The sequence below is a fragment of the Zhengella sp. genome, from assembly GCF_041397485.1.
GTDB lineage: Bacteria > Pseudomonadota > Alphaproteobacteria > Rhizobiales > Rhizobiaceae > Zhengella.
Genome location: NZ_JAWKWO010000001.1, coordinates 1,060,849 through 1,253,175, shown reverse-complemented (window position 1 = coordinate 1,253,175; position 192,327 = coordinate 1,060,849). Strand labels below are relative to the sequence as shown.

Below are 192,327 nucleotides of genomic sequence, written 5' to 3'. Positions count from 1 at the left end.
GGCGGGACAGTTGGCTGGCCATGACGGCGGGCATGGCGATGCCCAGGTCAAGGGTTTCGACCCTGCCGTCGCGCACCGTGCCGCGCAGCCGGGCCATGGCGATCTGGCGAACGAAGTCATGCGTCATGTCCTCTTCGCGCGAATAGGTAAGCTTGACCGGTGTGCCCTTCATCTGGACGGCGATTTCCGCGGCCTGCTTGACGACTTCGTCCTCAAGACGGTGGCCGAAGCTGCCGCCCATCATGTAGACATGAACGCGCACCTTCTCGGCATCGATGCCGGTGATCCGCGCCACGTTGGCCTGGGTGAAGCGCGGGATCTGCGTGCCCGTCCATACGTCCACAGCGTCATCGGCCACACGGACGATGGCGCTGATCGGCTCCAGCGGTGCATGGGCCAGATAGGGCGCACGGTACTCCGCCTCGACCGGCGCGCTTTCGGCAATGGCGATCTCCACGTCGCCATCGTCCCGGTTGCGGCTGTCCTGGCGGTCGGCGATGAAGGAATCGGCCAGTGTCTGCCAGTGCTCGTCCATGGTGGCGGGAAAGGCGGCCTTGCCCCAGTCGGCTTTCACCGCCTTTGCGGCCTGGAACGCACGCCATGTGTTGTCGGCGACGATTCCGACGCCGCCGGTGACAGGCACCACGGCCTTCACGCCGCGCATCTTCCCGGCCTCGCGGGCGTCAAAGCCGTTGATCGCGCCGCCCTGGGCCGGATTGAGCAGAACGGTGGCGTGGACCATGCCCTCGATGGCCTCGTCTATGCCATAGACCTGCGTGCCGGTGCATTTGGCCACCATGTCGATGCGTTGCATGGGCTTGCCGAGCAGGCGCCATTGCGAGGGGTCGCGCAGCGTGACCTCCTCGACCGGATCGATGGTGGCGGCGACAGGGGCCAGTTCGGAATAGGTCATGCGCGAACCGTCCGGCAGGATCACGGTGCCGCTTTGCGTCGTCAAGCGCGAGACGGAAACGCCGGCCTGCTTCGCGGCGGCAGCCTTGAGCGTTTCGCGCGCCACGGCGCCGGCAATGCGCAACTTCTCGAACTGGTCGGGGACCGTGGTCGAACCGCCGGTGATCTGCATGCCGATGAACTTCATCACTGCGGAAAGGCCCACCGTGGCGGCATTCTGCATCATGCCCGCCGAAGGGACCATGAAATCGGCGGCTTCGGTGGCAAGGGCCGTGTTCCAGTAGGCCCTTGACGGGGGGCCTGGATCAACGCGCACCTGATCGAGATCCACATCCAGTTCCTCGGCCAGCAGGGCGGCCTGAATGTGGTAGACGCCCTGGCCCTTGTCAGCGCGCGGGGTGATCAGGGTCACGCCATCGGCATCGATCTTCACATAGGGCGTGATGGCGGCCTCGCCGCTGTCCAGTTCGTCCAGGAGCGGGTTGGCATAAGGGGTGCGATAGCGCCAGACCCCAAAGGCCACACCGCCGGCCACGGCTGCCGCGCCCACGAGAAGCGTTCGGCGGGTGATCGTTGCAACGCGTCCCATGCTCACACTCCCTGAAGCTTGCCGGCGGCGGCCTTCACCGCCTCGCGGATGCGCGGATAGGTTCCGCAGCGGCAAAGATTGGCGGACATGGCCGCGTCGATATCGGAGTCGGACGGGTCCGGATTGGTTTCGAGGAAGGCGGCGGCCGCCATGATCTGCCCGGACTGGCAATAGCCGCACTGGGCCACCTGATGCTCGATCCAGGCCGCCTGGACGGCATGCAGCGCATCGGGCGCGCCAAGGCCTTCGATGGTGGTGATCTCGCCGTCCACATCGGCAGCGGCAAGCTGGCAGGAACGCACCGGCATGCCATCGACATGCACCGTGCAGGCGCCGCACCGGGCAATGCCGCAGCCATATTTGGTGCCTGTCAGGCCGAGTTCATCGCGCAAGACCCAGAGCAGAGGCATGTCAGGCTCGACATCGACCTCGAACGTCTTCCCATTGACCGTCAATTGCATGGCGGACCCCTTTGGTTTCACGTTCTGACATTATTCGTCAAAATGTCAGATTGTCAATGCGTGCGCGCCGTCTTATGGTGCCGGGATGACGACGCATATCCAGACCGACAAGCAGTCCGCCATCCTTCACGCAGCCATCGGCCAGTTCATGGCCTACGGTTTCTCGCGCGTGACGATGGACGACATCGCCCAGGCCGCCGGCATGTCGCGGCCGGCGCTTTACCAGTTCTTTCGCAACAAGCAGGCGATCTACGACGCCGGCGCAACAGCCATGCTGGAGGAGTCGCTGGAGGTCATGCGCAAGGCGCTCGTGCGCCCGGCGCCGGCCAGGGAACGGATCGCGGCAGCCATCCGCGAAGGCATTCTCGACATGATGGCGCAAATGGAGGCGACACCGCACGGCGCCGAACTCATCGACATGAAGAGCGGGCTGTCCGCCGGCTGGCTGGATGACTGGAAGGCGCGCAAGGTCGCGCTTCTGGCGCCGGTCTACGAGGCGGCGGGGGCGCGCGCGCCGCTCGATGGTCCCTTGCTGGCGACCCAGCTTTCCGACTGGCTGGAGGGGATGAAGCTGCGGGTCAGGGCGAAAGAGGACCGCGAACAGGCGCTGGAGCGTTTCCTTGCCATGCAGATGGCGGCGATCGGCGCTGGCGCGGGCTGAGCCGGCCGGCCTTCTTGCAGGGCGCCTTGCGTGCCGGCTCACATCCTGTGCGGCCGGGTGCGCATGGCGAGGAAATCACGGACCCGGCGGCCGACGGGACGCCTGGGAACGGGTGCCATGGCCGGATCGAGTTCGTCCGAAAGGTCGAGCCCGGCGCGTATGCCGACATTGTGAACACCGTCCTCCAGCCAGTCGTCGGCCGCCGCGCGGCCAAGGTCACGCATGTATTTCAGGAATTCCCATTCGGCGGAGATCTTCGAATCGGCGGACAGGCCGGCCAACGCCTCGTCTGCATCGATTCGATGCATGCGAATATCACGGTAGTGCTGATGGCTGATATTGCCGTTCTCGATCAGTTTCTTGACGAAGGCGATGGCCCGGAACTCGCGCAGCAGGGCCGCGTTGAAGGTGATCTCGTCGATCCGGTTCTGGATTTCACGCGCCGTGACCGGCGTTTCCGCCCGGCGTATCGGATTGATCTGGACCAGCAGCACGTCTTCCGTGGTGTTGGCATAGAAAAACGGGAAAAGCGCCGGGTTGCCGCCATAGCCGCCGTCCCAGTAGTCTTCCCCGCCGATCCGGACGGGCTGGAAGATGGTCGGAAGGCAGGCGGAGGCCATGACCGTATCCACGTCGATCTCGCCATCGGAAAAGACCCGCAACTGGCCGGTCTGGACGCTTGTCGCCGAGATGAAGAGGCGCATCGTCTCACAGGCGCGGACATTGGCGAAATCGATCTGCGCCTCCACGGCCTCGCGCAACGGATTGATGCCCAGCGGGTTGGCCATGGCCGGCGAGACCATGCGCGACAGGAAGTCGAAAAAGGCATAGGCCGGGTTGCTGGTCACCGTCCAGTTGCCCAGAAACACATCCCATGGCGTGCGCTGAAAGGGCGAGAAACGCCCTTTCATGCCAACGGCCTGCCAGAAGGCATGGAGGCGCTCACGCGCGCCTTCGCGTCCGCCGCGCACCCATCCGTCGGCCAGCGCAACCGCGTTCATCGCACCGGCGGAGGTGCCTGACACTGCATCGAAGCGGATGCGCGTGTCTTCCAGAAGCCGGTCGAGCACGCCCCAGGTGAAGGCGCCATGGGAGCCGCCGCCCTGGAGCGCAAGGTTGACCGGCCTGGCCGGCGGCGAGGTATCGTTCGCGCGTCTCATGTTGCGCTCCTCGCCGCTACAGCGCGGTCCAGCCGCCGTCGATGGAGATCGTGGTCCCGGTGATCTGGGCGGCGGCTTCGGAGCAAAGGAAGACAGCGGTTCCGCCGATTTCCTCGACCGTCGCAAATTCCTTCGTCGGCTGGCGTTCGAGAATCACCTTCTCGATCACTTCGTCGCGGCCCATGCCATGGGCCTTCATCTGGTCGGCGATCTGGCCCTCGACCAGGGGCGTCTTCACATAGCCCGGGCAGATGGCATTGCATGTGACGGCGACGCGTGCTTCCGCCATTTCAAGCGCCACGGTCTTCGTCAGGCCAACGAGGCCATGCTTGGCGGAGACATAGGCCGACTTGTAGGGGGAGGCGGTCAGGCCATGGGCCGAGGCAATGTTGACGATGCGGCCCCAGCCGGCCCGTTTCATCATCGGCGCGGCGGCTGCGATGGTGTGAAACGAGGACGACAGGTTGATTGCCAGGATGGCGTCCCACTTTTCCGGCGGAAAATCCTCGACCTTCGCCACATGCTGGATGCCGGCATTGTTGACAAGAATGTCGACGGTGCCGAAGCGTTCGGCCGCCTTGGCGATCAGGCCGCGGCACTGGTCGGGTTTGGACATGTCCGCCTGGATGTAGACGGCCTCGATGCCGTGGGTCTGCGCCATGCCGGCCGCAATGGCGTGATCGTCGTCGCTGTCGGAAAAGGAGTTGATGACGATATTGCAGCCGCTGGCTGCCAGGGCGTGGGCGATGCCCAGTCCGATGCCCGAGGTCGAGCCGGTGATGACGGCAGTGCGTGGCGTGGACATGGCGAACTCCAAAGCTTTGTTGCGATGCAAAAGAACATTGTTGCAACGCGACAAAAGATCAACCGAAAGCGGCATTAAATTTGCGTCATCTTTTCCTGCGAGGATGAGAAGGGCTTGCCGGCTTGTCCGTCCATGACCTTCCACGCCTGCCCGCGACCGTTGACAATCAGGCCCGTCGCCGCCACATCGGACAGCACAGCCAAATCCAATGGCAGGATCACCATGACGCAGTATTTCTCCCATCCCTTCCCGCGCAAGAAGACGGTCGGCGTGCGCGTCGGCGATGTCATGGTCGGCGGAGAAGCGCCGGTGGTCTTGCAATCCATGACCAATACGGATACAGCCGACGCAGATGCCACGGTGGCGCAGGTAGCGGCCCTGGCGCGCGCCGGGTCCGAGGTCGTGCGCATCACGGTGGATCGCGACGAAGCGGCGGCCCAGGTTCCGCGCATCCGCGAGCGGCTGGACCGGCTGGGTGTCGACGTGCCGCTGGTCGGCGATTTCCACTATATCGGCCATAAGCTGCTGGCAGACCATCCGGCCTGCGCCGAGGCGCTGGCCAAGTACCGCATCAATCCGGGCAATGTCGGCTTCAAGGACAAGAAGGACCGGCAGTTCGCCGCCATCATCGAAACCGCGATCCGGCATGACAAGCCGGTGCGCATCGGCGTCAACTGGGGCTCGCTGGACCAGGAACTGCTGACCCGCCTGATGGACGAGAACCATGCCAAGGGCGCGCCGCTGACCGCCAACGAGGTGATGCGCGAGGCCATCGTGCAATCGGCGCTGCTGTCGGCGCAACTGGCCGAGGAAATCGGGCTTGGCCGCGACCGGATCATCCTGTCGGCCAAGGTCTCGCAGGTGCAGGACCTCATCGCCGTCTATACCATGCTGGCGGCGCGTTCGGACCATGCCCTTCATCTGGGCCTGACCGAGGCGGGCATGGGCACGAAAGGCATCGTCGCTTCTTCCGCCGCCATGGGCATCCTGTTGCAGCAGGGCATTGGCGACACAATCCGAATCTCGCTGACGCCGGAGCCGGGCGGCGACCGGACGCGCGAGGTCCAGGTGGCGCAGGAACTGCTCCAGACGATGGGCTTCAGGCAGTTTGTGCCCATCGTCGCGGCCTGTCCGGGCTGCGGTCGCACCACATCCACCGTGTTCCAGGAGCTGGCGCAGGCGATCCAGGAGGACCTGCGCGCCAACATGCCGGTGTGGCGGGAGAAATATCCGGGCGTGGAGGCCCTGTCGGTGGCGGTGATGGGCTGTATCGTCAACGGGCCGGGCGAGAGCAAGCATGCCGATATCGGCATATCCTTGCCGGGCACGGGCGAGACGCCGGCGGCGCCCGTGTTCATCGAGGGCAGGAAGGCGGCCACGCTGCGCGGCGCCAACATTGCCGGGGAATTCCAGGTGATGGTGGCCGATTATATCGAGCGGCGTTTCGGCGGCGGGCGTCATGCGGCCGCGGAATAGGCGCGGCGCGGCGCATCCGGTTCAGGCCGCCTGGATGTCCGCCTTCTTCAGCCACTTGCCGATCTTCTCGGCCAGCTTGTCCGGCGAAACGGGTTTGGACAGATAGTCGTCCATCCCCGCTTCCAGGCATTTCTCGCGGTCGCCCTTCAGCGCATGCGCGGTCACGCCGATGATGGGTGTGTGGCGTCCGGCCGTTTCGTCCGCCTGCCGGATGAGGGCGGTTGCCTCCAGGCCGTTCATTTCCGGCATCGATACATCCATGATGACCAGTTCGGGCTTGTGGGTGCGGTGTGCCTCCACTGCCAGTCGGCCATTGCCCACGATCCGGAACGTGACATCGAGGCTGGACAGGATCTGCGTGAACACGATCTGGTTGACCTCGTTGTCCTCCGCGACGAGGACGTCGAGCGGCGCACCGGCGCGATTGGTGAAGCGGCGCTCGCGCGGGGCCGGTGCGGCCACATCCCGGCTGCCGGCAGGCGGCGGCGCCGGTTCCTGCTCCGGAGCTTCGCTGCGGTTGCGTGCGCTCATCGCCTCGGCAAGGGCAGCCATGGAAGATGGCGCTGCTTCCTTTGGCGCGCGCGCGGCCTGCATCACCTCGACAAGGGTTTCCAGAAGCAGTGAGGAACGGGCCGGCTTGGTCAGGTGCGAAGCGATGCCGTGCCTGAGAATCATGCGCCCGACATCGGCATGGTCGACGGATGTGAGCATGACCACGGGGACGGAGAAGCCTGGACGCTGACGGAAGGCGCGCAACACCTCCTCGCCGTTCATGCCGGGCATCTGGTAGTCGAGGATGATGCAGTCGATTTCCATGCCGACCTCGGCCGCGCGATCCATGAAGGCCAGGCCGACGGGGCCGTTTTCCGCGGCCGCGCATTCGAAGCCCCAGGCATTCAGTTGCTCCGACAGGATGGAGCGGTTGACCGGGTTGTCGTCGATGACCAGGACGCGGGCGCCGGTGACATCGACCGGCAGACGGCGGGGCGCGCGATCCGACTCCGCCACGGGCAGGGGAACGGTGAACCAGAAGGTCGATCCCTTTCCGAACTCGGATTCCACGCCGATCTGGCCGCCCATCAGTTCGATCAGCCGCGAGGCGATGGCAAGGCCGAGGCCGGTGCCTTCGTGGCGGCGGGTGGACGAGCCGTCAACCTGCGCGAACTTGTCGAAGACGGCCTGCAGTTTCTCCTGCGGAATGCCGACACCGGTATCCTGCACGGCCACCCGCAGATGGGCGATGCCATTGCGGATGTCACCGGAAACATCCACCAGGACATGGCCTGTCTCGGTGAACTTGACCGCATTGCCAAGCAGGTTGGTCACGATCTGCCGGAAGCGGCCGACATCCCCGGAGACGACGGATGGCAGCGCAGGGTCGATGCGCACGATCAGTTCGAGATCCTTTTCCGCGACCCGCGCGGAGACGAGCGTGGCGACATCCTCCACGGCCTCGCCGAGGCGGAAGGGCGCGGGATCGAGTTCAAGCTGACCGGCATCGATCTTGGAGAAGTCGAGGATGTCGTTGATGATGGTCAGCAGCGCATTGCCGGATTTGACGATGATGTCGGTAAAGGTCTTCTGGCGCGCGTCGAGACTTGTCCTGGCAAGAAGTTCGGCCATGCCCAGAACGCCGTTCATGGGCGTACGGATTTCATGGCTCATGTTGGCCAGGAATTCCGATTTTGCCCGGTCGGCGGCCTGGGCGGCCTCGCGCGCCCGCTCGGCTTCGTTGCGCGAGGCGGCCAGCTTGTCCTGGGCATCGAGAACGGCGGCCTCCAGAGGCAGCAGGATGGCAAGGCCGATGGTCAGGCTGGCGATGCACATGAAGGCCGCGGTCACCAGCATGGCATAGCGCAACCCGTCCTGGGCGGCGATGACCTCTTCCCCGAGCTTCTGGTTCAACCGGGCCAGGCCGGGCCGCAACTGATCGGCCGCCAGCGTGCGGACCTGATCGAACGTGCGAATCGCCGCCCGTGAGGAAAGATCGCGGTAGAGGCCGATCCGGTTGGCCTGGGATATGATTTCCTTGAGCGAATCGCGCAGGCGGAACCCGGCGTCTTCGCCATACCAGATGGCGCGCAGGGCGGGCGGCATGTGCAGCCCGGTCAAAGCACCGAAGGCTTCGGCATTCCCGGCCATGGCGCCGGTTTCCTCCATCGTCAGCCGGCGGCTTTCCAGGACGGTGATATCGCCTTCCTCGGTCAGCGCGATGGTGCGGAAGGCATGCTGCAACCGGCCAAGAGTGGCATCGAGATCGGCCTGAATGGCGCCGAGCGCACGGGCGCGCTCCCCGGATGCCTTGAAGTGATAGGCGGGATCCTTGCGGACCGCGTCGATCTGGCTGATCTGGTAGAGCAGGAGTTCGGTTGCGTTCGCCGCCTCGGAGATGACGGCATTGAATTGCGCGGAGCGTTTCGTCGCCTCGGTGTTGAGGTAGACATAGCTCGTGCCTGCGACGACGCATGCAAGCATGAGCGCCATAGCCAGAATGATCCTGGTGCGCAGATAGGCACGGGTCAGGATTTTGGACATCAGGCAAGCCTTGGCGCTGTGGATCTTCATTTCCACAGTCGGCAATTAACCTTAAGGCCAGCTTAACATGCCTGGCCGAATTGGCCCTTAAGGCCCTTGCGGCTTCGCCTCACCGATCCCGGATGGCAACGAAGCGGGCGGCATCGAGAAGCAGCGATGCCCTGGCGCCATAGGGCTCCAGCAGGCCGCAGGCCTCTTCCACCAGCGCATTGAGCTGGCGGCGGGTCCATTCGGCGCCATGCAGACCTGCCAGCGTGGCCTTGCCGGCGCCGGCATCCTTGCCGGTGGCCTTGCCCAGCGTGCCTGCATCGGCTGTCAGGTCGAGCAGGTCATCGGCGAGCTGGAAGGCAAGGCCGATGGCCGAGCCGAAGGCGGCGAGGCGGTCGCGGTCGGCCATGGGTGCATTGGCGGCAATGGCGCCAGCCTCGCAGGCAAAACGGATGAGCGCGCCGGTCTTCATGGCCTGAAGGCGGATGATGCCCTCCTCATCGGGGCGGTTTTGCGCCGCGTCGAGATCGAGCGCCTGGCCGCCGGCCATGCCGCCGGGGCCGGCGGCGCGCGCCAGCCGGAGGATGAGGGATGTCTTCAGCCGGTCGGCAAGATCGGTCGCGGGGTCCGCCACGATGTCGAAGGCGAAGGTCAGCAGGCTGTCGCCGGCCAGGATCGCGGTCGCCTCGTCGAAGGCCTTGTGGACGGTGGGCCGTCCTCGGCGCATGTCGTCGTCATCCATGGCAGGCAGGTCGTCATGGATGAGCGAATAGCAATGAACGCATTCCAGCGCGGCGGCCACGCGCATGACCGCTTCGCCGGTCTTGTCGAAAAGGCGCGCGGTCTCGACGAGCAGAAAGGGGCGCAGCCGCTTGCCGCCATTCAGCGCACCGTGGCGCATGGCGGCCATCAGATGGTCCGGCCTTGCGATTTCGCCATCGAGCGGGCGTGTGTCGAGCAGGTTTGCCAGAAGCACACCGAGCGTATCGGCATGCCGGGCAAGCGCTGACTGGAAATCGGATGGCTCTGTCATGGGCAAGCGCATGCGACGAAACACCGTCCGGGTCAAGCGGCTCATTTCCGATGGTTCCATTGCGACCGGTCCAAGGGCGGGGTATGTCGGGCAAAGCGTTGCAGGAAAGTCGCCGTGGCAGCCAGGCCAAGGAAAACCGAACCGAAGAAAAAGACGGGCCCGGCCGCAAAGCAGGTGCCGGGCGCCTCCGGCCGCAGGCGTCAGTGGCGGCGCTGGGGTGCCAGGGGCCTGTTCGCCCTGGCGGCGCTGGCCCTGCTTCCTGTCCTGCTCACGCTTCTCAATGCCCTGCCGTTCGTACACCCCGTTTCCACCCTGATGCTCCGCGACCTGGTGACGCTGAAGGGCTATGAGCGGCAATGGGCCAGCCTGGAAACGGTCGCGCCGGTACTGGTCCATTCGGTGATCATGTCGGAGGACGGGCAGTTCTGCTCCCATCATGGCGTGGATTTCGCCGAACTGAACAAGGTCATCGACGATGCGCTGGAGGGCGAGGCGGTGCGCGGCGCCTCCACCATCACCATGCAGGTGGTCAAGAACCTCTATCTCTGGCCGGGGCGGTCCTATGTTCGCAAGGCGCTGGAAATTCCCTATGCGCTGATGGTGGATGCCATCCTGCCGAAACGGCGGATCATGGAAATCTACCTCAATATCGCGGAGCTGGGCGATGGCCTCTATGGCGTGGAAGCGGCGGCGCAGGCGCAGTTCGGACGCAGCGCGGCCAAGCTGACCGGGCGCCAGGCTGCGTTGTTGACAGCATCGCTGCCCAATCCCTACACGCGCATTCCCTCAAGGCCGTCGCGCGGCATGGCACGCGTGGCGCGGGTGATCGAACAGCGCGCGGCCAAGGCGGGCGGCTATGTGGACTGCGTGCGAACGGAATGACGGCCACGTGTTTTTTTTGGCCGGGATGCTGGTCAAACCCTTCGCGGACGTGTATAGGCAGCCCGGATTTCAGGACTAAAAGGCCGGACCGCCGCTCCGAGGGGGCGTGATGCGGCTGGCTTGTCTGGCTTTTACCGGAGTAGAAACATGGCTGTACCGAAAAGAAAAGTGACGCCGTCGAAGCGCGGCATGCGCCGCTCCGCCGACGCGCTGAAGAACCCGACCTATGTCGAGGACAAGAATTCCGGCGAACTGCGCCGCCCGCATCATGTCGATCTGAAGACCGGCATGTATCGCGGCCGCCAGATCCTGGAAGCCAAGGAATAAGGCCGGCGCCCTTCCCCTACCCTCGGGGGGGGCGTGGCATATCCGTTTCGAGACCGGCTGCCCTGGCGGGCGGCCGGTTTCCGTTTGTGCCAATGCCGCTTGACGGAACGGGGCGCGGGCACCACCATCCGCGCACCGCGAATCCCCGGAGGGCTCCTGCCGTGCTCGGTCTCATTCCCCTGCTCATCATACCGTTCCTTGTCTACAATCTCGGCCTTGCCGGCGTTTTCGGTGCGGCGGACGCTCCGTTCGCGGGGGCCGTGTTTTCCATGCAAATGATGTCCGGCGGGGTCTTCACGCTGACGGTCGCGGACCTGATCCTCGTCGTGGCGCTGGTGCTGCTGTTCCTCGAGATCCTCAAGGCCACGCGCACGCACAACGCCTCGGTGGTCGACCATCTTCTCTCCACCTTCGTCTTCGTGGCCTATCTGGTGGAATTCCTGCTGGTCCAGGGCGCGGCGACATCGCTCTTCTTCATTCTCATGGTCATTGCACTTGTCGATGTCCTGGCGGGCTTTACCGTTTCGCTGCGCGCGGCCGGCCGTGACGTCACGTTCCAGTAGGTTTCCCGATGCGTTGTTTCGATCTTCCGGGGCGCTCCCGCGTCATCGCTGAAAACGGCATGGCCGCAACATCCCATCCGCTGGCCACCGTCGTGGCGCTCGACGTTCTCAAAAGCGGCGGCAATGCCGTGGACGCCGCCATTGCCGCATCGGCGGTTCTGGCCGTGGTGGAGCCGCAGATGACCGGCATTGGCGGCGACTGTTTCGCCATCGTGGCGGAACCGGACGGCAGCGTTCACGGCCTGAACGGCTCCGGCCGCGTGGCCGCCTCAGCCGATGCGGCAAAGCTGCGGGCCATGGGGCATGCCCGCGTGCCGGCGACCGGCGGTCTTTCGATCACCGTGCCGGGCGCGGTGGATGCCTGGGCGCGGCTTGCGGAGCGGTTTGGCACACGGGGCATGGACGCCCTGCTGCAGCCGGCAATCCATTATGCCGAGGCGGGTTTTCCCATTCACGAACGGGTGGCCTGGGACTGGGCCTTGCTGGCGGATGGCCTGGCGGGCGACGAGGGCACTGCCCGCCATTGCCTGGCCGGAGGGCGGGCGCCGGTGACCGGCGAACGCTTTGCTTTCCCGGCGCTGGCGAAAACCCTGCGCGCCATTGCCACCGGGGGATCGCGTGCCTTCTACGAGGGACCCGTTGCAGCCGAAATCGCCGCGACCGTACGCAAGGCGGGGGGCTTCATGGATGAGGAAGACCTTGCGGCGGTGCGGGCCGACTGGGTCGCGCCAGTTTCCACCCGCTACGGCGGCCATGACGTGCTCGAAATCCCGCCGAACGGGCAGGGCATCGTCGCGCTGGTGATCCTCAATATCCTGGGCGCGCTTGGCGCCGGCAAGCTGCCGCCCGATGGTGCGGCGCGGTATCACCTTGAAATCGAGGCGGCGCGGCTGGCCTATTCGGTGCGTGACCATCTCCTCGCCGATCCTGCCAGCATGGGCGCCAGCGCGGAACAGATCCTGTCGCCCGCCCACACGGAATCGCTTGCCGCGCGGATCGATCCGGAGCGCCGCGCCGATGACATCGTGCTGCCGGACCTGCCGGATGCCGACACGATCTACCTGACCGTCGTGGACCGGGACCGGCGGGCCGTCTCCTTCATCAATTCCATCTATTCGGGCTTCGGTGCGCTGGTGGCAACGCCGGAATCGGGCATCGTGTTGCAGAATCGGGGCGCCTGTTTCAGCCTCGAGGAAGGCCATCCCAACGAAATGAAGGGCGGCAAGCGCCCGATGCATACCATCATCCCCGCCATGGCGATGAAGGACGGCAGGGTTTCGCACAGTTTCGGCGTCATGGGCGGGGCCTATCAGCCGATGGGCCATGCGCATGTGTTTTCCAACCTGACGGATCACGGAATGGATGTTCAGGCGGCCATCGATCATGCCCGCCTGTTCTGGGACGAAAGCGGCACGCTGCTGCATGAACGGCACATGGCGGAGGACGCGATCGCCGGGCTGGCGGCGCGGGGGCACGGGTTGAAACCGGCGCCAAAAGCCTGGGGCGGCAGCCAGATCATCCGCATCAACCACGAAACCGGCTTCCTGGAGGCCGGATCGGATGCGCGCAAGGACGGCATGGCGGCCGGCTGGTGACACCGCTTTTTGCGCCTGCGAAAAAGAAAGGCGCCGCCTGATATATCAAGCGGCGCCCGCATTCCTGTCCGGCGGGACGAAATCAGGACATGGCGTCGAGCTTGCGCTGCATGGCGGCGATCTGTTCCTTGAGGTCAGCCAGATTCGGATCATCCTCCTTGCCCTTCGCCGCCGCCTTCTCCTCCTTGCCTGCGCCGGCCGGTCCGCCCGGAGCGCCGCCCTGCATGGCGGAGAAGGGCGAGAACATGCGCATGGCGTTCTGGAACACCTCCATGTTGCGCCGGGTCTGCTCCTCCAGAACCTTCATGGTCGGGTTGTCGATCATGGAACCCATGGGCGTGGAGCCGAGCGCATCCTTCATCTGGGCGCGCAGGCGCTCCTGCTCCTTGGAGAAAGCATTCATCGACTGCTCCAGGAAACTGGGAACGATCATCTGCATCTGGTCGCCGTAGAAGGCGATCAACTGGCGCAGGAACGGGATGGGCAGCATGGACTGGCCGGTCTTGTTCTCCAGTTCGAAAATGATCTGGGTGAGAACCGTATGGGTTATGTCGTCGCCGGTCTTGGCGTCCTGGACGGTGAATTCCTCGCCTTTCTTCACCATCTCGGACAGGTCTTCCAGTGTCACGTAAGTGCTGGTGCCGGTGTTGTAGAGCCGGCGGTTGGCGTATTTCTTGATAACCACCGTCTCGTCGTTCTTGCCTGCCATGTCCGCCTCCCTGGTTCGAACAGGATCGTGTCAGTTCTGCCGGCCTGAACCGGCTTTGTGCGCAGCATAGGCGCAACATGCAAATGTTTCCCAGCGATTTGTGCAGTGCATGAGCGGCTTGGGGATTTGCCGCCGCCATGTCATATTGCGATGCGAAAGACACACGAGCCGCCCGCACGGGGGCCAATTGCTCCCAATGTCTCGTTTGACATCGGCGCGCACTCGGTCAAACGTGGCGGCACAATCCAGCTCCAGTCCCAAGGGAGAGAAGCATCATGTCGAAATCGGTTGTCGTGGCCAGCGCAGCGCGTACGCCCGTCGGAGCCTTCAACGGTTCGTTTGCGAATACCCCGGCCCATGTGCTGGGCACCGTCGCCATCAAGGGCGCGCTCGAACGCGCGGGCGTCGATCCGAAGGAAGTCGACGAGGTGATCATGGGCCAGATCCTGTCGGCAGGCGAGGGCCAGAACCCGGCCCGACAGGCGGCCATGGGTGCCGGCATCCCACAGGAGGCGACGTCGTGGGGCCTCAACCAGCTTTGCGGCTCGGGCCTGCGCGCCATCGCGGTCGGCATGCAGCAGATCGCGCTGGGCGATGCCAATGTCATCGTGGCCGGTGGCCAGGAAAGCATGTCCATGGCGCCGCATTGCGCGCATCTGCGCTCCGGCGTGAAGATGGGCGACATGAAGATGATCGACACCATGATCAAGGACGGCCTGACCGACGCCTTCTACGGCTACCACATGGGCAACACCGCCGAAAACGTGGCGCGTCAGTGGCAACTGACCCGCGAGGATCAGGACGCTTTCGCGGTCGCCTCGCAGAACAAGGCGGAAGCGGCGCAGAAGGCCGGGCGGTTCAAGGACGAGATCGTGCCGGTGACGCTGACCACGCGCAAGGGCGACGTGATCGTTTCCGATGACGAGTACATCAAGCATGGCGTGACCATGGACAGCGTGGGCAAGCTGCGCCCGGCCTTCGACAAGGAAGGCTCGGTGACGGCCGCCAACGCGTCGGGCATCAATGACGGCGCGGCAGCGGCCGTCCTGATGACCGAGGAAGAAGCTGTGCGCCGCGGCATTGCGCCGATGCTGCGCATCGTGTCATGGGCCACGGCCGGCGTCGATCCGCAGATCATGGGCACCGGCCCGATTCCGGCTTCGCGCAGGGCACTGGAAAAGGCCGGCTGGACGGTCGACGACCTCGATCTCGTGGAAGCCAACGAGGCCTTTGCCGCGCAGGCCTGCGCCGTCAACAAGGACATGGGCTGGAATCCCGAGATCGTGAACGTGAACGGCGGCGCGATCGCCATTGGCCACCCGATCGGTGCTTCGGGGGCGCGCATCTTCAACACGCTGGCCTTCGAGATGAAGCGGCGCGGCGCGAAGAAGGGTCTTGCCACGCTGTGCATCGGCGGCGGCATGGGTGTCGCCATGTGCTTCGAGGCGATGTGACAACCGCCCGGATCCGAGAGACCATCAGCCTATAGCGGGCAGGAGGGCGCGGCGCGGCGGAGAGGTGAACCGGCATCATCCGGGGACTTTCTTCATCGCATGCGCCTTCCGGTCCGATCCACACAGGGGAGGAGAAGTGCATGTCCAAGGTAGCAATCGTCACCGGCGGGTCGCGCGGCATCGGCGCGGCCATTTCCATGGCGCTCAAGGAGGCCGGCTATACCGTCGCGGCCAATTATGCCGGCAATGACGAGGCGGCATCGAAGTTCACGGCCGAGACCGGTATCAAGACCTACAAGTGGTCGGTGGCCGATTACGAGGCCTGCCAGGCGGGCATCGCGCAGATCGAGGCGGATCTCGGGCCAGTGGCCGTGCTGGTCAACAATGCCGGCATCACACGCGATTCCATGTTCCACCGCATGACGCCGCAGATGTGGAAAGAGGTAATCGACACCAACCTGACAGGCGTTTTCAACATGACGCACAATGTCTGGGCGGGCATGCGCGACCGCAAGTTCGGCCGTGTCATCACGATTTCGTCGATCAATGGCCAGAAGGGCCAGGCCGGTCAGGCCAATTACTCGGCCGCGAAAGCCGGCGATATCGGCTTCACCCGTGCGCTGGCGCAGGAAGGCGCGCGCGCCGGCATCACCGTCAACGTGGTGGCGCCGGGCTATATCGCCACCGACATGGTGATGGCAGTGCCGGAAAAGGTGCGCGAGGCCATCATCGGACAGATCCCGGTCGGCCGTCTCGGCGAGCCGGAGGAAATCGCCCGCTGCGTGGCCTTCCTGGCCTCCGATGACGCCGGCTTCATCACCGGTGCGACGATCTCGGCCATGGGGGGGCAGTATTTCTCGTCGGCCGTAACCGCGTTCTGCATCGTTGACGGGCGCCCGCTGCGGCGCCCGCTTCCGTTTCGGACAGGCTTCGCGATTCCGGCAGAAAGGCGTATGTTTCGGGAAAGGAACCCGGAGAGAAAGCCATGCGCCGAACCCTTCATGCCTTGCCGTTTCTTCTTGCCGGCATCCTGTTTCCCGCCGCCGCCCTTGCAGACCGGATCGATGGCGACTGGTGTTCGCCGGACGGCAAGCACCTGCATATCGAGGGGCCGGCCATCACGATCCCGTCCGGGGCGCAGATCATCGGCGATTACGGGCGGCACAGCTTTCGCTATGAGGGCCCCGAGGGCGATCCTGAAGCCGGTCAGGTGATCGAGATGCGGCAATTGTCGGAGGAAGCCATGCTGGTCGTGCGCGTTGTCGATGGCGTTTCGAGCGATCCGGTGCGCTGGAGCCGTTGCCAGGCGATCAGCGGGCTCCCATATGAGGCGAAGCGGAACAAAGCCTGAATCAACCGGAGTCAGCGATTCGTCGCCGATTCGTTCCAGACTCGTTCCGCTCGAATCCGCGTCAGGGTTGCAACTCCGGCGCGGCACTTGAGAAAAAAGGCGGGTGCGCTTGCAGCTTGCCGTGAGCTGTGCTTTGGAAACAGGCGCAGCCCGTGCGCTGTCTCCGATCCGTCCGAAGGACCGCCCCGCTGACGATGAATGCACCTGCAAGACAGAATGAGCCGCTCGTCCTTTCCGGGCGGGATGTCACGGCAGTGCTGGGGCCGACCAATACCGGCAAGACCCACCTGGCCATCGAACGCATGGTCGCCCATGACAGCGGGGTGATCGGCCTGCCGCTGCGCCTGCTGGCGCGCGAGGTCTATGGCCGCGTCTGCGAGAAGGTGGGCGCGGGCAATGTGGCGCTTGTCACCGGCGAGGAGAAGATCAATCCGCCCGGCGCGCGCTATTCGGTGTGCACGGTGGAGGCCATGCCGCGCCAGACCAGTGCCTCCTTCGTGGCCATCGACGAGGTGCAGCTTGCCGGCGACCTGGAACGCGGCCATATCTTCACCGACCGTATCCTGCATTTGCGCGGGCGGCAGGAAACGCTGCTGCTGGGCGCGGGCACGATGCGCGGCATCCTGGAAAAGCTCCTGCGCGGCCTTTCGGTTGTCACGCGGCCGCGCATGTCGCACCTGGCCTGGTCCGGCTCCAAGAAGATCACCCGGCTGCCGCGCCGCTCGGCCATCGTCGCCTTTTCCGCCGACGAGGTCTATGCCATCGGCGAATTGATCCGGCGCCAGCGCGGCGGCGTGGCTGTGGTGCTGGGCGCGCTCAGCCCGCGCACGCGCAATGCGCAAGTGGGGCTGTACCAGTCCGGCGACGTGGATTTCCTGGTGGCGACCGATGCCATCGGAATGGGGCTCAACCTCGACGTCGACCACGTCGCCTTCGCCCAGACGCGCAAGTTCGACGGCTTCCAGTACCGCCAGCTCACGCCGGCGGAACTCGGCCAGATCGCCGGGCGCGCCGGACGGCATACCCGCGACGGCACGTTCGGCGTGACCGGGCAGGCCGACATGTTCGAGGACGAACTGATCGAAAAGCTGGAGGCCCATGATTTCGCGCCGGTGCGCACCCTGCAATGGCGGACCGCGCAATTCGATTTTTCCAGTCTTGCCGCCCTTGCCCATTCGCTGGAAACCATTCCGCCGGTGGACGGGCTGACGAGGGCGCTTCCGGCGGTGGACCAGCAGGCACTCGGCTATCTTTCGCGCGATCCGGATGTGCAGGCGCTGGCCACCAATCGCCAACGGGTGGAATTGCTCTGGGATGTCTGTGCGCTGCCGGACTATCGCCGCATCGCGCCGGCCCAGCATGCCGACATCATCGGCCAGCTCTATGGCGACCTGGCGCGGCGCGGCCATGTGGACGAAGACTACATGGCCGAACAGGTGCGCCGGGCCGACCGGACCGAGGGCGATATCGACACGCTTTCGGCCCGCGTTGCACAGATCAGGACATGGACATTCGTGTCGCACCGGCCGGGATGGCTGGCGGATCCGGCACATTGGCAGGAAAAAACACGCGAGATCGAGGACAGGCTGTCGGATGCCCTGCATGAAAGGTTGACGAAACGCTTCGTAGACCGCAGGACTTCCGTGCTCATGAGGCGCTTGAGAGAAAATACGATGCTGGAAGCGGAAATCAGCCCGGCCGGGGATGTCACGGTCGAAGGTCATCACGTCGGTCAGTTGCAGGGATTCCGGTTTACCGCCGATACCTCTGCCGAGGGCGAAGATGCCAAGGCGGTGAGAGGGGCGGCGCAAAAGGCGCTGGGCCAGGAATTCGACGCGCGGGCGGAGCGTTTCGCCGCTACCGCCAATGGCGACCTGGCGCTGTCGTCGGATGGCATGCTGCGCTGGCTGGGATCGCCCGTCGCCTTGCTGGCCGCCGGCGACCAGGTGCTGCGGCCGCGCGTGATCCTGCTGGCCGACGAGCAGCTGACCGGACCCGCGCGCGACAAGGTGGCGGCGCGGGCCGAGCGCTATGTCGCCTATCAGGTCGAAAGCCTGCTGAAGCCGTTGCAGGACCTCGCCGCCGGCGAAGGCCTGGAGGGCATTGCCAAGGGTATCGCCTTTCGCATGGCCGAGCAGATGGGCGTCATCAACCGGCGCGAAATCGCCGACGAGGTCAAGGCGCTGGACCAGGACACGCGGGCGGGGCTGCGCAAGCTGGGCGTTCGCTTCGGGGCCTATCACCTGTTCGTGCCGGCATTGCTGAAGCCGGCGCCCGCCGGTCTCATCACAACGCTCTGGGCGCTGTTCCACGATGCCAAGGACGATCCGGGTTTCGGCGACGTGGTCTCGGCGCTGGCCGCAGGGCGCACTTCGGTGGTCACGGACCCCGCTTTCCGGCAGGATTTCTACCATCTTGCGGGTTTCCGGGTGCTCGGGCGGCGCGCCGTGCGTGTGGACATCCTCGAACGGCTGGCCGATCTGATACGCCCGGCGGTCTCCTGGCAGCCGGGCCAGGGGGCGCGGCCGGAAGGCGGCTATGACGGGCGGGCCTTCATCGTCACGCCTGCCATGATGTCGATTCTCGGCGCCACGGCCGAGGACATGGACGAAATTCTCAAGGCGCTTGGTTATCGCGGCGAAACGAAGCCGGCCGAAGAGGTGGAGGCGCATCTGGCATCGCTCGATGCGTCCGGCAAGCCGGAGGCACTTGGCGTACCGTCGGGCGAAGATGCGGGGCCTGGTGCCGGCGACGCGGACGAAGCGCCCGCCGCGGCCGACATGGTGACGGCGCTGGCCGGCGCGCCGGCCGCCCCGGAAACGGAAGCAGACACCGCCACGGATGCCGGTTCGGCACCCGACGCGGCAAGCATCATGCCCGGAGAGGACGATGCGGCATCCGTGCCGCAAGAGGCCGCAGCGGTGGATGGCGTTGCTGTGGCCGATGCGCAGCCTTCGAGGGACGCTGCGGAAGCAGAGGCGGAGGCGCCGCGCACGATCACCATCTGGCGGCAGGGCCGGGCCGAGGGCCGCGGCCGGCCGCAGCCGGGACGGGGGCGCGACAACCAGCCCAAGCGTGAAGGCTTCAAGGGCAAGGGCCGTGACCAGAAGCGTGGCCCGAAACCGGGTGGCAAGCCGGGAGGCGGCAAGCCGGACCGGGTTCATGCCGGCGGCGGCAAGCCGCAGCGGGAGGCCAGGCCACAGCGGATCGATCCGGATTCGCCCTTCGCCAAGCTGGCTGCGCTCAAGGACAAGATGGGCAAGTGACAGCATGGCTGGCGGTGAAGGCGCCTTGACCGGATGAGTCCGGAAGCCGACCCGGAGGGCGGTGGACGCCAGCGGCTGGACAAGTGGCTGTTCTTTGCCCGCGTCGTGAAATCCCGCTCGCTGGCGGCCAAGCTCATTCAGGCGGGGCGCGTTCGCGTCAACCGTGACAAGACCGACAATGCGGCAAAGGCGGTGCGGCCGGGCGATGTGCTGACCGTGACGCTGGATGGCCGGGTGCTCGTTCTCAAGGTCGTGGCGCCGGGTGCGCGGCGCGGCCCCTACGAGGAAGCGCGGCTGCTCTACGAAGACCTGTCGCCGCCGCCGCCGCCGCGCGATGCGCTGTTGCCGGACCAGTTGGCGCCGGTGCGCGAGACGGGAAAGGGGCGGCCGACCAAGAAGGAGCGCCGGCAGACCGACCGGTTGAAGGGGACGGACGGTTGAGGGCGGCCGGCGCGAGCGGCAATCATTGCCAGCCAAGGCGCGCCATTGTGCCGCAGTGCAAAATCCTTGCTCAAAATGGCGCTCCGGCGACAAAGCTTGCTCTTGTCAGAGCCAGGCAAAGCCGTTACCTGACACGCAAAAGACCAGAGCGATGCGTGAAGCGCCGGAGCCGGACATGACCTATATCGTCACCGACAATTGCATCAAATGCAAATATACCGATTGCGTGGAGGTTTGTCCGGTCGACTGCTTCTATGAAGGCGAGAACATGCTCGTCATCCATCCGGACGAGTGTATCGATTGCGGCGTCTGCGAGCCGGAATGTCCCGCCGAGGCGATCAAGCCGGATACGGAGCCGGGCCTGGAAGACTGGTTGAAGCTGAATACGGACTATGCGGCGATCTGGCCAAACATCACCGTGAAGAAAGACCAGATGCCGGAAGCGGAAAAGTATGACGGCGAGCCTGGAAAGCTGGAGAAATACTTCTCCGCGGAGCCGGGGACAGGCGACGAATAAGCCGCCGCAACCGGTTGGCGAAGCCTGCCGGGCGTTGACCGCCCAGTCTTAACCTTTTCGGAACAGGCGAAAAGGCGCGCACGTTCTCGCATGCGGCAAATTCTTGATTCTTTCGCTTTTTTGTGATAGTTATCACGCATCATGCCGGTTCATGCAATCAGCCACATGCGTTTTGCGCGTTAATCTTTGAAAGGTACAAGCCTCACCAGTCAGGCCAAGATCATCCAGGGCAGGGCGTTCAAGTCATGTCCACGGTGCGATCGGGTTGCGAATGGTGGGTGTTTTGCCTTGTCGGCGTTTTGCATGCCAACCGGCCCGTTTCCGATGCTGGCGAATCCGCCCGCGTCCAACAGGGAGTTAAGAAGCGTATGGCCACCCAGCAGAAGAAATCGGCACAGCGTCAGGGTTTCAAGACCGGCGAGAGCATCGTCTATCCGGCGCATGGCGTCGGCCAGATCGTCGCCATCGAGGAACAGGAAGTCGCCGGGCACAAGCTGGAGCTTTTTGTGATCGACTTCGAGAAGGACAAGATGCGCCTCAAGGTTCCGGTTGCCAAGGCCGTCTCCATCGGCATGCGCAAGCTCTCCGAAACCGACTATGTCGATCGTGCGCTGAAAGTCGTTCAGGGCCGGGCGCGGGTGAAGCGCACCATGTGGTCGCGCCGGGCGCAGGAATATGATGCGAAGATCAATTCCGGCGACCTGATCTCGATTTCGGAAGTCGTTCGCGACCTTTACCGCGCCGAAAACCAGCCGGAGCAATCCTATTCGGAACGTCAGCTCTACGAGGCGGCGCTCGACCGGATGGCGCGCGAGATCGCGGCAGTCAACAAGATGAGCGAGACCGAGGCGGTCAACCTGATCGAGCAGAACCTCAACAAGGGGCCGCGCCGGGGCGCCAAGGCCGACAATGAGGAAGCCGATCAGGAAGAGGCGGCCTGATCGTCTGAAAACACAGCGTTCACCGTAAATTGACAGGCTCCGGATCGCTTCCGGAGCCTGTTGCTTTTCGGGCCGTAGCCGATGCCCTAACGCGGTTCGTGGTAGTGCTGCAAGTATCTGAAAAGAATTAATTTATCTGTGCCCGACGGCCGTCGCCGCTGGCCGACGGATCGCTGGCGATCCGGCTTTTCGGTTCATTTTTCCTGAACCGGGGGGAACGAAAACCTCGCTGGAACCGTTTAGGGCCGGATGGCGATGTAGCATGCGAGAGCCGCGACCTGATCCACCGGCCGGCTGCAGCGTAAGAATGAGCAAGGTCAACCCCTTTCCGGAGGTCTCCATGTCCGATGACGCTTTACGCAATCGCATGGTACGGGCGGCCATGAAAGCGCCTTACCTCGAACGCGACGAGGAGCACATGCTCGCCGTTCGATGGAAGGAGGAAAAGGACCAGGAAGCCCTCCACCGCATCACGACGGCGCATATGCGGCTCGTCATCGCCATGGCGGCCAAATTCCGGAACTTCGGTCTGCCGCTCAGCGATCTCATACAGGAAGGCCATGTGGGGCTGCTGGAGGCGGCAGCCCGGTTCGACCCGGAGCGCGAAGTGCGCTTCTCGACCTACGCGACCTGGTGGATCCGCGCATCCATTCAGGATTACATCCTGCGCAACTGGTCGATCGTACGCGGCGGCACCTCGTCGACCCAAAAGGCGTTGTTCTTCAACCTGCGGCGGCTGCGCGCCAAGCTGGCACGCGGCCCAGAGCCGATGAACATCGATGAAATCCACGACCAGATTTCCCAGAAGCTGGGCGTCTCCAAGGACGATGTCGCACTGATGGATTCGCGCCTTTCCGGCCCGGACAGTTCGCTCAACATGACGGTCAGCCAGAGCGAGGACAGCGGCGCGGAGAAGATGGATTTCCTGGTTTCCGACGCGCCCCAGCCCGATGAGGTCGTCGGCGTGGCCATTGACGAGGAACGCCGCTCCAAATGGTTGCATGGCGCGTTGAACGTGCTCAATGACCGCGAACTCTACATCATCAGGCAGCGCCGCCTGTCCGAAGACGGCGCCACACTGGAATCGCTTGGTGCAACGCTGGGCATTTCCAAGGAGCGTGTTCGCCAGATCGAGAACCGGGCCATCGAGAAACTGCACGGGGCACTGGTCGCCGCCGATCCGCGCATGGCGCAGCACTGAACTGCCGGCAGGTCCAGCCCCTCGCGCGGGGCCGTCGACACAGGACCGGTCCGTCTATCGGTCCGTGACGATCTTCACCCGGTCGCCAGCCGAAACCCCGGCGCCCGGTCCAAGTGCGTTGAGCAACCGGAACAGGTCCAGCTTGCGGTCGGTGCCGCTCATGCGCGCCGCCAGGTTTGCCATGGACTGTCCGGGGGCGACCTTGACGACGCGGATCCGCAAGGGGCGCAGGGACTGGCGCTCGGCCGCCGTCATTGTCGCGAATGTGTTCCTCACGAAGCGGGCCGTCGGGTCCAGCGCGCTGCTGCGCAGCGGCGCGGCGGTGAGAATGCGGAACATCTGCGGCCCGGCGCGCACCACCGCGATATCGAATTGCCAGCCATCAGCCGCCGCGCGCGCGGTCGCGGCCGGCAGACCGCCTATCGTGGCGGAGCGGATGGAGGTCTCGTCCAGGCCGGAAACCCAGCCGCTGGCGATATAGGCCTCAGGCCCGGTTGCCGCATTCACGGCCACTCCGTCAAAGCGTATGGCCACGTCACCGGGACCGGCCGCGGTGACTGCCGCGGCGGAATTGTCGATGACGAAGCCCTCGGGAACCGAGAAGCGTATGCCCAGACCCGGATGCAGGAAATTGCGCCCGCGTACGAAACCCTCCCTGGGCGTGTCGCCATAGATCATCCCGTCTATGCCATCGAGATAGGCGTCGCGATCGGTCAGTCCGTTGCCGCGCGGACCGATATTGCGCGCATGGCGCAGCGCAAGGTCGATGCGCCGCTGGCTGGACGGATGGGAGGCGAGGAAATCGAGTGAGGGATCGTCGGCGCCGCTGACCGAACGGAATTGCGTATAGGCGCTCATGGAACGCAGGAAACGGGCGGCGGCAAACGGATCGAATCCGGCCTCGCCGATCTGCTTGATGGAGATCGCGTCGGCTTCAAGCTCCTGATTGCGCGAGAATTCGGCCAGGCGCAGCTTGCCGCGAATGACGGCCGCGCGGGCATTGGGGTCGCCGGCAAGGACATCCTGGGCCACCTTTTCGGCAATGCCGGCTTCCTGTTCGGCCCGCCGGCGCTGGATGCCGTGATTGGCGGTCACATGGGCCATTTCATGGGAAATGACGGCGGCGAGTTCAGCGCTGTCATTGGCCAGTGCCAGAAGTCCGCGCGTGACATAGAGATAGCCGCCGGGCAATGCGAAGGCGTTGACCGAGGGCGAATCCAGGATCGTGATCCTGTAGGCCTGGGCGGGGTCCTGGGTCGCGCCGATCAGCTTTCCGACCACGCGCGCCACCATGCGCTCCAGCCGGGGATCGGAATATTCGCCGCCATAGGTTTCCAGAATGCGGGGATGCTGCGATTCGGCCAGTTGCCGCATGCGCTCGTCGCCAGCCGACGACTCGAACGTGACGGGATTGTCCGAAGGTTTGAGCATGCCGTCCACGCCGCCCTGCCCGGTCAGGGAACAGGCAGACAACAGCACTGCGACAGCAGCCATGGCGGCGCTACGCGCAAATGCAGGCAAGGGAATAGACAGGCGTTCCAGTTCAACCACCATCGGAAAATCGGGCGAGGGGGCGCGCCGCGTGCAGTCTCACGTAGCCACAGGAGGATTCGGATGGCAAGTCCGGGCAGGGTCTGTGTCAGATGCAATTGCGGCGAGAAGCGGGCAGAAGCGCGGCCGGCGCGTCAATTCCGCCCGGTATAGCGGCGCACCGCCTCCGGTCCGGCAGGGCCGAACAGCGTGGCCGCGGCAGCGCGTGCCGCAATGTGCCCGTTTTCCAGGAACAGGGCCTCGCCCCCCAGCGTCACCGCGTCTTCGGGGTGATGGGTGACCATGACCAGCGTCATGCCGGTTTCCTGTTGCAGTTGGCAGAGCAGATCGAGCATGTCGGCGCGAAGGGCCGGTCCGAGCGAGGCGAAGGGTTCGTCGAGCAGCAGCACGGGCCGGTCTCGCACCAGAACACGGGCGAGCGCGGCGCGCTGCCGTTCGCCGCCGGACAGTTCGGCCGGCTTTCGCCTTTCCTTGCCTGCCAGTCCGGTCCGCTCAAGCGCGGCGGCGATGTCGTCGCGGTCGCTGGCCGAGAGGTGCAGGCCCGGCGACCGCCCGAGGCCGACATTCGACGCGATGTCGAGATGGCCGAAGAGGTTGTTTTCCTGAAACACCATGGACACGGGCCGCCCGGCCGGGTTGCGCGCGGTCACGTCCTCGTCACCGATGAGCACGCGGCCGCTGTCCGGCCGTTCAAAACCGGCCACGAGGTTCAGGAATGTCGACTTGCCGGATCCTGAAGCGCCGACCAGCGCGACGATGCTGCCGGCCTCGAGCCGGACATTAAAGGCGGCCGCGAACCCGTCCAGCGCGAGGCGGACATCCTGCATTTCAACTGCGAGGCCATCGCTCATGGCGTCTCCCTTCCCGCGCGCGCCGCCACCATCATCAATGCCAGGCAGACAAGTGCAAGGATGAGCGCGAGACCGGCGGCGTCGTCGGTGCGGTAGCTGCCCATGCGGGCATGCAGGAGCCAGGGCAGGGTGCGGAAATCCTCGGATCCGAAAAGGGCAATGACACCCAGGTCGCCAAGCGACAGGGCCATGGCGAAGGCAAAGCCAGCGGCAAGCGGGCCTTTCAGCGCAGGCATGTCGATCAGGCGCAGGCGCGTCCAGCCGGAAAGGCCGAGATTGGCTGCCAGCCGGTCGTGCCTTGCCGCCGCGGCATCATGGGCGGGGCTCAGCAGGCGCATGACGAAAGGCATGGCCATGGCGGCGTTCACCACCGCCACGAGGGCGGGGCCGATCGTTCCGGTCAGGCGCAATTGACCGGCCTCCACGGCGAGGATGAACCAGCCCGCGCCAAGCACGACAGAGGGGACGAGCAGGATCAGGCTGGCGCCGTTGCCGGCGCACCATTCCACCCAGCCGGGCCGGCCGCCGCGCCGCGCCCTCTGGCGGGCCAGGCGCAGGCGCAGCAGCGAGAACGTGAGCGAGACAGCCAGAACGGCTGAAATGACGGCCAGGACCAGGCTCGTGCCGAGGGCCTGCCGGACGCCGGCCTCGCCCAGAAGGCGCGGCAGGTCCGCCTTCAGGCCGGCAACGAGCATGGCGGCCAGCGGACCACCGACAAAGGCCGCACCAAGTCCGATGACAAGAAAGCCGATGGCGGACTGGCCGGGCGTTGCCGGCAGGCCATGGCCACGGCGCGCCAGCGTGAGATTTGTCTCGCCGGCCAGCGGCGCGCCGATGGATTGCAGCGCGACGACGAGAAGGCCGGTCAGCGCCAGTTGCGCCAGTGTGAGCGCGGCGGCCCGCGCGGGCTCGAAATCGAACCGAAGCGCCTGATAGATCGCCACTTCCAGCGTGGAGGCGGATGGTCCGCCGCCCAGCGTCAGCACAACGGCAAAGGAGGTGGCGCAGAGCATGAAGACCAGGCCGGCAATGCCCGGCAGGCTTGCCGCCAGCGCCGGCCATTCGATGAAACGGAACCGGGCCGCCGGCCCCATGCCGAGCTGGGCAGCCAGGCGCCAGCGGTCGTGCGGAACCGCTTCGAGCGCTTCCAGAACCATTCGCGCGGCCAGCGGCATGTTGAAGAAGACGTGGGCGAGCAGAATACCGGACAGGCCGAACACACCCGGCCATTGCCCCCCCGTCAACGGTGCCAGTATGGGCGCCAGAAGGCCGGCGCGGCCATAGAGCGCCAGCGTGGCAAGCGCCGCCACGATGCCGGGAATGGCAAGGGGCAGCGCGAACAGGCCGAGCACCAGGGTGCGGCCAGGGAAGGTCCGGTGGCGGAAGAGCGCGCGGGCAATGACGATGGCCGGCACGACGGAAAACAATGTGGACAGGGCGGCCTGCCACAGCGTGAAGCGCGCCGCCGCCCAGAGCCAGCGATCGAAGGCGCCAGCGACATCGGCGCCCTGGCGCGTGGCCGAGAGGACAAGGCCGGCCATGGCGCCGCCGACCAGGAGGCCAAGCAGGGCCAGCGCTGCCAGCCCCGCCTTTCCTCCTGCTTTCGTGCGGGCGCTCATCGGCCGCTTGTCCGCGCCGCGATCGTCAGCGGCTCATGGCGGCGAGCCACTCGTTTACCCAGTCCTTGCGGTTTTCAGCCACGTCCTCCGGCGCGAAGGTCAGGCTGGCGGACGGCTCGACCAGTTTCGAGAAGGCCTCGGCCAGCGGCTTTTCCGTCTTGCCGGCGGGCATCATCCAGTTGGTTTCGGGGATGACGTCCTGGAAGGCGGGACCTGTCATGAAGGAAAGGAATTTCGCGGCAAGCGGATTGTCCCTGCCCTTCACGGTCTGGCCGGCGATCTCGATCTGCATGTAGTGGCCTTCCTCGAAGGCTGCCGCCTGGTAACGGTCGGTATCCTCGGCAATCATGTGATAGGCCGGCGAGGTGACATAGGACAGCACCATCGGCACCTCACCCTTGACGAAGAGGTTGTAGGCTTCCGACCAGCCCGGTGTCACGGTCAGGACGCGGTCGCTGAACGCTTCCCAGGCCTTCGGTGCGTCATCGCCATAGACCTTCTTCACCCAGAGCACGAGGCCGAGACCTGGCGTGGAGGTGCGCGGATCCTGTATGACGATCTTCGGCGTGTCGCCGCCCTCCATCAGTTCCTTCAGGCTTCTGGGCGGATTGTCGACTTTCTGCGTGTCGTAGACCACCGCGAAGTGGCCATAGTCGAAGGGAATGAAAGTGTCGTCGGACCAGCCGCCAGGCACGTCCACGTTGTCCAGGCTGACGCCATGGGGCGCGAACAGGCCGGTTTCCCGGGCATCCGCCATCAGGTTGGTGTCGAGACCGAGGATGATGTCGGCCTGCGTGTTCTCACCCTCCAGCTTGAGCCGGTTGAGCAGGGCGACGCCGTCGGTCACGCCGACCAGTTCGATATCGCAGCCGCATTCGGCCTCGAATGCCTTTTCGACGACGGGGCCCGGTCCCCAATCGGCAGTGAAGGCCTCATAGGTATAAACGGTCAGGTCGGCCGCGGTGGCGGGCCCGGCCATGGCGATTGCGGAACAGGCGGCAAGCAGAAACTTACGCATTGTCTGCGTCTCCTTTTCGTTCGGGTTTCGGGGAAAAAGGCGCTGCGGACAAGCAAGGCGTCTAATCCCTCCGCCGGTGCTAACCGGATCAGGTTTTGCGGGTTGGCAATCAGCCTCTCAGCGCGCCGGACACGATCCGGCGGGCACCCCGTTAGAACACTTGCGCATTTAGCGGAGCGGTGGGTGTCTGGCAAGGGGCGGGCGGCGGCACGGGCGCTTCGTCAGGACCGAACGCTTCCCGTGGCGGCGATGGCATGCTAAGCGCGCGGGCATGAGCACATTCGTGATCCTTCTTGGCGGCGAGCTGCATGCAACGCCGCGCCTGATGAGCCAGGTGGCCGGCCATCGCGTGATTGCCGCCGATTCCGGCATGGAACATGCCGCCCTTCTCGGCGTGACGCCGGAACTGTGGCTTGGCGATTTCGACAGCGCGGACGAGGCGCTCTTCACCATCTACCCGGATGTTCCGCGCGAGGCCTTTCCGCAGGACAAGGACATGACGGACGGCGAACTGGCGATTGCCGAGGCGCTCAGGCGCGGCGCCAGCGCATTCATCCTGGCCGGCGCCTTTGGCGGGCCGCGGGTCGATCATGCCTTCCTGCACCTGACGGCGGCGGTTTCCGTGGCGGAGACCGGCCTGCCGGTTCTCATCACGTCAGGCAAGCAGGAAGGCTATCCGGTCCTGCACGGGGAAAACCGGTTCGACCTGCCGCATGGCACGCTGTTTTCCATCCTCGCCTTCAACGATCTGGAAGGGCTGACGGTGGCGGGCGCCAGGTGGCCGCTCGTGGAAAAGGACGTGGCCTTCGGCTCGTCGCTGACCATGTCGAATGTCGCGCTCGGGCCGCTCATGGTCGAATTGGCTTCGGGCCGGGCGCTGCTCGTCGCGCATCCCGATCCGGCTGCACAGTTCTGAGGGTTTCCAGCGCATGGCTCCGCCGCTTCTCCATCTCGATGGCATCCGCCTGACCTTCGGCGGCAAGCCGCTGCTCGATGGCGCCACGCTTTCGGCGGGCGCCGGCGACAAGATCGCGCTGGTCGGGCGCAACGGATCGGGCAAGTCGACGCTGCTGAAAATCGCGGCCGGCCTCGTCGAGGCGCAGGAGGGCGATATCTTCCGCCAGCCGACCGCGACGATCCGCTATCTGCCGCAGGCGCCGGATTTCGGCGAGCACGGCACGGTGGAGGCCTATGTCGCCGCCGGCCTCGGCCCGGCGGACGAGGAATGGCGCGTGGCCTATCTGCTCGATCATCTCGGGCTGGACGGCATGGCCGATCCGAAACTGCTTTCGGGCGGGGAGGCGCGGCGCGCGGCGCTTGCCAAGGTGCTGGCACCGCAGCCCGACATTCTCCTGCTCGACGAACCGACCAACCATCTCGACCTGGCAACCATCGAATGGCTGGAAGAGGAACTTCAGCAGTCCACCTCCGCGATCATCCTGATCAGCCATGACCGGCGCTTCCTGGAACGGGTGACGAAGGCAACCGTGTGGCTCGACCGTGGCACGACGCGGCGGCTCGAAAAGGGCTTTGCCCATTTCGAGGACTGGCGCGACCAGGTGCACGAGGAAGAGGAACGCGAGCAGCACAAGCTGGGCCGGCAGATCGCGCGCGAAGAGCATTGGGTGGTCCACGGCGTTTCGGGACGGCGCAAGCGCAACATGCGGCGGCTCGGCGAGTTGCAGACCATGCGCCAGGCGTTTCGCGAGCACCAGGGGCCGGAAGGCAAGGCGCGGCTGGAGGCCTCGGAAGCGGAAGCCTCCGGCAAGCTGGTCATCGAGGCGATGGGCATTTCCAAATCCTTCGGCGAGCGTGCGATCGTGCGCGATTTCTCGCTGCGAATCCTGCGCGGAGACCGCATTGGCCTTGTCGGCCCCAATGGCGCGGGCAAGACGACGCTGCTGAAGATGCTGACCGGTGAACTGGCACCCGACAGCGGAACGGTGCGCCTTGGCGTCAACCTGGAAATCGCGACGCTGGACCAGGGACGCGCGCGTCTGGACCCGGACGATACGCCGGCTTCCTTTCTTACCGGCGGGCGCGGCGACCAGGTTGTCATCAATGGCGAGGCCCGCCATGTCATGTCCTACATGAAGGATTTCCTGTTCAAGCCCGAGCAGGCGCGCACGCCGATCCGCGAACTGTCCGGTGGCGAGAAGGCCCGGTTGCTGCTGGCCAAGGTGCTGGCGCAACCGGCCAATCTGCTGGTTCTGGACGAGCCGACCAACGATCTCGACATGGAGACGCTGGACCTCCTGCAGGAACTTGTCGCGAACTTTCCGGGCACCGTCATTCTGGTCAGCCACGACCGTGATTTCCTCGACCGCACGGTTTCCGCGACGCTGGCGCCTGAAGCGGGCGGCAAGTGGCTGGTCTATGCGGGCGGCTATGCCGACATGCTCGCCCAGCGCGGCACAAGCCGGTTCGCATTGCGTGATCCGAAACCGGCAACGCGCGGCGAGGCGAAGCCGGCTGCCGCGGCGCCCATGGCGGCAAAGCCTGCCCCTGCGCGGGCAAAGCTCTCCTACAAGCAGAAATTCGCGCTGGAAAACCTGCCGAAGCAGATCGAGAAAATGACCGGCGAAATGGAAGCGCTGGAGGCCCGGCTTGCAGACCCGGCGCTCTATGCGCGCGATCCCGGCGGCTTCAACAAGCTGGCCGCAGAACTCGACGCCAAGCGCGCGGCGCGCGACAAGGCGGAAGAGGAGTGGCTGGAACTGGAAATGCTGCGCGAGGAACTGGAAGGGTAGGGAAAATTGCGCGCGGGCCGTCCGTGCCCTGGCGCAGCGCCCGCATGACAGTTTGTCACATGCGCGCTCCTGTCACGTTCCCATTGCCGGCCGGCCTCCCCACATAGCGGCGGTTACAAACCGCAGTGGCCGTCACAAGGCCACGCATCATCATGAGGGATATGCCATGAGCACTGTTGATGCAGTGATCGGCCGCGCCGACTTTTCCGCTTCCGCTGCCGCTTCAGCTTCAGCTTCCGCTTCCGCTTCGACGTCCGCCGTGCCGGACCGCGACGATTTCCGCCCCGTGCTGCCGCTTCTCAACCTCGGCGCCGCCTGGTTGCTGGCCATCTATCTCTTCGGATACCCGGCCGTGATCCTGCCCGCGCTCCTCGCCGTGCCGACGATCTTCTACGTTCTCATCCGGCTTACCATGGGCCGCTGAGGCATTTCCGGTTCGGGCGTCCTCATTCGACAGGGCGCCCGAACACGGTCATGGCCAAAGCCAGGAATGCGAGCGCCAGATAAAAGGCGACCCGCGCCCATTGCGCCTTGCGTGTTCCCGCGCGGATGGCGGCAAGAAGGGCCTGAAGCCCGTAATAAAGCGCGAAGGCGCGCGAGGCATAGCTGATGATGGCGAAGACGTCGAAAAGCCAGGTCATGGCGAGTCCGCCAGCGGTCAGCGCCGCATAGGTCATGCCCTGGCGAACACGGCCGCGCGTCAATTCATGCACCAGGCCGCCAGAGCCGCCCGTATCGGCTATCGCGGCGGAAAACTGGGCGCTGAGCGCGGCCACCATGAGCATTGCAGGAAGTATCGTGGATACACGCGCCGTCATGTCGATGACGCCGGTTTCGCTGACCATTCCGTCATCCGCCGGGAAGACATAGGCCATCAGTACGATATAGGCGACATAGATGGCGGTGGCGAGGACCTGTGCCAGCCGCATGGAGCGGATGCGGGTCGGCGCGTCGTAGATCTCGCGCAAGTAGCGGGACGTCTCGAAGCCCTGGACCGTGACGATGAGACCGAAGGCGAGCGCAAGACCGCTCCAGCCGTCCACGTGAACCGGATTGGCGACCAAGCCGTCATGGACGACCCGGTCGCGAAAAAAGAGCGCCATGCCGGCCAGCAATCCCGCGATGATGGCAAGCTTCACGCTGACCGAAACCTGCTCCAGCCTTTCAAGCGCGGTGAAGCCGCGTGTCGAGCCGATCGCCAGAATCAGCAGCAGGAGCGCGCTGGTGATCGAGCGCGCCACAAGCGGATCGTCATGGGAAATCATCCGGGCGGCAAAGGCGCCGAACAGGTTCAGGTAGTAGGCAACCGAGACAAAATAGGCCAGCGCCAGCGTCCAGGATGCCAGCGCTTCCAGTCTCGTGGCGCCCGGCGTGTCGTCGAGCCCGTCATTCAGGGCGGCGATATTGAAGCGTATGGCGCTGCCGAACGCCCAGGCGGCGGCACAAAGTCCGGCCATGACCACAGGCGCCCAGCCGCCATAGCCATAGTCGAGGACAGGGGCAAGGATGAGGAAGCCGGAACCGATGATCGAAGCAAGGGGTGTGACCGTTGCCCGCCAGAAGGGGTTCGATGCGACGGATGGGCGAAAGAGAATTGCGCCCGTGGCAAGGGCCGCTGCAAGAATGGCGATGTCCACGAACACGAAATACCTCGGCGCGATGCGTCCGGCACGGTCTTGGCCGCTCCGTGACGGGGAGCCGGTTCCCTAACCCCTGGCGATCTTCCCGGCAATGGCCTCCATCCGCTCGGCCAGGGTGGTCATCGTCGCCGACAGGCCGGCATCGATGCGGTCGGCGCGGGCCAGCGCCTCGTCACGCGTCTTGCGCAGCGTTTCGGCCTCGGCCTCCAGGCCGCGCATCCGCTTCTGAAGCTCGACAAGCTCGTCCATGACCATGATGCCCGCCATGACGGTCACGCGCTGGTCGCCGATTTCGCCGAACGATCCCTTCAGGTGGGTGACATAGCGGTCGAAACGCTGCGCGAGATCGGCCAGATGCTCTTCCTGGCCTTCGTCGCAGGCCATGCGGTACGTCTTGCCGTCGATGATCACCGATACCTGTGGCATGTGTTCCTCACGGATCCCCGGCTCGTTTCCTACCGGTCGAGAACGGCCCGGATGGTCTCCATGGCCGTGACCAGGCGGCGCGAGACCTCCTTGTTGGTTTGTTCGAGACGCTCGGCGCGGGCTTCGGAACTGTCGAGTTCCTGTGCGAGGCGGGCGCGGTCGGCGTTCATGCGCTGGACTTCCGCCTCGGCCTCGGCGTAATCGGCTTCCTTCTCAAGGCGCGCGTCCACGGCGTTTTCAAGGCTGTCGAGCGCGTTCGCAAGCCGGTCAATCGCTTCTTTGAGTGTCACGTCACCCGTCATGGCCTTGGGTCCGGTTACGGCACGCTGCGAGGGCGGCGAATCGTGGCGGAAAGTGAACCGTTTATCTGTTAAAGATTACGGGCCGGATTAAGGCGAGGTCAACCTGGCTTCATCCGTCATCCCCTGATTTAGGGCCCACCGGAGCCCCGGGCATGGCGTGAACAAGCTGTCGAGAAGCGCCGGCTTTGGGCCGGGTCCGGTTGACTCGCGATGCGCACCTGATATGTAGCGCCTGCTTTTCTCCGAGGGGCGGCGCATAGTGCGCCAGATGCGGACCATCGAAGGGACATGCTCCCGTTTTCCGCCGGCAAGGACCAGCAATCACATGATCACACGCGAAAAACACGACCGGATGGCCAATGCGATCCGTTTCCTTTCCATGGACGCGGTCGAAAAGGCCAAGTCGGGGCATCCCGGCCTGCCCATGGGCGCGGCCGACATTGCCACGGTGCTCTACACGCGATTCATGAACCATGATCCGAAGCATCCGCACTGGGCCGACCGCGACCGGTTCATCCTGTCGGCCGGCCATGGCTCCATGCTGCTCTATTCGCTGCTCTACCTGACGGGCTATGAAGACATCACCATCGACGAAATCCGCAATTTCCGGCAGATCGGCTCGAAGACGGCGGGGCATCCCGAATACGGCCATGCCGCGGGAATCGAGACGACGACAGGCCCGCTGGGCCAGGGCGTGGCCAATGGCGTGGGCATGGCGCTGGCCGAGCGTCTGCTCAATGCGCGCTATGGCGACGATCTCGTCAATCATTATACCTATGTGCTGGCCGGCGACGGCTGCCTGATGGAGGGAATCAGTCAGGAGGCGATCACGCTGGCCGGCCACCTGAAGCTGTCCAAGCTGATCCTGCTTTGGGACGACAACAGCATTTCCATCGACGGGCCGGTTTCGGTGGCCGACAGCACCGACCAGCGCAAGCGTTTCGAGGCGTCGGGCTGGGAAACCATGGCGGTCGACGGGCATGATCCCGACGCCATCGCGGCGGCCATCGAGGCGGCGCGCGGTTCCGACCGGCCGACCATGATCGCCTGCAAGACGACGATCGGCTTCGGCGCGCCGAACAAGGCCGGCACTGCCAAGGTGCATGGCTCGCCGCTCGGCGCCGAGGAAATCGCGGCGACGCGTCTGGCGCTGAACTGGACCTCGGAACCTTTCGAGGTGCCTTCCGACGTGCTGGACGCGTGGCGTCTGGCCGGCCTGCGCTCCACGAAGACGCGCACGGCATGGGAAAAGCGCCTGGCCGAGGCCGAAGCGACCGTTCGCGGCGAGTTCGAGCGCGCCCTGCGCGGAGATCTGCCCGGCGCCTTCGAAACGGCGGTTGGCGAATACAAGGCCAGGCTGGCGAAAGAGCGTCCGAAAGTGGCAACCCGCAAGGCATCGGAAATGGCGCTGGAGGTCATCAACGGCGCGGTGAGCGAAACCATTGGCGGGTCGGCTGACCTGACGGGCTCCAACAATACCAAGACCAGCCAGACGGCGCCCGTGACGCCCGACGATTTCTCGGGCCGCTATATCCACTACGGCATTCGCGAGCATGCCATGGCCGCTGCCATGAACGGCATCGCCCTGCATGGCGGGCTGATCCCCTATTCCGGCACGTTCCTGGTCTTCTCCGACTATGCCCGGCCAGCCATGCGCCTGTCGTCGCTGATGGGGCTGCGCGTGATCTATGTCATGACGCACGATTCCATCGGCCTTGGCGAGGATGGGCCGACGCATCAGCCGGTCGAACACCTGGCTGCGCTGCGCGCCATTCCCAATCACCAGGTCTTCCGCCCGGCCGACGCGATGGAAACGGCGGAATGCTGGCAGATCGCGCTGGAATCGCGCGCCACGCCGTCGACGCTCGCGCTGACCCGTCAGAACCTGCCGGCCGTGCGCAGCGACTATGCGGACGAGAACCTGTGCGCCTTCGGTGCCTACGAGCTGCAAACCGCCTCCGACGATGCCAAGGTGTCCATCTTCGCGACCGGTTCGGAAGTGGAAATCGCCCTCAACGCCCGCACCTTGCTGGAAGGGCGCGGCATTCCCACCCGTGTGGTCTCCGTGCCCTGCATGGAGCTTTTCGCCAGGCAGAATGCGGATTACCGCAAGGCCATCCTCGGCTCGGCGCCGGTGCGCGTGGCTGTCGAGGCCGGCATCCGCATGGGCTGGGACCGTTTCATCGGCGAGGATGGCGGCTTCGTCGGGATGGATTCGTTCGGCGCCTCCGGCCCCTATGAAGAGCTCTACAAGCATTTCGGCATCACGCCGGAAGGCGTGGCGGAGAAGGCGGAAACGCTGCTCAAGCAGATCGGCTGACTTGATCGGCACTGCGACATGAGGCCGCGCCCGGAGGTATCCGCGCGCGGTCTTTTCATTTTCGCAAACGGCTGCATGAAGCCGGTTCGGCAAGGGCCATCCGGTTTTATCGATTGAAAAGGAAGAGGAAACCGCCAAAGCCTGCGCGAAAGGGCGCAAGCCATCTGGATTCTTGCCCTGCGCGCGGCTAAGAAGCGGCAGCTTCGGCGGTCCGCCCGCCGCTTGCCATCCAACCGGAACCGGCCGGCCCGTGCCCGGCCCTGAAGAAGCCTGCGGGAGAAACCTGACATGACCGTGAGAATCGCCATCAACGGATTTGGCCGCATCGGCCGCAATGTCGTGCGCGCCATCTATGAATCCGGGCGCAAGGACATCGACATCGTTGCCATCAATGACCTGGGCCCGGTTGAAACCAACGCACACCTGATGCGCTTCGATTCGGTGCATGGCAAGTTCCCGAAATCCGTGGAGGTGGATGGCGACACGATCCGCATCGAAGGCGGCGACAGCTTCAAGGTGCTGGCCGAGCGCGATCCGAAGAACCTGCCCTGGGGCGATCTGGGCGTCGACATCGTGATGGAGTGCACGGGCATCTTCACCGCCCGCGACAAGGCCGCCATGCACCTGGAAGCGGGTGCCAAGCGCGTGCTGGTCTCCGCGCCGGCCGATGGCGCGGACAAGACGATCGTCTATGGCGTCAACCATGACACCCTGACCGCAGACGATCTCGTCGTTTCCAATGCCTCGTGCACGACGAACTGCCTGTCGCCGGTGGCCAAGGTCCTGCATGATACCGTGGGCATCGAAAAGGGGATGATGACCACGATCCATTCCTATACCGGCGACCAGCCGACGCTGGACACGATGCACAAGGATCTCTACCGCGGCCGCGCTGCCGCCATGAGCATGATTCCGACCTCGACCGGCGCCGCGAAGGCCGTCGGCCTGGTGCTGCCCGAGCTCAACGGCAAGCTGGACGGCTTCGCCATGCGCGTTCCGACGCCGAATGTCTCCGTGGTCGATCTGAAGTTCATTGCCAAGAAGGCGACATCCGTTGCCGAGGTCAATGCGGCGATCAAGGCGGCCGCCGACGGTCCGCTGAAGGGTGTGCTCGGCTATACCGAGGCCAAGAACGTCTCCATCGACTTCAACCACGACCCGCATTCCTCGATCTTCCACATGGACCAGACCAAGGTGATGGACGGGACGCTGGTGTCGATCCTGTCCTGGTATGACAACGAGTGGGGCTTCTCCAACCGCATGGGCGACACGGCCGTCGCCATGGCGAAGTTCCTCTGAGACGTGTGAGTCGTGTGACTGACTTCCAGACCGCCGGGCCATCCAGCCCGGCGGTTCCGTTTTTCGGGGCCGCTTGGTGTCCGGCGAAGGTGAGGGCATGAACGCGCTCGTCTCCGGCCTTCTTGTCCTGGCCCTGGCGGCCGGCCTTGCGTGGCGGCTGCGCTGCATCTGGCGGGCCTGCCGCGCAGCCCCGGACGAAAGACGCCGCCAAGGCGCCGATGAAGAGGCACGGCCGCGATAAATTGCCCTATCGGGTGCCCGGCGTCTTGCACATCCGTGCCGATTGCGGTTTCTGCTAGGTCAGGGAAACAGCGACATTTCAAGCGGAGGAAAGCTGCATGGCCGCCTTCAGGACCATTGACGACATGGGTGATATCGCGGGCAAGCGCGTGCTGGTGCGCGTCGACATCAACGTGCCGGTCAAGGATGGCGTTGTGACCGACGCGACGCGGATCGAGCGCGTTGCGCCCACCATTTCGGAACTGTCGGCCAAGGGCGCGAAGGTGATCCTGCTGGCGCATTTCGGCCGTCCCAAGGGTGAGGTGGTGCCGGAAATGTCGCTGAGGCCGATCGCGCCGGCCATCGAACAGGTGCTCGACCAGCGCGTCGTGTTCGAGCCGGAGACGGTGGGGGCCGAGGCGCAGGCCGCCATCGGCCGCATGAACAATGGTGACATCCTGCTGCTGGAGAACACGCGTTTCTACAAGGGCGAGGAAAAGAACCTGCCGGATTTCGTGGATGCGTTGGCCGCCAATGGCGATCTCTACGTGAACGACGCCTTTTCGGCGGCGCACCGGGCGCATGCCTCCACCGAAGGGCTGGCACACAAGCTTCCGGCCTTCGCCGGGCGCACCATGCAGGCGGAACTGGAGGCGCTGGAGCAGGGGCTGGGCAATCCGGCGCGCCCGGTGGTCGCCATTGTCGGCGGCGCCAAGGTGTCCACCAAGATCGACCTGTTGCAGAACCTCGTCGCGCGTGTCGATGCGTTGGTGATCGGCGGCGGCATGGCGAATACATTCCTGGCAGCGCAGGGCAAGGACGTGGGCAAGTCGCTGTGCGAGCATGACCTTGCCGATACGGCCCGTGCCATCATGGTGGCGGCGGACAAGGCCGGCTCGACCATTGTGCTGCCCAGCGACGCGGTGGTGGCGAAGGAATTCGCCGCCCATGCCGAGAACGCGGTGGTTTCCGTCGATGCTGTGCCCTCCGACATGATGATCCTGGATGCCGGGCCGGCCACGGTCGAGGCGGTGAAGGCATGGATCGGCAAGGCGAAGACGGTGGTCTGGAACGGGCCGCTCGGCGCCTTCGAAATCACGCCTTTCGATGCGGCCACCGTGGCTGCCGCGCAGGCTGCCGCGGCGCGCACAAGTGCCGGCGAACTGGTCTCCGTGGCCGGCGGCGGCGATACGGTGGCCGCGCTCAACCACGCCGGTGTGGCCGACCGGTTCACCTATGTTTCCACCGCCGGCGGCGCGTTCCTTGAATGGATGGAAGGCAAGGCCCTGCCTGGCGTGGAAGCGCTGAAGGCCTGAGCGGGTTCCATGGCGCGGCGCTATCCGGCCTGGGCACCGCTTCTGACGTGGCCGCTCTGCCCCGTCTATGCCTGGCAAGGCATTGCCACGCGGCTGAGGACCGAGCGGCTCCCACCCCCTTCGGATTCGCCGTCCGGGAGGATCGAGGGAGAGGGCGCGCCGTTCCGGCTGCTGGTGCTGGGGGATTCGTCGGCGGCCGGCGTCGGCGTGGAAAGTGTGCGGGAATCGCTGGCAGGTCATCTTTCCGTCATGCTGGCCGAGCGCACCGGGCGTCCCGTCGTCTATCGCGCGGCCGGGGCCAATTCCGCCATCGCGGCGCATGTGCGCGATCATGTGCTGCCGCATGTGGAACCGCGCGACTGGACGCATGTCGTGCTCTCGCTTGGCACCAACGACATGAAGAACTTTCACTCGCTGGTGCGCTTCAAGCGGGATTTCGGCACCCTGGTCTATGCTGTCAGGACGCGGTTTCCTGAGGCGCGCATCTATTGGCCGGAAATGATCGACATGCGCCATGTGCCGGCGATGCCGTGGGCGCTGGCGCGCATCCTCGACATCCGCGCCGATGCCTTCAATGCGAAGGCGGCGCGGCTGTGCCGGGAGCGCGGCGCGTGTCTCGTGCCTGCGCTCGACGACATTCAGCCCGAAGGCTTCTCGCGTGACGGTTTCCACGCCAGCGCGGCGGGTTACCGCGCCTGGGCGGAAAAGCTGGCGGGGGTCATCCTTGCCGACGGGTGACCGGCAGGCGGCGTGACCGCCGGATCACACGCCGCCGTGGCCGTCGGAGCCGATATAGGCGATGCGGAGCATGTTGGTGGAACCGGGCGTGCCGAAGGGAACGCCCGCGGTGATGATGACGCGGCTGCCGGCCTTGCCGAAGCCGTCGCGATAGGCGATCGAGCAGGCGCGGTCGACCATGTCGTCCTCGTTCCTGGCATCCTCGGTGACGACGCAATGCAGGCCCCATGCAAGCGTCAGGCGACGGGCCGTTTCGGCGATCGGTGACAGCGCGATGACGGGCACCATGGGACGTTCGCGCGAAGCGCGCAGGCCGGTCGTTCCCGACGACGTGTAGCAGACGATGGCCGACAGGTTCAGCGTCTCTGCAATCTGGCGCGCGGCCGCCGCGATGGCGTCGGCGCCGGTGGATTCCGGCTCCAGGCGCTGTGCGGCGATGATTCCGGGGAAGGTGGGATCGCGTTCCACCTGGCGGGCGATGGAATCCATCATGGCAACCGCTTCCACGGGATAGTCGCCGGCCGCCGATTCCGCCGACAGCATGACCGCGTCGGCGCCTTCGAAAAGGGCGGTCGCGACGTCGGAGACCTCGGCGCGGGTCGGCACGGGGGCCGAGATCATGCTTTCCAGCATCTGCGTGGCAACGACGACGGGCTTGCCTTCGCGGCGGCAGGTGCGGGTGATCTGCTTTTGCAGGCCGGGGACGGATTCGATCGGCATTTCCACGCCAAGGTCGCCGCGCGCCACCATGATGGCATCGGAAAGCTCGATGATCTCGGCCAGCCTTTGCACGGCCTGCGGCTTCTCGATCTTGGAGAGGATGCCGGCACGCCCGCGTGCGATCTTGCGCACTTCCGCCAGATCCTCCGGGCGCTGGATGAAGGAGAGCGCGATCCAGTCGACGCCGGTTTCCAGCAAGGCCTGAAGGTCGGCACGGTCCTTGTCGGTCAGGGCGCCAACCGGCAGGTCGGTATCGGGCAGGGAAACGCCCTTGCGGTCGGATATCTTCGTCCCTGTGACCACGGTGCAGATGATCTTGCCGGGTTCGGTGGTCACGGCCTTCAATTGCAGCTTGCCATCGTCAATGAGCAGCCGGTGGCCGGCTTCAACCGATGCCAATATCTCCGGATGCGGCAGATGAACGCGGGTGGCGTCACCGGGTTCGGGATTGTTGTCGAGGGTGAAGGTCTGGCCGGGTTCCAGCAAAGCCTTGCCCTCGGCAAACAGGCCGACACGCAGCTTCGGACCCTGGAGATCGCCCAGAATGGCAATGGGCCTGCCGACCGAAGCCTCGACCTGTCGAATGCGGGCGACAAGGTCGCGCATCAGGTCATGGCTGGCATGGCTCATGTTGATGCGAAAAACATCCGCGCCGGCGCGGCTCAGCTTTTCGATCATTTCCCTGGACGAGGATGCAGGCCCGAGCGTTGCGACCACCTTGGCCTTGCGGTTTCGTCTGACGATATCCATGAATTCCATCCGGATTGAATTTTAAATCGTTTTAAGTGAAGCGCGGCACAGGGTCAACCGCGATGGTTACGCCCGTATGACACCGGGCGCACCGGGTCTCAGTTGCTGGCCGCGGTGCCGGGCGTGGTGGGAATGGCTGGTTCGTCGGTGAGCTGGACCATCCAGTTGGCCTGTTCACCGGTATCGTATTCCTGGAAGCCGGCGCGCTGGAAACCGCGGGCGAAGCAGTCGTTGATGCCGACGATCTTGAACTCCTTGTCGGCCACGCACATGTTGATCGGGCCGTTCCAGCGGCCGCCGCGCTCGGCATCCTCGGCATAAAGGTAGTAGTAGCGCGACGACAGGTCGCCCTCTACCAGCGTCTTGCAGCTCGATGCCTCGATATGCCACCAGCCTTCGGTGATCCAGCCGGAGGCGGCACGGTAGCCGATGGCCACGCCAACGAGGTTTTGCGTGGCATTGCACACGCGGAAGTCGGCGCGGGCCACGCCGGGCATGGCCATTGCCGCCAGACAGGTGGTTGCGGCGAACAACGCCGTGGGAGCGCACCACCGAAAAGCTGCCGATTTCATTGCCTGACCTGCACCTGCCCGCGAGGGGTCACATCGTTTTTCCATGCGTCAACCGCCCTTCTTTTTTGGGAAATGTGGACGGGCATGTCAACGCAGCCTACTTCTTGACCGCAAGATTGTTTAGAACGTGGCGGCATTGCTTCGCCGCCATCAACCCGCAACCGGATGCGGCCGCCCGGCCGCCTGCCTGAGACCATGACCGCTTCCCCACGCTTTGAAACCTTTCTCACCATCGAAGGCGACGAGAGCCTCGGCCTCGTGCTCGTTGCCGACCACGCCCGGCGCGACCTGCCGGATGCCTATGGGTCGCTCGGCCTTCCGGAATGGGAGTTCGAGCGGCATATCGCCTTTGACATCGGCGTGGAGGCCGTGACGCGCAAGCTGGCGGCCCGGCTCGGCGCGCCAGCGGTGATGGCCGGCTTTTCCCGGCTGCTGATCGATCCCAATCGCGGCGCCGACGATCCGACGCTGATCCGTCAGCTCTATGACGGCACGATCATTCCCGGCAATTACCCGATGAGCGAGGCAGAGCGGGAAAAGCGCCTGTCGCATTTCTACCGGCCCTATCACGCCGCGGTGTGGGAGCGGATCGCCGCGGTCCAGCGCAAGGGGCCGGGCAATGCACCCTTCATCGTCTCCATCCATTCCTTCACGCCGGAAATGCAGGGGCGGGCGCGGCCCTGGCATGCCGGCATCCTTTGGGACAGCGACGACCGCGCGGTGCGTCCGCTCATCGAGATGCTGTCGGCCGAGCCCGGCCTGATCGTGGGCGACAACGAACCCTATGACGGGGCGCTGAAGGGCGACACGATGTATACCCATGCCATTCGGCCGGGCTTTGCCCATCTGCTCATCGAAATCCGGCAGGACCTGATTGCCGATGATGCGGGGCAGGAGGAATGGGCGGCACGGCTGGCGCCGATGCTTGACGCGATCAACCGGCTGCCCGATATCCATGTGGCGCAGCCCCATGGCTCGCGCACCGGCCCGGTGGAAAGAGGAGAGCCGTCATGAACAAGTTGAGCGAGAGCCAGCAGCGCGACCTGGAGGCCGCGGCGTTCCGCCGTCTCGTCAGCCATTTGCGCGACCGCGTGGATGTACAGAACATCGACCTGATGAACCTCGCCGGGTTCTGCCGCAATTGCCTGTCCAACTGGTATCTGGATGCCGCGCGCGACGCCGGTCTCGACCTGAGCAAGGACGAAAGCCGCGAAATCGTCTACGGCATGCCCTACGAGGAATGGAAGGCGAAGCACCAGACCGGGGCCAGCGCGCAGCAACTGGCCGATTTCGAGGTCAACCGTCCGAAGGACCACTGAGCGCGGGCTATCCCCGGTTTTCACATGGGGAGACGCCATGCGCGGATGCGGCGCGGCCCGGGCGCTTGACCGGGGCGCCGGGCTGCGGCATCGACATGCCATCTGAAGTGCCCGCGATTCCCTTCACCTTGCGCCGGGCGAACCATCCGGAGAACTCCCGTGGACGATATCACTGCCGAATCCGAAACCGTCGCCGCCGGCCAGCTTCGCTCGATCATCGAGCGCATCGAGCGGCTGGAAGAAGAGAAGAAAACCATCGCCGACGACATCAAGGATGTCTATGCCGAGGCCAAGGGCAACGGTTTCGACACCAAGGCGCTGCGGACCATCGTGCGGCTGCGCAAGCAGGATGCCAACGAGCGCCAGGAGCAGGAGGCGATGCTGGAACTCTACAAGGCCGCACTCGGCATGGAATGAACCGGCGGCTGCAAGCCACGTCTTGCCAAGGGCCTGGCGCGGGCGCGCCGGCCCCTTTCACGTTTCAGGCGGTGGCAGGGGCGCGTCGGTGGCGTTCAGGCCCGCCACCATCTGGTCGACAAAGGCGATCAGTTCACCCTCCAGGCTCGTTTGCGGGATGCCGACGAAGCGTTCCTCCAGGCTGATCGAGACAATGCCGTGCACGGCTGCAAACAGGGTGCGTGAGCGCACCGCCAGGTCGCCTTCGCTCATGCCGGGATTGAGCGCTGCCACCGGGCCGGCAATATTGCTGATGAGAATGGCCTGTTCCTCACGGTGCCAGTCGGGAATGTCCATGCCGGCCAGCGCCGCATAGTCGAAAAGTGCAATCCACAGGGCGTGATTCTGACGGGCGAAGGCGAGATAGGCGAGCGCCATGGCTTTCAGCGTATCGACCGGGCCGTCTGCACCCTCCCGCGCGGCGGAAATGGCTGCGCCAAGGCGCGCGAGCGTGACGCTGTTCACGTGAACGACGAGATCATCGAGATCCTTGAATGCGGTATAGAGGCTGCCCAGCGCGCAGCCCGCATCGGATGTGACGTCACGGGCACCCAGATTGCGCAACCCGCCGGCCTCGATGCGCGCCGCGGCGGCGGCGATGAGCCGCCTGCGCAAGTCTTCCCGGCGTGCGTCGCGTTTTCCTGTCATTCACCGTAGCTCCCCTGTTCATGAACATTGTTCAGAAAAATACTTGAACAACGTTCACTTTCGTGCCATGTTTCGAACGTGAACAACGTTCATATACGGAGAGCCGAAAATGTTCAAACACTTGTTTGCCCTGTTCAGGGGACGTGTGCATGACGCGGGTGAGAGCCTTGCGGACAGGAACGCGCTGGCGATCCTGCGCCAGCAGATCCGGGACGCCGCCCAGGCTGTCGATGCGGCCCGCAAGGCTGTCGCGATCGCCATCGCCCAGAACCGGCAGGAGGCGGATCAGCACAACCGGCTGGCCGCGCGCATCGCCGATCTGGAGACGCGGGCGATTGCCGCGCTCGGGCAGGGCAAGGAGGATCTGGCGCGCGAAGCTGCCTCGACGATTGCAATACTCGAAGCGGAATGCACGGCCTGTGTCGAGGCGCAGACGGCCTTTAACAGTGAGATCCTGCGTTTGACGATGGAACTCCGGCAGTCTGAAGCCCGGCTTCGAGACTTGCAGCGCGGCCAGCGTGTCGCAAGCGCGGTGGAAAGCACGCAGCGGCTGCGCGACGGGGCGGGGAGCAGCGGGCTTTCGGCCCTGCGCGATGCGGAAGAGACGCTGCTGCGGCTGCGCATGCGGCAGAAGAAGATCGACGCCACCGCGGCGGCGATGGACCAGATGAGCGCCGCATCCGATCCGGCGGCCATGGCCGAACGGCTTGCCGAAGCCGGTTGCGGCGAACCGCTCCAGACAACGGCCGATGATGTTCTGGCCCGCCTGACACAGGCCGCCGGCAAGGCTGCCTGAACCGGATTTGCACCCTGACCTCACCGTTACCTGAAGGGATATATCGATGTCCGAGACCAATGTGACCGCCAGAAACACCAGTTCCTGGGTTCTTTTTTCCGCCTTTTCCTTCGTTGTCTCCGCCGGCATGATGGCGGGTGGCATCTTCTTCATGGAAGCAAGTTTCGCCGCCAAGGGCTTCTATGCGATGGCGGCCATCATGCTGGTCCACACCTCGATCAGCCTTACCAAGACATTGCGGGACAAGGATGAAAGCGAGCGCCTTGTCAACAAGCTCGACGAGGCGCGCACCGAACGGCTGTTGCGCGAGGTCGGCGAGGCGCATTCCTGACCGCATTCTTCACCACAGCACCTGATCTGCCTGCCTCTACAACCACAGGTCCATGCTTCCATGGGAGAGTTGCGGCGGGTACCAACCGGGGGATTATTTTCATGCAAGGGCACATGATGCTGTCGCGGCGTTTCGCGCCGCTGTTCTGGACGCAGTTCCTGGCGGCGTTCAACGACAATTTTCTCAAGAACACGCTTGTCTTTCTCATCCTTTTCAAGCTGGCGGCGGAGGATGCGGCTTCGCTGATCACGCTGGCGGGCGCCATCTTCATCGCGCCCTTCCTCCTGCTTTCGGCGCTGGGCGGCGAACTGGCCGACCGGTTCGACAAGGCGGCGATGGCCGAACGGCTGAAACTGGCGGAAGCCGGCGCCGCCGTCATAGCGGTGGCCGGTATCGCGTTTTCCTCGATCCCGGTGCTGATGGGAGCGCTGTTCCTGTTCGGGGTCGGCTCGGCGCTGTTCGGGCCGGTGAAATACGGCATCCTGCCGGATCTGCTGGACAAGAGGGAATTGCCCCGGGCCAATGCCTGGGTCGAGGGCGCCACGTTCATCGCCATCCTGGCCGGCACGATCGTCGCCGGCGTGGCATCGAGCGGCGGTGTGTCGGTGCTCGTGTTCGGGCCGATGATGATCGCCTTCGCGGCCGCCTGCTGGCTGGCCAGCCGTTTCATTCCGCGCACGGGACCGGCTGCGCCGGACCTTGTCATCGATGCCAACATTTTCCGCTCCACGTGGCGGCTGGTGCGCGAAATCCGCGCCGACACGCGTTTGTGGCGCACGGCCCTGATGGCCTCCTGGTTCTGGCTTGCCGGCGCCATCGTCATGTCGGTGCTTCCGTCCATGGTGAAGAACGGCCTTGGCGGTAACGAGATGGCTGTCACGGCCTGCCTTGCGGTTTTCGCCGTCTCGATCGCCGTCGGTTCGGGCGTGGCCGCCTGGATGTCGGCCGGACGCATCGTCCTGCTGCCCGCGCCGGCCGGCGCGGCGCTGATGGCGCTTTTCGGCTTCGACCTGGCACGAACGATCTGGGGGCTGGAGGCGGCTGAGACGGCGGCAACGCTCGGCGCCTTCCTTGCCCAGCCCGGAACGATCCGCGTGGCCGTGGACCTGGCAGGGCTTGCCGTGGCCGGCGCTTTCGTGGCCGTGCCCACCTTTACCGCTCTCCAGGCCTGGGCGCCTGAAGACCGGCGCGCCCGCGTGGTGGCCGCGGCCAACGTGCTGTCCGCCGGTTTCATGGCGCTGGGCGGAGGGCTTGTCGCGGCCATCCAGGGCGCAGGCGTGAGCATTGCCGAGGTCCTGATGGGGCTTGCTGTGCTGAACGGCGTGGCTGCCTGGGCGATGCTGCGCTTCCTGCCGACCAACCCGTTCCGCGATTTCGTTTCCATCCTGTTCCGCGCCTTCCTGCGGCTGGAGATCGAAGGGCTCGACAACCTGAAGAAAGCCGGCCGCGCCCCGGTCCTGGCGCTCAACCATGTCTCCTTTCTCGACGGGCCGCTGGCGCTGGTGCTCACCGAGGAAGAGCCGGTCTTTGCCATCGACTACAAGATCGCGCAGGCCTGGTGGATCAAGCCGTTTCTCAAGCTGACCCGGGCAATGCCGCTGGACCCGTCAAAGCCGATGGGCACGCGCACGCTGATCAAGGCGGTGCAGGGCGGCGATCCGCTGGTCATCTTCCCGGAGGGGCGGATCACGGTGACGGGCGGGCTGATGAAGGTCTATGACGGTGCCGCCATGGTGGCCGACAAGACGGATACCTGCGTGGTTCCCATCCGCATCGACGGGCTGGAGAAGAGCTTCTTCTCGCGGCTGACATCCCGCCATGTGCGCCGGCGGCTGTTCCCGAAGGTGAAGGTGACGATCCTCGAACCGGTCAGGCTGTCGGTCGATCCGCACCTGAGAGGGCGCAAGCGGCGCGCGGCCGCCGGAGCGGCGCTCTACGGGGTGATGTCGGATCTGGTTTTCCGGACCACCTCCACCGATTCCACGGTCCTTGACCGGATCATGGACACGGCGCGCGAACGCGGCTTTTCGAAGCTGGCGGTCGAGGATCCGCTGTCCGGCAAGCTTTCCTACGGCAAACTGCTGACGGGCGCGGCGGTGCTGGGTGCCCGGTTCAGGTCGCTGTTCGGCGCAGAGGCGGTGCTGGGGGTGATGCTGCCCAATGCCAACGGCACCGCGGCCACCGTGCTTGGCGTCATGTCGGCGGGCAAGGTGCCGGCGATGCTGAATTTCACCGCCGGGCCGGCCAATATCCTTTCGGCCTGCAAGGCGGCGCAAGTGAAGACGGTGCTCACCTCCCGCGCCTTCGTGGAACAGGCCAAGCTCGGACCCGTGATCGACGAGATCGCCGGCAGTGTGAAGATCGTCTGGCTGGATGACCTGCGTGCAACCATCGGCATCAGGGACAAGTTTCTGGGCCTGTTGCGCAAGGGCCGGCCGCTGATGGCGCGCAAGGCCGACGATCCGGCGGTCATCCTGTTCACATCCGGTTCCGAAGGAACGCCGAAAGGCGTGGTCCTGACGCATCGCAACATCCTGTCCAACGCGGTGCAGGCGGCCTCGCGCATCGACTTCCATGCCGGGGACAAGGTGTTCAACGTCCTGCCCGTGTTCCATTCCTTCGGACTGACGGCGGGCACGGTGCTGCCGCTCATGTCAGGCGTGCCGGTCTATTTCTATCCGTCGCCGCTGCATTACCGCATCGTGCCGGAACTGGTCTATGCGTCCAACGCAACGATCATCTTCGGTACCGATACCTTTCTGACGGGCTATGCGCGCATGGCGCATCCCTACGATTTCCGCTCCGTGCGCTACTGCTTCGCGGGCGCCGAACCGGTAAGGCCCGCGACCCGCACGGCCTATATGGAGAAATTCGGCCTGCGCATCCTGGAAGGCTATGGCGTGACCGAAACCGCGCCGGTCATCTCCATCAACACGCCGATGTACAATCGCGCCGGAACGGTGGGCAAGATCATGCCGGGCATGGACTACCGGCTGGAGCCTGTGCCGGGCGTCGACGAGGGCGGGCGCCTTTTCGTGCGCGGTCCCAATGTCATGGCAGGTTACCTGCGGGCGGAGAGGCCCGGCGTGCTGGAACCGCTCGAAGAGGGATGGCACGACACCGGCGACATCGTGACCATCGATCCGGACGGCTTCATCTCCATTCGCGGCCGGGCCAGGCGTTTCGCCAAGATCGGCGGCGAGATGGTATCGTTGGCCGCCGTCGAGGCCCTCGCCGGGGAATTGTGGAAGGGCGCGCTCTCGGCCGTTGCGAGCGTGAAGGATGAACGCAAGGGCGAGCGGCTGATCCTGTTCACCGATCATGCGGGGGCGACGCGCGGCGAATTCATCGCCTTTGCCAGGCTGCAAGGGGCGATGGACCTGATGGTTCCGGCACAGGTGCGCGTCATCGACCGGATGCCGGTGCTCGGCTCCGGCAAGATCGATTTCGTCAGCGTCAGCCGGATGGCGCAAGGGGAAGCCTCGGGCATCCCGCGCAATGCGGCCTGAGCCAGGTGCCATCAACAGGCGGCGGGTGCAACCTGCGCCGGCCGGCCCTGCACCGGTTCAATGCTTGCAGCTCAGTTCCCGCGTCGCCTCTTCAAGCCCTTTCAGGGTGAGCGGGTACATGCGGTCGGCGAAGATGTCGCGGATCATGCGGATGGAATGCGTGTAGTCCCAATGGGCCTTGCGCACCGGGTTGATCCAGGCGGCGTTGGGCCATTGCGCCAGCGCGCGCTGAAGCCAGACCGCGCCCGGCTCGGCATTCCAGTGCTCCACCGAGCCGCCGGCATAGGCAATCTCGTAGGGACTCATGGAGGCGTCGCCGACGAAGATCACCTTGTAGTCCGGCCCGTATTTGTGCAGCACGTCAAAGGTGGGCATGACCTCGGAATGGCGCCGGCGGTTGTCCTTCCACAGACCCTCGTAGAGGCAATTGTGGAAATAGAAATAGTCCATGTGCTTGAATTCGGCGCGGGCGGCTGAAAACAGCTCCTCGACGACGCGGATATGGTCGTCCATCGAGCCGCCGACATCGAAGAACATCAGCAGCTTGACCGCACTGCGCCGTTCCGGGCGCGTCTGCGGGTCCAGATAGCCATGCTCCGCGGTGGCGCGGATGGTGCCGGGCAGGTCGAATTCCTCCTCCGCGCCCTGGCGCACCCAGCGGCGCAGGCGCTTCAGTGCCACCTTGATGTTCCGCGTGCCGATCTCGACGCTGTCGTCAAAATTGCGGAACTCGCGCTTGTCCCAGACCTTCACGGCGCGGCGGTGCCGGCTCTCATGCTGGCCGATGCGCACACCCTCCGGGTTGTAGCCGTAGGCACCGAAGGGCGAGGTTCCGGCGGTGCCGATCCATTTGGACCCGCCCTGATGGCGGCCCTTCTGTTCCTCAAGACGCTGTTTCAGCGTTTCCATCAGCTTGTCGAAGCCGCCCAGGCTTTCGACCAGCTTCTTTTCCTCGTCGCTCAGGTGTTTCTCCGCCAGCCGGCGCAGCCATTCCTCCGGCAGGTTCATGACATCGACAGCGCCTTCGCCCGAGACGGCTTCGACACCCTTGAAGGCATGCGAGAAGACCTGGTCGAAGCGGTCGATGAAGCGCTCGTCCTTCACCAGCGCGGCGCGGGCGAGGTAGTAGAAGCCTTCCACGTCATAGGTGACGAGATCGGCCTCCATGCCCTCCAGCAGCGAGAGATACTCGCGCAGGGAAACAGGGATCTTGGCGGCCTTGAGTTCCAGAAAGAAGGGTATGAACATGGCGATGAGAATAGTGCGCGCGAAACGCCTTGTCAGCCCGTTTCGTGATGTATTATCTGGTTGAAGACCTGTTTGAGAGCAACCTCGGCTTCAAGCTTGAGAGGGTGCGTTTCCTGCGTCAATGGCGTAGAATGCCGTTGAATTTCCTGCGCCAATGGCGTATATAATGGACACGGTCATGACACTGAGGATCGAGATCGCGGAGACCGAACGGTTCAAGCTCGATTGCGTGATGTACGGGCTGGATGATGCGGTGAAGGCGCGCAAGCTGGAACAGTTGCGTTCAGATCCCGTCATCGGTTTCCAGAAGAACGGTCAATCGCGGCTATGGGAGTGGCATTCGGCAGGGTTCGTGTTCAGTTATGTGCTGACGGATGATCTTTCCCGTCTGATCCTCGTGGAACTACGCCCGGCATCGGCACCGGAAACGGGGCTGTCGGACCGGTTCTGGCTCTGGGTCGACCGGATCGGCAAGTTGAAAAGGCTGTTTGGAGTATAGGCGATGGCGCGGATGAAGGCGAAAAAGACACCGGAACAGGCGGCGGCCGATCTCGCGGAGTCGCTGGAGCAGGCCTACATGTGGTTCAATGGCGACGATTCGAAGGTCACCGTTCACACGTTCGAAATCGAGGTTCCCGATGTGGCCAAGCTGCGCAAGAAGCTGAAGCTGACGCAGGAAGGCTTTGCCACCAAGCTGGGCATTCCCGTCACCACCTTGCGCAATTGGGAGCAGGGACGGCGATACCCTACAGGGCCGGCGCGCAAGCTGCTGTCGCTGATCGAGAAGCGCCCGGAACTGGTGCTGGATCTCGAAGGGGTGAATTGACGGGAGGGGCCTGCAAGCCCGGACCATCAAGAAAACAAGCCCCGGACAGGGTGATGTCCGGGGCTTTTCCATGCGCGCCTCCGCCCGGGGCGCATGATTGCGACGCGGCGGCGTTCAGGCCGCCCGCGCACGGTCGAAGGGGATCTCGACATCCACTTCCAAGGTCGAGACCGGCATGCCGCGCTCCATCTTGACGCGCACATGGCGGCTGTCGACCTGAACATGCCTGGCGATGACGGCGAGGATTTCCTCGCGCAGGACTGCCACCAGATCGAAACCGCCAACCGAAGCCCGTTCATGGGCAAGAAGAATCTGAAGCCGTTCCCGCGCCGCCGAGGCGGACGCCCGCTTCCGGAAAAAGCTCAGGATTTTCATGCAGCCTTCCTTCCGAAGATCTTGTCGAGGAAACTGCGCCTCTCGCCCGGAATGGTGACCGGAATCGCTTCGCCGGCGAGCCGCCGTGCCGCGTTGAAATAGGCCTGGGCGGTGGCGCTGGCGCTGTCGCACAGGGTGACGGGCGAGCCGATATTGGAGGCGCGCAGGATGTTCGGGCTTTCCGGGATGACACCCAGCAGCGGTATCGAGAGGATTTCCAGGACATCGTCGACATTGAGCATGTCGCCGCTGGCTGCCCGGTTCGGATCATAGCGGTTAAGCAGGAGGTGCTTTTCCACGCGGTCGCCCGCCTCGGCCCTGGCCGTCTTGGAATCGAGGAGGCCGATGATGCGGTCGGAATCGCGCACCGAGGAGACTTCCGGATTGGTGACGACAATGGCCGCGTCCGCGTGACGCATGGCCAGCGTCGCTCCGCGCTCGATCCCGGCCGGGCTGTCGCAGATGACCCAGTCGAACGCGCTCTTGAGCGCCGCGATGACCTTTTCGACCCCCTCTGCCGTCAGCTTGTCCTTGTCGCGGGTCTGGGAGGCGGGAAGCAGGTAGAGCGTCTGGAGGCGCTTGTCGCGGATCAGCGCCTGGGCCAGTTTCGCCTCACCCTGGATCACATTGATCAGGTCGTAGACGACGCGCCTTTCCGCGCCCATGACCAGATCGAGATTGCGCAGGCCGACATCGAAATCGACCACGACGACCTTGTCGCCGTTCTGCGCCAGCGCCGCACCGATCGCCGCCGTCGACGTCGTCTTGCCCACCCCGCCCTTGCCGGATGTGACCACGATCACCTTGCCCATGCCGTTCTCCCTCTCCGCACCCCTCGGGGTCAGTTGAATCCTTGCGCCAATATGCTTTCGCCTTCGAGCCAAAGCTGAACCGAGCGGCCATGCAGGCCGGGGTCCAGGTCTTCCGACGTCTGGTAATATCCGGCGATGGCGACGAGTTCGGCTTCCAGCCTGCGGCAGAAGATCCGTGCTGCCTCGTTTCCGGCGGAACCCGCCATGACGCGGCCGCGCAGCGTGCCGTAGACATGCACCGAGCCGCCGGCAATGACTTCGGCGCCCGACGCCACGGAGCCGACGATGGTGATGTCGCCTTCGCTGACAAGCGTCTGGCCGGAGCGCACCGGTTCGGTCACCATGAGGCAGGGTGCCGGGACGCTCGCGCCAAGCTGCACGGGCATGTCGGTGGCTTCGTTTCCCTCGATCCCGGAGGCCGGCAGGCCGCCACTCATGGCGGGCGGCAGGTCGGGGCCGAGATCGGTTTCGCCGGCGCCCTCGATGCCCATGATGCGAATCGAGCGACCCGCGAGCCTGTCCACCAGATCGCGCAGGGTTTCGCGGTCGATGTCCATGCCGGTGACGTCCAGCATGACGGGGCGTTTGAGGAAATAGCCGGCCGAGCGGGAGGCCAGCGCATCGAATCGCTCGAACCAGTCGTCGAGCGGCAGTTCCGGGCTCAGGACGATGGCGAGGAACGAGCGTCCCTTCAGGCGGATGGCTTGGGTCGTGCCGGTTAACACTCTGTTCATCCAGGTAAAGAATCTCTTATCAGCAGATAAGTTAACCATGGTTAACAAATCGTTAACGCGCGCCCTTTGCAGAGGTGGAGAGGAGAGGAAAAAGCCGGGAAATCGCACGGATTTCCCGGCGCGAACCAAGGGCGCCAATGCGTGAGGCACGGCAGGCCAGCGACGTCAGCCCGGCAGGTCAAACGTCCGGCATGTCAATGCCGTGGCTTTCTGCCGCCACATCCTCACAACCATTTGCGGTCGCGGCCGATGTCATCCATGTCGAACGGCGTCGTCTGGTAGACCTGGTTGATCCAGTTGCCGAACAGGAGATGGGCATGGGAGCGCCATCGGTTCAGCGGCTGGTTGAGCGGATTGTCGTCCGGGAAATAGTTGTGCGGCACGGCAATCGGCACATGAGCGGAGACATCGCGCTCGTATTCCTCCTTCAGCGAGGTCGAATCATATTCGATATGGTTGAAGATGTAGAGACGGTTGCCGGCCTTCTCCGATATCAGGCAGGGTCCGGTCTCGCCGCTGTCCATGAGCAGTTCCAGCCCGCGCTTGCCTTCCAGATCGGCCTTGCGCACCTCTGTCCAGCGTGAGACAGGAATCTGGAAATCATCCGAAAAACCAGCAAGATAAGGCGAGACAGGATTGAGGTTCCGGTGCCGGTAGACACCGAAGGCCTTCTTTTCCAGGGCGTATTTTGGTACCTTGTGGAAATGCCAGATGGCGGCCATGGCGCCCCAGCAGATGTTGAAGGTGGAGTGCACGTTGGTCACCGTCCAGTCGAAGATGGCTTCCATCTCGTCCCAGTAGGCCACCTCCTCGAAGGGCAGCAGCTCGATGGGCGCGCCGGTGATGATGAAGCCGTCGAACTTGCGGTGACGGACCTCTTCCCAGGTCTGGTAAAAGGAAATGAGGTGGTCGGCCGGCGTGTTCTTGGGCGTGTGGCCGCTGACGCGCACGAGCGAGAACTCGATCTGCAACGGTGTTGCGCCGACCAGACGCGCAATCTGCGTCTCGGTGCGGATCTTGTTGGGCATGAGGTTCAGGAGGGCGATCTGAAGCGGACGAATATCCTGGCGTATGGCAGAGGATTCGTTCATGACGGACACGCCCTCGCGCACAAGGACATCGCGGGCGGGAAGGGCATCGGGAATGCGGATCGGCATGTGTCGGACTCCAGAATTGCAGGCCGGCCCGCGACGATCTCGCTGCCGGTTCCGTGGCGCTCCTGCTGTCCGCGGCCCTTTTAGCGAGTTGTTTAACGTGGCTGCAAGCCGGCCGGCCAAATCACCACGGGCGAGAACCTATGCTTTCCCGGTTCCGTGGTCAATCTGCCGCAGCCTTTGCCTCGAATGCGACAACAGTCGGCCTCGCTTTTGCCGGCAGAAACGTATACCGGGCTGCTTGCAAAACACCAAGAACGAATGCCGTGCGGGCGGATGGGAGGAAAATGCAGGATACACAGCGCTGGAGTGGCCGTCTGCGGCCTTTCGCAAAAGCCGATGATCGGCGCGGGTTTCGCGAGCTGGCGGTGACGACCGGACTGTTCGCATGCTTGTGGCTTGCCGCCGCATGGCTTTTCGATGCCGGCTACTGGGCGGTTTCGCTCGTCCTGCTGCCGCCGGCCGCCCTCATGCTGGTGCGCCTGTTCATCATCCAGCACGATTGCGGGCATGGTTCGCTGTTTTCCACGCCAACGCTCAACGACCGGGTCGGCCGGCTGCTCGGCGTGCTGACCTTCACGCCCTATGGCTACTGGCGCCACAGCCACAACCTGCACCATGCCGGGTCCGGCAATCTCGACCGGCGTGGCATTGGCGACATCAACACGCTGACGACGGACGAATACCGCGCACGCGGGGTGTGGGGACGGCTTGCCTATCGCGCCTATCGCAATCCGCTTGTCCTGTTCGCCATCGGCCCGGCCTATGTCTTCCTGCTGCAACAGCGCTGGCCTTCCGGTTTCACGGACAGGCGCGAAGCATGGCTTTCTGCCCTGGGAACGAATATCGGCATCGCTGTCGTGCATGGCGGCCTCTGGTATGCGTTCGGCTGGCAGGTGATGCTGGCGGTGCATCTTCCGGTCGTGCTCATGGGGGCAATCGCCGGTGTCTGGCTGTTCTATATCCAGCACCAGTTCGATCCGACCTTCTGGGCGCGGGCACCGGAATGGCAGCGCGAAACGGCGGCGCTGGAAGGCTCTTCCTTTTATGACCTGCCACGGCCGCTGATGTGGGCGACAGGCTATATCGGCATCCATCACGTGCATCACCTTGCCGCCCGCGTGCCGTTCTGGCGCTTGCCGGACGTGCTGGAAGCCTATCCGGAATTCCGCGAAAAGGGTCGGCTGACCTTCTGGCAAAGCCTGAAATGCGTCCGCCTCACGTTGTGGGACGAAGCCTCCAAGCGGCTTGTCAGCTTTTCCGATTTCAGGCGGATGCAGGCGGCGTGATCGGCTGTTGGCGTGCCACGTCCTGCCCCTTTGGACTGAGGGCGTAGATGCCGGGTGATACCCGCTCGAACCAGCCGTAATGGTTGTCGGCCATGATGCGCCTGGCAGTTTCCACCCCGGTCGCACGGGCCACGAGCGCGGCCTTGCTGGGGCCGTTTGCCGACAGGTGCGCCAGGCAGGCCGTCGCATCCTGGCGATAGGCGGTGGTGATGGAGCGGCGGGTCGACCCGCCGGTGTTCGGATCGCCGACGAGGCGGCTGAATTCGCGCAGCAGGCGGCCCTTGCGCGGCTTGGACTTACGCGGCTTGTATGGCGCGGGATCAAGACGGACCTCCGCGAAACCGTCGGAAAGGCGTACCGTGATCAGGCCGAGGCCGAGCCGCCGGCACAGGGTCATGTTCGCCTTCAGGGCCCTGTGGAAGCCAGCGCCCTTGCCGCGCGGCACGGCGACATAGACCGTATCGGAGACCCGTTGGCGCTCGATGGCCTGGTGAAACAGGGCGAGTGAGAAACCCGCCTTCAGTTCCACGATGAGCGGTTCTGCGTCGCCGTCGCGCATGGCGACGATGTCGGCCGCGCCTATCTCACCCTTGACCGTGTAGCCCTGCCCTTCGAGCAGGGTCTTGACGGGCTGGTAGAGATCGGTTTCGCGCGGACGGCTTGCTGCCATGGTGCGGCTCCGTTCGCGCGCCGCCGGATCAATTGCCGCGCTGGCGGGCCAGGAATGCCATGCGTTCGAAAAGATGGACGTCCTGCTCGTTCTTCAGAAGCGCGCCATGCAGTTTCGGCAGTGCGTTCTTCGGGTCGGCGCGCAGGGTTTCCGGATCGACGTCATCGGCGACGAGAAGCCGGATCCAGTCCAGCGCCTCGGAGGTGGACGGCTTCTTTTTCAGGCCCGCCACATCGCGGATCTCGTAGAACTGGCTGAGCGCCTGGGAAACGAGGCGCTGCTTGATGCCCGGATAGTGGACCTCGACGATCTTCTTCAGCGTGTCGGCGTCGGGGAAGCGGATGTAATGGAAGAAGCAGCGGCGCAGGAAGGCGTCGGGCAGTTCCTTCTCGTTGTTGGATGTGATGATGACGATCGGCCGGACCCTGGCGCGCACGGTTTCGCCGGTCTCGTAGACATGGAACTCCATCTTGTCGAGTTCCTGCAAAAGGTCGTTGGGAAACTCGATGTCGGCCTTGTCGATCTCGTCGATCAGAAGCACGACCTTGCGGTCGGCCTCGAAGGCATCCCAAAGCTTGCCGCGCTTGATGTAGTTGCGGATATCGTTGAACCGGTCATCGCCAAGCTGGCTGTCGCGCAGTCGGCTGACGGCATCATATTCATAGAGGCCCTGTTGCGCCTTGGTGGTGGACTTGATGTGCCACTCGATGAGATCGAGGCCGAGTGCAGCGGCCACCTGCTTTGCCAGTTCGGTCTTGCCGGTGCCCGGTTCGCCCTTGACCAGCAGCGGCCGTTCGAGCGCTATGGCGCTGTTGACGGCGATCATCAGATCCTTGTCCGCGACGTAATGTTCGGTTCCCTCGAAACGCATGGGCTCCCTTGCCTTCTTGCCGTGTCGTCGGCCGGAACATTAGGCAGCGTGCTCACCATCCGCAAGGGCTGGACAGCAAAAGGCCCGCGCGATGCGCGGGCCTTTCGGGTCATGCCGGAGACCAGGGTCAGCGGCCGTGGATGTCGGCGGCGGTCACATTGGCGGAATAGTTGCCGTGGATCATGCGGCCATGGTCGGCGGACGGAGCCGTGATGGAGGCGGTGGCCATCCGGTCGATGTCGTAGTTGACGGTGCCCGAAGCCGTGACGCCCGGCGCGCCATAGTCCTGCAGGACGTTGGCGGAGTAGTTGCCCGTGTAGAGGCGGTTGTTTTCGGCGGCGGCCATGCCGGTGGCGGCGATGACGAGGGCGGAGGCGATGATCAGCTTCTTCATGATAGTCTTCCTTCTTTCCATTGGCGCCGGGGTCTTGGGAGGAGGTCCCGGCTATCCGACTGTCCCTTCCCGGGATCAGGTCCGGTGCGGCTTGTCCGCGTTCCGATGGATGGAAGATGATGCTTCGCCCGGACACATGCAAAACAACGAACGGCGACCGGTTCGTGATTGTACAGTCGCGGTTTCGTGACCCGAACGGATGCGAAATAAGCTTGTGAAACAGTGTGTTCGCCAATGTGTGAACAATCTTGCCATTTGCCGGCGAGCCACTGGCGAAGTGCCCGCAAGAGCCTTATATTGCGGTTGCGGTCTGCGCTTCCCGACAGGAACAACATATTCCCGGGGCCTTATCGATCTCCCAGGGAGCTGTCCCTGATCTTGCCCGTGGGCTTGGTCAAACGGCGCCCACCTACTTTGTAGGTTCCCGGGATCGATCTTTCCATCGGTCGCCGTGGATCGCACCTTTCTTCCTCCGGCGTCGCATACCGGCTAGCCAGCGGGGTGAAGCCCCGGCATAAGCAGCCCATGAGCGAAACAAGGCTTCTCAAGAAAAAACTCAGGGTCGAGGCGCTGGCGCGCCGCGACAGGCTCGATGCCAGTTACCGGATCGAAGTCGCCATGAAACTGGCCGACGAGGCCGGTCAGCTGGACCTCGATCCCGGCGCGGTGGTCTCCGGTTTCCTGCCGATCCGTAGCGAACTCGACATCCGCCCGCTGATGATGGCACTGTCGGCGCGCGGAGCGCGGCTGTGCGTGCCGGCCATGATCGACCGGGAAACGGTGGAGTTCCGCGCGCTTGTGCGCGGCGCGCCACTGATCGACAACGGCTTCGGCACGCTGGCCCCGCCTCCGGACACCGAACTGCTGTCGCCGGGCCTGATGCTGATGCCGCTGGCGGCCTTCGACCGGGCGGGCAACCGGATCGGCTATGGCGCGGGCTATTACGACCGGGCCATTGCCGCCCTGCGGGCGAACGGCCACAGGCCGCGTCTCGTCGGCATGGCCTTCGATTGCCAGGAGGTCGATGCGGTTCCGGCCGAGGCCCATGACGTGCCGCTGCATGCCATGTGGACGGAGAGCGGGTTGCGGGTGCTGAAAAACGAGCCGTGAGCCGGCCTGGCCGGATGCCGGGCGAAGGCCGGCGGTGTGACAATCTTCACATGAGCGGCGTGTTGGCGCTTGCGCCCGGTTGCCTCGCGCTGATAATGCGCTGCCATGAGATTGCTTTTTCTTGGTGACATGGTCGGCCGGTCCGGCCGCACGGCCGTCTGGGACCGGCTTCCGGGCCTGATTTCCGATTTCCGGCTGGATTTCGTGATCGTCAACGGCGAGAACGCCGCCGGCGGTTTCGGCATCACGGAAGATATCTACCGGCAAACGATCGAGGCGGGTGCCGACGTGGTGACCACGGGCAACCATGTCTGGGACCAGCGCGAGGCGCTTTCGTTTGCCTCGCGCGAGGACCGTTTCCTGCGGCCGGTGAATTATCCGCTGGGCACGCCGGGGCGTGGAACCGGCGTCTACGAAGCGCGCAACGGCGCCCGCGTCCTGGTTGCCAACGTGATGGGCCGGGTGTTCATGCACCCGGAACTGGACGACCCCTTCGTCGCCGGCGCCAATGTTCTTGAACATTGCGCGCTGGGCGAGCAGGCGGATGCGGTGGTGTTCGATTTCCATGCCGAGGCGACATCGGAAAAGATGTGTTTCGGCCATTTCATGGACGGCAAGGCAAGCCTCGTCGTCGGCACGCATACTCATTGCCCGACAGCCGATCACCAGATTCTGGCCAACGGCACGGGCTACATGTCGGATGCCGGCATGTGCGGCGACTACGATTCCTCGCTCGGCATGGACAAGGAGGAGCCGCTCAACCGGTTCCTCTCCAAGGTGCCGAAAGGGCGGTTCGAGGCGGCCAACGGCCCGGCCACGATCTGTGGCGTGGGGCTGGACATTTCCGACCGGACGGGGCTTTGCGAGCGCATCGCGCCGCTCAGGCTCGGGCCGCGGCTGGCCGAAACCGTGCCGGATTTCTGGTAATCGCCGTTACAAGTCCTTTTTCTTCGGCTGACGTGCCTTCCATTCCGCGGGCAACTGATCGCGCTCCTTGAGCCAGGGATGGATGGAGACGGCCCGGGCGAGCGCGCCATAGGCGGCCCTGGTGCGTCCGGTGCGCAGCAGGACGTGATAGAGGCCAGACCATGCCCCGAAATGACGCGGCTCCAGCGCAACGGCCTTTTCCAGATCGGAAAGCGCGCCTTCATGGTTGTCACGCAGGAAGCGGACGAAGGCCCGCTGGTTCCAGCCCTCTGCATAGTCCGGTGCGCGCGACACAGCGATGTCGAACCGGGCTTCTGCGGCCTTGAAATCGTAGGCCTCGCGGCGTTCCATGCCCTTGTCCATGGCCGCGCGCACATCAGCGTCCGGCGCCTTGTCCAGCCAGTATTGCCAGATCTCGCCTTCCAGCCGCCGGCCCTCGCTTTCACTCGCGGCGGCCGCCAGATGCGAGAAAAGGCGGTCCTCGACCTCATCCGCATGGCCTGCCGTCAAGGACAGCGCCAGGACACAGGCTGCGAGCAACATTCGCACCGCCTAGACTCCCTTGAGGATGACGATGGTCGGCTGGCGCGGCAGGTCGCGGATGGAGACCGTGATGGAGTCCTCATCGCGAAATTCCACGGCGAAGTCGCCGCGCACACGCGACAGGTAGCGGTCGAGGGTGGTGTAGCGGCGATGCATGGGCAGCACGATGGAGCTTTGCAGGCGCCGTGTGATCTCGGCCATGCCGTCATGGGAAAGCGTCAGGCCGCCGTCTATGGGAACCATGAGGATGTCGAGCCGGCCAATGGCGGCGTAGTGCGCGTCGGTCAGATCGTGATGCAGGTGGCCGAGATGGCCGATGCACAGATCGGCGACTTCGAAGATGAAGATCGAATTGCCGTCCTTCATCATGTAGTCGCCCATGCGAATGTCGGTGGGGACGTTGCGCACGTAAAGGTCGTCGATCACGACACGATGCTCCGCCGGGCCGTCGCCATCGGGGTTCCAGCCCGGCAGCACATGTTCGATGCCGGGATCCGGGTTCATCGTGAAATGGGTCGAATGGGCGCGGTTCATGGTGATGACGCGCGGCAGCGGATCGTAGCCGTGATAGCCGGAGAAATCGGTGGCGGCGCGCACGCCTGCCGGTGTTTCGATGACATAGGTGGAATGGCCGGCATAGGTGATCTTCACCTTGCCCGGCTGGTATTGTACCGGCCACATGGGCGCAAGCGAGGCATAGCGGACGGGCTTTTCCTGCCGGTTCAGATCATGTGCGATGGCCATGCACTTGGAGGGCGCGGGCGCGCCTTGTGCCGAACCGGTTTCCGGAATGGCGATGGCGGCGAGCGCGGCGAGCGCGGCGGCCAGGAATGCCCGGCGCGGACTGTCGAAGGAAAGGCAGGTCAAGGCACGCATGTCTTGTTCCCCGGCTGTTTGGCTGGCCCCGGCAGACAAACAGGCTAGGACGAGCATGCGTCAGCGGCAAGATCTGCGCGATCACGCCCGCGTGATCGGCTGCGGTCCATGGCCAGCGGGATGGGGGCTCAGGCGGTCATCTCCTCCCATCGTTTGCGGATGGCCTCGTAGCCGTCATCGGGTTGGCGCGGCCAGGACAGTTCGTCAGGGGCGATCGAAACGAAGGGCTGTTTCGAGCGCGTCCAGATATGGCCGGCCGGGACAAGCCATGCCGTATCGTCCAGCGTTCCGGCCTTGATATTGCCGAGGTCGAGCCCTTGCGATCCGTGCCAGACGCGCACGCCGCATCGCGGGCAGAACCAGCCCTCGCGGGTGCGGCCGGATTCGGCGATGCGCGTGACGGTGTTGTAGTCGCCGTGGATAGCGACGTCAGCGCTTCGGCAGCGCAGGCTCTCGCCGAAGGCGGAGGAGGTGTGGCGCTGGCATTCGGTGCAATGGCACAGGTAGAACATCACGGGCGGCGCGGCCAACCGGTAGCGCAATTGGCCGCACTGGCAGCCGCCTTCCACGGGAAAGCGCGGCAATCGTACCTTCCTCATGCCGGCTTCCCTTTCCCTGGCTGCTTCATGCTCCCGCCTCCCTTGCGCCCAGGTCCGCCGCATGGCGGATCAGGCCGGTAGAGGACCAGATTTCGGAAAGACTGTCACGCGCAGACAGGAGCGAAAGTGCGGTCAGTTCTGCCCCGCCGCGCCGATGATGCCCTGAACGGCAGCGTTCAGGCCGCTGGTGATCGTCCCGGTGTTGACCGCGCCAAGCGCCGTCGTGTTGATGTTGCCGACCGAGCCGTTCACTGCGACCAGCACGGACTTGACGTTGCCCTGAACAGCCGAAGCGTTGCTGGCCACGTTCAGCACCAGCGCACCGGTGTCGGCAGAGCCGCCGATCTGGGTCATCGCGGCGGAAATGGCGGCCGTGGTCGAGGTGGCCGCATCATCGACGGCCGAGTTCACGCCCAGCGTGATATCGCCGGTGTTCACAGCGCCTAGCGCCGTGGTGGCGATGTTGCCGAAATTGATGGACGGAAGCGTTATTTCGGTTGCCGATGTCGCCTTGGCCGTTGCTTCGGCGGTCGCCTTGGTCACTCCGGTAATGACATTGGTGATCGAGCCGTCAATTCTGGAAGAAATATTGGTGACACTGGTGCTCGTGCTGAACACTTGAACGAAACCGGCATCGAGAGCCTCCGGCACCGTGGACAGGTACTGCTGACCTTTGCTTTCAAACAATGCATAGGTGGAAAAATCCACAGTCGCGGTCGGATCCGCTGATGTATCAACGATGCTGAAGAGAAGATTTCCTGCCGCGTCGTATATTAGGACGGTATCACTTACTCCATCGCCTGGATAATCGGCGGCAGTAATCGATCCGTCTGGCGAAATGGTGAGATTGGCAAAGCCGAGCCCGTCTACGTCGATGGTCGTGCCGAGGTCGGCGACGGTAATATCCACCGGACCACCTTCGCCATCGATCTGAACAGTGAATATGACTGTATCGTCAGCTGCATCCAGGAGGCCCAGCGGTGAACTGGTACTCGTGACCAGATTGGTGGAGACGTTCTCGGCGATGTTCGCGTAGGTGCCGTTGACCGGGGCCAGATTCGTCGCGCCGTCGAGCTGGCCGAGCACACGCTCCAGTACCGACTGGGCAAGCAACGGCGCGGGCTGGACGACGATAGCGCCAGTAATCAGTGCGGCGGCTGCCAGCTTTCCAACCATGTGACGGGTTCCCTGTTCAAAACGGCCTGCATTCGTTCCGCGGAAAATGCCTTATGAGCAAATAGGGAGGCGATGCCGGTGTCCCGCACGAAACGTGCCCCTGGTCAGGCAATGGCAGATCATTGCCGATCAAAAGGGCGGGTAAAGCGCCGGTTCGCACCGCCTTGCCGTGCCGGAGCGAAAATCACGGGGTGGGGTGTTTCCCATACAGCCCTGTTTGTTTTATAAGGCAGGCCATTCAAAGCAGAACATGAACAGATCCCGACAGGAGTGTCATGGCCGGTCATAGCCAGTTCAAGAACATCATGCACCGCAAGGGCCGCCAGGATGCGGTGCGGTCGAAAATCTTTTCAAAGCTCGCGCGCGAGATCACGGTTGCGGCCAAGATGGGCATGCCCGATCCCGCCATGAACCCGCGCCTGCGCCTGGCGATCCAGAACGCCAAGGCGGAATCGATGCCCAAGGACAATATCCAGCGGGCCATCAACAAGGCGTCTGGCGGTGACGGCGAGAACTACGAGGAAGTGCGCTACGAGGGCTATGGACCGGGTGGAATCGCGGTCATCGTCGAGGCGCTGACCGACAACCGCAACCGCACCGCCTCCAATGTGCGCGCCGCCTTCACCAAGGCCGGCGGGGCGATGGGCGAAACCGGTTCGGTCGCCTTCATGTTCGACCGGGTGGGCGAGATCTTCTACAAGCCGGAGGCCGGCGACACCGACGCGGTGATGGAAGCGGCCATCGAGGCGGGCGCCGAGGATGTCGTCTCCGACGAGAACGGCCATACGATCACCTGCGCCTTCGAGGATATCGGCGATGTCTCCTCGGCGCTGGAAGCCGCGCTTGGCGAGGCGGAATCGGTCAAGCCGGTGTGGAAACCGCAGACCTCCACGCCGGTGGATGCCGACCGTGCCGAATCCATCATGAAACTGATCGACCGCCTCGAGGACGACGACGACGTGCAGAACGTCTACGCCAATTTCGAGATGGACGAGGAAACCATGGCCAAGCTCAGCGCCGCGTGAGCGGGGACGGACGACCTGTTGACGGCGGGGCGGGCGCAGGCTCGCCCCTTTTTCGTTGGCCGCGGGCAAAGGCCGGAAGCGGGCAAACAAAAACCCCGGCCGCGTGAGCCGGGGTCCGATCGATTGTCCGCTTGTTGCGGAAAATCAGATGCCCAGATTGGCATACTTGCTCTTGAAGCGCGACACGCGGCCGCCGCGGTCAAGCAGGTTCTGCTGGCCGCCGGTCCAGGCCGGGTGCGTGGTCGGGTCGATATCGAGGTTCATCGTATCGCCTTCCTTGCCCCAGGTGGACTTGGTCATGTACTCGGTGCCGTCGGTCATGACGACCTTGATCATGTGGTAGTCGGGATGGATGTCGGCTTTCATCGCATTCGTCCTGATCTTGCGAGGGTTGTGGCGTCCGTGCGGAAACCGCATGGAAACGAACGCGCAGACCCGATTGAAACTTGTGAAGCCGCAGCTTTGACTGGCCACGGCTTCCAAAATGGTCGGCGAGCGTATACATCAGCCCCGCAAGGAGTACAAGTGCGGTGGCGCGGATTCCTCGTTCGGGGCAATCGCGCGGGCAGAACTGGAAGGAATGGCGGGGCATGACGGATGACACGATCCAGGCGCAGGCGAAGAAACGCCGGTCGCTGCGGCCCCTGGCCCGGCTTGCGCCCTACCTGACCCACTACAAGGGGCTTGTGGCGGGGGCGTTGCTTTCCCTCTCGCTTGCTGCCGTTACCACGCTGACCCTGCCGCTGGCGGTGCGCCGGATGATCGACCACGGCTTTTCCGACGGCGACAGCGATTTCATCTCGCAATATTTTTCCATGCTGATCGTGATTGCCGGCGTCATGGCGCTGGCATCGGCGTGCCGCTATTATTTCGTCATCACGCTGGGCGAGCGCGTCGTTTCCGATGTTCGCCGCGACGTGTTCGCCCATGTGACGAAACTGTCGCCGGCCTTTTTCGATACCGCCCAGTCCGGCGAGATCGTGTCGCGCCTGACAGCCGACACGACGCAGATCAAGTCCGCCGTGGGCGCGACCGCGTCGCTGGCGCTGCGCAACACGCTGCTGGGCCTCGGGGCGCTGGCCATGATGGTCTATACCTCGCCGAAGCTTTCCGGCCTGGTGATTGCCGCCATTCCGCTGATCGTCGTGCCGCTGGTGGCCTTCGGGCGCTCGGTGCGGCGCAAGTCGCGGCTGGCGCAGGATACGCTGGCCGAAGCAACAGCCTATGCCTCGGAGCAGATCGGCGCGGTGCGCACGCTGCAGGCCTTCACCAACGAAGCCATGGTGCGCGGGCGTTTCGCCGGTGCCGTCGAAGCCGCCTTCATCGCGGCGCGGTCTTCGACGCGGGCACGGGCCATGCTCACCTTCGTCGCCATCTTCACCATCTTCTCGTCGGTCGTGGGGGTGCTCTGGTTCGGTTCGCGCGATGTGCTGACCGGCGCGATCAGCGCCGGCACACTCGGTCAGTTCCTGCTTTATTCGGTCTTCGCCGCCGGGGCGCTGGGTGCCTTGTCGGAGGTCTGGGGCGAACTGTCACAGGCAGCCGGCGCCGCCGAACGGCTGACCGAGCTGCTGGCGGAGGAGCCGGAAATCGCCGCTCCGCCGGCACCGAAGGCCTTGCCGGAACCGGCGGAAGGCTCCGTCGCGTTCGAGGGCGTGTCCTTTGCCTATCCGGCGCGGCGCGACGTTTCGACGCTGACCGGCCTGTCCATGACGGTGAAGCCGGGCGAGACGGTGGCCATTGTCGGCCCGTCGGGCGCGGGCAAGAGCACGGTCTTCTCGCTGCTGCTGCGCTATTACGATCCCGACGCGGGGCGGGTGCTTGTCGACGGCATCGACCTGCGTGAAGCCGATCCGCAGGCCGTGCGCGCGCGCATGGCCATCGTGCCGCAGGACGTGACGGTCTTCGCCAGTTCGGTGGCCGACAACATCGCCTTCGGCAAGCCCGGTGCGGATCGCGCGGCGATCGTCGCGGCAGCGCGCGCGGCCCATGCCGACGAGTTCATCTCCAGAATGGACCAGGGCTATGACACGCCGGTGGGCGAGCGCGGCGTCACGCTTTCGGGCGGGCAGCGCCAGCGCATCGCCATTGCCCGTGCCATCCTGCGCGACGCGCCGGTCCTGCTGCTGGACGAAGCGACTTCGGCGCTGGATGCCGAAAGCGAGACGCTGGTGCAGGAGGCGCTGGAAAAGCTGATGCAGGGGCGCACCACGCTGGTCATCGCGCACCGGCTTGCCACGGTTCTCAAGGCCGACCGCATCCTCGTCATGGATGGCGGGCGGCTGGTGGAAGAGGGCACGCATGAAAGCCTGGTGAAGCAGGGCGGCGTCTATGCCCGGCTTGCCAAGCTGCAATTCACCGGGGGCGCGGAAGCCTTTGGCCGGGCCGCGGAGTAGGCTGCGCGACGCGCAATCATCAACCCGCCGCCCGCCCGGCAACGCGGCCGGAAAAGATGCAGCCGCCCAGGAACGTGCCTTCCAGCGCGTTGTAGCCGTGATAGCCGCCGCCGCCGAAGCCGGCCACCTCGCCCGCCGCATAAAGGCCGGGCACGGGCGCGCCGGCGGCGTCGAGGACGCGGGCATCCAGATCGGTATGCAGGCCGCCCAGCGACTTGCGGGTGAGGATGTGCAGCTTGACCGCGATCAGCGGGCCCTTTGCCGGATCGAGAATGCGGTGCGGCCTGGCCGTGCGGATCAGCTTGTCGCCGAGATAGTTGCGCGCGCCGTGAATGGCGGTGACCTGGGCATCCTTGGAGAAGGGGTTGTCCAGTTCGCGGTCGCGCGCCTCGATCTGGGCCTTGAGCCGGTCATGATCGATCAGCGGCGCGTCGGTCAGGTCGTTCATGCCGGCAACGAGGCTGGCGAGATCGTCGCGCACCACGAAATCGGCGCCATGTTGCTTGAAGGCCTCCACCGGGCCCGGCGCGCCTTTCTTCAGCACGCGGCCGCGAATGACTTCCATCCACTTGCCCGAGGTGAAATCCGGGTTCTGTTCCGAGCCCGAAAGGGCAAACTCCTTTTCGATGATCGCCTGGGTGAGCACGAACCACGACCAGTCATGGCCGGTGGACAGGATGTGCTTCAGCGTGGCCAGGGTGTCGAAGCCGGGCAGGCAGGGCGCGGGCAGGCGGTTGCCCGTGGCGTCGAACCACATGGAGGAGGGGCCGGGCAGGATGCGGATGCCGTGGCCGGGCCAGATCGGCTCCCAGTTCCGTACGCCCTCGGTATAGTGCCACATGCGGTCGTCGTTGATCGTGGCGGCTCCGGCGGCGCGGGCGATGTCCAGCATGCGTCCGTCGACGTGATGCGGCACGCCTGAAACCATGGAGGCCGGCGGCGGGCCGAGCCGGTCAACCGGCCAGACCTTGCGGACAAGGTCGTGGTTGCCGCCGATGCCGCCCGAGGTGACGATGACCGAACCGGCGGAGAGTTCGAAATCGCCGGTGACGTTTCGGGTGGATTGCGCGCCGCGCGCCGCATCGGTCGCTTCGAGGATTTCACCGGCAACGCCGGTTACCGCGCCATCGCGCGTGACGAGCCGGCTGACGCGGTGGCGAAACCGCAGTGTGACAATCCCCCCGTCGGCATGGGCGCGGACGCGCTGCTCGAAGGGCTTGACGACGCCTGGCCCGGTGCCCCAGGTGATGTGGAAACGCGGCACGGAATTGCCGTGGCCGGTGGCCAGCGAACCGCCGCGTTCGGCCCAGCCGACGACCGGAAACCAGCGCATGCCGAGCGAGGCCAGCCATGGCCGCATCTCGCCGGCGGCGAAATCGAGATAGGCTTGTGCCCATTGGCGCGGCCAATGATCTTCCGGGCGGTCGAAGGCGGCCGACCCCATCCAGTCCTGCTCTGCCAGGGCGCGGCTGTCGCGGATCTTCATGCGGCGCTGCTCCGGCGTGTCGACCATGAACAGGCCGCCCAGCGACCAGAACGCCTGCCCGCCCAGGTTCTGTTCGCCCTCCTGATCAAGCAAGATGATGTGCTTGCCGCGCGCGGCCAGTTCATTGGCAGCGACCAGGCCGGCAAGGCCTGCCCCCACGATGATCACATCTGCGTCCACGGCGTCTCCTCCCCGGGATATGGACGAAGACTAGCTGGCTGCGGGCCACCTGCAAAGCGGTGTTGCCGTTTCGCTGCGTCAGCGGAGGTGCCTGCGGGGTGAGAAATCAGGCGCCATCCTGTGACGGTTGTCATCGCGCCGGCTTCGGAAACGGCCCAGGATGAAAGAACAGGAAGGGCCGGCGGCAGGCCGCGCCCGCATCAAGGCGAGGCAACCGGCATGTCCGACCAGTTCAGCGAAATTACCAGCCGCTCATGGTTTTCCCGGATCGGGAGGGCCTTTTCCGGCATCCTGTTCGGCATCATCCTGGTTCTGCTGGCCATGGCGGGGCTGTTCTGGAACGAGGGCAGGGCCGTCAGCACGGCCCGTGCGTTGAGTGAAGGGGCGGGCCGTGTCGTGACGATCGACCCTGCCCGGCCTGCCGCCACAGCGGGTCAACTGGTCCATTTCACGGGACCGGTCGCCATACAGGGCGCGCCGGTGGATCCGCTGTTTTCCGCCCTGCCCGTTCCGGACAATGCCAACCAGCTCAAGCGCAAGGTCGAGATGTACCAGTGGCTGGAGGAGCCGGCGCAGCGAGACCCGGACGAAGCTGGGTGGCGGAGAGGAAACGGTGACCACCTATTCCTATGCGCCGGGATGGGCGTCACGCCCTGTCAATTCAGCCGCGTTCAAGCAGCCGGCGGGCCATGCCAACCCGGCCATGCCGGTGGAAGGCAACCGCTTCGCGGCAAGGGCGGGCACGGTCGGCCAGATCGTCATTCCGGGCGACCGGCTGGCGGGTCTCGGCGATGAGCGCGCCTTGCCCTTGAGCGGACGCGACCTGGACACGATTGCCTCGGCGCTCAATGACGGGCGGGCGGTGCGCCTCTCGGGCGGTGCCGTTCATGTCGGAGCGGACCCGGCGAACCCGCAGGTTGGCGACCTCAGGATCAGTTTCGAAACATCCGCCGTGGAGGTTGTCAGCGCAGTGGGAACCATCGATGGCGGCAGGCTCGGTTCCTTCACCACTTCGAACGGCGTCAGCATCGGCATGATCGAGGCCGGTGCGAAGCCTGCGGCTGCCATGTTCGAGGCCGCGCAATCAGCCAATACGGCGTTGACCTGGGGATTGCGCCTTGCAGGGCTGGCCGCCATGCTCATCGGTTTCCGCATGATCTTCGCCATTGCCGGAGTGATCGGTGACGTCCTTCCGTTTGTCGGCGACGTGCTGCGCTTTGCAACCGGGTTTGCCGCGCTCGGTCTGACGGCGGTCGCGGGATTTCTGACGATCGGCACCGCCTGGATCTGGTATCGTCCGCTGCTGGGCTGGTCGATCATTGCGATCGGCGCCGGACTGGCCATCGCCTTCTTCGCGCTTGGCAAGCGGCGGGCGCGGGGTGCCGGGCGCGGCAAGGACGCCACGGCTGCCGCCTGAGGCCAGAAACCGGCGGATCCGGCCGGCGCCCGGACGGTTCCGGTCCGGTCGGAACGCTAGCCGATTTCCTGGCGGGCGTCCTCATCCAGCAGGTCCTGGCGGTTTGAGCGGGCGCGCTCCTGGGCCACCTTGCGCGAGATCGTGTCGTCAGCGCGCACATTGCCGGCGGCGGGCTCCTCCTCCGCCTTCGCCGGCTGTCTGGCCGGGCGCGGGCTGCTGCCTGCCGGTTCTTCACCATTCTCAAGGCGCACGCGGTAACCGGGTTCGGGCAGGGCGATGCCCTCGCTTTCCAGCGCGTGCCTGACAAGCCGGATCGCTTCGCTGCGGGCATGCAGGAAGCTGGTTTCGGTCTGGTTCACCCAGGCGACATACTGGATAATGACGGCATGGTCTCCCACGTCCTCGATCCATGCATCGGCGCCGGGATCGTCCAGCGTGAAGGGCAGGCCGGCCAATGTCCGTATCCCGGTTTCGCGGGCCCGTGTCAGGTCCGCTGCGGGATCGATGCCAAGCCGGAAGGCAAAGCGGCGCTCGGGGTTGCGTGTGTAATTGTGAACGATGCCCTTGAAGACGTCGGAATTGGGAATTCGGATGTGGTTTCCGTCCGCGTCGATGAGAATGGTGGCGCGGGCGGTCAGCATCAGCACGGATCCCTCCTTGCCGCCGATCTCCACCCAGTCGTTCGGGCGGAAGGGCTGGCGCACCGACAGCAGGATGGAGGCGATGTAATTCTCCACGGTGTCGCGCACGGCAAAGCCGACGGCAAGGCCGACAATGCCGGCGGCGCCGAGGATCGTGCCGAGCACAGCGGTAGCCCCCAGCACATCGAGCGCGACAACGAGGCCGAGGCCGGCAAAGACAAGGCGGACGATCTGGCGCAGGAGATCGGCGATGAAGGAATTGGGCGCGATGCGCGAAAAGGGCCAGCGGCGCGACGCCACCCAGAGGCCGAAGGCGCCGATGAGCGTGAAAACGATGGCCGAAAGGCCGATCATGGGAAGCTGGTTGAGGATCTGGAGCGTGCGGTTCCGGATGCGTTCCCAGGCGGGAACGATGCGCTTGCTGACCGAGGAGACCTCCCGGATCTGGTTGCGGATGGCGACCACGCCTTCCACGCGCCCGGCCAATCGTTCGGCTTCAAGGGCAAGCTGCGGTTCGGCCACCTGTCCGCGCAGTGTCACCACGCCGGATTTCACCTGGGCGAAGACATCGCCAAGTCCTTCAAGCTGCGACAGGATTTCCTCGATGCGCCGGTCTATGGCGCGGTCGGAACCGGCATCGGATTGCGTGGCGATAGGGCCTGCCGGTTCGCCGCCATTGTCCTGTGCCAGGGCCGGATACACGAAAGCCAGCACAAACAGGCAGGCGGCGATGAAGGATCGCAATGTCATGGGTGGCGCTATCCCCGTCCCGTTTTCCAAGCCCCGGCTCATTCAAGCGGCCGGCAGCATGCTTGTCCAGCGCCAAGGGGCCGGCCTGTCCCGGCTTCAGCGTTCGGTCAGCTTGAGCTCGATGCGGCGGTTGCGGGCGCGTGCCTCCGGCGTGTCGGCCGTGTCGAGCGGCTGGTATTCGCCGAAGCCGGCGGCGACAAGGCGGTCGGCCGGCACGCCCTGATCGACGAGGAACTTGACCACGGAAATGGCACGCTGGGCCGACAGTTCCCAGTTGTCGCGGAACCGGCCGGCGCCGGACAGCGGCACGTTGTCGGTATGTCCGTCGACACGCAGCACCCAGTTGATCTCCGGCGGGATCTCACGGGCCAGGTCGAGCAGCGCATCGGCCAGCTTCGCCATTTCGTCGCGTCCCGCCTCGTTGATCTGGTCGCCGCCGGAGGCAAAAAGCACTTCCGACTGGAAGACGAAGCGGTCGCCGACAATGCGGATATTCTCGCGATCGGACAGGATTTCACGCAAGCGGCCAAAGAAATCCGAGCGGTAGCGGTTGAGCTCCTGGACCCTTTGGGCCAAGGCGACATTCAGCCGGCGGCCGAGATCGGCGATCTTGGCATTGCTCTCGCGGTCGCGCTCCTCGGATACGTCCAGCGCATCCTCCAGCGCGGCGATCTGGCGGCGCAGCGCTGAAATCTGCTGGTTGAGGATTTCCACCTGGCTGAGCGCGCGCTGGCTGATCTCACGCTGTTCGTCGAGCTGGCCCGACAGTTCGCCAACACGCTGTTGCGCCTCGCCGGCGGCACCCGCGCCACTGGCCAGAAGCTGTTCGAGCCGCGACTTTTCCGTCTCCGCCTCCTGAAGCGAGGCCTGGAGATTGGCAAGCTGGTCGTTGAGGTCCTGGCTGTTGGACTGTTCGAGCGAGAGCAGGCGGGTCAGCTCGTTGATCTGCGAGTTGAGCCGGTTGAGCACCTCGTCCTTGCCGGTAATCTCCTGACTGAGCAGGAACTGCGCCAGCACGAAAACCGACAGCAGGAACATGATGGCCAGCAGCAGCGTCGACAGCGCGTCGACGAAGCCGGGCCAATAGTCGATGCCGCGCTCGCGGCGCCTGTTGCGCGCCAGCGCCATGTCAGGCGTCCCCGTCCTTTTCCAGCGCCCTGGCCACGCGCTGGAGCGTCTGGTGCATTGCCTTCTGTTCCTGTGCCTGGGCTTCCACCCAGTCGCGCATCATCTGCTGTTCGGAGCGCATGGACTTGACCAGGCCGGACACACCTTCGGCCAGGTTGGCCATGGCGGCGGTGACGCGCTGCGAGGAACCGCCGGCCTCCTGCAGGCGGCGCAGGCTTTCGGCCATCTCGCGCAGTTCATCGGACGAGCCGGGCGAACGCATGGCGGCGGAAAGGTCGGAGCCGACATCGGTGACCGAGGAAAGCCAGTTTTCCAGTTCCGTGTAGAAGCGGTTCTGGGCGCGGCCGGCCTGCAGGTCGAGGAAGCCGAGCACCAGCGATCCAGCCAGGCCGAACAGGGACGAGGAGAAGGCCGTGCCCATGCCGTCGAGCGGACGGGCAAGGCCGGATTTCAGCGCATTGAGCGTGTCGTTGGCGTCACCGGTGCTAGGGTCGAGCGACTGGATGGTGTCGCCGATCGAGCCGATGGTCTGGAGCAGGCCCCAGAAGGTGCCGAGTAGGCCCAGGAAGACCAGCAGACCGATGAGATAGCGGGAGATGTCGCGGCTCTCGTCCAGCCGGGTGGCGATGGAATCGAGGATCGAGCGCATCGAGGCAGTGGACAGCGATGTCGCGGTGTTGCGCGACAGCATGGCCTGCATGGGGGCGAGCAACACGGGATCCCTGGCGGTTTCCCCCTGGCGGAAGGAGTTCACCCAGCGGACTTCGCGAAACAGGCGGATGACCTGCATGAAGGCGAGAAGGATGCCGACGGCCAGCACGCCGAGGATGAGGCCGTTCAGTCCGGGATTGGTGGCGAAGGCGGAGGAAATCTGGCGGAAAAGGATCGCGGCGACGAAGCCGGCCAGCGCCAGGAAGATGATCATGGACAGCAGAAAGACCTGCGGCGAGGACAGCCGCTCGGGATCGTAGGCGCCTTGCTGCTGCTCGGCGCTTCTTTCGTCCATTGCCATTCGCTTTCCAACCTTCTCGATTCGCGTCTTGCCCCGATAGCGCTGACTTTAATCGGAATTATGACGCAATGAAAAGAAGGCGTGCGGCAACTCAGACGGGTTTTGCCAGCGTGGCAAGCAAGCGACGGTGGATATCCTCGTTTCCGGCGACGATGGAGGCGCTGTCGAAGACGTCCTGCCCGCCCTTGCCGTCGGAAACAAAACCGCCGGCCTCGCGCACCAGCAGCATGCCGGCGGCCACGTCCCACGGGTCGAGACCGTTTTCCCAGAAGCCGTCGAAGCGGCCGGAGGCCACCCAGGCCAGGTCGATGGAGGCACAGCCAGTGCGCCGGATGCCGGCGCATTCGCCCATGACATTGCGCAATTGCAGCAGGGCGTTGCCGTGATGGCCGCGGCCCAGATGCGGAATGCCGGTGCAGACCACCGCCTCGGCCAGGCTGGAGCGGGCGGCCACGCGGATGCGGCGGTCATTGAAGAAGGCGCCGCCGCCGCGCTCTGCCGTGTAGAGTTCGTCCATCACCGGGTTGTAGACCACGGCCGCGACGATCTGGCCCTGGCGCTCCAGCGCGATGGAAATGGCAAAGACGGGAATGGCGTGGAGGAAATTGGTGGTGCCGTCGAGCGGATCGACGATCCAGCGGTGCTGGCCGTCATGGCCTTCCACCTCGCCGCGCTCCTCCATCAGGAAGGAATAGCCCGGCCGGGCGCGCGACAGCTCCTGATAGACGATCTCCTCGGCCTTGCGGTCGGCCTGGCTGACGAAATTGGCAGGGCCCTTGAGGGAGACCTGGAGATTTTCCACCTCGCCGAAATCGCGCACCAGCGAACGGCCGGCCTTCAGCGCCGTCTGCACCATGACATTGAGGATCGCTGAACGCGCCATTCGTCTTCTTCCTGTCTTTCAGTCAATCAGCGGCGCGGTTCAGTCCGCGCGGCGCACATAGGTGATCTCGTCGGTGTCGACGATGATGCGCTCTCCCGACTCGATGAAGGGCGGAACCATCACGCGAACCCCGTTTTCCATCACGGCCGGCTTGTAGGAAGACGCCGCCGTCTGGCCCTTGACCACCGGATCGGCCTCGGTAATCGTCAGCGTCACCTGCGAGGGCAGGGAAATGCCGATGGGCTTTTCCTCGTAGAGTTCGACGGTCACGATCATGCCTTCCTGCAGGAAGGCGGCGCGGTCGCCGACGAACTCCTTCTGCAGTTCAAGCTGCTCGTAGCTTTCCTGATCCATGAAGACCAGCATTTCGCCTTCCTCGTAGAGATAGGAGAAATCCTTCTGCTCAAGGCGCACCTTCTCGACCGTCTCGGAGGCACGGAAACGCTCGTTGAGCTTGGTGCCGTCGATGAGGTTCTTCAATTCGACCTGGTTGAAGGCGCCACCCTTGCCCGGCTTGACCGCGTTGGTCTTCACAGCGACCCACAGGCCGCCATTGTGCTCGATGACATTGCCGGGGCGGATTTCGTTGCCGTTGATCTTCATGATGTCCGTTTCCGTTGTTTGCCGTGCCCGGTTTCCCCTGGGCGGGCTGCCGTCTGGAGATAGGCGCGCCGAAACCGCGCGCGGCCGGTCTGTTCCGGCGCTCCAAGACCACAAAACGGGGCGCGAGGCAAGAGTGGCCCGTGCGGCAAGCGGGCTGCCCACGCCTATCGCAGCCGGTTTGCCCGCTCGATGGCCTTCTTCATCTGCTCACGGGTCAGCCCGTCGAGAAAGACGTTCATCTCCGGGTCATCGAGCCCGGCGCGGCGCGCCAGAATGTACCATGCGGCGGCCTCGATGGAATCGCCTTCGGTGCCCAACCCCATCCGGTAGAGCTTGGCGAGGCCGTTCTGGGCAGCGACATTGCCGGATTTGGCCGCGTTGCGCATCCAGAGGAAGCTGGCTTCATAGTCCCGCTCGCCGCCACGGCCTTCCACCATCCACACGGCCAGGTCGAACATGGCGGTGTCGAAACCGCCGCGGGCAGCGAGTTCCAGCCATTTGCGCGCGGTCGCCTCGTCCCGGTCGCGGCCGGCATTGCCCTGCGCAAGGATCATGGCGATGGCATATTGCGCATCCGGCAGACCCTGACGGGCGGCACGCTCGTACCATTCGGCCGCTTCGGCCAGCCCGGACGGGCCGGGCTTCTCGTCGACGATCATCTGGGCGTAGTTGAAGCGGGCCAGCGCATTGCCGGCGGCGGCGGCTTCGCCCATCAGGCGGAAGGCCTCGTCGCGGTCCTTCGCGACATACTTGCCGTCCAGCAGCAGCAGGGCGTACTGGAATTTCGCCTCCGGATTGCCGCCCCTGGCGGCCTCCACATACCATTTCGCGGCCTCTTCCGAGGCTCGCGCCACGCCAAGCCCGCGGGAAAGGATTTCGGCGACGAGGGTCTGGGCGGCCGCGTCGCCCTTCTCGGCCAGCGGACGGGCGAGATTGAGAGCCGTGATGTAGAGGCCGCGCTGGAAGGCACCGAAGGCCTTGTCGGCAGGATGCTGGCCGAAGCGCTGGGGATTGACGTCATCGGGCGTGCCCGTTTCACCTGCCACACGGTCTGCCAGGGACGGCAGAACCTTCTCCGCCCTTTCGCCAGCGGCCATGGCCGGCGCGGCGGCCAGAAGAGCGAAGGCAAGGGCGGCGGCGCGTATCATGCGGCATCCAGTTCCGGTGCAGTTTCGTCGAGCAGGGCATTTGTCCTGGCCACGGCCTCGCCGGGTTTCAGCGGACCGGCAAAGACCGCGGCGCAAAGGGCAACGAAATCGGCGCGGGTGGCAGCCACGGCCGCCGCGCTTTCGATGGAGGCGCCGCCCATGACGATGCAGGGCAGGGTGACCATCTCGGCCCACCATTCGCCAAGCGCAAGGTTGCGGTGGTGGGCCTCGGCGCCGGTGTCGTAGCCGATGCGGCCGAAGAAGATGTAGTCCGGCCGGGCCTCGCCGAGTTCAAGCGCGTCGTGGCGCGTCTTGGCCCCGCCGACGCCCAGCATCAGCTTGTCATCGAAACGCTCGGCGGTCTCGGCCATGGTGGCCCGGGCGTTTTCGAGGTGAACGCCGTCGGCATTGACGCGGCCGGCGGTGCGGGTGTCGTCGACGATCATCACGGCCACGCCCTTTTCCTGTGCCAGGGGCACGACGCGCTTGCAGCGGGCCTGGAAGGCGGCTTCGGCGAGCCCGTAGGCCGGCAGGATGAGCGAGGCGACGTCGCCGCCCGACAGCGCATCGGCGATGGCTGCGGCGAATGCGTCGTCATCGGCGATGTCCGGGGCGATGAGAACGAGGCGGCAGCGGTTGTCCGGCGTCGTGTGCGGCATGATTGTATGCGTCCTGTTGGTGACGGTTTCCGATTGGCGGGAGAAAATGGTCGCAATTGGGCAGCGGTGCAAGGCCCGGCGGCGCTTTGGCGGAATTCGCCCCGGCTGTCGCCAAGCGCGCCGCGACCGGCTAAGGATGGAACAAGCCCCGCCACCTCCGCGCCGGGCGCTCCTGACCGTCAACGGACATCGCATGCAAGATCTTCTCACCGATCCATGGTTCTATACCGCCTGCATTCCGGCGGTCCTGCTGGTGGGGTTGTCGAAGGGCGGGCTCGGCGGGGCGACGGCGCTGATCGGCGTGCCGATGATGACGCTGGTGCTGGCGCCGGTGCAGGCGGCGGCGATCATGCTGCCCATCCTCATCCTGATGGACATGGTTTCGCTGTGGACATGGCGCGGCTACCGGCACACGCAGACGCTTTTCTACATGCTGCCGGGGGCGATGGTCGGCATCGCGATCGGCTGGTGGCTGGCGGCGGCCGTTTCAACCGACATGGTCAAGCTGATCATCGGGTTGATCGCCGCGCTGTTTGCCGGGCGCTGGTTCTGGCTGAAGCTGCGCAAGGCCTCGCCTGAAAAGCCGCCCAGCCGGGCGCGTGGCGCGTTCTGGGGCATGGTCTCGGGCTATACCAGTTTCGTCGCCCATGCCGGCGGGCCACCCTTCCAGATGTACGCGCTGCCGCTCGGCCTGCATCCGCGCACCTATACCGGCACGTCGGTGATCTATTTCGCCATCGTCAACGCGGTGAAGGTGCTGCCCTATTTCCTGCTGGGCGAGTTCAGCGCACAGAACCTGGCGGCGTCGGCGGTGCTGATGCCCTTCGCGCCGCTGGCCACGCTGGCCGGCGCCTGGCTGGTCAAGCGGATGAAGCCCGAAGTCTTCTACCCCTTCACCTACACGATGGTGGCCATCGTTGCGGCCAAGCTGATCCATGACGGGGTGAGCGCGCTGCTGACCTGATAGGCCATCGGACGAAGGTCTGCCACGTGCCCGCTTGGCAGGTGGCATGGCGGCTGTTTAATTGCGATCAGGAATATCCGTCTTCTGCCGGGAGGAAACGAGACGATGGCCAGTGCCTATGACCGCGACCTGGACAAGAACCAGGCCAATTACCAGCCGTTGACGCCGCTGACCTATCTGGAGCGCGCGGCGAAGACCTTTCCCGACCACACGGCCATCGTGCATGGCAGCCAGCGCATTTCCTATGGCCGGTTCTGGGAGCGTTCGCTGAAACTGGCTTCCGCGCTGCGTTCGAGGGGAATCGGCAAGGGCGACACCGTCTCCGTGATGCTGTCCAACACGCCGCCGATGCTGGAGGCGCATTTCGGCGTGCCGATGGTCAGGGCCGTGCTGCACTCGCTCAACACCCGGCTCGACGCAGCCATCATCGCCTTCCAGCTCGACCATGCCGAATCGAAGGTCCTGATCGTGGACCGGGAGTTTTCCGGCGTGGTGGCCGAGGCGCTGAAGATCGCGAAGGTGCAGCCGCTGGTCATCGACTATGACGATCCGGACTATCCCGGCGACGCGCCCTATCCCAAGGGCGAGCGCATCGGCTCGCTCGACTATGACGATTTCGTCGCCTCCGGCGATGCCGCCTTTGCCTGGGAAATGCCCGAGGACGAATGGGATGCGATTTCACTGAACTACACGTCCGGCACGACAGGCAATCCCAAGGGGGTGGTCTATCATCATCGCGGCGCCGCGCTGATGGCCTATACCAACACCATCCATTCGGGCATGGGCCAGCACTCGGTCTATCTCTGGACGCTGCCTATGTTCCACTGCAACGGCTGGTGCTTTCCGTGGACGCTGGCGGTGACTGCCTCCACCCATGTCTGCCTGCGCTGGGTGCGGGCGAGAGCCATGTATGACGCCATTGCCGACGAGGGCGTGACCACGCTTTGCGGCGCGCCGATCGTCATGTCGACGCTGATCAATGCGGCCGAGGAGGACAAGCGCGCGTTCCCGCAGACCGTCACCTTCAACACCGCCGCCGCGCCGCCGCCGGAAGCCGTGCTGTCGGGCATGGCGGACGCCGGCTTCGCAGTGACCCATCTCTACGGGCTGACAGAGACCTACGGGCCGGCGGTCGTCAATGAGTGGAAGGGCGAGTGGAACGATCTCGAAAAGGGTGCGCGCACGGCAAAGAAGGCGCGCCAGGGCGTGCGCTACGCGGCGCTGGAGGGGCTGAGCGTGCGCGATCCGGAAACCATGGCAGAGGTGCCGCATGACGGCGAGACTATCGGCGAGGTGATGTTCCGCGGCAATATCGTGATGAAGGGCTATCTGAAAAACCCGGAAGCGAGCGCGGAGGCCTTCGGTGGCGGCTGGTTCCATTCCGGGGATCTCGGCGTGATGCACCCGGACGGCTATATCCAGCTCAAGGACCGGTCCAAGGACATCATCATTTCCGGCGGCGAGAACATTTCCTCCATCGAGGTGGAGGACGCGCTTTACAAGCACCCGGCGGTCGCAGCTTGCGCGGTGGTGGCCAAGCCGGACGAGAAATGGGGCGAGACCCCGGTGGCCTATGTGGAACTGAAGCCGGGCAAGAGCGCGAGCGAGGCCGAGATCATCGACCATTGCCGGGAATTGCTGGCGCGCTTCAAATGCCCCAAACAGGTGATCTTTTCGGAAATTCCGAAAACGTCGACGGGCAAGATCCAGAAGTTCCGCCTGCGCGAGGGGGCGCGCGCCCTGTGATCGCGATGCGGGCGGCATGCAACCATTTGCCCACGAAAAGTTGCAACGGAATGGAGAAAGCGGCGGTTTGTTAACCGGCGCTTAACCCTGACAAGGCATTACTGTGGGTATCCAGTTATCTGGATTCGAACCTGAGTGGCTTGAGCCATTCTGTTTGACGCCTCCCTGTAAAACTTCCACGGGCCGCTTCCCTTTGAAGCGGCTCTTTTTTTTCGGCCTTTTCCACGGGCAGGGCGCGGCGTTAACCTTTCATTAAACATGGCCTTGCCAGCGCCGGCCGGGACCTGCATTTTTGTCGAGGCCGCGTTATGGGTGTCCGGGCGGCCGCGGACGGAACACGGACCGGCCGGGACTGAAGTGCAGGGTTTCAGGGCGTATGGCTGAGATGAAGACGACAGGCGAAGGGCCGATCAGGCTGGCCGAGCGGCGGGTGTTTTCCGACCGGTTCAAGCCGCTTTATGCGGAAGGCATGGGGCTGGTGGAAGAGGCGGCGACCTATCTGGACGGCGATGGCCGCAGGGCTGCCAAGGGGTTGTCACGGGTCGGATCCACGCTTTACGCAGCGGAATCGATGCGGCTGACGACACGTTTGATGCAGATCGCCTCATGGCTGTTGCTGCAACGGGCGGCCAATTCGGGCGAAATGACGCGCGACCAGGTGGCGGCGGAAAAATCCAAGGTGAAGCTGGACACCGGCTCGGCCGACGAGGGGGCGCCGGGCTGGGACGAGTTGCCCGGCACGTTCCGCGATCTTGTCCGGCGGTCCTTGCGCCTGCAGGGCGTGGTGCGCCGCATGGACATGGAGATTTACGGCGGCAGCCGGGAGCCGCGCGGGGCGGAGGGCAATCCTGTCTCTGCGCAGATCGACCTGCTGAAGACCGCGTTCGGCGGACGCTGACCGCGTTCAGCCATCCCAGAGCGGCAGCGCGGTGGTGACAGCGAACAGGATGACGGCAAAGGCAATACGGCGATAGGCCGCCGCCGTGGCGAGCGGGAACAGGGCCCGGCCGGCCAGGATGCCGACAAGATAGACCGGCGCACCGGCAAGGCCGAGCGCCAAGCGTTCCTCCGTGATCATGCCGCCGGCCAGGACATTGGCCAGTGTTGCCATTTCCGTGATCAGGAGCAGCGCGAGCAGGTGGCGCGGATCACGCCTTGCGGTTCGGGCGAGGCCATCCAGTAAAGCACGGGCGGCGGGCCGGGAATGCCGGCAATGCCGCCCAGGAAGCCGGCAACAGCGCCGACGCCACCGGACAGGACCGGCGGGCGCGGACCATGGTAGCGCCAGCCCGATGCCAACGCCACGAGGGCGGCAAGCACGCCGAGGCAGATCACCCACCGCAGGACCAGCGGGTCGCCGTGCCGTAGCACGGCGAGGCCCGCGGGCAGCAGGAGGACCGCACCGGCGGCCAGCGGCAGGACTTCACGCCAGCGGGCGTATCTGAGAGCGGGCAGAGCGGCGGGAAGCTGCGGCAGGCTGTCGACAATGGCGATCACGACGACGGCGGTGACGGGATCATGGGTGGCCGCAAGGACCGGTATGGCAACCATGCCGGTGCCGAAGCCGGAGAAGCCGCGCACGAGGCCGGCCAGCAGCAGCACTGCGAGGACTGCGGCCAGCGTGATGTCGAAAGTGGGAAAGGCCATGCATCGGACCGTGCTTGCGAATGTCTTCCTGCCATAGAGCAGGCCGTGCGGACTTGCCATGGATATTCCTTCCCTGGCGGCTGCGCCTCCTTCCATCGCTTGCATGTTTCTGATTTGTTCACTTTTCGCTGGCAAGGCTGGCCGGAATGGAACAAGGTGGCGTGCATGGGACAGGCGATTCGAATCATCGGTATCGATCCGGGCTTGCGGAACATGGGTTGGGGCGTGATCGAGACGCTCGGCAACTCGCTGCGTTTCGTGGCATCCGGCACGGTGCGATCGGACGGCAAGGCGGATCTGGCCAGCAGGCTGTGCCAGTTGCATGACGGGCTGGCGGATGTGCTGCATCAGCATCGTCCGGACGAGGCGGCTGTCGAGGTGACCTTCGTCAACAAGGACGCAACCGCCACGCTGAAACTCGGGCAGGCGCGCGGCATCGCGATGCTGGTTCCGGCGCGGGCCGGGCTGGCGGTGGCGGAATATGCTCCCAATGCGGTCAAGAAATCCGTGATCGGGGTCGGTCACGGCGACAAGAAGCAGATCCAGATGATGCTCAAGGTGCTGATGCCGCGCGCCAGCTTCGAAAGCGACGATGCGGCGGACGCGCTCGCCATCGCCATCTGCCATGCGCATAACCGGGTGGGCGAGGCGCAGCGGCGCGCGCTGCTGAAGGCGGTGTGAGATGATCGGCAAGCTGAAGGGCACGGTGGACGAGATTGGCGAGGATCACGCGGTGATCGACGTGCATGGCGTGGGCTACGTGGCCTTCTGCCCGGCGCGCACGCTGGGCAAGCTCAATACCGGCGAGGCGGCGATCCTGTTCATCGAGACCTATGTGCGCGAGGACATGATCCGGCTCTACGGCTTCGGCTCCGCGCTGGAGCGGGAATGGTTCCGCCTTCTGCAAAGCGTGCAGGGCGTGGGCGCGAAGGTGGCGCTGGCGGTTCTCTCCACGCTGACGCCGCCGGAACTGGCCAATGCGATCGCGCTCAAGGACATTGCCATGGTGTCGCGGGCGCCGGGCGTCGGCAAGAAGGTGGCCGAGCGCATCGTCATCGAACTCAAGGCCAAGGCTCCGGCCCTGGCCGGCGAAGCAGCGGCGTCCATCGGCATGAAGCAGGAAATCGGCGAGGGCGTGGCCTCGGCACCCGTGGCCGACGCGGTGTCGGCGCTGACCAACCTGGGCTATTCGCGTGACCAGGCCGCCAATGCGGTGGCGGCGGCACTGAAGAGCGCGGGCGAGGATGCGGATTCGGCCAAGCTCATCCGGCTCGGGCTGAAGGAACTGGCGCGGTGAGCGGGCGGCTTGCGCTCCCGGCCCGGCAATGCGAATGAAGCGCCATGACCGAGCCTGACCGCCTCATCTCCGCCGACAAGCGCGGCGAGGACTTCGACGCCACGCTGCGCCCGCAAACGCTGGACGATTTCACCGGCCAGGCGGCGGCGCGCGCCAATCTCAAGGTCTTCATCGAGGCGGCCAAGGCGCGCGGCGAGGCGCTGGACCATGTGCTGTTCGTCGGTCCGCCGGGCCTGGGCAAGACGACGCTGGCGCAGATCATGGCCAAGGAGCTGGGCGTGAATTTCCGCTCCACCTCCGGTCCGGTCATCGCCAAGGCAGGCGATCTCGCGGCATTGCTGACCAACCTGGAAGAGGGCGACGTTCTCTTCATCGACGAGATCCACCGGCTCAATCCGGCGGTGGAGGAGATCCTCTACCCGGCCATGGAGGATTTCCAGCTCGACCTCATCATCGGCGAAGGGCCGGCGGCGCGCTCGGTGAAGATCGACCTGGCGAAGTTCACGCTGGTCGCTGCCACGACGCGGCTCGGCCTGCTCACCAATCCGCTGCGCGACCGCTTCGGCATACCGGTGCGGCTGAATTTCTACACGGTGGAGGAACTGGAGCAGATCGTGCGGCGCGGGGCGCGCATCATGGGCCTTCCCATGGCGCAGGACGGGGCGACAGAAATCGCGCGGCGTTCGCGCGGTACGCCGCGCATTGCAGGCCGCCTGTTGCGCCGTGTGCGCGACTTTGCCGAAGTGGCGCGCGCGGACAGCGTGACCCGCGTGGTCGCCGACGAGGCGCTGACCCGGCTGGAGGTCGACGGCATGGGCCTCGACCAGCTCGACCGGCGCTATCTCAATCTCATCGCACGCAATTTCGGTGGCGGGCCGGTGGGGATCGAAACCATCGCGGCGGCGCTTTCGGAACCGCGGGACGCCATCGAGGACATCATCGAGCCCTATCTCATCCAGCAGGGCTTCATACAGCGCACGCCGCGCGGGCGGGTTTTGACCGGCAACGCCTGGGCGCATCTCGGGCTGGCGGCGCCAAAGGACATCGCCAGCGCCCAGGTCAATCTGTTCGACGACGAGTAAAACGGAATCACGGAATCATTTTTTCCGGAATTGAACAAGTCGATTATCAATAGATAAACACGTCTACTTGAAAGTTCCGCAGCCTGGCTCGAAAATCATTTCAGTATTTTCGAAATAAGAGGTTCTTTATGCGGATGGCGAACCTTTCAAGGCGGTCTTTCGTGGCGATGCTCGCCGGCGCGGGCGTCACGTTTGCAGGCGGGCTGAGCCTCGGCCGGGAGGTCATGAAGGACATCGCCGACCTGAAGCCGGGCGAGTTCACCTGGCATCCCGAACGGGCACCGGAAGGCCCGCTGACCATAGTGGTTTCGCTTCCCGAGCAGCGCGTCCATGTCTATCGCAATGGTGTGCGCATCGCCGTCTCCACCTGCTCCACCGGCAAGCCGGGGCATGAGACGCCCACCGGCGTCTTCGTGATCCTGCAGAAGGACAAGAACCACCATTCCTCCACCTACAACAATGCACCCATGCCGAACATGAACCGGCTGACCTGGTCCGGCGTTGCCCTGCATGCCGGCAAGCTGCCGGGTTATCCGGCCAGCCACGGTTGCGTGCGGCTGCCGATGCAGTTTTCCGAACGCCTCTTCACCGTTACTCATCTCGGCACGCCGGTGATCATTGCCGGCTCGCATTCGGACCCATGGGAGCTGACCCATCCGGGCATGGTACTGGGGGCCTATGCGGAATCCGAGTTCGAACAGGTGCTTGCGGGACTTGACGGCAAGAAGCATCCCGCCGACTGGGCGGAAGCCGAGCGTAATCCGGTGCACACGGTGGTCGCGTCGTCGGCCGACCGGCTGATCGAACTGATCGAGAATGACGGGATCATCGCCCGCTCCAAACTGGGCATTTCCGGAAGTCCGACACTCGGCTCCCATGTCTTCGTGCTCAATGGCGCCCACAATGAAACGCGCGGCATGCACTGGTCAGCCATCAGCCATCATCACGAAGCCGGCGCCGGACCGGGATCAAGCGACATCATGCGCCGTTTGCAGGCCGACAACAGCTTCGTCCAGGCGATGACGCGGCGGCTGCATCCGGGGATGATCTTCATCACAACCGACGCGCCGCTGACGCCGGACCGCAGATCAGGGCGCGATTTCGTCATTGCAACGAGTTGACAGATTGCGGCGGATCCGCGCCGGCAGCGAAAGGAACACATGATGATACAATCCCTGCATCGCGGCGCTGCCGCGCTTCTCGTTCCGCTTGCCCTTGCCTCATGCGCCGAGACTTCGTCGAGGGCCCCTGAACCCGCGCTTGCGCCCCTGCCAGCGACCGCGCCAATGCGCACGGGAAGCCAGGCGGATGAGGGCGCCTGCGAGCGGGCCGTCACGCAGGCGTCCAACAATCCGGACGTCGTCACGCTCAGCTCGGAATTCTCGCAGGCCAATACGCTGGTGATTGTCGGGGTCGGTCCGCAGCGTGCGCAATGGCGCTGCCTGGTGTCCAGGGGCCGCGTCGCCGAGGTCATGTCGATGACGGATGAAGGGGCGCTGTGACGAACCGGTTGGCCAAAGGGCCTCTTTGAGACTTCATGGAGAACAGGTCATGAAAAAGCGTGTCATGGGAAACATCGCATTCGCCGCCGTGGCGGGCTTTCTTCTTGCCGCACCGGTTACCTTGGCACAGGATATCCGGAAGGAAACCGTTCATTTCAAGGCGGGAACCTCCGGCACGACAATACAGGGCCGGATCAAGGGTTATGAATCCGTCTCCTACCTGCTCGGCGCGAAAGCGGGGCAGGTCATGCATGCAAGGTTGTCGACCCGGCACGGCGCAACCTATTTCAACATCTACGGTCCGGGCAAGGGGCCCGGTGACGAAGCAATCGCGGTCTCGGACCGCAGCGATCCGATCAACACGTTCGAAGGCGTTCTTCCCGAAGACGGCAACTACACCATTTCCGTCTACATGATGCGCTCGGCGGCACGCCGGAACGAGGTTTCGGACTATTCGCTGGACATTTCCATCGGCGGCAAGGCCGCGGCCGCGGCGGCCGGCAATCCGGGTGACGCCACAGTGGCGGGCGCGGATTTCAATGCGACCGGCCAGCTTCCCTGCGCGCGCCATGCCGGCCAGCCAATGGGCCAGTGTTCCTTTGGCGTGACACGGCAAGGCAACGGCAACGGGGCGATTACGGTTTTCTGGCCTGATGGCGGAAGCCGCGTGATCTTCTTCGAGATGAACACACCGGCCTCTTTCGACAAGGCGCAGGCTGACGGCGATGCGGAAATGGAGGTGGGCAGCAATGCCGACCTTTATCTCGTGACGATCGGAAACCAGCGCTTCGAGATTCCCGAAGCGGTCATGACCGGGGGTTGAAGCCCTTTCGCGGGCGGTGACACGCGGTCGCTTTTCCCTGCCCTTTTACCGCGGAGCCAGGACCCGCACCACGTCGCGCACGTCCGACTCGGCGGGGCGGCTTTCGAATTCCTCGAAGACGCCGAAAGCGCCGCCATAACCCCACATGGACCAGGCGAAGCCGTGGCTTTCGGCAAGGCCGATCATGTCGCGATAATAGGCAGCGCGCCATTTCGGATCGGTGCGGAAATCATGGTCGTATTCCTGGCGGATCATGCCGAACTCGCCGAGCAGGATATTGCCGGGATCGATGCCATGGGACTTTGCCCAGCGGTCGACGATTACGAAGGGTTCCGCCATGACCGCGCGCAGCTTTTCCGGCGTGGCGATCTTCTCCAGCTCCTCCTCGACGAAGGCGATGATGCCGGAGCGGCGAAGAAAAGGCGCTTCGGCGCGGACACGGGCGCGAATGGCCGCCAGGGCCTCGTCCACCGCCGCCTTGTTTTCGCCGAAGGGCGGGTAAGGCAGGCCGGTGGCATAGGGGCTGACATCGCCGGTCCAGCCCGCGCCCTGATGGGTGAGGATGAAGGGCGCATAGGAGTGGAATGACCAGATCAGATTGCTGCCCCGGAAATCGCCCGGCTGCAGCGCGGCAAGACCCTCGGCACTGCCCCAGCAGGCACCCGACAGGACGAGCGTCGTATCCAGCGCGGCGGCGCGGGCGGCGGCGAAGAGGCGCTTCAGCTTCCCGGTCCAGGCGGCAGCCGCGCGGCCCTCGCATCCGGTCACCGGTTCGTTCATCAGTTCCAGCGCGACGTGCCGCGGATCGAATTCGCCGGCAAGACTGGCCATGCGGCGGACGATGGCGACATAGTCGTCGAACAGCGCATTTCTTTCCAGCACCTCGACAGTGCCGATGGCGCGGTTCGGGCCGGCGGGGATCGTGTGGAGGTCGAGAATGACGTTCAGCCGGGCTTCGAGGGCGAGCGCGACAGCGTCGCGAACCGAATCGTAGAGGTCCGAGCGCAAGTCCCTTGTCTCGGGGGAGAGGAAAACCGAGGGATCGACCGGGATGCGCACCATGTCGAAGCCGGATGCGCGGATGGCTTCCAGTTCAGCGCGGCCGATGAACCGTCGCCATTCGGGAAAGGGCAGGATCGCGTCGCGGTCGCTCCAGCGGCTTTCGTCCGGCCATGTCACCCAGAGGTCCAGCGAAATGCCGCGGCCGGGCTTGAACGTGGCTGCGCCCGCCACGACCGTGAGGCCGAAGACGAGGGCCAGCGCGGCGGCAAGGGTCTTGATCACGGCTTTCATCAATGCCATCCCGATGCGGTGCGTTGGGCACAATGTGGCATGGAACCGGCGGCGGGCAAGCGAGGCAGGGCAGCAATGACGGCACATGGTAAACCGGCAGAGGGTCTTGCGACGCCGCTGGCCGGCGAAGTGACGGACGGGGTGCACCGGCTCCTTGCCCGGGTCTATTATGCCGATACGGATTTCTCAGGCGTCGTCTACCACGCCCGCTATCTGGAATTCCTGGAGCGCGGGCGCTCCGATTTCCTGCGGCTGGCGGGGGTGCATCACACCGACCTGGCAGAGGGCAGCCTTGGCGAGAAGATCGTGTGGGTGGTCCGGCGCATGGAGATCGATTTCCGCCAGCCGGCGCGTATCGACGACGTGCTGGAGATCGAGACCCGGACGGACAGCATTTCGGGCGCGCGGATCTTCATGGCGCAGCGCATCCTGCGCGGGCAAGACGTGCTGATCGAGGCGCGGGTGGAGGCCGCCATCATGTCGGAGACGGGGCGGCCGCGCCGCTTCCCGAAAGACTGGAAGGCGATCTTCCTGCCGGACGGCTGAAGTCCCTTCACCGGGCGGGCGCAAGAGCCCCTAACGGATCGTTAACCATGAACGGCCATGCTGTGCGGCAGGTGCCGTGTGATCCGCGTGCGCCATTGTTTGACCACGATTTGCCCGGAAAAGGCCCGCAATGGCATGCTTTTGATTAAAAGCGCTGCGAATTCCGGATAGCCACGAAACATCAGGCCGGGACACCCCGAACAAGGCGATGGGTGCGCCCGGCGGCCAAGGGAACGATACCGAAATGGAACAACTGGCTCTGGCGGCCCCCAACGCCGACGTCTCCATCTGGGGCCTGTTCATGCAGGCCGGCTGGGTTGTCAAACTGGTCATGATCGGGCTGCTCCTCGCCTCGATCTGGACCTGGGCGATCATCGTGGACAAGATGATCGCCTTTTCGCGCATGCGGCTGGCGCTGAACCGGTTCGAGGAGATCTTCTGGTCCGGCCAGTCGCTCGAAGAGCTTTACAAAACGTTGTCCGAGCGCAAGACCGCCGGCATGGGCGCCATTTTCGTGGCCGCCATGCGGGAATGGAAAAAGAGTTTCGAGAAGGGCGCGCGTTCGCCCATGGCCTTGCAGACACGTATCGACAAGGCGATGGACCTGGCGCTGGGGCGCGAGATGGAACGGCTTGAAAGCCGGCTCGGCTTCCTGGCGACGATCGGTTCGGCCGGCCCGTTCATCGGCCTGTTCGGCACGGTCGTCGGCATCATGACCTCGTTCCAGGCGATTGCCGGATCGAAATCCACCAATCTGGCCGTGGTGGCGCCGGGTATCGCCGAGGCGCTTCTGGCCACCGCCATGGGTCTTCTGGCGGCGATTCCCGCCGTCGTTGCCTACAACAAGCTGACATCGGATGCCGGCAAACTGGGCACGCGGATGGAAGGGTTCGCCGACGAATTCTCCGCCATCCTGTCGCGCCAGATCGACGAGCGCAGCCACGTGCGCGCGCAGGCGGCCGAATGAGACCGGAGCCAGGGAGAAAGACGCCATGGGCATGAGCATGGGACGGGCAGCCGCTTCATCGCGTGGCCACAGGCGGCGCGGGCGGCGTCATGCCATGATGTCGGAAATCAACGTCACGCCCTTCGTGGACGTGATGCTGGTGCTGCTCATCATCTTCATGGTGGCCGCGCCGCTGCTGACCACCGGCGTGCCCGTGGACCTGCCGGAAACCGATGCCGCGCCGATGAATTCGGAAAACCAGCCGCTCGTGGTGTCGGTCGACGGGCAGGGGCGCATCTTCATCCAGGAAGAAGAGATCGCCTATGAGGATCTGGTCGCCAAGTTGCAGGCGATCCGCTCCACCGGTTCGGATGCACGCATCTTCGTGCGCGGCGACAAGGCCATCGATTACGGGACGGTGATGCGCGTGATGGCGCGCATCCAGGCCGGCGGCTTCTCCAATGTCGGCCTCGTCACCCTCCAGGAGGACAATGGCTGAGCGATGAAGGCGGGTCTGACCACGTCGGTTCTGCTTCATGCCGGGCTGCTGGCTTTCGGCCTGGTCAGCCTTGGCGCGCCCGAACCCTTCGAAATTCTCGAAGACAGCATTCCGGTGAGCACGATCACCGAAACGGAACTGGCCCAGCTCGTCCAGGGCGACAAGAAGGCGCCTGTGGCCGACGCGCCGGCGCCCAAGCCCACCACGCGGCCGGACACGGTGCCCGAGGCGGTGAATACCGGCGACAATTCCGCCGATCTCGACAATGCACCCACACCGGACCCGCGGCCGCGCAAGATAGAGGCGTCCGCAGCCCCCAAGGCGGAGCCCGATCCCGCGCCCGTTCCCGTGCCGACCCCGGATCCCAAGCCGCAGCCGCAGGCGCGGCCCGAGCCGGTGCCGGCGACCGAGCTGGCATCCGAGCCCGCACCGCGCCGGGAGGTCAAGCCCGATCCGGCGAAGGAGGCGATCGAAGACGCACCGAAGGAAAGCGAAACGGCGCTGAAGCTGCCTGAAAGCGCGCCGAAGCCGACACCGCGGCCGACGCCGCCGGCGCAGACGGCCAAGGCACCGGACCGCAAGGACTCCGACAACCCCGCGCAGAAGCCGAAGCCCGCCACGCAATCCAGCGAACTGGCGTCGCTGGACGATGAGGTGAAGGCGCTGATCAACCAGGAAAAGGCCTCCGGCGGCGGGCAGAAGAAGCAGAGCGAGCCGGCGGCGGCCGGCAATGACCGCACCAATGCGCCCAAGCTGACCCGCGCCGAGATGGACGTGCTGCGCGAACAGCTTGGCGGCTGCTGGTCCATCGATGCCGGCATTTCCGATCCCGACAAGCTGAAGGTTTCCGTCAAGTTCAACCTCGATGAAAACGGCAAGCTGGACGGCATGCCGGAGATCCTGCGCTCTTCCGGAAATGCACAATTCGATCGCACGGCAGTGCGCGCGATCCAGAAATGCGACATGCGCGGGCTCGCCGTTCCGCCCGGAAAATACGAGACCTGGCGGGAAGTCATCGTCAATTTCGATCCGGCGGACATGTTCTACTGACAGCCGGAATACCGATGTCCAGCCGGCAGGTGCGGTCCGGCGCCAAACGAAAGACGTGAGGAATTCATGAAGTCCCTAGTCAAAGCCGCGTTGATCATGCTGGCGTCGCTGACGGCCAGTCTCAGCCTGACGGTGCTGCCGGCCCGCGCGCTGGTGGAAATCGACGTCAATCGCGGCGTGGTCGAACCGCTGCCCATCGCGGTGACCGATTTCCTGTCCGGCGACGACCTCGGCGTGCAGATCACGGACGTGATCACGGCGAACCTGAAGCGCTCCGGCCTGTTCAAGCCGGTCGACAAGGCCGCCTTCATCGAAAAGGTGACCAATCCCGATGTCGCGCCGCGTTTCGAGGACTGGAAGGTGGTGAATGCGCAGGCGCTGGTGACAGGCCGGGTGACGCGCGAGGCCGACGGCCGGTTGCGCGCCGAGTTCCGGCTGTGGGACACGTTTGCCGGCCAGCAGATCACCGGCGAGCAGTTCTTCACATCCGAGAGCAACTGGCGGCGGGTGGCGCACATCATCTCGGACGCCATCTACAAGGCGCTGACCGGCGAGAAGGGGTATTTCGACACCCGCGTCGTCTTCGTGGACGAGTCGGGCCCGAAGAACGCCCGCCAGAAGCGCCTGGCGATCATGGACCAGGACGGGGCCAACCTGCGTTACCTGACGCGGGGCGACGATCTCGTGCTGACGCCGCGCTTCTCGCCCAACCGGCAGGAAATCACCTACATGTCCTATGCCGGCGGCCAGCCGCGGGTCTACCTGCTGCAGATCGAGACCGGCCAGCGCGAGCTTGTCGGCGATTTTCCGGGCATGACCTTCGCGCCGCGCTTCTCGCCGGACGGGCAGAAGGTGATCATGACGCTGGGCCGTGACGACGGCAATGCCAATATCTACGCCATGGACCTGCGTTCGCGCACGACGCAGCGGCTGACCGCCTCCAACGCGATCGACACGTCGCCTTCCTATTCGCCGGCGGGCGACCGCATCGTCTTCACCTCGGACCGGGCCGGGCGCGCGCAGATCTACGTCATGGGCGCGGACGGCTCGTCGCCACAGCGCATCTCGTTCGGTGACGGCAGTTACTCGACGCCGGTCTGGTCGCCGCGTGGCGATCTGATCGCCTTCACCAAGCAGTCTGGTGGAAATTTCTCCATCGGCGTGATGCGCCCGGACGGTTCAGGCGAACGAATCCTGACCACCGGCTTTCTCAACGAGGGGCCGACATGGGCGCCCAATGGCCGCTACATCATGTTCTTCCGGGAACAGCCGGGCGGCGGCGGGCCAAAGCTCTTCACCATCGACCTGACAGGGCGCAACGAGCAGCCGGTGCCGACGCCGAACTTCGCCTCCGATCCGGCGTGGTCGCCGCTGCTCGATTGACGGCGACACCGGAAAAAGGCGGAAGCGCGCCGCGTTTCCGCCGCATTCGCGAATAGGGTCCGCCACAAGGGGTTTGGGCGGCCGCAAACGGATCATTAACCCTCTTCCTTGACGGGGCCTTAACCCAGACGTGGTTATTGAAACGTCAACATCACGGATCGAACCTGAAGGACATCCGCTCATGCGTCGTCTCGCCACGCTTTCCCGCAATCCGGCCATGATCGCGCTTTTCGCCGGTCTGGCGCTGGCCGGCTGCGCTTCCAAGAAGACCATTCCCAACACCGCAGCCGATATCGGACTTGGTGCCAATGCCGCCACGCCGGGCTCGACGCAGGATTTCACGGTGAATGTGGGCGACCGGATCTTCTTCGACACCGATTCGTCCGCCATTCGCGCCGATGCGCAGCAGACGCTGACCCGGCAGGCACAGTGGCTGAGCCAGTACGGTTCCTACCGCATCACCATCGAAGGCCATGCCGACGAGCGCGGCACGCGCGAATACAACCTGGCGCTGGGCGCACGGCGCGCGGCGGCCACACGCGACTTCCTGATCGCCCGCGGCGTGGCGGGCAACCGGATCAAGACGATTTCCTATGGCAAGGAACGGCCGGTGGCGGTGTGCGACGACATTTCCTGCTGGTCGCAGAACCGGCGGGCTGTCACGGTGCTCAACGGCGCCGGCAGCTGACGCCGGACCACGCGGCACACGGATGAACGGCTCCGCCAAGGCGGGGCCGTTTTGCGTTGCGGAGCGGCCAAAACAAAATTTGGCCGAAGTCGGACGCCTTGATATGAAGGAACGAGCCTGCCGGACGGGCAGGCCCAGGCAACAGAAACGGGGATTGCAATGCGTTTGAAGACCGCACTCCTCGCCTTGATGCTGGCCGTTTTCCCGCTGAGCGGGACGATGGCGCAAACCTACGATCCGAGGGTTACAGAACTCGAGGAGCAGGTGCGGCAGCTCAATGGCAGGATCGAGGAGCTGAATTTCCAACTTCTCCAGATGCAGGAAGCCCTGCGCAAGGCGCAGGAAGACAACGAGTTCCGGCTGCAGCAACTGGAAGAAAAGCGTTCGCAGGCGGGCAGCGATACCGGCTCCGTGACCGCGCAAGCGGTGGAGCAGCCCATGGACATGGCGGACGGGGAAGACCCGTCCGCCGCCACCACGGACGGCGCGGCAGGCGATGGCGTCGACTGGTCGAAAGCGGGTTCGGGCAGCACCGAACTGGGTGCGCCGCCGCGTGATCTCGGCACCCTCAGCGTGGACGGGAACGGCAATGCCACGGCTGGCGAGACGCCTGGCGATGGCACCACGGTTGCGGCCCTGCCGCAGGCCGACAATCCGGAAGGGCTCTACAGCGATTCCTACCAGTTCGTGCTGGCCGGCGACTACAAGGCCGCCGAAACCGGCTTCGGCACCTATATCCAGCGCTATCCCAAGGGCGAACGGATTGCCGACGCCAAGTTCTGGCTCGGTGAATCGCTCATCGGGCAGGAGCGCTATCCGGAAGCCGCGGAAGTGTTCCTCGATGCCACCAAGGCACATCCGACCTCCGGCAAGGCGCCGGACATGATGCTGAAGCTCGGCGTTTCGCTGGCCGCCATGAAAAAGACCGACATCGCCTGCGCCACCTATGGCGCCATCGCGAAGAAATATCCCGGCATTTCCTCCGCCATGAAGGAACGGATCGCCCAGGAACAGGCCCTTGCCGGCTGCTGATCCGTTTTTCCTGCCCGGAGGGGCGGACAACAGGACAAAACCAGACAGTTTTCCGCTCCCGGAAGGTTCGGCGCCGATCGCGCTGGCGGTTTCGGGTGGCGGCGATTCCATGGCCTTGCTGACCATGGCGGCGGAGGCATGCCCGGCGGCGGCGAACCGGCTGATTGCGCTCTCGGTCGATCACGGCCTGCGCGCTGAAGCGCGGGCGGAAGCCGAGGCCGTTGGCCGCCATTGCGCAAGCATCGGCGTTGCCCATCGCATTCTCGCGTGGTCGCGGAGCGGGCCGGACACCGGATTGATGGCCGCGGCACGGCAGGCACGCTACCGTCTGCTCTCCCAGGCGGCGCGGCAGGCCGGTGGCCATGTCGTGCTGACCGGTCACACGTTCGACGACCAGATCGAAACGCTGGCCATGCGCGCCGCGCGCGGCGACGGGCCGGGCATGGCAGGCATCGCGCCGGCAACGCTGTTTGGCGGGCGGACATGGTTCCTGCGGCCGCTGCTCGGCCACCGCCGCAACGCGCTGCGCAGCCTGTTGCGCGCCCGCGCCATTGCCTGGACGGAAGATCCGTCCAATGCCGATCCCCGTTTCGAACGGGTCCGCTGGCGCATGAGGATGGCCGGCAGCGAGGCCGGTGATGCCGCCACGCTGACCCGGAAAGCGCAGGCGGAGGCCCGGCGGCGGCGGACAGTGGCCGAGGCGGCGGCGCAAGCCATTGCAGACCCTGCCATATTCGACATCGGCGACTGGCCGGACGGTTTTACCCTGCGGCCCGGGGGAGACATGGCACCGGAGGTTCTGGCCGAGGTGGCGCTGCAAGCCTCACGCCTGCTGAGCGCACGGGCTTATGGGCCGGTTCCGGTTGTGCGTGCGCGTCTCGCCGCCCTGGCAAGCGGAGGAGGAGGCCGGGCCTTCACGGCTGGCGGCGCCGTGTTCCGCCAGTCCGGCGGCCGGCTGTCGGTGACAAGAGACCCGCGCGCCAGGGCGCAGCAGGCCGGGCTGCCGCTGCTCATCCCCTGTTTCGAGTATCCGCTGTTTGCGGCCCTGGCCGTGAAAACAGGGCTGGATCCGCTGCCGCGCGAACCTGCAATGGCGTAATCGGCCGGAGGGCTGTAACCATATGCGGCATTTGGTCCCGTCGTCCGCCATCAAATCCGCATGCGTTCTTGGCAATGGCTTGCCGCGAACCTATGTTACCATCAGTCAAATCTGTTCGAAGCTGCGCGATCGGCCGCGCTGTCAGGAAGCATCATGAATCCGAACTATCGCAACCTTGTGCTCTGGGGGATCATCGCCGTCCTCCTGATTGCCCTGTTCAATCTCTTCCAGACGCCCCAGCAACGCAGCGCGGCGCGCGAGATTCCCTATTCGCAATTCATCCAGGAAGTCGATTCCGGGCGGGTGAAATCGGTGACGATCTCGGGCGACAGGATCACCGGCACCTATGGCGACAACGGCACCGGCTTCCAGACCTATTCGCCTGGCGACAGCAACCTGGTCACCCGGCTGGAAGACCGCAACATCACGATCAACGCGCGGCCGGAAAGCGAGTCTTCCAGTTCGCTGACAAGCATCATCCTGTCATGGCTGCCGATGATCATCATCCTCGGCGTCTGGATCTTCTTCATGCGGCAGATGCAGTCGGGTTCCGGGCGCGCGATGGGTTTCGGCAAGTCGAAGGCCAAGCTGCTGACCGAGGCGCACGGGCGCGTGACATTCGCGGACGTCGCCGGCGTGGACGAGGCGAAGGCCGATCTGGAAGAAATCGTCGAATTCCTGCGCGACCCGCAGAAGTTCCAGCGCCTTGGCGGCCGCATCCCGAAGGGTGTGCTGCTGGTCGGCCCGCCCGGAACCGGCAAGACGCTGCTGGCGCGTTCCGTGGCCGGCGAGGCCAATGTGCCCTTCTTCACCATCTCCGGCTCGGACTTCGTGGAAATGTTCGTCGGCGTGGGCGCAAGCCGCGTGCGCGACATGTTCGAGCAGGCCAAGAAGAATTCGCCCTGCATCATCTTCATCGATGAAATCGATGCGGTGGGGCGCCATCGCGGCGCGGGCCTCGGCGGTGGCAATGACGAGCGCGAGCAGACGCTCAACCAGCTTCTTGTCGAGATGGACGGTTTCGAGGCCAATGAATCGATCATCCTGATCGCGGCTACCAACCGTCCGGACGTGCTCGATCCTGCCCTGCTCAGGCCGGGCCGTTTCGACCGGCAGGTTGTCGTTCCCAATCCCGATCTCGTCGGCCGCGAGAAAATCCTCAAGGTGCATGTGCGCAATGTGCCGCTGGCGCCCAATGTCGATCTCAAGACCATTGCGCGCGGCACGCCGGGCTTCTCCGGCGCGGACCTGATGAACCTTGTCAACGAGGCCGCATTGATGGCCGCGCGGCGCAACAAGCGGCTCGTGACCATGCAGGAGTTCGAGGACGCCAAGGACAAGGTGATGATGGGCGCGGAGCGCCGGTCCACCGCGATGACCCAGGCGGAGAAGGAACTGACTGCCTATCACGAGGCCGGTCACGCCATCGTGGCGCTGAATGTGCCGGCCTCCGACCCCGTTCACAAGGCGACGATCATCCCGCGCGGACGGGCCCTGGGCATGGTGATGCAATTGCCCGAGGGCGACCGCTACTCCATGAGCTACAAGTACATGATCTCGCGCCTCGCCATCATGATGGGCGGGCGCGTGGCCGAGGAACTGAAATTCGGCAAGGAGAACATCACGTCCGGCGCATCTTCCGACATCGAGCAGGCAACGAAACTCGCCCGTGCGATGGTGACGCAATGGGGTTTCTCCGACAAGCTCGGCCAGGTTTCCTATGGCGAGAACCAGCAGGAAGTCTTCCTGGGCCACTCCGTGGCGCAGCAGAAGAACATTTCCGAGGCCACCGCCCAGGTGATCGACGGCGAGGTGCGCCGCCTGGTCGACGAGGCCTATGCCAAGGCGACCGAGATCCTGACCACGAAGAAGGACAACTGGATCGCCCTGGCCGAGGGCCTGCTCGAATACGAGACGCTTTCCGGCGAGGAAATCAAGCAGCTTCTGGCCGGCGAGAAACCCTCGCGCGACATGGGTGACGACACGCCGCCTTCGCGCGGTTCGGCCGTGCCCAAGGCCGGAGGCTCGCGCAAGAAGAAGGGTGGTGACGAACCCGAAGCGGGCATGGAGCCGCAACCGCAAGGCTGATTTCGTCCGCACCCTTTTACACGCATCGAAGAACCGCCGCGCCTGGCGCGGCGGTTTTTTCGTGCGGTGGAGAGGGCGTTCCTTGCACTGCATTTGCAGCAGGTTGGCTGGCGCGCATCGGAAACCCTTGCGCGGCTGACCGTTCACGCTCCCTTAACCACGGGGAGAAGCGGCCGGATTCGGAAAGTCTTTCGTAACAGGGCAAAACATATTTTGATGACGGAGTGCGTGCCACATATGGCAAAACAGCCGGGTTCAGGGGGTACGGGACCAATCATGACTCGCAATTACTTCGGTACTGACGGCATTCGCGGCCGTGCAAACAGCAATCCCATGACACCGGACATCGCCATGAAGGTGGGAATGGCTGCGGGCCTTTCCTTCCAGCGCGGCAATCATCGCCACCGTGTCGTCATCGGCAAGGACACGCGCATTTCCGGCTACATGCTGGAAAACGCGCTTGTGGCCGGTTTCTGCGCCGCCGGCATGGATGTCTTCCTGCTGGGTCCGATCCCGACACCGGCCGTGGCCATGCTGGTGCGCTCGCTGCGCGCCGATCTGGGCGTGATGCTGTCGGCTTCGCACAACCCGTATTACGACAACGGGATCAAGCTGTTCGGCCCGGACGGCTACAAGCTTTCCGACGAGATCGAGGCGCGCATCGAGTCCATGCTCGATGTCGACCTTTCGATGCGTCTTGCCGACGGCGACAGCCTGGGCAAGGCCAAGCGCGTCGATGGCGTGCATGACCGCTACATCGAGTTCGCCAAGCGCACCCTGCCGCGTTCGCTTTCGCTTTCGGGCATGCGCGTGGTGGTGGATTGCGCCAATGGTGCCGCCTACAAGGTGGCGCCGGCTGCGCTCTGGGAACTGGGCGCGGAAGTGGTGACGATCAACAACGAGCCGAACGGCACCAATATCAACCACGAATGCGGTTCGACACACCCGGAAGCGCTGATGCGCAAGGTGCACGAGGTGCGTGCCGATATCGGCATCGCGCTGGATGGCGATGCCGACCGGGTGCTGATGGTCAACGAGCGCGGCGAAGTGATCGACGGCGACCAGATCATGGCGCTGATCGCGGAAAGCTGGCTGGAAAGCGGCCGGCTGCGCGGCGGCGGCGTGGTGGCGACCGTCATGTCCAATCTGGGCATGGAGCGCTTCCTGGCCGGCAAGGGGCTGGACCTGCATCGTACCAAGGTCGGCGACCGCTATGTGGTCGAACACATGCGCGCCCATGGGTTCAATGTGGGCGGCGAACAATCGGGCCATGTCGTCCTGTCGGACTTCACCACGACGGGCGACGGACTGGTCTGCGCTTTGCAGGTGCTGGCCTGCATCAAGCGTTCGGACAAGCCGGCAAGCGAGGTCTGCTCCAAGTTCGAGCCTGTTCCGCAAGTGCTCAAGAACGTGCGCTACGGCGGTGGCAAGCCGCTGGAAGACAGCCTGGTGCAGAAAGCCATCGAGGCGGGACGCGACAAGCTTGGCAAGAGCGGCCGGCTTGTGATCCGCCCCTCGGGCACGGAGCCGCTGATCCGCGTGATGGCGGAAGGCGACGACCGGGTGCTGGTCGAGACCGTCGTCGATGAAATCGCCGGGGTGATCGCGGAGCTTCGCAACGCTGCCTGACAGGGCAGGCGCGGGGCGCCAAAGAAGAATCGCCGAACAAGAGGCCCGTCATGCTTTCGCATGGCGGGTTTTTCATTGCCCTGTGAAGCCAAGACTTGCCTTACATGGTTAAATTTCACGCTTAAGCCGGCCTTAACCTTTCCGCAGCATTATCCTTAACCGGTAACCATGCCCGACCCGTGTGCCCCGGTGAGCGGTCGGAAAGAAAGAGGTCAATATCATGTGGAAGCTTCGCTCTGGCGCCATTCTTGCCACCGTGGCGGGCCTTGCGGCCGGTTCCGCCCAGGCAGCCGATCTGTACGAACCGGAAGTGGTCATGCCGCCGCCGGCAGAGCCGGTCTATGTCGAACCCGCGCCCGAGGTCGGTGTGAGCTGGTATATCCGCGGCGACGTCGGCTACAGCGTCAACGAATTGCGCGGCGTCCATTTCATGCAGGGGACCGGCGCGCCGCATGTCGCCGATGTCAGCTTCACGTCTTCGCGGCTCGACAATTCCTGGATGGTCGGCGGCGGTGTCGGCGTCAACATTTCCAGGCATCTGCGCGCCGACCTGACGCTGGATTACCTGACCAAGGCCAATTTCCGGGGCTCCACGGCCGGTGACTGCTCGATCGGTGGCGTCTATGGCAATGCATGCACCTCCATCGACACGGCGAGCATGAGCGCGCTGGTGGTCCTGGCCAATGCCTATGTGGACATCGGCACGTGGCACGGCTTCACCGCCTATGTCGGCGGCGGCATCGGCGGTGCCCATGTCAAGTGGAGCAAGCTCGCCAACCTGATCGAGCCCGGCTACGACCAGTCCGGCACCACCTATCACCATGGCCGGTCGGGCATGCGCTTTGCCTATGCACTGACCGCGGGCGCTTCCTACTGCCTGACCGAAAGCCTCGAACTGGATGCCAGCTACCGCTACACGCGGGTCTCGGGCGGCGACATGTTCGCCTATGCCAATGGCGGCGGCCCCGGCTGGGACCGCGGGCTGGATTCGCATGCGGTGCGTGCCGGCCTGCGCTATTCCTTCGGCGGTGCGGGCGGTTCGCCGCGATGCGCACCGGAGCCGCAGGTGGTGCATTACCAGCCCGACCCGCTGCCGCCGGTCTACAAGTAAGTTTCAGCAAGTCCTGCAAGACAGAACCGCCCCGGCCTCGCCGCCGGGGCGGTTTTTCAGTTCTGGTTCGGAAACAACTGTGAAGATGTGAGCGGAGCGGAAATTCAACCATGGTTAACCGCAACTTAACCATCATGGTTAATTGTGGAGGGCATGACAGCCAAAGCCGCCGCTTCGGGAGCGGCACGGAAAGCCGGAGTGTCCGACATGAAGAACCCCTACCTGCTTCAACACGCTGCTGCGTTGGCGCTTGCCATGGGCATTTCCACGGCACATGCCGCCGACTACCAGCCGCTGATCGTTCCCGAAGAGCCCGTGGTGATGGAGGAATACCAACCGGTGGAAATCGGCTCCGGCTGGTATATCCGTGGCGATGTCGGCTATGCATTCTCTTCGTCCGGAGGTGCTTCGCCCTACCGGACCTTTACAGGAGGCGTTTACGGAAACCATGCCTGGGACACCACCGGAATCAAGGATGACTGGACGCTATCTCTCGGTTTTGGCTATCACTTCAACGACTGGCTGCGCGCTGACCTGACTGCCGAGCGTTTCCAGGGCCGGTTCGACGGGTCGACCAGCGACCCGTTTGCCTGCAACAATCCGCTTGATACGACGACGACCTGTGCATCGAACGACTGGGCGCGCTTCACCGGGTATTCCGCGATGGCCAATGCCTATGTGGATCTTGGCACGGTGGTTGGCATCACGCCCTATGTCGGGGCTGGCGCAGGTGTTACCTGGATGCGGTGGGACAGTCTGACGAATTCCAGCTTCTGCGTGGATGGAACGGCGCAATGCGGTGGTGCCGGCGCGACGATGACCAGCCATGCGGGTATGCATTCCACGCGGTTCACGTGGGCCCTCATGGCCGGTGCAAGCTACGACATTTCATCGAACCTCAAACTTGACGTGGGTTACCGTTACCGGAAAGTGCAGGGTGGCGACATGTTCGAATTCGATGCGGCGTCACAGGCGGCTGGTGCGACAGGGGCGCAAGGGCGCGATACCGGCATTTCCAGTCATGCCATCAATATCGGCCTGCGCTACGAGCTCTGGTAGGCCGGTCGCCGCAGGCGTGGGAAATTTCCGGCGGCGGTCCCTTGCGGGGCCGCCGTTTTGCCTTTGCGACATGATGGCGCATTCGGGACAGGATATGGCGCGGTGCTACAATTCCGCTTGACTTGCGGGGGCGTGCGGGCGTATCGCCGTCAGCGGGCCACTCCTCCCCACCGAGGAGCGTGCTATCTGGAAGGATAGGATACAACATGACACAGTTCCCGAAGCCGGACGCCCGTCCGGCCAATCCCAATTTTTCATCCGGTCCCTGCGCGAAACGTCCCGGCTGGTCCCTCGAGGTCCTGGCGGACGCGGCGCTCGGCCGTTCCCACCGCGCCAAGATCGGCAAGGCGAAACTCGCAGAAGCCATCGAACTGACCCGCGCGGTTCTCAATGTTCCCGCTGACTACCGCATCGGCATCGTTCCGGCCTCCGACACCGGCGCTGTCGAGATGGCGATGTGGTCGCTGCTGGGCGAGCGCGGCGTGGACATGGTTGCCTGGGAGAGCTTCGGCGCAGGCTGGGTGACGGATGCGGTCAAGCAGCTCAAGCTGGACGATGTGCGCAAGTTCGAGGCCGGCTACGGCGACCTGCCCGATCTTTCGGCCATCGACTTCGACCGCGACGTGGTCTTCACCTGGAACGGCACGACCTCCGGCGTGCGCGTGCCGAATGGCGATTTCATTCCCGCTGACCGCAAGGGGCTGACAATCTGCGACGCCACCTCGGCGGCCTTTGCGCAGGACCTGGCTTTCGACAAGCTCGATGTCGTCACCTTCTCCTGGCAGAAGGTGCTGGGCGGGGAAGCGGCGCACGGCATGCTCATCCTCAGCCCGCGTGCCGTGGAGAGGCTGGAAAGCTACCAGCCGAAATGGCCGTTGCCGAAAATCTTCCGCATGACCAAGGGCGGCAAGCTGATCGAAGGCATCTTCAAGGGCGAGACGATCAACACGCCGTCCATGCTGGCGGTCGAGGACTATCTCGACGCCCTGAAATGGGCGCAGTCGATCGGCGGACTGCCGGCGCTGATCGCGCGGGCCGATGCCAATGCCAAGGTCATCAACGATTTCGCCAACCGGTCTGGCTGGCTGGCCAACCTGGCAAAGGATCCGGCGACACGCTCCAACACCTCGGTCTGCCTGACGATCACCGATCCGGAGATCACCGCGCTCGACGGCGACGCGCAAGCAGCCTTCGCCAAGGCCATGGTCTCGGCGCTGGACAAGGAAGGCGTGGCTCATGACATCGGCGCCTATCGCGACGCGCCCTCCGGCTTGCGCATCTGGGCCGGTGCCACGGTGGAGGCGTCCGACCTGGACGCGCTGATGCCGTGGCTCGAATGGGCCTTCCAGACCCGGAAGGCGGCGCTCAAGGCAGCCGCCTGACCTTCCAGCCCTGCCGGGCGGCCCTGATGCCGCCCGCCATCCCTTCTCATTTTCCATTTTCCTGCCCAATGGAGGTTACGTCCATGGCACCCCGCGTTCTCGTTTCCGATGCCCTTTCCGAAACCGCTGTCCAGATCTTCCGCGACCGCGGAATCGAGGTGGACTTCATGCCGAAGCTCGGCAAGGACAAGGAAAAGCTGCTCGAAGTCATCGGCCAGTATGACGGCCTGGCCATCCGCTCCGCCACCAAGGTGACGGACAAGCTGATCGAGGCCGCAACCAATCTCAAGGTGGTCGGCCGCGCCGGCATCGGCGTCGACAATGTCGACATCCCGGCGGCCAGCCGCAAGGGCATCATCGTGATGAACACGCCCTTCGGCAATTCCATCACCACGGCCGAGCACGCCATTGCACTGATGTTCGCCGTTGCCCGCCAGATCCCCGAGGCCAATGCCTCCACCCATGCCGGCAAGTGGGAGAAGAACCGCTTCATGGGCGTGGAACTGACCGGCAAGGTGCTGGGCGTGATCGGTTGCGGCAATATCGGCTCCATCGTGGCGGCACGCGGCATCGGTCTCAAGATGCATGTCATCGCCTTCGATCCGTTCCTGTCGCCGGAGCGCGCGGTCGAAATGGGCGTGGAAAAGGTGGAACTGGACGAGCTTTTCGCCCGCGCCGACTTCATCACGCTGCACACGCCGCTGACCGACAAGACGCGCGCCATCGTGAACAAGGCATCGTTTGCGAAGATGAAGGACGGTGTGCGCATCATCAATTGCGCGCGCGGCGGGTTGATCGTCGAAGCCGATCTCGTCGAGGCGCTGAAGAGCGGCAAGGTGGCAGGTGCCGGCATCGACGTGTTCGAGGAAGAGCCGGCGACCGAAAATCCGCTGTTCAACATGGACAACGTGGTCTGCACGCCGCATCTGGGCGCGTCCACCACGGAAGCGCAGGAGAACGTGGCGTTGCAGGTGGCCGAGCAGATGTCGGACTATCTCATCAACGGCGCTGTCTCCAACGCGATCAACATGCCGTCGATCTCGGCGGACGAGGCGCCGAAGCTCAAGCCCTTCGTCAAACTGGCCGACGTGCTGGGCGCCTTTGTCGGCCAGGTGACGGACGAGCCGATCAAGTCGGTCGAGATCCTCTATGACGGCTCCACGGCAGCGATGAACACCAAGGCGCTGACCTCGGCCGCGCTGGCGGGCCTCATCCGTTCGCAGGTGTCGGATGTCAACATGGTCTCGGCGCCGATCATGGTGAAGGAGCGCGGCATCACGCTTTCGGAAACCAAGCGCGACAAGTCGGGCGTTTTCGACGGCTACATCAAGCTGACGGTAAGGATGGCCGACAAGACGCGCGAAGTGGCCGGGACGGTGTTCTCCGACGGCAAGCCGCGCTTCATCCAGATCAAGGGCATCAACCTGGACGCCGAAATCGGCCGCTACATGATCTACACGACCAATAATGACGTGCCGGGCATCATCGGCCTGCTTGGCACGACCATGGGCAAGGCGGGCGTGAACATCGCCAACTTTTCGCTCGGCCGCAACAGGCCGGGCGGCGATGCCATCGCGCTTCTCTACGTGGACGAGCCGGTGACGGAAGATGTGCTGGAGGAACTGCGGGCCTCAAACCTGATCCTGCAGGCCAAGCCGCTGACATTCGACGTGTAAGCGCCGGTTCCATTGCCGGATGATGAAAGGCGGCGCCGCGAGGGGCCGCCTTTTTTCGGCCTTGCAGGGCGCCTTTCCGGTCAGGTGGTTCCATGTCTTCCACCGGAAAGATGGAACTATCCCCGCCGATGGATGTTCTTCAAATCCGTACCAAGGAAAAATTGGAGAACGAGATGAAACTTCAGATTCTGGCCGCCGTTTGCATGACCTCCGCCCTTCTTGCCGCGCCTGCACTGGCGCAGACGGGAGACCGGGGTCCGAGCAGGGCGGAGCTCAGCTTCACCAGCCCTGACGAACAGGCCATGTATGAAGACAATCCCGGAATCGCCGATTTCTTTACCGATGACACGATGCAGGAAATGAAATCGGAAGAGGACATGAAGACAGCCTATGATGCGATGGGCGACAGGGACCGCGACGAGATCGAGGCTGCCTGCGACCGGGTCAGCGAAAAGCGCGGCTCCTATGGCACGATCACGCAGGGCATGTGCGCCCGCATCGATGCGATGTAACGCGTCGACGTGGTTGACGAAGAAGGGTGGTTCGCTGATGGCGAGCCGCCCTTTTCGTTTGGCGCAAGAAAGCAGATCCCCGCCCATCGGGCCCACTGTCCGGGCCGGCCGGGCATCATAGCCGGATCAATCCCGCCGCCGCGGACGCAAAGCCGGGGTTCGCGTGCGGACCTTTTCTAGCTCGCTGCGGTCGCCTTCCTGCGACCTGCCACCTCGGCCATGGCGATGCCGCCCATGACGAGCGTGAAGGCGAGGGCCTGATAGCCGTGGAAGGCCTCGCCCAGCAGGAGGATGGAGAGCAGGGTGCCGAAGACCGGCACCATGTTGATGAACAGGCCGGCGCGGTTGGCGCCGATCAGTTCATTGCCCTTCAGATACAGCGTCTGGCTGAGCAGGGAGGGGAAGATGCCGGTATAGAGCACCACGGCCATGCCTTGCAGATCGGGCGCCAGAATGCGGCCGGACGACCATTCCCATGCCACGTAGGGAAGGCTGGCAAGGAAGGCGGCAAAGCCCAGCGTCATCATCCAGCTCTTCCAGTGCAATTGCGGGCGGAAGCGCAGCATCACCGTGTAGACGGCATAGATCAGGCAGGCGGTCAGGTTCAGCGCATCGCCGATGTTGAGGTCGAGCGTGGACAGGCGGGTGAGGTCGCCATTGGTCGCGACGATGGCGATGCCGGCCAGCGAGGCGAGCACGCCGGCCATTTGCAACCAGGCGATCCCGACGCGGAACAGGGCGAAATTGATCAGGAAGATGAGGATCGGCATGGCCGCCTGCTCGATCGACATGTTGACGATGGAGGTGAAGGCGGCGGCCGTGTAGATGGCCATGTTGAAGCCGGCGAAACCGACAGCGCCATAGGCGAAGAGTGCCAGCCAGTGCTTTCGGATGACCGGCCAGTCGCGGGCCAGTTCGCGCCGCGCAAACCAGCCCAGCAGCGCCAGCGCCACCACCCAGCGCAGCATGGTGAGCATGCCCGGCGAGACATGGCCGACGCCGAAGCGGGCGGCGACATTGTTGCCGCCCCAGAACAGGGCGGCGCCGAGAAGGAGGAGATAGGCCTGGCGGGTCATGCGTCTCTTCGGAAAACGGGTGGCGAAACCCTGCCTTAACGTGACGCGCAAGGCCCGGCAAGGCTGGCACCGTGGTCTGCAAGTGCTGGAATTCGAAGAAATGGGGGTCGCAATCGGTCTTGCGCATCGGTATAGAAGCGCGGGTTTTCTCTTGAGAAGTCGCCGGCGCGCCGGCGCGGAAGGACAGGCACATGGCCAATGTGGTGGTCGTCGGCTCCCAGTGGGGCGATGAAGGCAAGGGCAAGATCGTTGACTGGCTGTCGGAGCGTGCCGACGTCGTGGTGCGTTTCCAGGGCGGGCACAATGCCGGCCACACGCTGGTCATCGACGGTGTCAGCTACAAGCTGTCACTGCTGCCGTCGGGCGTCGTGCGCGGCAAGCTTTCGGTCGTCGGCAATGGCGTCGTGTTCGATCCGCATGCCTTCGTGAAGGAAGTGGCGCGGCTGAAGGAGCAGGGCGTTTCCGTGACGCCTGACATTCTCAAGATCGCGGAGAATACGCCGCTGATCCTGTCCGTTCATGGCGAACTGGACCGGCTGCGCGAGGAAAAGGCGGCCAAGGGCACGAAGATCGGCACGACCGGGCGCGGCATCGGCCCGGCCTACGAGGACAAGGTGGGGCGGCGCGCCATCCGCGTGATGGATCTGGCCAATCCGGACACGCTGCCGGCCAAGATCGACCGGCTGCTCGCCCATCACAACCCGTTGCGCCGCGGGCTCGGCGTCGACGAGGTCGATCCGGCGCGCCTGCTGGAAGAGCTCATGGAAATCGCCGACGACGTTTTGCCCTTCATGGATTCGGTCTGGCGGGTGCTGGACAGCAAGCGCCGCGACGGCGAGCGCATCCTATTCGAGGGCGCACAGGGAACGCTGCTGGATGTGGATCACGGCACCTATCCCTTCGTGACGTCCTCCAACGTGGTCGCGGGGCAGGCGGCTGCCGGATCGGGCATGGGGCCGGGGGCCATCGATTACGTGCTCGGCATCACCAAGGCCTATACGACGCGGGTGGGCGAGGGACCGTTCCCGACCGAACAGGACAATGAGATCGGGCAGTTTCTCGGCGAACGCGGACACGAATTCGGCACCGTGACCGGGCGCAAGCGGCGCTGCGGCTGGTTCGATGCCGTGCTGGTGCGTCAGGCCATCGCCATCAATGGCATCAATGGTATCGCGCTGACAAAGCTTGATGTGCTGGACGGGCTGGACGAGATCCGGATCTGTACCGGCTACCGGCTGGATGGCGAACTGATCGACTACCTGCCGGCCAGCCAGGGCGCGCAGGCACGGGTCGAGCCGGTCTACGAAACGCTTGAAGGCTGGAAGGACACGACCGCCGGGGCGCGCTCATGGGCGGACCTGCCGGCGCAGGCGGTGAAATATGTCCGACATGTCGAGGAACTGATCGGCGCGCCGGTGGCCCTTCTGTCCACGAGCCCGGAGCGCGAAGACACCATTCTCGTCACCGATCCGTTCCAGGACTGAGCGGCATTCCAGCCGCATGCAGCACGGCGGCCCGGGTTTGATCGCAAATCAACAGGTTAAGGGTCCGTAAGGGTGGTCCGTGCTTCATTTTGGCCTTAAAAGCCTTTAACGTGACGCGTGTGTGCGGCTGCGGCCGCGCGCGTGCATGTGCTTTCGAGGACGGGTGCGGCCTGCATGGCGGATATTGCTACGGTATTGAAGAAGACGATCGACGGTCTGCCAGCCAACACGCCGGCGGTCCGCCAAAAGGTCTATGACAAGGCGCGGGCGACCATTCTCGCCAAGCTTCAGGCCCGCGATCCGAAGCCGTCCCAGACGGTCATCGACAAGCAGATGGAGCAGGTGGAGAAGGTGATCGCCGCGGTGGAGAGCGATTACGGCTTCCGCGAGCAGATCGATTCCGTCTTCACGGATGCCTCAAGCGCAGAGCCCGGTGCGCCCGCGAGGCCTGAACCTGAGCCGGAGACGGGCGTGAGCGAAGCCGCGCCGGCCCCGGCGCAAGACGCGCCGGCTGCCGAACCGGAGGAAGAAGCGCTTTCCGGTGACGGCGAAGCCGATGCCCCTGTTTCGCGGCCGCAACCGGTCGAAATGCCGGGCGTCCACGAGGACGCTTCTGGCGTCGCCGATGTGCCGCAACAGGCGCCGGCTGCGGCAGACGTTCCGGCGAAGGCCGAAGCGGCCGAAGAGCAGGCGGATGCGCGGGCCGTGGCGCCGCCCGACACAGACAAGGACGTGGCGCGGCCCGATCCGCAAGGCGCCGTTGCGCCGCCTGCCGCGGCCGTCCTGGTGCCGTCGCTTCCCGGCAAAGCGGAGACACAGAAGCCTGAAACCGTGCGGCCTGAGACCATCCGGCCGGCTGGCGGCGGCTACATGGATGCCGAGGAAGATGTACCGGGGCGAGACCGTGACAGCGCCGCAATGCCGGTTCCCGCCGCCCGGCGCCAAAAGGCCAAGAAGAGCGGTTTCAAGGGTCTGGCCATTGCCATCGTGGTGCTGCTTCTGCTTGGCGCCGGCGGCTATGCAGCCTGGCTCAACCAGGACCGGATCATGGCCCTGATCCCCGATGATCAGGGAACGCAGATGGCGGCGACCGAACCGCCGGCTAGTGAACCGGAAGATGCAGCGCAAGGCGGCGAGGACGTGGCGCCACCGCAAGCGGCGCCGGCAGTGCCTTCACCCGGACAGGCTTCGAAACCGAAATTCACCCAGCGTCTGCAGCCCGACGGCACCGAGATCGACCCCGGCCCGGCGGGGGGCGGAACTTCGCTTGGCGAAGGCACCAGCGTGGCGCAAGTGACCGAGCCGCCACGGGAAACGGCGCCCGTCGAGCCTGAAACGGCATCGCAGGCGGAGCAGGCCACGCCGCAGCGATCCGGCGAGCCGTCCGTGGCGGTGGGCCAAAGGGCCATCTTCTACGAGGAGCGTACCGCCGTCGAGCAGGGCACGGCCGACCAGGGCAATGTGGTCTGGAGCCAGGTGGAGGAATCGCCGGGCGGCGATGCGCCCGCGGAGCCGGCTATCCGTGCCGATGTCGCCTTTCCCGAGCGCGACCTGAACCTCCGGATCACCATCCGCCGCAATGCCGACGAGACCCTTCCGGCCAGCCACATCATCGAACTCGTCTTCGTTACGCCGGACAATTTTCCCGGTGGCGTGATCGATGACGTGTTGCGCATCACCTTCAAGGACAATGAGCAGTCGCCCGGCACGCCGCTGCTGGGCATTCCGGCCAAGATCGCCGACAATTTCTTTCTCGTTGCGCTGACGGATGGCGAGCAGGAAATCGCCGCCAACCTGCGGCTGATGGGAAGCAGGCCCTGGATCGATATTCCGGTGATCTACCGCACCGGCCGGCGGGCACTCATCACCATGGAGAAAGGCCTGTCGGGCGAGTCCGTCTTCAAGGACGTGATCGACACCTGGACCTCTGCAGGCGAAGCCACGGGCGGATAGACCTCCGGAAGGCACGAACGAAAAACCCCGGGTCTCGCGAACCGGGGTTTCGTCTGTTCGGCTGTGCCCGGATGTCAGGCGGTGGCACGCTCCTGTTCCCGGGCGGCGGCTTTCACCGCGTCCTGCACCTTTTCAAAGGCGCGCACCTCGATCTGGCGTACCCGCTCACGCGAGATGCCGAATTCGCTGGACAGATCCTCCAGCGTGATCGGATCCTCCGAAAGACGGCGGGCCTGGAAGATACGGCGTTCGCGCTCGTTGAGCACGTCGAGTGCCTTGCCAAGCATGGCGCGTCTGTTTTCCAGTTCGTCCTGCTCGACCAGCATGGTTTCCTGGTCATCGTTCTCGTCGACAAGCCAGTCCTGCCATTCGCCGCTTTCGCCTTCTGTCGCGCGGATGGGCGCGTTGAGCGAGGCGTCGCCCGACAGGCGGCGGTTCATCGACACCACCTCTTCCTCGGACACGTTGAGCCGTGTGGCGATCTCGCGGATCTGGTCGGGCTTCAGGTCGCCTTCCTCCAGCGCCTGGATCTTGCCCTTCACCTTGCGCAGGTTGAAGAAAAGCCGCTTCTGGTTGGCCGTGGTGCCCATCTTGACCAGCGACCAGGAGCGCAGGATGTATTCCTGGATGGCGGCCTTGATCCACCACATGGCATAGGTGGCGAGACGGAAACCGCGCTCTGGCTCGAATTTCTTGACTGCCTGCATCAGGCCGACATTGCCTTCCGAAATCACTTCGCCGATGGGCAGGCCGTAGCCGCGATAGCCCATCGCGATCTTGGCAACGAGGCGCAGATGACTGGTGACAAGACGGTGGGCGGCGTCGGTGTCGCCATATTCATGATACCGCTTGGCGAGCATGTACTCTTCCTGCGGCTGAAGCATTGGAAACCGGCGGATTTCCTCAAGATAGCGCGTCAGGCCACCCTCGCCTGAAACAACGCTTGGCAATGACTGGGCCATAAAGCACCCTCCGTGTGCGTTTTTCGTTCAGGCCCCCCATTTGCGGGCAGGCCCAAAGGCGGCCCCCGCCTTCTTGCGCGAGGCCGCCTTTCTGTTTGCTTTACATATAGGAAAGAATGCGGCGATTTCACGGAATTTTTCCGGGCGCAACGCGCGTTCACCGCTTCGTGACCGGGCGCGGCAACCGTTGCCTCTTCAGCGGTTCCGGCCCGGCAGTGTGCCAAGGGCCGTGCGCAGCGCCTGCATGTCGGCGGGGGGCTCTGCGACGAAGCGCATCAGCTCGCCGGTTGACGGATGGCGGAATGCGAGCAGGCGGGCGTGCAGCGCCTGGCGCGGGAAGGCACGGACGATGTCGCCCACATCAGCGGGCAGGCGGTTGGCCTTCGTGGCAAAGGCCTGCCCATAGTCCGCGTCACCGATGAGCGGGTGGCCGATATGGGCCATGTGGACGCGGATCTGGTGGGTGCGGCCGGTTTCGAGACGGCATTCCACCAGCGCGGCATCGGCGGTGGCATCGGATTTGCCGCCGAAGCGCTCCAGCACGGTGAAATGGGTGACGGCGTGGCGCGCATCTGGATGGGTCTCGCGGACGACGGCCCTGCGGGTGCGGTCCTTGCCGGAGCGGCCAAGCGGGGCATCGATCGTTCCGGCCATGCGCGCCGGCAGGCCCCAGACAATGGCCCAATAGGCCCGTTCGAGATCGCCGGAGCGGCCATGATCGGCAAAGGCCTCCGACAGAATGCGATGGGCCAGATCGGTCTTGGCCGCGACCATGACGCCGGACGTGTCCTTGTCGAGGCGATGGACGATGCCGGGCCGGCGGACGCCGCCAATGCCCGACAGGCTGTCGCCGCAGTGATGGATGAGGGCGTTGACCAGCGTTCCGGACGGATTGCCGGCGCCGGGATGAACGACGAGTCCTGCCGGCTTGTTGATGACGATCAACTGATCGTCCTCGTGGAGGATTTCCAGCGCGATGGCCTGCGCCTGCGGTTCTGCCGGTTCGGGCAAAGGGATGGCGATGCGGATGGTTTCGCCGCCGGCAAGTTTCGTCTTCGGTCCGGTGGCGGGCTTCCCGTCGAGCGTCACGGCCCCTGCCTTGATCAGCGCCTGGATGCGCGCGCGCGACAGGTCGGGAGCGAGTTCGGCTGCGAGCCACTGATCGATTCGCCACCCCGCGGCATCCGGTCCGGCCGTCAGCACTTTCCTTGTGCTGCCGTTTTCGCTAACAGAGCCGGGATCCGAATTTTCCGGAGTATTGACGGACATGAATGCACCCAACCCGCGTGACGCCTTCGACGAGGACCAGCCGCTCGATCCGGCGGTGGAAAAGGTCCGGCGCAAGATGGTGCGCTTCTTCGCCATCAATATCGGCATCCTGATGCTGGCCCTTATGGCCGTGCTGGCGGCGATTGTCTACAAGTCGACGCAGGAGACGGGCGAGGATAACGCTGCCGTGAATGCGGCCGTGCCGGGTGAGGGGGGCGGTCTTTCCTCCGCACCCATCGTGATTTCAGCGGGCGAGCGGGTGGTTTCGCAATCCCTCGACGGCAATCGCGTGTCGCTGCTGATCGAAGCGGAGACCGGGCGCCAGACGCTGCTGATCGCCGACCTGGCCAGCGGCCGCGTGATTGCACGCATCCCCGTCGAACAGGCCCGCTGAGGGTGGACCGGGACCGCGCTCGCTTTTTGTTGCCGGCTGTTGTTTTGCGCTTGCGCGGCCGGGGCAAGAGGCCTATATCCGCGTCCAGACACGCTCCCATCGTCTAGCGGTCAGGACGCCGCCCTCTCACGGCGGAAACAGGGGTTCGATTCCCCTTGGGAGTACCAAGACCTTTTTCAGCCTTTGTCTTTTTCGACTTTTTCGGAAGAGTTGCGCACTTTCGGTAAGCCCGGGAAAAGGTGCGGCTACTCATTCCTCTCCATCTGGTGAAGCGAACATGGCGCCTTGCGTCTGATCCTCAATGGAGGACATGGAGTCTTCTCCGACGGCAATCCTTGGTTCTGCAACCCGACCATCAGCGACCTCGCGCAGGATCTGCCCTGGACCCCCAGCCTCTCCTACCGCTTCTCCGGCAATCGTGGCGCTTTCGCTCCTGTGGCAGCGCCTTGCCGGGACAAACGTCGTGAGCGGGCCGGCTGCAGTCGCGATCCTGTCGCTCGTGGCGGTCCTGGCGGGCGGCGCAGAGCTGCAAGCCAGTGGCCCTTTCACACCGACGGTATCTGGTTTTCGGCTTGCCAGTTTGAAGCACGGGGCCAGGTGAAAGGGCCAGTGGACTGCGTCTGCAAGGAAAAGATCCTGACGGTGGCTGCCGTGGAGTGGCATCAGCGTGGTCAAGACCAGCTTGTGATGCTAAGCAAATCAGCAAGGCAAACAATGGCATGATCGATATGGCGGCAGGCGAGAACGCGGGCGAGGGGTTGAAAGAGGCGGCGACGGGCAAAGCCCGGACACCACGTGGCGTGCAGTCCATCGAGACCGGCGGCGCCATCCTCACCGCGCTTGCCAAAGCCGGCGGGCCGGTCAAACTGCGCGATCTGGCAGAAACGCTGGGCATGGCATCGGCGCAATTGCACCCTTATCTCGTCAGTTTCCGAAACATCAACATGGTGGAACAGACCGAAACGGGACAATATCAGCTCGGCCCCTTTGCTCTGCATCTCGGCCTTACACGGTTGCGAAACCAGAACGCCTATCGCGAAACGATCCGGCGTGTCCCGGAACTGGCCGATACGCTGCAGCTCATGGTGTCAATCAGCGTCTGGGGCATGCATGGGCCGACCATCGTCTATCTGCAGGAATCGGAAGCCCGCATCCATTCCAATGTCGTGGTCGGCGGCACCTATATGGTGACCATGACGGCGACCGGCCGTGCCTTCGCCGCGTTCATGCCATCGAAGATAACCGAGCCGCTGGCGCGTGCCGAACTGGACGGACGCGCGCCGCCGCTCTACGCGATTCCGGGTGTCAGCGCGGAAACCTTCCGGCGGGAGGTCGCCGAGGTGCGGCGCCTTGGTTATTCCATCACGAGGGACGCGCCGATTCCCGGCGTCAGCGCGGTGGCCGCGCCAGTCTTCGACCATACCGGGACCGTGCAACTGGTCGTGACCGCCATCGGCCCGTCGAACTATATCGACCTTTCGCCCGACGGCCCCTGCGTAACTCGCCTTATGGCGTTCACGCAGGCGCTTTCACACGATCTCGGGCATTTCGACGGCCAATGACGCCACCTCAGTGGTTGGCGCCGGACATGTGCCGGGCGGCGATGTAGCCGAAGGTGATCGCCGGACCGAGCGTGATGCCTCCACCGGGATAATTGCCGCCCATGATGGACGCGGCGTCATTTCCGGCTGCGTAAAGCCCCTGGATCGGCTTGCCGTCGCCATCGAGCACGCGGGCGTTCTCGTCGCTGCGCAGGCCCGAGAAGGTGCCAAGATCGCCGACGAAGAGCTTGACCGCATAGAACGGTCCCTTCTCGACCGGAGCGAGACACGGATTGGGTTTGTGCTCGGGATCGCCCAGCGAGAGATTGTAGGCGGTGGAGCCCTTGTGGAATTCGGGATCCTCGCCACGGCGCGCCGGTTCATTGTAGCGGGCGACAGTGCGCTCGAGTTCCTCACCGTCCACGCCGATCTGCGCCGCCAGGTCTTTCAGCGTCTTGCCTTGCGCCAGGTAGCCGGAGCGGATGTGCTGGCCGAAGGGAACCGGCGCCGGCTTGACATAACCAAGGCCGTATTTGCGCAAGGTCTTGTGGTCGGCGATGAAAAAGGCGCAGATCTCGCCGTCTTCCTCGCGGCAGCGCCTGACCATGGCCTGGCAGAAATCGTGGTAGGAATTGGCCTCGTTGACGAAGCGCCGGCCGGACCGCGTCACGGCAATGACGCCCGGTTTCGAGCGATCGACGAAGTGGGGGAAGACGCCCAGCGTGCCATCAGCGCGCGGCGGGCGCGACACGGGCACCCAGGCGGCCGAATGCGGCAGCGTGTCGTCCACCGTGGCGCCGACGGCTTCACCAAGGCGCAGACCGTCGCCGGTATTTCCGGGTGGGGCCGGGGACACATGTTCGTAACCCGATGGCGAATGCGGGAACAGCGCCTTGCGGCGCACGGGATCCTGCGGAAAGCCGCCGGCGGCCAGCACGACGCCCTTGCGCGCGGTCACTTCCACAGGGCCTTCGCGGGTATCGACAATGGCGCCCGTGACGCGGCCCTTGCCATCGTCGATCAGTTCGCGAACCGGCGCGTCGGTCCAGATGGGGACGTTCCTGTCGAAACAGGATTTGGCGAGGCGCGCGACCAGCGCATTGCCGTTCATCAGGCGCATCGGTCTGCCATGAAAGGCCATGTCACGAAGGAATTTCAGGAAGAGCCTTGCAACGTAGAAGGCCGAGACCGGCGACTTTGTCACATTGAAGAAATGCAGCAATTCCTTGCCGGAGCCGATCATCATGCCAAGAAAGGTGATCTCCGAGAGCGGAGGGCGCAAGCGTCGGATCTCGCTTTTCAGTTCGCGTCCGTCATAGGGGCGTGCCACGATCGACCGGCCGCCCGGCATGCCGCCTGGCGCGTCGGGGTGATAGTCGGCAAAGGTCGGGCCGAGATCGAACTGCAGGGCCGTGTTCTGTTCGAAGAATTCAACCGCCCTGGGCCCGGTTTCCAGAAAGGCATCCACACGGGCCGCATCGAAATGATCGCCTGCCTCATGCTGGAGGTAGGTTCGCGCCTTCTCGATGCTGTCCTCCACGCCTTCGCGTCTGGCAGGTCCGTTGCACGGGATCCACATCCAACCGCCCGAGCGCGCCGTCGTGCCGCCGAAGACATGCTCCTTTTCCACCACCAGCACATCGAGATTGCGATGGGCGGCTGAAACGGCAGCGGAAAGACCGCCCGCACCGGAGCCGACAACGAGGACATCGCAGGTCTTCGTCTTCATCTCTGGGTTCCTTCCCTTGTATTCGTCATCATGCTGCAAGATAGCCACCGTCAACGGGCAGGATGGCGCCCGTGACGTAACTCGACATGGCCGATGCCAGGAACAGCACCGGCCCGACGAGCTCCTCCGGCTGGCCGGTGCGGCCCATGGGCGTGTGCGCCATGAAACGGCCGATGGCATCGGGATTGGCGCGGGTGGTATCTGTCATCGGCGTCTCGATCACGCCCGGCGCCAGCGCGTTCACACGAATGCCACGCGGGGCCAGTTCGTGGGCCAGCGCTTTGGTGAACTGGGCGATGGCACCTTTGCTGGCGACATAGGCCGGGATGCCCGGCCCGGCGGAAAAGGCCATGATCGAGGCCAGGTTGACGATGCGGCCGCCGGTCTTCTCAAGCTGTGGCAGGAAGGCGCGCACCATGTTGCGCGTGCCGTCGACATTGACCCGGAAGGTGTCATCCCAATCCCGATCGAAGTCTGCGCCGTCAATCCCGTTGCGTCTGATGATGCCGGCATTGTTGACAAGAATGGCGGTGTCGCCGAGCTCGCCGGCGACGCGGGCGGCGAATGCACGCGCCGCGGCGCCGTCCGCGACATCGACCCGGGCCGACACGGCGGTCCCGCCGGAGGAAGCAATCATTGCGGCGGTTTCGGCGGCGGTTTCCTTGTCAATGTCGGCAACGGCGACCTTCGCTCCGGCATTGGCCAGGCCGATCGCGATGGCGCGGCCATTGCCCTGTCCGCCTCCCGTGACCACGGCGACGCAGCCCTCGATGTCGATCATGCCTGGCTCCACAAATTAGGTTATTGCTAACACGTTTGATTATCGCTAATGTTGTTCCCAGGCAAGACGGTGGGGAAAAATTCTGCCGCCTTGGCGAAAACCGGCGCAGAGAGGGTGCCGGGGAGGAAACCGCGCCGACGGGCGCAAACCGGGAGGATACCATGAGGAAACGGCTTGTGGCCGCGGCGCTGGCCGCCGCAACCATGCTTTCAACAGCTCCGGCATTTGCCGAGAGCCATGATCTTCAAAGCGTTTTCGGGCTGCAGGTGCCTTCGATCGGCCAAAGTCCGGTCAAGTGGGCCGAGCGCGTGAAATTGATGACCGGCGGTGAAGTGGACATCAAGGTTCATGGCGCGGGCGATTTCGTTCCGGGCTTTGAAGTTTTCGGCGCGGTGTCATCCGGAGCGCTGCCGATGGGCTTCGACTGGATCGGATACTGGGCGCAGACCATTCCCGTTGCCAATCTCGTGGGCTCCATGCCGTTCGGCCCGAGCCCTGATGTGGCGCTGGCCTGGATGTTCGAAGGCGGTGGCATGGAGATCATCCAGAAGGCCTATGATCCGCACGGGGTCAAGGTCATTCCCTGCCACCTGGTCGTGCCGGAGGCGGGCGGCTGGTTCAACAAGGAAATCAACTCGGTCGACGACTTCAAGGGTCTGAACATGCGCATCGCCGGCCTTGGCGGCAAGGCGCTGGCGAAGCTGGGTGCCAACACCCAGCTCGTGCCGGCCGGCGAGATCTATGTCTCGCTGGAGACCGGGCGCATCGACGCGACCGAATTCTCCGCGCCGCAGCTCGACATCGGCCTCGGCTTCCAGAAGGTGGCGAAGTATTATTACTTCCCCGGCTGGCATCAGCCTTCGAGCTGGGATTCCATCATCATCAACATGGATGTCTGGAACGGCTTCGACGAGGCGACGCAATCCATCATGGTCGAGGCCTGCAAGGCAAACATCACCTACAATCTCGGCGACCAGCTCAACGCGCAAGCCGATGCCATCGCCAAGATCCGTGAAGCCGGAGTCGAGGTGCGCCGCTTCCCCGACGAGGTTCTTTCCGGCATTCGCGAACAGGCCGAGGCCGTTCTGGCCGAGGAAGCAGCAGCCGATCCGATCTTCAAGGAAGCCTACGAATCGCTGACCGCCTACATGGACCGTGTCGGTGAATGGGAAGCCCTTCAGGCCATTCCGAAGAAGTGAGACATGGACGCGGACCCGGGTTCGGGTCATGCTGACATGACGTCCCGGCAAACCTTGCCGGGACGTTTATCCGGGATATTGCGCCGGCTATCGGCACCCATGCGCGCGAGATCGCTTTCATGACCATTGTGCTCGACAGGATATTTGCGGCGTGCTCCTGGCCCGGCCGCATCGTCGGCTGGCTCATCCTGCCGCTGATTGCCAGCGTCTGCCTCACGGTGCTGGCGGCACAACTGGGCCTCAACGTCCTGGCCGAGTGGGGTGTGGCCGTGCCGGTCTTCGGCAAGGCGCTGACGGTCAACTCCCTCCTGGATCTGCAATGGCACATCTTCGCGCTGATCGTTCTCTTCGGCGGCGTCTACGCCTATCGGGACAATACCCACGTTTCCGTCGATGTCTTTTCGTCCGCCCTGCCGGAGCGCTCCCGCCTCATCGTGCGCACGATCGGCGACCTCATCTTCCTCCTTCCCTTCTGTCTTGTCATTGCCTGGTATGGCGCAAGCTTCGCCGAAAAGGCCTTCATGACGGGCGAGGGGTCCACCTATGGCGGCCTCATGGACCGCTGGCTCATCAAGGCGGCGATCCCGGTATCGTTCACGCTGCTCGGTATCAGCGCCGTGATCCGCGCCGTGCTGACATTGCGCCGCATCATGGAAATGCGTGGAGAGAGATCATCCCATGGGTGACGCCTATCTCCTGCCCATCCTGATGCTGATCGGCCTGATGGCTGGCATCTTTTCCGGCTATCCGGTGGCTTTCGTGCTGGCGGGCGTCGGTCTCCTCTTCGCCTTTGCCAGTGGCGTGCCGATGCTGTTCCTGTCGCTCGGTGTGTCGCGCATCCATTCCGGCATCCTGACCAACTGGCTGCTGATCGCCATTCCGCTGTTCGTCTTCATGGGCCTGATGCTGGAACGCTCGGGCGTTGCCCAGCGGCTGCTGCGCTCGCTCGCCTCGCTGTTTCGCGGCCTGCCCGGCGGTTATGCCTTTGCCGTTGCGATCATCGGGATCGTCATGGCGGCCTCCACCGGCATCATCGGCGCGTCGGTGGTGCTGATGGGCATGATGGCGCTGCCGACCATGCTGAAGAACGGCTATGACGCCCGCATCTCCACCGGCCTCATCGCCTCCAGCGGCACGCTCGGCATCCTCATTCCGCCCAGCGTCATGCTGATCGTGCTCGGCGACCAGTTGCGGGTGTCGGTGGGCGACCTGTTCATGGGCGCGGTGGGGCCGGGCCTACTGCTCGGGCTGCTCTATATCGGCTTCCTGACCTTCGTCGCGATTTTTCAGCCGCACCGCATGCCGGCCGCCAAGCCCGAAGGCGGGCCGTCAAGCATGGCAGAAGCGTTGTTCGACCTGACGCGCGACCTGCTGGCGCCGGTGGCGCTCATCGTCGCGGTGCTCGGCACGATCGTGACCGGCATTGCCACGCCGACCGAATCGGCGGCCATCGGGGCACTCGGCGCCATGATCCTCGCGCTGATGTCGGGAAACCTGAACCTGGCCGTGTTCACCGATGCCTTGCGCGACACGACCAAGACCACGGCCATGATCATCTTCGTGATGATGGGCGCCACGGTGTTCAGCGTCATATTCCGCAAGCTCGGCGGCGACCAGATGGTGATGGATGCCTTTTCACTGCACGGTGACAATCCCTATGCCGTGCTGCTGACGATCATGGCCCTGGTCTTCGTCCTCGGCTTTTTCCTCGAATGGGTGGAAATCTCGCTCGTCGTGGTGCCGATCGTCGCTCCCATCGTTGCGGGGCTGGACTTCGGACTGCCAAGGGAACAGACGCTGATCTGGTTCGCCATCGCCCTGTCGGTGAACCTGCAGACCTCCTTCCTGACACCGCCTTTCGGTTATGCGCTTTTCTACCTGCGCGGTATCGCACCGAAAGGGGTGGGGATCGGCACCATCTATCGCGGCATCATCCCGTTCGTGATCCTGCAACTCATTGCCCTGACCATGGTCATTCTCTGGCCGCAAATCACGCTCTGGTTGCCTGGCTACCTGGCGCAGTGATTCCGCGTCTGACCGCCGCCATTGTCTGGCGATCGAATCCGGTCAAACCGGCAACGCCTTTGCGTTTTGAAATCCGGCGGGAAACTTGTAACCAAGCCGAAGGCCATCGAAGGGCAAATGCTTGCCCACCTGGAATCCCGGAGATGGGAGGCACACGTGCAAGGCAGGATCAGGAACCGTCTGAAAGGCCTTCTTGGGCGCGGGGTTTTCCACGGAAGCGACCGCAGGGCCGAGGGCGATGACACGCCTGAACAAATGCGGGTGTCCGCAGAGGAGGTCGATCTGGTGTATGACCGCCTGCTCGGGCGTCCGCCGGAATTCGACAGCGGCATCGACGGACAGACGCCATTGCAGTTCTGTCTTGAAGTCGCGCTCAGCGAGGAACGGCGAGCCCTCATGCGCAAGGAATTCCGTGAGGAACTGGCAGCCGCGAACGGCTATCATGTCTCGCGCACCGTGAACGGACACATGGTCAGCCGTGCCGGCGACCACGTCATCGGACGCGCGCTGGTGGACGGCGGCGCATTCGAAGAGGGTGACATCGCCATCGCGCTTCAGGCTGTTGCGAAGCGGCAGGGGAATTTCCGCCTTGGTACCTTTTTGGATGTGGGGGCAAATATCGGAACCCACGGCCTCCGGGCCCTTGACCATGGCTTCTCGCGCGTTGTCTCGGTCGAGCCGGATGCCACGAATTTCAGGCTGCTGCGCATCAATCAGATTCTCAACGGCTGCGACGGCGCCTGTATCAACCTGCATGCAGCAGCTTCGGACCATGATGGCGAGGGGCTGCTGGAACTGTCAGCGGACAATTTTGGCGACCATCGTGTCAGGACCGCGGCCCAAGGCACCGGCGCGGAGACCTTCGGTGAAAGCCTGCGCAATCTGGAAACCACCCGCCTGGCACGGATAGACACGCTCCTGAGGGATGCCGGCATTTCGGCCAGCGACATCGGGCTTGTCTGGATGGATACGCAAGGCCATGAGGGGCATGCCCTGTCCGGCGCCGCGTCGCTCCGGTCCGCCCGCGTGCCCATCGTGGCCGAATTCTGGCCCTATGGTCTTCACCGGGCCGGCGGATACTGCAAGTTTCGAGCGTTCCTTTCGCAGGGCGTCCAGATCCAGGCGTTGCGGAAGGCCGGGAACTCCGGTGACGGGTCGGTCCTCGGGCTTGAGGATCTCGACCGGTTCTACGCCGAAACACACGCGGCAGAGACACCGGACCTGGCCCTGCACATGGACCTTCTCATCCTCTTCGATGGCGCCTAGGGCCGACCTGTTGCCGGTTGTCCGGGTTCGTCACGTCCGCCAGGCGTCCGGCTTGCCTGCGCCCTGCATGACGATGGCTTCGCGCTTGACGTTGCCGGACGGATGGACAAGGAACCGGGTACCAACTGCCAGAAACGCGAAACCCCGGAGATGATCCCTTGAGCACAATCGAACGCCGTCACACCAATGCCCGCATGTCGCAGATCGTCATCCATGGCGACACCATCTATCTGGCAGGCCAGGTCGGTACACCCGGCGCCAGCGTCGCACAACAAACGCAGGATTGCCTCGACGCCATCGACAGGTTGCTGGCGGAGGCCGGGTCGGACAAGTCGCGCATCCTCCAGGCAATCGTCTGGCTGGCGGACATGGCCGATTTCCAGGACATGAACAGCGTCTGGGACGCCTGGGTGCCGGAAGGCGCCGCGCCGGCGCGCGCCTGTGGCGAGGCCCGTCTTGCCGCGCCGGACTACACGGTCGAGATCATCGTCACGGCTGCCCGATCCTGACAAGGGCCCTGGTTCCGGTCAGGAAGAACACAGCCTGGCCGGACCCCTCCGGTCCTGTGCGCCGGACCCGTTGCCCGGCGCTGTCAGAAGCGCAACCGGAACCGGACATCGCCACCATAGGCGATGGTGCCGGCGGAAAAATCGGCGTGGATGGAGGCGGCGAGGCTTGCCTGTGCTGTCAGTTGATCTGAAAAGCCGGCCGCGACGCTTCCGAAAAGCGCCTCCGTTGCGCCCCGGTAGGCCGTGCCGAAGGCCGAGGCCTTCCGATCGACCCGCGCCCACTTTACCCCGGCTTGCGCGAAACCGCGCATGCGGTCGGAGAAGCCATGCCGGTAGGCCGCCGACAGTCCGAAGGTCGTGATCCGGGCTTCACTGCCATCGTTCACAACGCCGAGCGTGTCTGTGAAGCCGTCGCCGTCGACAAGACCATGGGCGGCATAGGCGCGCCAGTCGATGGCCGAATCCATGGTGAGCGGCATGACATGACCGACGGCGGCAATGCCGGCGACGCCGATGGAGGACTGTTCGGCTGTCGATCCGAACAGCGCATTGTCGATGCCGGTGCTGCTCCAGGAGACCGCGCCCAGCGCGCTCATGTAGAATCCGTTTTCGGAAACGTAGTTCAGATATCCGCCGGTCACGCGGCTCGCGGTATCGGACGTGCCCGTGCCCCATTCGCTGTGCGCACGACCCAACCCGCCGAAAAGACCGGCAGCGAGCTGGCCGCAGGCCATGCCGGTCATGTCGGCAAGGTCGCGCTCGATGCCGAAGGAAACCGCGTAGCGCTCGCCCCGGGCGGGGCCGCCGGACAATGCGCCGCCACCGCCCTGTGTCCAAGCCTGGAAAGGCCGGCCTGTCCCGCAGGATGGATTGTTGCCGGAGCCGCCACGGCGGGCCGAGAAATTGGCAACCCGGCCGAGATCGCCGGCCCGGGCGGAAGCGGATGCAGCGCGGTCGGCAACGAAGCTGGCCGCCCCGCCGCCTGCCGGACCACCCGCACCGCCGATGCCGCCGACGGCAGCAAAGGGCGCGGCAGCGCTGGCGATGATGGCGGCGGAGGTCGCCGACCCGTCCTCCTGCGACAGGTCGCCGCCGAAATAGCCGCCCAGCGTCCGCGGCGTCGCAAGGGGCGCCCATTGCAGATAAAGCCCGCCCTTTCCGTCATCGACAAGATGATAGAGCGTGCGTGCCAGCGTCGTGGCCGTGCCAAAGGCGTAGTATTGCGATGCGGTGATGGCCTCGCCCGGTTCGGGTGCAGCCAGATCGATGCCGGTGTAAATCAGTGAAACGGAGCCGGTCAGGCTGGTCGGAATGCCATTGACGAGATTGATGTCAACCAGCGTTCCCGCAGCCGGTGCCACCGTACCACTGACGGTGATGGTATCGGCCGTGCCAAGGCCGCTGGACGTCTGGTCGAAGCCGGTTCCGCTGTTGTTGGCGGCCCTGGCGTCGAAGTCGAACGTGTAGCGGGCGCCGGATTCGGATGCCAGGTTGACCACGGCAAGGCTGTCGGTGGCCTGTGCGCCGTAGCTCATGTCGACATGGCCGCCCGCCTTGTTCAGGAAGGTTTCCAGACCGTCGAAGGAGGTCGCGCCGTCGCGAAGGAAGACCGTGCCGGCATTGTTCAGTATATCGGAGCTTGCGCCAAACCCGTTTACCGTTGACGCATACCATGCCCCGCCGTCGAGGTTGTTGACGGTGAAGGCTTTGCCGCTCGACACGAGCGCGCCGACAACGAAGCCGGAATTGTCCAGGACGCTGGTTCCCGCGCTGAGAAGGGCAGCCGCAGGGGCGTCATCGCTGGCGCCCGTGTCGTCGACATTGCGTATGATGCCGGCATTGGTGATCCGGGTTTCGGTTGAGCCGGAGTCGGCGTACAGGAACAACCCGGCTATTTTCCCCTGAACCATTGCATGAGGCGCGATATCCACAGTCGCGGAGCCACCATTCACAGCCTGGGTTGTGATGCCGATCCCGCCATCGCTATCGCTGGTGACTGTCACGTCGGGAGCGATATCGATATCGAGGCTGCCCTGGCTGGTTGCGGCAAAGATGCCCGCACCGCGACCCGAGACGTTGCGGCTGGCCGCAATGGTCAATGTTCCCTTGCCCGTTGCGGCGGCTTCAATGCCTCCTTGATGTGCCGTTATGGGGCCATTGCCGGATATCAGGATGTCTCCACCGGGTTCGGTCGGATAGACGCGGATGCCGCTGCCGGTCTCAGATGTGATGCCGCCGTTCAGACCCACACCGGTGACGGAAACATCACCGCCGCCATTGTAGATGTCGACGGCCGTGTCGTTCGACGAGATCGCGCCGAAGCCGGAAATGGCGATGTCGCCGCCGGCGGAATCGACCCGGATGCCGCGTTCGGTCGCGTGCAGCGTGGCGCCGTTGCGGCCGGTGATCGTGGTCTTGCCCGCAATGGTATCGGTCTCGATGGCCGTACCTTGGGTCGCCCTCACCTCTGCGCCATCGACGGTAATTTCGATATCGCCCTGTTGGGATGAGGCATTGATGCCGTAGGTGCCGCCGGTGACATTGTCGGCCGTTTCGATCCTGGTCCATCCCAGGTTCCAGCTTGAGGACATGATCGCATATTCATCGGCTGTGATCGCGCCGTTGCCTGAAATCAGGATATTGCCGTCGGATTCACCTGTATCGGCAATGATGGCATTGTTGCTGGTTGAGGTGATGCCGCCTGCAAGGCCGTTGCCGGTGATGGTGATGTCGCTGCCGCCGCTATCGGCAACAATGCCATTGCCATAGGCGGTCACGGAGTCGAAGCCGGAAATGACGATATCGCCGCCTTCGGTCCACGTATAAAGACCAAGTGCCCTGCCGGAAAGCGTTGCGCCATTGCTGCCGGTCACCGTCGTCTTTCCGGTCGATGAATAGGTGCTGATCGCGGCGCCGCTGAAGCCTGTGACCGTGGCGCCATCGACCGTCACCGTGTTTTCGCCCTGCTGGCTTCTGGCGAGAATGCCGTTGGTGCCGCCGGTCACATCGTCAACGAGAGAGATGGTGTTCGTTCCGGTGCCGAAGGCCCGTGCATCGATGCCGTTCTTGCCGGCAGAAATCACGCCATTGCCCGAAATGAGGACACTTGAATTTCCTTTCTCGCCATTGGCGTGGATGCCGTCTCCGCCGGTCGAGATGATGCCGCCAGCGAGGCCGTTACCGGTGATGGCGATGTCGCCGCCGCCACTCGTGGCCTCCAGCGCGCGCTCGGAACCGGTAATCGAACCGAAGCCGGAAATGGTGATATCTCCGCCGCCCGTCTTCGCATCGAGACCGAGCAATTTGCCTGCCAGCGTCGCGCCTTCCGTCCCGGCTATGCTGATGTCGCCCGTGGTGGATGTGGCGCCGATGGCGGTCCCGTGGCTGGTTTCGACCGCGCTGCCATCGACCGTGATGGCGATCTTGCCTTCCTGGCCCGATGCGTTGATTCCGTCCAAACCGCTATCAACGTCGCCATTGACGCGAATGGTGGTCGTGCCAGAGCCGTATGTGGATGTGCTGATGCCGCGCGAATAGGCTGTGACAGAACCGATGGCCTTGACGCCGCCGATGTCGATATTGCCGCCATAGATCGAGATTGCCTCGACCCCGAGCCCGGAACTGTCTGCATTGCCGACCTGAGCGATACCCTGGATGCTGATATCGCCGGTGGCATAGGCGAAAACGGACAGTTCCCTGCCGGCAACCGAGGCGAAGTCGCTGATCGTGACCGGACCATAGATCATGTCGGCATCAATGCCGTAATTGTCAGCGACAACCGTACCCGTATCGCCGCCATCGATGGTGACGGGGCCGGTAATCTCGGACACTTCCAGCGCGGTTCCGCTGGAGGATGTCAAAGTGCCGGAGGTGTTCACCGTCGCGCCCATTCCGCTGGACGCCAGGTCAAAGGAATCGAGCCAAATCGCGTTCAGACTTGCAGCGATATCCTGCGTCGCGTTCACTTCCTGGTAGCCGCCCGCGTATACGGCGACCGCGAATGCGCTGACCGGAGCCAATGCGGAGCCGATGGGAGCCGTATCGATATTGACGATGACGGATTTGTTCTTGTCCATTGAATATTCGAAGATTTTCCCGGTAGTGTCATCCACGCAGTCCGTACACAGCACTCCGCCGATATAGACCTCGTTGGCATGAACCGGACTGGCGGTGGATGCGAGGCCTGCGGCAAATGCCACGGAAGACAGGAGCGCGCGCCTGGCGCGCCGTTGCCGGTCGTAAACTGCCATTGCGATGCGCCCCCTTGCCAACGCCACGGAGACCGGCCAGCGGAGCGCATGGCCCGGGCCAGTCTGATAATGAACATCAACGGCAATCTATGTTGCCAGTGTTTATGCGCAAATAAGGTCCGGATGCCGGTCTCTGGCCGTGCAACTGGCCTGAAGCTTGCTCCGATGGCCGTGATGCCACCAGAACCGGAGCATGTGCTTATGGAACAGGCAAAAAGGGCAGCGTCAGGCCGTCAGGGTGCCAGCTTGCCCATCATCGACGTGTCGGCTCTCTCTTCTTCAGACCCGGCAAAACGCAGGGCGGTCGGTTTGCAAATTCGCGATGCGTGCCTGACGTCCGGATTTCTCTACTGCACCGGCCATGGCATTCCCGATGGCCTGCGGGAAGCGGTGTTTGCCGAGAGCAGGCGCTTTTTCGAGCAGCCGCTGGACAGAAAGCTGGCGGTGGACAAGGCGCACTCGTTCTGCAACCGCGGCTACGAGGTTCTCGGCGGGCAGACGTTGCAGCCCGGCGCGCAAGCAGACCTCAAGGAAGGCTATTATATCGGCCTGGAACTGGCAGAGGACGATCCGCGCACCGTGGCGCGGCGCTTCAATCGCGGGCCGAACCAGTGGCCTGCCGACCTGCCGGCCTTCAAGCCGGTGATGAATGCCTGGTTCGCCGCGCTTCTCGACCTTTCGGAACGGCTGATGCGCGGAATCGCGCTGTCGCTCGACCTGCCGGAAAGCCATTTCGACGGTTTCTGCCGCGAACCGCTGGCCATCCTGAGGCTCCTGCATTACCCGCCGCATCCGCCGCAGGCGGGCGACGATCTGCTGGGTGCGGGCGCCCATACCGATTTCGGCGGCCTGACCCTGCTGGCGCAGGACGACAATGGCGGTTTGCAGGTCATGGACAATGAAACCGGGCGCTGGATCGACGCGCCGCCGCTTGGCGGAACCTTCGTCATCAATCTTGGCGACATGATCGCGCGATGGACCAATGACCGATACCGCTCGACCCTGCATCGTGTCATCAACACCTCCGGGCGCGAACGCTATTCCGTGCCCTTCTTCTTTTCCGGCAATCCGGATTTCGAAGTCGCCTGCATCCCCACATGCCTGGAGCCGGGCGAAACGGCAAAATACCCGCCGATCCGGGTCGAGGACCATCTCATGGCCATGTATCGCAAGACCTATGTGGGTTGAGTGATGGCGGATCCGGTTCTTCTCATTCACGGGGCATGGCAGGGCAGTTGGGTGTGGGACAAGCTGCTGCCGCTGCTTCAGGCCGCCGGCCTGAAAGCGCATGCGGTCGACCTGCCCGGCAATGGCGCGGATGGCAATGCGCCGGAATCGGCCAGCCTGCCGGCCTATCTCGATCATCTGGAATCCGTGCTGGAGACCATGCCGGGGCCGGTGTCGGTGATCGGCCATTCGGGTGGCGGTATCGTGGCGTCCGCATTGGCGGAACGGCACCCGGACCGGGTGTCGCGGCTCACCTACCTCGCTGGCATGATGCTGCCGCCGGCCATGACCTTCGGCGACCTGTTGCGCCGTGAACGCGCCCGCGACCGGGGCCTTGTCGGCATCGGGGCGCATCTGACCTGGCCGAAGCCGGGGCTTGTCAGTGCGGTGCCGCCGGAGGCCGGGGCACGAATCTTTCTCAACGATCTTGCCTATCCGTCCGGGCTCCGGCTGGCGCAAAGGCTGACGCCGCAGGGCGAGAACGGACGGACGATTGCCGCCAACTGGACGGCAGGGCGGTTCGGGCGGATCCCGCGCCTCTATGTGGAATGCCTGCGCGATCTCTCCGTTGCCCATGAATTGCAGCGGCGCATGCAGGACATGGTGCCCGGCGCCTGGCGGGTGTCGCTCAATGCCGGGCATGTGCCGCAGGCGAGCATGCCGGCGAAACTGGCCGCCGCACTCATTCCCTGGCTCAAGGGGGGCTGAGCGCGGCGGAGACGCCAGGCAATTTCGCCTGCCTGCAAAATGCTTTTTCTTTTTCGCATTTGTGCGACGCCAGGCGACTTCGCCTGACTGCAAAATGCTAAAGCGCGTTGGCGCGGATGCGCTCCTGCAGATAGTCATGCGCCGTGATCGGCGGATACCGCTTCTGTGGCCCCTGGATCACGGCATCCTTGTTGGCCTGGCAGAAGAAGGGCAGCGAGTAGCGTGGGCCGAGATATTCGTCTGCGCGCGGCATGCGCACCCGGTGCAGCGTCGACTGAAGCTGGTCGTCGCTCCAGCGCATCAGCATGTCGCCGATATTGCAGGTGATGACGCCTTCTGCCGGCTCCACATCCGTCCAGGCATGGGTCTCGTGATCCTTGCCGGGGCAGACCTGCAATCCGCCCTGGCCAACCTTCTGGTGCAGGATGGTCAGGCAGTCGAAATCGGAATGGGCGCCGGCGCGCCAGCCGGTGAAATCCTCCGGCTTGGCATTCTCCATGGGCAGGTAATGCAAGAGGCGCAGCGTTGACTGGTATTGCGGACTCATCGGATCGTGGGCCTCTGTGAAGAAGTCCTCGTGGAAGCCCAGTTTCAGGGCGAAGCAGGACAGGACCTTCATGCCCAGCGCCCAGTTGGCACGCTCGAAGGCAAGCATGAGAGCCTTGAAGCCGGGCAGGTCATGGGCGTCCGGCCACAGGGTTTCCATGCGCGGCAGGGTGATCTGGTAGCTTTCCTTGTTGTCGGCTGTGCCGGTGGAGGGGCGCACCTGCGCCTTGTATTCCCAGCCGGCATTGGTGCCCTTGAGAAGCGGCATCCTCGCCTTTGCCTCCATGGGCAGGTCGAAGAACTTCGCCGTCATGTCGAAGGCCTCGTTGATCCAGGCCTGCGGAATGCCATGGTTGACGAGCTGGAAGAAGCCGATCTCCACCGAAGCGGCCCAGAGCTGGTCGGCGATCTCGTGCTTGCGGCGGGCAAAGTCGGACAGGTCGATCCTCGGTACGTCGCGCGCCACGGTCGTTCCCATGCCGCCGATGGTGGCTTCGCGGTTCAGTTCGGCAAGGCTGTAATCCTGTTTGGGTGCGGTCTGCATGTTCATGTCTCCAGATGTCCGTTGCGGCGCGCCGCAGCGCTGCCGCGTGAAGAAAAAGGAGCAATGACCGGCGTCCCGGCGGCTGTCGACCGGGGGCGTTGACTGCTTCTACTCCCTTGGCGTGGTGCGGGCGGGACGGGCCCTCGTGCCGGTGTCCGGTGCCTCCTATGCCTTGCGGGCGATGGTCTGAACGGCGGCCAGCGCCTCGGCGCCGAGCGCGTCCAGGTCGAGCCAGGGGATGCGGCCGTTCTCGACCAGCGGCCGGCCGGCGACGAAGCTGGCGCGCACGCGCATGTCGCCGCCCGAGATGACGGGTGCGATGGCGCGGTCATGCTGGCCGAAATAGCGCGGTGCGTTCAGGTCGAAGAGCACGATGTCGGCGGCCTTGCCCGGTTCCAGCGTGCCAATGGCCTCCAGGCCCAGCACCTTCGCGCCTCCGGCGGTGGCCCAGTGCAGAACGGTTTGCGCCGTTGTCGCCGTCACGCCTTTCGCAGCGCGGTGGACCGAGAAGGCGGCATAAAGCGCGGAGGCCATGTCGGCGGCCTCGTTGGCAGCGGCGCCGTCCACGGCGAGCGAAACCGCACCGCCCAGGCTGTGCAGCAGGTCTGCCGGAGCGATGCCGGAGCCCAGCCGCGCATTGGCCTGCGGGCAATGGGCCATGCCGGTGCCCGTTTCCGCCAGCAGCTTCACCTCGCCGGGGGTGCATTCGACCAGGTGCGCGAACCAGACATCCGGGCCAAGCCAGTCATGGCCCGCCAGCCAGTCCACGGGCCGTTTGCCGTAGTGTCCCATCGTGTGGTTCACGTAGTCCATGTTTTCCGACAGGTGGCTGTGCAGCCTAAGCCCAAGGCCTCGCGCGGCGGCGGCGATCTGCCTCAGTTCATGCTCGTGCAGGGAAAAGGTCGGCGTTGTCGGCGCCATGACGACGCGGCGCATGGCATCGGGGGCGGCATCGTGCCAGCGTTTCGCATCGCGCTCCACCGCCGCGATCATCGCGGCCAGCGGTTCGGTGGGCAGGGGCGTGATGTCGGCGCTGTCGAAGGCGCGGGCCTTGGTGGCGCCGCCGCGGCAGAGCACGAAGCGTATGCCGAAGCGATCCGCCATGTCGAACAGGATTTCGCCGGGATCGAAGTCGTAGCGGTCGGAATAGAAGTAGTGGTGGTCGGCGATGGTGGTGCAGCCCGACAGGACGAGTTCCGCCATGCCGACCTTCGCCGCCGTCTGCATCAGGGGGCCGGTCAGCCGGTCCCAATAGGTATAGGGCACGAGGCGCAGCCAGGCGGCCAGCGCCTCGTTCATGCCGGCGGGCACGGCCTTGAGGATCGACTGGAACAGGTGGTGATGGGTGTTGACGAGGCCCGGCGCGACGACGCAGCCGGACGCATCGACAATGCGCTCGCCGGGTTCCGGCGCGAGGTCGCCAATCGCTGCGATGCGGCCGCCGCGCACCCGGATTGCGCCCTGCGCCCTTGCTGTATCGCCGGTCCTGCCGGTCAGGATGGCGTCGGCATCGGCAATGAGGAAATCCGTCATCTGTTCCCCTTCGGCAGGCTCCAGGGGAAGAACAGGCGCTGGCTGACCGACACCGCCTGGAACAGGGCAAGCGACATGACCACGAGAATGGCAAGCCCTGCCCATGCCTGCGGCACCTGGAACATGGAGGTGGAGAACTGGATGAAGAAGCCGATGCCCTTTTCCGCGGCCACGAACTCGGCCACGACAGCGCCGATGACGGCGAGCGTGATGGAAATCTTCAGGCCGGAAAAGATGTAGGGAATGGCGTAGGGAATGCGGATATGGGTGAATTCCCTCCAGGCCGGGGCGCGCAGCGAGCGCGACAGTTCGATGAGTTCGCCCGGCGTGGCCTGCATGCCCGTGGTCATGGAGACGACCAGCGGGAAGAAGGTGATAAGGAAGGTGATGACGATGCGTGGCGCGTCACCCGACCCGAGCGCAACGATGATGATGGGGGCGACGGCGACAACCGGCGTTGACTGGATGACGACGAGCAGCGGATAGAAGCTGTCCGACATGAATTTCGACCGCGTCAGCGCCATGGCGATGGGAAGTGCGACGAGAATGGAGACCGCATAACCGATCAGCGCGACACGCAGGGTGGCCCAGACATGCTCGAACCAGCGGCCGGGCGGAATGGAGGAAAAGCCTTCGGCAATGCGGCTTGGCGCCGGCAGCACGAAGGAGGGAATTGCCAACAGCCGTGCCGCGCCCTCCCAGACCAGCAGAACGACAAGGAAGGTGGCCACGGGCCGGAAGACCGGCGAGGCAGCGAGGCGCTGCCAAAGGGCCGGCGCGGGCACGGTCCGCTCAGGCCGCGCGCTTGAGGAGGAGGCTGCGGAGATGGCCGGAGAAGTCATGCATCACCTTTGACGACGTGGTTTCGACCGTGCGCGGCCGGGGCAGGGGGACGGGAAGATCCTCGATGATGCGGCCTGGCCGCTCGCTCATGACGAGCACGCGGTCGGCCAGCAACACGGCCTCCGAGATGGAATGGGTGATGAACAGAACCGTCTTGGGCCGCTCCTGCCAGATGCGCAGAAGCTCGAAGCCCATTTCCTCGCGTGTCAGCGCATCGAGGGCGGAAAAAGGCTCGTCCATCAGCAGGATATCCGGGTCGAGCAGAAGGGCGCGGGCGATGCCGACACGCTGCTGCATGCCGCCTGAAAGTTCGGAGGGCAGGCGGCGCTCGAAGCCCTCAAGGCCCACCATGGTGATGAGTTCACGCGCGCGCGCCCTGTCTTCCACGCCGACGCGGCCCTGCTTGTGGCGGATCGGGAAGACGACATTGTCCTCGATGGTGGCCCAGGGCAGAAGCGTGGGCTTCTGGAACACGATGCCGATATCATCCCGCGGGCCGCTGACCGGCAGGCCAAAGACCTCGGCCGAGCCGGATGTCGGGGCGAGCAGCCCGGCGGTGAGGCGCAGCAGGGTGGACTTGCCGCAGCCGGACGGTCCGAGAACCGCCACGAATTCGTGGCGGCTGACGGTCATGTCGACCCCGCGCAGGGCTTCCAGCCTGCCGGACGCGGTTTCGAAAATCTGGCCGGTGGCCTTGAAGCGAAGCGCGGGGGTGGTTTCCATGATGAACCTCAGCTTCCCGGCACGAAGGCACGGTTGACGACGGTTTCGGGATCGAGCTTGGCCGTGTCGAGGCCCTGTGCCCTGGAGACGCGCTCCCAGGTGGCCTTGAGGCGTTCGGGCTTGAACACGCCCAGGCCGTCTGCCTCGGTCACGTCGTTGAAGATCAACACGAGCGTGTCGTTGACCGAGCCCTCGACAGCTTCCGACTTCAACTCCGGCACCGTGGCGGTGACGGCGGCGGCCGCCTCGGTCGGGTTTTCCCTGACGAATTCGACCGACTTGCGGAAGGCCTCGATGAAGCGCCTGGCCACATCCGGGCGCTCGGCAAGGAATTTGTCGGAGGCGATCAGCGATGCCGAATAGAGTTCGAGACCGGCGGCCGACCACGGCATGACGACGATCTCCTTGCCGGCTTCCTTCGCCTGGCCGGTGTAGCGCGACACGTCGGTGACCCAGGCGATGATGGCGTCGGCGCCGCCGGTCATCAGCAGCGGGCCGAGCGCGCCGGGATCGGATTTCGTCAGCGTGATATCCCCTTCGCTCAGACCGATGTCGGCCAGAACCAGTGGCAGGAAGACGTTGGACGAGGTGAAGGGCGAGGTGGCGATCTTCTTGCCCTTGACGTCGCCGATGGCCTCGATGCCATTGCCCTTCAATGTATAGAACGCATGCGGGCCCTTGTTGAACAGCGACATGACGGCGGTGACCGGAACGCCTTCGTTGACGCGGGCGGCCATCAGCGCGCCAATGTCGGCCGAGCCGATGTCGGACGTGCCGGTGGCGATCTTGGTGATGGCCTCGGACGAACCGCGGCCCTGCTCGATGGAAACATCGAGGCCGGCATCGGCACAGAAGCCCTTCTGGACGCAGACATAGATGGGCGCCTTGTCACCGCCGGGGAGCCAGTCGAGCTGGTAAGTGACCTTGTCGGCCGCGCCGGCGGGAAGCGAGAGGGCGGCGAGCGCCATGGCGCCGGCGGCAAGTCTGGCTGTAAGCGTCTTCAGCATGTCAATGACCTTCCTGTCAGTGATGGCCCTGTTCGGAATGAGCCTCTTCATGGCGGGCAGACCGAACGGGGCCGGGGGAATAGGGAAAACCGGCAAAGGCCCATGAGGGCATCAACCGGCGCTGCCGTGGGGGAGGATGGGAGAGGAAGACTTCAGGGTTCGGCACGGTTCGCCTCCGGACAGATTCTGACCTTGGCGAGCAATGTCCCGGGGTTGACCCTGACCGCTTCTACTCGTGAAGAACACAATGCATGGGCCGTGCCAGATTTTCTGAAGGCCGGGCAAAATACTGAAAAACATGGAAAATCCCTGTGCCAAACAGGCCGCAGCCTTCAGTGCCGGCATTGGCGGTGACCGTAAATGCGTCAACTCTTGAATAAAAAATATGCAAATCGACAAAATGAACAAATCATGCGCAAAACGACTTGCGCGGCATCGCGCCGTGGCGTTAGCTTTCGCGTGAAAGGCAGGTGCTGCATGATCCTATCACAAGACCGCAAGGAGGCGCTTTTGCGCCGCACCATCGAACTGGCCCGGGAATCGCGGGCGCGCGGCGATCATCCCTTCGGCGCGCTCCTGGCCGGGCCGGACGGGGGCATCCTGCTGGAGGCGATGAATACCTGCGGGACGAAGGGCGACCGGACGGGCCATGCCGAGCGCAATCTGATGACGGAAGCCTCCTTGCGGTTTACGGCGGAGGAACTGGCAGATTGCACCATGGTCACCAGCGCCGAACCCTGCGCGATGTGCGCCGGTTCGGTCTACTGGGCCGGGGTGGGCCATGTCGTGCATGGGATGAGCGAAAAGGCGCTCAAGGACCTGATCGGCCCCGATCCCGAAAACCTGACCATGGACCTGCCCTGCCGCGACGTGTTTGCCGCTGGACAGCGCAAGGTCACGGTCGAGGGGCCGATGCTGGCGGAGGAATCCGCAGCCGTGCACGAAGGCTTCTGGACCGGAGAGGAATGATGCGGCGCGGACCCGGGCAAGCAGGCGGCCGGAGCAGCCTTTCATGAAGGTGCTCATGGTCGTCTGCCACCCGGTGCCCGAAAGCTATGTCCTGGCCGTTGCGGCCAAGGCCCGCGAGGCTGTCGCGGCGGCCGGCCATGCGGTGGACTGGCTGGATCTCCATGCCGAGAACTTCGATCCGGTCATGGGCGCGGACGAACGGCGGCGCTACAATGACATGACGCGCAACGACCATCCGCTGCCGGGTCATGCGGCGCGGCTGGCGGAGGCAGAGGCGCTCGTCGTCATCTACCCGACCTGGTGGTACGGCCTGCCTGCCATGCTCAAGGGCTGGTTCGACCGGGTCTTCACGCCGGGGCTGGCCTTTGCCGTATCGCCGGACAACGCGCCGATCCGCCCGCTGCTCACCAACATCACCCGCTGTGCCGTGATCACCACCTGCGGCGCGCCGCGCTGGTGGTCCATCCTTGTCGGTCATCCCGGCAAGAAGACCGTTCTTCGCGGCCTTCGCGCGCTGTTCGCGCGGCGCTGCCGGACGCTTTTCCTGGCGCATTACCTGATGGACGTCTCGACGCCCGCCAGCCGTGCCGCCTTCCTCGACCGTGTCGCCACCCGTCTGCCCGCCTTTCTCGGCCCTGCATGACCCTTCCGGAGAGCCGCCCTTGAGAACCTGGATCAAGACCCCGCTTGCCATCCTCGCCGACGATGCCGGCGGAGGACTGGTCGTCGAGGACAGCCGCATCGTCGAGCTCGTAGCGAGCGGCGGGGTGCCTTCGCAGCCTGTGGACGAGACCTTCGATGCCTCGCGCCATGTCGTGCTGCCGGGGCTGATAAACACACACCACCATTTCTTCCAGACACTGTGCCGGGCGCATCCTGTGGCGCGCGACAAGGAACTGTTCCCCTGGCTGGTGGCGCTCTACCCGATCTGGAGCCGGCTGAACCGCGACATGTTCCGCGTCGGCGCGCGACTGGCCTATGCCGAATTGCTGCTGTCTGGCTGCACGACGGCCATGGATCACAATTACATGCATTACGAGGGGCTGGAGGACGCCACCGATATCGAGGTCGAGGAAGCGCGGGCGCTCGGCATCCGCACCACGGTGGCGCGCGGTTCGCTTTCGCTGTCGCAGAAAGACGGGGCGATTCCGTCCGACACCATCGTCCAGGACGAGGACACGATCCTGGCCGACAGCGAACGGGTCTTGCGCAAGTACCATGACACGTCCGAGGGGGCGATGACGCAGATCGCGCTGGCGCCCTGCGCGCCGTTCAATGTCGGTATCGGCGTGATGCGCGGCAGCGCGGACCTGGCGGAGAAATACGATTGCCGGCTGCATACGCATCTGGCCGAGACGAAGGACGAGGAGGACTTCTGCAAGGCCGCATTCGGCTACCGGCCGATCGACTGGCTGGAGGATTGCAACTGGTTGCAACCGCGCGTCTGGCTGGCGCATGGCATTCATTTCACCTGCGAGGATTGCGAGAAACTGGGCCGGCACGGTGTGGGCGTCTGCCATTGCCCGACCTCCAACGCGGTGCTGGCGTCGGGCTTCTGCAAGACGCTGGATCTGGAGGCAGCCGGCAGCCCGGTAGGGCTCGGCGTGGATGGTTCCGCCTCCAACGATTCCTCCAACCTGATGGAAGAGGTGCGCCATGCGCTGATGGTCAACCGGCTGGGCTACGCTTCGGCCGAGCGCATCACCCATCGCGATGCGCTTCGCTGGGCCACGGCGGGCTCGGCCCGGTGTCTCGGACGGTCCGACATCGGTGAGATCGCGGTGGGCAAGCAGGCGGATCTTGCCTTGTTCACGCTGGACGAGCTGCGTTTTTCCGGTGCGCATGACCCGATCGCCGCTCTGGTGCATTGCGGCGCCAGCCGGGCCGACCGGGTGATGGTGGCCGGCCAATGGCGGGTCATCGACGGGGCCATTCCCGGCCTCGATGTCAAGAAACTGATTGCCGACCACAGCGCTGCGGCGCGGGTCTTTGCCTGACAGGAGACCATGATGGCGAATGCGGACATCCCGGTCATCGACCTGACGCCCCTGCGCAGTGGCGGTTGCGAGGGACTGGCGCGGGTGGCCGGTGAAATCGGAGAGGCCTGCCGCGGCATCGGCTTTTTCTACATCACTGGCCACGGCGTTCAGGACGGGTTGATCGCCGACGTGTTTTCCGAGGCGCAGCGGTTTTTCGCCGCGCCGGAAGCGGACAAGCGAAAGGCGCTCTATTCCGCGGCATCCGGCAATCGCGGCTTTATCCCCATGGGTGGGGAATCGCTCGATCCGGGCAAGCCGGCCGATGTGAAGGAGGCCTTCAACGTGGGGCTGGAGCTTGCATCGGACGATCCCGAGATCCTCAACGGCGCGCGGTTCCGGGCGTTGAACCTCTGGCCGGAGCGGGCGGCCTTCCGCGATACCATGCTGGCCTATTTCGACGCGGTCTGGGGGCTGGGACGGCTTCTGCACCGTGCCTTCGCGACCGATCTTTCCATGCCGGCAGATTTTTTCGAGGACAAGCTCGACCGTCCGCTGGCGACCTTGCGGCTGCTGCATTACCCGGAGCGTCCGGCCACGATGGAGGCCGGTCAACTCGGCGCTGGAGAGCATACCGATTATGGATGCGTCACCCTGTTGATGACGGACGATGCAGGCGGGCTGGAAGTGCGTACCCGCGATGGCGCGTGGCTGGCAGCGCCGCATGTGCCGGGCGCCTATGTCTGCAATATCGGCGACTGCCTGATGCGCTGGACCAATGACACCTATGTCTCGACGCCGCACCGGGTGGTCAATCCGGCCGGACGCGAGCGTTTCTCCGTCGCCTTCTTTCTCGATCCGAACCCGGATGCCGCCGTGCAATGCCTGCCGACCTGCACGGGGCCTGGACGACCGGCAAGATACCCGCCGATCAGCGGGGCGGACTACCTGGAAAGCCGGCTCAACCCGACCTATGCCAAGAGCGGGCTGGCCTGAGCGGAGACAGGCTCTGGAAGGCAGGGGCCGGCAGCAGTGCCGGCCTTTTTCTGTATGCAATCGCATTACAAATGCTTAAAGAAGCGCCACTGTGAAATATCTGCTTAAAAAGAAATCAATGATCTGAATGTGACGAGCGGCCGCTGGCTGATCCCGTTCGGCCTGCATAATCCACAAGCTATTGATATTATATTCTTTTATATTGTCATGGTGTTCGCTTCAAGGTCTGGCATGGCGCTTGCTATTCCTGTGGCAGCGATGGCGCCATGCCGGTCCATCACGCCGAGAAGCCACAGACAAGCGAACGAACCAGGAGCTGGATCAATGTCTCATCAAGGAATCTCCCGCCGCTCATTGCTCAAGACCGGGCTGGCGGGTTTGGCCACGACGGCCTTGCCACTGGGCGCCATCGCGCCGGCGCGTGCAGCCGGCGATGTCGTGCTGGGCGCGGTCTATGTCGGGCCGCGCGACGATTTCGGATGGAACCAGGCCCATGCGGTGGCCATGGAAATCCTCAAGTCGGTGCCGAATGTCACGGTGATCGAGGAAGAGAACGTGCCGGAAACCGATGCCGTGGCCAAGTCCATGGAATCCATGATCAACCTTGATGGCGCCAACCTCATCCTCGCCACGTCGTTCGGCTATTACAAGCCGTTCGTCACCGATCTTGCCGCGAAGTATCCGGACGTCCAGTTCCGCCATGCCGCGCCGCTGTGGAACAAGGACACCGACCCGGCCAATGCGGGCAGCTATTTCTGCTATCTCAACCAGGCGCATTACGTGAACGGTGTCGCCGCCGGCCTGTCGTCCGCCACCGGCAAGATCGGCTTCGTCGCGGCCAAGCCGATCCCGACCGTTCTGTCCAACATCAATTCGGTGCTGCTGGGCGCCCGCTCGGTGAACCCGAATGCCACGGTCCAGGTGATCTTCACCGGCGACTGGTCGCTGCCGGTTCGCGAGGCGGAGGCCGCAAATGCGCTGGTGGACGCGGGCTGCGACGTGCTCACCTGCCATGTCGACGGGCCGAAGGTGGTGATCGAAACGGCGGAAGGGCGCGGCGTGAAATCCTGCGGCCACAATGCCTCGCAGGCGCCGCTGGCACCCAAGGGCTTCATCACGGGTGCGGAATACAAGTGGGAAACCATCTACAGGATGTATGCCGACATGCTTTCCAGCGGCGAGGCGCTGCCCAACGTCGTGGTCGGTGGCTATGACAATGACATGGTGCAGAACACGCCGTTTGGCGCGGGCGCGACACCGGAAGCCGTCAAGGCGGCGGAAGCCGCGATCGCCGGTCTGAAGGAAAAGAAGCCGATCTATGCCGGCATGCTGAAGGACAACAAGGGCAATGTCGTCATCGACAAGGATTACGACAATTACGACCCGTATCTCGACGGCATGGATTACCTGCTGGAGGGCGTGATCGGCTCGATCACCTGATCCTCCCGCGCCGGCAGCCCGTGACCAACGCCCCCGGTGTGGCTGCCGGCACTCCTTTCCTCCTTCTGACAGAAGCCTGGACATGGCAGCCACAGACATTTCCCCGACGCGTCCTTTCCAGCCCTCGGCCCGCCTGCTGGGCGCGGCCGAAAAGGTCGTCATTCCGCTTGGCGCGCTGATCGCCTCGGCGGTCGTGTTCTCGCTCTTCCTTCTGCTGCTGGGCAAGAGTCCGGTGGAGTTCTTCCAGCTTGTCTGGCGCGGCGGGTTCGGCACGTCCTTCTCCTTCCAGAACACGTTGCAGCGCTCCGCGCCGCTGATCCTGACCGGGCTTGCCTTCGCCATACCGGCGCAGATCGGGCTGACCATGATCGGCGCGGAAGGCGCGCTGGTGCTGGGTGGCTTCGCCGCGGCGGCCATCGCCATTCCGCTGGTCTCTTCCGGCGTGCCTGTGGCCATCACGCTCGTGCTGATGGCCGCGCTGGCCATGGCGGCGGGGGCCGGATGGAACGCGATCGCCGGCTGGCTTCGCCATGCGCGCGGCGTCAACGAAACGATCTCGACACTGCTTTTGACCTATATCGCCATCGCCATCATGAATTTCTTCGTGGAAGGCGTGTTGCGCGACCCTGCCTCGCAGAACAAGCCCTCGACCATGCCCATCGGCAAGGACTACATGGTCGGCGCCATCCCCGGCACCGACGTGCATTGGGGGCTGGTGGCCGGCATCGTGCTGGCGGTGCTGCTCTATCTCCTGATGGCGCGCACGACCTTCGGCTTCGCAGCGCGGGTGACGGGCGGCAATCCGCGCGCCGCGCTCGCCCAGGGCCTGCCGGTCGGCAAGCTGATCGTAGCCTGTTCGGCCATTGCCGGCGCGGCGGCGGGGCTGGCCGGTTTCTACGAGGTCGCTGCCATTCACGGCCAGGCGAATGCCTCGCTGGTGGCCGGCTACGGCTTTACCGGCATTCTCGTTTCCTTCGTCGCGCGGCACAACCCGCTGGTCATCGTGCCGGTCGCCATCATGTTCGGCGCCATCGAGGCATCGGGCGGGCTGATCCAGCGGCGCATGGACATGCCGGACGCCACGGCTCTGGTGTTGCAGGGCATCATCTTCGTGGTCCTGCTGGCCAGCGAGACGCTGCATGGCCGCTTCGCCATCTTCAAACCGACAATTGCGAGTGACCGGACATGAGCGAGGACGCGCTTGCCACCATCCTGATCGCCATGCTGGGCGGCGCCATCCGGGTTTCGACGCCGTTCATGTTCGTGGCGCTGGGCGAAACGCTGACGGAGAAGTCGGGGCGCATCAACCTGGGGCTGGAGGGCACGCTCGTACTTGGCGCCATGGTCGCCTATGCGCTGTCCTACCAGACCGGATCGCCCTGGCTGGGCGTACTGGCGGCCGGAGTGTCGGGCATTTTCCTGGGCATCATGCATGGCGCCATCTGCAGCCTGCCACGGGTCAATGACATTGCCGTCGGCATTGCCATGATGAGTTTCGGCACCGGCGTCGCCTTCTTTTTCGGCAAACCGTATATCCAGCCTTCGGCGCCGCGCCTGGAGGCCCTGCCGCTGGGCGGCTGGTCATCGAACCCGGCGCTGGAAAAGGCGCTGGAGATCAACCCGCTGTTCTTCATCGGCATCGGTGTGGCGGTCGCCATGTGGTGGGCGCTGGGCAATACCCGCTGGGGGCTGATCCTGCGCATGACCGGCGACAGCGAACCGGCGGCGCGCGCCATGGGCGTCAACCCGGTCGCGGTGCGGGTGATGGCGACCGGACTTGGCGGCTTCCTGGCCGGAGCGGGCGGGGCCTTCCTGTCGCTGTCCTATCCCGGTTCGTGGAACGAGGGCCTGTCATCGGGCCAGGGGCTGATGGCGGTGGCGCTGGTCATCTTCGCGCGCTGGAACCCGATCCGCTGCATTCTCGCCGCGCTGCTGTTCGGGGCGGCGGGCGCCATCGGTCCGGCCCTTCAGTCGGTGGGCATCAGCCAGGGCTACTACTTCTTCAACGCCGCTCCCTACATCCTCACCCTTTTCATCATGATCGCCACGGCGCGTTCCAACGCGGCGGCGCGGGCCGCGCCGGGCGAATTGTCCATCGTCAAATAGGAGGCAAGCCATGAGTGCGCTCGGCGGACTGAACAAGACACCCAACGGCGTGGTGATCGGGCTGGTGCAATTGCAGCTTCCCGTCGTCGAGACGCCGGCGGATCTGAAGGCGCAGACCGACAGGATCGTTGCCATGGTCGCCAAGGCGCGGCGCAACATGGGCACGATGGACCTCGTGGTCTTTCCCGAATACGCTCTGCACGGCCTGTCCATGGATACCAATCCCGACATCATGTGCGCGCTGGACGGACCGGAAGTGGCGGCCTTCAAGCAGGCCTGCAAGGACAATGCGATCTGGGGCTGTTTCTCCATCATGGAGTACAATCCGGACGGCAATCCGTACAATTCCGGTCTCGTGATCGACGACCAGGGAGACTTGACGCTCTATTACCGCAAGCTCCATCCCTGGGTGCCGGTGGAGCCGTGGGAGCCGGGCGATCTGGGCATTCCGGTCATCGACGGGCCGAAGGGGGCGAAGCTCGCCCTCATCATCTGCCATGACGGCATGTTCCCGGAGATGGCGCGCGAATGCGCCTACAAGGGTGCCGAGATCATGTTGCGCACGGCCGGCTATACCGCGCCGATCCGCGAGTCGTGGCGGTTCACCAACCAGGCCAATGCCTTCCAGAACCTGATGGTCACGGCCAATGTCTGCATGTGCGGTTCGGACGGCACGTTCGATTCCATGGGCGAGGGGATGATCGTCAATTTCGACGGCACAGTCATCGCACATGGCACGACGGGGCGGGCCGACGAGATCATCACGGCGGAGGTGCGCCCGGACCTGGTGCGCGAGGCACGCAAGCACTGGGGCGTGGAAAACAACATCTACCAGCTCGGCCATCGCGGCTACACGGCCGTGCTCGGCGGGGCACAGGACTGCCCCTACACGTTCATGCAGGACATGGTGGCGGGCCGCTACCGGCTGCCCTGGGAAGACGAGGTCGTGGTCACCGACGGGACGCCGAGCGGATTTGCGCGCCCGACACGCAAATATGGCCAAAGCGCGAAACAGGCGGCGGAGTAAACCCCATGGATGCCATCGTTGAGACGGAAGCGAAGCCCGGCCCGGTCAAGGCCGATCCCTATGGCTGGCCCTATGACGGCGATCTCAGGCCGGAAAACACCGCGCTTGTCATCATCGACATGCAGACCGATTTCTGCGGCAAGGGCGGCTATGTCGATGCCATGGGCTATGACCTGTCGCTGACGCGCGCGCCGATCGAGCCGATCCGGCGCGTGCTGGCGGCGATGCGGGCCAAGGGCTTCACCATCATCCACACCCGCGAAGGGCACCGGCCGGACCTTTCCGACCTGCCGGCCAACAAGCGCTGGCGCTCGCGGCGCATCGGCGCGGGCATCGGCGACCCCGGGCCCTGCGGCAAGATCCTGGTACGCGGCGAGCCGGGCTGGGAGATCATCCCGGAACTGGCGCCGCAAGCCGGCGAGCCGGTCATCGACAAGCCGGGCAAGGGCTCGTTCTGCGCCACGGACCTGGAAATGCTGCTGCGGACGCGCGGCATCCGCAACATCGTGCTCACCGGCATCACCACCGATGTCTGCGTTCACACCACCATGCGCGAGGCCAATGACCGTGGCTTCGAATGCCTGCTGCTGGAGGATTGTTGCGGCGCCACCAAGCTCGAAAACCACCTGGCCGCCATCGACATGGTGAAGATGCAGGGCGGCGTGTTCGGCGCGGTTGCCACCAGCGCGGACCTGCTGGACGTATTGGAGGCCTTGTGATGGATGCGCAGGTGGCTCCCGTATCCGCCGGCGCGGCGACAGGTGCCGCGCCGGCTAAGCGCGGTTTCGGCCTGGAAACCGTCGGCATGACCAAGGTGTTCGGATCCCTGACCGCTCTGGACGATGTCTCGATCCGCATCGAGCCGGGGGAATTTCACGCGCTTCTTGGCGAGAACGGCGCGGGCAAGTCCACGCTCGTCAAGTGCATCATGGGCTTCTACCAGCCGACGCGCGGGCAATTGCTGGTCAACGGGCAGGAGACGGTGATCCGCTCGCCCCATGACGCGCGCGCCAGTGGCATCGGCATGGTCTACCAGCATTTCACGCTCGTGCCCTGCCTGACGGCTGCGGAAAACATGGTGATCTCGCGGGCCGACGTTCCCGCCATCATCGACTGGACGAAGGAGCGGCAGGCGCTGGACGCCTTCATGGAGCGCATGCCGTTCCGCGTGCCGCTGGACGAGCCGGTGTCCGGACTGTCGGCGGGCGAGAAGCAGAAGCTGGAAATCCTCAAGCAGCTCTATCTCGACCAGCATTTCCTGATCCTGGACGAGCCGACATCGGTGCTGACGCCGGGCGAGGCCGACGAGGTGCTGGGCCTGCTGCACGACATGGCGCGCGCCGGCGACATCACGGTGCTGATGATCACGCACAAGTTCCGCGAGGTGAATGCCTTTGCAGACCGGTTCTCGGTGCTGCGGCGCGGTGCCTATGTGGGCGGCGGCACGGTGGGCGAGGTTTCCACGGACGAGATGTCGCGGATGATGATCGGCGAGACCGAGATCCGCAAGAGCGCGGCGCGGGTGGCCGATGTGCAGAGCGGCACGCTGCTGGAACTGGCCGGCCTGTTCGTCGACGACAACGAGGGACTGCCGGCGGTGGAGGCGGTCAGCCTGAAAATCCGCGGTGGCGAGATTCTCGGTATCGCGGGTGTTTCAGGCAATGGGCAATCGGAACTGGTGGAAGGCATTTCCGGCCAGCGGCCGCTGAAGGACGGGCGTATCTTCATCAATGGCAAGCCGTTCGAATCGCGGCGTGCCGATTTCGACCGGTTCAAGGTGTTCGGCCTGCCGGAAGAGCCGTTGCGCAACGCCGCCGTGCGGCGCATGAGCGTGGCCGAGAACATCGCCTTCCGTTCCTTCGACAAGCCGCCGCTGGCCAGCCTCGGATGGTGGCTGAAGCCCCATGCCATGCGCGACAAGGCCGCCGGACTGATCGCGCGCTACCGGGTCAAGACGCCGTCGCCGGAAACGCCGATCGAGAACCTGTCGGGCGGCAATGTGCAACGGGCCGTGCTGGCGCGGGAACTGTCGGGCGATGTCGAGGTGCTGATCGTCGCCAATCCGTGTTTCGGGCTCGATTTCGCCTCGGTCGCCGAAATTCGCGCCCAGATCATCGACCAGCGCAACCGGGGCGCGGCAGTCCTGCTGGTCTCCGAGGATCTCGACGAGATCCTGGAACTGTCAGACCGGGTGGCGGTGATGTCGGAGGGGCGGATCACCCACGTCGCGCCCATCGGCGAGACCGACCGCAACACCATTGGCGCGCACATGGCGGGGCATTGAGATGATCGCAGTCAGGGCGGACCCCTATGATTATTCTTTCGATCCCGCGCATGTGGCGCTGGTGGTCATCGACATGCAGCGCGATTTCATCGAGCCGGGGGGCTTCGGCGAAGCGCTCGGCAATGACGTGTCGCGCCTGTCGGCCATCATTCCCGCCACGGCGCGGCTGATCGGGCTGTTCCGGGCAAAGGGCTGGCCGGTGATCCACACGCGCGAAGCCCACCGGCCCGACCTTTCCGATTGCCCGCCCTCCAAGATCGCGCGCGGCGATGCGCCGGTGAAGATCGGCGAGGAAGGTCCGATGGGCCGGCTGCTGGTCGCCGGTGAACCCGGCAATGCGATCGTTGCCGACCTTGCGCCGCTTGCCGGCGAACTGGCGATCGACAAGCCGGGCAAGGGCATGTTCTGGGCGACCGGCCTGCACGAGACGTTTCAGGCTAGGGGCATCACGCATCTGGTCCTTGCGGGCGTGACGACCGAGGTCTGCGTGCAGACATCGATGCGCGAGGCCAATGACCGGGGCTATGAGTGCCTGCTGATCAGCGATGCCACGGAAAGCTATTTCCCGGCGTTCAAGGCGGCAGCGATCGCCATGATCACGGCACAGGGCGGGATTGTGGGCTGGGTGGCGGCCCTTGAAGACCTCGAAGACGCATTGACAAAAGGAATGGCGAATGAGTGAGAAGACGGGCCGCTGGGCCGGGCGCAACAGCGACAAGGATGCCGTGCGCGGCGCGGTATGGGACGCGCTGGAAGACGGCGGCATGGCCATGGGTCCGACCTGGAGCCACATTCCCAATTTCATCGGTGCCGACATGGCAGCCTGGCGGCTGGCGCAGACGGAGGCATGGAAACGCGCGAAGGTGGTGAAATGCAATCCCGATCCGCCGCAGATCCCCATCCGGCTGCGCGCGCTCTACGAGGGCAAGATGCTCTATGCGCCGGTGCCTTACCTGACCAGGGAGTTTCCCTATCTGCGCATCGACCCGGCCAGGCTGAAGGAAAAGGGCGTTTCCTTCGAACTGGCGGCCACGTCCGAAGGCTACATGATGCATGGAGAGCGGATCGGCTTCGAGGATGTCGCGCCGATCGACTTCGCCGTCGTCGGCTCGGTGGCGGTCAGCCGCTCGGGCGGACGCACCGGCAAGGGGGCAGGGTTCGCGGACTTGGAAACCGGCATCTTCCGCGAACTGGGGATCATCGGGTCGCAGACGCCGATGGCGACCACGGTGCATTCCTCGCAACTGGTGCCCGATGAGAAAGTGTTCATGATGGCCCATGACAGCCCGCTCGACTTCGTGGCCACGGAAGCCGAACTGATCGTGACCGGCAATGACGCGCCTCGGCCTTCCGGCGTGGCCTGGGATTTCGTGCAGGAGGACCAGTTCGAGCAGATCCCCTTCCTGCGCGCGCTGCGCGAACGCATGGAGGCGCGGCAGGCATGATCGTCAACGATCCGGCCACGCTGGCGGAAGTGACCACGGTCTTCCGGCGCTACGAGGCAGCCTTCATCGCCAATGACATGGCGGGAATGGACGCGCTGTTCTGGCAGGATGAGCGGGTGGTGCGCTACGGCATTGCGGAGCAGCAGCATGGTGCGGCGGAAGTTGCGGCCTTCCGCCGTACACAACCGTCCGATGACCTTGAACGCGATCTGGCGCGCACGGTCATCACCACCTTCGGGACGGATTTCGCCACCGCCTCGACGCTGTTCTACCGCGCCAGTGCGCCGGGGCTTGTCGGGCGGCAGATGCAGACATGGGTGCGGATGGAAGACGGTTGGCGTGTCGTCGCCGCCCATGTCAGTATCATCGCCGAACCCTGACCGATTCCGCCAAGCGTGACACCCTCTTGAAGCGATCCGACAGCCGTACCTGCGCCGACCTGATCCGGCTGGAACTGGCCCGGCGCATCGTCGGCGGCCTCATTCCGCCCGGCACCTCACTGGATGAAGGCGGGCTGGCGGCCGAATTCGGCGTATCGCGCACACCGGTGCGTGAGGCGCTGCGCCAGCTCGCCTCCTCGGGCCTCGTTCGGCAGCGGGCGCATTGCAAGGCGCTGGTGACAAAGCCGGACGATGAGGAACTGCACGGCATGTTCGCGGTGATGGGGCATCTGGAAGCGCTGTGCGCACGGTTGTGCGCCGCCACCATGACGCCTGCGGAACGGCGGGCGCTGGAAGCGCTTCACCTGCGCATGGAGGCGATGGTGCAGGCCGGAGACACGGCAGGCTACACATCCGCCAACGAGGAATTTCACGGTGCCATCTACCATGGCACGCGCAACGCCTATCTGGCGGAACTGACCTTTGCCACCCGCCTTCGCGTGCAGCCGTTCCGCCGCGCCCAGTTTTCCACGCTCGGCCGGCTTGCCGCCTCGCATGGCGAACATACGGCCATCGTGAACGCCATCCTGCGTGGTGCGTCGGATGCTGCGGAGAAGGCGATGGCCGCGCATATCGGCCATGTGGAAAATGCCTGGCACCGTTTCGAGGATCGTGCTCAGGCAGGCGCCGCGCAGAAAGCCCTCCAGGAGCCGTAGCCGGATATGTCGCGCGCGCCGCGCACCGCTTCGGCTTCGACGAGGAAGCCCTTGGCCGTGCCGCCATCCGTCAGGCACAGGGTGCCGATGCCGAGCGGGGCGGGAATGGCGGCGACAAAGCTGCCGAATGCCGCTTCATCCAGCGACCAGAGTTCCACGGCGATCGGTTCGCCCTCGCCTTGGGCAACGCGCAGGAGGCCCGGCTTGGGCGGCGTCGTGCCGGCCAGCGCGTAGAGCCGGTAATCGGGCGTCGTCCGTGTTGCCGCGAGAAAGGAGGCGCCGCGCGTGGTCAGTTCGTGGTTGAGCGGCATGCCTGAGAGATGCGCGCCGACGACGGCCAGGGTGACCTTGCCGGGTTCCGCGACCGGGAACCGGTCCTCGCGCCGGCCGGTTTCCAGCATGTCGGCCATGCCGGCAAGCCTGGCATCGCTGCCAGCCGGGGCGATCAGCGTCAGCGAGGAAGGCAGGCCATCATCACGGCGGCCGACAGGCACGGAGAAGGCTGCGAGATCGAGCAGGTTCACGAAATTGGTATAGGTGCCGAGGTTGGAATTGAGCGTCACCGGATCGGCGAGCACTTCCTCCACCGTGTAAACGGTGGGAATGGACGGGACGGCGAGACAATCGAGGCTGGCCAGCACCGGTTCCAGCGCCCGCTTCATGTCGGCCAGCCGGTAGAAGGCATCGAAGGCGGCAACGGCATCGAACTTGGCGGCGCCTGAGATGATGCCCCGTGTCACCGGATGGAGGGCTTGCGGGTCGGTCCCGATCAACGTCCTGACGGCGTGGTAGCGCTCGGCAACCCAGGGGCCTTCATAGAGCAGGCGGGCCACGGCGAAGAATGGCTCGAAGTCGATCTCGGCAATGGTTGCGCCGAAACCGGCAAGGGTTTCGAGATCGCGTTCATAGGCCTCACTGGCCTGGCTGTCGCCGAAGAACTGCCGCTGCGCCTTGAGCGGAACACCGACCGAGAAATGCGGCGGGACAGGCATGACATTGGCCGGCGGCAGCTTGCGCGACAGGAAATCCGCCGGGTCGTAGCCTTGCGCCGCTGCCGCCGCCTGGGCCGCGTTTGCCGATTTCGCGGCGAAGACGGAGATGGTGTCGAGCGTGCGGCAGGCCGGTACCATGCCGGTGGCAGACAGCAGGCCGAGGCTCGGCTTCAGCCCGGCAATGCCATTGAGCGCGGCCGGCACCCGGCCGGAACCTGCCGTATCGGTGCCGAGCGCGAATGCGACGATGCCTGCCCCCACGGCCACGGCGGAGCCGGAGGACGAACCACCGGGCACGAGCGCCGGGTCCAGCGAATTGCGCGGCACGCCGTAGGGTGAGCGGACCCCGACAAGGCCGGTGGCAAACTGGTCGAGATTTGTCTTTCCGATGCAGATCGCACCGGCCGCTTCCAGCCGTGCGACCGCGAATGCGGACCTTTGCGCCCGGTAGGCAAAGGCCGGACAGGCGGCGGTGGTCTCCATGCCGGCCACGTCGATATTGTCCTTCACGGCGAAGGGCAGGCCATAGAGCGGCTTGCCCGCCGGCCCAGCCTCCATCAGCGCCCTTGCCTCGGCCAAGGCCGCGTCCAGTGGCTTCATCGAGATGAACATGGCAGGGTCGCGGTGGTGTTCCGCTGCGGCATAGGCGGCCTGTACCGCCTCGTCGGGAGCCATGGCGCGCCAGTAGGCGTAGGGTCTTGCTGTCGGGTTCATCTGATGCTCCATGCATGAAAAAGCGGCACTGAAAGTCGAATTGTATGCAATTCAGCGCTGCCGTCCGTGCTCGCGACCAGGTCGCGCGGCGCCGCTCTCCGGCTAACGTTCTGATAATCCTTGGTTTTTCGCGCCGTTGTTGGCGGTGTCATCGTTTTCAACGTGTCCATCCCTGCTGTCTCTTCACCAGAATGCAGCAAGCGCCATGCCAGTTGGCTCGATGATCTCGGGACGGGATGCTCCGCCGCCCTGTCGCTGTTCCGCGCGCCTCAGCCCAACGTTCCGGCGAAACGGGCCACGGTTTGCGCGACGCTTTCGACATGGTCCTGCAAGGTGAGGCCGGAGGCCTTGCGCGGCTTGAAGTCGTGGTCGCCGTCTTCCAGCCAGTGCAGACGGATCGTGTGCGGCAGGTCATAGGCCTGCACGTCTTCAACCGTGCCGAACGGGTCGCGCGTGCCCTGGCAGATCAGCGCCGGCGTTTGCAGGCCTTCCAGATGGGCGGTGCGAAGGCTGGAAGGCTTGCCGGGCGGATGGAAGGGATAGCCAAGGCACAACAGGCCGTTGGCAAGCCATTCGCCATCACATGCGCCGGCAATCATGCTGGCGACACGGCCACCCATGGACTTGCCGCCGATGACGAGACAACGGCTGGGCCCCAGCGCACGGATCGCATCGCGGTATTCGGAAATGAGCTTTTCGGCACGCGGCGGCGGCTTGCGCGACGCGCCACTTCGCCGCGCCGCCATGTAGGCGAATTCGAAGCGGATCACCCTGAGCCCCCTTGCAGCAATGGCGCCGGCAATGGCGTTCATCCAGGGCGTGTCCATGGGCGCGCCCGCGCCATGGGCCAGCATGATCGTGGCGGCAGCGTCCGGCGGTCCATCCGCCAGGAAGCCGGTGGGGAACGGGCCGGAACCGGTCATTCGCCTTGTCCTCTTCGTGCAGCCATCGCTACGAATATCCATTCGTTAACGTTAAGCGCGCGTCAATCATTCGTCCGTAGGCTTTCATGCGGGCACATTCATTCAAACCGGGGGCACGGGGTCTGATGGTCTGGGCATGAGTGGCGAGGGAAAGCAGGAAGCCGGGACGCAAGCCGGCGCGGCGGCAGCCTATGGCGCGCATCTGTCGCGCGAGGATCTGTGCCATCTGCTCGGTGTGGCCGCCGACTGGGTCTACGAGATCGATGCGCAGGGCCAGTTCACCTGGGTTTCCGACACCATCCGCGACTTCGGCGTCTCGCCCTCCATGCTCGTCGGCTATACGCGCGAAGCCGTGTTCAGCCGGATCGCGCTGAGCGCGGAGGAGATGGAGGCGCATCTCGCGCTTGTTGCCGAGAAAAAGCCCTTCCGGGATTTCCGGGGCGCCTTCACGTCGAAGGACGGGACCTTCCGCTATTTCTCCACTTCCGGCTTTCCGCGCTTTGGCGCGGACGGCGCGTTCCTCGGCTATTGCGGCATGTCGCGGGACATTTCCAGCTTCGTTGGCGACAGTGCCGGCTTCGGCGAATTGCAGCGGCAGCTGAACGAGTCGCGGGCCTTGCTGGAAAGCGTGTTCTCGTCCCTGGAAGGCGGCGTGATCGTCTACGATCGCGAAGACCGGCTCTACATGACCAATGCGGCCATGCGGGCGCTTTATCCGGACCTTGACAAGGCCATGTTCGCGTCCGGCACATCGCTGGAGACTTTCCTGTCGGCCATTTTCGATTCCGGCCACATCCTTCCCGAAGAGGGCGTTTCGCGGGATGACTGGGTCGCGGAACGGGTCCGCCGCTATCATCTGCCCTTCGAGGAATATGACGTGCGCCTTTCCAGCGGGCGCTGGATCCGGTTTTCCAACAAGCGGATGGAGGACGGCACCTTCATCGGCCTGCGCACGGACATCACGGCGCTGAAGGAACGGGAAGCGGCGCTGGAGGCGGCGCTGGCGCAATCCTCGCTGGCCAACGAGGTGCTGAACGGGCTGGATCAGGCGATCTTCGTCAAGGACGAGACCCTGTGCATGGTCAGCGCCAACAAGGCCATGGGCCGGACCCTTGGGGTGGACAGCGAGTCCATGATCGGCAAGCAGGCCCGCGACCTCGTCGGCGACGAAATGGCCGACCTCTTCGAGCCGAGCGAACGGCATGTGTTGGCGACCGGCGAGGCTTATGAGGCGCTGGAAAGCTGGCAAGAGGGCGATGAAACGCGCTGGCGCAAGGTGCGCAAGAACCGGATCGTCACCGGCGACGGCAAACGCTACGTGGCGGGCTTCCTCAACGACGTGACGGATCTCAAGCGCGGCGAGTCGGCCGCTGCCGAGGCGCGTGTGGAAGCCGAGGCGGCGCGCAGGCGTCTTCAGGGTGCCATCGACGCCATGACCGACGGTTTCGTGCTGTGGGACGAGGACGACCGGCTGGTGGCCTGCAACGATGCATTTCGCAAGCAGTTCGCCTTCCTGCCGAACCTGAAGGAAGGGCGCACCTTCATCGAGATGTTCGAGGAATTCGCCCATACCGGGGTGGTCGCGGAAGCGGTTGGCCGCGAAGACGAATGGGTGGCGGAAAACAGCGCCAAACGGGCCGAGGAGATCGGCCAGGAGATCGTGTTCAAGACCCATGACGGACGCTGGATGATGCGGCGCGACGAGCTGACGCCGCTGGGCGACCGGGTCGGCATCCGCACCGACATCACGGCGGTCAAGCTGCGCGAGGAGGAGGCGCGCAAGGCAAACCAACTGCTCAAGGATGCCGTGGATGCCATGGACCAGTCGTTCACCATCTTCGGCGAGGACGACCGGCTGCTGATGGCGAACAAGGCCTTCATCGATTCCCAGTTCGGCGCACCGATCGAAATCGGCATGACATTCGCCGAGATGATCGAAACGCTGGCCAACCATCACATTGCGGATGCGCAGACGCGGCGGCGCTGGATCGACCGCCAGATCGACCTGCGCGGGAAGGCGCTGGCCCATGACGGGCCGATGGAGGTTCACCGTACCGACGGGCGCTGGCACTTGCTGGACCTGCGGCGGACATCGACCGGGGCGATGCTCGACATCCGTATCGAGATCACCCAGGCCAAGGAACGCGAGATCGCGCTTACCGAAGCGCGCCGCAAGGCGGAACTGGCCGACAGGGCCAAATCGGAATTCCTGGCCAACATGAGCCACGAGATCCGCACGCCGATGAACGGCGTTCTCGGCATGGCCGAACTCCTGTGCAAGACGCGGCTGGACGACAAGCAGCGCACCTTTACCGACATCATCATGAAATCGGGCAATGCGCTGCTGACGATCATCAACGACATTCTCGATTTCTCCAAGATCGATGCCGGCCAGCTTGTGTTGGACCCGTCGCCCTTCCGGCTCGCGGAAGCGGTGGAGGACGTGGCGACGCTGATGTCGGTGCGCGCCAAGGAGAAGGACCTGGAGCTGATCGTGCGTATCGATCCGGCGCTCAGGCCGGATTATGTCGGCGATGCAGGCCGCATCCGCCAGATCATCACGAACCTGATGGGCAATGCCGTCAAGTTCACCGAGACAGGCCATGTGCTGGTCGATGTCACGGGCGAGGATCTGGGCCGGCGCAGCCGTCTGCGGATATCCGTGAGCGATACCGGCATCGGCATTCCGGCAGACAAGCTGCAAAGCGTGTTCGACAAGTTCAGCCAGGTCGACACGTCCTCGACGCGCCGCCACGAAGGAACGGGACTCGGCCTGGCCATCACCTCCCGGCTCGCCGAACTGATGGGCGGGCGAACGGGTGCGGAAAGCGAACCGCAAAAAGGCTCCACCTTCTGGGTGGAGATCGAACTCGAAAACTGTGGAAAGAGGGCAGAGACCGTGAAAACGCCAGTCGATGTTACCGGTGCCCGTATCGTCATCGTCGATGACAACGAAGTGAACCGCTCCATTCTGATGGAGCAGATGCAATCGTGGGGGTTCGATGCCTGCGCGGCGAAGGACGGACGCGAAGGCATTGCCATCATCAAGGCCGCCACGGGATACGGCATGACGGTCGATTGCGTGGTGCTCGACTTCCAGATGCCGGGCATGAACGGAGAGCAGGTGGCACGGGCGATCCGGGACGACCGCCAGATCGCGGATGTGCCGATCATCCTCCTGTCATCGGTCGATCAGGTGCTGGACAGCGACATCAACGCGCGGCTTGGAATCTCTGCCTCGCTGGTCAAGCCGGCGCGTTCCTCGGCGCTGCTGGATGCCATCGTCAATGCGGTGCAGGAGCGCCGCGCCGCGCCGCGCGGAGCAGGCGAAGTCTTCGTTGCCGCGGCGCGCGCGCAGCCGGCCTGCGACCTGCCGCCCACGGAGAGCGGCACCGCTTCGCCCGATAAGCCGGCGGATGAAACGGCGCCGGCGAGGCAATTGTCCGGTCACCGGGTCGATATCCTCGTGGCCGAGGACAATGAGGTGAACCAGCTCGTCCTCACCCAGATCCTGGCCGATACCGACTATTCCTTCAAGATGGTGACCAATGGCGAACTGGCTGTCGAAGCCTGGGAGGACATGGCGCCGCGCCTTGTTCTGATGGACGTTTCCATGCCGCAGATGAACGGGCTGGAGGCCACGGCCCACATCCGGCGCACCGAGCAGCGCGACGGCCGGGCGCATACGCCGATTGTCGGCGTGACCGCACATGCGCTGAAGGGTGACCGGGAACGCTGCCTCGAAAGCGGAATGGACGACTACCTCTCCAAGCCGATCTCGCCGGACGCGCTGTTGCGAAAGGTGAGCGAATGGCTGGGGGACGCGGGAAAACGCTCCCGGCGGGCAAATTGATCCCGGCGACCGCCCTTGCCCAATGAGAAACGGCGCGAAACCGGTTCGCGCCGTTCATGCTTTCCGCAGCCCCCGCATGCGTTTCCGAAAGCTCTCAAATGTTAAACGATCCGGGCCTGCCGGATATGGCGCGATCGCACCATGACGGCGGTGCCGGCAAACCGCTAGAAAACAGGCACCGGTTCATCTGTCAGGCCGGTTCACCGGCGGGGTCGCCGGAAAATGCCGCGGTTGAGCGATTGCCCCACAATTCAGCTCAAGGGAAACCCGGCACGGGATCTCAGCACGCCCGGTTTCGCACCCCGCCGGTTTTTTCCATCCAGAACACCCTTTCGCTCCATTGCCGCAGGTCATCCAACGACTTGCGCAATCCTGTGATGCGTGGCTCAATCATGCCGGCCGCGGACGTAACAGGGCTGACATACAAGTGTCATCGAACTGTTACATAGCTGCTTTAGGGCCAGTCCCGCGCACAGAGAAACGCGCAGACATTGCCCAAAAGGGAGCATCCAAGATGAAGAAATTCCTCCTGTCGACGGCCGCCGCCGCTGTCGTGATTGCCGGATCCGCCGGCGCCGCCGCCGCCCGCGATCAGGTCCAGATCGCCGGTTCCTCCACCGTTCTTCCCTATGCCTCCATCGTTGCCGAGGCGTTTGGCGAAAACACCGACTTCCCGACCCCGGTCGTGGAATCGGGCGGTTCGTCCGCCGGCCTCAAGCGGTTCTGCGAAGGCGTCGGCGAGAACACCATCGACATCGCCAATGCTTCGCGCCGCATTCGCGAGAAGGAAGTCAAGGCCTGCGCCGAGAACGGCGTCAAGGACATCATCGAAGTCCGCATCGGCTATGACGGCATCGTGTTCGCCTCCCAGAAGGATGGCCCGGCCTTCACCGCCTTCACCCCGTCGGACTGGTTCAACGCCATTGGCGCCAAGGTGCTCAAGGATGGCCAGATCGTCGACAACCCGAACATGACCTGGGCCGATGCCAATGCCGACCTGCCGGCCGTTGAAATCTCCACGTTCATTCCGGGCACCAAGCACGGCACCCGTGAAGTCTTCGAGGAAAAGGTCCTGAAGCAGGGCTGCGAAGACACCGGCGCCATGAAGGCGATGGTCGATGGCGGCATGTCCGAGAAGGACGCAGAGAAGGCCTGCATGGCCGTGCGCACGGATGGCAAGTCGGTCGACATCGACGGCGACTACACCGAGACGCTGGCCCGCATCGACGCCAACAAGGATGGCATCGGCGTGTTCGGCCTGGCCTTCTACGAGAACAACACCGACAAGCTGAAGGTCGCCACGATGTCGGGCGTCGCCCCGTCCACCGAGACGATCGCTTCCGGCGAATATCCGGTGTCGCGTCCGCTGTTCTTCTACATCAAGAAGGCGCATATCGGCGTGATCCCGGGCCTGAAGGAATATGCGGAGTTCTTCGTCTCCGAGGAAATCGCCGGTCCGAAGGGTCCGCTGGCCAATTACGGCCTGGTTGCCGATCCGGAACTGGGCGCGACCCAGAAAGCCGTCACCGACGAGTCGACGCTGAGCATGTAATTCGGTTTCCGGCTCCGCAGCGGGGCCGGGACAGCCGGAGGGCGGCGTCACCGCTGCCCTCCCTTTCCTTTTTCGGCACTGGCCGAAACCAAGACGGGGCGGCATGGCCATGCTTATTCTGTGGGTCCTAGCATTCGTGATCGTTCTCGCGGTCGCCGGCTATTTCACCGGTCGTTCGCGCGCGCTTGCCACGGCAGGCGGCGACATCCGGCAAATGCATTCCGTGCCGGGCTATCATGGCGTCAACGTCTTCCTGTTCGCCGCCGTCCCCGCGCTTCTGGTCATGGCGATCTGGCTGCTGCTCCAGCCGCTCGTCATCCAGACCATGGTCTCCTCGCACATTCCCGCCGATGCCATTCCGGAAGGCGCGTCGCTCGGTATCGTGATGAGCGATGTGCAGCGTGTGGCCGAGGGCCTCGACACAGCCGTTGCCGCCGGCGCGATGACCGAGGACCAGGCGTCCTCGATCCGCACCGAGTTCACCGACGTCCGCGAGCGCCTGGCGCAAGTGGGCGTGGCGCTGGCCTCGAATGTCCGACCGGAGGTTCTTCGCGCCGCGCAGGAGTACCGGGCGCTCAGCGCGACGGCCACGACCGCCCTGACCATCATTGCCGGGCTTCTCGCCATTGGCGGTTTCGCGCTGGCGTGGAGGCGCATCCAGCCACGGTTCCGGGCGCGCAATTCGGTCGAGGCCTTCGTCAAGGTGCTGCTCATCGCGGCGGCTTCCATCGCCATCCTGACGACCATCGGCATCGTGCTGTCGCTGATCTTCAACACGATCGAGTTCTTCGGCCTCCATCCGGCGTCGGACTTCTTCTTCGGCACCGTCTGGAGCCCCAGTTTCGGCGGCGGTTCCGAACTCGGCATCCTGCCGCTCCTTTGGGGCACGTTCTACATTTCGCTGATCGCGCTGGCCGTGGCCGTGCCGGTCGGGCTGATGGCGGCGATCTACCTGGCGGAATATGCCGGCCCCGCCGTGCGCAACTACGCCAAGCCCCTGCTCGAGGTGCTGGCCGGCATTCCCACCATCGTCTACGGCCTGTTCGCGCTGCTGACCGTCGGCCCGCTGCTCGTCGACATGTTCGGGGACAGCACGGTCGGCTGGATGCAATCGGGCACCGCCGTCATGACCGCGGGTCTCGTCATGGGCATCATGCTGATCCCGTTCGTCTCGTCGCTGTCGGACGACATCATCAATGCCGTGCCGCAGGCCATGCGCGACGGTTCCCTCGGGCTGGGCGCGACCCATTCGGAGACGATCAAGCAGGTCGTCCTGCCAGCCGCGCTGCCGGGCATTGTCGGCGCCATCCTGCTCGCGGCCTCGCGTGCCATTGGCGAGACGATGATCGTCGTGCTGGGCGCCGGCGCCGCGGCCAAGCTGTCGCTCAATCCCTTCGACGCCATGACCACGGTCACTGCGAAGATCGTCAGCCAGCTCACCGGCGACGCCGATTTCGCTTCGCCGGAAGCGCTGGTTGCCTTTGCACTGGGCATGACGCTCTTCATCATCACGCTGGGGCTGAACATCCTGGCGCTCTACATCGTTCGCAAGTACCGGGAACAGTACGAATGACCGACGTCACGACAAGCCTTCTGCCCTCCGGGCGTCCGAGCGCCGACGAGACGGCAAGACGGACGCGGGCCCGCAATGCCGCGGAAAGACGGTTCAAGGCCTATGGCGTGGTCGCCATCGCCATCGGCCTGTTCTTCCTGGTGGCGCTGCTTTATGCCATCCTGACGAATGGCGTGGGCGCCTTCCAGCAGACCTTCGTCAAGATTCCCGTCGCGCTGAACGCGGAACAGGTGGCAGCCGCCGAGGCGTCGGTGGTCAAGACCTCGAAATATCGCGCCATGATCGAGGCGGCGCTGGCCGCCAAAATCACCGAGCGCGGTTATCAGACCGGCATGACCGATCCGGGCAAGATCGGCGACATCCTGTCTTCGGGCGCGCCGGCCACCCTGCGCGAATACGTGCTGGCCAATCAGGGCGACATCGGCAAGATGGTCGATTTCCAGTTCCTCGCCTCCTCGCGTGTCGACGGCTACCTGAAGGGCCGCGTCACCCGCGAAGCGCTGGCCGAGGACAAGAATCTCGATGCCGCGCATCTCGACCTGGTCGACCAGATGCGGAGCGACGGCATGGTGGTGAAGCATTTCAACATGGATTTCATCACCGGTGCCGATGCGTCCGATTCCCGACCCGAACAGGCCGGTATCGGCGTCTCCATGCTCGGTTCGCTGTTCATGATGCTGGTCGTCCTTTTTCTCGCTCTGCCCATCGGCGTGGCCGCCTCGATCTACCTGGAGGAATTCGCGCCGCAAAACCGGTTCACGGATCTCATCGAGGTGAATATCGCCAACCTGGCGGCCGTTCCCTCCATCGTGTTCGGTATCCTGGGCCTCGCCGCCTTCATCCAGTTCGCGCATCTGCCGCAATCGGCGCCGCTGGTCGGCGGGCTGGTCCTGACGCTGATGACGCTGCCGACGATCATCATCTCGACGCGTGCCTCTCTGAAGGCCGTTCCGCCGTCGATCCGCGAGGGCGCGCTCGGCATCGGCGCCTCCAAGATGCAGTCGGTGTTCCACCATGTGCTGCCGCTGGCCATGCCGGGCATCCTGACCGGAACGATCATCGGGCTGGCGCAGGCGCTTGGCGAAACCGCGCCGCTTCTGCTTATCGGCATGGTCGGCTTCATCGCATCGAATTATCCCGACGGTGTCGCATCGGGCTTTCTTGATCCGAACTCGGCCATGCCGGCCCAGATCTTCGAATGGGCCAAGCGCGCGGACCCGGCCTTCTACGAACGCGCCTGGGGCGGGATCATCATCCTGCTGGTTTTCCTTGCGATCATGAACATTACCGCCATCATACTGCGTCGACGCTTCGAGCGGCGCTGGTGAGGGGCCGAGAACGGAGCGCCGAGATGAACATGCGTACCGAAACACAGATTGAAGAAGCACTCAAAGACAAGACCATGCCGCAAACAGACACCGATACGTTCAAGATGCGCGGCGAGAAAGTCTGCGTCTACTATGGCGAAAAGCAGGCCCTCTTCGATGTCGACCTGGATGTCCGCAAGAACCAGGTGACGGCGCTGATCGGCCCGTCAGGCTGCGGCAAGTCCACCTTCCTTCGCTGCCTGAACCGGATGAACGACACGATCGACATCTGCCGTGTGACGGGCCGGATCACGCTCGATGGCAAGGACATCTACGACAGGGCCATTGACGTGGTGGAACTGCGCGCGCGGGTGGGCATGGTGTTCCAGAAGCCCAATCCGTTCCCGAAGTCGATCCGCGAGAACATCGCCTATGGCCCCCGCATTCACGGGCTCGCCCGTTCCAAGGCGGACCTGGAGGAAATCGTGGTGACGAGCCTGCAGAAGGCAGGGTTGTTCGAGGAGGTCAAGGACCGTCTCGACGAGCCCGGCACGGGGCTCTCGGGTGGGCAGCAGCAGCGTCTGTGCATCGCGCGCGCCATTGCCGTCTCGCCGGAAGTGATCCTGATGGATGAGCCCTGTTCGGCGCTCGACCCGATCGCCACCGCGAAGGTGGAAGAACTGATCGACGAGTTGAAGGAGAACTACACGATCGTGATCGTCACCCACTCGATGCAGCAGGCCGCGCGCGTCTCGCAGCGCACGGCGATGTTCCACCTCGGAATTCTCGTCGAGGAAGGGCCGACGGACAAGATGTTCACGAACCCCGACGACAAGCGCACCCAAGACTACATTACCGGCCGCTTCGGCTGAGCCTTACCAATCCGGGAGATTGCGCCATGGGCGAGCATACTGTCACCTCGTTCGACGAGGAACTCGACGCGATGGATACCATGATCCGCTCGATGGGCGAGCGGGCTGCCGAGATGGTGGACATGGCCACGCGCGCGCTGCTGACCGGCGACGTCGCGCTGGCGCAGAGGGTCATTTCGGAAGACCGGCTGATGGACCAGATGCAGCGTGACCTGGACGACAGGGCCGTCACGCTGATCGGCAAGCGCCAGCCGATGGGCCAGGATCTGCGTTTCGCGGTCGGTGCCATGCGCATGGCCGGCGACCTGGAGCGGATCGGCGACCTGGCCAAGAGTACCTGCAAGCGGGTCGGCTCCATCGGCGAGATGGTGGTCATGCGCGAGCCGAATTTCGGGATCGAGAAAATGGCGGAACTGGCGCGCAACCAGGTCAATGCCATCATCGATGTCTATGTCGGCCGCCGCGCCGGCGAGATCGAGGAAATCCGCAATCGCGACGAGCACATCGACATGGCCTATACGTCGGTGTTCCGCGAATTGCTGACCTACATGATGGAGGATCCGCGCAAGATCTCCTCCTGTACGCATCTTCTCTTCTGCGCCAAGAACCTGGAGCGCATCGGCGATCACGTCACCAATATCGCCGAGAACGCCTATTACATGATCACCGGCGATCAGTTGCCGATGGCCCGGCCGCGGGTCGACAACGTGGCCGAAGGCATCGGCTGAGCAGGTCGGCAATGGCATCCCCCCGCATTCTTGTTGTCGAGGACGAAGAGCCGCTGGGCGTCCTTCTGCAATACAATCTCGAAGCCGAGGGCTATGAGGTCGAAGTCGTGGTGCGCGGCGACGAGGCGGAACTGCGCCTGCGCGAAAACGTGCCCGACCTCCTGGTGCTCGACTGGATGCTGCCCGGTGTCTCCGGCATCGAGCTTTGCCGGCGGCTGCGTCAACGCCACGAAACGGAACGCCTTCCCGTGATCATGCTCACTGCGCGTGGCGAGGAGAGCGACCGGGTGCGCGGGCTTTCGACCGGTGCCGACGATTATCTCGTCAAACCGTTCTCGACGCCGGAATTCCTGGCACGCGTCAGGGCGCTGCTGCGCCGCGCCAAGCCGGAAATGCTGTCAGGCACGCTGACGGTCGGCGATATCGTTCTGGACAGGGAAACGCATCGCGTCTACCGCGCCAAGCGGGAAGTGAAGCTCGGACCAACCGAGTTCCGGCTGCTGGAATATCTCATGCAGCATCCGGGACGGGTGTTTTCGCGCGGTCAGCTTCTCGACAATGTCTGGGGCGAGACGATCTATATCGACGAGCGCACGGTCGATGTGCATATCGGGCGGCTGCGCAAGGCGGTGAACATCGGCAACATGCCGGACGTCATCCGCACCATTCGCGGCGCGGGCTACGCGATCGAGGAAAAATGACAAGCGAAAGCCGTTTCCGCCGCGCGTTTGCAATCACCTGAAACTCAGGCGAATGCGCAGCGCGAGGCTGCGCCCGGCAAGCTCTTCGGGCGGTTGCGGATAAGGCGCGGCGTTGCGCGCAGCCTGCAAGGCCTTCCGGTCGAGCGCGGGATTGCCGGAACTGGCGCCGATGCTGGCGCCCAGAAGCGCACCGGTGCGCGCAATGCGCAGGTTCAGGCCCACCGTGCCGCGCCCGCCGGCGCCACGCGGCTTGCGCCGCGCGACATGGCTGTTCACCCGCTGGCCATAGCTGACCATGGCTTGCCGCATGGCAGCCTTGGATGGGCCAGCCGTCTTGCCGCGCGCGCTGCGCTGGGAGGCCGTGTCGCTCCCATTGGCGCCCCGGTTTCCCCTGGAAGCCTTCTGGCGGGCAGGTGCGACGGCGCTTTTCTTCGGCCGGTCCGGCCTTTCGGCGCGCGGGGCCGGTTCCGCCTCCTGCCGCGTGATCTGCGGCCTGGGTGTCGGCACGACGGCGACCGTTCGGGGCAGCACCGCCCAGTCCTCACTTTCCTGCGGTTGCGATATCGCCGGCGCCGCCGCAGGCATGGCGAGAGGCGGAAGCGCATGGGCGATGTCCGTTGCCGCAAGTGCGACAACCGGCGGGGCCGACGGCAATTCCGGAAGCGGCAGCTTCTGCGCGATTTGAGCCGGCGCATCGGCGATGGATCCGGTTTCGACTGGCGCTTCTTCCGTTTCCGGCTCCGCTTGCGCGGCCATTTCGGCTTCCGGCCTGGGCGTTTCGGTTTCGCCCGGCGCCTCGATGAGGGTGACGGTCACCGTCACGTCGCCGGGCTCGCTTGCATCGCCGCCGCCGGCAATGCCATGGGCGACGACCGAGGCGAGGGCCGCATGCAGGCCAAGCGAGAGCAGGATGGCGACGGCAGCACGCAAGGTCTTCATGGACGGGCCTCCACGATCATGGTGAGGGTCGTGATACCGCCGGCGCGCAGGCGTTCGGTCAGACGGATTATGGCGGCGGCTTCGGCATTTCGGTCGGCCTTCAGCCAGGCCTTGTCCCACGCCTCCTGCGAGAATGCCGCCACAAAGCCTTCGAGCGCAGCCTCGTCGACCAGTCCGTTCCACGCCATGCGGCCGTCGGCGGCGACATGGAGTGTACGGGTGGCAGCCGGTGCGCCGGACGGATCGACCGGCGCGGAAGCCGGCTCCAGCGGCAGCGGGTCGGCGGCGCGAATGACACCCGACAACATGACGAAGATCAGCAGAAGGAAGACGATGTTGATCAGCGGCAGGGTCGGGTCGGCCTGCGGAGCGGGTGGCGTTTCCAGGCGCAGGCGCTTCATTGGCCGGCCTCCCCGGAACCGGGGCTGTCGGCACGGGTGGCAATCTTGGTGCGCCCTGCCTTCGCGGCCGCATCCAGCGCGGTGACCAGCGCCTGATAGGGCGCATCGGGACTGACCGTCACAACCAGCGGCCGGCCGGGGTCAGCGGCCAGCGCCGCCGGCAGGGCGGAGGCGGCGACGGTTTCGCCGTCCAGCATGAATTCGAGCGGTGTCAGTGACAGGGTCTGCGGCGTTGCCGTGTCCTGCGCCATGACGGCTTCACCTGCCGGTGCAAGCGCCAGCGGCTGCTCGGCCTGCCGCACGAATTGCGCCGCCAGCATGAAGAAGATGACCAGGATGAAAACGACATCCATGATCGGCGTGAGGTTCACGCCGGGGCGCCTCGTGGCCGTTTCGAGGGTGATGCGGCGGCGGCTCACGGGGCCGGCCTCGGGCGTTCGCGCGGCTTGACGAGGGCCCGGTTCACAGCGGCTTCCATCCGCCGGGCAATGTTTCCGGCCATGGCTTCCAGAATGGCGGCGAAGACGAGGGCGGCGAGCGCCACCACCATGCCGGCCGCCGTGGTCAGCAGGGCCTCCCAGATGCCGCCGGCCAGAAGCGCGGGGTTGACCTGATCGCCTGCGCCTTCCAGCTCGCGGAAAGCCTCGATCATGCCGAGCACCGTGCCGAGCAGACCGGTGAGGGGGGCGGCTGCCGTGGCAAGATGAAGGAACCCGATGCCGCGCCGCAGCTTCGCCATGGCGGCGCGCGCGGCAATGTCGGCTTCGGCTTCCATCTGGTCCGGGGTCGCCGTGGGGCGCATCTCCTCCAGGCTTGCCAGAACCTTGCCGACGGACCATGCCGACTTGCGGCCTTTCGCGGCACGGCCCGTTGCCAGGCTCTCGGCGGCCAGGCCGAGCAGCTTCTGCACGAACACGGCGACGACGAGCACGGACAGGATGGCCAGCGCGACCATGGCCGGCCCGCCCTTGTCGAACAGATCCGCCATTGCCGGCATCAGGGCTTCGAGCGATGTTTCCATCCACGCGTTCATTCGTCAGTCTCCATTGGCCGTCAATGCAAGCGGCGTGAATGTCAGCCCGCATTCGTCATGGCCGATGCGTGCGGTGATGCCATAGGCCCCGGCCATGGTCGCCGGCGAAATGGCATTGTCGGGTTTTCCATCCGCCAGGATCGCTCCGTTGCGCAGGATGATGACGCGGTCGGACCAGCGCGCGGCCAGTTCGATGTCGTGCAGCGAAACCAGCACGGCCTTGCCCAGCCGCGCCTGCCGGCGAAAGGATGCCATGAGGCGGATCTGGTGGGCAGGATCGAGGCTGGCGGCGGGTTCGTCGGCCAGGAGTAGCGGCGTGTCCTGCGCAATGAGGCGCGCGGCCAGAACGCGGGCCAGTTCGCCGCCCGACATGGCGGAGGCCGGACGATCGGCCAGATGGGCGACGTCCATGGTTTCCATCGCCTGCCGGACGATGTCCTCGTCGGCGGGCGAAAGGCGTGTGCCGTAGCCGCCATGGGGCAGGCGGCCAAGCGCGACGATGGCGCGGGCGGCCAGGTTCCAGTGTACGACGCGGTCCTGCGGCAGCCAGGCCAGCGTGCGGGCGCGCGCGCCGGGCCGCATGGCAGCCAGCGATTCGCCATTCCAGCAGGCGGAGCCCGTCTTGCCGGCCACCAGGCCGGCAAGGCAGCGCAGCAGTGTTGACTTTCCGGCGCCGTTCGGGCCGAGCAGCGCAACCGTTTCACCGGGTTCGACGGTGAACGATACGCCATCGAGCACGGGCTTGCCGCCCAGCCGCGCAGACAGGTTTTCGACGGCCAGCCCGCTCATGTCATCACCCGCCTGTTCGACATGACGAGCCAGAGGAAGAAGGGCGCGCCAATGAGCGCGGTCAGAACGCCCACGTTCAGTTCGCGCCCCGTGGTCATCAGGCGCACGGCGATATCGGCGGCCAGAAGCAGCGCGGCGCCGCCGAAACCGGAGGCGAGAAGAAGCGAGGACGGCCGCTCGTCGGTGAAGGGGCGCAGCAGATGCGGTACGACCAGGCCGACAAAGCCGATCGTGCCGGCAACCGCGACACCGGCACCGGCCGACAGGGCGACGCCGGTGACCAGGATGGCGGCGGTGCGCGGCAGATGGATGCCCAGGGAGCGGGCCGTGTCCTCGCCCAGCGACAGGGCGTCGAGCGCGCGGGCGGAGGCAAGCAGCAGAACCCAGCCGCCGGCCATCAGCGGCAGGGCGAGCGCCACGTCGGTCAGCGCGCGATCCTTGAGCGAGCCCAGAAGCCAGAAGATGATCTCGTAGGATGCGAAGGGATTGGGCGACAGATTGAGGGCCAGGGCGGTCAGCGCGCCGGTCAGGCTGGTCAATGCCACGCCGGCCAGAACGAGCGTCATGGGCGATGCCTTGCGGCCGGCAAGCCCCATGAGGAACACGACGGCACCGGCCGCGCCGGCCAGTGCGCCCAGTTGCACGGTGAAGCCGCCAAAGGCCGAAAGGCCGGTATAGAACACCGCGACGGCGCCGAGTGCGGCCGCGCCAGAGACGCCGACGAGGCCCGGTTCTGCCAGCGGATTGCGCAGGAAACCCTGCAGCGCCGCGCCGCCAAGGCCAAGCGAAAAGCCGATGGAAAGGCCGAGCAGGGCGCGCGGAAGGCGGATGTCGCGCATGATGGTGGCGGCCAGCGGATCGTCGCCGGCGCCGGCCAGCGCGGCCAGTCCGTGCCAGACCGGGAGATCGGAAGCGCCCACGGCCAGCGAGGCAAGGAAGAACGCGAAGGCCAGCAGGGCCATGAGGAGGGCGGGTCGGGTCACGAGCCGGGCCTTTCGCAGCCGGGCAGACTGGCGCGCAGCTGTTTCAGGCCGGTCACGGCCCTTGCGGTGAAGGGACCGCCGCAGGTCCATAGCGCCGGATCGACGGCGCCGCGCACGATGCGCGCCCCGCTGGCTTTCAGCGCCGGGTGGTTGAAGAGCTTCTGCGCCAGTGCCGGTGCCGCGGGATCGGCTGCCGGCAGAAGGATGACATCGGGTTGCATGGCAATGACATTTTCCAGCGAAACGAAGGCCATGCCGCCGGTCCCCGGTCCGGCACCGAGATTGCGGAAGCCGGCCGCCTCGATGACCGTGTCGGGCAAGGTTCCGGCGCCCTCGGTGACGCCGTTGGGGCCATAGACAAGCAGCGACGGGCGGAAGGACGCCGGGCAGGCGGCATCCGGCGCCTTTGCCAGTTGCGCATCGAAGTCGGCCAGCAGGCCGTCTGCCTGTTGCTCACGCTGCATGAGCTTGCCCATGCGGGCGATGTCGGCGCGGATGCCGTCCAGTGTCAGGTCGGGCGCGAAGGTCTCGACCCGGTAGCCAAGACCGCGCAGCAGGTCCGTGGCGTTGCGCGCGGACCATGCGCCGGTCACGACGAGATCGGGGCTTGCCGCCACGACGTCCTCGGCCAGACCGCGATTGGCAGGATATTGGCGCGCTTGCTCATGCAGGACGGAAAGCGAGGGATCGGTGGCGAGTTCCGAGACCGATTGCAATTGACCCGGCGCGGCCAGCAGCATGGCAAGCTGGTCGGTGCACAGGTTGAGCGAATAGACGGTCGGCAGGGCAGAGTCCGCCCCTGCGCCCGTTCCGGCCAGAGGGGCCAGAAGGGCGGCGGCGAAGCGGAGCGTGATGCCGTTTCGCCGCGCCATGGTGCTTACTCCCCGCCGAACTTCGCGCGGAAACCGGCGAAGACCGAGATGCCGGGCGTGGAATAGCCGGCAACCGTCTCGTAGCGCTGGTCGAGCAGGTTTTCGCCGCGCAGGTAAACCTCGTAGTTCTCCGCCGGCTTCCAGGCGATCTTCGCATCCACCTTGACGAAGTCGTCGAGACGAACGTCATTGAACGTGCCGAAACCGGCCGAGACGCGGTCGGTCAGGTTGACCACGCCGCGCGCGGTGGCGCTGACGGTCCATTTTTCCGCCGGGCGCCAGATGGCGGTCAGCGCGATGTCATGCTCGGGCACGCGCGGGCGGCGCAGGCCGTCCGGCTGCCTCGTCCGGGTATAGGTATAGGCGCCTTTCAGGTCGAAATCCGGCGTCACGGCCCAGGCGGCCGCCACCTCGACACCCGATCGTTTCGTCACGCCCGGCACCTGGACATAGGAGAAGGTGGCGTAGGAATAGTCGATCAGGTTGTCGGTGTTCAGGACGAAGCCGGTGACATCGACGACGAGGCGTCCGCCAAGAAAGGTCTGCTCGACGCCGGCATCGAAGCTGATGCTTTCCTCCGGCACCAGCGTGGCGTTTCCTGTGCCGAAGGGGGCGTAAAGCTCATAAAGCGAGGGCGCGCGGAAGCCCGTGCCGGCCGAGACATGGAGGCGGGTGGTCTCCGTTGCCTGCCAGGAGGCCGCGGCGCGCCAGGTGGTGTGTCCGCCGAAGACATTGTGGATGTCGTGGCGCAGGCCGGCGGTCAGCGTGAGCGCCTCCACCGGGTTCCAGGCCAGCTGACCCCACAGGCCGGTCAGGTTGTGGGTATCGTTCGTGTTGCCGCCGTAATTGTCGCTGGCGCGGGCGCGCTGGCGCTCGTGATCGATGCCGTATTGCAGCGTCAGGGCTTCGGTGAAGTCCCAGCCGCCCTGATAGTCGAATTTCAGGCGTTGGCCGCGCCAATTGCCCATAAAGGGGCCGAAGCCGGACACCGAGGAGAGATCACGGTCGACATCGAAGGCCTGGACCGAGACCGTGTTGCGCCAGCGGCCGTCGAGGAGGTCGACATGGGCGCCGATACGCCCGGCGATCTGGCGCGAGCGGGCGGCGTTGAAGGTGTTGTCGGTGGGCGGATTGCCGGAATCGTCATAGTCGGCATTGGTGCGGCGGTAGAGCGCGCTGCCGAAAACCGTGACCATGTCGGAAAGCTGCTGTTCGCCGGCGAAGTCGGCCGAGATGTTGTCATAGGCATCGGCTTCGAGGCGGGCGGGGTCAAGGTCCACGGCAGCGGCGCCATTGGCCTTCGCGGCGGAAATGCCATCGGATTTGATGCCGGAAATACCGGCGGCGAACCGGCCGGTTTCCGATGCGCCGGAGAAGACATAGCCGCCGCGCCAGGTGCCGAAGGAGCCGTATTCGCCGAAAATGTCGTGATGCAGGCCCTGCTCGATGCCGTTCAGCGTGGAGATCGCCAGGACGCCGGCCACGGCGTCGGAACCGTAAAGGGTGGATTGGGAACCCTTGAGCAGTTCGATACCGGTTACGCCCCCGGACAGCAGGCTTTCCATCGCCGGCTGTACCTGCGTGGCGCTGGGATCGGAAATGTCGATGCCATTGACCAGTGTCTTGACATATTTCTTGTCAGCGCCGCGCACGAAAAGTCCGCTTTCCTGGCCGCCCGTGCCGCCATTGGCGGATACCGTGACGCCGGGCATGGTGGCGAGATAGTCGGTGACGGCAGGCTGGGCGCGCTGCTCGATCTCTTCCTTCGTCACCACTTCGACCTTGGAGCCGACGCGGTCCTTCTTCTGCGTGGTGCGGTTGGGGGTCGAGACCACCACTTCGCCGGCATCGATGACGATGTCCTGTGCGAGCGCGGGCAGGGCAACAGACGTGGAAAGAATGGCGGTGAGCGCGCCAAGACGCGCGGATATGCTTGCAAATGCAGACATGGAAACCCCTCCGGTTCCTCTGCGGTTCAAATGCCGGCAGGGAATGCCTCAGGGGCAGCCAGCCAGCGGCGACAAACCGTCACCGCTTGCGCTGGGCAGCCCTGACACACCCCGTGTCCGGCCGGGTGACGCGCTGATGGCAGGTCTCCTGACTCACGGTTTCGCGGCCTGTCCGCCTTCCCGGCCCATTGCGGACCAGTGGCGTGTGGACGGGCCAAACCGTTCACAGTTGCGGGGGCAGTTCCGGCCTAACCGTTCTCCGTCTGCGACGGGCGGCCTTCCGGATTCCCTCTTAGCTCCGCGCGAAACGCACGGAGACCATCAACAGGGCGAGATAAGCACAGGGCGCGGGCCATCTGTCAATATTTCGTCAAGGTTTGACGTCGTTCATTTCCAATCTGTTGTGAATCTGTCACGCGGGGCCATATGGCTGCCATCGGGCCGGGCAGGTGCGCCCTTGCGAAAACGGCGCGGTTTCCGTAGGAGCCGGTCCATCCCGCCAAACCCACGGACCCTGCGGCCCATGCTCCGACCGGCCATTCTTCGTCTTGCCCTGCCCTTCGCATCCGCCATCCTGGCCGGGACTTGCGGCGCGCTGCTGGCATGGGCGTGCGGCCTGCCCGCGCCATTCCTGACCGGCCCTGCCGTGGCTGTCACGCTGTGCGGCCTTGCAGGCATGCGGATGGGCATTCCGGTCCGCATTCGCGACCTTGCCTTCGTCCTGATCGGCCTGTCCATGGGGTCGGGCGTGACGCCGGAGGTGCTGGGCGGCCTGACACGCTGGCCGGTGAGCCTGGCCACGCTGGTCGTGTCGATCGTCGCCATCATGCTGGTGTCGCGCGCGGCGCTGGTGCGGCTTACGGGGGCCGGCGGACCTTCGGCCGTGCTGTCATCCACGCCTGGCCATTTGAGCTTTGTCCTGGCCATGGCCGAGCAGGCGGGGCTCGACGTGCGGCTGATCGGCGTGGTTCAGTCGATGCGGGTGCTGTTCCTGACGCTTGCCGTTCCGCCGGTTGTGCAATTCGCCGGGCTGAGCCTGCCGGTGCGGGGCGCGGAAGCGGCCACGATGTCCGCGGTGCAGATGGGGGTTGCGCTTGTGCTTGCCGGCATTGCCGGCTGGGGGTTCAAGCGCGTGAGCCTGCCGGCGGCCTATCTGCTGGGCGGGATGCTGGTGTCGACTGCCGGGCATCTCGGCGGCGTGCTCTCCGGGGGACTGCCGGCCTGGCTGTCGGTGCCGGCCTTCGTTCTGCTGGGCACGCTGATCGGCACGCGGTTCTCCGGGGTGACGGCCGGGGAATTGCGGCGCGCACTGGGTGCGGGCCTGCTGACAACCGCCATCTCCGTCGTCATCGCGATGGCTGCGGCGGGTCTTGCATCGGCGCTGACCGGGATTGCGTTCGGGCCGATGATGATCGCGCTGGCGCCCGGCGGGGTGGAAACCATGACCGCGATGGCCACGTTGATGGGCGCCGATCCGGCCTTTGTCGCCGCCCATCATGTCTCGCGCCTGCTTTTCCTTGCCGCCTTCGTGCCGGTCATGCTGGGCCGGCAGCGGCGCAAGGACGAGAGCGGGTCCGCTCAGTAACCGGCGGGGCAGCGGGCGATATAGCGGCGGCCGTAGCGGTCGCGATAGACGCAGTCGCCGCGCCGCGTGGCCCGGCCGATCAGCACGCCTGAAACCGCGCCGATCGCAGCGCCGGCAATCGCGCCGCCGGCCTTCCCGCCCGTGGCGATGGCGCCGGCAGCCGCGCCGATTGCACCGCCGGTTGCCGCGTCGCGCTCGGCTGTCGTGCATGCGGCAAGGGCCATGGTTGCAGCGATGATGACAAGGATGTTCTTCATGAAACCTCTCCTTAGCGTTGTCCCGTCCCATCCGCCATGAAGGCCCACGCTCGCGGCGGTTTTGGGGCAGGGCTATCCTAACCTGTTGAATGGCGGGTTGCATGGCTTGTCCCACGAGGCATTTTAGCGCATCTCGATTGCCAAGGCGCCTGACTTGTGTTTACCATTTGGTCAAAAAGACGGGATGCCAAACTTTTCATCAGGGGAACAGGAGCCAGACCATGCCAGCCAGGACCAGAACGGCGGCCGCAGTGCCGCTCAGCCGGCGTCACCTTCTCGCAGCCGGCGGTGCCGGCGTAGCCATGCTCGCCATGCCGGGCCTCGTCGGCCGGGCGCGCGCGGCAGACAAGATCAAGGCCGCTGCGATTTATACCGTGCCGGTGGAGCAGCAATGGGTGAGCCGCATCCACAAGGCCGCGCAGGCGGCGGTGGAGCGCGGCGACATCGAGTATGTCTTTTCCGAGAGCGTGTCGAACAGCGACTATGAGCGCGTGATGCGCGAATATTGCGAGGCGGGTTACGATCTCATTCTTGGCGAAGCCTTCGCGGTGGAGGATGCAGCGCGTTCGGTTGCCGACGATTACCCGGACAAGGCCTTCCTCATCGGATCGTCCTTCAAGCCGCAGGACGAGCACCCGAATTTCGCGGTGTTCGACAATTACATCCAGGATGCCTCCTACCTAACCGGCATCATTGCCGGGGCGATGACCAAGACGAACAATATCGGCATGGTGGGCGGCTATCCCATTCCCGAGGTGAACCGGCTCATGCATGCCTTCATGGCCGGGGCGAAGGAGATGAACCCGGAGGTGAAATTCCAGGTCGCCTTCATCGGCTCGTGGTTCGACCCGCCCAAGGCCAAGGAAACCGCCTTCGCCCAGATCGACGCGGGTGCGGACCTGCTGTATGCGGAGCGCTTCGGCGTGTCCGACGCGGCCAAGGAAAAGGGCCTGCTGGCCATCGGCAACGTCATCGACACGCAGTCCGACTATCCTGAAACCGTGGTTGCCTCGGCGCTGTGGCATTTCGAGCCGACGCTCGACGCGGCCATCGCGAAGATCAAGGCGGGCGCTTTCAAGGCCGAGGATTACGGCGTCTATTCCTTCATGAAGGAAGGCGGCTGCTCGCTGGCGCCGCTCGGCACGTTCGAGGGCAAGGTGCCGGAAGCGGCCATGGCAATGGTTGCGCAGAAGGAAGCCGCGATCAAGGACGGGTCCTTCGTCGTCGAGATCAACGACGAAGAACCGAAGTCGACCATGTAAGGTCCGGTTCCGGGCGGCGGCCAGCCTGCCGTCCGGCATCTTGAAGGGGGACGGGCAGTGTCGCACGGCACGCAAGCCGAAGGTCCGGTGCTGCGCCTGGCCGGAATCACGAAACAGTTCGGCGCGCTCAAGGCCAATGACGGCATTTCGCTTTCGCTGGCGCGGGGCGAAGTGGTGGCGCTGCTGGGCGAAAACGGCGCGGGCAAGACGACGCTGATGAATATCCTGTTCGGCCATTACGTGGCCGATGCAGGCGGCGTGGAGGCCTTCGGGCAGCCCTTGCCGGCAGGCGATCCACGTGCCGCGCTTTCCGCCGGCATCGGCATGGTGCACCAGCATTTCACGCTGGCAGGCCAGATGAGCGTGCTGGACAATATCGCGCTGGGCACGCAGCCGCTGTTCTCGCTGCGTTTCGACAGGGCGGGCGCGAAGGCGCGCATTCTCAGGCTGGCCGGCGATTTCGGACTGCAGGTCGATCCCGATGCGCTGGTGCAGTCCCTGTCGGTGGGCGAGCGGCAGCGCGTGGAAATTCTCAAGGCGCTCTATCGCGATGCCCGCATCCTCATCCTCGACGAGCCGACGGCCGTGCTCACCCCGCAGGAAACGGACGCGCTTTTCGCCACGCTGAAGAAGCTGGTGGCCGACGGTCTGTCGATCATCTTCATTTCCCACAAGCTCAACGAGGTGATGGCGGTGGCCGACCGGGTCGTGGTGCTGCGCGCCGGCCGCGTTGCCGGCGAGGTGACCGTGGCGGAGACCGACCGGCATCAGCTTGCCACCATGATGGTGGGTCAGGAAATCGTGCCGCCGGACATCGCGCCGCCGGTGACGGGACCAGCCCTGCTGACGCTTCGCGATGTGCATGCCGCCGGACAGGGCGGCGGGCCGGCGCTTCGCGGTATCGATCTGGAATTGCGCGGCGGCGAGATCACCGGGCTTGCCGGCGTGTCGGGCAATGGCCAGGCGGCGCTTGCGGCACTGATTGCCGGCACCGCCAGCCCGTTGTCGGGCGCCTTGCTTGTCAAGGGCGAAGCGGTTCAGGTCTGGTCGCCGCGCGTGGCGCTTTCCCACGGCATCGGCCGCATTCCCGAAGACCGCCATGCCACGGGAATGATCGACGATATGAGCGTGGCCGAAAACGTCATCTCGGAGGCCTATCGCAGCCGGCGCTTCTCTCGGTTCGGTTTTCTGGACTGGGGCGCGGCGCGTGCCTTCGCCGAGCGGATCATCGCCGACTACGATGTGAAATGTCCGTCGCCGGAGGCGCGGGTGCGCCTGCTTTCGGGCGGCAACATGCAAAAGCTCATTCTCGGACGCGCGCTGGACGGGGAGCCGGCGGTGATTCTCGCCAACCAGCCGACGCGCGGACTCGATGTCGGCGCGGTGTCCTACGTTCATGCCCGGCTGCTGGAGGCGCGGGCGCGCGGCGCGGCGGTTCTGCTGATCTCGGAGGATCTCGACGAGGTGCTGGCACTGTCCGACCGGGTGTTCGTCATCTCGAAAGGGCGTCTCTCGGCACCGTCGGCGCGCGGCGAGCGCAGTCTTGCCGACATCGGCCAGCTCATGGCCGGACACGGATTCGAGGGGATCTCCGATGCGGCTTGAACCGAGGCCCAGGCCGACCTTCCTGCATACGCTCGGCTATCCCGCCGGCGCGATCGCGGTGACCATTCTCTTCGCCTCGCTGCTGGTGCTGATCGCCGGGGCCAACCCGTTCAACGTTTTTTGGCTGGTCATCAAGGGCGCGGCCGGTTCCCAGTTCGCCTTCCTGGAAACCCTGACGCGGGCGACGCCGCTCATCTTCACCGGCCTTGCCGTGGCCGTCGCCTTCCGTGCGCGGCTGTGGAACATCGGCGCAGAGGCGCAGCTCTATATCGGTGCGGTGATGACGGTGGTGCTCGGAACCGGCGCGGTCATGCTGCCGTCTGTCGCGCTGATCCCGCTCATCATGGCGGCGGCGATGCTGGCCGGTGCGCTGCTGCTGCTTGGGCCCGCGGTGATGAAGATCCGCTTCGGCGTCGACGAGGTGGTGACCACGCTGCTGCTGAACTTCATCGTCCTGCTGTTCGTTTCCATGCTGCTGGAGGGCGTTCTCAAGGATCCGAGCGGGCTGGGCTGGCCGCAGTCGAAGAAGGTGGTCGACGCGGCCGAACTGCCGCGCCTCGTCAAGGGCCGGAGGCTGCACTGGGGCTTCGTTCTGGCGCTGGCGAGCGCCGTCGTCACCTGGGTCATCATGAAGAAAACGGCGCTCGGCTACGAAATGCGTGCGGTGGGCCACAATCCGGAGGCGGCACGCTTTGCCGGCATCCCGGTCAACCGGGTGCTGATGAAGACAGCGCTGCTGTCGGGCGGGCTTGCCGCGCTGGCCGGTTTCTCGGAAGTGGCGGGGCTGAAAGGCAACCTGACGCTCGATCTTTCGCCGGGCTTCGGCTACACGGGCATCGTCGTGGCCATGCTGGCCATGCTGAACCCGCTGGGCGTGGTGCTGTCGGCGATCTTCGTGGCCGGCATTTTCGTGGGCGCGGACGCGATGAGCCGGGCGGCAGGGGTGCCGTCCTATATCGCGCAGGTGATGGTGGCGGCCGCGCTGCTGACCATGGTGGCGGCGATCATGCTGTCGCGCTATCGCATCCGGTGGAGGTGACGCCATGGGCGACGCGCTGGAAATCCTGTTCACGGCCACGTTCTGGGCCGCAGCCATCCGCATCGCCTCGCCGTTGATCTTCGCCACGCTGGGCGAACTGATCTGCGAGCGGGCCGGTGTTCTCAATCTCGGTATCGAGGGCATCATGACGGCGGGCGCCTTCGCCGGCTGGTTCGCCGTGTGGAACGGGGCCGATCTGTGGACCGGGGTGCTGGTGGCGGCGCTGACGGGCGCTGCCTTCGGTTTCGTCCACGGCTTTCTGACCGTGCCGCTCGGCCTGTCGCAGCATGTCACCGGCATCGGCATCACGCTGCTGGCCTCCAGCCTGACCTATTTCACCTATCGCGTGGCACTGCCCAAGGTTTCCTCGCCGCCGAAGATCGAGGCGTTCCAGGCCTGGCCGGTTCCTGTCCTGTCGGATATCCCGGTGCTCGGGCCCGCGCTGTTCAACCAGACGCCGCTCACCTACCTGGCCTTCATCATGGCGGGCCTTGTCGGCTGGCTGCTCTACCGCACGCCGGCGGGGCTGGCGCTGCGGGCGGTGGGCGAGAATCCCGCGGCGGTGGAAGCGCAGGGCATTTCGGTGACCGCCGTGCGCATCGGCGCGGTCATGGCGGGTTCGGCGCTGATGGCCATCGGCGGGGCCTTCCTGACGATGAGCGCCTTCAACTCCTTCTTCTTCGAGATGGTGAACGGGCGCGGCTGGATCGCCATCGCGCTGGTGGTGTTCGGTTCCTGGCGGCCGGGCAAGGCGCTGATCGGCGCCATCCTGTTCGCCGCCTTCGATGCCTACCAGTTGCGGCTGCAACAGGTGGCCGGCGCCTTCGTGCCCTATCAGGTGTTCCTGATGATGCCCTATGTCCTGTCCATCCTGGCGCTGATCCTGGTGGCGCGGCGCGCCACCTATCCGAAGGCACTGATGATCCCTTATCAGAAAGGCGAGCGCTGACCCGATGTTCGACATTCTTCTCAAGAGAGGCATCCTGCCTGACGGGCGGACAGCCGATATCGCCATCAAGGACGGCCTGATCGGCGCGGTCGAGCCGGTGATCGAGGCGCAGGCCGGTGAGGTCATCGACGTGTCGGGCGATCTCGTTTCGCCGCCCTTCGTCGATCCGCATTTCCACATGGATGCCACGCTCTCCTACGGCCGGCCGCGCATCAACGCTTCCGGCACCCTTCTGGAGGGGATCGGCCTGTGGGGCGAATTGAAGCCGCTGCAGACGGAAGAGGAGATCGCCGAACGCGCGCTCGCCTATTGCGACTGGGCCGTGTCCATGGGCCTTCTGGCCATTCGAAGCCATGTCGACACGTCAGACGAGGACGGGCTGAAGGGCGTTCGCGCGCTGCTTGCGGTGCGCGAAAAGGTGAAACCCTTTCTCGACCTGCAACTCGTCGCCTTCCCGCAGGACGGGTTCTACCGCTCGCCGGCGGCGCGGGACTGCACGATCCGGGCGCTGGACATGGGCGTCGAGATCGTCGGCGGAATTCCGCATTTCGAGCGCACCATGGCGGACGGGCTGCGCTCGGTGACCGAGCTTTGCGAGATCGCGGCGGATCGCGGGCTGATGGTGGACATGCATTGCGACGAGACGGACGATCCCATGTCGCGCCACATCGAGCAGCTTGCCTTCGAGACACAGCGCCTCGGTCTGCAAGGCCGGGTGGCGGGATCGCATCTGACCTCCATGCATTCGATGGACAATTACTACGTCTCCAAGCTGCTGCCGCTGATGGCCGAGGCGGACGTTGCAGCCATTCCCAACCCGCTCATCAACATCACGCTGCAGGGGCGGCACGACACCTATCCGAAGCGGCGCGGCATGACGCGGGTGCCGGAAATGCTGGCCCACGGCATCACGGTTGCCTTCGGTCAGGATTGCGTGCTCGACCCGTGGTATTCGCTGGGCACCGCCGACATGCTGGACGTCGCCTTCATGGGGCTGCACGTGGCGCAGATGACGAGCCCGGCGCAGATGCGCGCCTGCTTCGACATGGTGACGGCCAACAGCGCGAAGGTCATGGGCCTGGACGGCTATGGCATCGCTCCGGGCTGCAAGGCGAGCCTTGTCGTGCTGGATGCATCCTCCCCGGTGGAGGCGATCCGGCTGCGCGCCAACCGGCTGATGGTCGTGGCCGGCGGGCGGATCGTGGCGCGCCGCGGCAGGCACGAGACGGCGCTATCATTGCCCGGAAGACCCTCGAATGTCAGCCGCAGGCACCCGTCAGGCTCGTGAATTCGGGCTGGACCTGCCTTGCGCATCCTTGACCGGTCCCGCGCCGCTCTTTAATCGACACGGGAAAGAGACAGGGCGCCAGCGCGCGGACAGGACCGGATACAATGCAACTGGACACGATCGAATCGGCCATTCAGGCCATTGCCAATGGCGAACTCGTCGTGGTGGTGGATGACACCGACCGCGAGAACGAGGGCGACCTGATCATGGCGGCCTCGAAGGCGACACCCGAAAAGATCGCCTTCATGATCCGCCATACATCCGGCATCCTCTGTGTTCCGATGACGGCGGCGCGCGCCGATGCGCTGCATCTCAACCCGATGGTGGCCAACAATATCGACCCGCTGCGCACCGCTTTCACCGTTTCGGTGGACTACAGGATCGGCATGACGACGGGCATTTCGGCGACGGAGCGGACAGCGACGATCACGGCGCTGGCCAATGGCAATGTCGCGCCGTCCGATTTCATCCGGCCGGGGCACATCTTCCCGCTGATCGCACGATCCGGCGGCGTGCTGACGCGCTCGGGCCATACGGAAGCGGGCGTCGACCTGGCCTCGCTGGCCGGGCTCGAACCTGCCGGTGTGCTGGCGGAAGTGGTCAACGATGACGGCACGGTCAAGCGCCTGCCCGAACTGATCGAATTCGCCCGCGAGCACGACCTGCGCATCATCTCCATCGAGGACCTGATCGCCTATCGCATCCGCACCGAGCGCTTCGTCCAGCGGGTCGAGGAAAAGGACGTGACCGTGCATGGCGGGCCGGCGCGCATCTATGCCTATGCCTCCGACTTCGATCCGCTGCAGCACGTGATCCTGACCTTCGGCGACGTGCGCTCCGGCGAGGACATTCCCTGCCGCATCTATCGCGAGCAGCCGATGGACGACATGGTGGCGCGGCTGAATGGCGACAAGGTTTGGATGGATGCCGCGGTGAAGGCCATCGATGCCCATGGCGGGCGCGGCGTCATCATGATCCTGCGCAATCCCATGGGCCATGATGCCTCGGCGGACGAACACGGCACCGAAGGCGACGGCAAGGATGGCGAGCAGCATGGCAGCGCCCTGGTGCGCCAGCAGCGCTGGCGCGAGGTGGGTGTCGGCGCGCAAATCCTGCGCGATCTCGGCATCCGTTCGATCGCGCTGATTTCGTCTTCGGAGCGCCAGTATGTCGGGCTTGGCGGGTTCGGCATCGAGATCACGCGCACCATCCGCATCTGACCGGCCCTTCCCGGCGGGCGCCGTTTCAGCCGTCGCGGGACTGGATGCGCGCGTAGCGCACCTGTTCGCGGATGAAGGCGGCGATGAAGGCGGTCGTCATGATGAGGACGATGGTGGGCGCGGGCGCGCTGTCGATGAAGAAACTGGCCCATATGCCGAGCACGGAGGCGCCGGCGGCAATGGCGGCGGCGGCGGCCATCATGGCGGCGAAGGTGCGCGTCAGCAGGAAGGCGATGGCGCCGGGCGCGACCAGGAATGCGACTGCCAGGATGATGCCGACGGCCTTCAGCGCCGCCACCACCGCCAGCGAGACGACGGCCAGCAGCCCGTAATGCAGGAAGCGCACCGGCAGGCCGATGGCGCGGGCATGCTGTTCGTCGAATGCGGCCAGGGCCAGATCCTTGCGAAAGACCAGCATGAAGCCGGTCGCGATGGCGCTGATCGCCGCGCTTTCGGCCAGGTCGCCCCATGTGACACCCAGCATGTCGCCGAACAGGATGTGGTCGAGATGCACGTCGGTGGTTGTCGACAGATAGAGGACGATGCCGAGGCCGAACATGCCGGAAAACACCACGCCCATGACGGTGTCTTCCTTGATGCGGCTGTTTTCCTTGAGATAGCCGGTTGCCAGGGCGCAGCCCATGCCGGCCACGAAGGCGCCAGCGCCCAGCGGAAGAGCGATGACATAGGCAATGACGACGCCCGGCAGGACCGCATGGGAAATGGCGTCACCCATCAGCGACCAGCCCTTGAGTATGAGCAGAGCCGAGATCAGGCCCATCGGCACGGCGACAGCCAGCGTGATGAGAAAGGCCTGTTGCATGAAGGGAAAGGCGAAGGGCAGCAGCGGATCGGACAGGAGCTCGTTCACCGGATGTCCTCCAGTACGGTGCGCGCCCTTGCCCGCGCGGCGAGCAGGCCGTGTTTCGGTGCGAACACGAAGGCGGTCAGGAAGAGGAGCGTCTGCAGCACGACAATGATGCCGCCGGTGGCGCCGTTCAGGAAGTAGCTGGCATAGGCGCCGAAGAAGGAGGAGCCGGTGCCGATGGCCACCGCGATGGCGACGAGCCGGGGAAAGCGGTCTGTCAGCAGGTAGGCCGTGGCGCCTGGGGTGACGACCATGGCGATGACGAGGAAGGCGCCGACGGTCTGCAAGGCGGCGACGGTGGATGCGGCGAGCAGGGCGAAGAACAGCACCTTCAGCCGGTCCGGATTGAGGCCGACGGAGCGGGCATGATCCTCGTCGAAGAAGACGACCATCAGATCCTTCCATTTCGCCAGCAGGATGGCCAGTGTCACGGTGCCGATGACGACGAGCTGCAGCGTGTCGGCGGGCGTGATCGCCAGGATATTGCCCATGACGATGGTCTGCACGTCGACCGATGCCGGCGAGAGCGAGACCATGAACAGGCCGAGACCGAAGAAGGAGGTGAAGATGAGGCCGATGATCGCGTCTTCCTTCAGGCGCGTGCGCCGGTTCAGGAACAGCATGGCCACGGCGGCCAGCGCGCCGGAGATGAAGGCACCCAGCGAAAAGGGCAGTCCCAGCATGTAGGCCCCGGCCACTCCGGGGACGATGGAGTGGGAGAGCGCATCGCCGATCAGCGACCAGCCCTTCAACATGAGATAGGCGGAGAGGAAGGCGCATACACCGCCGGTAAGGGCAGAAACCCACATCGCGTTGACCATGTAGCCGTAGCCGAAAGGTTCCAGAAGAAGGCTCATGGCTTGCCGCCCTGCCGCGCTTGCTCCGGCTGCCCGCCGGTCCCGGATGCGCCCCCGGTTTCGGCGCCGGTGCGGCCCTTGCCGTCGTAGAGCACGAAGGGCCGTTCGTCGTCGGTCAGGACGGTGATGCCGCGGGTGTCGTCGTCGTCATGCAGATCGGCGCCGGCCAGGGTGAAATGGCGCAGGACGCCCCCGAAGGTTTCCTGCAGGTTACGCGCCGTGAAGACCTTTTCGGTCGGGCCGGCGGCCAGCACCGTGCCGCGGACAAGCACGGCCCGGTCGCAGAATTCGGGCACCGAACCAAGGTCGTGGGTGGAGACCAGAATGACGCGGCCCTCGTCACGAAGATCGCGGAGCAGCGCGATGATCTGCTGCTCGGTGCGGACATCGACGCCGGTAAAGGGCTCGTCGAGCAGGATGACCCGTCCGTTCTGGGCCAGGGCGCGGGCAAGGAACACGCGTTTCTTCTGGCCGCCGGAGAGTTCGCCGATCTGGCGCTTGCGGTGCTGGGTCAGCGCCACGCGCTCCAGCGCGCTGTCGACGGCGGCGCGGTCGGCGGCGGCAGGTCGGCGCAGCCAGCCCATGTGGCCGTAGCGGCCCATCATCACCACGTCCTCGACGAGCACGGGAAAATTCCAGTCGACCTGTTCGGATTGCGGTACATAGGCAACCCGGTTGTCGCGCAGCGCGCGGGCGGCCGGCTGGCCCAGGATGGTGACACTTCCCCGCGCCAGCGGCACGAAGCCCATGATCGCCTTGAAAAGCGTGGACTTGCCGGCGCCATTGCCGCCGACCAGCGCCGTGATCGTTCCCGCCGGAACGGTGAATGAGGCGTCCCTCAGCGCCGTGACGCCATTGCGGTAGGTGACCGTGGCATGTTCGACGGCCAGGCCGGCATCAGCCATTTTTCAAGCCTCCGGCAATCGTCCCGATGGTGACGCGCATCATGTCGAGATAGGTGGGCACGGGGCCATCGGGTTCCGACAGGCTGTCGACATAGAGCATGCCGCCATAGGTGGCGCCGGTTTCCCGGGCCACCTGCTGGGCCGGCTTGGGCGAGACGGTGCTTTCGGAGAAGATCACCGGGATGGCATGTTCGCGCATGGCGTCTATGACGGCGCGCACCTGCTGCGGCGTTCCCTGTCCGTCGGCATTGATCGGCCAGAGATAGAGCTCGCGCAGGCCGAAGTCGCGGGCGAGATAGGAAAACGCGCCTTCCGATGTGGCAAGCCAGCGGCGTTCTTCCGCAATGCCGTCAAGGGCCTCGTGCAGGGGGGCGGCCAAGGCGGCGATCTTCGCCTTGTAGGCGGCAGCATTGTCGGCATAGGCGGCGGCATTGGCCGGATCGCGCTGCATGAGCGCATCGCGGATGTTGTCGACATAGATTTGCGCGGCGGAAATCGACATCCATGCATGCGGGTTGGGCTTGCCGTCATAGGCGTCGCCATCGATCATGATCCGGTCGATGCCCTCGGATACCGTGACTTCCGGTACACCGTGCAGATTGGTGAAGAAGCGCTCGAACCAGCGTTCGAGATTGAGCCCGTTCCACAGGATCAGGTCTGCGCCCTGCGCCTTGACCAGGTCGCGCGGCGTGGGCTTGTAATTGTGAACCTCGGCGCCGGGCCGGGTGATGGAGACGACCTCGGCATGCTCGCCGGCAACATTGGCCGCCATGTCGGCAATGACTGTGAAGGTCGTGACAATCTTCAGCTTGTCGGCTGCCTGTGCCGCCGGCGTCAATGCCAGCACCGCAACCATGCCCGCAAGAGCTAGCGCCTGACAGAAAAATCGCGTCATGTTTCCTACCTGCAAATTGTTTGCATTAAAAGACCTAGAGGGCGGCAGGCGATCCGTCAAGTCTCCTGCAAATCATTCGCAACTGGTCAATTCCATTTGCAACTGCGTCGCAACTGGCTATGGTCCGGCCATGACGGCACCGATGACGGCACCGATGACGGCACAGGAGATGGAAACGGCCTTGCGGCGGGCAGGCGTGCGGATCACGCGGCCGCGCAGGATCATTCTTGCGATCCTGGCCGGCCATGACGATCACCCCGATGCACAGGCGATCTACCGCCGCGCGGTGCGCAAGGATGCGTCCATCTCGTTGTCCACCGTGTATCGCACGATGAAACTGCTGGAGGATCATGGCGCGATCCAGCGCCACACCTTCCAGGGCGGGCCGTCGCGCTACGAGAACGCGCCGCAGGCGCATCACGACCACCTGATCGATGTCGATACGGGCGAAGTGGTCGAGTTCATTTCGGAACGCATCGAGGCGTTGCAGGAAGAGGTGGCGCGGCGTCTGGGCTACGAAATCGTCGATCACCGGCTGGAAATCTACGGGCGCAAGATCGCGCGGGACAAGCGGCGGGCGTGAACCCTTGCGGGAAGGGCTTCCCGTGAATATATCAATATTGATAAATGTATTGTCGTGACGAGGAGATCGCCATGAGCGGCCCCACACTTTTCACCTGTGCGTCCTGCGGGCGGAAGAACCGAGCGCCGGAAGGCAAGCCGCTGGAGGCAGCGCGCTGCGGGGTCTGCAAGACGCCGCTTTTCGCCGACCATCCGGCGGATGTCGATGAAGCCACGTTCAAGCGCATTGCCGGGGGCGACGACCTGCCGGTGGTGGTGGATGTCTGGGCGCCCTGGTGCGGTCCCTGCCGGACCATGGCGCCGGCATTCGCACAGGCTGCCGAGACGATGAAGGGACGCATGCGCTTCATCAAGGTCAATGCAGATACGGCGCCAGGCCTGATGCAGGCCTATGGCATCCAGGGCATTCCCACGATGCTGATGTTCAAGGGCGGTACGCTGGTCAACCGCGTGTCTGGCGCCTTGCCGGCCGGCCAGATCGTTTCCTGGGCCAGCCAGGGCGCGTGACAGCGGTCTGGCGTCGCGTTCAGGTGCCGGCCACGTCCGGGCATCCATAGAGCGACGCATTTTCGTGGGCACGGCCGGCGTGCTCGAATTCCAGCGTCGAGTGGCGCACACCGAAACGGTCGGCGAGAAGCGCCTTGATGCGGGCCTTCACCGCCTCCTGCGCCTCCCAACCGCCTGCTGTCAGCACGACATGGGCATCAAAGGAAGGCTGTTGTTCCTGCATCTGCCAGAAGTGGACATGGTGAAGGCTCGCCACGCCGTCCACTTCCCTGATCGCGGCGATGACCTTCCTGCCGTCGAGCCCGTCGGGGCTGCCCAGCATCAGGGTGCGGACCGGACCGCCGATCTCGCTGAACGCGAGCCAAAGGATATAGGCGGCGATGGCGATGGTGATGAGCGGGTCGACGATGCGCCAGTCATAGAGAAGGATCAGCGTTCCGCCGACGATCACCGCAACGGAGGCAAGCGCATCGGACAGGTTGTGCAGGAAAAGGGCGCGGATATTCACGCTTCCCTTTTGCATGGACCAGGTCAGGAACGCTGTGAGCGCATCCACCGCCAGCGCCACGCCTGCGACGATGACCACAGTCCATCCGGCGACGGCGGGTGGGTCGATCAGGCGCATGGCGCCCTCATAGACCAGGTAGAGGCCGACCAGGATGAGTGTGGTATAGTTGATCAGCGCGGCGACGATCTCGATCCGGCCATAGCCGTAGGTCATGGCTTCGTCAGGCGGACGGCGGGCGATGCGGCGCGCGGCATAGGCGATGGCAAGCGATGCCATGTCGGAGAGATTGTGCAGGGCGTCGGCGATCAGGGCGAGACTGCCCGACATGATGCCGCCCGCGATCTGGGCCAGCGTCAGCAGCCCGTTGGCCCAGATGGCGACCAGAACGCGCCGGTCGCCGCTGTCGGGGTCCATGTGGACATGGCCGGGGCCATGCGTGTGGCCGTGATAATGGTCGTGGCCCATACCAAACCTTCGCATCCGTTGCCGGCGCCGGGGATTCGCCGCCTCCTGATCACCTAACCCCTCCAGCCGCTGGAGGTTCAAGCGAAATCTGCCCGTACCTGCCGGCTGCGCCCTGAGCATTCGCGCCATACCGGCGCGAAACCGGCATCCGCTTTCGCTGGAATTGCTGATCCCCTTGCCGCAATTCCGGACGCGAAACCGGTGTCCACTTTCGCTGGAATTGCTTCAGATCCCGCCAAACCCTGCGCGGGCGGACCAGTAGTCCCAGGCGCGGGCCTGCGGCATGTCACCCATCAGCATGGCGGCGGCCTTTTCGATCTCGCCTTGCGCCAGGTATTTGGGCTGGCCGAGCGGCAGCGTCTTCAGGATCAGTTCGGCATTGTCGCGCATGTAGATGGAGACCATGCAGATGCCCTTCAGGTTAGGCGCGGCGCAGACCGCGCCATGACCGCGCAGTAGGGCCGCGGCATTGCCGCCCAGCGTGCGGGCGAGCGAGTGACCCATGTCGAGCGTGTCGACCAGCATGTTGGTGTCGCCAAATTCGGCCTGGCTGTCCCAGACCGGTATTTCGGACCCTGCCACCGATGCCATGTGAAACACCGGTTTCAACGGCACACCGGTCAGCGAGAAGGGGATGACCGCCGGGGCATGATGGTGGGACACGGCATTGATCTGCGGACGGGCGCGATAGATCGCGGCGTGGATGAACCGCTCCGCATAGGGGCGGCGCGGGTCGTCGGAAAGCAGCGTGCCGTCGAGATCGAATTCCATGATGTCGTCGCGGGTCACGATTTCCGGGCTGCGCGAGCGCGACAGGAAAAACCGCTCCGGGTTGACGGGACTGCGCACACTGACGTGACCGAAGCCATCGATGATGTTCTCGCGCGCCAGGATGCGGTTGGCGATCACGAGATCGCGGATCGCGTTTTCTGTCAGGTCCTTGTCGCTCATTTCGTCTCTCCCTCTGCTTGTCTTGTCGTTCGGTTCAGGCCGGCAGCGACATCAGGATGACGCCACCGGTGGCCAGAATGGTGGCGATGACGATGGCGCGGCCGGGCATCGGCTCGGTCTTGAAAACGGCCACCGCCAGGAAGGCGGCGATGTAGACCTCGACGGAATTGATGAAGGCGACGCGCCCGACACCGGTCAGTTTCAGCGCCGCGAACTGGGACAGTTGACCGGCGGCCATCAGCACCGCGGCAAGCAATTGCCAGGGATTGGGCGTCCTGAGCGCCCCGGCCAGGGCGATGCGGTAACGGGTGCTGAACACGGCTGCGCCGGCATAGAAGGCGATGGCCGTCAGCGAGCCGACAAAGGCGCCGAAGAAGGCATCGGGCACGGCTTCAAGCCCGAACTTGCGTGCCACGAAGCTGAGCGCGTAGAGCAGCGCGGAGGCAATGCCATAGACGAGGCCCCGGGAGATCATCGCACGGCGTGCCGGATCGTCACTGGAAATGCGGATGCGCGCGCTGTTTTCCCGGTAAAGCAGGTAGAAACTGGCGGCGATCAGTGCCATGCCGACGGCAGCGACGCCGGAAACCCGCTCGCCGAGAACCAGGCCGGCGACGATCACCGACATGAAGGGCATGAGGCGGCGGGTCGTGGATGCGCGAATGACGCCGGCCAGTTCGATGGAGCGGAACATGGTGATGCGGCCCCAGACGGTGGCCAGAAGACCGGAGGCGACAAACCAGCCGATTGCCACGCCAGCGCCATGCCAGCCATTGAGGTGGAACTGGCCGTTGCCGGTTGCCAGCCAGCCCAGCCCGGCGAACAGGCCGGTCGCCATCGCTGACAACAGGACGCCGGTCTCGCCGCTGCTGGTGCGCGCGCCCTTGGCAATGGCGACGCTGGACAGCGCAAAGGCGAAGGCCGCGGCAAGAGCCAGAAGTTCACCGGTCACGCGGGCCTGCCAGGAGTGTTGTCATCATCCGGTTCCCGAGAGGCGGGGCGGTTGTGGCATTCCTCTCCCCTTAGAAAGCTAAGGAAAAGCCCTATAGCGGGAAACGGGCACACTGTCGAGCAATACGCATGTGCATGAACGGCAATTGACAATTCCGATTCGCGCCCTTTATCCTGAAACAGTTAGCAATCTAATGATTGCCGATGTGGGAGGATATCATGAAAAAAATGCTGGCTGGCGCCCTTGCAGGTGCCGCGATCACGGTGCTTGCCATGGCTGGTGGAGCGCAAGCGCAAACCTATAACCTGACCCTTTGCGGCGCGAGCCCGGGCGGATTGTGGAGCCTGCTGGGCGCAGGCGTTGACGCTGCCGTCAAGAAGGCCTTTCCCGGCTCGACCGTGACCTATCAGACATCCGGCGGGGGGCTTGCCAATGTCGCGCTGCTCGATCAGGGCAAATGCGACCTTGCCATCATCCATGACGCCGAGGCCAAGCTTGCCATCGGCGGCAAACCGCCCTTCCAGGGGCCGATCGACAGCATGGCGACAGTGGCCCAGCTCTATACCTGGGCGCCGATGCAGGCCATCGTGAATGCCGACTACGCCAAGGAACACAATCTCGCCACGCTGGAAGACATTGCCGAACAGAAGCTGCCGATCCGCATCGCGCTCAACAAGCGCGGCAATATCGTCAGTTCGGTCGGCGAATCCATGCTCAATGCCATCGGCGCCAGCCCGGACGAGATCAAGTCATGGGGTGGCGACGTGCAGTTCGCCGCTTCCGGCGAGCAGGGCGACCTGATGCGCGACCGCCGTATCGACATGATCCTCAACTCGCTGTTCGTCAATCACAGCTCGATCCGCGAACTGGCCTCGTCCATCGACGTCAAGCTGCTGCCGGTGACCCAGGAGACGGCGGACAAGGTGATCGAGGAATGGGACATCAAGCCGTTCACGATCAAGAACGAATCCTATGACTGGACCGACAGCGACGTGCTGACCGTGACCGTCTCGGCGCAGCTCTTCGTGCGGGCCGATGCCGACGAAACCATGGTTCATGACATCACCAAGGCGCTTGTCGACAACGCGGACCAGCTCAACGGGGTTCACAAGGCGATGGCGCCGCTGGATGTGGCATTGATGGCCGGCGCCAAGACCGTGCCCTACCATCCGGCCGCCAGGAAGGTGTACGAAGACGCGGGCCACTGAGCCAGCGATCTTGACTGCCGGCGCGCTGCGGCCTGACGGACGCACGCGCCGGCGCGTTTCCTTTTTCCTGAGCCAGGGAACGGCCTGAAAGCCCATGTTCAAACTGTTCTTCGACACCGGGGCGCGGCGCTCGCCGGCCGGCCTCACCGGTCATGTAGTCAAGGCATTCGCCGCGGGAACCGCGGTGTGGACCGTCTATGCGGCGGCCTTCTCGCGCGCAGACGCGCTGTCCCTCATCATGACCTTCCTGTCGCTGATGCTGGTGCTGACCTTCGTGCTGATCGGTGCCACGGCCAATGCCGACCGCCAGCGCATTCCGCTCGCCGACTGGGCCATGGCGGCGCTCTCGGCGGCCTGCGGCATCTATTTCGTGTCGCAGGCCGACATGATCGCCCAGCGCATCACGCTGCTCGATCCGTTGTCCACCTATGATGTCACCTTCGCGTCCCTCATCCTGGTGCTCACCATCGAGGCGATGCGGCGCACGGTTGGCGTCGGGCTGACCGTGATCGTTCTGATCTTCCTGGCCTACAACCTGTTCGGCGACCGGCTCGGCGGTACGCTTGGGCATGGCGAGATCTCGTACACGCATTTTCTTGACATCATCATCTTCACCACCGACGGCCTGTTCGGGGTTCCGTTGCGGGTGGCGGCGACCTATGCCTTTCTCTTCGTGCTGTTCGGGACCACGCTTTCCTATGCCGGCGGCTCGGTCTTCTTCTACAATCTGGCCGCCTATCTCACGGGCAAGTCGCCCGGGGGTCCGGCCAAGATCGCGGTCATCTCTTCGGGCCTCTACGGCACGATTTCGGGAAGTCCGACCTCGGATGTCGTCACAACCGGCTCGATCACCATTCCGATGATGAAGAAGATGGGCTACCGTCCGACCTTCGCCGGAGCGGTGGAAGTGGCCGCCTCGACAGGCGGCAGCCTGCTGCCGCCGGTGATGGGCGCGGCCGCTTTCATCATGTCGGAATATACCGGCATCGACTATGTCGACATTGCCTTCGCGGCGCTGATCCCGGCCTTGCTCTACTATGTCCCGATCTATTTGCAGGTCCACCTCAGGGCGCGACGCAACGGGCTGGCCGGTGTCGACCGGTCCGAGATTCCGACGCTGGCCATCACCATGCGCGAAGGCGGGCTGTTCATCGTTCCGCTCGTTGTCATCACCTGGGCGCTGGTGGAGGGCTATACGCCCACCTATGCGGCGGTCTACGGCGTGACGGCCGTGCTTCTGGTTTCGCTGTTGCGGCAGAAGACGCGGCTGACGCCGAAGAAGATCTACGACATCCTGGCCGAAACGAGCCTGCGCACCGTGCCGGTGGCGGGCGCCTGCGCCGCGGCCGGACTGGTCATCGGCGGCATCACGATGACGGGGCTTGCGTCGAAATTCAGCGCGCTGGTCTTCCTGCTTTCGGGCGCCGACCTGTTTTCCTCGCTGCTGATCGCCGCCCTGCTGACGACGCTGCTCGGCATGGGCATGCCCACCCCCAGCGCCTATATCCTGGCGGCGGTGCTGATCTCGCCTGTCATGCGTTCGCTTGGCATCGAGGACCTGCAGGGCCATCTCTTCCTGCTCTATTTCGCCGTCATGTCCGCGCTTACGCCGCCGGTGGCGGTGGCTGCCTATGCCGCCAGCGCGATCGCCGACGAGAATCCGCTGAAGATTGCCGCGCAGTCGGTCAAGATCGCCATCGGCGCTTTCCTGATCCCGTTCTGCTTCGTCTACAATCCGGCGCTTCTGCTTCAGGGCAGCCCCTGGGAAATCGTCTACACGACAGTCAGTGCGATTGCCGGCCTGGTCATGGTCGCCATTGCCGTGGAGGGGTACTGGAAGCGGGCCCTGCCGGGGCTGGTGCGCCTGGCTTTCCTGGCGGCGGGCCTGCTGTTCCTGGCGGGCGGCTACCTGATGGCCGGCGTCGCACTGGCGCTGGTTGCCGGCGGGGCGGCTTTCGCCCGGGCCACGGCGCCGGCGGTCGCTGCCGCGCCGAAGCCGAAGGCCGGCGAATGAGGGGCGGGATTGCAGACTCGCCCCGAGCCGGTTAAGGGCCGGCGGAGAAGGGGTTTCACGCCATGGACGATTCGCACGGCGGACAGCAGCCGCCGCCAGCCGGTGATGCAGAGCTGACGTTCGAGGAGAGCGTCGGCTACCAGATCCGCCAGACACAGCGACTCGTCCAGAAATATCTGCAACTGAAGATCGAGCCCTATGGCGTGACGCCGGGCATGTGGTATTTCCTGCGTGCCCTCTGGCACCGCGACGGCATGACCCAGCGCGAACTGTCACTCGTCGTCGGCACGATGGAGCCGACCACGCTGACCGCCATCAAGTCGATGGAGCGGCGCGGGCTTGTGCGCAGGGTCAAGAATGCCGATGACCGGCGCAAGATCAACATCTATCTGACCCGGCGCGGGCACGCGCTGCGGCGCGAATTGATGCCGCTGGCGCGCGAGGTGGTGGACCATTCCGTCGAAGGGTTTTCGGAAGCCGACAGGGCTGCCTTCCTGACCTATCTGAAGGCGGTGCAGGACAATCTGCTTACCCGCATGGACAGCGAGACCGGCCCGCAGGACGACTGACGGGCGTCAGCCGTTTGCCATGGTTCCGGCCAGGTTCGCCAGAAAGGCCTGCACGGTCATCACTTCGCGCAGCGGCAATGCCGCCTGCCGGTCGTCGAGGCTGGAGACATGGCTCAGGCCTTCGCCGTCCCACAGCCACCAATAGGCGACATTGCCCTGGCGGTCGCGCACCGGCATGCGGAATGTGGGAAACGCGCGGCATGATGGTGGAACGGCGGCCGTGGCGACACGCCTTCCGGCGATGCGGCCCTGTTCCAGCGCCGCACCCAGTGGCAGCATGGCGGTGAATGCGCCCTCCATTCCGGCCAGCCGCGCGACATTGTCCGGCCGTGCGGCATGAAGACCGGGCAAGGCACGCACGACTTCCGGATAGGAGGCGTGATTGTGCGTGACCTGGACATAGGCCAGCCCGGCACCGGATTCGATTTCGACGATGTCGCCCGGTTGCAGTTTCATGGCGGATTCCCTGTCTTCAGTGTGCTCAAAGGCTGTAGGATTCCAGCGTGGCGGGATGGAAGAGTTCCTCCACAGCCACCTTGCGCGGCGACAGGCCCTGGGCATGATGATAGGCGAGGAAGGTTTCCAGCACGTGGCGGTTTCCGTCCAGCCCGTAGGTCCAGATGTCCGGTCCCATCAGGGCGCGGGCGCGGGCGAGATTGTCCTCAACGAACGGCATGGTCACCTTGGTGGCAGACGTGTCGGCGAGGGCTTCCTGGGCCAGCCGCCTGGCCTGGGTGAAGGCCTTCAGCAATGCGCCCGGCAGCCAGGGGTGGGCGTCGGCCAGCGTGCGGCGCAGGCCCAGCACATGCATGATGGGGAAGATGTGCGTCTTGCGGAAATAGGTCTCGGCCTCTGCGACCGTGTCGGTGAAAAGCCGGCCGATCGCCGGATGGCCCTCATCGAAGCAGCGCGGGGCGCGTGGGCCGACGAAGCCGTCGATCTCGCCGTCGACGAGCATCGCGTTCAACGTCGCGCCGTCCGGCGCCTCGGTCATGGTGATGCCGTCGGGGATGGTGACCTTGATCTTTTCGGGCCGGCCCGGCGTGTTCATGCCGCCGCGCACCCAATGGATGTCCGAAGGGCTGACGCCGTATTCGTCCTCAAGGATGCCGCGGAACCAGACATTGGCCGACAACTGGTATTCGGCGATGCCGATGCGCCGGCCGCGCAGATCCGCCGGCGTCTCGATGCCGCGGTCCTTGCGCACGTAAATGGAGGTGTGGCGGAACGCACGCGACAGGAAGACCGGGATTGCCACGTAATGCGGTTCGCCGCGCGCCACCGAGATGGAGTAGGACGAGATCGACAGTTCCGAGACGTCGAAAGCATGATGGCGGAAGGCGCGGAAGAACATTTCCTCCGGCGACAGCGCCATGCATACGGGGTCGACGCCATCGATCTTCACCCGGCCATCGAAAATGGCCCGCGTGCGGTCATAGTCGCCCATGGCGATGGACAGTTTCAGGTCGCTCATCTCGCTGACGTCTCCGCTTCGATCTGATGTTGCAGGCGCACCGGCTGGCCCGATCGCGCCGAGGCCAGAATGGCATGGCAGACCTCAAGGCTTGCCAGTCCCCATGCGCCGGTTTGTGCTGGCAGGGCATTGCCGCGCACGGCGTCCACCATGGCATCCACGACCTCGCGGCGGGGATGGGTGAGCGGCGGCGCGGCCACGAATTCGCGCTGCATGTCGCCGTTCACTTCAATGCCATCAGGCGTCAGGCGCAGGTCGGCGCGGTCGCAGGAGACGATGACGGGGCCGAAATGCTCGTGGTGCGCGGCCTGTGCCGGCATGTCGCCCGAGCCATAGGTGCGGGTGGATTTCAGCCGGGCTTCCTCGTCCGGGGACGTGATGCCGGCCAGTTTCCGCCGCGCTGCGCCATAGGTGGCCGGATCCTTTGCGTTGCCGAGTTCGCCGGTCCAGCCCATCCATTCATCGCTGTCGAAATGGGCATAGCCCGAATAGGTCAGCGATGCGAACGCGCCACCCGCAAAGCTGAGCAGCGCGCTGTAGGCGCCTTCCGTGGGGCGTTGCGCGTCCCACTTGCCGGTATGGGCATACACGGTCTCGCCGCGGCCGCCGGCCAGAAGACGGACGATGTCGATCTGGTGAATGGCCTGGGAGAACAGAACGCCGCCGCCCCTGGCGGTATCCAGTTCCTCCGGGCGGCGCGGGCGGTAAAGAAAATCGGTGTAGTTCAGAGCATGGATCATGCGGACGTCCCCGAATTCGCCGCTTTCGATCAGCCGCCGGGCCGTTACGACCGGCGCATCGAAACTGTGACTCGGACCGACGATCAGGTGCACGCCGGCATCCCGGCAGGCCTTCACCATGGCGTGGGCATCGTCCATCGCGATTGCCATGGGCTTGTCGACAATGACATGCTTGCCGGCGCGTGCGGCCGCGACCACATGGGCACAATGCATCTCATGGGGGGTGGCGACATAGACGATTTCGACCGACGGATCGGCACAGAGCGCGTCGACATCCACATAGGTCCGGCCGCCGAATTCGGCCTCGAAGGCGGCGCGGGATTCAGCGCGCGGCGCGCAGGCGGCCGCAAGACGCACGCGCGGATCGTTGCGGAATGCGGGCAGCATCAGGACGAAGCCACGCCCCAGCCCGATGACGCCGACGCCGACGGATCGTGCTTCAGAGGTCGAGGACAAGCTTTCCGCCCTTCGAGCGCGAGACGCAGATCATGATCGTGTCGTCCTTCTCTTCCTCCATAAGCACCATGTCGCGGTGATCGGCGTCGCCGGCAATCATCCGCGTCTTGCAGGTGCCGCAGGTGCCGCTTTCGCAGGAACTGACGGTGGGAAAACCCGCATCGCGCAGGGCTTCGAGGATCGAGCGATCGGCAGGCACGGTGATCGTTTGTCCGGTTTTTGCCAGTTCCACCTCGAAGGCCGTATCATCGGCGCGCACCACCTCGACAGGCTTGAAATCCTCGAAATTGACCCGGCCTTCCGGCCAATGGCCGGAGACCGCCTTGATCTCCTCCATCAACGGTTTCGGTCCGCAGCAATAGACATGCATGGCCTGGGGTTCGGCGAAATGATCCCAGAAATCATAGAGCCGGGCCGGGTCGCCATCATCGTGATGGACAAGCAGCCTGCTGCCGAAAGCATCCCGCATCTCGTCGAGATAGGCCGTCTCTCCAGCCGAACGCGTGCAATAGATGATGTTGAAAGGCTTGCCGTTTTCGGAAAGCCTGCGTGCCATGGCATAGATCGGCGTCACGCCGATACCGCCAGCGATCAGCAGGTATTTCGGGGCATCCTTGAGCGCGAATTCGTTCTCCGGCGGCTCAACGGCGAGGACCGTGCCTTCGACGGCCTCATCGTGCATGGATTGCGATCCGCCACGCGATTCCGGCTCGCGCTTGACCGCGATGACATAGGAGTGCGGCTCGTCATCCGGGTGGACCAGCGAATAGCGGCGCATGGCGCCAGAAGGCGTTTCCACCGTCACATGGGCACCGGGCTCACAGGCGGGCAACGCGCCGCCATCGACCGGAACAAGGGTGAATTCCATGATGGAGGGGGTGAGCATGCGGCGGCTTTCCACCGTCATGCGGATGGCTTGGGCATTTTCGCTCATTGGTCTTTCAAGTCCTCCCACGAGCTACTTAGAAAGCTAACTATTGGCTGTCAATGGCTGGACGGAGCGGGGTTGGCGTTGTAAATTCCTTAGAAAGCTAACCACAATGCATGCAGGGAGGAACCATGCTGACGCCGGAAGAAAACGACATCCTGACACGCACCGGCCCGGCGACGCCGATGGGCAAGCTGATGCGCCAGCACTGGACGCCGGTCTGCCTCATCGAGGAGGTGGCGGAGCGCGACGGAACGCCGTTGCTCGTCGAGGTGCTGGGCGAACGTTATGTGGCGTTTCGCGACAGCAATGGCGAGCTTGGCCTGCTGGATGAATTGTGCCCGCACCGCCGTGCCTCGCTGGTTCTGGGCCGCAACGAGGAATGCGGATTGCGCTGCCTCTACCACGGCTGGAAGTTCGATGTGAAAGGCAATGTCCTGGCCATGTCGTCCGAGCCGGAAGGCAGCCCGCTGATGGACAAGGTCAAGCACCGCGCCTATCCGGTGAAGGAATGGGGCGGGTTCGTCTGGGCGTGGCTGGGCAATCCGGAGGCCGTGCCGGAATTCGATCCGCCGGCCTTCGCGCCAACGGAAGACACGCCGGTCTCGATCCTCAAGATCCGCATCCCCTGCAACTGGGCGCAGATCCACGAGGGCCAGATCGATAGCGCGCATTCCTCCAGCCTTCACTCCTCCGACATGGTCCCGGCACGGGTGGAGCGGGCGTCGGCGGATGACAAGTCATGGTACCGCCCGTCGACCGACAAGTCGCCGCGCATGCAGACGCAGACGACAAGCTACGGCTTTCACTACGCCGCCATCCGCAAGCCGATCAAGAACGCTGCCACGCACAATTATCTGCGGATCACCGAGTTCGTCGCGCCCTATTATTCGCTGATCCCGCCGAACAACATGTACAACGTGGCCTCGGTGATCGTGCCCATCGACGACGTGACGACCGCCTTCCACTTCATCGCCTGGGGAACGGACGAGGTGCCCTCGACGGAGGAGTGGCGCAAGTTCGCCCATGCGCGCAAGGGCATCGACCTGAACGATCGCTGGGAGCCGGTTCGCACGAAGGAAAACAATTTCCTGCAGGACCGGCAGGCCATGAAGCTGGGCAATTTCACCGGTATCAAGGGCATTCCCAACCAGGATATCGCCATGTGGGTGACGCAGGGGCCGATCGCCGACAGGTCTGTCGACATTCTCGGCGCGTCCGACCTTGCCATTGTCGAGTTCCGCCGCCTGATGGTGGATGCGGCCCGCAAGGTGGCCGAGGGGGGAACCGCCATCGGCACGGAGGAGCCGCGCGTGCGCCAGGCCACCATCGCCTCACGCGAAGGCGTCTATCCCAAGGAGGTCGACTGGCGGACACTGGGAGAGGCCGGGGACACGCTGGCCGCCGAGTAGACAGAACCGTTCGCCGGTCCTGCCGGGGCAAACGGGACAGGCAGGGCAGACCGGGTCCGCCGGGCGGGCCCGGTCGTTTTCCACGGGTCAGTCCGCGAGCGGGTTGAGGGCCGGAACCGCTCCGTAGCCGCGCTCCTCTCCGGCAAAGGAAGCGCCGGGCGCCGGGAAGCTGACAGGGCCGTTGGGGCTGTCCACCGTGATCCGGCGCAGATGGGGGTGGGCCGACAGGCCACCCATGTCATTGACCGAAGCGAGGGCGATATTCGCCTTCGTCAGCCGGTCGATGGCGTCGGCGGCATCGTAGCGGGCAAAGGCCGCGGCCACGATGCCATCGGTCTGCGGCCGGTTGTTCACGCGGGCGACATTGGTGGCGAAACGCGGGTCCGTGACCAGGCTTTCGTCGCCGATAAAATCGCGGCACAGCACCACCCATTCGCGGTCGCTCTGGATGGAGATGAGGATCGGTGCGCCGGATTTCGGCTGGAAGACGCCATAGGGCGAGATGGAGGGATGGGCGAGACCGATGCGCTGCGGCGGCTTGCCGCCCTCATGGTTGAGCAGGGGCACGGTCAGCCAATCGGCCATGACGTCGAACATGGAAACATTGATCTCGGAACCTTCGCCGGTGATGGAGCGGCGGATCAACGCTTCGAGAATGGCCGCATGGGCGGTGGCGCCGGTGGCGATATCGACGACGGAAACGCCGACGCGGGCGGGTTCGGAGGGGCCGCCGGTAATCGAGCAAAGCCCCGATTCGGCCTGAATGAGCAGGTCATAGGCCTTGCGGTTGGCCATCGGACCGTCCTCGCCATAGCCGCTGATGGAGCAGGTGACGAGGCGCGGATAGTCCTTGCGCAGGCGTGCCAGGTCAAAACCCAGCTTTGCCAGTGCGCCGGGCTTGAGGTTCTGGATCAGCACATCGGCCCTGGCGATGAGCGCTTCGAGATCACGCTTGCCCTTTTCCGCCGTCAGGTCCAGCGTCACGCTTTCCTTGCCCCGGTTGAGCCAGACGAAATAGCTCGACTGGCCCTTCGCCACGTCATCGTAACCGCGGGCGAAATCGCCTTCCGGCCGCTCGATCTTGATCACATGGGCGCCGGCATCCGCCAGCCGGGATGAGGCGAAGGGGGCCGCCACCGCCTGTTCGATGGCGAGAACTTCCAGGCCTTCCAGCGGCAGCATCAGAACGACCTCGGCATTCCGAGAACGTGCTCGGCGACGTAGGACAGGATCAGGTTGGTGGAGATGGGCGCCACCTGGTAGAGCCGGGTTTCGCGGAACTTGCGCTCGACATCGTATTCGGTGGCGAAGCCGAAGCCGCCGTGGAACTGGAGACAGGCATTGGCCGCCTCCCAGCTTGCCTTGGCAGCCAGGTATTTTGCCATGTTGGCCTCCGCGCCACAGGGTTTGCCGGCATCGTAGAGCGCACAGGCCTTCCAGCGCATCAGGTTGGCCGCCTCGACCTCGATGAAGGCCTCGGCGATGGGAAACTGGACGCCCTGGTTGCGGCCGATGGGACGCCCGAAAACCTCGCGCTCGCAGACATAGGCCGTCACCTTGTCGGTGAACCAGTAGCCGTCGCCGATGCATTCGGCGGCGATCAGCACGCGCTCGGCATTCAGCCCGGTCAGGATGTACCTGAAGCCCCTGCCTTCCTCGCCGATCAGGTTCTCTTCCGGGATTTCCAGATTGTCGAAGAAAAGCTCGTTGGTCTCGTGGTTGACCATGTTGGCGATGGGCTTGACCTCCATGCCGTTCTTCATGGCTTCCTTGATGTCGACCAGGAAAATGGACAGGCCATCGGATTTCTTTGCCACCTCGGAAAGCGGCGTCGTGCGGGCCAGAAGGATCATGTAGTCGGAATGCTGCACCCGGCTGATCCAGACCTTCTGGCCGTTGACGACATAGCGGTCGCCCTTCTTCACGGCGGTGGTCTTGAGCCGGGTCGTGTCGGTGCCGGTCGTCGGCTCGGTGACGCCCATCGATTGCAGGCGCAGTTCACCGGTGGCCAGCTTCGGCAGGATGCGGCTTCGCTGTTCCTCCGAGCCGTGACGCACCAGCGTGTTCATGTTGTACATCTGGCCATGGCAGGCGCCGGAATTGCCGCCGGCGCGGTTGATTTCCTCCATGATGACGGACGCTTCCGCCAGGCCGAGGCCGGAGCCGCCATAGGCTTCCGGGATCAGCGCCGCCATCCAGCCTTCGCGGGTAAGGGCATCGACAAAGGCCTCCGGATAGCCACGTTCCTCGTCGACCTTGCGGTGGTATTCCGGCGGAAAATGCGCGCAGACCGCGCGCACGCCTTCGCGGATGTCACTGTAGTCGTCGTCAAGAAAGTTCATGGTCTGGCACTCCGGATTTTCCTCCGGCCTGCCTAGCGCGATCGCCATGGATCTTGCAATCGCATGTTCTGCCTGTCCGCCGTGCCGGCGCCGGTTGACGGCGGCTGGCGGCGGATCACTTCGCCGCCACCTCCTGCACGGGGGACGGTCCGGCGAGATAATCGCGCAGCGCGGCTTCCTCGTCAGATCCCGGCTTGAGGCCAGGCAGCCTGTCGCCCTGAAGCGGGTCGGGCGCGATCCAGCCGGGCTCGACGCCGGTCATGTCCGGCAATTCGTGAGCGATGCCCTTGTGGCAGTCGATGCAGGTGGCCTGGCCCGACAGGAGATAGTCGGTGTGGATTTCGGCTGCGCGCGGTGCCTGGCGGGACAGGTCCATGGCGGCTTCCGAATGGCAGTTGCGGCATTCCAGGCTGTCATTGGCCTTCAGTCGCGCCCATTCGTGCTTGGCCAGTTCCAGCCGCTTGTCGAGAAATTTCTGCCGTGTGCTGATAGTGCCGAAAATCTTGCCCCAGACCTCCTTGGAGGCCTGCATCTTGCGTGCGATCTTGTCGGTCCATTCATGCGGCACATGGCAATCCGGGCAGGAGGCCCGCACCCCGGACCTGTTGGAGAAATGCACCGTGCGCGTCATTTCCTGGAAGACATTGTTTTCCATCTCGTGGCAGGAAATGCAGAAGGCTTCCGTATTGGTCACTTCCAGCGCGGTGTTGAACGCGCCCCAGAAGATGACGCCGCCCAGAAAACCGCCCAATGTCAGGAAGCCGATGCCAAGCGTTCCGGCCGGCGTGGCGAGAATGGTCCAGATGCGTCGGAAAAAGCGGCGGAGCCAGGCCATCTATTCGCTCCCTCCAGCCATGCCCGTGCCGAGCTCGCTCATGTCGGTGAAGGTGTTCTCGACCAGCGGCGCCGTATCCGCCTGGGACACATGGCAGGCAGTGCAGAAATAGCGCCGTGGCGAGACATCCGCCAGCATCTGGCCTTCACGCGTCATGTAATGGGTGATCGAGATCATCGGTGCGCCCGAGCCTTCCGTTGCCTCACGGCGGTGGCAGGACAGGCAGCGGTTGGCATTGACGCTGAGCTGGTAGCCCTCGATCGAATGGGGAATGACCGGCGGCTGTTCCGGATATTGACGCATCATCCGCACATCGTCGGTGATGCGCCGCGGTATCGGTTCGGCCTCGACGGGCTCCATGGGCTGCGGCGGACCGGTCAGTTCCGGAGCCGCTCTCTGCACGGCTTCCCGGGCGACGACGCCACCGGCCGCGACCGTCGCGGCCAGCGCGGCGGCGATGAGGCGGATGCGCCTCAGGCGGAAACGATCTTGACTGCGCATTTCTTGTAATCCGTCTGTTTGGAGATCGGGTCTGTGGCATCCAGCGTCACCTTGTTGATGA

182 protein-coding genes, 1 tRNA gene, 1 other RNA gene, 1 pseudogene and 3 riboswitches (1 of these 188 only partly in view) are annotated in these 192,327 nt (G+C 64.8%); of the genes and pseudogenes, 105 read left to right on the top strand and 80 right to left on the bottom strand.

All coding sequences use genetic code 11. The features are described from left to right. Positions 1–1,501, bottom strand: a 1,501-nt coding sequence (locus R3D65_RS05975; protein ID WP_371274320.1) for a molybdopterin cofactor-binding domain-containing protein, incomplete at its 3' end; no start/stop codon positions are given. A gap of 2 nt (positions 1,502–1,503) precedes the next feature. Beyond that, positions 1,504–1,962, bottom strand: coding sequence for a (2Fe-2S)-binding protein (locus R3D65_RS05970; RefSeq protein WP_371274319.1), 459 nt, complete (start codon positions 1,960–1,962; stop codon positions 1,504–1,506). A gap of 85 nt (positions 1,963–2,047) precedes the next feature. Here R3D65_RS05970 and R3D65_RS05965 point away from each other — a divergent pair, with 85 nt between their 5' ends. Continuing rightward, a complete protein-coding gene (locus R3D65_RS05965; protein WP_371274318.1) occupies positions 2,048–2,623 on the top strand; it encodes a TetR/AcrR family transcriptional regulator in 576 nt (191 codons plus the stop codon). 38 nt (positions 2,624–2,661) lie between these two features. Here R3D65_RS05965 and R3D65_RS05960 read toward each other — a convergent pair whose 3' ends face one another. From R3D65_RS05960 to R3D65_RS05950, 3 genes are all read right to left on the bottom strand, one after another. Beyond that, entirely contained in the window at positions 2,662–3,783 is a 1,122-nt protein-coding gene (locus R3D65_RS05960; RefSeq protein ID WP_371274317.1) for a patatin-like phospholipase family protein, read from the bottom strand. Positions 3,784–3,799: 16 nt separating this feature from the next. Continuing rightward, positions 3,800–4,588, bottom strand: coding sequence for a 3-hydroxybutyrate dehydrogenase (locus R3D65_RS05955; RefSeq protein WP_371274316.1), 789 nt, complete (start codon positions 4,586–4,588; stop codon positions 3,800–3,802). 74 nt (positions 4,589–4,662) lie between these two features. Then, positions 4,663–4,812: a hypothetical protein gene (locus R3D65_RS05950; protein ID WP_371274315.1), complete on the bottom strand. Its 150-nt coding sequence runs from the start codon at positions 4,810–4,812 to the stop codon at positions 4,663–4,665. Between R3D65_RS05950 and ispG the strand changes: the two genes are divergently transcribed. Then, a complete protein-coding gene (gene ispG / locus R3D65_RS05945) occupies positions 4,811–6,064 on the top strand; it encodes a flavodoxin-dependent (E)-4-hydroxy-3-methylbut-2-enyl-diphosphate synthase (RefSeq protein WP_371274314.1) in 1,254 nt (417 codons plus the stop codon). The genes R3D65_RS05950 and ispG overlap by 2 nt on opposite strands. Positions 6,065–6,085: 21 nt before the next feature. Here ispG and R3D65_RS05940 read toward each other — a convergent pair whose 3' ends face one another. Further along, a complete protein-coding gene (locus tag R3D65_RS05940; RefSeq protein WP_371274313.1) occupies positions 6,086–8,599 on the bottom strand; it encodes a response regulator in 2,514 nt (837 codons plus the stop codon). 109 nt (positions 8,600–8,708) lie between these two features. Further along, positions 8,709–9,620: a polyprenyl synthetase family protein gene (locus tag R3D65_RS05935; protein ID WP_371274312.1), complete on the bottom strand. Its 912-nt coding sequence runs from the start codon at positions 9,618–9,620 to the stop codon at positions 8,709–8,711. A gap of 114 nt (positions 9,621–9,734) precedes the next feature. Between R3D65_RS05935 and mtgA the strand changes: the two genes are divergently transcribed. The 4 genes from mtgA to R3D65_RS05915 all read left to right on the top strand — a co-directional run bounded on the left by mtgA (position 9,735) and on the right by R3D65_RS05915 (position 12,987). Continuing rightward, on the top strand, positions 9,735–10,502 hold the full coding sequence (gene mtgA / locus R3D65_RS05930; RefSeq protein WP_371274311.1) for a monofunctional biosynthetic peptidoglycan transglycosylase: 768 nt from the start codon (positions 9,735–9,737) through the stop codon (positions 10,500–10,502). Between the two features lie 147 nt (positions 10,503–10,649). Continuing rightward, positions 10,650–10,829, top strand: a complete 180-nt coding sequence (gene rpmF, locus R3D65_RS05925) for a 50S ribosomal protein L32 (protein WP_371274310.1) — start codon at positions 10,650–10,652, stop codon at positions 10,827–10,829. 161 nt (positions 10,830–10,990) lie between these two features. Next, on the top strand, positions 10,991–11,392 hold the full coding sequence (locus R3D65_RS05920) for a hypothetical protein (protein ID WP_371274309.1): 402 nt from the start codon (positions 10,991–10,993) through the stop codon (positions 11,390–11,392). A gap of 59 nt (positions 11,393–11,451) precedes the next feature. After that, positions 11,452–12,987 (top strand): gamma-glutamyltransferase family protein, encoded by a 1,536-nt coding sequence (locus R3D65_RS05915; RefSeq protein ID WP_371274308.1) that lies wholly within the window; start codon positions 11,452–11,454, stop codon positions 12,985–12,987. 82 nt (positions 12,988–13,069) lie between these two features. Here R3D65_RS05915 and phaR read toward each other — a convergent pair whose 3' ends face one another. After that, on the bottom strand, positions 13,070–13,696 hold the full coding sequence (phaR, locus tag R3D65_RS05910) for a polyhydroxyalkanoate synthesis repressor PhaR (RefSeq protein ID WP_371274307.1): 627 nt from the start codon (positions 13,694–13,696) through the stop codon (positions 13,070–13,072). A gap of 275 nt (positions 13,697–13,971) precedes the next feature. Here phaR and R3D65_RS05905 point away from each other — a divergent pair, with 275 nt between their 5' ends. The 7 genes and pseudogenes from R3D65_RS05905 to R3D65_RS05875 all read left to right on the top strand — a co-directional run bounded on the left by R3D65_RS05905 (position 13,972) and on the right by R3D65_RS05875 (position 22,867). Continuing rightward, positions 13,972–15,150 (top strand): acetyl-CoA C-acetyltransferase, encoded by a 1,179-nt coding sequence (locus tag R3D65_RS05905; protein ID WP_371274306.1) that lies wholly within the window; start codon positions 13,972–13,974, stop codon positions 15,148–15,150. Between the two features lie 140 nt (positions 15,151–15,290). Then, positions 15,291–16,010 (top strand): annotated as a pseudogene (phbB, locus tag R3D65_RS05900) (acetoacetyl-CoA reductase); the annotation flags it as partial. A 685-nt stretch (positions 16,011–16,695) separates the two neighbouring features. Then, positions 16,696–19,767: a helicase-related protein gene (locus R3D65_RS05895; protein ID WP_371274305.1), complete on the top strand. Its 3,072-nt coding sequence runs from the start codon at positions 16,696–16,698 to the stop codon at positions 19,765–19,767. Between the two features lie 33 nt (positions 19,768–19,800). Next, entirely contained in the window at positions 19,801–20,208 is a 408-nt protein-coding gene (locus R3D65_RS05890) for an RNA-binding S4 domain-containing protein (protein ID WP_371274304.1), read from the top strand. Positions 20,209–20,383: 175 nt separating this feature from the next. Next, positions 20,384–20,725: a ferredoxin FdxA gene (gene fdxA, locus R3D65_RS05885; RefSeq protein WP_371274303.1), complete on the top strand. Its 342-nt coding sequence runs from the start codon at positions 20,384–20,386 to the stop codon at positions 20,723–20,725. Positions 20,726–21,093: 368 nt separating this feature from the next. Further along, entirely contained in the window at positions 21,094–21,666 is a 573-nt protein-coding gene (locus tag R3D65_RS05880; protein ID WP_099307337.1) for a CarD family transcriptional regulator, read from the top strand. 340 nt (positions 21,667–22,006) lie between these two features. Next, complete coding sequence (locus R3D65_RS05875; RefSeq protein ID WP_371274302.1) at positions 22,007–22,867, top strand: RNA polymerase factor sigma-32; 861 nt, start codon at positions 22,007–22,009, stop codon at positions 22,865–22,867. Positions 22,868–22,921: 54 nt separating this feature from the next. On the opposite strand, the gene R3D65_RS05870 is transcribed toward R3D65_RS05875, so the two are convergent. The 4 genes from R3D65_RS05870 to thiB form a co-directional block, all read right to left on the bottom strand. Next, entirely contained in the window at positions 22,922–24,361 is a 1,440-nt protein-coding gene (locus R3D65_RS05870) for a M48 family metalloprotease (protein ID WP_371274301.1), read from the bottom strand. A 191-nt stretch (positions 24,362–24,552) separates the two neighbouring features. Further along, positions 24,553–25,269: an ATP-binding cassette domain-containing protein gene (locus R3D65_RS05865; protein WP_371274300.1), complete on the bottom strand. Its 717-nt coding sequence runs from the start codon at positions 25,267–25,269 to the stop codon at positions 24,553–24,555. Further along, the gene (gene thiP / locus R3D65_RS05860; RefSeq protein ID WP_371274299.1) at positions 25,266–26,888 is read right to left on the bottom strand and encodes a thiamine/thiamine pyrophosphate ABC transporter permease; all 1,623 of its coding nucleotides are present in this window, start codon (positions 26,886–26,888) and stop codon (positions 25,266–25,268) included. The genes R3D65_RS05865 and thiP overlap by 4 nt, the downstream gene beginning before the upstream one ends. 25 nt (positions 26,889–26,913) lie before the next feature. Next, positions 26,914–27,906: a thiamine ABC transporter substrate binding subunit gene (gene thiB, locus R3D65_RS05855; RefSeq protein ID WP_371274298.1), complete on the bottom strand. Its 993-nt coding sequence runs from the start codon at positions 27,904–27,906 to the stop codon at positions 26,914–26,916. Positions 27,907–27,954: 48 nt separating this feature from the next. Next, positions 27,955–28,067, bottom strand: a riboswitch (TPP riboswitch). Between the two features lie 110 nt (positions 28,068–28,177). Between thiB and R3D65_RS05850 the strand changes: the two genes are divergently transcribed. The 3 genes from R3D65_RS05850 (at position 28,178) to R3D65_RS05840 (ending at position 31,080) form a co-directional block, all read left to right on the top strand. After that, positions 28,178–28,822 (top strand): thiamine diphosphokinase, encoded by a 645-nt coding sequence (locus R3D65_RS05850; RefSeq protein ID WP_371274297.1) that lies wholly within the window; start codon positions 28,178–28,180, stop codon positions 28,820–28,822. Between the two features lie 13 nt (positions 28,823–28,835). Then, positions 28,836–30,656 (top strand): ABC-F family ATP-binding cassette domain-containing protein, encoded by a 1,821-nt coding sequence (locus R3D65_RS05845; protein WP_371274296.1) that lies wholly within the window; start codon positions 28,836–28,838, stop codon positions 30,654–30,656. A gap of 166 nt (positions 30,657–30,822) precedes the next feature. Beyond that, positions 30,823–31,080 (top strand): hypothetical protein, encoded by a 258-nt coding sequence (locus R3D65_RS05840; protein ID WP_371274295.1) that lies wholly within the window; start codon positions 30,823–30,825, stop codon positions 31,078–31,080. 22 nt (positions 31,081–31,102) lie between these two features. Here R3D65_RS05840 and R3D65_RS05835 read toward each other — a convergent pair whose 3' ends face one another. The 3 genes from R3D65_RS05835 to R3D65_RS05825 form a co-directional block, all read right to left on the bottom strand. After that, positions 31,103–32,299 (bottom strand): hypothetical protein, encoded by a 1,197-nt coding sequence (locus R3D65_RS05835; RefSeq protein WP_371274294.1) that lies wholly within the window; start codon positions 32,297–32,299, stop codon positions 31,103–31,105. A 63-nt stretch (positions 32,300–32,362) separates the two neighbouring features. Then, entirely contained in the window at positions 32,363–32,722 is a 360-nt protein-coding gene (locus R3D65_RS05830; RefSeq protein ID WP_371274293.1) for a cell division protein ZapA, read from the bottom strand. A gap of 29 nt (positions 32,723–32,751) precedes the next feature. After that, complete coding sequence (locus tag R3D65_RS05825; protein WP_371274292.1) at positions 32,752–33,024, bottom strand: DUF4164 domain-containing protein; 273 nt, start codon at positions 33,022–33,024, stop codon at positions 32,752–32,754. A 325-nt stretch (positions 33,025–33,349) separates the two neighbouring features. Between R3D65_RS05825 and tkt the strand changes: the two genes are divergently transcribed. The 4 genes from tkt (at position 33,350) to R3D65_RS05805 (ending at position 38,916) form a co-directional block, all read left to right on the top strand. Next, complete coding sequence (gene tkt / locus R3D65_RS05820) at positions 33,350–35,344, top strand: transketolase (protein WP_371274291.1); 1,995 nt, start codon at positions 33,350–33,352, stop codon at positions 35,342–35,344. A 288-nt stretch (positions 35,345–35,632) separates the two neighbouring features. Next, complete coding sequence (gap, locus tag R3D65_RS05815; RefSeq protein WP_371274290.1) at positions 35,633–36,643, top strand: type I glyceraldehyde-3-phosphate dehydrogenase; 1,011 nt, start codon at positions 35,633–35,635, stop codon at positions 36,641–36,643. Between the two features lie 338 nt (positions 36,644–36,981). Further along, positions 36,982–38,178: a phosphoglycerate kinase gene (gene pgk, locus R3D65_RS05810; protein WP_371274289.1), complete on the top strand. Its 1,197-nt coding sequence runs from the start codon at positions 36,982–36,984 to the stop codon at positions 38,176–38,178. Between the two features lie 9 nt (positions 38,179–38,187). After that, positions 38,188–38,916 (top strand): SGNH/GDSL hydrolase family protein, encoded by a 729-nt coding sequence (locus R3D65_RS05805; RefSeq protein WP_371274288.1) that lies wholly within the window; start codon positions 38,188–38,190, stop codon positions 38,914–38,916. A 24-nt stretch (positions 38,917–38,940) separates the two neighbouring features. Here R3D65_RS05805 and pyk read toward each other — a convergent pair whose 3' ends face one another. Beyond that, positions 38,941–40,386 carry a pyruvate kinase gene (gene pyk, locus R3D65_RS05800; protein ID WP_371274287.1) on the bottom strand — a complete coding sequence of 482 codons (1,446 nt, stop codon included), beginning with the start codon at positions 40,384–40,386 and terminating at the stop codon, positions 38,941–38,943. 98 nt (positions 40,387–40,484) lie between these two features. Next, positions 40,485–40,958, bottom strand: coding sequence for a DUF1036 domain-containing protein (locus R3D65_RS05795; RefSeq protein ID WP_371274286.1), 474 nt, complete (start codon positions 40,956–40,958; stop codon positions 40,485–40,487). A 195-nt stretch (positions 40,959–41,153) separates the two neighbouring features. Between R3D65_RS05795 and R3D65_RS05790 the strand changes: the two genes are divergently transcribed. The 3 genes from R3D65_RS05790 to R3D65_RS05780 all read left to right on the top strand — a co-directional run bounded on the left by R3D65_RS05790 (position 41,154) and on the right by R3D65_RS05780 (position 42,694). Continuing rightward, positions 41,154–41,972: an N-formylglutamate amidohydrolase gene (locus tag R3D65_RS05790; protein ID WP_371274285.1), complete on the top strand. Its 819-nt coding sequence runs from the start codon at positions 41,154–41,156 to the stop codon at positions 41,970–41,972. Then, positions 41,969–42,277 carry a DUF1244 domain-containing protein gene (locus R3D65_RS05785; protein WP_371274284.1) on the top strand — a complete coding sequence of 103 codons (309 nt, stop codon included), beginning with the start codon at positions 41,969–41,971 and terminating at the stop codon, positions 42,275–42,277. Before R3D65_RS05790 ends, R3D65_RS05785 begins: the two co-directional genes overlap by 4 nt. A 159-nt stretch (positions 42,278–42,436) precedes the next feature. Then, positions 42,437–42,694 carry a DUF2312 domain-containing protein gene (locus R3D65_RS05780; RefSeq protein ID WP_371274283.1) on the top strand — a complete coding sequence of 86 codons (258 nt, stop codon included), beginning with the start codon at positions 42,437–42,439 and terminating at the stop codon, positions 42,692–42,694. A gap of 57 nt (positions 42,695–42,751) precedes the next feature. On the opposite strand, the gene R3D65_RS05775 is transcribed toward R3D65_RS05780, so the two are convergent. After that, positions 42,752–43,381, bottom strand: a complete 630-nt coding sequence (locus R3D65_RS05775) for a TetR/AcrR family transcriptional regulator (protein ID WP_371274282.1) — start codon at positions 43,379–43,381, stop codon at positions 42,752–42,754. 109 nt (positions 43,382–43,490) lie between these two features. Here R3D65_RS05775 and R3D65_RS05770 point away from each other — a divergent pair, with 109 nt between their 5' ends. From R3D65_RS05770 to R3D65_RS05760, 3 genes are all read left to right on the top strand, one after another. Next, complete coding sequence (locus tag R3D65_RS05770) at positions 43,491–44,177, top strand: PspA/IM30 family protein (RefSeq protein ID WP_371274281.1); 687 nt, start codon at positions 43,491–43,493, stop codon at positions 44,175–44,177. A gap of 46 nt (positions 44,178–44,223) precedes the next feature. Further along, on the top strand, positions 44,224–44,508 hold the full coding sequence (locus tag R3D65_RS05765) for a YiaA/YiaB family inner membrane protein (RefSeq protein WP_371274280.1): 285 nt from the start codon (positions 44,224–44,226) through the stop codon (positions 44,506–44,508). A 101-nt stretch (positions 44,509–44,609) separates the two neighbouring features. Then, positions 44,610–48,017 (top strand): acyl-[ACP]--phospholipid O-acyltransferase, encoded by a 3,408-nt coding sequence (locus R3D65_RS05760; protein ID WP_371274279.1) that lies wholly within the window; start codon positions 44,610–44,612, stop codon positions 48,015–48,017. Positions 48,018–48,074: 57 nt separating this feature from the next. On the opposite strand, the gene R3D65_RS05755 is transcribed toward R3D65_RS05760, so the two are convergent. Further along, the gene (locus R3D65_RS05755) at positions 48,075–49,265 is read right to left on the bottom strand and encodes a VWA domain-containing protein (RefSeq protein ID WP_371274278.1); all 1,191 of its coding nucleotides are present in this window, start codon (positions 49,263–49,265) and stop codon (positions 48,075–48,077) included. A 178-nt stretch (positions 49,266–49,443) separates the two neighbouring features. On the opposite strand from R3D65_RS05755, the gene R3D65_RS05750 reads away from it, so the two are divergent. Continuing rightward, positions 49,444–49,764 (top strand): hypothetical protein, encoded by a 321-nt coding sequence (locus R3D65_RS05750; RefSeq protein ID WP_371274277.1) that lies wholly within the window; start codon positions 49,444–49,446, stop codon positions 49,762–49,764. 3 nt (positions 49,765–49,767) lie between these two features. Further along, positions 49,768–50,091 (top strand): helix-turn-helix domain-containing protein, encoded by a 324-nt coding sequence (locus tag R3D65_RS05745; RefSeq protein ID WP_371274276.1) that lies wholly within the window; start codon positions 49,768–49,770, stop codon positions 50,089–50,091. Between the two features lie 114 nt (positions 50,092–50,205). Here R3D65_RS05745 and minE read toward each other — a convergent pair whose 3' ends face one another. From minE to metA, 4 genes are all read right to left on the bottom strand, one after another. Continuing rightward, positions 50,206–50,466: a cell division topological specificity factor MinE gene (gene minE / locus R3D65_RS05740; RefSeq protein ID WP_371274275.1), complete on the bottom strand. Its 261-nt coding sequence runs from the start codon at positions 50,464–50,466 to the stop codon at positions 50,206–50,208. Then, complete coding sequence (minD, locus tag R3D65_RS05735; RefSeq protein WP_371274274.1) at positions 50,463–51,278, bottom strand: septum site-determining protein MinD; 816 nt, start codon at positions 51,276–51,278, stop codon at positions 50,463–50,465. The genes minE and minD overlap by 4 nt, the downstream gene beginning before the upstream one ends. Before the next feature lie 29 nt (positions 51,279–51,307). After that, complete coding sequence (gene minC / locus R3D65_RS05730; RefSeq protein WP_371274273.1) at positions 51,308–52,012, bottom strand: septum site-determining protein MinC; 705 nt, start codon at positions 52,010–52,012, stop codon at positions 51,308–51,310. A 224-nt stretch (positions 52,013–52,236) separates the two neighbouring features. Beyond that, positions 52,237–53,169 carry a homoserine O-succinyltransferase gene (gene metA, locus R3D65_RS05725; RefSeq protein WP_371274272.1) on the bottom strand — a complete coding sequence of 311 codons (933 nt, stop codon included), beginning with the start codon at positions 53,167–53,169 and terminating at the stop codon, positions 52,237–52,239. Positions 53,170–53,228: 59 nt separating this feature from the next. Next, positions 53,229–53,307, bottom strand: a riboswitch (SAM riboswitch). A 146-nt stretch (positions 53,308–53,453) separates the two neighbouring features. On the opposite strand from metA, the gene R3D65_RS05720 reads away from it, so the two are divergent. Next, complete coding sequence (locus R3D65_RS05720) at positions 53,454–54,455, top strand: fatty acid desaturase (protein WP_371274271.1); 1,002 nt, start codon at positions 53,454–53,456, stop codon at positions 54,453–54,455. On the opposite strand, the gene R3D65_RS05715 is transcribed toward R3D65_RS05720, so the two are convergent. From R3D65_RS05715 to R3D65_RS05705, 3 genes are all read right to left on the bottom strand, one after another. Continuing rightward, positions 54,433–55,125, bottom strand: coding sequence for a DUF2161 domain-containing phosphodiesterase (locus tag R3D65_RS05715; RefSeq protein ID WP_371274270.1), 693 nt, complete (start codon positions 55,123–55,125; stop codon positions 54,433–54,435). The genes R3D65_RS05720 and R3D65_RS05715 overlap by 23 nt on opposite strands. 28 nt (positions 55,126–55,153) lie before the next feature. Next, positions 55,154–55,996, bottom strand: a complete 843-nt coding sequence (locus tag R3D65_RS05710; protein ID WP_371274269.1) for an AAA family ATPase — start codon at positions 55,994–55,996, stop codon at positions 55,154–55,156. A gap of 127 nt (positions 55,997–56,123) precedes the next feature. Further along, entirely contained in the window at positions 56,124–56,390 is a 267-nt protein-coding gene (locus R3D65_RS05705) for a hypothetical protein (RefSeq protein ID WP_371274267.1), read from the bottom strand. A 304-nt stretch (positions 56,391–56,694) separates the two neighbouring features. Between R3D65_RS05705 and ssrS the strand changes: the two genes are divergently transcribed. The 3 genes from ssrS to R3D65_RS05690 all read left to right on the top strand — a co-directional run bounded on the left by ssrS (position 56,695) and on the right by R3D65_RS05690 (position 58,427). After that, positions 56,695–56,852, top strand: a non-coding RNA gene (ssrS, locus tag R3D65_RS05700) — 6S RNA. Positions 56,853–56,915: 63 nt separating this feature from the next. Further along, entirely contained in the window at positions 56,916–57,500 is a 585-nt protein-coding gene (locus R3D65_RS05695) for a 5-formyltetrahydrofolate cyclo-ligase (RefSeq protein ID WP_371274266.1), read from the top strand. Positions 57,501–57,605: 105 nt separating this feature from the next. Then, on the top strand, positions 57,606–58,427 hold the full coding sequence (locus tag R3D65_RS05690) for a YmdB family metallophosphoesterase (protein ID WP_371274265.1): 822 nt from the start codon (positions 57,606–57,608) through the stop codon (positions 58,425–58,427). Between the two features lie 6 nt (positions 58,428–58,433). Here R3D65_RS05690 and R3D65_RS05685 read toward each other — a convergent pair whose 3' ends face one another. The 4 genes from R3D65_RS05685 to R3D65_RS05670 form a co-directional block, all read right to left on the bottom strand. Next, positions 58,434–58,970, bottom strand: coding sequence for a hypothetical protein (locus R3D65_RS05685; RefSeq protein ID WP_371274264.1), 537 nt, complete (start codon positions 58,968–58,970; stop codon positions 58,434–58,436). A 9-nt stretch (positions 58,971–58,979) separates the two neighbouring features. Continuing rightward, a complete protein-coding gene (locus R3D65_RS05680) occupies positions 58,980–59,846 on the bottom strand; it encodes an MBL fold metallo-hydrolase (protein ID WP_371274263.1) in 867 nt (288 codons plus the stop codon). A 128-nt stretch (positions 59,847–59,974) separates the two neighbouring features. Then, positions 59,975–60,445 carry a GFA family protein gene (locus R3D65_RS05675; RefSeq protein WP_371274262.1) on the bottom strand — a complete coding sequence of 157 codons (471 nt, stop codon included), beginning with the start codon at positions 60,443–60,445 and terminating at the stop codon, positions 59,975–59,977. Positions 60,446–60,577: 132 nt separating this feature from the next. After that, the gene (locus tag R3D65_RS05670) at positions 60,578–61,621 is read right to left on the bottom strand and encodes a hypothetical protein (RefSeq protein WP_371274261.1); all 1,044 of its coding nucleotides are present in this window, start codon (positions 61,619–61,621) and stop codon (positions 60,578–60,580) included. A gap of 275 nt (positions 61,622–61,896) precedes the next feature. Here R3D65_RS05670 and R3D65_RS05665 point away from each other — a divergent pair, with 275 nt between their 5' ends. Next, positions 61,897–62,646, top strand: coding sequence for a YebC/PmpR family DNA-binding transcriptional regulator (locus tag R3D65_RS05665; protein WP_371274260.1), 750 nt, complete (start codon positions 61,897–61,899; stop codon positions 62,644–62,646). 144 nt (positions 62,647–62,790) lie between these two features. Here the strand turns inward: R3D65_RS05665 and rpmE are convergent, their stop codons facing one another. Continuing rightward, complete coding sequence (rpmE, locus tag R3D65_RS05660) at positions 62,791–63,012, bottom strand: 50S ribosomal protein L31 (protein ID WP_371274259.1); 222 nt, start codon at positions 63,010–63,012, stop codon at positions 62,791–62,793. Between the two features lie 224 nt (positions 63,013–63,236). On the opposite strand from rpmE, the gene R3D65_RS05655 reads away from it, so the two are divergent. Continuing rightward, positions 63,237–65,042, top strand: coding sequence for an ABC transporter transmembrane domain-containing protein (locus R3D65_RS05655; RefSeq protein ID WP_371274258.1), 1,806 nt, complete (start codon positions 63,237–63,239; stop codon positions 65,040–65,042). Positions 65,043–65,061: 19 nt separating this feature from the next. On the opposite strand, the gene R3D65_RS05650 is transcribed toward R3D65_RS05655, so the two are convergent. After that, the gene (locus R3D65_RS05650) at positions 65,062–66,708 is read right to left on the bottom strand and encodes an FAD-binding dehydrogenase (protein WP_371274257.1); all 1,647 of its coding nucleotides are present in this window, start codon (positions 66,706–66,708) and stop codon (positions 65,062–65,064) included. Positions 66,709–67,225: 517 nt separating this feature from the next. Between R3D65_RS05650 and R3D65_RS05645 the strand changes: the two genes are divergently transcribed. Further along, on the top strand, positions 67,226–68,125 hold the full coding sequence (locus R3D65_RS05645) for a TMEM43 family protein (protein WP_371274256.1): 900 nt from the start codon (positions 67,226–67,228) through the stop codon (positions 68,123–68,125). 56 nt (positions 68,126–68,181) lie between these two features. Here the strand turns inward: R3D65_RS05645 and R3D65_RS05640 are convergent, their stop codons facing one another. The 7 genes from R3D65_RS05640 to R3D65_RS05610 all read right to left on the bottom strand — a co-directional run bounded on the left by R3D65_RS05640 (position 68,182) and on the right by R3D65_RS05610 (position 74,949). Continuing rightward, positions 68,182–69,516 (bottom strand): mechanosensitive ion channel domain-containing protein, encoded by a 1,335-nt coding sequence (locus tag R3D65_RS05640; protein ID WP_371274255.1) that lies wholly within the window; start codon positions 69,514–69,516, stop codon positions 68,182–68,184. A gap of 96 nt (positions 69,517–69,612) precedes the next feature. After that, on the bottom strand, positions 69,613–70,644 hold the full coding sequence (locus R3D65_RS05635; RefSeq protein ID WP_371274254.1) for a peptidoglycan -binding protein: 1,032 nt from the start codon (positions 70,642–70,644) through the stop codon (positions 69,613–69,615). Position 70,645: 1 nt separating this feature from the next. Then, positions 70,646–71,650 carry a MotA/TolQ/ExbB proton channel family protein gene (locus tag R3D65_RS05630; protein WP_371274253.1) on the bottom strand — a complete coding sequence of 335 codons (1,005 nt, stop codon included), beginning with the start codon at positions 71,648–71,650 and terminating at the stop codon, positions 70,646–70,648. 97 nt (positions 71,651–71,747) lie between these two features. Continuing rightward, positions 71,748–72,539, bottom strand: coding sequence for an inositol monophosphatase family protein (locus R3D65_RS05625; protein ID WP_371274252.1), 792 nt, complete (start codon positions 72,537–72,539; stop codon positions 71,748–71,750). Positions 72,540–72,578: 39 nt separating this feature from the next. Then, on the bottom strand, positions 72,579–73,142 hold the full coding sequence (efp, locus tag R3D65_RS05620; RefSeq protein WP_371274250.1) for an elongation factor P: 564 nt from the start codon (positions 73,140–73,142) through the stop codon (positions 72,579–72,581). A 164-nt stretch (positions 73,143–73,306) separates the two neighbouring features. Then, entirely contained in the window at positions 73,307–74,290 is a 984-nt protein-coding gene (locus tag R3D65_RS05615) for a tetratricopeptide repeat protein (RefSeq protein ID WP_371274249.1), read from the bottom strand. After that, on the bottom strand, positions 74,287–74,949 hold the full coding sequence (locus R3D65_RS05610) for a thiamine phosphate synthase (RefSeq protein WP_371274247.1): 663 nt from the start codon (positions 74,947–74,949) through the stop codon (positions 74,287–74,289). The genes R3D65_RS05615 and R3D65_RS05610 overlap by 4 nt, the downstream gene beginning before the upstream one ends. Positions 74,950–75,142: 193 nt before the next feature. Here R3D65_RS05610 and R3D65_RS05605 point away from each other — a divergent pair, with 193 nt between their 5' ends. The 3 genes from R3D65_RS05605 to R3D65_RS05595 all read left to right on the top strand — a co-directional run bounded on the left by R3D65_RS05605 (position 75,143) and on the right by R3D65_RS05595 (position 78,557). Beyond that, the gene (locus R3D65_RS05605) at positions 75,143–75,913 is read left to right on the top strand and encodes a sulfite exporter TauE/SafE family protein (RefSeq protein WP_371274246.1); all 771 of its coding nucleotides are present in this window, start codon (positions 75,143–75,145) and stop codon (positions 75,911–75,913) included. Between the two features lie 105 nt (positions 75,914–76,018). Then, positions 76,019–77,659, top strand: coding sequence for an acyl-CoA synthetase (locus R3D65_RS05600; RefSeq protein ID WP_371274245.1), 1,641 nt, complete (start codon positions 76,019–76,021; stop codon positions 77,657–77,659). A 376-nt stretch (positions 77,660–78,035) separates the two neighbouring features. Beyond that, positions 78,036–78,557, top strand: a complete 522-nt coding sequence (locus R3D65_RS05595; RefSeq protein WP_371274244.1) for a DUF1465 family protein — start codon at positions 78,036–78,038, stop codon at positions 78,555–78,557. 6 nt (positions 78,558–78,563) lie between these two features. Here the strand turns inward: R3D65_RS05595 and R3D65_RS05590 are convergent, their stop codons facing one another. Both R3D65_RS05590 and R3D65_RS05585 read right to left on the bottom strand, forming a co-directional pair. Continuing rightward, positions 78,564–78,770, bottom strand: a complete 207-nt coding sequence (locus tag R3D65_RS05590; RefSeq protein WP_371274243.1) for a hypothetical protein — start codon at positions 78,768–78,770, stop codon at positions 78,564–78,566. 8 nt (positions 78,771–78,778) lie between these two features. Continuing rightward, positions 78,779–79,366: a TSUP family transporter gene (locus tag R3D65_RS05585; protein WP_371274242.1), complete on the bottom strand. Its 588-nt coding sequence runs from the start codon at positions 79,364–79,366 to the stop codon at positions 78,779–78,781. Between the two features lie 105 nt (positions 79,367–79,471). Here R3D65_RS05585 and ruvC point away from each other — a divergent pair, with 105 nt between their 5' ends. The 6 genes from ruvC to R3D65_RS05555 all read left to right on the top strand — a co-directional run bounded on the left by ruvC (position 79,472) and on the right by R3D65_RS05555 (position 84,010). Further along, positions 79,472–79,987: a crossover junction endodeoxyribonuclease RuvC gene (gene ruvC, locus R3D65_RS05580; RefSeq protein WP_371274241.1), complete on the top strand. Its 516-nt coding sequence runs from the start codon at positions 79,472–79,474 to the stop codon at positions 79,985–79,987. Between the two features lies 1 nt (position 79,988). Beyond that, positions 79,989–80,603: a Holliday junction branch migration protein RuvA gene (gene ruvA / locus R3D65_RS05575; protein ID WP_371274240.1), complete on the top strand. Its 615-nt coding sequence runs from the start codon at positions 79,989–79,991 to the stop codon at positions 80,601–80,603. A 44-nt stretch (positions 80,604–80,647) separates the two neighbouring features. Continuing rightward, positions 80,648–81,685: a Holliday junction branch migration DNA helicase RuvB gene (ruvB, locus tag R3D65_RS05570; RefSeq protein WP_371274239.1), complete on the top strand. Its 1,038-nt coding sequence runs from the start codon at positions 80,648–80,650 to the stop codon at positions 81,683–81,685. 167 nt (positions 81,686–81,852) lie between these two features. Continuing rightward, positions 81,853–82,806 (top strand): L,D-transpeptidase, encoded by a 954-nt coding sequence (locus R3D65_RS05565; RefSeq protein WP_371274367.1) that lies wholly within the window; start codon positions 81,853–81,855, stop codon positions 82,804–82,806. 39 nt (positions 82,807–82,845) lie between these two features. Then, complete coding sequence (locus tag R3D65_RS05560; RefSeq protein WP_371274238.1) at positions 82,846–83,187, top strand: hypothetical protein; 342 nt, start codon at positions 82,846–82,848, stop codon at positions 83,185–83,187. A gap of 49 nt (positions 83,188–83,236) precedes the next feature. Next, positions 83,237–84,010 (top strand): hypothetical protein, encoded by a 774-nt coding sequence (locus tag R3D65_RS05555; RefSeq protein ID WP_371274237.1) that lies wholly within the window; start codon positions 83,237–83,239, stop codon positions 84,008–84,010. Between the two features lie 45 nt (positions 84,011–84,055). Here R3D65_RS05555 and R3D65_RS05550 read toward each other — a convergent pair whose 3' ends face one another. Next, a complete protein-coding gene (locus tag R3D65_RS05550) occupies positions 84,056–85,303 on the bottom strand; it encodes a glycoside hydrolase family 5 protein (RefSeq protein WP_371274235.1) in 1,248 nt (415 codons plus the stop codon). 75 nt (positions 85,304–85,378) lie between these two features. Between R3D65_RS05550 and ybgC the strand changes: the two genes are divergently transcribed. From ybgC to R3D65_RS05475, 15 genes are all read left to right on the top strand, one after another. Beyond that, on the top strand, positions 85,379–85,849 hold the full coding sequence (gene ybgC / locus R3D65_RS05545; protein WP_371274234.1) for a tol-pal system-associated acyl-CoA thioesterase: 471 nt from the start codon (positions 85,379–85,381) through the stop codon (positions 85,847–85,849). Between the two features lie 244 nt (positions 85,850–86,093). Next, positions 86,094–86,816, top strand: a complete 723-nt coding sequence (gene tolQ / locus R3D65_RS05540; RefSeq protein WP_371274233.1) for a protein TolQ — start codon at positions 86,094–86,096, stop codon at positions 86,814–86,816. Between the two features lie 25 nt (positions 86,817–86,841). Next, positions 86,842–87,294 carry a protein TolR gene (gene tolR / locus R3D65_RS05535; protein WP_371274232.1) on the top strand — a complete coding sequence of 151 codons (453 nt, stop codon included), beginning with the start codon at positions 86,842–86,844 and terminating at the stop codon, positions 87,292–87,294. A gap of 3 nt (positions 87,295–87,297) precedes the next feature. Further along, positions 87,298–88,344 (top strand): TonB family protein, encoded by a 1,047-nt coding sequence (locus R3D65_RS05530; protein ID WP_371274231.1) that lies wholly within the window; start codon positions 87,298–87,300, stop codon positions 88,342–88,344. Between the two features lie 96 nt (positions 88,345–88,440). Next, positions 88,441–89,727 (top strand): Tol-Pal system beta propeller repeat protein TolB, encoded by a 1,287-nt coding sequence (gene tolB, locus R3D65_RS05525; RefSeq protein ID WP_371274366.1) that lies wholly within the window; start codon positions 88,441–88,443, stop codon positions 89,725–89,727. A 181-nt stretch (positions 89,728–89,908) separates the two neighbouring features. Beyond that, the gene (gene pal, locus R3D65_RS05520; RefSeq protein WP_371274230.1) at positions 89,909–90,415 is read left to right on the top strand and encodes a peptidoglycan-associated lipoprotein Pal; all 507 of its coding nucleotides are present in this window, start codon (positions 89,909–89,911) and stop codon (positions 90,413–90,415) included. Positions 90,416–90,574: 159 nt separating this feature from the next. Continuing rightward, positions 90,575–91,447 carry a tol-pal system protein YbgF gene (gene ybgF, locus R3D65_RS05515; protein WP_371274229.1) on the top strand — a complete coding sequence of 291 codons (873 nt, stop codon included), beginning with the start codon at positions 90,575–90,577 and terminating at the stop codon, positions 91,445–91,447. Further along, positions 91,434–92,546 carry a tRNA lysidine(34) synthetase TilS gene (gene tilS, locus R3D65_RS05510; RefSeq protein WP_371274228.1) on the top strand — a complete coding sequence of 371 codons (1,113 nt, stop codon included), beginning with the start codon at positions 91,434–91,436 and terminating at the stop codon, positions 92,544–92,546. The genes ybgF and tilS overlap by 14 nt, the downstream gene beginning before the upstream one ends. A 153-nt stretch (positions 92,547–92,699) precedes the next feature. Then, positions 92,700–94,634, top strand: a complete 1,935-nt coding sequence (gene ftsH, locus R3D65_RS05505; RefSeq protein ID WP_371274227.1) for an ATP-dependent zinc metalloprotease FtsH — start codon at positions 92,700–92,702, stop codon at positions 94,632–94,634. 276 nt (positions 94,635–94,910) lie between these two features. Next, on the top strand, positions 94,911–96,263 hold the full coding sequence (gene glmM, locus R3D65_RS05500; protein WP_371274226.1) for a phosphoglucosamine mutase: 1,353 nt from the start codon (positions 94,911–94,913) through the stop codon (positions 96,261–96,263). A 220-nt stretch (positions 96,264–96,483) separates the two neighbouring features. Continuing rightward, the gene (locus R3D65_RS05495) at positions 96,484–97,374 is read left to right on the top strand and encodes an outer membrane protein (RefSeq protein WP_371274225.1); all 891 of its coding nucleotides are present in this window, start codon (positions 96,484–96,486) and stop codon (positions 97,372–97,374) included. Positions 97,375–97,581: 207 nt separating this feature from the next. Continuing rightward, positions 97,582–98,433 carry an outer membrane protein gene (locus tag R3D65_RS05490; RefSeq protein ID WP_371274224.1) on the top strand — a complete coding sequence of 284 codons (852 nt, stop codon included), beginning with the start codon at positions 97,582–97,584 and terminating at the stop codon, positions 98,431–98,433. A 206-nt stretch (positions 98,434–98,639) separates the two neighbouring features. Then, complete coding sequence (locus tag R3D65_RS05485) at positions 98,640–99,815, top strand: phosphoserine transaminase (protein ID WP_371274223.1); 1,176 nt, start codon at positions 98,640–98,642, stop codon at positions 99,813–99,815. Between the two features lie 83 nt (positions 99,816–99,898). Continuing rightward, positions 99,899–101,491, top strand: a complete 1,593-nt coding sequence (gene serA / locus R3D65_RS05480; protein ID WP_371274222.1) for a phosphoglycerate dehydrogenase — start codon at positions 99,899–99,901, stop codon at positions 101,489–101,491. 173 nt (positions 101,492–101,664) lie between these two features. Next, a complete protein-coding gene (locus tag R3D65_RS05475; RefSeq protein ID WP_371274221.1) occupies positions 101,665–102,003 on the top strand; it encodes a hypothetical protein in 339 nt (112 codons plus the stop codon). Between the two features lie 176 nt (positions 102,004–102,179). Here R3D65_RS05475 and R3D65_RS05470 read toward each other — a convergent pair whose 3' ends face one another. Beyond that, positions 102,180–103,079 (bottom strand): DMT family transporter, encoded by a 900-nt coding sequence (locus R3D65_RS05470; RefSeq protein WP_371274220.1) that lies wholly within the window; start codon positions 103,077–103,079, stop codon positions 102,180–102,182. A 191-nt stretch (positions 103,080–103,270) separates the two neighbouring features. Between R3D65_RS05470 and R3D65_RS05465 the strand changes: the two genes are divergently transcribed. Next, the gene (locus R3D65_RS05465) at positions 103,271–104,563 is read left to right on the top strand and encodes an adenylosuccinate synthase (protein WP_371274219.1); all 1,293 of its coding nucleotides are present in this window, start codon (positions 103,271–103,273) and stop codon (positions 104,561–104,563) included. Positions 104,564–104,737: 174 nt separating this feature from the next. Continuing rightward, positions 104,738–106,516, top strand: coding sequence for a hypothetical protein (locus R3D65_RS05460; RefSeq protein WP_371274218.1), 1,779 nt, complete (start codon positions 104,738–104,740; stop codon positions 106,514–106,516). A 74-nt stretch (positions 106,517–106,590) separates the two neighbouring features. Here the strand turns inward: R3D65_RS05460 and rpoH are convergent, their stop codons facing one another. Both rpoH and R3D65_RS05450 read right to left on the bottom strand, forming a co-directional pair. Beyond that, positions 106,591–107,478 carry an RNA polymerase sigma factor RpoH gene (rpoH, locus tag R3D65_RS05455; protein ID WP_371274217.1) on the bottom strand — a complete coding sequence of 296 codons (888 nt, stop codon included), beginning with the start codon at positions 107,476–107,478 and terminating at the stop codon, positions 106,591–106,593. Between the two features lie 195 nt (positions 107,479–107,673). Continuing rightward, on the bottom strand, positions 107,674–108,747 hold the full coding sequence (locus R3D65_RS05450) for an RluA family pseudouridine synthase (RefSeq protein ID WP_371274216.1): 1,074 nt from the start codon (positions 108,745–108,747) through the stop codon (positions 107,674–107,676). Between R3D65_RS05450 and R3D65_RS05445 the strand changes: the two genes are divergently transcribed. The 3 genes from R3D65_RS05445 to R3D65_RS05435 all read left to right on the top strand — a co-directional run bounded on the left by R3D65_RS05445 (position 108,746) and on the right by R3D65_RS05435 (position 110,703). Beyond that, on the top strand, positions 108,746–109,141 hold the full coding sequence (locus tag R3D65_RS05445) for a fimbrial protein (RefSeq protein ID WP_371274215.1): 396 nt from the start codon (positions 108,746–108,748) through the stop codon (positions 109,139–109,141). The genes R3D65_RS05450 and R3D65_RS05445 overlap by 2 nt on opposite strands. A 92-nt stretch (positions 109,142–109,233) precedes the next feature. Then, positions 109,234–109,308 (top strand) — tRNA-Glu (locus tag R3D65_RS05440). Between the two features lie 552 nt (positions 109,309–109,860). Then, positions 109,861–110,703: an IclR family transcriptional regulator gene (locus tag R3D65_RS05435; RefSeq protein WP_371274214.1), complete on the top strand. Its 843-nt coding sequence runs from the start codon at positions 109,861–109,863 to the stop codon at positions 110,701–110,703. 7 nt (positions 110,704–110,710) lie between these two features. Here the strand turns inward: R3D65_RS05435 and R3D65_RS05430 are convergent, their stop codons facing one another. Together R3D65_RS05430 and R3D65_RS05425 are read right to left on the bottom strand one after the other, a co-directional pair. Then, positions 110,711–112,411, bottom strand: coding sequence for an FAD-dependent oxidoreductase (locus R3D65_RS05430; RefSeq protein WP_371274213.1), 1,701 nt, complete (start codon positions 112,409–112,411; stop codon positions 110,711–110,713). A 28-nt stretch (positions 112,412–112,439) separates the two neighbouring features. Then, positions 112,440–113,192 (bottom strand): SDR family NAD(P)-dependent oxidoreductase, encoded by a 753-nt coding sequence (locus R3D65_RS05425; protein WP_371274212.1) that lies wholly within the window; start codon positions 113,190–113,192, stop codon positions 112,440–112,442. Positions 113,193–113,353: 161 nt separating this feature from the next. Here R3D65_RS05425 and R3D65_RS05420 point away from each other — a divergent pair, with 161 nt between their 5' ends. The 5 genes from R3D65_RS05420 to R3D65_RS05400 all read left to right on the top strand — a co-directional run bounded on the left by R3D65_RS05420 (position 113,354) and on the right by R3D65_RS05400 (position 118,191). Next, complete coding sequence (locus tag R3D65_RS05420; RefSeq protein ID WP_371274211.1) at positions 113,354–114,391, top strand: TRAP transporter substrate-binding protein; 1,038 nt, start codon at positions 113,354–113,356, stop codon at positions 114,389–114,391. Between the two features lie 119 nt (positions 114,392–114,510). Further along, entirely contained in the window at positions 114,511–115,077 is a 567-nt protein-coding gene (locus R3D65_RS05415) for a TRAP transporter small permease subunit (protein ID WP_371274210.1), read from the top strand. Further along, positions 115,070–116,416, top strand: a complete 1,347-nt coding sequence (locus tag R3D65_RS05410; protein WP_371274209.1) for a TRAP transporter large permease subunit — start codon at positions 115,070–115,072, stop codon at positions 116,414–116,416. The genes R3D65_RS05415 and R3D65_RS05410 overlap by 8 nt, the downstream gene beginning before the upstream one ends. A gap of 285 nt (positions 116,417–116,701) precedes the next feature. Continuing rightward, positions 116,702–117,682 carry an FkbM family methyltransferase gene (locus tag R3D65_RS05405; RefSeq protein WP_371274208.1) on the top strand — a complete coding sequence of 327 codons (981 nt, stop codon included), beginning with the start codon at positions 116,702–116,704 and terminating at the stop codon, positions 117,680–117,682. A gap of 158 nt (positions 117,683–117,840) precedes the next feature. Further along, on the top strand, positions 117,841–118,191 hold the full coding sequence (locus R3D65_RS05400) for a RidA family protein (RefSeq protein ID WP_371274207.1): 351 nt from the start codon (positions 117,841–117,843) through the stop codon (positions 118,189–118,191). A gap of 83 nt (positions 118,192–118,274) precedes the next feature. On the opposite strand, the gene R3D65_RS05395 is transcribed toward R3D65_RS05400, so the two are convergent. Then, positions 118,275–122,441, bottom strand: a complete 4,167-nt coding sequence (locus tag R3D65_RS05395; RefSeq protein ID WP_371274368.1) for a beta strand repeat-containing protein — start codon at positions 122,439–122,441, stop codon at positions 118,275–118,277. On the opposite strand from R3D65_RS05395, the gene R3D65_RS05390 reads away from it, so the two are divergent. Next, on the top strand, positions 122,346–123,629 hold the full coding sequence (locus R3D65_RS05390; RefSeq protein WP_371274206.1) for an isopenicillin N synthase family dioxygenase: 1,284 nt from the start codon (positions 122,346–122,348) through the stop codon (positions 123,627–123,629). The two genes, R3D65_RS05395 and R3D65_RS05390, sit on opposite strands and share 96 nt — an antisense overlap. Positions 123,630–123,632: 3 nt before the next feature. Continuing rightward, positions 123,633–124,376 (top strand): alpha/beta fold hydrolase, encoded by a 744-nt coding sequence (locus tag R3D65_RS05385; RefSeq protein ID WP_371274205.1) that lies wholly within the window; start codon positions 123,633–123,635, stop codon positions 124,374–124,376. Positions 124,377–124,473: 97 nt separating this feature from the next. Here the strand turns inward: R3D65_RS05385 and R3D65_RS05380 are convergent, their stop codons facing one another. From R3D65_RS05380 to R3D65_RS05360, 5 genes are all read right to left on the bottom strand, one after another. Beyond that, complete coding sequence (locus R3D65_RS05380) at positions 124,474–125,472, bottom strand: isopenicillin N synthase family dioxygenase (RefSeq protein WP_371274204.1); 999 nt, start codon at positions 125,470–125,472, stop codon at positions 124,474–124,476. Between the two features lie 159 nt (positions 125,473–125,631). Then, the gene (locus tag R3D65_RS05375; protein WP_371274203.1) at positions 125,632–126,999 is read right to left on the bottom strand and encodes an amidohydrolase family protein; all 1,368 of its coding nucleotides are present in this window, start codon (positions 126,997–126,999) and stop codon (positions 125,632–125,634) included. Then, positions 126,996–127,841 carry an ABC transporter permease gene (locus R3D65_RS05370; protein WP_371274202.1) on the bottom strand — a complete coding sequence of 282 codons (846 nt, stop codon included), beginning with the start codon at positions 127,839–127,841 and terminating at the stop codon, positions 126,996–126,998. The genes R3D65_RS05375 and R3D65_RS05370 overlap by 4 nt, the downstream gene beginning before the upstream one ends. Continuing rightward, positions 127,792–128,565, bottom strand: a complete 774-nt coding sequence (locus R3D65_RS05365) for an ABC transporter ATP-binding protein (RefSeq protein WP_371274201.1) — start codon at positions 128,563–128,565, stop codon at positions 127,792–127,794. Before R3D65_RS05365 ends, R3D65_RS05370 begins: the two co-directional genes overlap by 50 nt. A gap of 8 nt (positions 128,566–128,573) precedes the next feature. Next, a complete protein-coding gene (locus R3D65_RS05360) occupies positions 128,574–129,572 on the bottom strand; it encodes an ABC transporter substrate-binding protein (RefSeq protein ID WP_371274200.1) in 999 nt (332 codons plus the stop codon). Between the two features lie 477 nt (positions 129,573–130,049). Between R3D65_RS05360 and R3D65_RS05355 the strand changes: the two genes are divergently transcribed. From R3D65_RS05355 to R3D65_RS05290, 14 genes are all read left to right on the top strand, one after another. Continuing rightward, positions 130,050–130,541 carry a nucleoside deaminase gene (locus tag R3D65_RS05355; protein WP_371274199.1) on the top strand — a complete coding sequence of 164 codons (492 nt, stop codon included), beginning with the start codon at positions 130,050–130,052 and terminating at the stop codon, positions 130,539–130,541. Between the two features lie 43 nt (positions 130,542–130,584). Continuing rightward, a complete protein-coding gene (locus tag R3D65_RS05350; RefSeq protein ID WP_371274198.1) occupies positions 130,585–131,184 on the top strand; it encodes an NAD(P)H-dependent oxidoreductase in 600 nt (199 codons plus the stop codon). Positions 131,185–131,203: 19 nt separating this feature from the next. Next, a complete protein-coding gene (locus tag R3D65_RS05345; RefSeq protein WP_371274197.1) occupies positions 131,204–132,538 on the top strand; it encodes an 8-oxoguanine deaminase in 1,335 nt (444 codons plus the stop codon). Positions 132,539–132,550: 12 nt separating this feature from the next. Continuing rightward, positions 132,551–133,513, top strand: a complete 963-nt coding sequence (locus R3D65_RS05340; RefSeq protein WP_371274196.1) for an isopenicillin N synthase family dioxygenase — start codon at positions 132,551–132,553, stop codon at positions 133,511–133,513. Positions 133,514–133,837: 324 nt separating this feature from the next. Continuing rightward, positions 133,838–134,953 (top strand): BMP family ABC transporter substrate-binding protein, encoded by a 1,116-nt coding sequence (locus R3D65_RS05335; RefSeq protein WP_371274195.1) that lies wholly within the window; start codon positions 133,838–133,840, stop codon positions 134,951–134,953. A gap of 82 nt (positions 134,954–135,035) precedes the next feature. Continuing rightward, positions 135,036–136,142 (top strand): ABC transporter permease, encoded by a 1,107-nt coding sequence (locus R3D65_RS05330; RefSeq protein ID WP_371274194.1) that lies wholly within the window; start codon positions 135,036–135,038, stop codon positions 136,140–136,142. Further along, positions 136,139–137,059, top strand: coding sequence for an ABC transporter permease (locus R3D65_RS05325; protein ID WP_371274193.1), 921 nt, complete (start codon positions 136,139–136,141; stop codon positions 137,057–137,059). The genes R3D65_RS05330 and R3D65_RS05325 overlap by 4 nt, the downstream gene beginning before the upstream one ends. Before the next feature lie 10 nt (positions 137,060–137,069). Continuing rightward, entirely contained in the window at positions 137,070–138,086 is a 1,017-nt protein-coding gene (locus tag R3D65_RS05320; RefSeq protein WP_371274192.1) for a formamidase, read from the top strand. A gap of 5 nt (positions 138,087–138,091) precedes the next feature. Further along, a complete protein-coding gene (locus R3D65_RS05315) occupies positions 138,092–138,805 on the top strand; it encodes a cysteine hydrolase family protein (protein WP_371274191.1) in 714 nt (237 codons plus the stop codon). Further along, the gene (locus R3D65_RS05310; RefSeq protein ID WP_371274190.1) at positions 138,805–140,370 is read left to right on the top strand and encodes an ABC transporter ATP-binding protein; all 1,566 of its coding nucleotides are present in this window, start codon (positions 138,805–138,807) and stop codon (positions 140,368–140,370) included. Before R3D65_RS05315 ends, R3D65_RS05310 begins: the two co-directional genes overlap by 1 nt. Before the next feature lies 1 nt (position 140,371). After that, a complete protein-coding gene (locus R3D65_RS05305) occupies positions 140,372–141,052 on the top strand; it encodes a cysteine hydrolase family protein (RefSeq protein ID WP_371274189.1) in 681 nt (226 codons plus the stop codon). Beyond that, a complete protein-coding gene (locus tag R3D65_RS05300) occupies positions 141,045–141,815 on the top strand; it encodes a 5-formyltetrahydrofolate cyclo-ligase (RefSeq protein WP_371274188.1) in 771 nt (256 codons plus the stop codon). Before R3D65_RS05305 ends, R3D65_RS05300 begins: the two co-directional genes overlap by 8 nt. Further along, the gene (gene hpxZ / locus R3D65_RS05295) at positions 141,812–142,195 is read left to right on the top strand and encodes an oxalurate catabolism protein HpxZ (RefSeq protein WP_371274187.1); all 384 of its coding nucleotides are present in this window, start codon (positions 141,812–141,814) and stop codon (positions 142,193–142,195) included. Before R3D65_RS05300 ends, hpxZ begins: the two co-directional genes overlap by 4 nt. Before the next feature lie 26 nt (positions 142,196–142,221). After that, complete coding sequence (locus R3D65_RS05290; RefSeq protein ID WP_371274186.1) at positions 142,222–142,911, top strand: GntR family transcriptional regulator; 690 nt, start codon at positions 142,222–142,224, stop codon at positions 142,909–142,911. Here the strand turns inward: R3D65_RS05290 and atzF are convergent. Together atzF and R3D65_RS05280 are read right to left on the bottom strand one after the other, a co-directional pair. Further along, positions 142,872–144,617: an allophanate hydrolase gene (gene atzF / locus R3D65_RS05285; RefSeq protein WP_371274185.1), complete on the bottom strand. Its 1,746-nt coding sequence runs from the start codon at positions 144,615–144,617 to the stop codon at positions 142,872–142,874. The two genes, R3D65_RS05290 and atzF, sit on opposite strands and share 40 nt — an antisense overlap. A gap of 269 nt (positions 144,618–144,886) precedes the next feature. Beyond that, entirely contained in the window at positions 144,887–145,540 is a 654-nt protein-coding gene (locus tag R3D65_RS05280) for an alpha/beta family hydrolase (RefSeq protein ID WP_371274184.1), read from the bottom strand. Between the two features lie 136 nt (positions 145,541–145,676). Between R3D65_RS05280 and R3D65_RS05275 the strand changes: the two genes are divergently transcribed. The 7 genes from R3D65_RS05275 to phoB all read left to right on the top strand — a co-directional run bounded on the left by R3D65_RS05275 (position 145,677) and on the right by phoB (position 156,126). After that, on the top strand, positions 145,677–149,393 hold the full coding sequence (locus R3D65_RS05275) for a response regulator (protein ID WP_371274183.1): 3,717 nt from the start codon (positions 145,677–145,679) through the stop codon (positions 149,391–149,393). A gap of 514 nt (positions 149,394–149,907) precedes the next feature. Next, on the top strand, positions 149,908–150,945 hold the full coding sequence (locus R3D65_RS05270) for a substrate-binding domain-containing protein (protein WP_371274182.1): 1,038 nt from the start codon (positions 149,908–149,910) through the stop codon (positions 150,943–150,945). A 109-nt stretch (positions 150,946–151,054) separates the two neighbouring features. Further along, positions 151,055–152,518, top strand: coding sequence for a phosphate ABC transporter permease subunit PstC (gene pstC, locus R3D65_RS05265; RefSeq protein ID WP_371274365.1), 1,464 nt, complete (start codon positions 151,055–151,057; stop codon positions 152,516–152,518). Continuing rightward, positions 152,515–153,846, top strand: a complete 1,332-nt coding sequence (pstA, locus tag R3D65_RS05260) for a phosphate ABC transporter permease PstA (RefSeq protein WP_371274181.1) — start codon at positions 152,515–152,517, stop codon at positions 153,844–153,846. The genes pstC and pstA overlap by 4 nt, the downstream gene beginning before the upstream one ends. Positions 153,847–153,869: 23 nt before the next feature. After that, entirely contained in the window at positions 153,870–154,697 is an 828-nt protein-coding gene (pstB, locus tag R3D65_RS05255; RefSeq protein WP_371274180.1) for a phosphate ABC transporter ATP-binding protein PstB, read from the top strand. A 26-nt stretch (positions 154,698–154,723) separates the two neighbouring features. After that, entirely contained in the window at positions 154,724–155,425 is a 702-nt protein-coding gene (gene phoU, locus R3D65_RS05250) for a phosphate signaling complex protein PhoU (protein WP_371274179.1), read from the top strand. An 11-nt stretch (positions 155,426–155,436) separates the two neighbouring features. Further along, positions 155,437–156,126: a phosphate regulon transcriptional regulator PhoB gene (gene phoB, locus R3D65_RS05245; protein WP_371274178.1), complete on the top strand. Its 690-nt coding sequence runs from the start codon at positions 155,437–155,439 to the stop codon at positions 156,124–156,126. Positions 156,127–156,159: 33 nt separating this feature from the next. Here the strand turns inward: phoB and R3D65_RS05240 are convergent, their stop codons facing one another. The 8 genes from R3D65_RS05240 to R3D65_RS05205 are packed head-to-tail and all read right to left on the bottom strand — an operon-like array spanning position 156,160 to position 163,092. Next, positions 156,160–157,065, bottom strand: coding sequence for a TonB family protein (locus R3D65_RS05240; protein ID WP_371274177.1), 906 nt, complete (start codon positions 157,063–157,065; stop codon positions 156,160–156,162). Next, positions 157,062–157,466: an ExbD/TolR family protein gene (locus R3D65_RS05235; protein ID WP_371274176.1), complete on the bottom strand. Its 405-nt coding sequence runs from the start codon at positions 157,464–157,466 to the stop codon at positions 157,062–157,064. The genes R3D65_RS05240 and R3D65_RS05235 overlap by 4 nt, the downstream gene beginning before the upstream one ends. After that, positions 157,463–157,885, bottom strand: a complete 423-nt coding sequence (locus tag R3D65_RS05230) for an ExbD/TolR family protein (protein WP_371274175.1) — start codon at positions 157,883–157,885, stop codon at positions 157,463–157,465. The genes R3D65_RS05235 and R3D65_RS05230 overlap by 4 nt, the downstream gene beginning before the upstream one ends. Beyond that, a complete protein-coding gene (locus R3D65_RS05225) occupies positions 157,882–158,499 on the bottom strand; it encodes a MotA/TolQ/ExbB proton channel family protein (RefSeq protein WP_371274174.1) in 618 nt (205 codons plus the stop codon). The genes R3D65_RS05230 and R3D65_RS05225 overlap by 4 nt, the downstream gene beginning before the upstream one ends. A gap of 3 nt (positions 158,500–158,502) precedes the next feature. After that, positions 158,503–159,288: an ABC transporter ATP-binding protein gene (locus R3D65_RS05220; protein ID WP_371274173.1), complete on the bottom strand. Its 786-nt coding sequence runs from the start codon at positions 159,286–159,288 to the stop codon at positions 158,503–158,505. Then, the gene (locus tag R3D65_RS05215) at positions 159,285–160,250 is read right to left on the bottom strand and encodes a FecCD family ABC transporter permease (protein WP_371274364.1); all 966 of its coding nucleotides are present in this window, start codon (positions 160,248–160,250) and stop codon (positions 159,285–159,287) included. Before R3D65_RS05215 ends, R3D65_RS05220 begins: the two co-directional genes overlap by 4 nt. A gap of 17 nt (positions 160,251–160,267) precedes the next feature. Further along, entirely contained in the window at positions 160,268–161,143 is an 876-nt protein-coding gene (locus R3D65_RS05210; RefSeq protein WP_371274172.1) for an ABC transporter substrate-binding protein, read from the bottom strand. 5 nt (positions 161,144–161,148) lie between these two features. Continuing rightward, positions 161,149–163,092, bottom strand: a complete 1,944-nt coding sequence (locus R3D65_RS05205; protein ID WP_371274171.1) for a TonB-dependent receptor plug domain-containing protein — start codon at positions 163,090–163,092, stop codon at positions 161,149–161,151. Positions 163,093–163,212: 120 nt separating this feature from the next. Next, positions 163,213–163,430, bottom strand: a riboswitch (cobalamin riboswitch). A 185-nt stretch (positions 163,431–163,615) separates the two neighbouring features. On the opposite strand from R3D65_RS05205, the gene R3D65_RS05200 reads away from it, so the two are divergent. Then, positions 163,616–164,677 (top strand): AbrB family transcriptional regulator, encoded by a 1,062-nt coding sequence (locus R3D65_RS05200; RefSeq protein WP_371274170.1) that lies wholly within the window; start codon positions 163,616–163,618, stop codon positions 164,675–164,677. Here the strand turns inward: R3D65_RS05200 and R3D65_RS05195 are convergent. Next, on the bottom strand, positions 164,671–164,934 hold the full coding sequence (locus R3D65_RS05195) for a hypothetical protein (RefSeq protein ID WP_371274169.1): 264 nt from the start codon (positions 164,932–164,934) through the stop codon (positions 164,671–164,673). The two genes, R3D65_RS05200 and R3D65_RS05195, sit on opposite strands and share 7 nt — an antisense overlap. A 221-nt stretch (positions 164,935–165,155) precedes the next feature. On the opposite strand from R3D65_RS05195, the gene R3D65_RS05190 reads away from it, so the two are divergent. The 6 genes from R3D65_RS05190 (at position 165,156) to ribB (ending at position 172,297) form a co-directional block, all read left to right on the top strand. After that, on the top strand, positions 165,156–166,196 hold the full coding sequence (locus R3D65_RS05190) for a BMP family protein (RefSeq protein ID WP_371274168.1): 1,041 nt from the start codon (positions 165,156–165,158) through the stop codon (positions 166,194–166,196). Between the two features lie 57 nt (positions 166,197–166,253). Next, positions 166,254–167,801, top strand: coding sequence for an ABC transporter ATP-binding protein (locus R3D65_RS05185; protein WP_371274167.1), 1,548 nt, complete (start codon positions 166,254–166,256; stop codon positions 167,799–167,801). Beyond that, positions 167,791–168,840, top strand: a complete 1,050-nt coding sequence (locus tag R3D65_RS05180; protein WP_371274166.1) for an ABC transporter permease — start codon at positions 167,791–167,793, stop codon at positions 168,838–168,840. Before R3D65_RS05185 ends, R3D65_RS05180 begins: the two co-directional genes overlap by 11 nt. 4 nt (positions 168,841–168,844) lie before the next feature. Next, positions 168,845–169,789: an ABC transporter permease gene (locus tag R3D65_RS05175; protein ID WP_371274165.1), complete on the top strand. Its 945-nt coding sequence runs from the start codon at positions 168,845–168,847 to the stop codon at positions 169,787–169,789. Positions 169,790–169,793: 4 nt separating this feature from the next. Beyond that, complete coding sequence (locus R3D65_RS05170; protein WP_371274164.1) at positions 169,794–171,077, top strand: amidohydrolase family protein; 1,284 nt, start codon at positions 169,794–169,796, stop codon at positions 171,075–171,077. Positions 171,078–171,181: 104 nt separating this feature from the next. Next, entirely contained in the window at positions 171,182–172,297 is a 1,116-nt protein-coding gene (gene ribB, locus R3D65_RS05165; protein WP_371274163.1) for a 3,4-dihydroxy-2-butanone-4-phosphate synthase, read from the top strand. Between the two features lie 25 nt (positions 172,298–172,322). On the opposite strand, the gene R3D65_RS05160 is transcribed toward ribB, so the two are convergent. Genes R3D65_RS05160 through R3D65_RS05145 form a run of 4 tightly spaced genes read right to left on the bottom strand, consistent with a single transcriptional unit; the run spans position 172,323 to position 175,822 of the window. Further along, a complete protein-coding gene (locus R3D65_RS05160; protein WP_371274162.1) occupies positions 172,323–173,168 on the bottom strand; it encodes a metal ABC transporter permease in 846 nt (281 codons plus the stop codon). Next, positions 173,165–174,022, bottom strand: a complete 858-nt coding sequence (locus tag R3D65_RS05155; RefSeq protein WP_371274161.1) for a metal ABC transporter permease — start codon at positions 174,020–174,022, stop codon at positions 173,165–173,167. Before R3D65_RS05155 ends, R3D65_RS05160 begins: the two co-directional genes overlap by 4 nt. Next, positions 174,019–174,927, bottom strand: a complete 909-nt coding sequence (locus R3D65_RS05150) for a manganese/iron ABC transporter ATP-binding protein (protein WP_371274160.1) — start codon at positions 174,925–174,927, stop codon at positions 174,019–174,021. Before R3D65_RS05150 ends, R3D65_RS05155 begins: the two co-directional genes overlap by 4 nt. Further along, positions 174,920–175,822, bottom strand: coding sequence for a metal ABC transporter substrate-binding protein (locus R3D65_RS05145; RefSeq protein WP_371274159.1), 903 nt, complete (start codon positions 175,820–175,822; stop codon positions 174,920–174,922). The genes R3D65_RS05150 and R3D65_RS05145 overlap by 8 nt, the downstream gene beginning before the upstream one ends. Positions 175,823–175,964: 142 nt before the next feature. Between R3D65_RS05145 and R3D65_RS05140 the strand changes: the two genes are divergently transcribed. Both R3D65_RS05140 and trxC read left to right on the top strand, forming a co-directional pair. After that, positions 175,965–176,405, top strand: coding sequence for a Fur family transcriptional regulator (locus R3D65_RS05140; protein WP_371274158.1), 441 nt, complete (start codon positions 175,965–175,967; stop codon positions 176,403–176,405). Positions 176,406–176,476: 71 nt separating this feature from the next. Then, a complete protein-coding gene (trxC, locus tag R3D65_RS05135; protein WP_371274157.1) occupies positions 176,477–176,911 on the top strand; it encodes a thioredoxin TrxC in 435 nt (144 codons plus the stop codon). A gap of 19 nt (positions 176,912–176,930) precedes the next feature. On the opposite strand, the gene R3D65_RS05130 is transcribed toward trxC, so the two are convergent. From R3D65_RS05130 to R3D65_RS05120, 3 genes are all read right to left on the bottom strand, one after another. Next, positions 176,931–177,884, bottom strand: coding sequence for a cation diffusion facilitator family transporter (locus R3D65_RS05130; RefSeq protein ID WP_371274155.1), 954 nt, complete (start codon positions 177,882–177,884; stop codon positions 176,931–176,933). A gap of 225 nt (positions 177,885–178,109) precedes the next feature. After that, positions 178,110–178,835: a class II aldolase/adducin family protein gene (locus R3D65_RS05125; protein ID WP_371274154.1), complete on the bottom strand. Its 726-nt coding sequence runs from the start codon at positions 178,833–178,835 to the stop codon at positions 178,110–178,112. A 34-nt stretch (positions 178,836–178,869) separates the two neighbouring features. After that, the gene (locus tag R3D65_RS05120; protein WP_371274153.1) at positions 178,870–179,787 is read right to left on the bottom strand and encodes an EamA family transporter; all 918 of its coding nucleotides are present in this window, start codon (positions 179,785–179,787) and stop codon (positions 178,870–178,872) included. Positions 179,788–180,005: 218 nt separating this feature from the next. On the opposite strand from R3D65_RS05120, the gene R3D65_RS05115 reads away from it, so the two are divergent. From R3D65_RS05115 to R3D65_RS05105, 3 genes are all read left to right on the top strand, one after another. Beyond that, positions 180,006–180,995, top strand: coding sequence for a TAXI family TRAP transporter solute-binding subunit (locus tag R3D65_RS05115; protein WP_371274152.1), 990 nt, complete (start codon positions 180,006–180,008; stop codon positions 180,993–180,995). Positions 180,996–181,089: 94 nt separating this feature from the next. After that, positions 181,090–183,009, top strand: a complete 1,920-nt coding sequence (locus R3D65_RS05110) for a TRAP transporter permease (protein ID WP_371274151.1) — start codon at positions 181,090–181,092, stop codon at positions 183,007–183,009. A 62-nt stretch (positions 183,010–183,071) separates the two neighbouring features. Further along, a complete protein-coding gene (locus tag R3D65_RS05105) occupies positions 183,072–183,578 on the top strand; it encodes a MarR family winged helix-turn-helix transcriptional regulator (protein WP_371274150.1) in 507 nt (168 codons plus the stop codon). A 6-nt stretch (positions 183,579–183,584) separates the two neighbouring features. Here R3D65_RS05105 and R3D65_RS05100 read toward each other — a convergent pair whose 3' ends face one another. The 4 genes from R3D65_RS05100 to R3D65_RS05085 are packed head-to-tail and all read right to left on the bottom strand — an operon-like array spanning position 183,585 to position 187,182. Continuing rightward, positions 183,585–184,034 carry a hypothetical protein gene (locus tag R3D65_RS05100; protein WP_371274149.1) on the bottom strand — a complete coding sequence of 150 codons (450 nt, stop codon included), beginning with the start codon at positions 184,032–184,034 and terminating at the stop codon, positions 183,585–183,587. A 25-nt stretch (positions 184,035–184,059) separates the two neighbouring features. Next, positions 184,060–185,052 carry an ABC transporter substrate-binding protein gene (locus R3D65_RS05095; RefSeq protein WP_371274148.1) on the bottom strand — a complete coding sequence of 331 codons (993 nt, stop codon included), beginning with the start codon at positions 185,050–185,052 and terminating at the stop codon, positions 184,060–184,062. Next, positions 185,049–186,248, bottom strand: coding sequence for a Gfo/Idh/MocA family oxidoreductase (locus R3D65_RS05090; protein WP_371274147.1), 1,200 nt, complete (start codon positions 186,246–186,248; stop codon positions 185,049–185,051). Before R3D65_RS05090 ends, R3D65_RS05095 begins: the two co-directional genes overlap by 4 nt. Continuing rightward, on the bottom strand, positions 186,232–187,182 hold the full coding sequence (locus tag R3D65_RS05085) for a 2Fe-2S iron-sulfur cluster-binding protein (protein ID WP_371274146.1): 951 nt from the start codon (positions 187,180–187,182) through the stop codon (positions 186,232–186,234). Before R3D65_RS05085 ends, R3D65_RS05090 begins: the two co-directional genes overlap by 17 nt. A 125-nt stretch (positions 187,183–187,307) precedes the next feature. Between R3D65_RS05085 and R3D65_RS05080 the strand changes: the two genes are divergently transcribed. Beyond that, positions 187,308–188,588 carry a Rieske 2Fe-2S domain-containing protein gene (locus R3D65_RS05080; protein WP_371274145.1) on the top strand — a complete coding sequence of 427 codons (1,281 nt, stop codon included), beginning with the start codon at positions 187,308–187,310 and terminating at the stop codon, positions 188,586–188,588. Between the two features lie 87 nt (positions 188,589–188,675). Here R3D65_RS05080 and R3D65_RS05075 read toward each other — a convergent pair whose 3' ends face one another. The 5 genes from R3D65_RS05075 to napA all read right to left on the bottom strand — a co-directional run. Then, positions 188,676–189,770: a CaiB/BaiF CoA transferase family protein gene (locus R3D65_RS05075; RefSeq protein ID WP_371274144.1), complete on the bottom strand. Its 1,095-nt coding sequence runs from the start codon at positions 189,768–189,770 to the stop codon at positions 188,676–188,678. Further along, positions 189,770–190,930 carry an acyl-CoA dehydrogenase family protein gene (locus R3D65_RS05070; protein ID WP_371274143.1) on the bottom strand — a complete coding sequence of 387 codons (1,161 nt, stop codon included), beginning with the start codon at positions 190,928–190,930 and terminating at the stop codon, positions 189,770–189,772. Before R3D65_RS05070 ends, R3D65_RS05075 begins: the two co-directional genes overlap by 1 nt. Positions 190,931–191,045: 115 nt before the next feature. Continuing rightward, a complete protein-coding gene (locus R3D65_RS05065; RefSeq protein ID WP_371274142.1) occupies positions 191,046–191,765 on the bottom strand; it encodes a cytochrome c3 family protein in 720 nt (239 codons plus the stop codon). Beyond that, positions 191,766–192,266 carry a nitrate reductase cytochrome c-type subunit gene (locus R3D65_RS05060; protein WP_371274141.1) on the bottom strand — a complete coding sequence of 167 codons (501 nt, stop codon included), beginning with the start codon at positions 192,264–192,266 and terminating at the stop codon, positions 191,766–191,768. Beyond that, a protein-coding gene (gene napA, locus R3D65_RS05055; RefSeq protein WP_371274140.1) for a periplasmic nitrate reductase subunit alpha crosses the window boundary here: on the bottom strand, positions 192,239–192,327 show its final stretch. 2,413 nt of this gene lie beyond the right edge of the window; 89 of the gene's 2,502 nt are visible here — the last part of the coding sequence; the start codon falls outside the window, past its right edge; its stop codon occupies positions 192,239–192,241. Before napA ends, R3D65_RS05060 begins: the two co-directional genes overlap by 28 nt.

Excerpts from the sequence above, each read along its gene's own strand:
- R3D65_RS05240 (WP_371274177.1), bottom strand. The coding sequence starts at position 157,065 with ATGAAGACCTTGCGTGCTGCCGTCGCCATCCTGCTCTCGCTTGGCCTG.
- tolB (WP_371274366.1), top strand. The coding sequence starts at position 88,441 with ATGCTGGCGTCGCTGACGGCCAGTCTCAGCCTGACGGTGCTGCCGGCC.
- R3D65_RS05460 (WP_371274218.1), top strand. The coding sequence starts at position 104,738 with ATGGCGGATATTGCTACGGTATTGAAGAAGACGATCGACGGTCTGCCA.
- glmM (WP_371274226.1), top strand. The coding sequence starts at position 94,911 with ATGACTCGCAATTACTTCGGTACTGACGGCATTCGCGGCCGTGCAAAC.
- ruvA (WP_371274240.1), top strand. The coding sequence starts at position 79,989 with ATGATCGGCAAGCTGAAGGGCACGGTGGACGAGATTGGCGAGGATCAC.
- R3D65_RS05445 (WP_371274215.1), top strand. The coding sequence starts at position 108,746 with ATGAATGCACCCAACCCGCGTGACGCCTTCGACGAGGACCAGCCGCTC.
- R3D65_RS05865 (WP_371274300.1), bottom strand. The coding sequence starts at position 25,269 with ATGAGCGATGGCCTCGCAGTTGAAATGCAGGATGTCCGCCTCGCGCTG.
- R3D65_RS05155 (WP_371274161.1), bottom strand. The coding sequence starts at position 174,022 with ATGAGCCTTCTTCTGGAACCTTTCGGCTACGGCTACATGGTCAACGCG.
- R3D65_RS05380 (WP_371274204.1), bottom strand. The coding sequence starts at position 125,472 with ATGAACATGCAGACCGCACCCAAACAGGATTACAGCCTTGCCGAACTG.
- R3D65_RS05490 (WP_371274224.1), top strand. The coding sequence starts at position 97,582 with ATGAAGAACCCCTACCTGCTTCAACACGCTGCTGCGTTGGCGCTTGCC.
- R3D65_RS05530 (WP_371274231.1), top strand. The coding sequence starts at position 87,298 with ATGAAGGCGGGTCTGACCACGTCGGTTCTGCTTCATGCCGGGCTGCTG.
- R3D65_RS05270 (WP_371274182.1), top strand. The coding sequence starts at position 149,908 with ATGAAGAAATTCCTCCTGTCGACGGCCGCCGCCGCTGTCGTGATTGCC.
- pstC (WP_371274365.1), top strand. The coding sequence starts at position 151,055 with ATGCTTATTCTGTGGGTCCTAGCATTCGTGATCGTTCTCGCGGTCGCC.
- gap (WP_371274290.1), top strand. The coding sequence starts at position 35,633 with ATGACCGTGAGAATCGCCATCAACGGATTTGGCCGCATCGGCCGCAAT.
- R3D65_RS05805 (WP_371274288.1), top strand. The coding sequence starts at position 38,188 with ATGGCGCGGCGCTATCCGGCCTGGGCACCGCTTCTGACGTGGCCGCTC.
- R3D65_RS05875 (WP_371274302.1), top strand. The coding sequence starts at position 22,007 with ATGTCCGATGACGCTTTACGCAATCGCATGGTACGGGCGGCCATGAAA.
- R3D65_RS05320 (WP_371274192.1), top strand. The coding sequence starts at position 137,070 with ATGAGTGCGCTCGGCGGACTGAACAAGACACCCAACGGCGTGGTGATC.
- R3D65_RS05850 (WP_371274297.1), top strand. The coding sequence starts at position 28,178 with ATGAGCACATTCGTGATCCTTCTTGGCGGCGAGCTGCATGCAACGCCG.
- R3D65_RS05125 (WP_371274154.1), bottom strand. The coding sequence starts at position 178,835 with ATGAGCGACAAGGACCTGACAGAAAACGCGATCCGCGATCTCGTGATC.
- R3D65_RS05110 (WP_371274151.1), top strand. The coding sequence starts at position 181,090 with ATGTTCAAACTGTTCTTCGACACCGGGGCGCGGCGCTCGCCGGCCGGC.
- ispG (WP_371274314.1), top strand. The coding sequence starts at position 4,811 with ATGACGCAGTATTTCTCCCATCCCTTCCCGCGCAAGAAGACGGTCGGC.
- R3D65_RS05715 (WP_371274270.1), bottom strand. The coding sequence starts at position 55,125 with ATGGCAGCAAGCCGTCCGCGCGAAACCGATCTCTACCAGCCCGTCAAG.
- R3D65_RS05335 (WP_371274195.1), top strand. The coding sequence starts at position 133,838 with ATGTCTCATCAAGGAATCTCCCGCCGCTCATTGCTCAAGACCGGGCTG.
- R3D65_RS05770 (WP_371274281.1), top strand. The coding sequence starts at position 43,491 with ATGTTCAAACACTTGTTTGCCCTGTTCAGGGGACGTGTGCATGACGCG.
- R3D65_RS05595 (WP_371274244.1), top strand. The coding sequence starts at position 78,036 with ATGGCTGAGATGAAGACGACAGGCGAAGGGCCGATCAGGCTGGCCGAG.
- R3D65_RS05840 (WP_371274295.1), top strand. The coding sequence starts at position 30,823 with ATGAGCACTGTTGATGCAGTGATCGGCCGCGCCGACTTTTCCGCTTCC.
- R3D65_RS05150 (WP_371274160.1), bottom strand. The coding sequence starts at position 174,927 with ATGGCTGATGCCGGCCTGGCCGTCGAACATGCCACGGTCACCTACCGC.
- R3D65_RS05305 (WP_371274189.1), top strand. The coding sequence starts at position 140,372 with ATGATCGCAGTCAGGGCGGACCCCTATGATTATTCTTTCGATCCCGCG.
- R3D65_RS05340 (WP_371274196.1), top strand. The coding sequence starts at position 132,551 with ATGGCGAATGCGGACATCCCGGTCATCGACCTGACGCCCCTGCGCAGT.
- R3D65_RS05880 (WP_099307337.1), top strand. The coding sequence starts at position 21,094 with ATGGCCACCCAGCAGAAGAAATCGGCACAGCGTCAGGGTTTCAAGACC.
- hpxZ (WP_371274187.1), top strand. The coding sequence starts at position 141,812 with ATGATCGTCAACGATCCGGCCACGCTGGCGGAAGTGACCACGGTCTTC.
- pyk (WP_371274287.1), bottom strand. The coding sequence starts at position 40,386 with ATGGATATCGTCAGACGAAACCGCAAGGCCAAGGTGGTCGCAACGCTC.
- R3D65_RS05605 (WP_371274246.1), top strand. The coding sequence starts at position 75,143 with ATGCAAGATCTTCTCACCGATCCATGGTTCTATACCGCCTGCATTCCG.
- pstB (WP_371274180.1), top strand. The coding sequence starts at position 153,870 with ATGAACATGCGTACCGAAACACAGATTGAAGAAGCACTCAAAGACAAG.
- R3D65_RS05130 (WP_371274155.1), bottom strand. The coding sequence starts at position 177,884 with ATGGGCCACGACCATTATCACGGCCACACGCATGGCCCCGGCCATGTC.
- R3D65_RS05630 (WP_371274253.1), bottom strand. The coding sequence starts at position 71,650 with ATGGACGAAAGAAGCGCCGAGCAGCAGCAAGGCGCCTACGATCCCGAG.
- R3D65_RS05550 (WP_371274235.1), bottom strand. The coding sequence starts at position 85,303 with ATGAAAGCCGTGATCAAGACCCTTGCCGCCGCGCTGGCCCTCGTCTTC.
- R3D65_RS05075 (WP_371274144.1), bottom strand. The coding sequence starts at position 189,770 with ATGCTGCCGCTGGAAGGCCTGGAAGTTCTCGCCATCGAACAGGCGGTG.
- R3D65_RS05310 (WP_371274190.1), top strand. The coding sequence starts at position 138,805 with ATGGATGCGCAGGTGGCTCCCGTATCCGCCGGCGCGGCGACAGGTGCC.
- R3D65_RS05485 (WP_371274223.1), top strand. The coding sequence starts at position 98,640 with ATGACACAGTTCCCGAAGCCGGACGCCCGTCCGGCCAATCCCAATTTT.
- R3D65_RS05830 (WP_371274293.1), bottom strand. The coding sequence starts at position 32,722 with ATGCCACAGGTATCGGTGATCATCGACGGCAAGACGTACCGCATGGCC.
- R3D65_RS05370 (WP_371274202.1), bottom strand. The coding sequence starts at position 127,841 with ATGACTTCTCCGGCCATCTCCGCAGCCTCCTCCTCAAGCGCGCGGCCT.
- rpoH (WP_371274217.1), bottom strand. The coding sequence starts at position 107,478 with ATGGCCCAGTCATTGCCAAGCGTTGTTTCAGGCGAGGGTGGCCTGACG.
- R3D65_RS05940 (WP_371274313.1), bottom strand. The coding sequence starts at position 8,599 with ATGTCCAAAATCCTGACCCGTGCCTATCTGCGCACCAGGATCATTCTG.
- R3D65_RS05470 (WP_371274220.1), bottom strand. The coding sequence starts at position 103,079 with ATGACCCGCCAGGCCTATCTCCTCCTTCTCGGCGCCGCCCTGTTCTGG.
- R3D65_RS05180 (WP_371274166.1), top strand. The coding sequence starts at position 167,791 with ATGCGGCTTGAACCGAGGCCCAGGCCGACCTTCCTGCATACGCTCGGC.
- R3D65_RS05970 (WP_371274319.1), bottom strand. The coding sequence starts at position 1,962 with ATGCAATTGACGGTCAATGGGAAGACGTTCGAGGTCGATGTCGAGCCT.
- R3D65_RS05645 (WP_371274256.1), top strand. The coding sequence starts at position 67,226 with ATGCCAACCAGCTCAAGCGCAAGGTCGAGATGTACCAGTGGCTGGAGG.
- R3D65_RS05080 (WP_371274145.1), top strand. The coding sequence starts at position 187,308 with ATGCTGACGCCGGAAGAAAACGACATCCTGACACGCACCGGCCCGGCG.
- pstA (WP_371274181.1), top strand. The coding sequence starts at position 152,515 with ATGACCGACGTCACGACAAGCCTTCTGCCCTCCGGGCGTCCGAGCGCC.
- R3D65_RS05495 (WP_371274225.1), top strand. The coding sequence starts at position 96,484 with ATGTGGAAGCTTCGCTCTGGCGCCATTCTTGCCACCGTGGCGGGCCTT.
- R3D65_RS05275 (WP_371274183.1), top strand. The coding sequence starts at position 145,677 with ATGAGTGGCGAGGGAAAGCAGGAAGCCGGGACGCAAGCCGGCGCGGCG.
- R3D65_RS05915 (WP_371274308.1), top strand. The coding sequence starts at position 11,452 with ATGGCCGCAACATCCCATCCGCTGGCCACCGTCGTGGCGCTCGACGTT.
- R3D65_RS05215 (WP_371274364.1), bottom strand. The coding sequence starts at position 160,250 with ATGGCCCTGCTGGCCTTCGCGTTCTTCCTTGCCTCGCTGGCCGTGGGC.
- R3D65_RS05235 (WP_371274176.1), bottom strand. The coding sequence starts at position 157,466 with ATGAAGCGCCTGCGCCTGGAAACGCCACCCGCTCCGCAGGCCGACCCG.
- R3D65_RS05475 (WP_371274221.1), top strand. The coding sequence starts at position 101,665 with ATGAAACTTCAGATTCTGGCCGCCGTTTGCATGACCTCCGCCCTTCTT.
- R3D65_RS05375 (WP_371274203.1), bottom strand. The coding sequence starts at position 126,999 with ATGACGGATTTCCTCATTGCCGATGCCGACGCCATCCTGACCGGCAGG.
- R3D65_RS05795 (WP_371274286.1), bottom strand. The coding sequence starts at position 40,958 with ATGAAATCGGCAGCTTTTCGGTGGTGCGCTCCCACGGCGTTGTTCGCC.
- R3D65_RS05430 (WP_371274213.1), bottom strand. The coding sequence starts at position 112,411 with ATGAAGACGAAGACCTGCGATGTCCTCGTTGTCGGCTCCGGTGCGGGC.
- phaR (WP_371274307.1), bottom strand. The coding sequence starts at position 13,696 with ATGGCAGGCAAGAACGACGAGACGGTGGTTATCAAGAAATACGCCAAC.
- minE (WP_371274275.1), bottom strand. The coding sequence starts at position 50,466 with ATGAAAATCCTGAGCTTTTTCCGGAAGCGGGCGTCCGCCTCGGCGGCG.
- R3D65_RS05640 (WP_371274255.1), bottom strand. The coding sequence starts at position 69,516 with ATGACATTGCGATCCTTCATCGCCGCCTGCCTGTTTGTGCTGGCTTTC.
- R3D65_RS05790 (WP_371274285.1), top strand. The coding sequence starts at position 41,154 with ATGACCGCTTCCCCACGCTTTGAAACCTTTCTCACCATCGAAGGCGAC.
- R3D65_RS05390 (WP_371274206.1), top strand. The coding sequence starts at position 122,346 with ATGAACCGGACTGGCGGTGGATGCGAGGCCTGCGGCAAATGCCACGGA.
- rpmE (WP_371274259.1), bottom strand. The coding sequence starts at position 63,012 with ATGAAAGCCGACATCCATCCCGACTACCACATGATCAAGGTCGTCATG.
- R3D65_RS05655 (WP_371274258.1), top strand. The coding sequence starts at position 63,237 with ATGACGGATGACACGATCCAGGCGCAGGCGAAGAAACGCCGGTCGCTG.
- R3D65_RS05775 (WP_371274282.1), bottom strand. The coding sequence starts at position 43,381 with ATGACAGGAAAACGCGACGCACGCCGGGAAGACTTGCGCAGGCGGCTC.
- fdxA (WP_371274303.1), top strand. The coding sequence starts at position 20,384 with ATGACCTATATCGTCACCGACAATTGCATCAAATGCAAATATACCGAT.
- R3D65_RS05745 (WP_371274276.1), top strand. The coding sequence starts at position 49,768 with ATGGCGCGGATGAAGGCGAAAAAGACACCGGAACAGGCGGCGGCCGAT.
- R3D65_RS05685 (WP_371274264.1), bottom strand. The coding sequence starts at position 58,970 with ATGTTGCTCGCAGCCTGTGTCCTGGCGCTGTCCTTGACGGCAGGCCAT.
- R3D65_RS05100 (WP_371274149.1), bottom strand. The coding sequence starts at position 184,034 with ATGAAACTGCAACCGGGCGACATCGTCGAAATCGAATCCGGTGCCGGG.
- thiP (WP_371274299.1), bottom strand. The coding sequence starts at position 26,888 with ATGAGCGCCCGCACGAAAGCAGGAGGAAAGGCGGGGCTGGCAGCGCTG.
- R3D65_RS05220 (WP_371274173.1), bottom strand. The coding sequence starts at position 159,288 with ATGAGCGGGCTGGCCGTCGAAAACCTGTCTGCGCGGCTGGGCGGCAAG.
- R3D65_RS05085 (WP_371274146.1), bottom strand. The coding sequence starts at position 187,182 with ATGAGCGAAAATGCCCAAGCCATCCGCATGACGGTGGAAAGCCGCCGC.
- R3D65_RS05705 (WP_371274267.1), bottom strand. The coding sequence starts at position 56,390 with ATGAAGAAGCTGATCATCGCCTCCGCCCTCGTCATCGCCGCCACCGGC.
- R3D65_RS05060 (WP_371274141.1), bottom strand. The coding sequence starts at position 192,266 with ATGCGCAGTCAAGATCGTTTCCGCCTGAGGCGCATCCGCCTCATCGCC.
- R3D65_RS05965 (WP_371274318.1), top strand. The coding sequence starts at position 2,048 with ATGACGACGCATATCCAGACCGACAAGCAGTCCGCCATCCTTCACGCA.
- R3D65_RS05365 (WP_371274201.1), bottom strand. The coding sequence starts at position 128,565 with ATGGAAACCACCCCCGCGCTTCGCTTCAAGGCCACCGGCCAGATTTTC.
- R3D65_RS05350 (WP_371274198.1), top strand. The coding sequence starts at position 130,585 with ATGAAGGTGCTCATGGTCGTCTGCCACCCGGTGCCCGAAAGCTATGTC.
- metA (WP_371274272.1), bottom strand. The coding sequence starts at position 53,169 with ATGCCGATCCGCATTCCCGATGCCCTTCCCGCCCGCGATGTCCTTGTG.
- R3D65_RS05325 (WP_371274193.1), top strand. The coding sequence starts at position 136,139 with ATGAGCGAGGACGCGCTTGCCACCATCCTGATCGCCATGCTGGGCGGC.
- R3D65_RS05720 (WP_371274271.1), top strand. The coding sequence starts at position 53,454 with ATGCAGGATACACAGCGCTGGAGTGGCCGTCTGCGGCCTTTCGCAAAA.
- R3D65_RS05200 (WP_371274170.1), top strand. The coding sequence starts at position 163,616 with ATGCTCCGACCGGCCATTCTTCGTCTTGCCCTGCCCTTCGCATCCGCC.
- R3D65_RS05905 (WP_371274306.1), top strand. The coding sequence starts at position 13,972 with ATGTCGAAATCGGTTGTCGTGGCCAGCGCAGCGCGTACGCCCGTCGGA.
- R3D65_RS05585 (WP_371274242.1), bottom strand. The coding sequence starts at position 79,366 with ATGGCAAGTCCGCACGGCCTGCTCTATGGCAGGAAGACATTCGCAAGC.
- R3D65_RS05315 (WP_371274191.1), top strand. The coding sequence starts at position 138,092 with ATGGATGCCATCGTTGAGACGGAAGCGAAGCCCGGCCCGGTCAAGGCC.
- R3D65_RS05555 (WP_371274237.1), top strand. The coding sequence starts at position 83,237 with ATGAAAAAGCGTGTCATGGGAAACATCGCATTCGCCGCCGTGGCGGGC.
- ybgC (WP_371274234.1), top strand. The coding sequence starts at position 85,379 with ATGACGGCACATGGTAAACCGGCAGAGGGTCTTGCGACGCCGCTGGCC.
- R3D65_RS05420 (WP_371274211.1), top strand. The coding sequence starts at position 113,354 with ATGAGGAAACGGCTTGTGGCCGCGGCGCTGGCCGCCGCAACCATGCTT.
- R3D65_RS05935 (WP_371274312.1), bottom strand. The coding sequence starts at position 9,620 with ATGACAGAGCCATCCGATTTCCAGTCAGCGCTTGCCCGGCATGCCGAT.
- R3D65_RS05765 (WP_371274280.1), top strand. The coding sequence starts at position 44,224 with ATGTCCGAGACCAATGTGACCGCCAGAAACACCAGTTCCTGGGTTCTT.
- pal (WP_371274230.1), top strand. The coding sequence starts at position 89,909 with ATGCGTCGTCTCGCCACGCTTTCCCGCAATCCGGCCATGATCGCGCTT.
- R3D65_RS05890 (WP_371274304.1), top strand. The coding sequence starts at position 19,801 with ATGAGTCCGGAAGCCGACCCGGAGGGCGGTGGACGCCAGCGGCTGGAC.
- R3D65_RS05615 (WP_371274249.1), bottom strand. The coding sequence starts at position 74,290 with ATGATACGCGCCGCCGCCCTTGCCTTCGCTCTTCTGGCCGCCGCGCCG.
- R3D65_RS05205 (WP_371274171.1), bottom strand. The coding sequence starts at position 163,092 with ATGTCTGCATTTGCAAGCATATCCGCGCGTCTTGGCGCGCTCACCGCC.
- R3D65_RS05065 (WP_371274142.1), bottom strand. The coding sequence starts at position 191,765 with ATGGCCTGGCTCCGCCGCTTTTTCCGACGCATCTGGACCATTCTCGCC.
- ruvC (WP_371274241.1), top strand. The coding sequence starts at position 79,472 with ATGGGACAGGCGATTCGAATCATCGGTATCGATCCGGGCTTGCGGAAC.
- R3D65_RS05195 (WP_371274169.1), bottom strand. The coding sequence starts at position 164,934 with ATGAAGAACATCCTTGTCATCATCGCTGCAACCATGGCCCTTGCCGCA.
- R3D65_RS05825 (WP_371274292.1), bottom strand. The coding sequence starts at position 33,024 with ATGACGGGTGACGTGACACTCAAAGAAGCGATTGACCGGCTTGCGAAC.
- R3D65_RS05465 (WP_371274219.1), top strand. The coding sequence starts at position 103,271 with ATGGCCAATGTGGTGGTCGTCGGCTCCCAGTGGGGCGATGAAGGCAAG.
- R3D65_RS05115 (WP_371274152.1), top strand. The coding sequence starts at position 180,006 with ATGAAAAAAATGCTGGCTGGCGCCCTTGCAGGTGCCGCGATCACGGTG.
- R3D65_RS05950 (WP_371274315.1), bottom strand. The coding sequence starts at position 4,812 with ATGGTGATCCTGCCATTGGATTTGGCTGTGCTGTCCGATGTGGCGGCG.
- R3D65_RS05410 (WP_371274209.1), top strand. The coding sequence starts at position 115,070 with ATGGGTGACGCCTATCTCCTGCCCATCCTGATGCTGATCGGCCTGATG.
- R3D65_RS05870 (WP_371274301.1), bottom strand. The coding sequence starts at position 24,361 with ATGGCTGCTGTCGCAGTGCTGTTGTCTGCCTGTTCCCTGACCGGGCAG.
- R3D65_RS05210 (WP_371274172.1), bottom strand. The coding sequence starts at position 161,143 with ATGGCGCGGCGAAACGGCATCACGCTCCGCTTCGCCGCCGCCCTTCTG.
- R3D65_RS05760 (WP_371274279.1), top strand. The coding sequence starts at position 44,610 with ATGCAAGGGCACATGATGCTGTCGCGGCGTTTCGCGCCGCTGTTCTGG.
- R3D65_RS05755 (WP_371274278.1), bottom strand. The coding sequence starts at position 49,265 with ATGTTCATACCCTTCTTTCTGGAACTCAAGGCCGCCAAGATCCCTGTT.
- R3D65_RS05845 (WP_371274296.1), top strand. The coding sequence starts at position 28,836 with ATGGCTCCGCCGCTTCTCCATCTCGATGGCATCCGCCTGACCTTCGGC.
- R3D65_RS05330 (WP_371274194.1), top strand. The coding sequence starts at position 135,036 with ATGGCAGCCACAGACATTTCCCCGACGCGTCCTTTCCAGCCCTCGGCC.
- R3D65_RS05070 (WP_371274143.1), bottom strand. The coding sequence starts at position 190,930 with ATGAACTTTCTTGACGACGACTACAGTGACATCCGCGAAGGCGTGCGC.
- R3D65_RS05695 (WP_371274266.1), top strand. The coding sequence starts at position 56,916 with ATGAGCGAAACAAGGCTTCTCAAGAAAAAACTCAGGGTCGAGGCGCTG.
- R3D65_RS05710 (WP_371274269.1), bottom strand. The coding sequence starts at position 55,996 with ATGCGTTTCGAGGGAACCGAACATTACGTCGCGGACAAGGATCTGATG.
- R3D65_RS05225 (WP_371274174.1), bottom strand. The coding sequence starts at position 158,499 with ATGAACGCGTGGATGGAAACATCGCTCGAAGCCCTGATGCCGGCAATG.
- R3D65_RS05785 (WP_371274284.1), top strand. The coding sequence starts at position 41,969 with ATGAACAAGTTGAGCGAGAGCCAGCAGCGCGACCTGGAGGCCGCGGCG.
- R3D65_RS05690 (WP_371274265.1), top strand. The coding sequence starts at position 57,606 with ATGAGATTGCTTTTTCTTGGTGACATGGTCGGCCGGTCCGGCCGCACG.
- R3D65_RS05300 (WP_371274188.1), top strand. The coding sequence starts at position 141,045 with ATGAGTGAGAAGACGGGCCGCTGGGCCGGGCGCAACAGCGACAAGGAT.
- pgk (WP_371274289.1), top strand. The coding sequence starts at position 36,982 with ATGGCCGCCTTCAGGACCATTGACGACATGGGTGATATCGCGGGCAAG.
- R3D65_RS05450 (WP_371274216.1), bottom strand. The coding sequence starts at position 108,747 with ATGTCCGTCAATACTCCGGAAAATTCGGATCCCGGCTCTGTTAGCGAA.
- serA (WP_371274222.1), top strand. The coding sequence starts at position 99,899 with ATGGCACCCCGCGTTCTCGTTTCCGATGCCCTTTCCGAAACCGCTGTC.
- trxC (WP_371274157.1), top strand. The coding sequence starts at position 176,477 with ATGAGCGGCCCCACACTTTTCACCTGTGCGTCCTGCGGGCGGAAGAAC.
- R3D65_RS05105 (WP_371274150.1), top strand. The coding sequence starts at position 183,072 with ATGGACGATTCGCACGGCGGACAGCAGCCGCCGCCAGCCGGTGATGCA.
- ribB (WP_371274163.1), top strand. The coding sequence starts at position 171,182 with ATGCAACTGGACACGATCGAATCGGCCATTCAGGCCATTGCCAATGGC.
- tolQ (WP_371274233.1), top strand. The coding sequence starts at position 86,094 with ATGGAACAACTGGCTCTGGCGGCCCCCAACGCCGACGTCTCCATCTGG.
- R3D65_RS05600 (WP_371274245.1), top strand. The coding sequence starts at position 76,019 with ATGGCCAGTGCCTATGACCGCGACCTGGACAAGAACCAGGCCAATTAC.
- minD (WP_371274274.1), bottom strand. The coding sequence starts at position 51,278 with ATGGGCAAGGTGATCGTGGTCACATCCGGCAAGGGCGGGGTGGGCAAG.
- ruvB (WP_371274239.1), top strand. The coding sequence starts at position 80,648 with ATGACCGAGCCTGACCGCCTCATCTCCGCCGACAAGCGCGGCGAGGAC.
- R3D65_RS05610 (WP_371274247.1), bottom strand. The coding sequence starts at position 74,949 with ATGCCGCACACGACGCCGGACAACCGCTGCCGCCTCGTTCTCATCGCC.
- R3D65_RS05190 (WP_371274168.1), top strand. The coding sequence starts at position 165,156 with ATGCCAGCCAGGACCAGAACGGCGGCCGCAGTGCCGCTCAGCCGGCGT.
- R3D65_RS05095 (WP_371274148.1), bottom strand. The coding sequence starts at position 185,052 with ATGAGCGACCTGAAACTGTCCATCGCCATGGGCGACTATGACCGCACG.
- R3D65_RS05625 (WP_371274252.1), bottom strand. The coding sequence starts at position 72,539 with ATGGCGCGTTCAGCGATCCTCAATGTCATGGTGCAGACGGCGCTGAAG.
- R3D65_RS05590 (WP_371274243.1), bottom strand. The coding sequence starts at position 78,770 with ATGGCAACACTGGCCAATGTCCTGGCCGGCGGCATGATCACGGAGGAA.
- R3D65_RS05145 (WP_371274159.1), bottom strand. The coding sequence starts at position 175,822 with ATGACGCGATTTTTCTGTCAGGCGCTAGCTCTTGCGGGCATGGTTGCG.
- R3D65_RS05395 (WP_371274368.1), bottom strand. The coding sequence starts at position 122,441 with ATGGCAGTTTACGACCGGCAACGGCGCGCCAGGCGCGCGCTCCTGTCT.
- tolR (WP_371274232.1), top strand. The coding sequence starts at position 86,842 with ATGGGCATGAGCATGGGACGGGCAGCCGCTTCATCGCGTGGCCACAGG.
- R3D65_RS05665 (WP_371274260.1), top strand. The coding sequence starts at position 61,897 with ATGGCCGGTCATAGCCAGTTCAAGAACATCATGCACCGCAAGGGCCGC.
- R3D65_RS05175 (WP_371274165.1), top strand. The coding sequence starts at position 168,845 with ATGGGCGACGCGCTGGAAATCCTGTTCACGGCCACGTTCTGGGCCGCA.
- R3D65_RS05415 (WP_371274210.1), top strand. The coding sequence starts at position 114,511 with ATGACCATTGTGCTCGACAGGATATTTGCGGCGTGCTCCTGGCCCGGC.
- R3D65_RS05750 (WP_371274277.1), top strand. The coding sequence starts at position 49,444 with ATGACACTGAGGATCGAGATCGCGGAGACCGAACGGTTCAAGCTCGAT.
- R3D65_RS05280 (WP_371274184.1), bottom strand. The coding sequence starts at position 145,540 with ATGACCGGTTCCGGCCCGTTCCCCACCGGCTTCCTGGCGGATGGACCG.
- R3D65_RS05355 (WP_371274199.1), top strand. The coding sequence starts at position 130,050 with ATGATCCTATCACAAGACCGCAAGGAGGCGCTTTTGCGCCGCACCATC.
- phoU (WP_371274179.1), top strand. The coding sequence starts at position 154,724 with ATGGGCGAGCATACTGTCACCTCGTTCGACGAGGAACTCGACGCGATG.
- ftsH (WP_371274227.1), top strand. The coding sequence starts at position 92,700 with ATGAATCCGAACTATCGCAACCTTGTGCTCTGGGGGATCATCGCCGTC.
- R3D65_RS05565 (WP_371274367.1), top strand. The coding sequence starts at position 81,853 with ATGCTCGCCGGCGCGGGCGTCACGTTTGCAGGCGGGCTGAGCCTCGGC.
- efp (WP_371274250.1), bottom strand. The coding sequence starts at position 73,142 with ATGAAGATCAACGGCAACGAAATCCGCCCCGGCAATGTCATCGAGCAC.
- R3D65_RS05670 (WP_371274261.1), bottom strand. The coding sequence starts at position 61,621 with ATGGTTGGAAAGCTGGCAGCCGCCGCACTGATTACTGGCGCTATCGTC.
- tkt (WP_371274291.1), top strand. The coding sequence starts at position 33,350 with ATGATCACACGCGAAAAACACGACCGGATGGCCAATGCGATCCGTTTC.
- ybgF (WP_371274229.1), top strand. The coding sequence starts at position 90,575 with ATGCGTTTGAAGACCGCACTCCTCGCCTTGATGCTGGCCGTTTTCCCG.
- minC (WP_371274273.1), bottom strand. The coding sequence starts at position 52,012 with ATGAACAGAGTGTTAACCGGCACGACCCAAGCCATCCGCCTGAAGGGA.
- R3D65_RS05560 (WP_371274238.1), top strand. The coding sequence starts at position 82,846 with ATGATGATACAATCCCTGCATCGCGGCGCTGCCGCGCTTCTCGTTCCG.
- R3D65_RS05895 (WP_371274305.1), top strand. The coding sequence starts at position 16,696 with ATGAATGCACCTGCAAGACAGAATGAGCCGCTCGTCCTTTCCGGGCGG.
- R3D65_RS05680 (WP_371274263.1), bottom strand. The coding sequence starts at position 59,846 with ATGCGTGCCTTGACCTGCCTTTCCTTCGACAGTCCGCGCCGGGCATTC.
- R3D65_RS05635 (WP_371274254.1), bottom strand. The coding sequence starts at position 70,644 with ATGGCGCTGGCGCGCAACAGGCGCCGCGAGCGCGGCATCGACTATTGG.
- R3D65_RS05385 (WP_371274205.1), top strand. The coding sequence starts at position 123,633 with ATGGCGGATCCGGTTCTTCTCATTCACGGGGCATGGCAGGGCAGTTGG.
- R3D65_RS05675 (WP_371274262.1), bottom strand. The coding sequence starts at position 60,445 with ATGAGGAAGGTACGATTGCCGCGCTTTCCCGTGGAAGGCGGCTGCCAG.
- R3D65_RS05435 (WP_371274214.1), top strand. The coding sequence starts at position 109,861 with ATGATCGATATGGCGGCAGGCGAGAACGCGGGCGAGGGGTTGAAAGAG.
- R3D65_RS05960 (WP_371274317.1), bottom strand. The coding sequence starts at position 3,783 with ATGAGACGCGCGAACGATACCTCGCCGCCGGCCAGGCCGGTCAACCTT.
- R3D65_RS05955 (WP_371274316.1), bottom strand. The coding sequence starts at position 4,588 with ATGTCCACGCCACGCACTGCCGTCATCACCGGCTCGACCTCGGGCATC.
- R3D65_RS05140 (WP_371274158.1), top strand. The coding sequence starts at position 175,965 with ATGACGGCACCGATGACGGCACAGGAGATGGAAACGGCCTTGCGGCGG.
- rpmF (WP_371274310.1), top strand. The coding sequence starts at position 10,650 with ATGGCTGTACCGAAAAGAAAAGTGACGCCGTCGAAGCGCGGCATGCGC.
- phoB (WP_371274178.1), top strand. The coding sequence starts at position 155,437 with ATGGCATCCCCCCGCATTCTTGTTGTCGAGGACGAAGAGCCGCTGGGC.
- thiB (WP_371274298.1), bottom strand. The coding sequence starts at position 27,906 with ATGCGTAAGTTTCTGCTTGCCGCCTGTTCCGCAATCGCCATGGCCGGG.
- R3D65_RS05425 (WP_371274212.1), bottom strand. The coding sequence starts at position 113,192 with ATGATCGACATCGAGGGCTGCGTCGCCGTGGTCACGGGAGGCGGACAG.
- R3D65_RS05360 (WP_371274200.1), bottom strand. The coding sequence starts at position 129,572 with ATGCTGAAGACGCTTACAGCCAGACTTGCCGCCGGCGCCATGGCGCTC.
- atzF (WP_371274185.1), bottom strand. The coding sequence starts at position 144,617 with ATGAACCCGACAGCAAGACCCTACGCCTACTGGCGCGCCATGGCTCCC.
- R3D65_RS05170 (WP_371274164.1), top strand. The coding sequence starts at position 169,794 with ATGTTCGACATTCTTCTCAAGAGAGGCATCCTGCCTGACGGGCGGACA.